Origin of the sequence: Brevundimonas sp., assembly GCF_041648055.1 — a bacterium.
Taxonomy (GTDB): Bacteria; Pseudomonadota; Alphaproteobacteria; order Caulobacterales; family Caulobacteraceae; genus Brevundimonas.
In genome coordinates this window covers 677,613-898,329 of record NZ_JBAZPS010000001.1, presented here as the reverse complement: position 1 = coordinate 898,329, position 220,717 = coordinate 677,613, and the positions used below count along the sequence as shown (strand labels likewise).

Annotated in this window: 231 protein-coding genes, 6 tRNA genes, 2 pseudogenes, 1 riboswitch and 1 other annotated feature (2 of these 241 only partly in view); of the genes and pseudogenes, 109 read left to right on the top strand and 130 right to left on the bottom strand. The window is 65.3% G+C overall.

What is annotated here, in order from left to right:
* A protein-coding gene (locus WC585_RS04455; protein ID WP_373256350.1) for an acyl-CoA dehydrogenase crosses the window boundary here: on the bottom strand, window positions 1–1,152 show its 5' portion. 39 nt of this gene lie to the left of the window's left edge; only the first 1,152 of its 1,191 coding nucleotides appear in the window; its start codon is at window positions 1,150–1,152; its stop codon lies off the left edge, out of view.
* A gap of 139 nt (window positions 1,153–1,291) precedes the next feature.
* Between WC585_RS04455 and WC585_RS04450 the strand changes: the two genes are divergently transcribed.
* Window positions 1,292–1,558, top strand: coding sequence for a DUF6356 family protein (locus tag WC585_RS04450; RefSeq protein WP_373256349.1), 267 nt, complete (start codon window positions 1,292–1,294; stop codon window positions 1,556–1,558).
* 3 nt (window positions 1,559–1,561) lie between these two features.
* Here the strand turns inward: WC585_RS04450 and WC585_RS04445 are convergent, their stop codons facing one another.
* Together WC585_RS04445 and WC585_RS04440 are read right to left on the bottom strand one after the other, a co-directional pair.
* Complete coding sequence (locus tag WC585_RS04445) at window positions 1,562–2,128, bottom strand: ActR/PrrA/RegA family redox response regulator transcription factor (RefSeq protein WP_292172316.1); 567 nt, start codon at window positions 2,126–2,128, stop codon at window positions 1,562–1,564.
* Window positions 2,129–2,199: 71 nt separating this feature from the next.
* Window positions 2,200–3,699, bottom strand: coding sequence for an ActS/PrrB/RegB family redox-sensitive histidine kinase (locus WC585_RS04440; RefSeq protein WP_373256348.1), 1,500 nt, complete (start codon window positions 3,697–3,699; stop codon window positions 2,200–2,202).
* A gap of 53 nt (window positions 3,700–3,752) precedes the next feature.
* Between WC585_RS04440 and WC585_RS04435 the strand changes: the two genes are divergently transcribed.
* From WC585_RS04435 to WC585_RS04425, 3 genes are all read left to right on the top strand, one after another.
* Window positions 3,753–4,382, top strand: a complete 630-nt coding sequence (locus WC585_RS04435) for an SCO family protein (RefSeq protein ID WP_373256347.1) — start codon at window positions 3,753–3,755, stop codon at window positions 4,380–4,382.
* Between the two features lie 104 nt (window positions 4,383–4,486).
* Window positions 4,487–5,767 carry a polyhydroxyalkanoate depolymerase gene (locus WC585_RS04430; RefSeq protein ID WP_373256346.1) on the top strand — a complete coding sequence of 427 codons (1,281 nt, stop codon included), beginning with the start codon at window positions 4,487–4,489 and terminating at the stop codon, window positions 5,765–5,767.
* Window positions 5,733–6,449 (top strand): M48 family metallopeptidase, encoded by a 717-nt coding sequence (locus WC585_RS04425; RefSeq protein WP_373256345.1) that lies wholly within the window; start codon window positions 5,733–5,735, stop codon window positions 6,447–6,449. Before WC585_RS04430 ends, WC585_RS04425 begins: the two co-directional genes overlap by 35 nt.
* A gap of 325 nt (window positions 6,450–6,774) precedes the next feature.
* On the opposite strand, the gene WC585_RS04420 is transcribed toward WC585_RS04425, so the two are convergent.
* Both WC585_RS04420 and WC585_RS04415 read right to left on the bottom strand, forming a co-directional pair.
* Entirely contained in the window at window positions 6,775–8,880 is a 2,106-nt protein-coding gene (locus WC585_RS04420; RefSeq protein WP_373256344.1) for a PBP1A family penicillin-binding protein, read from the bottom strand.
* A gap of 119 nt (window positions 8,881–8,999) precedes the next feature.
* The gene (locus tag WC585_RS04415) at window positions 9,000–9,938 is read right to left on the bottom strand and encodes an alpha/beta fold hydrolase (protein ID WP_373256343.1); all 939 of its coding nucleotides are present in this window, start codon (window positions 9,936–9,938) and stop codon (window positions 9,000–9,002) included.
* 119 nt (window positions 9,939–10,057) lie between these two features.
* Between WC585_RS04415 and WC585_RS04410 the strand changes: the two genes are divergently transcribed.
* Window positions 10,058–11,173, top strand: coding sequence for a Rieske 2Fe-2S domain-containing protein (locus WC585_RS04410; protein WP_373256342.1), 1,116 nt, complete (start codon window positions 10,058–10,060; stop codon window positions 11,171–11,173).
* Between the two features lie 122 nt (window positions 11,174–11,295).
* Here the strand turns inward: WC585_RS04410 and WC585_RS04405 are convergent, their stop codons facing one another.
* On the bottom strand, window positions 11,296–11,940 hold the full coding sequence (locus tag WC585_RS04405; protein WP_373256341.1) for a TetR/AcrR family transcriptional regulator: 645 nt from the start codon (window positions 11,938–11,940) through the stop codon (window positions 11,296–11,298).
* A 236-nt stretch (window positions 11,941–12,176) separates the two neighbouring features.
* Window positions 12,177–14,012: a cation:proton antiporter gene (locus WC585_RS04400; protein WP_373256340.1), complete on the bottom strand. Its 1,836-nt coding sequence runs from the start codon at window positions 14,010–14,012 to the stop codon at window positions 12,177–12,179.
* Window positions 14,013–14,189: 177 nt separating this feature from the next.
* On the opposite strand from WC585_RS04400, the gene WC585_RS04395 reads away from it, so the two are divergent.
* Window positions 14,190–16,328, top strand: a complete 2,139-nt coding sequence (locus tag WC585_RS04395; RefSeq protein WP_373256339.1) for a M13 family metallopeptidase — start codon at window positions 14,190–14,192, stop codon at window positions 16,326–16,328.
* 286 nt (window positions 16,329–16,614) lie between these two features.
* Here the strand turns inward: WC585_RS04395 and hisS are convergent, their stop codons facing one another.
* The 5 genes from hisS to WC585_RS04370 form a co-directional block, all read right to left on the bottom strand.
* Window positions 16,615–18,117 (bottom strand): histidine--tRNA ligase, encoded by a 1,503-nt coding sequence (gene hisS, locus WC585_RS04390; protein ID WP_373256338.1) that lies wholly within the window; start codon window positions 18,115–18,117, stop codon window positions 16,615–16,617.
* 49 nt (window positions 18,118–18,166) lie between these two features.
* Window positions 18,167–19,393 (bottom strand): DUF418 domain-containing protein, encoded by a 1,227-nt coding sequence (locus WC585_RS04385; RefSeq protein WP_373256337.1) that lies wholly within the window; start codon window positions 19,391–19,393, stop codon window positions 18,167–18,169.
* A gap of 85 nt (window positions 19,394–19,478) precedes the next feature.
* The gene (locus WC585_RS04380) at window positions 19,479–20,048 is read right to left on the bottom strand and encodes a phthalate transporter (RefSeq protein ID WP_373256336.1); all 570 of its coding nucleotides are present in this window, start codon (window positions 20,046–20,048) and stop codon (window positions 19,479–19,481) included.
* Window positions 20,049–20,057: 9 nt separating this feature from the next.
* Window positions 20,058–20,936, bottom strand: a complete 879-nt coding sequence (locus tag WC585_RS04375; RefSeq protein WP_373256335.1) for a 3-hydroxybutyryl-CoA dehydrogenase — start codon at window positions 20,934–20,936, stop codon at window positions 20,058–20,060.
* Window positions 20,937–21,066: 130 nt separating this feature from the next.
* Window positions 21,067–21,387, bottom strand: a complete 321-nt coding sequence (locus tag WC585_RS04370; RefSeq protein WP_373256334.1) for a YggT family protein — start codon at window positions 21,385–21,387, stop codon at window positions 21,067–21,069.
* Between the two features lie 154 nt (window positions 21,388–21,541).
* Between WC585_RS04370 and WC585_RS04365 the strand changes: the two genes are divergently transcribed.
* Window positions 21,542–21,617, top strand: a tRNA-Ala gene (locus WC585_RS04365).
* A 103-nt stretch (window positions 21,618–21,720) separates the two neighbouring features.
* Window positions 21,721–22,191, top strand: a complete 471-nt coding sequence (locus tag WC585_RS04360) for a peptidase S1 (protein ID WP_373256333.1) — start codon at window positions 21,721–21,723, stop codon at window positions 22,189–22,191.
* A 55-nt stretch (window positions 22,192–22,246) separates the two neighbouring features.
* Here WC585_RS04360 and WC585_RS04355 read toward each other — a convergent pair whose 3' ends face one another.
* The 5 genes from WC585_RS04355 to WC585_RS04335 form a co-directional block, all read right to left on the bottom strand.
* Window positions 22,247–22,534 carry an HPr family phosphocarrier protein gene (locus WC585_RS04355; RefSeq protein ID WP_373256332.1) on the bottom strand — a complete coding sequence of 96 codons (288 nt, stop codon included), beginning with the start codon at window positions 22,532–22,534 and terminating at the stop codon, window positions 22,247–22,249.
* Window positions 22,531–22,935: a PTS sugar transporter subunit IIA gene (locus WC585_RS04350; RefSeq protein WP_373256331.1), complete on the bottom strand. Its 405-nt coding sequence runs from the start codon at window positions 22,933–22,935 to the stop codon at window positions 22,531–22,533. The genes WC585_RS04355 and WC585_RS04350 overlap by 4 nt, the downstream gene beginning before the upstream one ends.
* An 86-nt stretch (window positions 22,936–23,021) precedes the next feature.
* Window positions 23,022–23,381, bottom strand: coding sequence for an HPr kinase/phosphorylase (locus WC585_RS04345; RefSeq protein WP_373256330.1), 360 nt, complete (start codon window positions 23,379–23,381; stop codon window positions 23,022–23,024).
* Window positions 23,382–23,446: 65 nt separating this feature from the next.
* Entirely contained in the window at window positions 23,447–25,078 is a 1,632-nt protein-coding gene (locus WC585_RS04340; RefSeq protein WP_373256329.1) for a sensor histidine kinase, read from the bottom strand.
* Window positions 25,047–25,754: a response regulator transcription factor gene (locus tag WC585_RS04335; RefSeq protein ID WP_373256328.1), complete on the bottom strand. Its 708-nt coding sequence runs from the start codon at window positions 25,752–25,754 to the stop codon at window positions 25,047–25,049. Before WC585_RS04335 ends, WC585_RS04340 begins: the two co-directional genes overlap by 32 nt.
* A gap of 189 nt (window positions 25,755–25,943) precedes the next feature.
* On the opposite strand from WC585_RS04335, the gene WC585_RS04330 reads away from it, so the two are divergent.
* Window positions 25,944–27,662 (top strand): hypothetical protein, encoded by a 1,719-nt coding sequence (locus tag WC585_RS04330; protein ID WP_373256327.1) that lies wholly within the window; start codon window positions 25,944–25,946, stop codon window positions 27,660–27,662.
* Here the strand turns inward: WC585_RS04330 and WC585_RS04325 are convergent, their stop codons facing one another.
* From WC585_RS04325 to WC585_RS04315, 3 genes are all read right to left on the bottom strand, one after another.
* The gene (locus WC585_RS04325) at window positions 27,663–27,986 is read right to left on the bottom strand and encodes a zf-TFIIB domain-containing protein (protein WP_373256326.1); all 324 of its coding nucleotides are present in this window, start codon (window positions 27,984–27,986) and stop codon (window positions 27,663–27,665) included. It abuts the gene before it with no gap.
* Between the two features lie 86 nt (window positions 27,987–28,072).
* Window positions 28,073–28,699: a DUF6655 family protein gene (locus WC585_RS04320; protein ID WP_373256325.1), complete on the bottom strand. Its 627-nt coding sequence runs from the start codon at window positions 28,697–28,699 to the stop codon at window positions 28,073–28,075.
* Window positions 28,700–28,702: 3 nt separating this feature from the next.
* Window positions 28,703–29,143, bottom strand: coding sequence for a VOC family protein (locus tag WC585_RS04315; protein WP_373256324.1), 441 nt, complete (start codon window positions 29,141–29,143; stop codon window positions 28,703–28,705).
* A 155-nt stretch (window positions 29,144–29,298) separates the two neighbouring features.
* Here WC585_RS04315 and WC585_RS04310 point away from each other — a divergent pair, with 155 nt between their 5' ends.
* The 3 genes from WC585_RS04310 to WC585_RS04300 are packed head-to-tail and all read left to right on the top strand — an operon-like array spanning window position 29,299 to window position 31,077.
* Window positions 29,299–29,940, top strand: coding sequence for an exopolysaccharide biosynthesis protein (locus WC585_RS04310; protein ID WP_373256323.1), 642 nt, complete (start codon window positions 29,299–29,301; stop codon window positions 29,938–29,940).
* 44 nt (window positions 29,941–29,984) lie between these two features.
* Window positions 29,985–30,515, top strand: a complete 531-nt coding sequence (locus tag WC585_RS04305; RefSeq protein ID WP_373256322.1) for a disulfide bond formation protein B — start codon at window positions 29,985–29,987, stop codon at window positions 30,513–30,515.
* Window positions 30,493–31,077 carry a demethoxyubiquinone hydroxylase family protein gene (locus WC585_RS04300; RefSeq protein ID WP_373256321.1) on the top strand — a complete coding sequence of 195 codons (585 nt, stop codon included), beginning with the start codon at window positions 30,493–30,495 and terminating at the stop codon, window positions 31,075–31,077. Before WC585_RS04305 ends, WC585_RS04300 begins: the two co-directional genes overlap by 23 nt.
* Window positions 31,078–31,083: 6 nt before the next feature.
* On the opposite strand, the gene WC585_RS04295 is transcribed toward WC585_RS04300, so the two are convergent.
* Both WC585_RS04295 and cobT read right to left on the bottom strand, forming a co-directional pair.
* A complete protein-coding gene (locus tag WC585_RS04295; RefSeq protein WP_373256320.1) occupies window positions 31,084–32,070 on the bottom strand; it encodes an esterase-like activity of phytase family protein in 987 nt (328 codons plus the stop codon).
* Between the two features lie 2 nt (window positions 32,071–32,072).
* Entirely contained in the window at window positions 32,073–33,944 is a 1,872-nt protein-coding gene (gene cobT, locus WC585_RS04290) for a cobaltochelatase subunit CobT (RefSeq protein WP_373256319.1), read from the bottom strand.
* Window positions 33,945–34,026: 82 nt separating this feature from the next.
* On the opposite strand from cobT, the gene WC585_RS04285 reads away from it, so the two are divergent.
* Window positions 34,027–34,770 (top strand): cyclopropane-fatty-acyl-phospholipid synthase family protein, encoded by a 744-nt coding sequence (locus WC585_RS04285; protein ID WP_373256318.1) that lies wholly within the window; start codon window positions 34,027–34,029, stop codon window positions 34,768–34,770.
* Window positions 34,771–34,773: 3 nt separating this feature from the next.
* On the opposite strand, the gene WC585_RS04280 is transcribed toward WC585_RS04285, so the two are convergent.
* Genes WC585_RS04280 through tsaD form a run of 3 tightly spaced genes read right to left on the bottom strand, consistent with a single transcriptional unit; the run spans window position 34,774 to window position 37,348 of the window.
* Complete coding sequence (locus WC585_RS04280) at window positions 34,774–35,157, bottom strand: Rieske (2Fe-2S) protein (protein ID WP_373256317.1); 384 nt, start codon at window positions 35,155–35,157, stop codon at window positions 34,774–34,776.
* Entirely contained in the window at window positions 35,154–36,152 is a 999-nt protein-coding gene (locus tag WC585_RS04275; protein WP_373256316.1) for an NAD(P)H-dependent glycerol-3-phosphate dehydrogenase, read from the bottom strand. The genes WC585_RS04280 and WC585_RS04275 overlap by 4 nt, the downstream gene beginning before the upstream one ends.
* An 8-nt stretch (window positions 36,153–36,160) precedes the next feature.
* A complete protein-coding gene (gene tsaD, locus WC585_RS04270; protein ID WP_373256793.1) occupies window positions 36,161–37,348 on the bottom strand; it encodes a tRNA (adenosine(37)-N6)-threonylcarbamoyltransferase complex transferase subunit TsaD in 1,188 nt (395 codons plus the stop codon).
* A 52-nt stretch (window positions 37,349–37,400) separates the two neighbouring features.
* On the opposite strand from tsaD, the gene hemC reads away from it, so the two are divergent.
* From hemC to WC585_RS04240, 6 genes are all read left to right on the top strand, one after another.
* Complete coding sequence (hemC, locus tag WC585_RS04265) at window positions 37,401–38,351, top strand: hydroxymethylbilane synthase (RefSeq protein WP_373256315.1); 951 nt, start codon at window positions 37,401–37,403, stop codon at window positions 38,349–38,351.
* Entirely contained in the window at window positions 38,348–39,034 is a 687-nt protein-coding gene (locus WC585_RS04260; RefSeq protein ID WP_373256792.1) for a uroporphyrinogen-III synthase, read from the top strand. Before hemC ends, WC585_RS04260 begins: the two co-directional genes overlap by 4 nt.
* A 41-nt stretch (window positions 39,035–39,075) precedes the next feature.
* Window positions 39,076–39,151, top strand: a tRNA-Thr gene (locus tag WC585_RS04255).
* Between the two features lie 377 nt (window positions 39,152–39,528).
* Entirely contained in the window at window positions 39,529–41,562 is a 2,034-nt protein-coding gene (locus WC585_RS04250; RefSeq protein ID WP_373256314.1) for a hypothetical protein, read from the top strand.
* Window positions 41,563–41,635: 73 nt separating this feature from the next.
* Complete coding sequence (locus tag WC585_RS04245) at window positions 41,636–41,917, top strand: hypothetical protein (RefSeq protein ID WP_373256313.1); 282 nt, start codon at window positions 41,636–41,638, stop codon at window positions 41,915–41,917.
* Window positions 41,917–44,418 (top strand): Hsp70 family protein, encoded by a 2,502-nt coding sequence (locus tag WC585_RS04240; protein ID WP_373256312.1) that lies wholly within the window; start codon window positions 41,917–41,919, stop codon window positions 44,416–44,418. The genes WC585_RS04245 and WC585_RS04240 overlap by 1 nt, the downstream gene beginning before the upstream one ends.
* 39 nt (window positions 44,419–44,457) lie before the next feature.
* Here WC585_RS04240 and WC585_RS04235 read toward each other — a convergent pair whose 3' ends face one another.
* Window positions 44,458–45,201, bottom strand: coding sequence for an HNH endonuclease (locus WC585_RS04235; protein WP_373256311.1), 744 nt, complete (start codon window positions 45,199–45,201; stop codon window positions 44,458–44,460).
* 315 nt (window positions 45,202–45,516) lie between these two features.
* Here WC585_RS04235 and WC585_RS04230 point away from each other — a divergent pair, with 315 nt between their 5' ends.
* The 7 genes from WC585_RS04230 (at window position 45,517) to WC585_RS04200 (ending at window position 50,894) form a co-directional block, all read left to right on the top strand.
* Window positions 45,517–45,909 carry a hypothetical protein gene (locus WC585_RS04230; protein WP_373256310.1) on the top strand — a complete coding sequence of 131 codons (393 nt, stop codon included), beginning with the start codon at window positions 45,517–45,519 and terminating at the stop codon, window positions 45,907–45,909.
* A gap of 153 nt (window positions 45,910–46,062) precedes the next feature.
* On the top strand, window positions 46,063–46,431 hold the full coding sequence (locus WC585_RS04225) for a hypothetical protein (protein ID WP_373256309.1): 369 nt from the start codon (window positions 46,063–46,065) through the stop codon (window positions 46,429–46,431).
* A complete protein-coding gene (locus tag WC585_RS04220) occupies window positions 46,428–46,709 on the top strand; it encodes a hypothetical protein (RefSeq protein ID WP_373256308.1) in 282 nt (93 codons plus the stop codon). The genes WC585_RS04225 and WC585_RS04220 overlap by 4 nt, the downstream gene beginning before the upstream one ends.
* 397 nt (window positions 46,710–47,106) lie before the next feature.
* Window positions 47,107–48,261, top strand: coding sequence for an AAA family ATPase (locus tag WC585_RS04215; RefSeq protein WP_373256307.1), 1,155 nt, complete (start codon window positions 47,107–47,109; stop codon window positions 48,259–48,261).
* 320 nt (window positions 48,262–48,581) lie between these two features.
* A complete protein-coding gene (locus WC585_RS04210; protein WP_373256306.1) occupies window positions 48,582–48,872 on the top strand; it encodes a hypothetical protein in 291 nt (96 codons plus the stop codon).
* A 275-nt stretch (window positions 48,873–49,147) separates the two neighbouring features.
* Window positions 49,148–50,302, top strand: coding sequence for a tyrosine-type recombinase/integrase (locus tag WC585_RS04205; protein ID WP_373256305.1), 1,155 nt, complete (start codon window positions 49,148–49,150; stop codon window positions 50,300–50,302).
* 76 nt (window positions 50,303–50,378) lie between these two features.
* The gene (locus WC585_RS04200; protein WP_373256304.1) at window positions 50,379–50,894 is read left to right on the top strand and encodes a hypothetical protein; all 516 of its coding nucleotides are present in this window, start codon (window positions 50,379–50,381) and stop codon (window positions 50,892–50,894) included.
* 99 nt (window positions 50,895–50,993) lie between these two features.
* On the opposite strand, the gene WC585_RS04195 is transcribed toward WC585_RS04200, so the two are convergent.
* The 3 genes from WC585_RS04195 to WC585_RS04185 all read right to left on the bottom strand — a co-directional run bounded on the left by WC585_RS04195 (window position 50,994) and on the right by WC585_RS04185 (window position 53,030).
* Window positions 50,994–51,275, bottom strand: coding sequence for a hypothetical protein (locus WC585_RS04195; protein WP_373256303.1), 282 nt, complete (start codon window positions 51,273–51,275; stop codon window positions 50,994–50,996).
* On the bottom strand, window positions 51,268–51,516 hold the full coding sequence (locus WC585_RS04190) for a hypothetical protein (RefSeq protein ID WP_373256791.1): 249 nt from the start codon (window positions 51,514–51,516) through the stop codon (window positions 51,268–51,270). The genes WC585_RS04195 and WC585_RS04190 overlap by 8 nt, the downstream gene beginning before the upstream one ends.
* Before the next feature lie 617 nt (window positions 51,517–52,133).
* Window positions 52,134–53,030, bottom strand: coding sequence for an endonuclease/exonuclease/phosphatase family protein (locus WC585_RS04185; RefSeq protein ID WP_373256302.1), 897 nt, complete (start codon window positions 53,028–53,030; stop codon window positions 52,134–52,136).
* Between the two features lie 628 nt (window positions 53,031–53,658).
* On the opposite strand from WC585_RS04185, the gene WC585_RS04180 reads away from it, so the two are divergent.
* The 4 genes from WC585_RS04180 (at window position 53,659) to WC585_RS04165 (ending at window position 57,511) form a co-directional block, all read left to right on the top strand.
* Complete coding sequence (locus tag WC585_RS04180) at window positions 53,659–54,006, top strand: helix-turn-helix domain-containing protein (RefSeq protein WP_373256301.1); 348 nt, start codon at window positions 53,659–53,661, stop codon at window positions 54,004–54,006.
* A 306-nt stretch (window positions 54,007–54,312) separates the two neighbouring features.
* Window positions 54,313–54,462, top strand: a complete 150-nt coding sequence (locus WC585_RS04175; RefSeq protein ID WP_373256300.1) for a hypothetical protein — start codon at window positions 54,313–54,315, stop codon at window positions 54,460–54,462.
* A 706-nt stretch (window positions 54,463–55,168) separates the two neighbouring features.
* The gene (locus WC585_RS04170) at window positions 55,169–55,483 is read left to right on the top strand and encodes an excalibur calcium-binding domain-containing protein (protein WP_373256299.1); all 315 of its coding nucleotides are present in this window, start codon (window positions 55,169–55,171) and stop codon (window positions 55,481–55,483) included.
* 1,047 nt (window positions 55,484–56,530) lie between these two features.
* Window positions 56,531–57,511 carry a hypothetical protein gene (locus tag WC585_RS04165; protein ID WP_373256298.1) on the top strand — a complete coding sequence of 327 codons (981 nt, stop codon included), beginning with the start codon at window positions 56,531–56,533 and terminating at the stop codon, window positions 57,509–57,511.
* A gap of 109 nt (window positions 57,512–57,620) precedes the next feature.
* On the opposite strand, the gene WC585_RS04160 is transcribed toward WC585_RS04165, so the two are convergent.
* The 3 genes from WC585_RS04160 to WC585_RS04150 form a co-directional block, all read right to left on the bottom strand.
* Complete coding sequence (locus WC585_RS04160) at window positions 57,621–58,241, bottom strand: hypothetical protein (RefSeq protein WP_373256297.1); 621 nt, start codon at window positions 58,239–58,241, stop codon at window positions 57,621–57,623.
* A 197-nt stretch (window positions 58,242–58,438) separates the two neighbouring features.
* Window positions 58,439–58,789, bottom strand: a complete 351-nt coding sequence (locus WC585_RS04155; RefSeq protein ID WP_373256296.1) for a hypothetical protein — start codon at window positions 58,787–58,789, stop codon at window positions 58,439–58,441.
* 100 nt (window positions 58,790–58,889) lie between these two features.
* Entirely contained in the window at window positions 58,890–59,153 is a 264-nt protein-coding gene (locus WC585_RS04150) for a hypothetical protein (protein WP_373256295.1), read from the bottom strand.
* Window positions 59,154–59,501: 348 nt separating this feature from the next.
* Here WC585_RS04150 and WC585_RS04145 point away from each other — a divergent pair, with 348 nt between their 5' ends.
* The 6 genes from WC585_RS04145 to WC585_RS04120 all read left to right on the top strand — a co-directional run bounded on the left by WC585_RS04145 (window position 59,502) and on the right by WC585_RS04120 (window position 63,751).
* Window positions 59,502–60,437, top strand: a complete 936-nt coding sequence (locus tag WC585_RS04145) for a CsgG/HfaB family protein (RefSeq protein WP_373256294.1) — start codon at window positions 59,502–59,504, stop codon at window positions 60,435–60,437.
* Window positions 60,438–60,746, top strand: a complete 309-nt coding sequence (locus tag WC585_RS04140) for a PEGA domain-containing protein (protein WP_373256292.1) — start codon at window positions 60,438–60,440, stop codon at window positions 60,744–60,746.
* Entirely contained in the window at window positions 60,743–61,111 is a 369-nt protein-coding gene (locus WC585_RS04135; protein WP_373256291.1) for a DUF4810 domain-containing protein, read from the top strand. The genes WC585_RS04140 and WC585_RS04135 overlap by 4 nt, the downstream gene beginning before the upstream one ends.
* Window positions 61,111–61,788 carry a DUF799 domain-containing protein gene (locus WC585_RS04130; RefSeq protein ID WP_373256290.1) on the top strand — a complete coding sequence of 226 codons (678 nt, stop codon included), beginning with the start codon at window positions 61,111–61,113 and terminating at the stop codon, window positions 61,786–61,788. Before WC585_RS04135 ends, WC585_RS04130 begins: the two co-directional genes overlap by 1 nt.
* 197 nt (window positions 61,789–61,985) lie before the next feature.
* Window positions 61,986–62,372: a helix-turn-helix domain-containing protein gene (locus tag WC585_RS04125; protein ID WP_373256289.1), complete on the top strand. Its 387-nt coding sequence runs from the start codon at window positions 61,986–61,988 to the stop codon at window positions 62,370–62,372.
* Between the two features lie 185 nt (window positions 62,373–62,557).
* Entirely contained in the window at window positions 62,558–63,751 is a 1,194-nt protein-coding gene (locus WC585_RS04120) for a DUF6161 domain-containing protein (RefSeq protein WP_373256288.1), read from the top strand.
* A 369-nt stretch (window positions 63,752–64,120) separates the two neighbouring features.
* Here WC585_RS04120 and WC585_RS04115 read toward each other — a convergent pair whose 3' ends face one another.
* On the bottom strand, window positions 64,121–64,795 hold the full coding sequence (locus WC585_RS04115) for an aspartate/glutamate racemase family protein (protein ID WP_373256287.1): 675 nt from the start codon (window positions 64,793–64,795) through the stop codon (window positions 64,121–64,123).
* 80 nt (window positions 64,796–64,875) lie between these two features.
* Here WC585_RS04115 and WC585_RS04110 point away from each other — a divergent pair, with 80 nt between their 5' ends.
* Entirely contained in the window at window positions 64,876–66,141 is a 1,266-nt protein-coding gene (locus WC585_RS04110) for a DUF819 domain-containing protein (protein ID WP_373256286.1), read from the top strand.
* 36 nt (window positions 66,142–66,177) lie between these two features.
* Here WC585_RS04110 and WC585_RS04105 read toward each other — a convergent pair whose 3' ends face one another.
* A complete protein-coding gene (locus tag WC585_RS04105; RefSeq protein WP_373256285.1) occupies window positions 66,178–67,176 on the bottom strand; it encodes a D-cysteine desulfhydrase in 999 nt (332 codons plus the stop codon).
* Between the two features lie 55 nt (window positions 67,177–67,231).
* The gene (locus WC585_RS04100) at window positions 67,232–67,645 is read right to left on the bottom strand and encodes a BLUF domain-containing protein (RefSeq protein ID WP_373256284.1); all 414 of its coding nucleotides are present in this window, start codon (window positions 67,643–67,645) and stop codon (window positions 67,232–67,234) included.
* Between the two features lie 281 nt (window positions 67,646–67,926).
* Here WC585_RS04100 and WC585_RS04095 point away from each other — a divergent pair, with 281 nt between their 5' ends.
* Window positions 67,927–68,538 (top strand): TetR/AcrR family transcriptional regulator, encoded by a 612-nt coding sequence (locus WC585_RS04095; protein ID WP_373256283.1) that lies wholly within the window; start codon window positions 67,927–67,929, stop codon window positions 68,536–68,538.
* Between the two features lie 5 nt (window positions 68,539–68,543).
* Here the strand turns inward: WC585_RS04095 and WC585_RS04090 are convergent, their stop codons facing one another.
* A complete protein-coding gene (locus tag WC585_RS04090) occupies window positions 68,544–69,788 on the bottom strand; it encodes an OsmC family protein (protein ID WP_373256282.1) in 1,245 nt (414 codons plus the stop codon).
* A gap of 84 nt (window positions 69,789–69,872) precedes the next feature.
* Window positions 69,873–69,981: riboswitch (TPP riboswitch) on the top strand.
* A 141-nt stretch (window positions 69,982–70,122) separates the two neighbouring features.
* Between WC585_RS04090 and thiC the strand changes: the two genes are divergently transcribed.
* Window positions 70,123–71,952 (top strand): phosphomethylpyrimidine synthase ThiC, encoded by a 1,830-nt coding sequence (gene thiC / locus WC585_RS04085; RefSeq protein WP_373256790.1) that lies wholly within the window; start codon window positions 70,123–70,125, stop codon window positions 71,950–71,952.
* A gap of 457 nt (window positions 71,953–72,409) precedes the next feature.
* Here the strand turns inward: thiC and WC585_RS04080 are convergent, their stop codons facing one another.
* On the bottom strand, window positions 72,410–73,960 hold the full coding sequence (locus WC585_RS04080; protein WP_373256281.1) for a hypothetical protein: 1,551 nt from the start codon (window positions 73,958–73,960) through the stop codon (window positions 72,410–72,412).
* A 48-nt stretch (window positions 73,961–74,008) separates the two neighbouring features.
* Between WC585_RS04080 and WC585_RS04075 the strand changes: the two genes are divergently transcribed.
* The 4 genes from WC585_RS04075 to WC585_RS04060 all read left to right on the top strand — a co-directional run bounded on the left by WC585_RS04075 (window position 74,009) and on the right by WC585_RS04060 (window position 76,089).
* Window positions 74,009–74,194 (top strand): hypothetical protein, encoded by a 186-nt coding sequence (locus WC585_RS04075; protein ID WP_373256280.1) that lies wholly within the window; start codon window positions 74,009–74,011, stop codon window positions 74,192–74,194.
* A 4-nt stretch (window positions 74,195–74,198) separates the two neighbouring features.
* Window positions 74,199–74,714, top strand: coding sequence for a hypothetical protein (locus WC585_RS04070; protein WP_373256279.1), 516 nt, complete (start codon window positions 74,199–74,201; stop codon window positions 74,712–74,714).
* A 103-nt stretch (window positions 74,715–74,817) separates the two neighbouring features.
* Window positions 74,818–75,297 (top strand): hypothetical protein, encoded by a 480-nt coding sequence (locus WC585_RS04065; protein ID WP_373256278.1) that lies wholly within the window; start codon window positions 74,818–74,820, stop codon window positions 75,295–75,297.
* Between the two features lie 363 nt (window positions 75,298–75,660).
* Complete coding sequence (locus WC585_RS04060; protein ID WP_373256277.1) at window positions 75,661–76,089, top strand: endonuclease domain-containing protein; 429 nt, start codon at window positions 75,661–75,663, stop codon at window positions 76,087–76,089.
* A gap of 5 nt (window positions 76,090–76,094) precedes the next feature.
* Here WC585_RS04060 and WC585_RS04055 read toward each other — a convergent pair whose 3' ends face one another.
* Window positions 76,095–76,757, bottom strand: a complete 663-nt coding sequence (locus tag WC585_RS04055) for a DsbA family oxidoreductase (protein WP_373256276.1) — start codon at window positions 76,755–76,757, stop codon at window positions 76,095–76,097.
* 39 nt (window positions 76,758–76,796) lie between these two features.
* Window positions 76,797–77,078, bottom strand: a complete 282-nt coding sequence (locus WC585_RS04050) for a DUF427 domain-containing protein (protein ID WP_373256275.1) — start codon at window positions 77,076–77,078, stop codon at window positions 76,797–76,799.
* 129 nt (window positions 77,079–77,207) lie between these two features.
* Here WC585_RS04050 and WC585_RS04045 point away from each other — a divergent pair, with 129 nt between their 5' ends.
* From WC585_RS04045 to WC585_RS04030, 4 genes are all read left to right on the top strand, one after another.
* Window positions 77,208–78,392, top strand: a complete 1,185-nt coding sequence (locus tag WC585_RS04045) for an acyl-CoA dehydrogenase family protein (protein ID WP_373256274.1) — start codon at window positions 77,208–77,210, stop codon at window positions 78,390–78,392.
* 4 nt (window positions 78,393–78,396) lie between these two features.
* Window positions 78,397–79,518 carry an acyl-CoA dehydrogenase family protein gene (locus WC585_RS04040; RefSeq protein WP_373256273.1) on the top strand — a complete coding sequence of 374 codons (1,122 nt, stop codon included), beginning with the start codon at window positions 78,397–78,399 and terminating at the stop codon, window positions 79,516–79,518.
* Window positions 79,519–79,895: 377 nt separating this feature from the next.
* Complete coding sequence (gene hmgA / locus WC585_RS04035) at window positions 79,896–81,191, top strand: homogentisate 1,2-dioxygenase (protein WP_373256272.1); 1,296 nt, start codon at window positions 79,896–79,898, stop codon at window positions 81,189–81,191.
* A complete protein-coding gene (locus WC585_RS04030; protein ID WP_373256271.1) occupies window positions 81,188–81,580 on the top strand; it encodes a hypothetical protein in 393 nt (130 codons plus the stop codon). The genes hmgA and WC585_RS04030 overlap by 4 nt, the downstream gene beginning before the upstream one ends.
* A gap of 88 nt (window positions 81,581–81,668) precedes the next feature.
* Here WC585_RS04030 and WC585_RS04025 read toward each other — a convergent pair whose 3' ends face one another.
* From WC585_RS04025 to WC585_RS03965, 13 genes are all read right to left on the bottom strand, one after another.
* Window positions 81,669–81,968, bottom strand: a complete 300-nt coding sequence (locus WC585_RS04025; protein ID WP_373256270.1) for a hypothetical protein — start codon at window positions 81,966–81,968, stop codon at window positions 81,669–81,671.
* 70 nt (window positions 81,969–82,038) lie between these two features.
* A complete protein-coding gene (gene glk / locus WC585_RS04020; protein ID WP_373256269.1) occupies window positions 82,039–83,016 on the bottom strand; it encodes a glucokinase in 978 nt (325 codons plus the stop codon).
* 57 nt (window positions 83,017–83,073) lie between these two features.
* Entirely contained in the window at window positions 83,074–84,966 is a 1,893-nt protein-coding gene (gene edd / locus WC585_RS04015; RefSeq protein WP_373256268.1) for a phosphogluconate dehydratase, read from the bottom strand.
* On the bottom strand, window positions 84,966–85,685 hold the full coding sequence (gene pgl / locus WC585_RS04010; RefSeq protein ID WP_373256267.1) for a 6-phosphogluconolactonase: 720 nt from the start codon (window positions 85,683–85,685) through the stop codon (window positions 84,966–84,968). The genes edd and pgl overlap by 1 nt, the downstream gene beginning before the upstream one ends.
* Entirely contained in the window at window positions 85,678–87,135 is a 1,458-nt protein-coding gene (gene zwf / locus WC585_RS04005; protein WP_373256266.1) for a glucose-6-phosphate dehydrogenase, read from the bottom strand. The genes pgl and zwf overlap by 8 nt, the downstream gene beginning before the upstream one ends.
* Window positions 87,136–87,163: 28 nt before the next feature.
* On the bottom strand, window positions 87,164–87,790 hold the full coding sequence (hisIE, locus tag WC585_RS04000; RefSeq protein WP_373256265.1) for a bifunctional phosphoribosyl-AMP cyclohydrolase/phosphoribosyl-ATP diphosphatase HisIE: 627 nt from the start codon (window positions 87,788–87,790) through the stop codon (window positions 87,164–87,166).
* Window positions 87,787–88,554 (bottom strand): imidazole glycerol phosphate synthase subunit HisF, encoded by a 768-nt coding sequence (gene hisF, locus WC585_RS03995; RefSeq protein ID WP_373256264.1) that lies wholly within the window; start codon window positions 88,552–88,554, stop codon window positions 87,787–87,789. The genes hisIE and hisF overlap by 4 nt, the downstream gene beginning before the upstream one ends.
* The gene (locus tag WC585_RS03990) at window positions 88,551–89,279 is read right to left on the bottom strand and encodes a HisA/HisF-related TIM barrel protein (RefSeq protein ID WP_373256263.1); all 729 of its coding nucleotides are present in this window, start codon (window positions 89,277–89,279) and stop codon (window positions 88,551–88,553) included. Before WC585_RS03990 ends, hisF begins: the two co-directional genes overlap by 4 nt.
* On the bottom strand, window positions 89,276–89,878 hold the full coding sequence (gene hisH / locus WC585_RS03985) for an imidazole glycerol phosphate synthase subunit HisH (protein WP_373256262.1): 603 nt from the start codon (window positions 89,876–89,878) through the stop codon (window positions 89,276–89,278). The genes WC585_RS03990 and hisH overlap by 4 nt, the downstream gene beginning before the upstream one ends.
* Window positions 89,875–91,314, bottom strand: coding sequence for an imidazoleglycerol-phosphate dehydratase HisB (gene hisB / locus WC585_RS03980; RefSeq protein ID WP_373256261.1), 1,440 nt, complete (start codon window positions 91,312–91,314; stop codon window positions 89,875–89,877). Before hisB ends, hisH begins: the two co-directional genes overlap by 4 nt.
* Window positions 91,311–92,618: a histidinol dehydrogenase gene (gene hisD, locus WC585_RS03975; RefSeq protein ID WP_373256260.1), complete on the bottom strand. Its 1,308-nt coding sequence runs from the start codon at window positions 92,616–92,618 to the stop codon at window positions 91,311–91,313. The genes hisB and hisD overlap by 4 nt, the downstream gene beginning before the upstream one ends.
* The gene (gene hisG / locus WC585_RS03970) at window positions 92,618–93,499 is read right to left on the bottom strand and encodes an ATP phosphoribosyltransferase (protein ID WP_373256259.1); all 882 of its coding nucleotides are present in this window, start codon (window positions 93,497–93,499) and stop codon (window positions 92,618–92,620) included. Before hisG ends, hisD begins: the two co-directional genes overlap by 1 nt.
* Before the next feature lie 9 nt (window positions 93,500–93,508).
* A complete protein-coding gene (locus tag WC585_RS03965) occupies window positions 93,509–93,820 on the bottom strand; it encodes a YerC/YecD family TrpR-related protein (RefSeq protein WP_373256258.1) in 312 nt (103 codons plus the stop codon).
* A gap of 88 nt (window positions 93,821–93,908) precedes the next feature.
* Between WC585_RS03965 and WC585_RS03960 the strand changes: the two genes are divergently transcribed.
* Window positions 93,909–95,126 carry an NAD(P)/FAD-dependent oxidoreductase gene (locus WC585_RS03960; RefSeq protein WP_373256257.1) on the top strand — a complete coding sequence of 406 codons (1,218 nt, stop codon included), beginning with the start codon at window positions 93,909–93,911 and terminating at the stop codon, window positions 95,124–95,126.
* Here the strand turns inward: WC585_RS03960 and WC585_RS03955 are convergent.
* Both WC585_RS03955 and WC585_RS03950 read right to left on the bottom strand, forming a co-directional pair.
* Complete coding sequence (locus WC585_RS03955; RefSeq protein ID WP_373256256.1) at window positions 95,123–96,070, bottom strand: aspartyl protease family protein; 948 nt, start codon at window positions 96,068–96,070, stop codon at window positions 95,123–95,125. The genes WC585_RS03960 and WC585_RS03955 overlap by 4 nt on opposite strands.
* Window positions 96,071–96,289: 219 nt before the next feature.
* On the bottom strand, window positions 96,290–97,111 hold the full coding sequence (locus WC585_RS03950) for an LD-carboxypeptidase (protein WP_373256255.1): 822 nt from the start codon (window positions 97,109–97,111) through the stop codon (window positions 96,290–96,292).
* 75 nt (window positions 97,112–97,186) lie between these two features.
* On the opposite strand from WC585_RS03950, the gene murC reads away from it, so the two are divergent.
* The 8 genes from murC to WC585_RS03910 all read left to right on the top strand — a co-directional run bounded on the left by murC (window position 97,187) and on the right by WC585_RS03910 (window position 106,888).
* Window positions 97,187–98,605 (top strand): UDP-N-acetylmuramate--L-alanine ligase, encoded by a 1,419-nt coding sequence (murC, locus tag WC585_RS03945; RefSeq protein ID WP_373256254.1) that lies wholly within the window; start codon window positions 97,187–97,189, stop codon window positions 98,603–98,605.
* A 97-nt stretch (window positions 98,606–98,702) separates the two neighbouring features.
* The gene (locus tag WC585_RS03940) at window positions 98,703–100,310 is read left to right on the top strand and encodes an ATP-binding protein (protein WP_373256253.1); all 1,608 of its coding nucleotides are present in this window, start codon (window positions 98,703–98,705) and stop codon (window positions 100,308–100,310) included.
* Between the two features lie 83 nt (window positions 100,311–100,393).
* Window positions 100,394–102,427, top strand: coding sequence for a TonB-dependent receptor (locus WC585_RS03935; protein WP_373256252.1), 2,034 nt, complete (start codon window positions 100,394–100,396; stop codon window positions 102,425–102,427).
* A 51-nt stretch (window positions 102,428–102,478) separates the two neighbouring features.
* Window positions 102,479–103,132: a PepSY-associated TM helix domain-containing protein gene (locus WC585_RS03930; protein ID WP_373256251.1), complete on the top strand. Its 654-nt coding sequence runs from the start codon at window positions 102,479–102,481 to the stop codon at window positions 103,130–103,132.
* A 23-nt stretch (window positions 103,133–103,155) separates the two neighbouring features.
* A complete protein-coding gene (locus WC585_RS03925) occupies window positions 103,156–103,668 on the top strand; it encodes a DUF2271 domain-containing protein (RefSeq protein WP_373256250.1) in 513 nt (170 codons plus the stop codon).
* A 15-nt stretch (window positions 103,669–103,683) separates the two neighbouring features.
* Complete coding sequence (locus tag WC585_RS03920) at window positions 103,684–104,496, top strand: DUF4198 domain-containing protein (RefSeq protein ID WP_373256249.1); 813 nt, start codon at window positions 103,684–103,686, stop codon at window positions 104,494–104,496.
* A gap of 8 nt (window positions 104,497–104,504) precedes the next feature.
* Window positions 104,505–105,521, top strand: coding sequence for an FAD:protein FMN transferase (locus WC585_RS03915; protein WP_373256248.1), 1,017 nt, complete (start codon window positions 104,505–104,507; stop codon window positions 105,519–105,521).
* Window positions 105,518–106,888 carry a sulfite reductase subunit alpha gene (locus tag WC585_RS03910; RefSeq protein WP_373256247.1) on the top strand — a complete coding sequence of 457 codons (1,371 nt, stop codon included), beginning with the start codon at window positions 105,518–105,520 and terminating at the stop codon, window positions 106,886–106,888. The genes WC585_RS03915 and WC585_RS03910 overlap by 4 nt, the downstream gene beginning before the upstream one ends.
* A gap of 43 nt (window positions 106,889–106,931) precedes the next feature.
* Here WC585_RS03910 and WC585_RS03905 read toward each other — a convergent pair whose 3' ends face one another.
* The 3 genes from WC585_RS03905 to WC585_RS03895 form a co-directional block, all read right to left on the bottom strand.
* A complete protein-coding gene (locus WC585_RS03905; protein WP_373256246.1) occupies window positions 106,932–107,786 on the bottom strand; it encodes a neutral zinc metallopeptidase in 855 nt (284 codons plus the stop codon).
* 90 nt (window positions 107,787–107,876) lie between these two features.
* On the bottom strand, window positions 107,877–108,275 hold the full coding sequence (locus tag WC585_RS03900; RefSeq protein WP_373256244.1) for a hypothetical protein: 399 nt from the start codon (window positions 108,273–108,275) through the stop codon (window positions 107,877–107,879).
* A 57-nt stretch (window positions 108,276–108,332) separates the two neighbouring features.
* Complete coding sequence (locus WC585_RS03895; protein ID WP_373256242.1) at window positions 108,333–108,989, bottom strand: methyltransferase; 657 nt, start codon at window positions 108,987–108,989, stop codon at window positions 108,333–108,335.
* Window positions 108,990–109,043: 54 nt separating this feature from the next.
* Window positions 109,044–109,097: a sequence feature (sul1 is cis-regulatory element that is thought to sense ions involved in sulfur or methionine metabolism; They are found in Alphaproteobacteria), on the top strand.
* 60 nt (window positions 109,098–109,157) lie between these two features.
* On the opposite strand from WC585_RS03895, the gene WC585_RS03890 reads away from it, so the two are divergent.
* From WC585_RS03890 to WC585_RS03870, 5 genes are all read left to right on the top strand, one after another.
* Window positions 109,158–110,633 carry a SulP family inorganic anion transporter gene (locus WC585_RS03890; protein WP_373256789.1) on the top strand — a complete coding sequence of 492 codons (1,476 nt, stop codon included), beginning with the start codon at window positions 109,158–109,160 and terminating at the stop codon, window positions 110,631–110,633.
* 67 nt (window positions 110,634–110,700) lie between these two features.
* Window positions 110,701–111,138, top strand: a complete 438-nt coding sequence (locus WC585_RS03885; protein WP_373256241.1) for an acyl-CoA thioesterase — start codon at window positions 110,701–110,703, stop codon at window positions 111,136–111,138.
* 70 nt (window positions 111,139–111,208) lie between these two features.
* On the top strand, window positions 111,209–111,622 hold the full coding sequence (locus WC585_RS03880; protein WP_373256240.1) for a hypothetical protein: 414 nt from the start codon (window positions 111,209–111,211) through the stop codon (window positions 111,620–111,622).
* A complete protein-coding gene (locus WC585_RS03875; protein WP_373256239.1) occupies window positions 111,619–111,816 on the top strand; it encodes a helix-turn-helix transcriptional regulator in 198 nt (65 codons plus the stop codon). Before WC585_RS03880 ends, WC585_RS03875 begins: the two co-directional genes overlap by 4 nt.
* Window positions 111,817–111,849: 33 nt before the next feature.
* A complete protein-coding gene (locus tag WC585_RS03870; RefSeq protein ID WP_373256238.1) occupies window positions 111,850–112,788 on the top strand; it encodes an alpha/beta fold hydrolase in 939 nt (312 codons plus the stop codon).
* A gap of 4 nt (window positions 112,789–112,792) precedes the next feature.
* Here the strand turns inward: WC585_RS03870 and WC585_RS03865 are convergent, their stop codons facing one another.
* Genes WC585_RS03865 through WC585_RS03850 form a run of 4 tightly spaced genes read right to left on the bottom strand, consistent with a single transcriptional unit; the run spans window position 112,793 to window position 116,398 of the window.
* A complete protein-coding gene (locus tag WC585_RS03865; RefSeq protein WP_373256237.1) occupies window positions 112,793–113,623 on the bottom strand; it encodes a PdaC/SigV domain-containing protein in 831 nt (276 codons plus the stop codon).
* A gap of 10 nt (window positions 113,624–113,633) precedes the next feature.
* Window positions 113,634–114,647, bottom strand: coding sequence for a UbiA family prenyltransferase (locus WC585_RS03860; protein WP_373256236.1), 1,014 nt, complete (start codon window positions 114,645–114,647; stop codon window positions 113,634–113,636).
* 43 nt (window positions 114,648–114,690) lie between these two features.
* A complete protein-coding gene (locus tag WC585_RS03855; RefSeq protein ID WP_373256235.1) occupies window positions 114,691–115,215 on the bottom strand; it encodes an FKBP-type peptidyl-prolyl cis-trans isomerase in 525 nt (174 codons plus the stop codon).
* On the bottom strand, window positions 115,196–116,398 hold the full coding sequence (locus WC585_RS03850) for a threonine ammonia-lyase (protein WP_373256234.1): 1,203 nt from the start codon (window positions 116,396–116,398) through the stop codon (window positions 115,196–115,198). The genes WC585_RS03855 and WC585_RS03850 overlap by 20 nt, the downstream gene beginning before the upstream one ends.
* Before the next feature lie 139 nt (window positions 116,399–116,537).
* On the opposite strand from WC585_RS03850, the gene WC585_RS03845 reads away from it, so the two are divergent.
* On the top strand, window positions 116,538–117,056 hold the full coding sequence (locus WC585_RS03845) for a hypothetical protein (RefSeq protein WP_373256233.1): 519 nt from the start codon (window positions 116,538–116,540) through the stop codon (window positions 117,054–117,056).
* A 116-nt stretch (window positions 117,057–117,172) separates the two neighbouring features.
* On the top strand, window positions 117,173–117,370 hold the full coding sequence (locus WC585_RS03840) for a hypothetical protein (protein WP_373256232.1): 198 nt from the start codon (window positions 117,173–117,175) through the stop codon (window positions 117,368–117,370).
* A gap of 7 nt (window positions 117,371–117,377) precedes the next feature.
* On the opposite strand, the gene WC585_RS03835 is transcribed toward WC585_RS03840, so the two are convergent.
* Window positions 117,378–120,077, bottom strand: coding sequence for an ATP-dependent DNA helicase (locus WC585_RS03835; RefSeq protein ID WP_373256788.1), 2,700 nt, complete (start codon window positions 120,075–120,077; stop codon window positions 117,378–117,380).
* 227 nt (window positions 120,078–120,304) lie between these two features.
* On the opposite strand from WC585_RS03835, the gene WC585_RS03830 reads away from it, so the two are divergent.
* The 3 genes from WC585_RS03830 to pdeM all read left to right on the top strand — a co-directional run bounded on the left by WC585_RS03830 (window position 120,305) and on the right by pdeM (window position 123,755).
* The gene (locus WC585_RS03830; protein ID WP_373256231.1) at window positions 120,305–120,523 is read left to right on the top strand and encodes a hypothetical protein; all 219 of its coding nucleotides are present in this window, start codon (window positions 120,305–120,307) and stop codon (window positions 120,521–120,523) included.
* Window positions 120,524–120,594: 71 nt separating this feature from the next.
* A complete protein-coding gene (locus tag WC585_RS03825) occupies window positions 120,595–123,027 on the top strand; it encodes a ligase-associated DNA damage response DEXH box helicase (RefSeq protein ID WP_373256787.1) in 2,433 nt (810 codons plus the stop codon).
* Window positions 123,024–123,755 (top strand): ligase-associated DNA damage response endonuclease PdeM, encoded by a 732-nt coding sequence (gene pdeM, locus WC585_RS03820; protein ID WP_373256230.1) that lies wholly within the window; start codon window positions 123,024–123,026, stop codon window positions 123,753–123,755. The genes WC585_RS03825 and pdeM overlap by 4 nt, the downstream gene beginning before the upstream one ends.
* A 249-nt stretch (window positions 123,756–124,004) precedes the next feature.
* Here pdeM and WC585_RS03815 read toward each other — a convergent pair.
* The 4 genes and pseudogenes from WC585_RS03815 to WC585_RS03800 form a co-directional block, all read right to left on the bottom strand.
* Window positions 124,005–124,703 (bottom strand): annotated as a pseudogene (locus tag WC585_RS03815) (lysophospholipid acyltransferase family protein); the annotation flags it as partial.
* Window positions 124,700–125,347 carry a YdcF family protein gene (locus WC585_RS03810; RefSeq protein ID WP_373256229.1) on the bottom strand — a complete coding sequence of 216 codons (648 nt, stop codon included), beginning with the start codon at window positions 125,345–125,347 and terminating at the stop codon, window positions 124,700–124,702. The gene WC585_RS03810 and the pseudogene WC585_RS03815, both read right to left, overlap by 4 nt.
* 10 nt (window positions 125,348–125,357) lie before the next feature.
* Complete coding sequence (locus WC585_RS03805) at window positions 125,358–126,212, bottom strand: cell division protein FtsX (RefSeq protein WP_373256228.1); 855 nt, start codon at window positions 126,210–126,212, stop codon at window positions 125,358–125,360.
* Between the two features lie 23 nt (window positions 126,213–126,235).
* Window positions 126,236–126,940, bottom strand: coding sequence for a cell division ATP-binding protein FtsE (locus WC585_RS03800; RefSeq protein ID WP_373256227.1), 705 nt, complete (start codon window positions 126,938–126,940; stop codon window positions 126,236–126,238).
* A gap of 69 nt (window positions 126,941–127,009) precedes the next feature.
* On the opposite strand from WC585_RS03800, the gene WC585_RS03795 reads away from it, so the two are divergent.
* Complete coding sequence (locus tag WC585_RS03795; protein WP_373256226.1) at window positions 127,010–127,996, top strand: MJ0042-type zinc finger domain-containing protein; 987 nt, start codon at window positions 127,010–127,012, stop codon at window positions 127,994–127,996.
* On the top strand, window positions 127,989–128,522 hold the full coding sequence (locus WC585_RS03790; RefSeq protein ID WP_373256225.1) for a phosphoribosyltransferase: 534 nt from the start codon (window positions 127,989–127,991) through the stop codon (window positions 128,520–128,522). The genes WC585_RS03795 and WC585_RS03790 overlap by 8 nt, the downstream gene beginning before the upstream one ends.
* Here WC585_RS03790 and lysA read toward each other — a convergent pair.
* The 3 genes from lysA to argH are packed head-to-tail and all read right to left on the bottom strand — an operon-like array spanning window position 128,519 to window position 131,414.
* The gene (gene lysA, locus WC585_RS03785; RefSeq protein WP_373256224.1) at window positions 128,519–129,793 is read right to left on the bottom strand and encodes a diaminopimelate decarboxylase; all 1,275 of its coding nucleotides are present in this window, start codon (window positions 129,791–129,793) and stop codon (window positions 128,519–128,521) included. The two genes, WC585_RS03790 and lysA, sit on opposite strands and share 4 nt — an antisense overlap.
* An 8-nt stretch (window positions 129,794–129,801) precedes the next feature.
* Window positions 129,802–130,035: a hypothetical protein gene (locus WC585_RS03780; RefSeq protein ID WP_373256223.1), complete on the bottom strand. Its 234-nt coding sequence runs from the start codon at window positions 130,033–130,035 to the stop codon at window positions 129,802–129,804.
* Window positions 130,036–130,046: 11 nt separating this feature from the next.
* On the bottom strand, window positions 130,047–131,414 hold the full coding sequence (gene argH, locus WC585_RS03775) for an argininosuccinate lyase (protein WP_373256786.1): 1,368 nt from the start codon (window positions 131,412–131,414) through the stop codon (window positions 130,047–130,049).
* A 100-nt stretch (window positions 131,415–131,514) separates the two neighbouring features.
* On the opposite strand from argH, the gene WC585_RS03770 reads away from it, so the two are divergent.
* Complete coding sequence (locus WC585_RS03770; RefSeq protein WP_373256222.1) at window positions 131,515–132,078, top strand: TlpA family protein disulfide reductase; 564 nt, start codon at window positions 131,515–131,517, stop codon at window positions 132,076–132,078.
* 4 nt (window positions 132,079–132,082) lie between these two features.
* On the opposite strand, the gene WC585_RS03765 is transcribed toward WC585_RS03770, so the two are convergent.
* Both WC585_RS03765 and WC585_RS03760 read right to left on the bottom strand, forming a co-directional pair.
* The gene (locus WC585_RS03765; RefSeq protein WP_373256221.1) at window positions 132,083–132,388 is read right to left on the bottom strand and encodes a hypothetical protein; all 306 of its coding nucleotides are present in this window, start codon (window positions 132,386–132,388) and stop codon (window positions 132,083–132,085) included.
* Window positions 132,389–132,452: 64 nt separating this feature from the next.
* Window positions 132,453–132,529, bottom strand: a tRNA-Met gene (locus WC585_RS03760).
* Between the two features lie 222 nt (window positions 132,530–132,751).
* On the opposite strand from WC585_RS03760, the gene WC585_RS03755 reads away from it, so the two are divergent.
* Entirely contained in the window at window positions 132,752–133,978 is a 1,227-nt protein-coding gene (locus WC585_RS03755; protein WP_373256220.1) for a PQQ-dependent sugar dehydrogenase, read from the top strand.
* Window positions 133,979–133,984: 6 nt separating this feature from the next.
* On the opposite strand, the gene WC585_RS03750 is transcribed toward WC585_RS03755, so the two are convergent.
* From WC585_RS03750 to argB, 5 genes are all read right to left on the bottom strand, one after another.
* Entirely contained in the window at window positions 133,985–134,674 is a 690-nt protein-coding gene (locus WC585_RS03750; protein WP_373256219.1) for a Crp/Fnr family transcriptional regulator, read from the bottom strand.
* A gap of 76 nt (window positions 134,675–134,750) precedes the next feature.
* Window positions 134,751–134,987, bottom strand: coding sequence for a hypothetical protein (locus WC585_RS03745; RefSeq protein ID WP_373256218.1), 237 nt, complete (start codon window positions 134,985–134,987; stop codon window positions 134,751–134,753).
* A 91-nt stretch (window positions 134,988–135,078) separates the two neighbouring features.
* Window positions 135,079–135,939, bottom strand: a complete 861-nt coding sequence (gene dapD, locus WC585_RS03740) for a 2,3,4,5-tetrahydropyridine-2,6-dicarboxylate N-succinyltransferase (RefSeq protein WP_373256217.1) — start codon at window positions 135,937–135,939, stop codon at window positions 135,079–135,081.
* Window positions 135,936–136,610, bottom strand: a complete 675-nt coding sequence (locus WC585_RS03735; protein ID WP_373256216.1) for a pyrimidine 5'-nucleotidase — start codon at window positions 136,608–136,610, stop codon at window positions 135,936–135,938. Before WC585_RS03735 ends, dapD begins: the two co-directional genes overlap by 4 nt.
* Complete coding sequence (argB, locus tag WC585_RS03730) at window positions 136,607–137,524, bottom strand: acetylglutamate kinase (protein WP_373256215.1); 918 nt, start codon at window positions 137,522–137,524, stop codon at window positions 136,607–136,609. Before argB ends, WC585_RS03735 begins: the two co-directional genes overlap by 4 nt.
* Window positions 137,525–137,766: 242 nt before the next feature.
* On the opposite strand from argB, the gene WC585_RS03725 reads away from it, so the two are divergent.
* Window positions 137,767–138,942, top strand: coding sequence for an OmpA family protein (locus WC585_RS03725; RefSeq protein ID WP_373256214.1), 1,176 nt, complete (start codon window positions 137,767–137,769; stop codon window positions 138,940–138,942).
* Between the two features lie 177 nt (window positions 138,943–139,119).
* Complete coding sequence (locus tag WC585_RS03720) at window positions 139,120–140,424, top strand: UDP-glucose/GDP-mannose dehydrogenase family protein (protein WP_373256213.1); 1,305 nt, start codon at window positions 139,120–139,122, stop codon at window positions 140,422–140,424.
* Window positions 140,425–140,476: 52 nt separating this feature from the next.
* Here WC585_RS03720 and WC585_RS03715 read toward each other — a convergent pair whose 3' ends face one another.
* Window positions 140,477–141,151, bottom strand: a complete 675-nt coding sequence (locus WC585_RS03715) for an OmpA family protein (protein WP_373256212.1) — start codon at window positions 141,149–141,151, stop codon at window positions 140,477–140,479.
* 243 nt (window positions 141,152–141,394) lie between these two features.
* Between WC585_RS03715 and WC585_RS03710 the strand changes: the two genes are divergently transcribed.
* Complete coding sequence (locus WC585_RS03710) at window positions 141,395–142,306, top strand: isopenicillin N synthase family dioxygenase (protein WP_373256785.1); 912 nt, start codon at window positions 141,395–141,397, stop codon at window positions 142,304–142,306.
* A 43-nt stretch (window positions 142,307–142,349) separates the two neighbouring features.
* On the opposite strand, the gene WC585_RS03705 is transcribed toward WC585_RS03710, so the two are convergent.
* From WC585_RS03705 to WC585_RS03675, 7 genes and pseudogenes are all read right to left on the bottom strand, one after another.
* Window positions 142,350–144,350: a ubiquitin-activating E1 FCCH domain-containing protein gene (locus WC585_RS03705; RefSeq protein WP_373256211.1), complete on the bottom strand. Its 2,001-nt coding sequence runs from the start codon at window positions 144,348–144,350 to the stop codon at window positions 142,350–142,352.
* 115 nt (window positions 144,351–144,465) lie between these two features.
* Window positions 144,466–145,173 (bottom strand): monofunctional biosynthetic peptidoglycan transglycosylase, encoded by a 708-nt coding sequence (gene mtgA / locus WC585_RS03700; protein ID WP_373256210.1) that lies wholly within the window; start codon window positions 145,171–145,173, stop codon window positions 144,466–144,468.
* Window positions 145,174–145,232: 59 nt separating this feature from the next.
* Window positions 145,233–146,198, bottom strand: coding sequence for a WD40 repeat domain-containing protein (locus tag WC585_RS03695; protein ID WP_373256209.1), 966 nt, complete (start codon window positions 146,196–146,198; stop codon window positions 145,233–145,235).
* 46 nt (window positions 146,199–146,244) lie between these two features.
* Window positions 146,245–146,925, bottom strand: a complete 681-nt coding sequence (locus WC585_RS03690) for an SDR family NAD(P)-dependent oxidoreductase (RefSeq protein WP_373256208.1) — start codon at window positions 146,923–146,925, stop codon at window positions 146,245–146,247.
* A 14-nt stretch (window positions 146,926–146,939) separates the two neighbouring features.
* Window positions 146,940–148,073, bottom strand: a complete 1,134-nt coding sequence (locus tag WC585_RS03685; protein ID WP_373256207.1) for a GTP-binding protein — start codon at window positions 148,071–148,073, stop codon at window positions 146,940–146,942.
* Between the two features lie 40 nt (window positions 148,074–148,113).
* A pseudogene (locus tag WC585_RS03680) lies at window positions 148,114–149,128 on the bottom strand (cation diffusion facilitator family transporter).
* A 15-nt stretch (window positions 149,129–149,143) separates the two neighbouring features.
* On the bottom strand, window positions 149,144–149,803 hold the full coding sequence (locus tag WC585_RS03675) for a hypothetical protein (RefSeq protein WP_373256206.1): 660 nt from the start codon (window positions 149,801–149,803) through the stop codon (window positions 149,144–149,146).
* 202 nt (window positions 149,804–150,005) lie between these two features.
* Between WC585_RS03675 and rplU the strand changes: the two genes are divergently transcribed.
* The 3 genes from rplU (at window position 150,006) to WC585_RS03660 (ending at window position 151,604) form a co-directional block, all read left to right on the top strand.
* Entirely contained in the window at window positions 150,006–150,557 is a 552-nt protein-coding gene (rplU, locus tag WC585_RS03670) for a 50S ribosomal protein L21 (protein ID WP_373256205.1), read from the top strand.
* A 65-nt stretch (window positions 150,558–150,622) separates the two neighbouring features.
* Complete coding sequence (gene rpmA, locus WC585_RS03665; RefSeq protein ID WP_373256204.1) at window positions 150,623–150,907, top strand: 50S ribosomal protein L27; 285 nt, start codon at window positions 150,623–150,625, stop codon at window positions 150,905–150,907.
* Between the two features lie 163 nt (window positions 150,908–151,070).
* Complete coding sequence (locus WC585_RS03660; protein WP_373256203.1) at window positions 151,071–151,604, top strand: GNAT family N-acetyltransferase; 534 nt, start codon at window positions 151,071–151,073, stop codon at window positions 151,602–151,604.
* 27 nt (window positions 151,605–151,631) lie between these two features.
* Here WC585_RS03660 and thrS read toward each other — a convergent pair whose 3' ends face one another.
* From thrS to WC585_RS03635, 5 genes are all read right to left on the bottom strand, one after another.
* Window positions 151,632–153,560: a threonine--tRNA ligase gene (thrS, locus tag WC585_RS03655; RefSeq protein ID WP_373256202.1), complete on the bottom strand. Its 1,929-nt coding sequence runs from the start codon at window positions 153,558–153,560 to the stop codon at window positions 151,632–151,634.
* A 4-nt stretch (window positions 153,561–153,564) separates the two neighbouring features.
* Window positions 153,565–153,807 carry a membrane protein insertion efficiency factor YidD gene (gene yidD / locus WC585_RS03650; RefSeq protein ID WP_373256201.1) on the bottom strand — a complete coding sequence of 81 codons (243 nt, stop codon included), beginning with the start codon at window positions 153,805–153,807 and terminating at the stop codon, window positions 153,565–153,567.
* A gap of 10 nt (window positions 153,808–153,817) precedes the next feature.
* The gene (locus tag WC585_RS03645) at window positions 153,818–154,360 is read right to left on the bottom strand and encodes an iron-sulfur cluster assembly scaffold protein (RefSeq protein ID WP_373256200.1); all 543 of its coding nucleotides are present in this window, start codon (window positions 154,358–154,360) and stop codon (window positions 153,818–153,820) included.
* A 72-nt stretch (window positions 154,361–154,432) separates the two neighbouring features.
* Window positions 154,433–154,837, bottom strand: a complete 405-nt coding sequence (locus WC585_RS03640) for a hypothetical protein (RefSeq protein ID WP_373256199.1) — start codon at window positions 154,835–154,837, stop codon at window positions 154,433–154,435.
* Between the two features lie 177 nt (window positions 154,838–155,014).
* Complete coding sequence (locus tag WC585_RS03635) at window positions 155,015–155,830, bottom strand: tetratricopeptide repeat protein (protein WP_373256198.1); 816 nt, start codon at window positions 155,828–155,830, stop codon at window positions 155,015–155,017.
* A 93-nt stretch (window positions 155,831–155,923) separates the two neighbouring features.
* Here WC585_RS03635 and WC585_RS03630 point away from each other — a divergent pair, with 93 nt between their 5' ends.
* From WC585_RS03630 to WC585_RS03610, 5 genes are all read left to right on the top strand, one after another.
* A complete protein-coding gene (locus WC585_RS03630) occupies window positions 155,924–157,306 on the top strand; it encodes a M17 family metallopeptidase (RefSeq protein ID WP_373256197.1) in 1,383 nt (460 codons plus the stop codon).
* Between the two features lie 87 nt (window positions 157,307–157,393).
* Window positions 157,394–158,179 carry a C40 family peptidase gene (locus tag WC585_RS03625; protein WP_373256196.1) on the top strand — a complete coding sequence of 262 codons (786 nt, stop codon included), beginning with the start codon at window positions 157,394–157,396 and terminating at the stop codon, window positions 158,177–158,179.
* Window positions 158,180–158,291: 112 nt separating this feature from the next.
* Entirely contained in the window at window positions 158,292–159,380 is a 1,089-nt protein-coding gene (gene hppD / locus WC585_RS03620; RefSeq protein ID WP_373256195.1) for a 4-hydroxyphenylpyruvate dioxygenase, read from the top strand.
* Complete coding sequence (locus tag WC585_RS03615) at window positions 159,381–159,566, top strand: hypothetical protein (protein ID WP_373256194.1); 186 nt, start codon at window positions 159,381–159,383, stop codon at window positions 159,564–159,566.
* Between the two features lie 111 nt (window positions 159,567–159,677).
* The gene (locus WC585_RS03610; RefSeq protein ID WP_373256193.1) at window positions 159,678–160,829 is read left to right on the top strand and encodes an N-acetyltransferase; all 1,152 of its coding nucleotides are present in this window, start codon (window positions 159,678–159,680) and stop codon (window positions 160,827–160,829) included.
* 4 nt (window positions 160,830–160,833) lie between these two features.
* Here the strand turns inward: WC585_RS03610 and mscL are convergent, their stop codons facing one another.
* From mscL to aroA, 6 genes are all read right to left on the bottom strand, one after another.
* Window positions 160,834–161,253: a large-conductance mechanosensitive channel protein MscL gene (gene mscL, locus WC585_RS03605; protein WP_373256192.1), complete on the bottom strand. Its 420-nt coding sequence runs from the start codon at window positions 161,251–161,253 to the stop codon at window positions 160,834–160,836.
* A 25-nt stretch (window positions 161,254–161,278) separates the two neighbouring features.
* The gene (locus WC585_RS03600) at window positions 161,279–161,569 is read right to left on the bottom strand and encodes an integration host factor subunit beta (protein WP_292173720.1); all 291 of its coding nucleotides are present in this window, start codon (window positions 161,567–161,569) and stop codon (window positions 161,279–161,281) included.
* 231 nt (window positions 161,570–161,800) lie between these two features.
* Window positions 161,801–163,507: a 30S ribosomal protein S1 gene (gene rpsA, locus WC585_RS03595; protein ID WP_373256191.1), complete on the bottom strand. Its 1,707-nt coding sequence runs from the start codon at window positions 163,505–163,507 to the stop codon at window positions 161,801–161,803.
* A gap of 153 nt (window positions 163,508–163,660) precedes the next feature.
* Entirely contained in the window at window positions 163,661–164,305 is a 645-nt protein-coding gene (gene cmk / locus WC585_RS03590) for a (d)CMP kinase (protein ID WP_373256190.1), read from the bottom strand.
* Window positions 164,302–164,589, bottom strand: a complete 288-nt coding sequence (locus tag WC585_RS03585) for a hypothetical protein (protein WP_373256189.1) — start codon at window positions 164,587–164,589, stop codon at window positions 164,302–164,304. Before WC585_RS03585 ends, cmk begins: the two co-directional genes overlap by 4 nt.
* Window positions 164,589–165,890, bottom strand: coding sequence for a 3-phosphoshikimate 1-carboxyvinyltransferase (gene aroA, locus WC585_RS03580; RefSeq protein ID WP_373256784.1), 1,302 nt, complete (start codon window positions 165,888–165,890; stop codon window positions 164,589–164,591). Before aroA ends, WC585_RS03585 begins: the two co-directional genes overlap by 1 nt.
* Before the next feature lie 136 nt (window positions 165,891–166,026).
* Here aroA and WC585_RS03575 point away from each other — a divergent pair, with 136 nt between their 5' ends.
* The 4 genes from WC585_RS03575 (at window position 166,027) to WC585_RS03560 (ending at window position 167,671) form a co-directional block, all read left to right on the top strand.
* Window positions 166,027–166,500, top strand: coding sequence for a TIGR02300 family protein (locus tag WC585_RS03575; RefSeq protein WP_373256188.1), 474 nt, complete (start codon window positions 166,027–166,029; stop codon window positions 166,498–166,500).
* Window positions 166,501–166,664: 164 nt separating this feature from the next.
* Window positions 166,665–166,740: transfer RNA gene (locus tag WC585_RS03570), tRNA-Ala, on the top strand.
* A gap of 169 nt (window positions 166,741–166,909) precedes the next feature.
* On the top strand, window positions 166,910–167,329 hold the full coding sequence (locus tag WC585_RS03565; protein ID WP_373256187.1) for an Hsp20 family protein: 420 nt from the start codon (window positions 166,910–166,912) through the stop codon (window positions 167,327–167,329).
* Window positions 167,330–167,413: 84 nt separating this feature from the next.
* Window positions 167,414–167,671, top strand: coding sequence for a DUF1150 family protein (locus WC585_RS03560; protein ID WP_373256186.1), 258 nt, complete (start codon window positions 167,414–167,416; stop codon window positions 167,669–167,671).
* Window positions 167,672–167,686: 15 nt separating this feature from the next.
* Here WC585_RS03560 and ptsN read toward each other — a convergent pair whose 3' ends face one another.
* From ptsN to WC585_RS03515, 9 genes are all read right to left on the bottom strand, one after another.
* On the bottom strand, window positions 167,687–168,154 hold the full coding sequence (ptsN, locus tag WC585_RS03555) for a PTS IIA-like nitrogen regulatory protein PtsN (protein ID WP_373256185.1): 468 nt from the start codon (window positions 168,152–168,154) through the stop codon (window positions 167,687–167,689).
* An 80-nt stretch (window positions 168,155–168,234) separates the two neighbouring features.
* Complete coding sequence (hpf, locus tag WC585_RS03550) at window positions 168,235–168,906, bottom strand: ribosome hibernation-promoting factor, HPF/YfiA family (RefSeq protein ID WP_373256184.1); 672 nt, start codon at window positions 168,904–168,906, stop codon at window positions 168,235–168,237.
* A gap of 75 nt (window positions 168,907–168,981) precedes the next feature.
* Window positions 168,982–170,502, bottom strand: a complete 1,521-nt coding sequence (gene rpoN, locus WC585_RS03545) for an RNA polymerase factor sigma-54 (protein WP_373256183.1) — start codon at window positions 170,500–170,502, stop codon at window positions 168,982–168,984.
* 92 nt (window positions 170,503–170,594) lie between these two features.
* Window positions 170,595–170,840 (bottom strand): hypothetical protein, encoded by a 246-nt coding sequence (locus tag WC585_RS03540; protein ID WP_373256182.1) that lies wholly within the window; start codon window positions 170,838–170,840, stop codon window positions 170,595–170,597.
* Window positions 170,841–170,929: 89 nt separating this feature from the next.
* A complete protein-coding gene (gene lptB / locus WC585_RS03535) occupies window positions 170,930–171,727 on the bottom strand; it encodes an LPS export ABC transporter ATP-binding protein (RefSeq protein WP_373256181.1) in 798 nt (265 codons plus the stop codon).
* A gap of 22 nt (window positions 171,728–171,749) precedes the next feature.
* Window positions 171,750–172,229 (bottom strand): LptA/OstA family protein, encoded by a 480-nt coding sequence (locus WC585_RS03530; protein WP_373256180.1) that lies wholly within the window; start codon window positions 172,227–172,229, stop codon window positions 171,750–171,752.
* Window positions 172,230–172,231: 2 nt separating this feature from the next.
* Window positions 172,232–172,888 carry an LPS export ABC transporter periplasmic protein LptC gene (gene lptC / locus WC585_RS03525; protein WP_373256179.1) on the bottom strand — a complete coding sequence of 219 codons (657 nt, stop codon included), beginning with the start codon at window positions 172,886–172,888 and terminating at the stop codon, window positions 172,232–172,234.
* Window positions 172,888–173,502, bottom strand: coding sequence for a ribonuclease D (locus WC585_RS03520; RefSeq protein WP_373256178.1), 615 nt, complete (start codon window positions 173,500–173,502; stop codon window positions 172,888–172,890). The genes lptC and WC585_RS03520 overlap by 1 nt, the downstream gene beginning before the upstream one ends.
* Before the next feature lie 110 nt (window positions 173,503–173,612).
* Window positions 173,613–173,699 (bottom strand) — tRNA-Leu (locus WC585_RS03515).
* Window positions 173,700–173,890: 191 nt separating this feature from the next.
* Between WC585_RS03515 and WC585_RS03510 the strand changes: the two genes are divergently transcribed.
* The gene (locus tag WC585_RS03510; protein WP_373256177.1) at window positions 173,891–174,877 is read left to right on the top strand and encodes a complex I NDUFA9 subunit family protein; all 987 of its coding nucleotides are present in this window, start codon (window positions 173,891–173,893) and stop codon (window positions 174,875–174,877) included.
* Window positions 174,878–174,879: 2 nt separating this feature from the next.
* Here the strand turns inward: WC585_RS03510 and WC585_RS03505 are convergent, their stop codons facing one another.
* Complete coding sequence (locus tag WC585_RS03505; protein ID WP_373256783.1) at window positions 174,880–175,683, bottom strand: undecaprenyl-diphosphate phosphatase; 804 nt, start codon at window positions 175,681–175,683, stop codon at window positions 174,880–174,882.
* A 140-nt stretch (window positions 175,684–175,823) separates the two neighbouring features.
* Between WC585_RS03505 and WC585_RS03500 the strand changes: the two genes are divergently transcribed.
* The 4 genes from WC585_RS03500 (at window position 175,824) to WC585_RS03485 (ending at window position 179,404) form a co-directional block, all read left to right on the top strand.
* Window positions 175,824–176,762: a cation diffusion facilitator family transporter gene (locus WC585_RS03500; RefSeq protein ID WP_373256176.1), complete on the top strand. Its 939-nt coding sequence runs from the start codon at window positions 175,824–175,826 to the stop codon at window positions 176,760–176,762.
* A gap of 64 nt (window positions 176,763–176,826) precedes the next feature.
* Window positions 176,827–177,510 (top strand): glutathione S-transferase family protein, encoded by a 684-nt coding sequence (locus WC585_RS03495; protein WP_373256175.1) that lies wholly within the window; start codon window positions 176,827–176,829, stop codon window positions 177,508–177,510.
* Between the two features lie 159 nt (window positions 177,511–177,669).
* A complete protein-coding gene (queG, locus tag WC585_RS03490) occupies window positions 177,670–178,794 on the top strand; it encodes a tRNA epoxyqueuosine(34) reductase QueG (RefSeq protein ID WP_373256174.1) in 1,125 nt (374 codons plus the stop codon).
* A 19-nt stretch (window positions 178,795–178,813) separates the two neighbouring features.
* Window positions 178,814–179,404, top strand: coding sequence for a hypothetical protein (locus tag WC585_RS03485; protein WP_373256173.1), 591 nt, complete (start codon window positions 178,814–178,816; stop codon window positions 179,402–179,404).
* A gap of 16 nt (window positions 179,405–179,420) precedes the next feature.
* On the opposite strand, the gene WC585_RS03480 is transcribed toward WC585_RS03485, so the two are convergent.
* The 3 genes from WC585_RS03480 to WC585_RS03470 all read right to left on the bottom strand — a co-directional run bounded on the left by WC585_RS03480 (window position 179,421) and on the right by WC585_RS03470 (window position 183,058).
* Window positions 179,421–181,352, bottom strand: a complete 1,932-nt coding sequence (locus tag WC585_RS03480) for a leukotriene A4 hydrolase C-terminal domain-containing protein (protein ID WP_373256172.1) — start codon at window positions 181,350–181,352, stop codon at window positions 179,421–179,423.
* 57 nt (window positions 181,353–181,409) lie between these two features.
* Window positions 181,410–182,660, bottom strand: coding sequence for a multidrug effflux MFS transporter (locus WC585_RS03475; RefSeq protein WP_373256171.1), 1,251 nt, complete (start codon window positions 182,658–182,660; stop codon window positions 181,410–181,412).
* Between the two features lie 83 nt (window positions 182,661–182,743).
* Window positions 182,744–183,058 (bottom strand): hypothetical protein, encoded by a 315-nt coding sequence (locus WC585_RS03470; RefSeq protein WP_373256170.1) that lies wholly within the window; start codon window positions 183,056–183,058, stop codon window positions 182,744–182,746.
* A 199-nt stretch (window positions 183,059–183,257) separates the two neighbouring features.
* Between WC585_RS03470 and WC585_RS03465 the strand changes: the two genes are divergently transcribed.
* Entirely contained in the window at window positions 183,258–183,557 is a 300-nt protein-coding gene (locus tag WC585_RS03465) for a hypothetical protein (protein WP_373256169.1), read from the top strand.
* Window positions 183,558–183,562: 5 nt separating this feature from the next.
* Here WC585_RS03465 and WC585_RS03460 read toward each other — a convergent pair.
* Window positions 183,563–183,647 (bottom strand) — tRNA-Leu (locus tag WC585_RS03460).
* A gap of 128 nt (window positions 183,648–183,775) precedes the next feature.
* Between WC585_RS03460 and WC585_RS03455 the strand changes: the two genes are divergently transcribed.
* Both WC585_RS03455 and WC585_RS03450 read left to right on the top strand, forming a co-directional pair.
* Entirely contained in the window at window positions 183,776–184,720 is a 945-nt protein-coding gene (locus tag WC585_RS03455) for a RimK family alpha-L-glutamate ligase (protein WP_373256168.1), read from the top strand.
* The gene (locus WC585_RS03450; protein ID WP_373256167.1) at window positions 184,717–185,757 is read left to right on the top strand and encodes an LLM class flavin-dependent oxidoreductase; all 1,041 of its coding nucleotides are present in this window, start codon (window positions 184,717–184,719) and stop codon (window positions 185,755–185,757) included. The genes WC585_RS03455 and WC585_RS03450 overlap by 4 nt, the downstream gene beginning before the upstream one ends.
* A 173-nt stretch (window positions 185,758–185,930) precedes the next feature.
* Here the strand turns inward: WC585_RS03450 and WC585_RS03445 are convergent, their stop codons facing one another.
* From WC585_RS03445 to WC585_RS03415, 7 genes are all read right to left on the bottom strand, one after another.
* A complete protein-coding gene (locus WC585_RS03445) occupies window positions 185,931–186,749 on the bottom strand; it encodes a hypothetical protein (RefSeq protein WP_373256166.1) in 819 nt (272 codons plus the stop codon).
* Window positions 186,750–186,826: 77 nt separating this feature from the next.
* The gene (locus WC585_RS03440) at window positions 186,827–187,852 is read right to left on the bottom strand and encodes a fumarylacetoacetate hydrolase family protein (RefSeq protein ID WP_373256164.1); all 1,026 of its coding nucleotides are present in this window, start codon (window positions 187,850–187,852) and stop codon (window positions 186,827–186,829) included.
* A 53-nt stretch (window positions 187,853–187,905) separates the two neighbouring features.
* Window positions 187,906–188,166, bottom strand: coding sequence for a hypothetical protein (locus WC585_RS03435; RefSeq protein ID WP_373256163.1), 261 nt, complete (start codon window positions 188,164–188,166; stop codon window positions 187,906–187,908).
* Entirely contained in the window at window positions 188,163–189,323 is a 1,161-nt protein-coding gene (locus tag WC585_RS03430) for an isoaspartyl peptidase/L-asparaginase family protein (RefSeq protein WP_373256161.1), read from the bottom strand. Before WC585_RS03430 ends, WC585_RS03435 begins: the two co-directional genes overlap by 4 nt.
* Before the next feature lie 39 nt (window positions 189,324–189,362).
* On the bottom strand, window positions 189,363–190,073 hold the full coding sequence (locus WC585_RS03425; RefSeq protein WP_373256160.1) for an ABC transporter ATP-binding protein: 711 nt from the start codon (window positions 190,071–190,073) through the stop codon (window positions 189,363–189,365).
* A complete protein-coding gene (locus WC585_RS03420; protein ID WP_373256159.1) occupies window positions 190,070–191,173 on the bottom strand; it encodes a FecCD family ABC transporter permease in 1,104 nt (367 codons plus the stop codon). Before WC585_RS03420 ends, WC585_RS03425 begins: the two co-directional genes overlap by 4 nt.
* A complete protein-coding gene (locus WC585_RS03415) occupies window positions 191,068–192,021 on the bottom strand; it encodes a hypothetical protein (RefSeq protein ID WP_373256158.1) in 954 nt (317 codons plus the stop codon). Before WC585_RS03415 ends, WC585_RS03420 begins: the two co-directional genes overlap by 106 nt.
* 163 nt (window positions 192,022–192,184) lie before the next feature.
* Between WC585_RS03415 and WC585_RS03410 the strand changes: the two genes are divergently transcribed.
* Complete coding sequence (locus WC585_RS03410; RefSeq protein ID WP_373256157.1) at window positions 192,185–193,948, top strand: peptide MFS transporter; 1,764 nt, start codon at window positions 192,185–192,187, stop codon at window positions 193,946–193,948.
* A 67-nt stretch (window positions 193,949–194,015) separates the two neighbouring features.
* On the opposite strand, the gene WC585_RS03405 is transcribed toward WC585_RS03410, so the two are convergent.
* Entirely contained in the window at window positions 194,016–196,049 is a 2,034-nt protein-coding gene (locus WC585_RS03405; protein WP_373256156.1) for a TonB-dependent receptor plug domain-containing protein, read from the bottom strand.
* A gap of 173 nt (window positions 196,050–196,222) precedes the next feature.
* On the opposite strand from WC585_RS03405, the gene WC585_RS03400 reads away from it, so the two are divergent.
* A complete protein-coding gene (locus tag WC585_RS03400; protein WP_373256155.1) occupies window positions 196,223–197,188 on the top strand; it encodes a TraB/GumN family protein in 966 nt (321 codons plus the stop codon).
* Window positions 197,189–197,318: 130 nt separating this feature from the next.
* Here WC585_RS03400 and tldD read toward each other — a convergent pair whose 3' ends face one another.
* The 4 genes from tldD to WC585_RS03380 all read right to left on the bottom strand — a co-directional run bounded on the left by tldD (window position 197,319) and on the right by WC585_RS03380 (window position 200,595).
* Entirely contained in the window at window positions 197,319–198,749 is a 1,431-nt protein-coding gene (tldD, locus tag WC585_RS03395) for a metalloprotease TldD (protein ID WP_373256154.1), read from the bottom strand.
* 98 nt (window positions 198,750–198,847) lie between these two features.
* Complete coding sequence (locus WC585_RS03390) at window positions 198,848–199,624, bottom strand: GIN domain-containing protein (protein WP_373256153.1); 777 nt, start codon at window positions 199,622–199,624, stop codon at window positions 198,848–198,850.
* Window positions 199,625–199,636: 12 nt separating this feature from the next.
* On the bottom strand, window positions 199,637–200,221 hold the full coding sequence (locus WC585_RS03385) for a DUF1700 domain-containing protein (RefSeq protein WP_373256152.1): 585 nt from the start codon (window positions 200,219–200,221) through the stop codon (window positions 199,637–199,639).
* Complete coding sequence (locus tag WC585_RS03380; protein WP_373256151.1) at window positions 200,218–200,595, bottom strand: PadR family transcriptional regulator; 378 nt, start codon at window positions 200,593–200,595, stop codon at window positions 200,218–200,220. Before WC585_RS03380 ends, WC585_RS03385 begins: the two co-directional genes overlap by 4 nt.
* Window positions 200,596–200,825: 230 nt before the next feature.
* On the opposite strand from WC585_RS03380, the gene coxB reads away from it, so the two are divergent.
* The 12 genes from coxB (at window position 200,826) to WC585_RS03320 (ending at window position 211,530) form a co-directional block, all read left to right on the top strand.
* Window positions 200,826–201,860 (top strand): cytochrome c oxidase subunit II, encoded by a 1,035-nt coding sequence (gene coxB / locus WC585_RS03375; RefSeq protein WP_373256150.1) that lies wholly within the window; start codon window positions 200,826–200,828, stop codon window positions 201,858–201,860.
* A gap of 23 nt (window positions 201,861–201,883) precedes the next feature.
* Entirely contained in the window at window positions 201,884–203,548 is a 1,665-nt protein-coding gene (gene ctaD, locus WC585_RS03370; RefSeq protein ID WP_373256149.1) for a cytochrome c oxidase subunit I, read from the top strand.
* Window positions 203,549–203,697: 149 nt separating this feature from the next.
* The gene (gene cyoE, locus WC585_RS03365; protein WP_373256148.1) at window positions 203,698–204,663 is read left to right on the top strand and encodes a heme o synthase; all 966 of its coding nucleotides are present in this window, start codon (window positions 203,698–203,700) and stop codon (window positions 204,661–204,663) included.
* Between the two features lies 1 nt (window position 204,664).
* Entirely contained in the window at window positions 204,665–204,850 is a 186-nt protein-coding gene (locus tag WC585_RS03360) for a hypothetical protein (RefSeq protein WP_373256147.1), read from the top strand.
* A gap of 4 nt (window positions 204,851–204,854) precedes the next feature.
* Window positions 204,855–205,424 (top strand): cytochrome c oxidase assembly protein, encoded by a 570-nt coding sequence (locus WC585_RS03355; protein ID WP_373256146.1) that lies wholly within the window; start codon window positions 204,855–204,857, stop codon window positions 205,422–205,424.
* A gap of 49 nt (window positions 205,425–205,473) precedes the next feature.
* The gene (locus tag WC585_RS03350; RefSeq protein ID WP_373256145.1) at window positions 205,474–206,391 is read left to right on the top strand and encodes a cytochrome c oxidase subunit 3; all 918 of its coding nucleotides are present in this window, start codon (window positions 205,474–205,476) and stop codon (window positions 206,389–206,391) included.
* Between the two features lie 17 nt (window positions 206,392–206,408).
* Window positions 206,409–206,855, top strand: a complete 447-nt coding sequence (locus WC585_RS03345; RefSeq protein WP_373256144.1) for a DUF983 domain-containing protein — start codon at window positions 206,409–206,411, stop codon at window positions 206,853–206,855.
* Entirely contained in the window at window positions 206,856–207,563 is a 708-nt protein-coding gene (locus WC585_RS03340) for an SURF1 family protein (protein WP_373256143.1), read from the top strand.
* 47 nt (window positions 207,564–207,610) lie between these two features.
* A complete protein-coding gene (locus WC585_RS03335) occupies window positions 207,611–208,822 on the top strand; it encodes a M16 family metallopeptidase (RefSeq protein WP_373256142.1) in 1,212 nt (403 codons plus the stop codon).
* A gap of 24 nt (window positions 208,823–208,846) precedes the next feature.
* Window positions 208,847–209,437: a GNAT family N-acetyltransferase gene (locus tag WC585_RS03330; RefSeq protein ID WP_373256141.1), complete on the top strand. Its 591-nt coding sequence runs from the start codon at window positions 208,847–208,849 to the stop codon at window positions 209,435–209,437.
* A gap of 33 nt (window positions 209,438–209,470) precedes the next feature.
* Complete coding sequence (locus WC585_RS03325) at window positions 209,471–211,138, top strand: putative bifunctional diguanylate cyclase/phosphodiesterase (protein WP_373256140.1); 1,668 nt, start codon at window positions 209,471–209,473, stop codon at window positions 211,136–211,138.
* Complete coding sequence (locus tag WC585_RS03320) at window positions 211,135–211,530, top strand: hypothetical protein (RefSeq protein WP_373256139.1); 396 nt, start codon at window positions 211,135–211,137, stop codon at window positions 211,528–211,530. Before WC585_RS03325 ends, WC585_RS03320 begins: the two co-directional genes overlap by 4 nt.
* Here WC585_RS03320 and WC585_RS03315 read toward each other — a convergent pair.
* A complete protein-coding gene (locus tag WC585_RS03315) occupies window positions 211,527–212,096 on the bottom strand; it encodes a YqgE/AlgH family protein (protein ID WP_373256138.1) in 570 nt (189 codons plus the stop codon). The two genes, WC585_RS03320 and WC585_RS03315, sit on opposite strands and share 4 nt — an antisense overlap.
* Before the next feature lie 138 nt (window positions 212,097–212,234).
* On the opposite strand from WC585_RS03315, the gene WC585_RS03310 reads away from it, so the two are divergent.
* Window positions 212,235–212,720: a peroxiredoxin gene (locus WC585_RS03310; RefSeq protein WP_373256137.1), complete on the top strand. Its 486-nt coding sequence runs from the start codon at window positions 212,235–212,237 to the stop codon at window positions 212,718–212,720.
* Window positions 212,721–212,726: 6 nt separating this feature from the next.
* Here WC585_RS03310 and WC585_RS03305 read toward each other — a convergent pair whose 3' ends face one another.
* From WC585_RS03305 to WC585_RS03285, 5 genes are all read right to left on the bottom strand, one after another.
* A complete protein-coding gene (locus tag WC585_RS03305) occupies window positions 212,727–214,655 on the bottom strand; it encodes an ATP-binding protein (protein ID WP_373256135.1) in 1,929 nt (642 codons plus the stop codon).
* Window positions 214,656–214,721: 66 nt separating this feature from the next.
* On the bottom strand, window positions 214,722–215,759 hold the full coding sequence (locus WC585_RS03300) for a quinone-dependent dihydroorotate dehydrogenase (RefSeq protein ID WP_373256132.1): 1,038 nt from the start codon (window positions 215,757–215,759) through the stop codon (window positions 214,722–214,724).
* Window positions 215,756–216,130: a DUF952 domain-containing protein gene (locus WC585_RS03295; protein WP_373256130.1), complete on the bottom strand. Its 375-nt coding sequence runs from the start codon at window positions 216,128–216,130 to the stop codon at window positions 215,756–215,758. Before WC585_RS03295 ends, WC585_RS03300 begins: the two co-directional genes overlap by 4 nt.
* Window positions 216,127–216,630 (bottom strand): histidine phosphatase family protein, encoded by a 504-nt coding sequence (locus tag WC585_RS03290; protein ID WP_373256128.1) that lies wholly within the window; start codon window positions 216,628–216,630, stop codon window positions 216,127–216,129. The genes WC585_RS03295 and WC585_RS03290 overlap by 4 nt, the downstream gene beginning before the upstream one ends.
* A gap of 10 nt (window positions 216,631–216,640) precedes the next feature.
* Window positions 216,641–217,399, bottom strand: a complete 759-nt coding sequence (locus WC585_RS03285) for a class I SAM-dependent methyltransferase (RefSeq protein WP_373256126.1) — start codon at window positions 217,397–217,399, stop codon at window positions 216,641–216,643.
* A 44-nt stretch (window positions 217,400–217,443) separates the two neighbouring features.
* Here WC585_RS03285 and gloB point away from each other — a divergent pair, with 44 nt between their 5' ends.
* Window positions 217,444–218,172, top strand: coding sequence for a hydroxyacylglutathione hydrolase (gene gloB / locus WC585_RS03280; RefSeq protein ID WP_373256124.1), 729 nt, complete (start codon window positions 217,444–217,446; stop codon window positions 218,170–218,172).
* Here the strand turns inward: gloB and WC585_RS03275 are convergent.
* The 3 genes from WC585_RS03275 to WC585_RS03265 form a co-directional block, all read right to left on the bottom strand.
* Window positions 218,162–218,923: a DUF4908 domain-containing protein gene (locus WC585_RS03275; protein ID WP_373256122.1), complete on the bottom strand. Its 762-nt coding sequence runs from the start codon at window positions 218,921–218,923 to the stop codon at window positions 218,162–218,164. The two genes, gloB and WC585_RS03275, sit on opposite strands and share 11 nt — an antisense overlap.
* Window positions 218,924–219,020: 97 nt before the next feature.
* A complete protein-coding gene (gene phbB, locus WC585_RS03270; RefSeq protein ID WP_373256121.1) occupies window positions 219,021–219,746 on the bottom strand; it encodes an acetoacetyl-CoA reductase in 726 nt (241 codons plus the stop codon).
* Window positions 219,747–219,860: 114 nt separating this feature from the next.
* Window positions 219,861–220,717: the 3' portion of an NAD(P)-dependent alcohol dehydrogenase gene (locus WC585_RS03265; protein ID WP_373256119.1), read on the bottom strand. Its footprint extends 208 nt past the window's final position; the window shows 857 of its 1,065 coding nt (coding positions 209–1,065); the start codon falls outside the window, past its right edge — the gene reads right to left on this strand; the stop codon is at window positions 219,861–219,863.

Genomic DNA, 220,717 nt, shown 5'->3' with positions numbered 1-220,717 from the left:
CAGGGCGTGCACGTCGTGCGCGCCCTCATAGGTGTTGACGGTTTCCAGGTTCATGGCGTGGCGCATGACGTGCATCTCGCCGGTGATGCCGGCCCCGCCGTGCATGTCGCGGGCGACGCGGGCGATATCCAGCGCCTTGCCGCAGTTGTTGCGCTTCATCATCGAGATGGCCTCGGGCACCCAGGCTCCCTGGTCCAGCAGCCGACCGAGCGCAAGCGCGCCCTCGAAGCCGAGGAAGATTTCGGTCTGCATGTCGGCCAGCTTCTTCTGCACCAGTTGGCGCGACGACAGCGGGCGGCCGAACAGCATCCGCTCACCCACATAGTCCCGCGTCAGGTGGAAACAGGCCTCGGCGGCACCCATCGCGCCCCAGGCGATGCCGTAGCGGGCCTTGTTGAGGCAGGAGAACGGACCGCGCAGCCCCTTCACGCCCGGCAGCAGGTTCTCCTCCGGCACGAAGACGTCGTTCAGGCCGATGTCGCCGGTGATCGAGGCCCGCAAGGACAGCTTGTCGCCGATCTTGTCGGTGGTGAAGCCGTCCATGCCGCGCTCGACGACAAAGCCGCGGATCGTATCGTCCAGCTTGGCCCAGACGACCGCCAGGTCACTGATCGGCGAATTGGTGATCCAGTATTTCGCGCCGTTCAGGCGATAGCCCCCGTCGACCGCGACCGCCTTGGTCTTCATCGAGGCCGGGTCCGAACCGCCGTCGGCTTCGGTCAGGCCGAAACAGCCGACCAGCTCGCCCGCTGCCATCCTCGGCAGGAACCGCATCTTCTGCTCCTCGGAGCCGAAAGCATAAATCGGATACATGGCCAGCGACGACTGTACCGACATGGCCGAACGATAGCCTGAGTCTACCGCCTCGATCTCGCGGGCGATCAGGCCATAGGCGACATGGCTGACGGCCGAGCCACCGTACTGTTCCGGGAGCATGGCCCCGAGGAACCCCATCTGGCCCATCTCGGTCATGATTGTCCGGTCGAAGGTTTCGTCGCGGAACGCCTCGACCACGCGAGGCAGCAGGCTGTCACGGGCATAGGACCGGGCCGCGTCCTGGATAGCCCGCTCGTCCTCCGTCAACCGTCCAGAGAGGTCCAGCGGGTCGTCCCAGCGGAACGTCTTCTGCGGATTGGTGCTGCCATCGGCCATGGTGTCGTCCCTGAAGCGTCGCGGGGCCTCATGCGATCGTGGGCGAATACGACGATCGAACCCCTGTTCTGGCGCGCGGTTTAGGACAGAATGAGCGTGGCGGGTAGAGGCCCGCGCCGTCGCAGGTTAGGATGTCCGCATGATCCGCACCCTGAAGCGCCTGTTCGCCGACCACCCGCGCGAGGTAGAGGAAACCTATTTCCAGCATATGGCGGCGTCTTCCCGCTACGGTTTCAAGCTGCTCAGGCTTTCGGCCTGCGCCTTCACCCACGCTCTGATCCCGGGGCTGCACAAGAGCACCGTCTCGGAATCCATTCGGGGTATGGCGCGTGACCTGGGCGGCCGGGCAGACGAGGCGCGCGAGACCCGCATGCGTGACGCGGGCGTCTGGGACGTTGGCCTGTAAGGCCTAGCGCGGCGCGCGCTTGGCCAGAATACGTTGCAGGGTGCGGCGGTGCATGCCCAGTCGCCGCGCCGTCTCCGAGACATTGTGGTCGCACAGCTCATAGACCCGCTGGATATGCTCCCAGCGCACGCGGTCCGCACTCATCGGATTGGCGGGGGGCTCGGGCGCTTCGCCGGTCGCCAACAGGGCCTTGACCACGTCGTCGGCGTCGGCGGGCTTCTGCAGATAGTCCACGGCACCGGCCTTGACGGCGGCGACTGCCGTGGCGATGGCCCCATAGCCGGTCAGCATGACAATCTTGGCGTCCTCACGCCTGTCCCGGATGGCCTCCACGATCTTCAGCCCGTTGCCGTCCTCCAACCGCATGTCCAGCACGGCGAAGGCCGGTAGCGCGGTCTTCAACGCATCGCGCGCCTCGGCCAGGGACGCTGCCAGCGTCACCTCGAACCCCCGGCTTTCCAGGGCCCGGCCCAGGCGTGTGCGCAGCGCATTGTCGTCGTCCAGCAGCAGCAGGCTCTTGTCCGCCAGGGCGGCGATGCGGTCTTCGGTGCTCGTCTCGACTTCGGCCATCGGTGTTCTCCTTGGCAGGGACATCGGTAACGATACGACTGCGGTCAAGGTTCAGCGTCAGGGGTGCGACACTACGCCGGGAGGTCTTGGGTCGCCACCTCAAGCGCCGGTCTGGGCCACCGCACGGCGACCCGGGCCCCGCGCGGCTGGCTGCGATCGGTCGCCCCCTCACCGGGGCCCACCGCTACCTTGCCGCCGGTCCGCTCCAGCAGGGTGCGGGCGATGAAGAAGCCCAGCCCCATGCCCCCCTGGCTGGGCGCAATCGCCACCGGCTCCGGCGCAGGCATCGTCTTGGCCTTGCGCCCCTTGCGTCGGGGCGTGGCCGCGGCGACGGAGGAGGCGATCTGGGCGGCCAACGCCCGGCGCGCCTTCCCCTGGGGTCGACTGGTCACATAGGGCTCGCCCAGTCGGGGCAGAATGTCGGCGGGGAAGCCCGGCCCGTCATCGACGATCTCGATCTCGATGAAGCCTGCATCGACCAAGGCTCGCACCCGCACCTTCGACCCCGCGAAATCGGCGGCGTTCTCGACCAGGGTCGATAGCCCATGAATGACCTCGGGCAGGCGACGCACGCGCGGCTCTGGCTCGCCCGAGGCCGTCCGCACGGACACTTCGAACGCCAGGTCAAAACCCCGATGCGGCTCGGTCACCTCTTCCAGCAGCCCCTTGAGCCCCACCTCGGCAAAGGAAGCGTCGCCCTCTTCGGGCTGCTGCGACAGTTGTTTCAGTATTCCCCGGCACCGCTCCGCCTGTTGCAGGATCAGCGCTGCATCCTCTGCCGCCGGGCCATCCTTGACCGACGCCCGCAGCAACTCCTTGGCCACAACCTGGATCGTAGCCAGCGGCGTGCCCAGCTCATGCGCCGCCGCCGCCGCCAGACCACCCAGGGCCGCCAGCCGCTGTTCGCGTTGCAGCACGTCCTGGGTGGTGGCCAGGGCCAGTTCCAGCTTCTCCGCATCCGCCGCGACGCGCCAGGCATAGGCGGCGGTGAACACCACCCCCGTGACGAGGGCCAGGCCCGTTCCAAACCGATAAAGCGGCGGCAGTTCCAGCTCTGTCCCCGCCTGCCACGGCAGGGGCATGGACATGAAGAACAGCGCCACCGTCGCGGCCAGAACCAGCAGGCCCATCAGCACCGCCTGACGCCCCGGCAGGGAAGCCGCCGCCACCGTCACCGGCGCGACCAGCAGCAGGCTGAACGGGTTCTGCAACCCGCCGGTCAGGCCCAGCAGCAGGCTGAGCTGCAGGATGTCGAACCCCAGATGCAGGGCCGTCATTCGCCCGTCGGCGACCGCGCCGTCCGATCGCTTAAGCCGCGCGGTGGCATTCAGGTTCATCACCACGCTGGCGGCGATAACGGCCAGGCACGGCCACAGCGGCAGGTCGAAATGCAGCCAGCCGGTCGCCACCGCCACGGTGGCGCTCTGGCCCGCAATGGCCATCCAGCGCAGGATGATCAGGGTGCGCAGGCTCAGACCGCGGCTGCGGCGGGGCAGGTTGCGCCAGCCGCCGAAACGGCCCGTCTCGGGCGGGCTCGGCTGCGACGAAAACGGGGCTTGGGTCTGGCTCACGCCTCTTCTATAGCCCGGCTTGCTGTGTTTACGCATGTTCCATGAGGGTCACGATGCCGCGCCGTTCTATCCTGCTGTTCGCCGGGGCCTGTATCGCCATCGCCGCCGCCATCGTGGTCGTCGCGCTGGTCGTCGTGGGCGGTCGCAGCCAGACGACGGACGCCGTCACCTTCACCGAAACGGGTACCGGACAGCCTCAGGTCGGCGGACCCTTCCAGCTGGTCAATCAGGACGGCCAGACCGTCGATCAGTCGATCCTGAATGACAAGTGGTCCCTGGTCTTCTTCGGCTTCACCTACTGCCCCGACTATTGCCCCACGACACTCGCGGCTCTGGAGGCGACGCAGCGTCAGCTGGGTGACAAGGCGAAGGACGTTCAGGTCATTTTTATTACGGTCGACCCCGCCCGCGACACGCCGCAAGCCATGAAAGATTATCTGTCCTCCGACGGCTTTCCCGAGGGCGTCATCGGCCTGACTGGCACGCCCGAACAGGTCCGCGCCGCCGCCGACGCCTACCGCGCCTATTACAGCCAGGTCGGAGAAGGCGAGGGCTACACCATGAACCACTCGCTGACCGTCTATCTTATGGGCCCGAACGGCAGGTTCCGCGCACCCCTGGCCCATGACATGGGACCCCAGCAGGCTGCCGACGTCATCGAGCGCAATATGGCGCGGGGATAGGGCTCCCCACAACTGCGTGATCGACGCTAATGATTTTGCAGTGCGGCACACTATATGCTGCTGTGCCGTATCGTGACCGTTCGCGGTCGCCGACCAGGATCGACATGCTGTATTCGCTGCACGAACTCGCCTACGCCTCCGCCTCACCCTTCCGGATTGGGGCCCAGATGGCCCGGACCTTCTGGTCGTCGCCGCTGAACCCCGCCGCAGACACCGCCATCGGCCGCACCGCCTTCGCCTCGGCCGAACTGTTCGAGAGCGTGACGCGCCGGTATGGCAAGCCGGACTGGCGTCTGGACGTCATCACCGTCGGCAATCGCCCGGTGCGCACGACCCAGCAGATCGTCTGGTCCTCGCCCTGGTGCCGTCTGATCCGCTTTGCCCGCAACATAGGCGACCTGAAACGTGCCGGAAAGCCGACAGCGGCCCCGTCGGTGATGATCGTCGCGCCCCTGTCGGGCCACTATGCCACCCTGCTGCGCGGGACGGTCGAAGGCTTCCTTCAGGACCACGACGTCTATGTCACCGACTGGTCCAACGCCCGTCAGGTGCCGATGCTGGAGGGGCGGTTCGACTTCTCCGACTACATTGACCACGTGCGCGAGATGCTGGCCGCCATCGGCCCGCGGGCCCACGTCGTCGGTGTTTGCCAGCCCGGCCCGCCGGTCCTGGCGGCCTGCGCCCTCATGGCCGAGGACAACGACCCCAACCGGCCCGCCTCCATGACCTTCATGGGTTCGCCCATTGATGCGCGCCTGTCGCCGACGGTGACCAATGAACTGGCCGAGGAAAAGCCCTTCGCCTGGTTCAAGTCGAACATGATCCACACCGTGCCCTGGCCCTATCCGGGGTTCGGGCGACGCGTCTATCCAGGCTTCGTCCAGCTCTACAGCTTCATGTCGATGAACGAGGACAAGCATATCGACGCCCACCACCGCTACTTCCAGGACCTGGTCTCGGGCGACGGCGACGGGGTGGAGAAGCACGAGGAATTCTACGACGAATACCTCTCGGTGCTGGACCTCTCGGAGGAGTTCTATCTTCAGACCATCGACATCGTTTTCCAGCAGCATCTGCTGCCGCGCGGCCTGCTGGAGCATCGCGGGCGCAAGGTCGATCTGACCAAGATCACGGACATCGCCCTGATGACTGTCGAAGGGGCCAAGGACGATATCTCCGGCGTCGGCCAGACCCAGGCGGCGCATGGTCTGTGCACGCGCCTGACCGACGATCAGCGCGTGCTGTATGTCCATCCCGACGTCGGCCACTATGGCGTATTCAACGGTCGCCGGTTCCGCGACGACATTTATCCGCGCGTCCGCGACTTCATCGCGGCCCATGAGGTGGCCAGTGCAGTACCGGAACGGCCAGCGGCTGCCGCCTGAAGCGCTTGGCGTCGCCGCCCGGCTGTCGGTCAATCCCCGCGCCCGCCGCCTGTCGATCCGCATCGACGGGCGCGCGGGCGAGGCGGTCCTGATCGCGCCCAGCGAGCGCAAGCTGGGCGAGGTCGTGGCCTTTGCCCGCACCAAGACGGACTGGATGCTGGATCGCCTGGCCCAGCGCCGGCCCGGCACGCCGATAGTCTCCGGCGGGGTCCTTCCTCTGTTCGACCGGCCGACCCGGCTGCTCGCCGTGCCCGGTGCCGGGGCCGCCCGACTGACCGAGGACGCCGACGGTCCCGTCATCCTGTCGGGTGGCGAAGGCGAGGCCTTTGCCCGCCGCGTCGAGAACCTGTTCAAACGCATCGCCCGCGACACCTTGCAGGCGCGCACCGACGTGCATCTGAAGGCCCTCGCTCAGCGTCCGGTGAAGATCTCCATCGCCGACCCCAAGTCCCGCTGGGGTTCCTGCAGCCCGCACAACCGCACCATCCGCTACAGCTGGCGGGTGATCATGGCCCCGCATGCGGTGGTCGATTACCTGGCCGCGCACGAGGTTGCCCATCTGGTCCATGCCGACCACAGCCCGGCCTACTGGTCCGTCGTCCACGACCTGATCGGCGACCACCGCCCCTATCGCCGCTGGCTTAAGGACCATGGCGCGGCCCTCCACGCCGTGGGGCGCTAGATCAAGGGTATGAGTCAAGCCATTGCCTAGAGATGCTCTCTATCTCACCCTCCGTCAGGGCAAAGACGACGTGGTAGACGTCGTTTCGGTATGCCACGCCTGTTGCGTTGGACACTTTGCATCCGGGTAACTTGCCGCGGCTACTGAGGATGGTCTGTCCGTCACAGATGCCACCGCTAAGGCGGTAATGTGCGAGTTCAGGTGGGCTGGAGGCGTCTAGGTACGATCCAACACAAAGGCCATCTAGGCAATCTGGTGATGATGGTGCGCACGCCGCGAGGCCCCAAGCTGCTGCTGCAATCCACGCAAATCGCATCTAGTCCCCCTAGAAGAACAGCGGCTCGCGGCTACGCTCGGGCTGACGGTCGTCGGGGCGCTGAGGCTGGGGTGCTGTCGGGCGCACCACGGCGGGCTCGCGCCCTCGCGGATCATTCGGGTCGCTCCGTGCCGGAGGTGCCGAGGGCTCCTCGTAGACACCCTCATCCGTCTCCGCCGGAGGATTGTCGCCGTAAGGATCGCCGATCTCTTCCAGCATCTGCCCGATCGGGGTCGGCGGCTGCCAGCCTTCGGGCATGGCCGGGCCGTCGGGAATGGCCGGAGCGTTCAGACGGGGTAGAGCCGCCTCCATGAAGCCGCGCCAGATAGCGGCGGGGGACGAGCCGCCGGTGATGCCGCGCATCGCCGTATTGTCATCCTTGCCGACCCAGACGGCGGTGACGAAGCCGCCGGTATAGCCGACGAACCAGGCGTCCTTGTAGTCCGAGGTCGTGCCCGTCTTGCCCGCGATATCGCGCCCCGCGATTCCCGCCGACCGGCCCGAGCCGGATGTGACGACGCCGCGCAGCATCTGGTTCTGGTAATAGAGGAAGGGGTTGGAAATCGCCTGTACTGGTGCCCCCTGGCGCGCGTCGCGCTGATAGATCACCCGGCCCTGCGGCGTGCGGATGCGGCTGATGCCATAGGCGCTGACGCGGCGACCGCCATTGGCGAAGGCGTCATAGGCCTGGGCCATCTCCAGCGGGCTGACCTCAACGGCCCCCAGGGCCATGGCCGGCTCCAGCCCGATCCGGCTGGTGATCCCCAGACGGCGTGCGGTGCGAGCAACATTGTCGCGCCCGATCTGGTCGGCCAGACCGGCAGCGATGGTATTGGTCGACTGGGCCACGGCATTGGCCAGGGTCGTCTCGCCGATGAAGTTGCCGGAATAGTTTCGCGGCGACCAGTTGCCGATGGTGATGGGCTGATCCACGACGCGGCTCTCGGGCGTATAGCCCGCCTCCAGCGCGGCCAGATAGACGAACGGCTTGAAGGCCGAGCCCGCCTGGCGCCGTGCCTCGGTGGCGCGGTTGAACTGGCTGTCGGCGTAAGATGCCCCGCCGATCATGGCCCGCACCCGCCCGTCGCCGTCCAGCGCGACTAGGGCGGCCTGTTCCACGCCCTTGCCTTCGTCGCGATCCAGGATGCGCCGCACGGCCCGCTCGGCCGAGGTCTGCAGCGTCAGGTCCAGCGTGGTCTCCACCACCAGGTCCTCAGTCGGCTCGCCGACCAGTTCGCGGATCTGGCGATCCAGCCAGTCGACGAAATACTGGGCATGCTGGGTTGCCAGGGTACGCGAGACCCGAACCGGCGTGGCGGCGGCGGCATCACGCTGTGCGACTGTGATCACGCCCGCCTCGACCATTTCGTTCAGAACGACCGTGGCCCGCCCGGCCGCACGCTCGCTCTCGGACACCGGCGAATAGCGCGACGGAGCCTTCAGCAGACCGGCCAGAAGCGCGGCCTCACCGACCGTCAGATCCTTGGCCCCCTTGTCAAAATAGCGCTGCGACGCCGACTCGATGCCGTAAGCCCCGGCACCGAAATAGACCCGGTTCAGATAGAGGGCGAGGATCTCCTTCTTGGAGAATTTCATCTCCAGCCAGACGGCCAGCATCAGTTCTTGAACCTTGCGCTTCATGTTCTGGTCGGGCGACAGGAACAGGTTCTTGGCCAGCTGCTGCGTCAGGGTCGAGCCGCCCTGGACCACGCGCCCCGCGCGGATGTTGGCGACCATCGCCCGGCTCATGCCGATGGGGTCGAAGCCGGGGTGGCCATAGAAGCGCCGGTCCTCGATCGCCACGAAGGCGGCGGGCACATAGTCGGGCAGGCTGTCCAGATCGGCGGGCGGGGCCATCTGGGTGCCGCGCACCGCGATCAAAGCGCCGTTGCGATCCAGATAGGTGATCGAGGGCTGGCGATCGACATTGTACAGGCTGGCCGTGCTGGGCAGGTCGCGCGCAAAGACGGCAAAGAAGACCACCAGGAAGATCAGCGCCCAGACCGCCAGGACCGCGCTCCAGTAGAAGAAGCGCTTCCACCCCGTCCGCTTCGGCTTGCGGCCGTCGGGGGCAGGACTGGACTCATTACCGAAACGCGCGCCTGAACCCGCCATTGCAACCCTCATCAAGCCGATGCCCGGTCATAGCGGGTCGCGCGGCATACGGAAACGGTGCCCCCCGTTTCACACGATCGTGAGCACCGTTTCCGCCGAAAGCATGGCCGTTCGAAGGGCTATTCTAAAAACGCGTTCACCTCGGCCAGGAAGCGTTCCGGCTGGTCCAGCATGATGAAGTGGGCGCTGTCGTCGATCCGCTTCAGCGTGACGCCGGGCAGATTGGCGAAGGAGGCGGCATAAATGCCGTCCGTCATCTCATTGGTCATGCGGGCGTCGTTGAACTTGACGTACAGCACCTCGGTTGGAGCCGTGATGCGGGACAGTTCGGGACGCAGGTCCGTGGTGATCAGCTCGCGCATCGACGCCGCCGCCACGTTCTGATCGCTGGTCACACTATCCTGGATGGGGCCGGAGCGCGCAGCCTCGGTGTTGATCATGCCGGCAATGGTCTGGGAGGCCTGGGCCTCCCAGGCTTCGGGCGGCGAGCTACGCATGCCGGTGGCGACCATGTCGGCCATGGGCTGGACGCTCTGGGCCGTGGCCTGCGGTCCGCCGAACATGGCACCCATGAAGGGGATCATGTCCACCACCATCAGCTTGCCGACCAGTGCGGGCTGACGCGCCGCCAGCATCATGGCGATGGTACCGCCCATCGAGTGGCCGATGACCACCGGCTTGTCGAGTTGCTGCTGGCGAATGTAGCGAGCCAGATCGGCGGCGACGGGCGTGGCCACCAGGCCTTGAGCATTGTCCTCGGCCGGGGCACCGGCGAAGCCCTGAACATGGATGCGGTGGATGCGGTAGCGATCTTTCAGCGCCTCGGTCAGCCCATCCCAGACTTCCGGCGAGGACGACAGGCCGGGGATCAGGATGATGTCGCCGATCGGTTGTTCCGGCCCGTCGACGCGGACATGGAAACGACCGGATTCGAAGTCGGCATGCTGATGGCCGTGGTCGGCACCGGCGTGACCGGCATGGTCGGCGTGCTGGGCCAGGGCAGGGGTGGCCGCGGTCGCCAGAATGGCAGCGGCGACAAAGGCTAGGGTTCTGTTCATGCGTGTTGTCCTCCCGACGATGACCGCTCAATACCAATTTACTTTATGATGTAAAGCGCTTTCTTTGTCACGCGATGCTGACAGGCGACAAGCGCGATGAAGCCCAATACGATGGCGGCATGCCCGCCGATACCGCTGATCTCTCCGCCACTGCCCGACCTTCGCCCGCGCCCACGGCCTTCGGCAAGGGGTTCGTGCTGGACACCTGGTATTTCGTCGCCCTGTCCCGTGAAGTGAGGCCCGGCGACATGAAGCGGCATGAGCTGCTGGGAGAACCCGTCCTGATCGGTCGGACGAAGGCGGGCCAGCTCTATGGCATGCGCGACATCTGCCCACACCGCGCCGCGCCGCTATCGGCGGGCCGTCTGGTCGAAAAGCCGGGCGAGGGCGAGACGATCGAGTGCTGCTACCACGGCTGGCGCTTCCGCCCCGACGGTGTCTGCGCCGCCATTCCCTCCCTTGTCGAAGATCAGGCCTATGAGCCCGAGCGCATCCGGGTTCGGTCCTATCCGGTCCGCGAAAGCCAGGGCATGATCTTCGTCTGGATGACGTCCGATCCGCGCAGCCCCGCAGAGCCGGATCACGAACCGCCCGTCTTCCCCGGCGTGGTCGGCGGCGAGGCCAGACTGGTCGAGGCGATGGATTTCGACAGCCATATCGACCACGCCGTCGTCGGCCTGATGGACCCCGCCCATGGCCCGTATGTGCATCAGCAATGGTGGTGGCGCTCCGAACATTCGATGCATGAAAAGTCGAAGGCCTTCGAGCCGCGTGACCTCGGTTTTGCCATGGTCCGCCACGCCCCCTCGTCCAACAGCCGGGCCTACAAGATTCTGGGCGGGGCTCCGGCGACCGAGATCACCTTTCGCCTGCCCGGCTATCGCTGGGAGCACATTCAGGTGGGTGAAAAGCAGGTCCTGGCCCTGACCTGCCTGACACCGGTCACGGAGACGAAAACCCGCATCACCCAGATATTCTGGTCCGACCACTGGGTGTTCGGGATCGCCAAGCCCTTCCTGCGTCAGGGCGTGCGCGCCTTCCTGAAACAGGACGGCGGCATGGTGAACCTGCAGAACGAAGGCCTGCGCTACGATCCGGCCCTGATCTGGATCGACGACGCCGACAAACAGGCGAAATGGTATCAGCAGTTGAAGCGCGAATGGATCAAGAGCCGCACCGAACAGCGACCCTTCGCCAATCCCGTCAAGGCCGCGACTCTGAGGTGGAAGAGCTAACCCTTGGCCCGCGATGAGGCGCTGGATGCGAGCTAACTCGCGCTCAAGCAGCGAGCGACCACGTCGGGAGCGGGAGCGCCCAGAAGACGGCCCGCCGGCGAACCGACGGGCCTTCTTTCGAACTATTGCCTGGTCAGTTGACCTGACAGGATCAGGTCCATCTGCTTGCGGACGTGCGGCGTCAGCTCTTCCATGCTCCAGCCGTCGTAAGCGGCATGGCGGTAGTTGGACATGTAGATTTCCCAGATCATCCGGGTCATCAGCGTCACATCAATGTCCTGGCGCAATTCGCCTTCGCGGATACCGGCCTGGAGAATGCCGGCCACGGCTTCAACAAACGGGCGGGCCATGGCGCGCTGGCGTTCGTTGGCGTCTTCCGGCTGGAACCAGGCCCGGGCAAAGATCGCCTGAACAAGCGGCAGGTGCTCCAGGCCGCGATGATAGCCGACCGACAGGGCGGCCGTCAGGCGGTCGCTGGCGCGGCCGTCCTCTTTCGCCGCAGTCTGAAAAGCTTCCAGTGTGCCTTCAAGATTTTCGGCCAGCACGGCCTCGAACAGTTCGGACTTGTCCTGGAAGTTAGCAAAGACCGCGCCTGTCGACATGCCGGCACCCTTGGCGATGTCGCGAATAGTGGCGGCGTCATAGCCGCGCTCCGCGAACAGGGTGCGGGCCGCTTCCAGAACCTTGCCCCGCGTGCGGACCTTGGCGGCCTGACGGCGGTTGAGGCGTGGGGCGTCGATGTCTGCGTTGGTCTGGGGGGAGGTCAAAGCGGAATCTCGCATAAAACGGTTACTCGACTGGCGGCATCATGCACACGCCGCGTGAAACAGGATCACCGAAGTGACGGAAGGAATGGAATACGGCCGCATCAGCGCACCGAACGTCTTTCCGGACAGCGCGGCTGTTGACCACCGAACGATGACCAAATTGGGGTGCACAGATTAATGGAACCCGTCTCGGGAAGGTTAAGCTGAGGATAGCCGCGACTTTCAGGCGGCGCGCATCAACGACGGGTTGTCGCGCGCAGCGCGCGGGGTCGCCGTGGTTGTTGTCCGTCTGGCATGGCGGCCTGAAACAGCTTTCGGTAGCGGTCCCGACGCTCGTGGATGGAGGCGAGGACCAGTCCCATGGGCACGCCAAGATCGACAAGCGTGTTCTCGGCCAACTGCAGGCTGGCCTCTGTGGTTTCAGGCACGGCGTCTGTGACGCCCAGCCGATAGAGGCGTTCCGCATGGCGATCATCGCGGGCGCGGGCAATCAGGATCAGGTCGGGCCGCAGGGCGCGCGCAGCGACGACAACCTCGTCCACCTTGCCTGGCGCATCCATGGTGACGATGACCGCGCGCGCTGTGTCGATGCCGCACAGCCTCAACATCTCCTCACGCCCGGCATCGCCATAAAAGACATTGGCACCTTCTGCTCGCCCCTTTGACACCGTCGACGGGTTGGCATCGATAGCCAGAAACGCCTGTCCGTGCTCGGTCAGCATTTCGCCTACCAGCCGCCCGACGCGACCAAATCCGACGATCAGGACCTGATTTTCGGTGTCGACGGGCACCGTTGCCTCGGGCGGCAGTTCGGGGTGCGCGGCTTCTACCCGCCTCGTTAGGCGACTGGCGATCAAGGCCATAAGCGGAATGGTAAAGATGCTGATGGTCGCGGCCAGCAGGGCAGTCTGGGTGAAGGCCGCCGAACCGATGCCCTCCAGCACCCCGGCACCCAAGATGACGAAGGCGAACTCTCCCGCCGGACCCAGGACCAGCGCTGTCTCTATGGCGGTGCGATTGTTCAGTCCCCAGAAGCGGGCTGCACCAAAGATCAGGAAAATCTTGACCCCCGTCAGCAGGGCGGCGAGGCCGAACACGCCCCACGGGTTGGCGGCGACGGCATCCAGGTCCAGTCCGATGCCGACCCCGACAAAGAAGACACCCAGCAACAGCCCCTTGAACGGCTCGATCGAGATTTCGACCTCGCGCCTGAACTCTGTTTCCGCCAGCAGCAGCCCGGCAATCAGGGCCCCCAGGCTCATCGACAGACCCGCAGCCTGGGCCGCCAGTCCCGAGCCGACGACGACCAGCAGGCTTGCCGCGACAAACATCTCCTGGCCCTGTCCCTTGGCCTTGGCCTTCGCCACGGAGCGGAACATGGGTCGCAGCACCAGCCGACCCAGCGCGACCAGCAACGCCAGGCCAATGGCGGCGGGAACCAGGGTCAGAAGCGCAGGCCTCAGCACCGCCGGATCGAAGTCGCCGCCCGCCGTGGCAGCACCCTGAGCCAGTGCAGCCAGAACCGTGACCGTGATCAGGATCGGCGCGACGGCCAGATCCTGAGCCAGCAAGATGGAAAAGGTCGCCCGGCCGCTGGTTGTCGTCACGCGCCCGCGCTCCGCCATGACCGGCATGACCACCGCTGTCGATGACAAGGCCAGCCCCATGCCCAGCACGGCTGAAGCAACCAGCGACTGGCCCATCAACATGAAGATGCCGCCCAGTACGACCGTGCAGGCCGCGACCTGGGTCAGGCCCAGACCGAAGACCAGCCGACGCATAGCCTTGAGCCGTTCCCAAGACAGCTCCAGCCCGATCATGAACAGCAGGAAGGCCACGCCCAGTTCCGACAACGAGCGAATCTGGGCGGCGTCCGAAATGGTCAGCCAGCTCAGCCACGGGACGGTGTCGGTCAGACGCGCTAGGCCCTGCGGGCCCAGCAGCACGCCGGCAGCCAGGAAGCCGAGCACCGGGCTGATCTTGAACCGGTTGAACAGGGGCACGACCACGCCTGCGGCCGCCAGAAAGACCACCAGGTCCTTGTATTCTCCGCCGCCGTGCCCGCCCGCCATGATGCTCCCGCCTGTTGCGGCGCACTATCGGTCGATGCGCAGGCTAGGCCAAGCGAAACCCTTGCAGCACAGGCTTTAAATCCATTCATGACAAAAAATTCAGGTCACGGAGGCAAATTCGGGGCGTAGGGTCCGCGCCGACACTGAAGCCCCTGAACAATCACGGTGAAGTCGACGATGAAAACCCTGCTCCTTGGTGCCGCGATCGGTGCCCTGCTCCTTCCTGCCGCCGCCCAGGCCCAGCATTTCAGTGACGACGGTCACAACCACACCTGCATCGACGAGGCCTGCACCGTCTTCGAACTGTTTCAGGCACCTGCCGACGGCGCGACCGTACAGGGCTATCAGGGCACGGAAACACCGAAATACGGCACCTGGGGCTTTGATCTGGCCGGGCGCGATACCTCTGTGAACCCCGGCGACAACTTCTTTCGCTACGCCAATGGTGCCGCGCTGGATCGCCTGCAGATCCCTTCGGATCGCACGTCCTACGGTTCGTTCAACCTGCTGCGCGAACTGTCGGACAACCGGGTCAAGGTCATGATTGACGCCCTGGCGGCCCGCACCGACCTGACTGCGGGATCGGATGAGCAGAAGATTGCCGACGCCTATCGCGCTTATATGGACGAGGCACGGATCGAGGCGCTGGATGCCCAGCCGTTGGCTCCGTATCTGGCCGCCATCCGCGCCGCCGACACCCATGACAAGGCTGCCGTCTACATGGGCCAGACCCAGGGCCGCATCGGCGGGTCGATCTTCGGCACCGGCATCTCGACCGACCAGAAGGCCCCGACCCGTTATGTCGTCTCGACCGGCCAGTCGGGCATCGGCCTGCCCAACCGCGACTACTATCTGGAGCAGCGCTGGGCCGACAAGAAGGTGCTGTATCAGGCTTATGTCGCCCGCATGCTGGAGATGATCGGCTGGGAAAACCCGGTCGAAAGCGCTGCCGCCATCGTCGCTTTCGAGACCCGCATTGCCGAAGCGCACTGGACGCCGATCCAGAACCGTAACCGCGACGAGACCTACAACGAATACACCATCGCTCAGCTTGCCCAGGAGGCCCCCGGCTTCCCGTGGCAGGACTATTACACTGCTGTAGGCGTCGGCGAGGTACCGCGTCTGATCGTGCGTCAGGACACGGCCATGCCGTTGATCGCCGCCATCTATGCCGAGACGCCGATGGAAACGATCCAGGCTTGGCAGGCCTTCCACACCACCGACGATGCCGCAGGTCAGCTGTCAAAACGCTTTGCAGACGCCCAGTGGGAGTTCCGCTCGCGCGATCTGCAGGGCCAACCCATGCAGCGCCCCCGTGACAAACGCGGCATCAGCCATGCCGAGGGCATGCTGGGCGAGGCCGTTGGCCGCCAGTATGTGGCCGAATACTTCCCCGCCGAATCCAAGGCCAAGATGGAAGAACTGGTCGCCAACCTGCGCCTGGCCCTGGCTGCCAGGATCGAGACCTACGACTGGATGAGCGCCGAGACCCGCGCGGCGGCAGAAGAAAAGCTGAACAAGTTCACAGTCAAGATCGGCTACCCGAACAAGTGGCGTGACTACTCCGATCTGGAAGTCCGCCCCGACGATCTGTTCGGCAATATCGAGCGGGCCGGCCTGTTCCGGTGGAACTATCAACTGAACCGCCTGAACGATCCCGTCGACAAGGATGAGTGGGGCATGACCCCGCAGACGGTGAACGCCTATTACAACTCCACCAATAACGAGATCGTCTTTCCGGCCGCCATCCTTCAACCGCCCTTCTTCGATCCGGATGCCGACCCGGCGGTCAACTATGGCGGAATCGGCGGCGTGATCGGTCACGAGATCGGCCACGGCTTCGATGACCAGGGCTCCAAGTCCGACGGCGACGGCGTGCTGCGCAACTGGTGGACGCCGCAGGACAAGGCCAATTTCGATGCCCTGACCACGCGCCTCGGCGCCCAGTACGACCAGTTTGAACCCATCCCCGGCTTCAATGTGCAGGGCGGACTGACCATGGGTGAGAACATCGGCGACGCCGCCGGTGTGGCCGTGGGTCTTGCCGCCTATCGCCTGTCGCTGAATGGAGCCGAGGCACCGATCCTGGACGGCACGACCGGTGATCAGCGCTTCTTCTACGGCTGGGCCCAGGTCTGGCAGTCCAAATATCGTGAGGATGCTCTGAAGCAGCAGATCGCCACCGATCCCCACAGCCCGGCCGAGTTCCGCGTCATCGGTCCTGTTCGCAATGTGGACGAGTGGTACACGGCGTTCGACGTCGAGCCGGGCGCTGCCTACTACCTGCCTTCGGACCAGCGCGTCCGGATCTGGTAGCGACTGGCGGATCAAGTTGATGAGGGCCGGAGTGGAAACGCTCCGGCCTTTTTCATGTCCGGCCGGGGCCAGGCATCAGGCACGAAAAAGCCCGCTGCGGGGGATACGACGCAGCGGGCTTTCTTTCGCTCTCTAGGGAGCGGACGTTTCCTCCCCGAAACGCCTCCAGAAGCTGCTGCGCCGAAACGCTGCGCTTCCGAGTGCGACCAAATGACGACAAATCGGCGTTCAAGTCAATGATTGGACAGGCAATACCGGTCTTCAGACGCAGGTTATCGACGATAACTTACGCAGTTCCAAGCGTTGCTGAAACAATACGGCGAACCGTCTCGACCATCAGGCCCCGCTCGACAGACAACTGGCCCGGACGCTCGGCCTTCCAGGCTTCATTGCCCGCGACGGCAGAGGCGGCGGCCCGCCCCGCGTCCAGATCCTTGATGGTCACGGTGCCCGCCGCGATCTCGTCGCCGCCCATGATGACGGCGGCGGGTGATCCCCGGCGGTCCGCATATTTCATCTGCGCCTTCATGCCCGCCCGACCCAGATACAGTTCGGCGGCGATGCCCGCATTCCTCAGCTCGGCCAGGGCCTCCAGATAGTGCGGCATGTCGGCGTCGGAAAAGACGATCAGCACGACCGGCCCGCGCACCGCAGCATCGTCTGCGCGCCCCGCTGCTCTCAGGGCCGAGGCCAGACGAGACACCCCGAACGAAAACCCCGTCGCCGGCAACCGCTCGCCCGTGAAACGAGCGACCAGATCGTCATAGCGACCGCCGCCACCGATGGAGCCGAAGCGCACGGCGCGGCCCTTGTCGTCGGTGGTCTCCAGCAGCAGTTCGGCCTCGAAGACCGCACCGGTATAGTATTCCAGCCCGCGAACGATGGTGGGGTCGAACCGCACCGCATCCTGGCCCACCTTCATCGCATTCAGCGCCTGATCGATGGCCGCCAACTCGTTCAGCGCCGCCTCGCCGATGGCCCCCAGACCGCCCGCGCGCGCCACGGCGTCCAGCGTCTCCGACCGGCTCAGCCCCGCATCCCCGGCCGAAGCCAGAAAGGCCTCGATGGTCGACGCCACGCCCAGTGGCAGTTGCGCCCCCTTGGTATAGTCGCCGCTGTCGTCCAGGCGCCCTTCGCCCAGCAGGGCCGCGACCCCCTCCCAGCCCAGGCGGTCGAACTTGTCGATGGCCCGCAGCGCCGTCAGCTTCTGGACCGGATCGGTCACCCCGCCCGCCTCGAACAGGCCGTCGAACAGCTTGCGGTTCGAAACGCGGATCACGGCCTGATCCGTGTCCAGGCCTGCGGCCCTCAGGCCCTCGCCCGCCATGGCGATGATCTCTGCATCGGCCTCGGGCCGGTCCGAGCCGACGGTGTCGGCATCGCACTGGGTGAACTCGCGGAACCGACCCGGACCGGGCTTCTCATTGCGCCACACCGATCCGAAGGCATAGCGGCGGAAGGGCTTTGGCAGCGTCTCCCAATTCTGCGCCGCGAACCGGGCCAGCGGTGCGGTCAGGTCGTACCGCAGCGCCATCCACTGATCATCGTCGTCCTGAAGCGCGAACACGCCCTCATTGGGACGGTCGGCGTCGGGAAGGAATTTGCCCAAGGCATCGGCATATTCAAACGCGCCCGTGTCGAGCGGCTCGAAGCCCCAGCGCTCATAGACCTCCGACACCTGGCGCACGATGCGGCGCTCGGCGATGAGGTCGCGCCCGCGCCGGTCGGCAAAGCCACGCGGATTGCGGGCTTCGGGGCGGGCGGGGGCAGTGTCGGTCGGGTCGGTCATGCCGCGCGATTAAGCCATCGCAGGGCCACCGGCAACGATCCCGTGGCGATCAGGCCGCGGCACCTTTTCGCAAGGGCAGCCGCCGGCCCTGGCTCAGGCAGCGCCAGACCCATTCGAACGGCCCCATCCGGAACTGCGACAGCCACAGCGGCGACCAGACGATCAGCAGGGCCCACACCCCGACCACCCACATCCACAGCGTCCCCGGCTCGGCGCGGCCAAAGATCATCGGCCCGCCGGGCATGACCGCCAGCAGCACGAAGATCACGCTGGTCATCAGATAGTTGGTGAAGGCCATCCGGCCGACGGGGGCAAAGATCGCCAGCACGGCCTTGACCGGCGTCCTGGCCAGCAGAACCAACGCGGCGACATAGCCCACGGTGATGACCACGGCGAAGGCCGAGAACAGGCCCGCCAGTCCCCGCGTCGGGTCCGCCGCGACGGGTGCGGCCAGGTTTTGACCCATCAGGATCGCCAGACCGATCAGATTGGCGGCCCCCAGACCGATCGCCAGGACATAGGTCCACATCGGGGCCCGCCCCGACAGGAAGCCGGACTTGTACAGGCCCAGCCCCAGCATCATCAGCGAGACGGTGACCGGGATCAGTATGGCGCTGCTCATCTGATACTGGATCCAGGCGACCAGATTGTAGAGGAAATAGCCGCCGCCCCTGACCTTTTCGATCTTGGCCAGGGTTCCGGCGGGCGACAGGGTGTCGGCCATGCTGGCGCGGATCTCGGCGGCCATCTCGGCCGGCATGGCGCCCCAGCCCCACAGCGTCAGCCCGCCCAGCAGCGACAGCGCCAGAATGATGCCGCCCCCGACCTTGATCAGCCGCCCGGCCGACCACGACCGGAACATCATCATGATGAAGCCGCAATAGGCATAGTGCAGCAGGATGTCGCCGGACCACAGCAGCACCCCGTGCGCCACCCCAAAGGCCAGCAGCCACAGCAGGCGGCGCTGCAGCAGCGCCCCCCGCTCCGCATTCGACCGCTCGCCCCCGACCAGAAAGATCGACACCCCGAACAGCATGGAGAACAGCGTCCGCCATTTGCCCTCGAAGAAGACTCGCTCGACCCACAGCGCCGTCTCATTGGCCCCATCGACGGCGAACGGCATGGCCTCGCGCATGGATATGATCTCGCCGGGCCAGGCGAAGGCCAGACAGTTGACCGCCAGAATGCCCAGCACGGCCAGTCCGCGCAGCATGTCCAGATTGAAAATGCGCTCCGTCGTCGCCGATGGCGCGGCCGTCATGGTGGCGTCTGTCATGTCCTGCTCCCCCGAGAATGAAGACAAGGACGTTTTACATTAGACAGCGGGATCGAAAACTGAATTCCGCGTAATGTGCCGGGCTCTAGCGCTTGCGGCGATCCATGACGCCCAGGCGGTCGCGCACCTCGGGCTGTGGCCGGAAGGCCAGAAAGGCCACGCAGAAGCCGGCCCACAGGGCATAGCTGACGCCGACCAGCACGGCGATGGGCAGGCCGCCGACGCCATAGATCAGCAACGTCGTCTCGGTCGCACCCGCTGCTCGTCCCGGCGTTCCCGCCTCCAGCGACCCGGTCACCGACATGATCAACGCTGCCGCCGCTGCGACTGCGGCCGCCAGCAGCCCGCCGTACAACAGGAACCGCCAGATGACGGCCAGCCGCGTCGCCGGACGCCCGTCGCGCTGACGCTCGCGCTCCACCAAGCGCATGAAGCCGGGCACGGCGACCAGACCGATCAGCAGGACCAGCAGGCGCCAGTCCATCTCCGGCCCCGGCATCCAGTTGTCGGCGGCGGGTCTCCAGATCGGCAGGGTCAGGATCAAGGGCGGCCAGCAGGCCCCCGCCAGTGCGGCCAGGACGATGCGGTGCGGCTCCTTGCGCCAGGTGACGCGTTCCCGGCCGGGCAGGTTCAGCGGTGTCGCGGCGTCGCTCATCCGCTCGCCCTAGCGGGTCGGCACGGGCGTCTCGCCCGAATAGTCGTAAAAGCCGCGCCCGGACTTGCGTCCCAGCCACCCGGCCTCGACATATTTCACCAGCAACGGGCAGGGCCGGTATTTGCTGTCGGCCAGGCCGTCGTACAGCACGTTCATGATGGCCAGTACCACGTCCAGACCCATGAAGTCCGCCAGTTCCAGTGGCCCCATCGGATGGTTGGCCCCCAGCTTCAACGCCTTGTCGATCGACGAGACATTGCCGACGCCTTCGTACAGCACATAGATCGCCTCGTTGATCATCGGCACCAGGATGCGGTTGACGATGAAGGCGGGGAAGTCCTCGGCATTGGTGGTGGTCTTGCCCAGGCTCTCGGCGAAGGCGACAGCCGTCTCATAGGTGGCGGCCGAGGTGGCGATGCCGCGGATGATCTCCACCAGCTTCATCACGGGGGCCGGCTTCATGAAATGCAGGCCGATGAACCGCTCCGGCCGGTCGGTCGCCGAGGCCAGGCGGGTGATGGAGATGGACGAGGTGTTGGAGGCCAGCAGGGTGTCTGCCCCCAGATGGGGCACCAGTTCGGCCAGCAGGGTCTTCTTGATCGCCTCGTCCTCGACCGCAGCCTCGATGACCAGATCCGCCTTGGCCGCTTCGGCCAGGGAGCCGGCGGGGGCTATGCGCGACTGGGCGGCATCGGCGGCAGTCGCATCGATCAGGCCGCGCTCAACCTGGCGCGCCAGGCTGGCGGCAATGGCGGCCTGGGCCTGGGGCACGCGCTCCGGAGCGGCGTCGTACAGGACGACCGAATAGCCACCGGCTGCGATCGCCTGGGCGATCCCCGAACCCATCTGGCCCGCGCCGATTATGGCGACTGTTCTTATCGTGGTCATGAAGTCCGGCGGTCTGGCAGGCCCCTGGCCCTGTCGGACAGGCACCTTAGGACGGTGACCAGACCGCGCAAGACCGGATATCGCGCCGCAGCACGATCACGACCAGGCGTGGCCTCAAGGCCGCTTTCGATCAATAGGCTCCGACCAGGCTCAGCAGAGCCGCCTGCGACGCGGGCAGCAGGAAAATCTGGATACCGCGGATGATCAGAATGACGATGATGGGAGAGATATCTATGCCACCCAGCGGCGGGATGATCTGGCGAAACGGGGCCAACACCGGCCCGACGATGCGGTCCAGAAAGTCTGCGATCTGGGCCACGAACCGGTTGCGATGATTGATCACGTCGAAGGCGAACAGCCAGCTCAGGATCGCCTGCACGATGATCGCCAGCAGCAAGAGCTGAAGCAGTGCCCCCAGGATGAAGAACACAAATCCGATGATCGCCGCCATGCCGCAAAGGCTCCCTGCAAGATAATCCCCGCTTCTAGCGGCACATGCACCTCCAAGCCAAGGTTTCCGACGCCGCAGATGCGGCTGGCTTTGCGCCCGTTGACACCCCGGCCTAGACCCCCCTATGTCCCGCGCTCGCCTGCATCCCTGAAAAGGGGCCGTAGCTCAGTTGGTAGAGCGCGTCGTTCGCAATGACGAGGTCAGGGGTTCGACTCCCCTCGGCTCCACCAGGCGTTATGCTCCATTACAGCGTTATCCAGACTTGACGGCCAAGCTTGGCGGCGCGATGACGACTTAAGGGTTAATTCATCGGAATTTGAGGGGACGACTACAATGAACAAGATCATCGGTGCAGTCGCCCTTGTGGCGGCGATCGTTGTCGCGCCACAGGTCGCTTTGGCGCAGGACGCCAGTCTGAAGGCGAACTTCGGATCGGTCAGTCTGAACAACGGCTTCACGCCGGATCCGCATCGTGTCTCGATCACGGCGGGCGGGTCCATCGATGCCTATGAGGACACCCCGTTGCCGGAAGCTTGCGTGGGCATGATCAGCGACGCGCCCGACTACGAGGTGAGCTACAGCGCTGGCAATCTGCCGCTGGTGTTCCGGACGCTGTCGTCGGTCGATACCACCCTGATCATCAATGGCCCGGACGGCTCCTGGTCCTGCGACGACGACAGCTATGGCGACCTGGATGCCGAGGTGCGGTTCAATCGCCCGCAGAGCGGCACCTACGATGTGTGGGTTGGCACCTTCGGCGGTTCGACGGCAGCGGCGACCCTGCTGATCACCGAGACGCCCTGAGCCGATAAAGTTCGTCTGAGCTTCAGAAGCCCCGGCGGTTCACCGTCGGGGCTTTCTACTGGTCTTCGTCGAAGCGGCGGGCGACCAGATCCATCAGGGCGTCGATGGCGTCCTGGGCGTCGTCGCCCTCGGCTACGATGTCGATGGTGCAGCCGTTTCCGGCTCCCAGCATCAGCAGGCCCATGATCGACAAGGCGTTGACGGTGACGCCGTCGCGGGAAACGCGGATGTCGGATTCGAAGGCTGACGCCGTCTTCACGAATTTGGCGCTGGCCCGTGCGTGCAGGCCGCGGGTGTTGCAGATGTTGGCGGTCGCCGAGGCCTGGGCGGCGGTATCGGTCATTTCTCGCCCTGCAGGACCCACGAGGCGACGGAGATGTATTTACGCCCCGCATCCTGGGCATGGGCCACGCAGGCTTCCAGTGGCTCGCAGCCACGCACGCCCGCCAGCTTGATCAGCATGGGCAGGTTCAGCCCGGCGATGACCTCGGCGCGGGTCTCTTCCATCACGGAGATGGCCAGGTTGGATGGGGTGCCGCCGAACATGTCAGTCAGCAGGATGACGCCATCGCCATCGTCAACGGCGCGGGCCGCATCGACGATGTCACGGCGGCGACGTTCCATGTCGTCCTCGGGGCCGATGCAGATGGCGGCGACGCCGCGCTGCGGGCCGACGACGTGCTCCATCGCCGACAGGAATTCCGAGGCCAGTCCCCCGTGGGTGACGATCACCAGCCCGATCATGACAGGTCTACCAAGCTGACGCCCCGTATTCCGACCGCCCTTCGACGTGCCGCAAGCCGCGCGGAATAGCCCAAGTCCGCGCGGGGTTAAAGTCGTCGTGACAAGACTGTGACCTTTTCGACCGCCGAGGCCTCGAATCCGTTCAGCCTGATACGCGGAAGATCGCGCCCGGCGATGCGTTTGAATAGCGGCTCTGGCAAACGGTCTATGGCGTCCGTCGTCAAGTCCACGATCAAGCCCAGCCGGACAAAAGGCCTTGTCGGCTTATTGACGATCCCGACCCCGCGCACCTCCATTCGACCTTCGATCCGTTCAGGAACGGCCGCGTACAGATCGTTACCGGCAGCAAAGACATGGGTGTAGTCATCTGCAATCAGACGCGCGCCGCGCTCGAGCAGACGCAAAGCCAGATCGCTCTTGCCCGCGCCGGACGGCCCGGTCAGCAAGACGCCGATCCAGCCGCGACCCGACCTGTGCAGTGCCACCGTGGTCGCATGATGGGGCTGGTCGCTCATCCGCGTCGTGGTTGGGCAATAACGGGCAGGGCAACTTCGAAGCGCGCGCCTTCGGTCGTGCCATCGGCTCCAGCCCGGTTCATCGCCCGCACCTCTCCGCCATGGGCCTCGACGATCTGGCGCACGATGGAGAGACCCAGGCCAGAGTTGGCCCCGAAGGCCGTGCCGCGCGGTCGCGAGGTGTAGAAACGCTCGAACACCGTCTCCAGGTTCTCGGGCGGAATGCCAGGGCCGTCATCATCGATGGACACGTTGATAGGTCTGTCGGGGTCGAGGCTGCGATGCAGCGTGATCCTGACCTGCCCTTCTGGGGGGCTGAACGAGCGGGCATTGTCGATCAGATTACGGAACACCTGGCCCAGGGGCCCGTCGCGGCCGGTGATGCGGACCGTCTCTGACGGCGGCGAGAAAATGACTCGCGCCTCGCCCGGTTTGTGACCGGCGGAATAGACCCCCGTGATCTCGGTCAACAGGACGGTCAGGTCCACGGCGCGAGGTCTGTCACGGTTCAACTCGGCATCCAGCCGCGAGGCGTTCGAAATGTCGGTGATCAGCCGGTCGAGGCGTCGCACGTCCTGCTGCAACAGACCTGTCAGCTTCTCACGCTGCGCATCGGTCTTCACCAGAGGAAGGGTTTCCAGCGCCGAGCGGATCGACGTCAAGGGGTTCTTGATCTCGTGGCTGACGTCGGCAGCGAAGGCCTCGATGGCATCCATCCGGTCAGACAAGGTTTCGGTCATGGTCTCCAGCGAGCGGGCCAGATCGCCGATCTCGTCCTTGCGGCCGTCCAGGTCAGGCAGGGAGATCGCGCGGGCCCGCTGTAGCCGCACTGCATCGGCCGCCGCCGACAGCCGCATGATCGGACGGGCCACAAAAAGGTGCAGCACCAGAGAGCCCAATATGTTGACGGCCAGGGCGACCAGGGCGAACGGCATAAGGGCCAACCGCTGGGCAGCCAGGGTTTCTTCGACGTCGCCCGCCTCCAACGTCAGCACGCCCAGGACCTGACGCACATGCCGGACGGGTATGGAGACCGAGACGACGCGGTCGCCCGATTCATTCATCCGAACGCCGGCCTGGTTCTGGCCGTCCAGTGCCCCATCGACTTCTTCGGCCAGTTCGCGCCGGGCCTCCTCGACCCGGCGGCTGTTGCGTTCGGCAGTTTCGGGCTGATCGGTTGATGGCGGGGTGCCTGCGGGACGCGCATCAGGCAGGGCCGAGCCCGGTATGGACTCCGTCACCAGATAGCTGTCGGCTACCAGCAGGCCGTCCAGGTCATAGAGCCGAGCCCGCTGCCCATTCGGGATGAATGTATCGACAAGTTGCCTTGAGGCCTCCACCGCGTCGAAGGCTGGCGTGGGCTCGCCCGTTGTCACCCCTTGCCGGCTCAGCACATTGGCCAGCAGTTCGGCCTGGGCGGTCAGGGTCTGCTGGCGCGACTCGATCAGGCCGCGCGTCCACTCATTCAGGGCCAGGGCTCCGCCCAGCAGGATGAGCAGGCTGAGCAGGTTGAGAGCCAGTATGAAGCCGCCCAGCCGCGAGCCGCCGAAACGGCCAAGCCGCCGGCGACCCGGGGACACGTCCTTTTCGGACGGATCAGCTTTCGCGGTAGCGGTATCCGACGCCATACAGGGTCTCGATCGCGTCGAACTCGGGATCGACCACCCGGAACTTCTTTCGCATCCGCTTGACGTGGCTGTCGATGGTGCGGTCGTCGACATAGACCTGATCGTCGTAGGCGGCGTCCATCAGGTTGTCGCGGCTCTTCACGAAACCGGGCCGCTGGGCCAGGGCCTGGAGCAGCAGGAATTCGGTGACCGTCAGCTTGACGGGCTTGCCCTCCCAGGTGCTCTCGTGACGGGCCGGGTCCATAGAGAGCTTGCCGCGCTTGATGGCTTTGGAGCCGCCTTCGCCTGCTGCGGGCTCGGGCTCGCCACCGTCAGCCCCTGTCCTGCGCAGCAGCGCCTTGACCCGCTCGATCAGCAGCCGCTGGCTGAAGGGTTTGTGGATGTAGTCATCGGCACCAAGGTTGAAGCCCAGGATTTCGTCGATCTCCTCGTCCTTGGAGGTCAGCATGATCACCGGGATCTGGCTGGTCTGGCGCAGGCGGCGCAGCACCTCCATGCCGTCCATACGGGGCATCTTGACGTCCAGTATGGCCAGGTCAGGCGGAGAGGTTTCAAGCGCCTCCAGCCCGGCGGCACCGTCGTGGTGGGCGGTGACCTTGTGGCCATGGCTTTCCAGCGCCAGGGACACGGATGCCACGATGTTCTCGTCGTCGTCGACCAGGGTGATATTGGCCAAAGGGCGGTCTCCTCAGCAGTCGTCAAGTGGATGCACTGATCGCATCAACGCGCGACAAGCGTAACCGTTCGATACGGAGCATCAGCAAGAATGCGGCGCAAACATGGGCCGCCGGGTTCTTTTGCGCAATGAAACCCCGCCTTAAAGGCTTTCACTCCAGTGTCGCAGCATAACAGCGTTGAGTGTGGCATGGCCGGTTCGATTCACTACGAGGTCTATATCCGCAAGACCGCTCCGGCACCCTGGGCCCTCCAGATGGCGACTGAAGAACGGGCTGTGGCGATCCAGACCGCCGAGGAACTGCTGCGGGATGATCGCGCGGCCGCTGTTCGCGTGACCAAGGAAACGCTGGACCCCGACACGATGGAGTTCCACAGCCTGACCCTGCTTACCAAGGGGGCACCGGAGATCAAGCGGAAGCGTCTGGTGTCTGAGGATCAGAACGGCCCACGCTGCCTGGCACCGACGGATTTGTACGAGCCCCTGGCGCGCGAGACGATCGGGCGTGTTCTGGAAGATTGGCTGAAGCGTCAGGGCGTGACCCCGTTCGAGTTGCTTCACCGCCCTGACCTGGCCGAAAAGCTCGAGGCGTCGGGCCTTGAACTCCAACATGCAATCCAGAAGGTGGCGGTGCCGGAGAGCCAATCGGTCGGGCAGCCCGTCCACGACCTGGTGCGGCACTACCAGAAGCTGGCGGAGCGCACTCTCGAGCGTGTGGTGGCGGCTGGACGGCGCGGAAGTTTTCCCGGCCTTGAAGAGCGATCCATCGCCGATCTGGCCCATCGTCTGGCGGGAAAGGCCGAGCGCGGATTCGTCATGGGCGGTGTCGTCGCGCGTGCATTGAAGGGGATTCGGGGTGGCCGGGCCCGGGTCGACAAGCTGATGGATCTGGCTGAAGGCGCACCGATGGATGGGCCGCCCCACGCACTGGTCATGGTCCCGATCGAGCAGATCCTGTGTGAAATACTGGCAACGCGCACCAGCCTGGCCGATGTGCTGGGGCCCGCATTGGACCAAGGGGCCTCGCTGGCCGCTGTGGTGCGGATGGTTGCTCCCAGGGAAGTGTCAGCCCTGATCGCCCAAGACGAAAAGCTGGCTTTGCAGATACCGGCGGTGACCGGTCCTGCGGCGCGGTTGGGCGAGCGGTTGCAGGCGGGTCAGTTTCCGCTGCTGGCCTCGACGCTGGCCCGCATGGTGGTGCGTGAACTCATGAGCCCGCGTCGCCTGCGGCCAGGTGATGCTGTCGGCGAAATCGATATCATGCGGACCCTGGCCATGGTTCTCACGGCGACAGCGGGTCGGCTGCTGACGCTTGAAGAGGTTCAATCCGCCTTCAGCGAACGTTCAAAAAGCATCATCACCGCCGATTTCGTCGCTGCCTATGTGGCGTCCTGCAATACGGTCCTGTGCGAGGCCGAATCGCTGACCCGGTTGTGTGAAAATGTCACTGGCAATGCCAATAAACGTTCGGCGGCGCGGTGGCTGGCGGCGTGCATCAACTCGCTGCGCTTCGAGAGCGAGATGCGGTCCGGGGCCGGCGGACGATCGCCTGCTCAGGTTCTCATGATCCTGGCTGGTCTGCAGCGTGCCGTGATGACGTGCGCTCTGGCAGAGCGCGAGGAACAGGAGATCGTGACAGCCATCGGGTTGGTTGGCGGTGGAGTCGAGGCCGAGGCGCGCTTGATCCACATGATGACACGGGCAAAGGCCTCGCTGCATCAGAAACTGGCAGCGTTGTTGAAGATGGCAGCAGGCGAAACCGCGCCGCTTGGCCCCGTCGCCGACCGCGCCAAGGCTGAGGCGCTGAAGCTGCTGCGTCAGCCTGAAAACCGCGAAATGCTGTCGCGCTCGCCGCAGGACCTCATCCCGATCAAGGCCCTCATGCGGGCGGCCGGACTGGCGGCCTGATCAGTCGAAGATGTCGAAGATGCTGTCGCGCTTTTTCTTCTTGTAGCGGTAATCGTCATCCCGGTACGGGCGCTGCTCGCGATACCCCTGTTGATGGCCCCAGGGCTGTGACTGCTGTTGAGGGGGTGGAGCGTAGTTCTGCTGGGGTGGAGGCGCAGCGGGTGCCGAGGCGCGGCCATCTTCAGTGGCCGAAGCCATCAGTTTTTCCAGCTCGCCACGATCCAGCCAGACACCGCGGCATGACGGACACATGTCAAACTGCACGCCGTCCCGATCCAGCGTCTGCATGGCAGAGTTGTCATTGGGGCACATCAGCAGTGGCATCGTCGTCTCCTATGTAGTGTCAGCGGTAAAGCTAGCGACCGTCTGTTTGTTCCGCCAGAGTGGCGATGCGCCGCGCTGCTGGCAGGCTAGAACTGAAGCCAGCTGTCGCCCGGATCGCGATCGCCCGGCGACAGGCGCTGCTGGCCCCAGGCGATGATCATGAAAAGCTTGTGGCTGCGGATGTTGAACTCGCCCGTCATCGGAATGACAGCGCCGAGCGGTGCGCCCGTTTTGGGCTCGTAGAGGAAGCCGGAAAACTCAGCTACACCTACCCGATCCCGTCGACTGTAGACCGAAAGCTCAGGCAGTGAGACGACGTTAAAGCTGTCGTTGATTGGCACCCGCATTTCCGGGAGGCCAAAGACACGGCGCATCTGCTCCAGCGAAAGGGTCCCGGCCCGGATTTCGAATACGGCATCGGCTTCGGTTTTGGACGGGGCGATGAAATAGCCCGCTTCCGAGAGCGCCGCGCGAATGGCGCTTACCGCATAGGGGGCGCTTTCGGCCCGGAAATAGAGTTCATCGACGAAGACCTTGGACCCGACAGGGATGGGCAGGGTCAGCCCATCGACGGCCCGGTCAGCGGCACGCGCCACCAGCAACTGCTCGGTCGCCGTGCGCGACGGATAGGTTTCGGACGTAGAGGCGCAGGCGGACAAGGCAGCCGCTGCTGCCAGGGCTGTGAGCGCGCGCGCGCGGGCCGCAGACGTCATGCCTTACCAGCTCCCCGTATTGGACATGGAAGCCCAGGGTTCAGCGGGAGCCAGTGGCTGCCCCTCCTGCAACAGTTCGATGGAGATGCCGTCAGGCGAGCGCACGAAGGCCATGCGGCCATCACGCGGTGGACGATTGATCGTCACCCCTCCGGCCTGCAAGCGGGCGCATGCGGAATAGATATCATCGACCTTGTAGGCCAGATGTCCGAAATTACGACCGCCCTCGTAGTCTTCCGGGTCCCAGTTGAAGGTCAGCTCCACCTCGGGAGACCGTTCAGCTACCGAGCGTGCCTGGTCAGCAGGCGCGGCCAGAAACACAAGCGTATAGCGCCCCTGCTCGTTCTCCATGCGCCGGACCTCCGTCAGGCCCAGCAGCTCGCAATAGAAATGCAGGGACGCATCCAGATCGGCGACCCGGACCATGGTGTGAAGGTAGCGCATGACGTCCGTATCCTTAGGTGAGGGGGCGGAAGTGCGGCTGTATAGCGATAGAATGTCAGGCTCGCGACTCACGGCCCGTTACGACAACGGCGCTTGCCCTCGCCCTGCCACAGAATTCCGGCTAACCACCCGCCGCAGTCCGAAACGCAGGCCCCATGTCCGATCATAACGACCAGCATGTCGACAATCCCCACAAGAGCTTCATTGCCCTGGTGGCCGATCTGGCGGCCATCAGCGGGCCCGACGGCCTCACCCTTCGCGAAATTCGTGACCGCCTGGACGAACGGGCCTTCGGTCTGATGATCCTGATCCTGGCGATCCCGTGCCTCGTCCCGGCTCTGTATGGCGTGCCGCAGATTGTGGGCATTCCAATTCTTCTGCTGGCGGGACAGATGCTGGTCGGCCGGGTCGAGCCCTGGCTGCCCGAGGCCATTCTCAAGCGACGCGTGACGAAGGCATGGCTGGAGCGGATGGCTGATTTTGCCACCAAGCGCATGGGCTGGCTCGAGCGCCTGTCTCGCCCTCGTCTGAGAATCTTCGCTGAAGGCTGGGCGGAACGAGCCGCAGCCTTCTTCATGATCCTGGCGACCCTTACGATCGTCTTGCCTATGACCAATACAGTGCCTTCTGTGGCCCTGAGCCTGCTGTCGGTGGGACTGATCCAGCGCGACGGACTGTTTGTGGCCGCCGGCGCGACCGTGGCGACGGCCTGGGCCACAGCCTTGATCATCGTCGGTGTCGGCTTCTTCGTCGGCGCGGGCTGGGCGGTTTCTCTGATCGCGCGCTTCGGCGGGTAAGACACATCGACGGCAGCCTGCAGCCCCGCTATGAACGGGGTCCGATGAGAGCAACCTATCGTCTCCTGACCCGGTGGTGGACCGCCTTTGCGCTGGTGGCGTCGCTTGCCCTCCTGGGGGCGGCCCATGCCTTTGAGCGGTTTGGTGGGCTTGAGCCCTGCAATCTGTGTCTGAAACAGCGCGAGGTTTATTGGGGTGCCGTTCTGGTCGCGGCCCTGGCCACGGGATGGCATCTGATCAGCCGGGGCAGTCGGGGCACACCGCGCGTTGCGGCTTTCTTGCTGGCCCTCATCTTCACGACCGGGGCCGTTACCGCCGTCTTCCATATGGGCGGAGAGATGGACTGGTGGACCTTGCCCGCGACCTGCATGGGCGGAACTGTCGATGCCAGCCAGGCGGTGGATTTCATGCTGGGCACCGGTGCCGTCGAGCCAGTGGTCAGCTGCGGCGACGTGGCGTGGCGCTTTGCGGGTATCAGCATGGCAGGGTGGAATGCTGTGATCTCGGTCGTCCTGGCCGCGTTCAGCCTGCTTGCCGCCAAGAGGCCCAAGGATGCCCGTGCCCCTCGAAGCTGATACCCGTCGCGGTCCCTTGCCGCGCCCCGGTCTGGGGGGCAGCCGCCGACGACGCGCCGAAATCCTGCGTGTCGACCACGCAGGCGAATACGCCGCCGTCCATATCTACCGCGCCCAGCAGGCTGTTTTTGAAGGTCGACAAGGCAAGGCCGGAATCGCCGCTGATATGTCCGAGATGCAGGGCCAGGAGGCGGTGCATCTGGCCCGTTTCGATTCCCTTTTGAATGACGAGCGGGTGCGGCCCACGGTCATGACCCCTGTCTGGCGACTGGCGGCACTGGCGCTGGGTGCTGGCACGGCCCTGATGGGCGAGAAGGCGGCCCATGCCTGCACCGAGGCGGTCGAGGACGTGATCGAGAAACACTATGCCGATCAGATCGCCGAACTGTCTGACAGTGACCCCGCGCTGGCCGCCGAACTGACCGTTTTTCGCGACGAGGAATTGGCCCATCACGACCACGCCATCGAACACGGCAGCCGCGAGGCCCCGGCCTATCGGCTGCTGAGCGCGGTGATCAAGGCGGGATGCAAGGTGGCGATCAAGGTCAGCGAAAAGGTCTGACGGTCTTCAGGGTTGAATGTCGAACGCCAGCAGCAGCGTTCGCTGGGCCGGATTGTTGTTGTCGTCGGACAGGATGTAGAGACGCGTCCCGTCGTCACGGGCTACAGCCGCGATACCTTCGAAATTATCGGTTGTACCAGGCAGTTTCAACTCGATCAGCGCCGGGCCAAGCGTGCCGTCGGCGGTCATGTGCCGGACTTGAGCGCGGGCATCCAGTGGCGGGCGATAGGACCGCTGGACGATGAAGACGCCATTGCCAGACGGCTCACGATCCATGCCGGTGATGCGATAGGCCCCATCATCCAGAGCTTCCGCGGGTACAGGCGCGACGACAACGCAGGCGGCGGGCGTGCAGTCCCAGACACCGCCGGATTCGCCCGCCACCCGCCAGCCTGCGTCGAGCGCTGCCAGGCCTTCCATGCCGTTATTGGGGCTGAAGGCGACGTCGGGGTGTCGCACAGGCGTCGGGCTGTTCGCTGGGGCTGCCGCCGGTCCATAGTTCCAGATCCGATGGTCGCGCTCGAAACTGACCAGCAGGTCGCCGGTGTCTGTGATGGCAAGCCCCTCGGCATCGCCATCGGCCTTGTCCGCGATGGGCGTACCATCGGACAAGGTGAGTCGTCGCCAGGCCAGGCCTGTCACACCGACCAGCCTTCCACCGCGGTTCAAGACCAGATGTCCGTGCACCAGGTCGCCTGCATCGCTGACGCTGACGAAGCCACCGTCGCCGATCAGTTTGAGATCCGACAGGCTGTGCAGGGGCGAGCCCGCTTCCAGTACAAGTTCGACACCACCCGCGAACCGCACGCCCTCAGCCAGCCGGGCACCACCGGGCAGGCCGAGGCCAGCGGGACGGATGCCCGGGCTGGCGGGCGTCCAGCCGGGCGGGATCGTCGGCGGAACAAGCGGCCATGTCCCGGCGCATGCCGCGATGGCGAGGGCAGCGAAGGCGGGGACCAGCCGTGACAGGATGCTCAGCGACGGAAGCCGCACGCTCAGGCCGCGCGGCGACGGCGGGCAGGTGTCGGTTTATCGTCGGCCTCGAACAGTTCGGCCAGTTTCTCGACCATGACACCGCCCAGTTGCTCGACATCGACGATGGTAACGGCGCGACGGTACCAGCGGGTGACGTCATGCCCGATGCCGATGGCGATCAGCTCGACGGGCGACTGGGTCTCGATCCGCTCGATCACTTGACGCAGATGCCTGTCGAGATACAGGGCCGCATTGGCCGACTGCGTGGAATCGTCGACCGGCGAGCCGTCGGAAATGACCATCAGGATCTGGCGGCTTTCGGGTCGGGCCTTCAGCCGGTCGTGCGCCCAGGTCAGGGCCTCGCCGTCGATGTTCTCTTTCAACAGCCCCTCGCGCATCATCAGGCCCAGATTCTTCTTGGCCCGACGCCAGGGCGCATCCGCCGCCTTGTAGATGATGTGCCGCAGGTCGTTCAGCCGCCCGGGATTGGCGGGCTTGCCTGCCGTGATCCAGGCCTCGCGCGCCTGACCGCCCTTCCAGGCCCGGGTGGTGAAGCCCAAAATCTCGACCTTGACGCCGCACCGTTCCAAGGTGCGCGCCAGGATATCGGCACAGACCGCCGCCACCATGATCGGCCGACCCCGCATCGAGCCGGAGTTGTCCAGCAGCAGGGTCACGACCGTGTCGCGGAACGGGCTCTCGCTCTCGGCCTTGAACGACAGGGGGCTGGTCGGGTCGGTGATGACGCGGGTCAGGCGGGCGGTGTCCAGCACGCCCTCCTCCAGATCAAAATGCCAGCTGCGGTTCTGCTGCGCCATCAGGCGGCGCTGCAGCTTGTTGGCCAGGCGCGATACGACGCTGGAGAGCGCTGTCAGCTGCTGATCCAGCAGGGAGCGCAGCCGCTCCAGCTCCATCGGATCGCACAGGCCGGAGGCATCCACGACCTCGTCGAAGGCCGTCGTAAAGACGCGATAGGCGTCGATGGCACGGCCGTCGTCCTGGGTTTGCTGGCGATTGGGCAGGGCCCCCTGATCGACCTCGGGGCCGTCTTCGGAGGCTTCGCCGTCGGCATCAGCCGGGCTGCCGTCGGGGCGGCTGTCACGCTCGTCGCTGGCCTCCTGATCGTCAGCGGTGCCCTCCATCGACTGATCGCCGCCGCCCGCCTCGTCGTCGTCTTCGTCCTGATCGTCGGAGGCTTCGGGATCCTGAGGGTCCGGCTCGTCCTCGCCTTCGTTCTCTGAGCGATCATCGCCGCGCCCGTCGCCGAGGTCCATGTCCAGCGCGCGCAGCACAGCTTTCAAGCGATCGGCAAAGGCGGTCTGGTCGTCGGCGACCTCGGCCAGTGCGTCCAGCTTGCGTCCGGCCTTGGTCTCCAGATCGGCCCGGACGAGATCGAGCAAGGTTCCCGCCCCACCGGGCGCGCGCTGACCCGTCAGTCGTTCGCGCACCAGCAGGGCGACGGCCTCGGCCACCGGCACCCGTTCGGCCTCGTTGACGCGCAGCGCCCCCGTCTTCTCCAGCCGGGTCAGCAGGGCCGCGTTCAGATTGGCGCGGACCCCAGCCAAAGCCTTTGACCCTACGGCCTCGACCCGAGCCTGCTCGACAGCTTCGAAAACTTCGGAGGCGCGGTTGTCGGCGGGGCGCAGACGGGCGTTCAGCGCCTCGTCATGATTGGCCAGCCGCAAAGCAAGCCGGTCCGCCTGACCGCGCAGGGTCGCGCTGTCGCCCGACGACGGGTCGCGTGGCGGATGCGGCAGGGTCAAGACGCCGTTCGACAGCCTTGGGCCGTCCGAACCGAACGTCACCTCCAGCTCGGACTGCTCGGCCAGCGCCCTTGCCGCATGGGCCAGGGCGCGCTTGAAGATGTCGGCAGGAGTATCGGCAGAGGCCATGCGGTCGATTAGCCTGTTGGAACGGGTCTGAGAAGGTGGCCGCGACCCTTGAACGCCCGCCGGGTCCACGCGACAAGGCCCCATGACCACGACATTCGGCCGCATCGCCTACGGAGCCCTCGACGTCTGCAATGGCGTGGAGATGGCGACAATACAGGCGGCGGTGGCGCGGACTGGACTGTCAGCCGGGGCGCGGGTGGCGGACATCGGGACGGGCAATGCCGGCGTGGCAATCCGGCTGAGTCAGGCATTCGGTCTGGATGTCGCGGCGATCGAATTCGATCCAGTGATGGCGGAACTGGCGGCGGAGCGGATCGCGGCGGCGGGGATGGAGGTCGATCTGGTCGTCGGGTCGGCGGCGCAGGTGCTGGAAGGGATCGAGCCGCTGGACCTGATCGTGGCCCTGGGGACCACCAATCTGACGGGGGAGGGGCGACCGACGCCGGAGGCGGGGTTCGCCTTTCTGAAGCAACGGATCAGGCCGGGGGGCTGGCTGTTATGGGGAGATCTGGTCTGGTTGGCCGAGCCGTCGGTGCCGCTGAGGCAGGTGGTCGAGGTGAGCAATCAGTACACGGACGATACGGGTTGGGTCGCTGCGGCCGCGACGGTTGGCCTTGTACCGGAGTGGCGTGAAATCTCGTCACAGCCGGTGTTCGATGCCTATGCAAGTGATGCGGTCGGGGCGGCGCGACGCTGGCTGGAGGCGCATCCGGATGCGGCCGAGGCCGAGACCGTGCGGTTCCATGCCGACCGCATGCAGGCGGTGTTCGAGTACGGCCGCGGCCTGATTGGCTTTGGCCTGTATCTGTTCCGCGTGCCGGGCTGAGCGTCAGGCGGTCCGCAGTATCCCGTCCACCACCTGAACCGGCCAGGGCGTCAGTCGCCCGCCTGCGCATGGCCCGCCGGTGCAAAGGCCGCTCAGTGGCTCGAACACCGCGCCATGCCAGCCGCACAGGATTAGCGCCCCGTCCGGGGTCAGATAGCGATCCAGCTCGATCGCCAGCGGATAGCCGGCGTGCGGGCAACGATCGATATAGCCCGCCACCTGTCCATCCTTGCGCACCACGAAGCCGTGGAAGAAGGCCTCGCCGATCTGGAGGACAAAACCGCGCGAACCTGGATCGACGATGTCGTCCTCGGCGCACAGGGCGACATTGGGCGGGGTCTTCCACACACGGGCGCGTTCGGGTGCAGGCGGGGGCGCGTCGCTCAATCCCGTTCGACCTTCAGCGGGCGCGACAGCAAGTCCTCGATCACCCGATCGACGGTGGTCTCGCCGTTCAGCAGGGCCGCGACGGCGAGCGAGATGGGCATGTCGACGCCGGTCCTGGCGGCCAGTTCGCGCACAGCGGGCGCGCTCTCATAGCCCTCGGCCACCGAGCGTTTGCCGGCCAGGGCTTGCTGAACCGTCTGGCCCTGACCGAGAGCGAGGCCCAGGCTCATGTTGCGGGATTGGGGGCTGGAGCAGGTCAGGACCAGGTCGCCCAGGCCGCAGAGGCCCGCGACCGTTTCTGCCCGGCCGCCCAGGGCCACGCCCAGCCGGGTCATTTCGGCAAAGCCGCGCGTGATCAAGGCGGCGTGGGCGCTGCGGCCCAAGCCCCGGCCCTCGACGATGCCGCAGGCGATGGCCAGGACGTTCTTGATCGCCCCGCCGACCTCGGCCCCAATAAGATCGGTCGCCAGATAGGGACGGAAGGCCGGGGCCGACAGCGTTTCCATCAGCCGCTCGCCCAAGGCCTCGTCAGCGCAGGCCAGGGTCACGGCGCTGGGCAGGCCGCGCGCCACTTCTCCTGCAAAGCTGGGGCCCGACAGGACGGCGGCGGGGGCATGCGGCAGGGTCTCGGCCAGGACGTCGGTCATCAGCTTTAGCGAGCCGCGCTCGATCCCCTTCGAACACAGAACGACGGGCACGCCCGCGCGGTGGAAGGGTGCAAATGCTGTCAGCGTCGATCGCATGTACTGGGCCGGGGGCACCGCGAGGATCAGGTCACAGTGCGCCAGATCGGACAGTTCGGTCGTTACCGCGACATGGTCGTCCAGGGTGATGCCGGGCAGGAAGGCCTCGTTGATGCGGCGGTCGCGGATGCTCTCGACCACATCCGGCTCACGCGCCTGAAGCAGCACGTCCAGACCGGCCGACCCGGCGACCTGGGCCAGGGCCGTGCCCCAGGCCCCTGCGCCGATCACGCCTGCGATACGAAATTCCATGCTCATCCTCAGGCCTTCGCCCCCTTGCGGCCCGGCGCGTGTGTCGGGGCTGTCAGGGCGCTGTGTTCGTCCAGTGGCCACCGTGGCCGGGCGGCGGTGTCGATGTCGGAAACCAGCCCCAGCCGCAGCCGCTCTGCCCCCGCCAGCGCGATCATCGCCGCATTGTCGGTACAATAGGCCATGGGCGGGGCCAGGAAGGCAAAGCCGTTCTTGGCCGCCGTGGCTTCCAGCGTGGCGCGGATCGTCTTGTTGGCGGCGACGCCGCCGGCCACGACAAATAGAGGTGGCCCTGACGCCTCGCCCGCTGGGTGAGGCTGCTTGAGGGCGATGGCGCTGTCATGGGTCGCATAGTCCTTCATCGCCCGGTCCGCGCGTTCGCTGAGCTGGCGAGCGATGGCGGTCTGGACGGCGGCGGCCAGGTCGGCCTTGTCCTGCTGGGTCTCACAGGTCTGTGCCAGCCGCGAGGCGGCGGTCTTGAGGCCCGAAAAGGAAAAGTCGCAGTCCTTGCGGCCCAGCAGGGCTCGCGGCAGGTCGAAGCGTGATCCGTCGCCCGATGCCGCCAGCTTCTCCAGCGCCGGACCGCCGGGATAGCCGAGGCCCAGGGCCTTGGCGATCTTGTCGAAGGCCTCGCCCGCCGCATCGTCGATAGTGGTGCCCAGGCGCGTCATGTCGCCGATGCCGCGCACCTCCAGCAGCTGACAGTGCCCGCCCGAGACCAGCAGCAGCAGGAAGGGATAATCGACCGGCTGGCCCAGCCTGGCGGAAACGGCGTGCCCCTCCAGATGGTTGACCGCGATCAGCGGCAGGTCGCGGGCCAGAGCGACCGCCTTTCCGAACCCCAGCCCCACCATGACACCGCCGACCAGACCCGGCCCGGCGGTGGCGGCGACGCCGTCCAGCGCCTCATAGCCCAGACCCGCCTCGGCCATCGCACGGCGGACGACACCGTCGATCATCTCCACATGGCTGCGGGCCGCGATCTCGGGCACCACGCCGCCGAAGGCCGCATGGTCCTCGGTCTGGCTGTGGACCACGGACGACAGAACGGTCGCGCTGCCGTCGGTGGCCAGACGCACGACCGAGGCGGCGGTTTCGTCGCAGCTGGTTTCAAGGCCCAGAACTGTGAGCTGAGCAGGCAGCGACGTCGCGTCGGTTGCCCGGCCTGCCTCGCTGCTATAGTCCGCGCCGATACTCATGGGGTCGAGGTAGCGACCTCGTCCCGCTTCCGCAACGGTTCCCGTCACCCGCATGACCCCTCTCGTCCGCATCGGCACGCGTCGCTCCAAACTGGCCCTGACCCAGTCGGGCATGATGCAGCGCGCCATCGGCCGCGCCCTGGGTGTGCCGGAGGCGGATATCGAGGCGGCGGTACCTCTGGTCGAGATCGTGACGACCGGGGATAGGGTGCAGGATCGTCGCCTGATGGACATCGGCGGAAAGGCCCTGTTCACCAAGGAGATCGAGGAGGCGCTGCTGGATGGCCGCGTCGATGTGGCGGTCCATTCCATGAAGGACATGCCGGCGGACCAGCCCCCGGGCCTTTGCATCGCCGCCGTGCCGGTGCGCGAGGATGCCCGCGACGCCTTCATCAGCGATGTGGTCCCCAGCTTCGACGAGCTGCCCATGGGCGCACGACTGGGAACGGCCTCCTTGCGCCGGCAGGCCCAGGCCCTGGCCCTGCGGCCGGACCTGCAGATAGAGATGCTGCGCGGCAATGTGGATACGCGACTGCGAAGGCTGGCCGATGGCGAATTCGACGCCATACTGTTGGCCACCGCAGGCCTGAACCGGCTGGGCTTCGAGAGCGTGATCCGGGAACGGCTGTCGCTTGATCGATTTCTGCCGGCGCCGGGGCAGGGGGCGCTGGCCTTGCAGACGCGGGCCGAGGACCTGGGCGCGGCCTGGGTTACGGCGCTGAACGACCCCATGACAGCCCTGGCCATCGAGGCCGAGCGCGGCGCGATGACCGCTCTGGAAGGCTCGTGTCGCACTGCGGTGGGTGCGCACGCCGAGATAGCGGACGGGAGGCTGCTGCTCACGACGGAAATGCTGGCCCCCGACGGTTCGACCCGCTGGCGGCGCGGCGGCGAGATGTTCGAGATCGAGGCGGAGGACGCCGGCCCGCAGGCGCGCGCGCTGGGCCTTCGTCTGGGAGCCGAGGTTCATGCGCTGGCGGGCGATCAGAGGGTGGACCTCTGACCGGCCCTTCCCTCGTCTGGGTCACCCGCGCCGAGCCGGGCGCGTCGCGCACAGCCGGGCGGTTGAGGGAGACGGGCTGGACACCGGTTGTCTGTCCGCTGCTTGCCATCCGCCCACTTCCGCAGCCTGCGCCCGATCTGGATGACTGCGCGGCCATCGCCTTCACCAGCATCAATGGCGTAGCAGCCTTCGCCGCATTAACCCCCAGACGCGACCGCCGGGTATTGACCGTGGGTGATGCGACGGCCGGGGCGGCGCGCGACGCTGGGTTTGCGGATGTTGTTTCGGCCAATGGCTCCGTCAGCGATCTTGTGAATCTGGTGTCGCGGGCAATGCACCCTCACGAGCGGCTACTGGCCGCAGTGGCAAAGGAACCGGTGGCCGATCTTGTGAGATTGCTGACCGGCCGTGTCCGGGTCGAGACCGTGTCGGTCTATGAGGCGGTCGAGACCGGGGTTCATGCGCCCGAGAGCATAGACGCCATAATGATCCATTCGCCCCGCGCGGCGGTGGCATTGGCTGCTCTGGGACCGCAGGCGTTCGAAGGACGGCTGATCGTGGCCATTTCGGAGCAGGCGGCCGTCCCCCTGAACGACCTGTCGGCCGTCGATCTGCGCATCGCCGACCACCCCAGTGAAACGGGGATGCTGGAGGCGCTTGGCAAGCCCGCGCCCGGCGTATAAAGAGCGCCTCTCTCGCGCGAGCCGGTTCCCGTCCGCGCCGGGCCGCTTTAGCTCAGCTGGTAGAGCACATCATTCGTAATGATGGGGTCAGGTGTTCGAGTCACCTAAGCGGCACCACCACTCCAATGGCACTCTAGGTAGGAAGCTGGCAGGCGAGCGGCGGAAGGGCCGTTGCCCTAGGGAGCCGGATGGGTACCCGGTGGGAAGCGCTCCAATCGGCTTTGATGTTCAGTTTAGCGGATCGAGTTCGAGCCGCTTGGGCATCATCACACCTGTTGCGCTGCTTGCGTTGAGAGAGAGCCTCAACACGACCTTGAGCCCTCTCGCCAGATGCCCCCGTTGCGTGCTGATTAGACGTTGAACCTAATGAAATCCCGACGCGCCGGAGAAAGTCACCGGCGGGTGAAGAGGATCAAGCCTGCCGAAGTGGCCAAACGCAACTGCTCTAAAAACTCATTTGCGAAGCTGACACCTACTCCGCTAGGCAACATCACGTGGACAGTCGCAATGTGACGCACTGGGGGATGATTGTGGGTTTCTCGCTGACGGAAAACGCCTTCGCGCGACTAGGAGTGTCAATACGTACGCGTTCCGAAAAGATTGAGGAAGCGTTTGAAGATGCGGTGATTGAAAAACCAGCTTTGGAGGCGAAACTTCTCAAAACTAAACAAGAGATCACGTTCCCGAAACTTCGTTTGGAGTCCGAAGTTCGATGGCTCATCGATATGGCCCCTAATAAAGCCGAGCAAGTTATTGAAACGCTCAAAGATAACAATCTTCAGCAGACGCTTCGCTTTCTGAATGAGGACGCGATCGGCCTCTCTGCTGCCAATATCGCTGCTGACGCATGTGGACGTTTTGATCCCGATGTCTTCATCGATCGATTGATTGACACTCATGCGACAATCGAAACCGTTCGTGTATCGGATGAAATTAACTCTGCTCGTGCCGTGTCCGGCTTTAGCCAGGTAGCTCTTGCGCAAGTGAGGGACGCGCTGACAGGCGTTACAACGGAACATGCGCAAGCAGTCGTCGAAAGTCTGGCGAGGCGAGCAAACCCTGGGCCGACCTTAGCCAAACTCACCTCAACACGATCTGGACCCTTTATCGATGTTCTCATCGAGACATACGACCGCTGGGCAGCGCCTAAACTCAGGGAAGTAGAGGAAGGGGCAGTGCATTTCCTCAAATTGATCGACGAAACGGGTGAAGGAAATGTTGCACAAGCTGTCACGAAACTCAAAGAATGGTCACAGATTAGCGAACCTGTTCAGCGCCATCACGAAGCCAAGGGCCTTGACGAGCCCCGTTCTCTGAAACTCTACTATGCCTCGCGTTCGGCTTCGATTTCTTTAGCCAATAACCATCAACATTATGAAGCGGCAGACAATCTGACTTCGGCGATGTCAGAGATATTTGAGCGCTTACCTTCGGCTAAAAAACAGCTTGCGATTGACCTGGAGACGCTTGGAGAATTGCGACAGGACGTGGCTCGTGAAGCGCTTGTTAGCCCTTTGGGAGACCAAATCTCCAAACTTGGAGCAAAGATATCCCAAACAGCGGATCTTCTTGAGACGCAAGATTGGCAATCCGACAATCTAGTTGATCTCGACCGTGCCTTCGATCAAGCGCGAAGGGGCGGCGATGTCGACGACTTAGTTCTGGAGCTTGTTCGTAGCCTTGCACTGAAACTCAACGCAGAAAATTATCCTCGCGCGGCTTATGTTCTGCTGCATCGATATCTCGATAAGCTTCCCGACCTCGACCCCGGCTTGGCACTGACCTCGGCAAACGAACTGTCGATCTTGCGCAGCAATGCAGATCAAAAGGAATTGATTCGCGCCCTCAAACAGGAGCAGTTCGATGTGGCCGACAAGCTTGTAACTTCATTGTTGAGCTACGACCAGGATGAGACACTGCGGGGGCAACTGCTCCAAATCCGGGGTCAAATCGACAAGCGCAAATCGGATCGCGCGGCGAAGATTATCGGTTGGGTCATTCTGATCGTCATCGGCGCAGTGCTGTTTTTGGTCTCCCAAGCCAACCAGTCCTCACCTCAACCTCAAACTGATTACTATGCGGCGGATGACTTCTCGGGAGCGACTGGCGCTGCGGCCGACGCGCCGGTTGATGTGCCCGCCGAGCAGACTTTTGGTGCTCCGACCGATCCTTATGTAGATCCGTACGCAGAGCAATATGTTGATCCCTACGCACAATCGCCTACACCCCCTCCGATCCCTCCCGTGAACACAGCTGTGCCGAGTGCCGGTGCCGGACCTGTGTACTCACAATATGAGATTGAATCTTGCCTCGAAGAAGAAGCAATCCTCAACCGGCTTCGCGGCATGACTTCATCCGATAATGCAATTGACCGGTTCAACGCTCGGATCAGCAGCTACAACGCCCGGTGTGGCAGCTACCAATATCGTCTGGATGATATGACCCGTGCGCAAGCGGCGGTTTCAGCGCAGTCCGCGGTGATTTCAGCGGAGGCGAAACGGCTCGCCGACGAGTGGTCCTATGAGTGAAGTTAGTGTTTTGCCCCCGGCCGTTATCGCTCTGATAATTGACCAATGGCGGCTCCTTCGATCGTTTTCGCGGGTGATCGATCAGCTGCCCGAAACGAGTAGGGCAAGGTTGAATGGGCAGGCGCGCTTCCACCAGACTAAGCTGGACAGCGTGTTGGCGGATATTGGCTTAATCCTTGTGACATACGAGGGGCGGACTTTCGACGGGACGCTGCCACCAACCGCACAAAACACGGACGACTTTGCGGAAAATTCCTCGTTGATCGTGCAAGAGACGATCGAACCGACGCTGATTTTTTCAGGCCGTATTCTTCATAGCGGCAAGGTCAATCTTACTGACCAAGGAGACATTTAATGTATCTCGGTATCGACCTGGGCACTTCCAACTCAGCAGCTGTTGGCTACGACGGTGAGACCCTTCGAGTTTTCAAAACTGCGGAAGGCGCGGATGTCCTTCCTAGCGCTCTTTTCATAAACGCGCAGGGTCGTCGGTTTGTTGGAAAGCGTGCTTATGAACAGGCCGCGCTAAGTCCGGACAACGTCGCCATCGCGTTCAAGCGGATGATGGGTACCAGCACTCCGCTGACTTTCGGCGCTGCCAAGACGACGCTAACACCTGAAGAGGCTAGCGCAGAAGTTCTACGCACGCTGGTAGGTCAGGCGACATTGGAAGCCGGTGGAGAGCGCGTGACGGGCACGGTGATCACCATGCCGGCGGCCTTCAATCAGATGCAGACCGAAGCTACATTGAGGGCAGCCGAACTGGCTGGCATTCAACCCATCGCCTTGCTTCACGAACCCATCGCTGCAGCCATGGGGTCGATGGCCACCGCCAAGTCACGCAACGGTCAATTCCTGGTTTACGATCTTGGGGGCGGCACTTTCGACGCGGCCCTAGTGCAAAGTTCGGGCGGCGTTGTGAATGTTGTAGCGAACGAAGGCATCAACATGCTCGGAGGGCGCGACCATGACCGCGCGCTACTGAACGAAATTGTAGTACCCTGGCTAGAATCTAGTTTTGTTTTTGGCCCCGAATATCAACTCGATCCCAACTACTCGAAGATGCTGCGCCGCATCCAACTCCGGCTCGAGGAAGCGAAGATTGAGCTGACTACACGCGACTCGACTCAGCTATTCATCAGCGACGACGAGCTTCGCATTAGCGATAAATCCGGAGCCGGTATCTACGTAGATGTTGAGATAACCCGTGATCAGCTCGAGCGGCTGGTCGCGCCGGAGATCGATCGATCAATCGAACTCTGCGCCAGGATGATCCGCGACAATGGTTTTCAACCGGAAGATATTGACCGCGTTGTCCTGATCGGCGGTCCATCTAAAATGCCGATTGTCCGCAACCGCGTTCCGGAAGCGCTCGGTATCTCAGTGGACCTATCAACAGATCCGATGACTGCGGTGGCCCGCGGAGCGGCGATATATGCAGAGAGCCGGCAGTGGGGCGAGACCCGAAGTTCGCGCAAGGCGTCGCGCGCAACGGAAGTCGCTGGTGCCGGCGTTCGGTTCGACTTTCCGGCCCGGACGTCCGAAGACTCTGCCCGTCTGCGTATCACCGGCTGTTCCAACCATCGGATCCGTATCGATGCGGACGACGGCTGGTCGTCAGGCGAATTCGATGTGGTGCAGGAACATCGCATGGCGCTTCCGTTACCTCGCCTGGGCGAAAACGTGTTTCGAGCGCACCTGAACAAGGCGGGCGCTACCGGTGAGGTAGTTGAGCTCAAAGTAGTCCAAACCGCAGCGTCAGCGGCCGGCGTACCGCTGACACACACGCTCGCCATCGCGGTGGAAGAAGACCAAGGTGGGAGCCGTCGGGACAAGCTGACGCCAGTAGCAAAAAAGGACGAAATCCTGCCGCTAAGTGGCATTGCTCAGTTTCGTGCGGGTAGGACGCTGGTCGGCGGCTCACAAGATCGGATCGACATCGGGTTCTTCGAGACGGCACCGGACATCATGGAGATCGAACTCGCACGCTCAGTCGGGGCGTTCCAGTTGCGCGCAGATGTCCACCTTGAACAAGGCCAGGTACTGCGCACAGGGTCAGCTATAGACGTCCAATGGCAGATCGACGAGAACGGGATTGTGCTGGCGACCGTCGCGTTGCCGGAGATGGGCGTCTCCTTCGACAGTCAGCGCTTCTACAGTTCGGCTGCCGGGCACAGGAACTTCGCCGGCGAAGATGGCGGTCGCTATCTTGGTGTCCTCGTAGAAGACGCCAGCAGCGCCCTTGATACAGCTCGCGAAGCCTTGAGCCCGACTGCATGGGTCGAGGTGGAGTCGCTAAAAGAGCGAGTCGCAAAGCAACAAAACAAGCTCGATACTAGCGATGACCCGGAGGTGCGTCGCCAAGCCGCCGAAGAAATATTGTCAGTTCGCGAAGGGCTCCACCGGCTTACGCATGCCGATGAGCACCGTGTCGCGATCCTCAACCGGGACCTCGCGACAATCGAAGAGCTCGCAGAAGGCACGATCCGGGAGCGGATGGAGGCGAGCGACGCAGCGCGCTTCGATCAGTTGGCGAAGACCGCTAGGGAAGCACTCGATGCCGACAAGCCGACGCAGGCCGAGACGCCGATTGAACAAATGCGCGGCATCTTGTTCATCGTGCTCATGAGCATTCCCGATTTCGTGATCGATCGCTTCGAGACACTAGTGCTTGACCGTCATGTTGCAGCGGACAAGGACGTCCACGACAAACTGGTGAATGTTGGACGTGCCTGCATACAGGCTGACAACTGGGATGGCCTGCGGCAAGTCAACACCGAGCTTCAGCGCAACCTAGTCGTCATGACGCCAACAGGCAGACAAACTGATGCACTTTCAGGTTTGCTGAGGCGCTAAATCTGTCAGGAGTTCAGATCGAACTAGGAACGCCTTCTCTCAAAATATCGAGTTTGCAGGCGCTTTAACCAACGCTCGAGCCTCTTCAACACCGATCCATCGACGCTGGAGCGAGATCATCCGATGGAGGACCCTGTGGCAGACGGCGCATAGAAGCGCCACGTCGGAAAGTTTTGTGACACCGGCTCCCACTGACGCGATGGGCACCACGTGGTGAGCCTCAAACGCCGCAGCCCGAAACTCAGGCGGTAAGTTCGAGTGCGTATCTCCGCACATTTGGCACTCCAGACCCACACCTTCCAACTTCTTGAGGAGAGCTTTCCTCAGGCCTGGGCTTCGTTCGCGCCGCATATGCTTTTGGGTCAGAAGGCGACCCTCGTAGAATTCCACGTCTTCAGCTTCGTCGGGACTGGGAGCTTCTAGGCCTAACTCAGATGCGATGCCTGCTCGGATCAACGACGCCAACCGGGTGACCTCGACCGGATTTGCTCCAAGCTCATCCCAGATTTCCCGGTCCATCCGAGAAACATTGCTCAGCCCTTTGCCAGTCTCTCGGCTTCGAAGATTCTGGACTTTAAATGCGGCACCATCTGGATTTCTGAACGTGGGTTTGCGAGCAGCCTCCCCATGGTACGGAAGCGCCCGTAGTGTATTTGATAGGGCAATGATCACCGGATCTTTGGAGTTCGGATTCTTGCCGCCCAAGGCGAAGTAGGTTTCCAGAGCTAGGATGGTCTCGTCGCGGTTCCAGTTCGGATTTCCGTGACCTTTGGTGACCGCCATTGATATTCCCCCTGGTGTTTTGCGTCTGGAAACCTAACGCCGGCTAACCGTCATCTAATGAAGTAGCGGGTCAGATAGCGGGCGCGCAGTAGGCGGTAACTTATATGAAGAACCGCCAAACAACCGACTCTTCACCAAATACGCTCCTGTCATACAGAGGCGGTCAGCCCGGCCATTCGGCGAAACGATATCCCATGAAACTCTAGGCCTTAACGTCGATCACTAGCGCCCCTCGCGGGCACCATCACCACACCCACCCCGCGCCGTCGTGACGAAAGTCACGACGGCTTTTTCATGCCTGAAAGGAACCTCACCTTGCTGACCCTTAGCGACCGCGATGCGGTAACAGCCGCCCTAACCGATCTCACCCTCGACCCGGTCCTTCGCGCTTTGATCACGCTCCGCGCTTGGCAAATCGACACCGACCGCAATAACCCCCTCAGCGATGTCCTTCAGATCGTCGTCGTTCATCCAGGTGATCCGCCCGAGGTCATCCTAAAGGCCGTGAGCTTTCCAATCATCCTGGATAGAGCCGATCAGCCAGGTTTCGAGTGGATGGAAGACCACGGCTCATGGTTCGAGCTGGCCTACGTGCTGACTGACGAAGCCGGCATGCTGGTGTTCGTCCCGGACCATCCTGACACCGACCCTAGTCTGCACGCCTACTGCCTGAAGTTCGCCGGCCGATCAGTGATTTCGACAAACTGACGTCCAAGCGTGCGGCACCGCCGACTCCGGCCGCGCTCCGCGGCGCACGCCTGCGAAACTGAAAACCTGCGGTTCTGAACCACTGCCCTCAACCTAAGCCCACCCACCGCCCGCGCACCGTCGCGGGCTTTTTCATGTCTGGAAGGAAAAACCATGCTGAAAGTTATCGACCGCGCCTCGTTAGCGAGCGCGCTCAACGAGCCCAATCTCGACCCCGATCTGCGAGCCTTGATTCCTTTGCGTGTTGAGCAGCTGGGCCATGACGCCAAGCTGTTCGTCATCCAGGGTGGTGACACGCCCGATGTCATCAACGCCGTCGTTGGTTTCGCCATCACTGGAAACGACCCCGTAGCCTTCAACTACAATTTTATCTCTGACCACGGCCGCTGGTTTGAGATTGCTCTGATCCTTGACGACGTTTCGACGCGTATCTTCGTCGAAAACGACCCCGGCACCGAGTTGGGCATCCATGGCTTGTGCCTTTCTCACTTCTGGCCTGACGGGGAGGGAGAGGGTCGATGAACAAGCTCGCAGGGCTTGTGACCTTGTGCGTCATCCTGGCGATCATCAGGGCTGCGTTGATCGCACTGGTGGTGGCGCTGCTGCTGGTGCTTCTGGTCTTATTCATCACGCGACCGAAGGACACGCTGATACTGTTGGGTGCCTTCGTGGTGATGGGTCTGGCGAACGCTCGGCCTCTCGCCTTCATCGCCGCTGTCGCCATCATCGGCGTTGCGGTGGTGGTGCTTAGGTTGAGGAGAAGGCGTTCTCAACCGCTGCGTCTGCACGACGGACGCTAAAGGCCTTTAAACGAGCACTGATACTGGCGATCGGCTGAAAGCACTCAAAGTCGGTCGCCTCGTCAGCATGCCTTTAGAGCCATCGGAAACCGGTCAACTGAGAGCTTTGATGGAGAAGTCCCGTTAGCCCATGAAGTATTCGCTTCCGCCTGGAAGCATCGTCCGCCTTAGAACTTCTGCAACGGTCAAATAGCCGACTTCAAAAACCGCGAAACCGGCTAACTATCACTTGACTAACCGGTCGATAGTGGTTTCGGTAAATACATCAGCGCCGCCTCGAGCGATCGTCACGCTGCACAGAGCTTCGTCACCATCGAGCTCGCTCCTGCGCCACCAGTGCCGGGGGTTAAAGCCTCTACTTCCCAACACCGTTCTTTGAAATCGTCAGGAGAGAAATATGGAAGACGACACCAGTCGCCTGGACGCGCACGCCCGGAAGCTGCCGGGTCATAACCTCGAACCCCCAACAGACCCCCCGTCAAAGCCTGGCGACACCGGGGCTGAGCTGCTGACCCCAGAAGGTCAAGCAGCGCCAGTCGCGATCGCACGACACCCGCTGTCTCGGTTCAGCTTGCTGGGCAGTGCCAACGATCTCGAAGCCAACGCCGCATACACGAAGCCGCTCCTTGGTCGGTTCGTAATGGATGGCCAAGCGACGATGATCTACGCCGCGCCTAATGCGGGTAAGACGCTGATCATCTTGCACTGCGTCCTAGAGGCAATCGCCGACGGCCGGATTGCTGCCAACCGCGTTTTCTACGTGAACGCCGATGACGGCAGCCAAGGCTTGGCGGTGAAGGTTCGACTGCTGGAGGACGCGGGTGCTCACATGATGGCCCCCGGCCACAAAGGCATGAAGACAAAAGACCTAGTCGAGAAGCTGTTGCAGGCAACCGAAGACGGCACGGCGAAAGGCACACTCGTCATCATCGACACACTCAAGAAATTCACTGATCCGATGGACAAGAAGCGGACCAGTGAGTTTGGGCAAGTGTGCCGCCAGTATGTGTCGGCCGGGGGAACGATCGTCGCGCTAGGCCACACACGGAAACAGCCGAGGACTGACGGCAAGCCCCAGTACCAAGGGACGACCGACATTCTGGAAGACTTCGATGCCGTCTACGTTGGCGAGCTCATGAAGGAAGAAGGTCGGACTGATCGACGTGTCGTTCGCTTGAATATGGAGAAGAAGCGTGCCGATAGCCCGAATGAAGTGGCGTATGCCTACATCGATGAATCCGGGGTCAGCTACGTCGAGAAGCTAGCGTCGGTCGAGCCTGTGGATCCTCACGGTCTGGAACCATTCCAAGACGCGGCAAGGGAAGGCGATATCGTCAAGGTTCGGATGGCCGTCGCCGACATCATCGGGGAAGGTTTTTTCGGCGGTAAGATGGCTCTGGCTGCGGCCACTGCATCGGCCTGCAAGATCTCGAAGCGACAGGCCATTCGGGTGATTGAGGAATGCACCGGAAATACCCCCGGGGTTCACATCTGGAACACCGAAACGGGGCCGCGCAATACACAGTACTACCGGGTCATCATCTTCGGTTGATGATCGCGCTGCAGTTTTCAGTTTTTAGTTTTCCGGCCGCGTTCGGCGAAAGTCTGATTGCGAACCGCAAAACTGAAAACTGACAAACTGCCCGCTCGGCCGCCCGTCAAAGGCGGTCCAAACGCTGCCCCCTGGGCACGCTCGACGCCCTCCGAAGGGCTCCGCCATCCCCGCCCCCGACGCGCCGCCCCAGCGGCCATCTCTGGCGCAAACGCGGGCCACCCGGCACCGCTCGAACTTCCTATCAACCACCCACCCCGCGCAGGTCGCGGACGCCGGTCGCTCGCGTGAAAACACAGTGATCCGGTTGGAGGATCATCATGACGACCCACAATGCCGATTTAGACGACTTCATCTGGCCCGAACGCGACCAGCCAGACGATGAAACTCGCGCTGTCATTGCCCTGCTGGCCTACATCGGGGGCGGCCTTAGCGAGGGACCCCAGGCCTTGGCAGAGGCGGCGGCAAAGGATGCGGGTGTGCCGGTCCTTTTGGCGTTGGCCATGCTGCACCGTCACACCGGCTCCGGATCGAGCAGCGACCACTTCTGGGATGTCCAGCGCGTGATCGGCAGCAATCGCCAGCACTACACGTTGGTGCCGCCCTCCTGAGGCTTGGTGAAGCTGGCGGGTCCTCTAGCCGCCCCCGGCCCGCCTGATCGTCAGGACTGCGTCCGCTGCCACCTAGGGCACGCTCCACGCCCTCTGTGGGCCAAACCACCCCAGCTGCAACGCGGACCCCATACGGGCCAGTCGGAGCCGCTGCGTGCCGCATGCGGTGCCGCTCAACCCCAACCACCCAATCGGCCCCGGCCGCCCGTTTGCCCTCACCCGGCGCGGCGGTCCGGCGGTCTGACCTTCCAATCCACGCTCAACAGGAGAACACGATGCCAAAAGCGCATCTCGACCACGCATTCGTAACCGCCGCCGTGTGCAAGCCCGGCCAGAACAAGACCGACTACTATGATCTGACAGTGACCGGCTTCGTTCTGGAATGTCGCCGATCAGGCGGCCGGACCTACTACCTGCGTTACGCCGACGCAGCCGGAAGACAGAAGCAATACAAGATCGGACGGGTGGAGGACGTGACTTTCGCAGCCGCCAAGAAGCACGCCCAGCGCCTTCGGTCTGAGGTTGTGATGGGCGGCGACCCAGGCGCTGCCAAGGCCGATGCCAAGGCAATTCCGCTCTATCGTGACCTGGCGGCCATGCACCTTGCCGATGCGAAGTTGAACCTGAAGTCCTATGCCACCATGGAGGCGTGTATGCGCAATCACTTGCTTCCTAAATGGGGTAAGGTGCGCTTGACGGACATTACCAATCGAGGTGTCAGTCAGTGGCTCGCTGAGAAGAGAGCTGCCGGGTCATCGCCGGCGACAGTGGAGCGCATGCGGATGGTCCTTGGGCGATCCTATGTTCTCGGTCAGCGATGGGAGGTGCCCGGCACCGACAAGAATCCAACGCGCGGTATTGCTAGGAAGCCCCTTTGCAATTCTCGCGAAATCTTCATCGACACAGCACAAGCGGCACGGCTCCGCAAGGCGGTGGCCGCCTCGCAGAACCCTCAGCTGCAGCATATCGTCGGGCTACTGCTGCTGACCGGTGCCCGGGTGCGCGAACTCCTGGACGCACGGTGGGAAAACGTGGACGTTGATCGACAGTCCTGGCTGATACCGACCTCGAAGACCGGCAAGCCCCGTTGGGTACCCCTGTCGAAGGCGGCCATAGGGATCATTGAAGCCTTACCACGCTTCAAGAACTGCCCTTGGCTGGTTCCTAACCCGGACACCATGAAGCCATACGTGTCCATCAAGCACTCATGGCAGACGGCGAGGAAAGTGGCAGAACTACCGGGTCTGCGGATCCACGATCTGCGGCATTCGGCGGCGTCCTTCATGGTCAATAGCGGGGTCGATCTGTTCGCTGTCGGCAAGGTTCTGGGTCACGCCAGCTATCAATCGACCCAGCGATACGCCCACCTCGCCAACGAAACGCTTCTCCAGGCTGTCGAATCTTGCGCGGCTAAACAGTCTGCGGCCTAACCTTCACCTCGCCTCGCGCGCTGGCTTCGGCTGGTGCGCGGGGCGGGGACCTTCTTTTTTTTGATATGGACCCGACATGAAGAACGATGAACCGCCTCCGATCGATGATCTCGCATTGTCTGAACGGGAAGCCCAATGGCGCAAGGTGCCGGGGGGCCTCCGGCTGGCGCAGCGCAACCTCCGGGACCAGATCGGCCTCTACCGGATCAGGTATCGAGGCGAAGTCGCGGTCGTGGGCGTGGCGACGGACAAGAAGGGCGGCCTGGCTAAACGATTTTCCGATTTTACCCGCCCTAGTCCGAGCGGCAGAAACCATCACGCCGGCCGGCTGATCTATGAACATCGCAACGAGGTTGAGTTGGAGGTGCTGATAACCGGCGACCGGCATTCGTCGCCGGACGATGCGAAGCGATTGAAGGCACCGATGATCGAGTTGCACAAACCTATCTGGACAGCACCAGCGCGGTCACCTGCGACGTTCGAACGGCGACCCAAAAGTAGGACCAAGGCCATCAAACCCGGTACGAAGATGTCCCCCTACACCGGCACCATCCCGGGTCAGTCTGGGCGGTTGCCCGATCGCGACGAGTGAGGTTTCCTTGGCCGCCCATCGTGCATTTTGGCCCAACGTCCGCTTAAACGCATTGGCGACCTGGCTGTCCCAGCCGCCATCGTTTCAAGACGGAGAGGCCTAGTTGGCGGGCGTACAGACGTATACCCGGCCAGGATTTGCTTCCTGCATTCCCGTCACGGCTTCAACGCAGGCCTGATGATCGTCCATGTAGCCGAAGATCAAACCGACACGCTCCGACGTGCCCATCGCCGTGATCGTTTCGATCCACTGATCTGACCCTCCACCAACCCGATTGTCCGCCACGAAGTTCGACAGGGCATCATAGCCTTCAACGCCGTCAGACGATCCGCAGGACGCCAGCACAAGCACAGATGCCAAGACCATTGCGCGCTTAACCATCACCGTCCCCGATCAAACTCAGTGCCCCATCTGGCAACGCCCGCTGTAGCGCCTTCGCCTCGCTCCAGGGTGCGCGCATCCAGGTCTCGCGTTCCTCAGCAGTAGTCAGGATGACCGGCATCGCTTTGGGGTGGACGGATTTTACCGGTTCGCTGGGCTTGGTCGTCAGGAAGGCGAACAGGTTGATCGTCTCCATTCCGGTCTTGATCTTGCGCACCGTCGTCCAGTCACGGATGTGGATACCGGCGAAGAAGGCCAGTGGCTCTGGATCGTCGCCGGACAGCCTGAACCAGATCGGGCGGTACTTGCCCTCGCGTCACGACCAGGCTCGCTGAAGGCTGTGAAGGGGACCAAGCAGCGATTTGCCGGCTCCAGCCAAGGCTTCCAATGCGAAGATGTGGTGTTGCGCACATTGGTGGTGCCGCTGTCGGGCTCGAGCTCCAGCAGGCGAGGGAAGTCTATGTCCTTGCCCTTGGCCCTCAGCTTGTCGGCCCGTTTCGTGGCGGCATCGAACAGCGCCCTCTTAGATGACGGCATGCCCCATCGGGCTAGCGCTAGCTCGCGCTCTCCATCCAGGCCGGAACGGACGATCGGGGCGGGGTAGTCAGGATAAAGGTCGCCGGGCGCGAGGTTGCCGACGTCGGAACGCATGGCATTGGCCAGATCCATGATCGCCTGAGGACCGGACCGCTGGCGGTAGAGATTGCACAATGTTCCATCCTTTCGAGCTCATACGGCATCAGGCGATTATCATGCGCACGACTAGGCCAGCCTGGATGATCAGTAAGAGGATCAGCCCAGCAATCAGAAACCCTTCCGTCCGATCACGCCCACCCATGTCCGTCCTCTCAGGTCAGATCATCGCGCCCTGATCGTTACCGCGATCGCGCAGTGGTCACTCAGAGCTTCGCCTTCATAGGTCCGCTCTTCAAATTCCAACTGATCGGCTGTCGCGCGGCGATCCAAGACAATGTGATCGATGAAGTCGGAGTAGCGAGGGTTGCAGCGGGCCGACGTCGTTCCAGCCGCTAGGCTCAGGTCAGAGTTCGATGGCGTTGCGTCATCCCAGTCTGCCCAGACGGCGTCGCCGGCTTGGGCCAGGCGTCGGTTGAAGTCACCTAGCACGGCAAAGCGCACACCCTCGTCCGCCCTGCGGTCGATCCAGTCCTCCATGACCGGCACCTGCTGCATTAGGGTTGGGCACGCCTCGTTTCGGTCGCCGGAACTACAGCCGGACTTCAGATGCACAGACAGCAGTCGCAGCGGCTGGCCGCGTGGCCGCACGACGATATCGACACCCGACCGGAGATCGGCGTTGCCCAGCTGCAAGGCGACAAGGTCAGCTTGACGCTCGAATGCGAGCCCCTTGCGGATTGCAAAGCCCGTGCGTTGATCACGGATAGTCAGGCCGTCTTCGCCTCGGCATGCACCGCCACGGCCGGAAGCCACGCGATTCTCGACCAACACCACGTATTGAGACGGATCGAAAACTCGCTCCACAGCGGCCTGTGACTCGACTTCCTGGACCGCGATCACATCGGCGTCCAAGGCCTCGGCATAGGCGCGCAGTGATTGATAGTCCGCATCGGTGCGCGGGCGACATCCGGTACCGTTAGCTTCAGCGAGGTGTTCCATGTTCCAGGCCGCCACCTTGATTGTTCCGAGGTCGGACAGAGGTGCCAACGGCGCTCCGAAGCATCCTGAAAGCGTGAGCGTCAGACCAGCAGCGAGAGTAATGAGCGACTTGGTTTTCATACCAGCCTTAAAGCACGTCATTGCAGCAGCCGACCAGATACCGGCCCTAGCGAGTCCAAGGGACCGAAGCGCCTCACCCCAGGGTGGCCACAGTCAAATCCACGTTCTAGGAACTGACTTGTAGGCACGGGATGCGACAGATGAGCGGAATTGTTTTGGTCGTATTGTTGGCTTGGTCGATGGCGTCTCCTCAAGATCGATCGGTGGCCGACGAGTCATTGTCGATGATGGCGCACTGGAAGTGCCATGTTTGGACGGAAATGGTCGAGGATACGGAGTCGGCCGCGCTCCATGCAGAACTCGGGTTCGAAAGCGGAAAGCGATTTGTCGTCGCAGCCCGAGCAGGAGAGATCGACGGAGACGAGATTGACCGGACAGTGCCAGTCTACATTTCAATGTCGCTAGGCGGACCGTCTGACGATTTTGCGCTTGGGCGTCTCTATGAACTCACAACGCAGCAAGCCTACGACCAAGTGGTGACACGCGGAAAGAATGGGGTCCCGCTGGCACCATCCGACTACGTTATGGATAGGGACTTGCAATCGGTCCTTGCGGGCGAACTTATTAGGACTGGTAACTGCGCAGCATTGCGGGCGCGATAGTGCAAAAGCAGACTAACCCAGTCGATATGACTATCGGCCAGCGCGTAGCTGATCGACGCATCGCGCTGGGAATGAACCAGAGCAGTCTTGGTCGCGCCCTGGGTCTGAGCTTTCAGCAGGTGCAGAAGTACGAGACCGGCATGAACCGAATAGCGGTGTCGCGGCTTTGGGCAATCGCGAAGGCTCTCGATGTCAACGTCAGCTACTTCTTCGACGACCAGACACTCGATCAGGGCGCGCCGTTCGTGACCTCGCCCTCGCGCCAGTCGCGCGAAGTGATGCGATTGATGAATGACCTGCCAGTCGATGACCAGAAGCTGATCTTGGCCCTGACACGCAAAATCCACGGGTCGGACGACGTGTCTACCGACTGATCCAGGGGTCGTTAGCTCGCCTGCTTCCAATCGGACCGGCCAACGCAAGCCGTCTCCTCATGAGACCGACGGCCGCACACGACAGGGCTAGGCGGACCTCTGTACAACCGCCTCAGGCTAAATCGTCAGACGTTCGACATCGCCGCGTGCACCGCGAAAAATCGGCGATACGACGCACCTTGCGGACGAACCAATTCTGACTCACAACCCAAAGTAATCGCTTCCACGGCTTCGGATAACCGTCCGGAGTTATGGTCCTGCGTGCCTTCAGCCGTCGTCGCAACCCCGCGACGATGGAGGAAGACCATGCAGATAGAACGCAAGACACCGGAACAGGCCGCCGCTCAGGATGCTGTCCTGGACTATACCTGGACTATCCTTCAGCAACTGATCGCCATGATGTCAGCAGCGGGCCTAAGCGATCAGGCCCAAAGGTTGAGCGAATACGAACTGTAGGTGTTCTGGCCCGTCTCCGGTTCGGCCGGGGGCGGGCCATCTTCTTTTCTATCCGCTTGTCAGTCGTCGATGCCGAACCGCTTCATGTACGTTTTCTCGCGTGGAACCCCGCTACGATCTGCCCTTGGCGCAAGTCCATCCCGCGTCACGCCGCTATCGGGATATGACCATCCTGCGCAAACCGTGGCCCCGCTGAGGTCAGCCCAGCAGGCTCTTAACGTGGCCGACGCCGCCATGAGGGGTATGTGCTGAGGAGAGGCGTGGTTCAGGTTCGCATGGATACGCTGGATGCGTCGGTAGCAGTCTACAATCGCGGCCAGATCCTCGGCAGTCACGGCATTCGCACGGCTTTCGCCTTTGTGACGGCTCATGGATGGCTGCGGTATTCCCGCTCCCACTCTAGCCGATGCTCATGTTCCGACATCACACGGAAGCGGCCAAGGCCCAAGGCGATCAGCCCGATTGAGCGGGCTGCTGTATCAGGGGAGGGAGGCTTACCGTTTTGTAGAGTCGTCTCGTCGTCGAGTGGCGTTTCCATCGGTGTCAGTCCTAGATGATCTGCCATGACCTAAGGGCGTGATAGGACCGGTACAGGGCTAGAGTCGAGACCGTTGTTCCGCTTCTGTTCTTTTCTCTGTGGATGCTCCCTCGACTCGCGTTTGGCGTGTGCGTATGGTCCAGGTACGCTCGGGCAAGGGGGCTGTAAATGAAGCTCATCACAGCATGCTGCATGGCATTCATCGTTGCCGTGCCTGTCACGGTCGCCGCCCATAGCGGAGGCACTGACAAGAATGGCTGCCACGTTAATCGCAAGACTGGCGACCGACACTGCCACGGGGGACGCAGCGGCGCGGTTCAATCAAGACCGCAGGGGTTGGTCGGATCGGGACGGTCGGGCGGGGGTGCCTACACTAACTGTGCGGCCGCACGTGCCGCTGGCGCTGCACCTGTACGTCAAGGCGAGCCAGGATATGGCCGGCACCTAGACCGTGACGGGGATGGTGTCGGATGCGAGCGCTAGTGGTCGGATTGGCCGCGCTGCTATTAGCGGGCTGCGCTGACGACGAGGCGCGCGACCAGGCGTCAGCTGCGGAAGAAGCAGCCGCCTCCGCAAACGCTCGTGCCGAAGCAGCCGAGATGCGGGTAGAGAATCTGGAAAGCCGCGTCGAAATGCTTGAGGCGAGTTCGGAGTACTGACTGTGCTCTATTGTGCCCGCCACTCCCATGGCTTCTGAAACTCGCCAGCCAAACACCGACGCATCATCGCCGCGCATCGGCCTCCGATGTCTGCGAGCGATGCGTGATGCGGTGTGCCAATCCATTTGCCGCGCCGCCATGCTGCATGCGACAATTGATTTACGGAATCCTAGGGGGTTGGATGCTGGACGTCAGGCGCGGGGTTTACTGGCGAGGTGCGATTGTACCCGTCATCGCAATCGCACTTGCAGGTGTGGCTGGTACAGTAGTTTGGATGATATCCCCGTGGGACCAAGCTCGCAGTTGTAAGGCAGATGTGAGTGCAGAACTTAAACGCTGTCTGGCCCAAGAGGGCACAACTTCTAGCTTGGCGGCTTGCTATTCTCAGTCGGTAGCAGGTGACGCGCGGTGCGAGCTAACCCCGACAGAAAAAGCCGCTAGAGCCGCTGGAGTGCACGAGGCGCAGGATGCCGAGATCAAAGCCCAAATGCTTGAGGCGATACGTACGGATGCTCTAGGCATTGATCTTCAGGAGAAAAGAATACGAACAGATGACATGAGCCCCGACGCCGTCCGACTGCGAAATGGCATAGCTGATCGTCGAAAAGATTTGCGGGAGCTATGTGAGCTCCAGGGCCTTGAGAATTGCCTAGAAGTTTTCCCGGTGAGAGATAGTCCGAAATAGCCGCGTATCCTCGACTGAGGGATTGCAACTATCATCGGAGTCGCCGTCAAAGCACAGAAGATTGCGGCCTATTGCTCTCACTGATGCACACATGGTCGGCGTGAAAGCATGCCGTACGACTAGGACACGACAACGAGCCCTAATGCCATCGATGATCTATTTCGTAAGCTCAGATAGGGGCCAAGCATGACGCTGAATGCCAATCCCCTCGACTGGCTCCGAGCTGCAAATTCCTGGCTTTGGCGGGTGGCCCAGCCATTTGTGCCGTGGGTAATCGTAGGAGCTCTTTGTCTCACTGGCGCTGCAGTTCTCACTGGCATGACGCCTTTAGACTCACCTCTGGTCGCGCCTCGCCAATACGATCAGGGCTTCGATTTTCGAATAGAAGAAAAGCAGCCCAGTTGTTACGGCTCTGCCATCGACGCGCTGCCTGTTGGCGAGCGTGCTGCCAAACAGGAGGCGTGCGATCTAGCACGTGAACAACTCCGCAACGCCCGTGAAGGTGTCACTCAGGCAGTTCGAACAACGAATGCTGCTGAGGAGGAGCTCCGGCTGTCATGGCAGCAAACCCTGATCGCGTTCTTTCAAGCGATCCTCACGGTGCTCGCACTAGTGTTCACGGGCTGGGCAGCATTCGCCGCAAGCCGAGCCGCCCGCGCCGCTGAGGCTTCGACTCGACATGCGGAAACAGCCATGAAAATCGAACTTCGCGCTTATCTCCACGTGCAGTCGATCAAAGTAGTTTGGAGCACGGAAGGCCAACCCGCTTTTGATGTCGTTTGCACCAATACGGGTCAGACTCCGGCTCGGTGGTTCGAATTGTCGGTGTGGGCGATCAGGGTAGCGTCTGGAGCTAGAACGCCGTCCATGCCTGCTGATACAAAATTCAGCCTCTGGCCGGTTCCCGTTGGCAGCGGCAGCGAGCGATCCGCGCGGGTAGTACCTGAGGGATCGGACAATCTTCGTCTGCGTGTAGATTTCCAGGAAGCGGGCAGCACCATCTTCGCCCTGGGAATTCTTAGGTACGAAGATGTGTTCGGCGTGGTTCACAGCGAAGAATTCAGAGCGTTCAAGCGATCGCCCAACGGTCGTCCGGAAAGCATGGCCTTTGCAACCGATGCCAAGCCAGCAGACGAGAACTTGAGCGTGGTGTCTGACGCTGCATGAAGCGCTCCAACTTTCGCACCCTATGAATGATCGTCGTGTGGACGCCTATCAAGCAATTGCAGTTGCAGGTAACTCCTCGGATCTAGCCGCCGGTACACAGAAACAATTGCTATCCAAAGCGGATTTTCCGTCCATCGGGCTTGGGGCACGTCTGGTTGAGCAACAGCCCCTCGGCCAGGGGCACGGGTGCTACATGGACAGGTTCGTAGAATGCCGCCAACCCTTCTGGGTCCGCGAGCCTTCTAGCGTTCCGCAAGCCACCCACATCGCGACGCCATCCAACCGCCTCAACGCCAGCGCGTTCAAGCGCCTCAGAGCGGTCGTCAGCCTCTAAGCCCACACCATGATTGATGAACGTGACACCCAGCCAGCCGGCTTGTCGCTTCCCCAAGCAATAGCTGAGAAGGCCCGGATTCTTCCACGCGTGAGTAGTGATCTTTGAGAGCCCGCTTCCAAACCCGTCCTTGGCAAGATGAGACTTCAGCCTCGAAGTGCCGGCGGACTTGCCAAGATACAGCGGTCGAGCAGCCAATGATCCAGTCGGGCTCTTCGGATGATCCGACGGTAGCCATTCAGGACTTGGATGAAGGTCCCAGAGCAGATACGTGATCTGGGACCCCGGCTCCAAGCCTGCGAGAGCCAAGCGAGCTGCCGCTGCCGAGAGGATCCCATCCTCATTCAGCAATTTCCCTACGCTGTCTGTCAGCGTGTCGGTATCGTTCTGGTTCATAGCCGCCCTCGGTTTGATGGGAACTTCGAGGTGACTGGGACCGGTGTCCCGGTCCCAGTCAATCCACGGCTGGGCGTCGGAGGTGAGCCAACCATCAAGGCTAGAACGGCTGACGTAGAACCACCGACACGTGGGTCCTCGGCGCGAGCGTCGCACTCGCCAAGTCATTATGCATTTTGCATATTATTATGCAATATCTATCGGACAATTTTATCCAGGGCGGTCTTAGCAGCTTCGATGGCGGTGATGTCGGCGCTGCCATCGGAGAGGAAGTCCACCTCCCGACAGAATGTCAGCTGAGATGGCTGCGGTGTCCTGCTGGCAAACCCGGCGTTGGCCAACGCCTGCCGATATTGGGCCGCGTCCTCCAAGCCTTCGCCGAAGAACTGCACTCCGAAGAGGTCCTTGCGGTGCGCGTGGCCTGCCCAGTAGCGTATGCCGGGTCTGAAAATAGCCGATCGGAGGTAGCGACCGCTCGCGGCTTTGGTCGCTGGGGTAATCTCTAAGAGCGAGAAAATACGGTGCGTTCTTTCGTCGAAATTGGCCATTGTCATCCGGTTCGTTGAAGTGCGGCTGCGGTGCCCATTGAATCCTGCCGTCTGGGTTGCGGCGTGACCGACTGCGGTCGGCTGGCCGATATGAGAGCCGTCATGCCGGGTTGATATCGACCAATTTGCCTCGGTCACTCTGCATCGCATGCCAGTGATCTTTAGCGTTACCGAGCGCCCTCAGACCGTTGGTTGGACGACCATCCTTACCGTCATCCATCTTCCGCCAATGACCTTGAATTCCGTCGACTATGAGCTCGATCAGGGTGCCCGCAGGCATTTGAGTTAACTTCCCCACCAGGCTCTCGTCTCCATGGATATGCTTGATCCAGATCGCGTGGTCTCGAACTTCAACCTTCGCCATTTCCATCCTCCTGCAACTAATCCTTCTTCCCACGAGCGAAAGGGGCCGTCAAGGGTGGTGGGGGGTGGTGTGGGGCGGGCGTGGATCGTTTGAATGGCGTAGCGTGCTCCTGAGACTTTGAAGGAAAGCTAGTTCCTTATCGGGCGAGCCGGCATCGCACAAACTCGGCCTGTTGCTGCTCACGTACCGCGAAATCGGCAAGCCAAGCTTCGGCAGAGTCTCCGCAGTCTACGGACTTGATATCGGAAGCACCGCTCCGAAGACCCTGTTATCGACGGTATAACTAGCGGTTGCCAACTTGGGGCGAGGCATGGCATTGCTGCTGCTCGAATACCCGGGGGCTTCCAAATGTTAAAGTGTCAAAGGGTCTCCGCCGCGCTTGCGGCGGTGTGCCTATTATCTTCTACGCTGGCTGTTGAAGCAGCGTACGCCCAAGCTGTGCCAAGCGCAGTACATGAGCAGCAGCAATCTGGATTAAAACGACGCGTCGCCGTCGGTAGGTTCACAAACAGCACTCCCTATGGACGCTTGCTGCTAGGGCCTGGTCAAGCTGATCCAATCGCTACCCAAGCCAGCGATATGCTTACGAATGCGCTTGTCGCTTCCGGACATTTCAACGTGTTCGAGCGTGGAGACCTCAATGCTCTCAGCTCCGAGCGGGCGCTCTCTTCGCTTGAAGCTGAACGGCTCGTAGGCGTCGATACCATCCTCCTCGGTTCGATCACTCAGCTAGGCCGGCGCAACGAAGGGAAGCAGGGTTTTCTCAACTCGCAGCGTCGCCAAGCGGTGAACGCCACCGTTGAGATTCGGTTGGTAGATGTCAGAACGGGGCAGGTCTTCTTCACTGCATCAGGTGCGGGTGAGGCCACAACCGAGACAGGCGAAGTTGCCGGATTTGGCAATCGCTCGGGCTACGATTCAACTTTGAACGATCGTGCAATCTCGGCCGCGATTGCGGACACAATGACGAATGTCATCAACCAGCTGCAACAACGGGCGTGGTTCACAGACATTTTGCGGGTTTCAGGATCGACTGTCTTCGTCAGCGGTGGTGAGAGCCAAGGCTTGCGCGTTGGAGATCGCTTCAGCGTCGAGACGCCTGGAGAGGTGATCGTTAGCTCGCAGTCCGGTCTCCCAATCACGCTTCCAGGCTCAAAAGTCGCCGAGATTGAACTGACGGGCTTCTTTGGAACATCCCCAGATGCCGAAGGCGCTACTGCGACAGTGGTGCAGGGAAGCCTGCCCGAGAATGTTGCCGGCCTTCGAGTTTTGGAGATTCGATAGATGAATAAGCTGTTTGCTGCATTAGCGGCTGTGTGTGTCGGGCTGACCGGCGCGGGTTGTGCTCAGAACTATGCGGAGCGCGAAATCGCTCAGGGTCAGGAGCCTGCTAGCCTAGTTGTTACGGGAGCACCCGATGGCGCGCGTATCGTCGTTGATGGTCGCGACTACGGATCGATGAACCAGCACCCGTCCGGCATAGCTCTATCGATTGGAAGGCACGACGTTGTCGTCATCTCCAACGGTGTCCAAATCCATCGCCAAGCTGTGTTTGTGACGGCCGGGGCACGCAGTGAGGTTCGCATCCCATGATCCGCCGGATCCTTAGCATCGTCATCATCGGCGCATCGGTGGCCACCGTCGCGTGTGCTCCCGTCAGTCGGTTTGAGTGGGGCACCTACGAGCAAGCTCTGTATGCCTATTCGCAAAACCCTGAGAACCGACCCGTTTACAAGCAGTCTCTTGAAACTGCGATCGAACGCGGTCGCGCTCGCAACGCTGTCGCTCCAGGCATGCTGGCCGAGCTCGGTTTCCTGTACCTTGAGGATGGCAACGTCGAACAAGCTGTAAAAGCATTCCAGGAAGAGCGGTCGCTGTTTCCTGAATCAGCCGTTTTCATGGATCGCGTGATCCGCCAATCGGGTGCACCGGCGACGGTCGCTGGAGGCCAGAACTAATGCTTCGATCAAAGTTTGCCGCTGTCGCGGCCGTGTTGGCAGTGTCGTCGCTCACTGCGGCGTGTGTTTCGGCTCCCGCTCCCAAAAGCTATGCGGCGCTGCGCTCCGAGCAGCCCAAAAGCGTCCTGGTCGTCCCAGCCCTTAACTCGACAGTGAACGTCGATGCTGCCGACTATTTCGTATCCACAATCTCCCGACCGGTCGCAGAGCGCGGCTACTACGTCTTCCCGGCTCACATGGTGAAGCGCGTCCTGGAGGACGAAGGCCTATCCGACGCAGGCCTCATTCATCAGGCGGATGCTTCGCGTCTAGCCCCATTGTTTGGTTGTGACACCGTACTTTTTGTCGAGATCAAGCGTTGGGAGTCGCAGTATGTGATCATCTCAACTTCGACCAATGTGGAGTTCGGATACACTCTGAAGAGCTGCCGTACCGGGGCCGTCCTTTGGGAAGGCACGCAAGCCCTAGCCTACAGCCCTCAGGCATCCAACTCTGGCAATCCGCTTGCTGATCTTTTGGTCCAGGCGATCGTGTCTGCGGTCGAAAAAGCCAAGCCCAACTATATCCCCCTTACACAGCAGGCCAACCTCCTAGCCACCCACACCGTGGGGCAGGGGCTGCCGGCAGGTCCCTATCTGCCAACCTATGGTGCTGATCGGAACCAGTTTCCCGACTGATCTCGGCGGCGTCGGGACCGCGTGTGCATGTGAGCTAGCTGAGCTTCGGCGTGATCTGTCGAGGTTCGGCTGGCGTCACTGCGGTGTCCCTAGCACTGCAAAAGGTAGAGCCTGCTAGTTCATTGCCCGCGCGGACCAAGGCAGCGGCATTGGTCCGAAAAGGCTTGGCCCTCTCTAAGCCGGTGGAGACGACGATTATGAGCGACGACGATACAGCGGTCTTTGACCCAATCGAAGTTGAGATAGGGCGTCGCCTTTTCCAGCGGCGCATCGAGCTCGGAATGCCTCAGCGTGACCTTGGGCGGGCTGTTGGCGTCAGCCTATCGGCAATCCAAAAGTACGAGCGAGGCGAGAACCGGATCGCGGCATCGCGGCTTTCAGCTCTTGCTGAGGCACTTAAGATCGATGTCGCCTACTTTTTTGGAAACGCCCGACATGCCCCGCCGGAGCTGCGCGGCGATGCTCCATCTCGCTATAGCCTAGAAATTTTGAAGCTGTTGCGAGACCTCGGACCAGCGGATCAGAGGCTTGTGTTGTCTGTGACACGCCGTCTCCATTCAGGTGACGAGCTGCTTGAGGAATAGGACCGGCTAGGGCGCGATTGCCTAAGCCGCTCGCGGCACACGAAAATGCGGAGCACCGGTAGCCGACGTGCTGGATGGTATGGATCGTTGGCTAGAGGACATCCTCAAAGCTAAGGTTTGATCATGAACCCGCGCGGCACGAGGCGGTCTGCATCGTCGGGGTGAGAAGGCAGACGGAGGGGCTGATGGCTACCGAGAATGACGTGCTTGAATTCATCACGTACGACCGAAGCGAATGGCGTTTAGTCGGCTGGCGACGAGTGGAGGCATGGCTGAGCGAGTTGGCAGAGTTTTGGTCTTGGGCCGCAACGAGCAACGTAGCCGACCCTGCTAATATCCGAGGTAACATGCTGCACCGGATCACGGCGGTAACGGCGGAAGCTAAAAGGTTGAAGGGGGATGGGCATGGCCCCGCTAGCTTACTGCCACAGATCAATCAGAACTTTCAGGACGCCTACACTCCCACTCATCCGGACACCGAGCGAGGCAGGATTCTGAAGTTGGTCAGATCATCCGCCGGAGATGAGGCGACCGTTTTTGCCTACTCAGTTTTAAACCAACTTGTCCCACCCTCGACCGCTTCGACCGTTGGCCAATTCAGGGGAGCCACACTCGCAATCACGCCCGAAATCTTTGCCCTGGCCGACAAAACTTCTGAGATTGAATCCGAGCGGCGCAAGCTTCGAAAGGCATTGATCGACCTCCGAGCGGAAGAGGACGAACGCCAACTTGACCGCGAACGCGCTTGGAACACGGCGCTCGAAGCTCTTGGTTCAAGTGGCAGGGAATGGGCAACGCGCCACACCCAAGCGTGGCTGCGATACGTTCGACATTCGCATCGGCGGGGAAACGGTTTGGTCGCCAAAATCAAGCAGACCGATGCCGCTTTCACTGAGTTGATGAAGCTGAAAGGGCCTGTTCAGTACTGGCGGGACAAGGCGAATGGCCACATGATCGGGGAGGCAATCGCCGGTGTCTCGGTGTTGATCTTCTTTCCGACCGCGATATGGCTGATTGGCACAACTTTCTGGCGGCTTGGTCAGTACCTCCTCACCACTCCGACGGAGACGTTGCCTCCTGGTCTCTACTTCATCGCATCGGCAGGCTTGGCGACGCTTGCCGGTCTGGTTCTGTGGGTGGGACGTCTCCTCACCAAGCTCTTTTTAAGCCAGCATCATCTCCGGCAGGATGCAAACGAGCGCGCCACGATGACAACGACCTACCTAGCGCTGATGACTGAAGGAGCCGCAAGCGACGTGGATAGGACCATCATTCTCAACGCGCTATTCCGCAACACGTCCGACGGCATAATCAAGGAAGAGGGCGGAATGGATCCAGGCTTATCAGCAGTGCTCGCGCGCGTGTTGGCCAAGCCGTGAGCTAGCTCGGTATTGCTTTCCAGCGGTCTCCCTAACCCTCGGACAGAAGGGGAGGCCGCCCGACCTGCACGGCAGTTACAGCCGACCGCTTGCGACATTCCAATGATTCCGTCCCCGTGATTGCAGGTATAGCGCAGGTCGAGATTTTGCTGGTTCCCACGGTAAGTCGCGTAACTTAGGAAGCGACCTAATCGGCAGATCAGTTCAGACTGGGAAGGGGTTGGGTCTGAACTCAACCGCGTTGCAAAATCTGTCAGAATCCGATGCTGGGCTTGGTCTCCTGCCGCACTCTTTCCTAGATTTCGTAATGATGGGGTCAGGTGTTCGAGTCACCTAAGCGGCACCACCGTTCCAGGGATGTTAGGCGGATCACCCGCAGACCCGCACACAGGCCTGGGCCAGAACCTCGGCGGAATCCACCAAAGGTACGGACACGCCGTCGGCATCCAGCAGTAGCGGCACTTCCGTGCATCCTGCGATGACGACCTCGGCTCCGGCCGCGACCAGTGCTGCCGCCAGACGGCGCATTTCAGCGCGTGGGGCCTCGCCGGTGTCACCGCGTTTCACGGCATGGATGCAGCCCATGAAGGTCTCACGGTCCGGTCCGGTCAGACGCACGATCTTGCAGCCCTTGGACTGAAGCGAGCGTGTGTAAAGTGCCTCGCCGCCAGGCGTAGCCAAGACGCCGACTTTTCTGGGCGCGGCGTCGCCCGTAGCCGATAGCGCCGCCTCCGTCGTCTCGATGATCATGTCGATGAAAGGCAGGCCGACCTTCCTGATTCCCGCCGCCTGGGCATGGGCGGTGTTGCACGGCATGGCCAGGACCTGAACCCCGGCATCCCTCAGCCGCATGGCCATCTGGCCCAGGACGGCTTCTGCGGCGTCAGCCTGTCGGTTGCGGTCGGGTACTTGGGGGTTGATGTCGGCGATGATGCGGATGTGATCGGCGTCGCCCTGGGCCGGCGTCAAAGCCTGAACCCGCGCCAGAAAGGCCACGGTAGCAGCGGGCCCCATGCCGCCCAGAACGCCCAACACCTTTGCCATAACATGCTCCTGAAACTGACGGTCGCCTTGCCAAACGGGCGATCCATCGTCCTTATGCGCGGAAACGACAGGGAAACACCATGCCGACAGACGCTGCTGAAGCGACGGCCCTTATCACCAATGATGCCGTCGTCCTGGGTCTGCTGGCCGTCATACTGGGGGGTGTCTTCTGGGCGTCCAGCCTGACGCATCCATGGGCGAAGCGGTTCTTCGCGGTCGTTCCGGCACTGTTGCTCTGCTATTTCCTGCCTTCGCTGCTGACGACCTTCGGCGTGGTGGATCCGGAGGCCTCGCGCCTCTATTTCGTAGCCTCGCGCTTTCTGCTGCCGGCGGCCCTCGTGTTGTTGACGGTCTCGGCAGACCTGCCAGCCGTGTTCGGGCTCGGGCCCAAGGCCCTGATCATGTTCGCCACCGGCACCCTGGGGGTGATGATCGGTGGGCCAGTGGCCCTGTTGCTGACCAGCTGGATCGCGCCTGACCTCATGGGTGCGGGGCCAGAGGCAATATGGCGCGGCATGGCCACTGTAGCCGGCAGCTGGATCGGCGGTTCCGCCAATCAAACGGCTCTGTACGAAATCTATGGGGCCGGCCCCGACACCTTCTCCATCTGGATCGCGGTCGATGTGGTCGTGGCGAATCTGTGGATGGCCGTCGTCCTGTGGATCGCCGCCAACCAGCGCCGGATGGACAAGCTGTTTCGCGCCGATGCCAGCGCCGTTGATCGGGTCCGGGACAAGGCCGAGGCCTATGAGGCCGAACACGCCCGCATCCCAAGCCTCAAGGACCTGATCTTCATTCTTGCCGTAGGCTTCGGTGCCGTCGGCCTTGCCCACGCCATCGCCGACCCCCTGTCGTCTTGGTTCGGGGCCAGCTTCGACTGGGCCCAGAGGTTGTCGTTTGATTCCAGCTTTTTCTGGCTGGTGCTGATTGCCACGGTGATCGGTGTGGCGTTGTCCTTCACGGGCGCGAGGAAGTTGCAGGGGCCGGGCGCTGCCAAGGTCGGCTCGGTCTTTGTCTATGTGCTGGTCGCTACTGTCGGATTGAACATGAACATCGGGGCCATTCTGGATAGCCCTGTCTACTTCCTGATCGGCGGCGTCTGGATGCTGGTCCACGTTGCCTTGATGTTCGGCATGGCCTTCCTGATTCGCGCGCCCAGCTTCTTCCTCGGCGTTGGGTCCATGGCCAATATCGGAGGTGCCGCGTCCGCGCCCGTGGCGGCTGCAGCCTTCCATCCGTCCCTGGCCCCGGTCGGCGTCCTTCTGGCGGTCGTCGGCTACATCGTGGGCACGGCCGCGGCCTGGTTCACGGGTCTGGTCATGATGCAGATTGCGGCGGGCGCTTAGAGCGCGCCGCCTCAAGTCCGGCCGGAGCCAACCCGCTTACAGCGTCCCCTCCAGCTCACCCTGATAGCCGAACAGTCCCTGCGCCCCGCCGGTATGCAGGAACACCACGGTCTCGTCCTTGAAGCGCCCGGCCCTGGCCAGGGCGATCAGCCCCTTCATCGCCTTGCCCGTATAGACGGGGTCAAGAACCATGGCGTCGGTCCGCGCGGCCAGTTTCAGCGCCTCGATCACCGCGCCGTCGACCAGGCCATAGCCTTCGCCGACATAGTCGCAGTCAGCCACCACCATCTCGGCCGTCACCGCGTCGGGCCGACCCAGCAGGGCAGCCGTCTGGCGGGCCAGCTTCAGGACATTCTCTTCCTGTTTCGGCTTGGGTGCCCGCACCCCGATGCCCAGCACCGGGATGCCCGCCCCCATGACCGCCAGTCCGGCCACGAGCCCGGCGTGGGTGCCCGCGCTGCCCGTCGCGGTCACGATCCGGTCGATGGGCAGGTCAAGCTCATCGGCCTGGACCACGATCTCTCGCGCGCAATCCACATAGCCCAGAGCCCCGATCGGGTTGGAGCCGCCGCCGGGGATGATATAGGGCCGACCGCCGCGCGCCCGGACCTCTGCCGCCGTCTTCTCGAGCTCGGCCGGCATATCCGATCCGCCGTCGACGAAGCGGATCCCCGCGCCGAACAGCCGGTCCATCAGGACGTTGCCGTTGTGGACATAGTCGGTAGCCTTCGACCCGGTCCGCTCTTCCAGGATGACCTCGCAATGCAGCCCGTGGGCCGCTGCTGCCGCCGCCGTCTGGCGCACATGGTTGGACTGGACCGCGCCCTGGGTCACAAGCGTGTCAGCCCCCTGTTCGAAGGCGTCGCCCAGCAGGAACTCCAGCTTGCGTGTCTTGTTGCCGCCGCCGGCCAGGCCGGTGCAGTCGTCGCGCTTGATCCACAGTTCGACGCCCAGCGCCTCCGACAGTCGCGGCAGCGGCTCCAGCGGTGTCGGCAGATGGGCCAGGCGGACACGGGGAAAACGGGCGAGATGCATGGGCGGGCTCCGGAGGTGATGCCTCTTCTAGCTCGCCGGCTCCGATTTGCCGACCTCAGTTCACCGGTGCGGTGTCGAGGGCCTCGCCTAGCAGGTCAACGATCCGATCAGGTGTGGGCGCTTCCTGATCGATCACGCGATCCAGCGCTGTGGCCTGTGCCGGTGTGATCCGCGCACTGGCCATGCTCCAGCCGTCGAACCTCCTGGTCTCTATCGGTTCACGGCTGATGATCTTCAGGGCGCGGTGCCTGGGGTCCTTTTGAAGTCGTCGCAACAGGCTATCCAGCGTCGACGAAGTGCCTTCGATGACCTGAATGTAGCGGTCGCGGTGGGCGGCCAGAATCCCGGTCAGACCATCCCGGTCGTTGTTGCGCTGCGACTCCGCCAGGATTGTCGCCAGATTGGTCAGCGACCCGGTCGACCCTGTCGCCGTGCTTTCATAGACCAGCCGTTCCAGCCGTGCGCTCATGGTAACTCTCTCTTTCAGCGGAATAATGACGACGCGGACAGACGGTTGCGAGGCATAATTTGCACGGCCTGCTTTTGAGCTTGGATGGAGTTGTGCGCACACCATCCGTCAAACGGGGAACGGTTCTTCGCAAAACGACTTTTGTAGGGTGGACCCTGCGGCGATGCGCGCTCGACATGTCCATGCGGCCCGGTCGCACGTCCCCCCGTCGGCTGGCCGGGCCGCACCCTTTACTTCGGAAGTCTGCTTGCTCTCGCCGCTGTCCGGCGTGATCCTGACGCATGGCCGATTCGACCGTGCGACTGAGAGACCGATCCGCAACCGAGGCCGCCATCGTTCAGGCGGGCGAGGCGGTGCTGTTGCGCGACGGCTTCACGGGTCTGAATGTCCAGACCATCGCCGCCCAGGCAGGTTGTGATCGCAAGCTGGTCTACCGCTACTTCGATGGCACCGATGGCGTGGTCCGCCTGCTGGCGCGCCAGGCCCATGCCGATCTCGTCGCACATCTGGCCGCCGTCCCGCCCGTGGAGGCCGAGAGCCCGCGCGCCTTCGCCCATCACGGCCTGCTGACCTGGTTCGCCGCGCTGCGGGCCAGCCCGCTGGCCTTGCGGCTGATGGCCTGGGGCATGGTCGAGGACAGTCCGCTGCTGCGCGAGATCGAGGCGGAGCGCAATGCGGTGCTTCAGGCCTGGATGCGCGAGCGCCGCCCCCGCCTGCGCACGCCGCCCCGCACCGACGTGCCTGCGCTGAATGCCGTGCTGATGGCCGCCGTCCAGGCGCTGGCGCTGGCCAGCCAGACGCGCGGCAGCGTCTCGGGCGTGGTGCTGGACGATGCCGGCTGCGCCCGCATCGAGGATGCGATCGGCCACCTGCTCGCCGCCTGGCCGGACTAGCCGCCTCAGTCGCAGGCCTTTTCCATCGCCTGGAAATGCGCGCACTCCGGCTCTGCGGGCAGCTCCGGAGCCGCCACGGTCGCGATGTGCGCCCCGCCCTCCAGCGTCCGGTGCACCGGGCATTTGTCGGCGATCTCCAGCAGCCGGGCCCGCTGGTCCTCGTCCAGATCGCCGTCCAGTGTCAGCACGCGCTCGAACACATCGGCGGGCGTCTGGCCCGTGCGTTTCTGGTGCCGCACCTCGATCGAGGCATGGGCCAGCGGCAGGCCCTTGCGCTCCGCATAGAGGCGTAGCGTCATGACCGTGCAGGCCCCCAGACCCGCCGCCACCAGCTCGTAGGGCGTCGGCCCGCTGGCCATGCCGCCGACCGCCACGGGCTCGTCGGCCATCAGGACCGCGCCGCCTGCCTGGACCCGGGCCTGGAACTTGCCCTGTCCGGTCTCGGCGACCCGCACGACGCCGTCGGCGGGTGCGGCATCGACGGGCGGTTCGACCCTGTCCAGATATCTGGAGGCCCAGGCCGCGATCACCGCGGCGGCATAGTCGGCGTCTTCGGCACGGCTCAGCAGGTGGTCGGCATGGTCCAGCGAGACGAAGCTCTTGGGGTGTTTCGCCGCGCCGAAGATGCCGCTGGCCTCCTCGATGCCGACGGTCTGGTCCAGCGGCGAGTGCAGCACCAGCAGCGCCTTGTTCAGCCGGGCCAGCCGCGCCGCCTGGTCCTGCGCCTTCAGGTCGTCGGCAAAGCCCGCGCCCACCGATACGGGCCGCCCGCCGACGTCGGCGCGGTGGGTCTCGCCGTGTTCCAGATCGTGCACGCCGGGCCCCAGCAGCTTCAGCACATGGGCGACGTCGAACGGCGCGCCGATGGTGGCCACCGCCCGGATACAGTCCAGCGACCCGGCCGCCGCGATCGCCGCCGCCCCGCCCAGGCTGTGGCCGACCAGCAGTTGCGGCGTACAGCCGTGCGCCTGCATGTGCCGCCCCGCCGCGATCAGGTCGCCGACATCGGTGCTGAAGCCGTGGGGCATGGGCTCGGCCCCGGTCTCGATCCCGGCGAAGTCGATCCGCAGCGTCCCGACCCCCAGCGCCGCCAGCGCCCGGCTGATCCGCGTCGCCGCCAGATTGTCCTTCCCGCAGGTGAAACAGTGGGCGAACAGGGCCCAGCCGCGCGCCTGGCCCGCCGGCCGGTCCAGCAGCCCGTGCACCGTCCGGCCGTCGTCACAGGTGAAGTCGAAGGGGTCGCTCTGCATGTCGTCTCTCCTGAAGCGCCACCTTAGGCGATCTTTTGCGACGGCGTCAGGAATGGACAGCCCCCGACCATGCGCCTATCGTCGCGTCGTTCTCCGGGGGGGCGCATCTAAGCGGCTGAGATTGGCGTAGCCGCCTGACCCGTCGAACCTGATCCGGGTCATGCCGGCGAAGGGATGAGTAACACGCGGTCCCCGGCCCCTCGCCACAGGACCCCGCGCCCGACGTCGGCGGAGCCCTCTTGCACCAGAGGCCGCCATGAACATCCACGTCACCCACACCCCGCCCGAAGAGCCCAATGTCGAACTGGCTCTGAAAGACGCCCGTGACGAGGTCATGCGCGAGACCGGCACCATCCCGACCGGCGAGCGGGCCGGGTCGCGCAAGGTCTATGTGGCCGGCGAGCTCTACCCCGACATCCGCGTCCCGTTCCGCGAGGTGGCGGTACATCCGTCGGCGAACGAGCCGCCGGTGACCATCTATGACAGCTCCGGCCCCTACACCGACCCGACCGTCACCATCGACATCAAGCGAGGCCTGCCGAGGGTGAAGTCGTCCTGGCAGCTGGATCGCGGCGACATCGCCCCCGTCGCCAACCCGCGAGAGGTCAAGCCCGAGGACAACGGCCACGCCAGCGGCAAGAACCTGGCCCCCCGTTTCGACGTGTCCAACCACAGGGTGTTCAAGGGCGTCGAAGGCCGCCCGACGACGCAATACGAATACGCCAAGGCCGGGATCATCACCCCCGAGATGGAATACGTCGCCATCCGCGAGAACCTGCGCCGGGAGCAATCCGCCCCCTGCATCCGCGACGGCGAGGACTTCGGTGCCTCCATCCCCGACTTCGTGACGCCCGAATTCGTGCGTCAGGAGATCGCGCGCGGCCGCGCCATCATCCCGCACAACATCAACCACCCCGAGGTCGAGCCGATGATCATCGGCCGCAACTTCCTGGTGAAGATCAACGCCAACATCGGCAATTCGGCGGTGCTCAGCAGCGTCGACGACGAGGTCGACAAGCTGGTCTGGGCCACCCGCTGGGGTGCCGACAACGTCATGGACCTGTCGACCGGCCGCAACATCCACAACATCCGCGACTGGATCATCCGCAACAGCTCCGTCCCCATCGGCACCGTGCCGATCTACCAGGCGCTGGAGAAGGTGAACGGCGTGGCCGAGGACCTGACGTGGGAGGTGTTCCGCGACACCCTGATCGAACAGGCGGAACAGGGCGTGGACTATTTCACCATCCACGCGGGCGTGCGCCTGCCCTTCGTGCCGATGACCGCCAAACGCGTCACCGGCATCGTCTCACGCGGCGGCTCCATCATGGCCAAATGGTGCCTCAGCCATCACCGCGAGTCCTTCCTCTACGAGCATTTCGAGGACATCTGCGACATCATGCGGGCCTATGATGTGTCGTTCAGCCTCGGCGACGGCCTGCGCCCCGGCTCCATCGCCGACGCCAATGACGAGGCCCAGTTCGCCGAGCTGCGCACCCTGGGCGAACTGACCAAGATCGCCTGGGCCAAGGGCTGCCAGGTCATGATCGAGGGCCCCGGCCATGTGCCGATGCACAAGATCAAGGCCAATATGGATGAGCAGCTGAAGCACTGCCACGAGGCGCCCTTCTATACGCTGGGGCCGCTGACCACAGACATCGCGCCGGGCTACGATCACATCACCAGCGCCATCGGGGCGGCCATGATCGGCTGGTTCGGCACGGCCATGCTCTGCTACGTCACGCCCAAGGAGCACCTGGGCCTGCCCGACCGTCAGGACGTCAAGGACGGGGTCATCACCTACAAGATCGCCGCCCACGCCGCCGACCTGGCCAAGGGCCACCCCGCCGCCCGCATGCACGACGATGCCCTCTCACGGGCCCGGTTCGAGTTCCGCTGGGAAGACCAGTTCAACCTCGGCCTCGACCCCGAAACCGCCCGCAAATACCACGACGCCACCCTGCCCAAGGAGGCCCACAAGACCGCCCACTTCTGCAGCATGTGCGGACCAAAGTTCTGCAGCATGAAGATCAGCCAGGACATCCGCCGGGATGCGGCGGCCCAGAACGACGCGGGCGGCTCGCTGGCGGAAGCCGAGGCCGGGATGGCGGAGATGAGCGCGAAGTTCAGAGCGGGGGGTGGGGCCATCGAGGTCAAGCTCTAGGGCGATACAGGCGACCCCAAAAAAACGCCGAAAGGCGTCATTCCGGAGACATTTCGGTCATGGCGAAGGCGTCCCTGCGGGCGTCCCCGTGCGGAGAAAAGAGATGTTCCGGCCTGACGACGGCGGGACACGGATCGGATTTTCAAAGACCGGACAGCGACAGCGCGGGCCATTGCGGCCCGCGCGAGGTCCATTCTAACCCGGCCGGAGGGCGTGGGAGGGAGAACGCGCGGATTTATCCCGCGGCCAGGGTCCGGAAGGCACAGTCAGGGACGCGATGTCTCCACAGGATGGGGGTCGGGAAGGGTGGGACTGGGGTAGCGTGACGATAAGCCAGAATACTCGGCAGGATGCTCTGGCTAAAATAATGCTGGAGTTGGCCGGCGCGAGAGACGGCTGCATTGCAGCTTTGGCGGCAAGTTACTGCGCCACGGGCGGCTGAGAGGATGTGCGAGAGCTATGTGTCCGGGGTATAGGAGATAAAGTCGTCGTAATTTAGTATTGCTCGGCGGATTGCTCTGTAATCATCGTCTGGTACGTCAATGCCGTCGAGATCCCCGTCATCTCCCAGCAAATGGGCTGGATTTTCCTTGGTGTTGATCAAGTCAACATAGCAGCCGTAATCTAATTTATAGGCATCATATCGCTGACCACCCTCTTTCGAGGAAACGTTCTTTTTGAGGACATGCAAAGACCTCGCGTCAAATAGACGGTCGATAAGTTCCTCACGTCTGTCAGAGTCAAACAAGAACGCTCTCGCTCGACGGCCTCTGATCACTTCGTCGATGATCCAATTTAGAAGCCGCTTGGTTTCACCGTCTTGGTTAATGAAGGCGGCCTTATCGCTCTGATACCATTCCCTAGCGGCAGAGCGCACATCATCGACCGCTACACGTCTATCAGCGGCCTTGAACGCTGCCTTGTGCAACAGGTTGAGCGCATCGCGGGGGACGCCCTCAGACGCCCTTACAAACTCTTCTAGAGCGCGCTTCTCAGTGAAGATAGCAAGAGCAAATACATCCTCATTTTTGTACTCTAATTTTCCCTCGTCTCCGAGGTGAGAAACACAATGCCGATATATCATGTTCTTGAAGAATTGTACTGCCCGAGCTTCATCATTCTCAAATACCATGAAGTCATCAAGATTTATGTCGGCCATTATATCGGCTCCAAGCTGAAGCCCTACGTATTGTCCAGTCGCGTTAAACGTAGCGAAGTTAGACCTATGTTCTATTGCGGCGATTTTCAGCGTCATGCCGCTAGCGATTAGCGCTTTTCGAATCAAGTCTGCCAAGAAAGGCTGAAGCTCCAAGGGAACATCGCTCCACTCATCTACGAGTAAAACAAACTTTTTGGGAGCGATAAGAGAAGAGAGTTCCCTCAGGGGTCCGTTCAAATCGCCAAATATTACGTGAGAGTCCCTAATCACGTTATAGCTAACCTCCAAAGCGGCCGTTTCTGATTGAGAAAAATCGGCTTTACCGCTTAAGGAGAGGGCTGCTAGGCTCAAATCAAGGCCCGCTTGGGCGCGCTCTGTAGCACTGGAAGTGCCGCTTTCTTTAATATTTACAGGACCATCCACTCGCGTTGCAGATATTGCGTCGATCAATCTGTCCAACTGCGGGCCTGCACGGGACAGATCGGCTTTTTCGTCTGCGACAAAATGGTCGAGGAGTTGTTCGTGCAGCGCCCGTAGAAAATCGATAAGCAGTGTCGTAGCGCGTTGCTGGAACGAAAGGGTCGCATCTCCGTAAACGGACCCATTTGAACCGATAGAGCGTAAGTCGATATAAAGGGGGATGGTGCTTGTTGGAGGGTTGGCTACCAAATATTTCAAGGTGTGTGTTTTGCCAGTCCCGCGGCGACCGTAGATCACCTGATGATCAGGACTAGACAGCCGCAGATCGATATTCCCAACGCCGACAAAACTGCTCTGCAGTGTTTCCACGTCTACACTGTCGGCACGTCGGCCGATGGCAAGAATCGCGCGAATGATCTTTTCGTCCATAACGCTACCGTGAGTTATCTAAATCCAAACAGCAAGATGTGACTTGCCGTGCCCATCCTCGGCCTCCTCGCCGGTCCGAACGGGGCCAGGAAGACCACCTTCATCAACGGCTTTCTGCGTCAGCGGGCGGAGGCGTTCCGGTTCATCAATCCGGACGAGGTGGCGCGGGGTCTGACAATAGAGGGGCCAGCGTGCGCGGCACCTCGACACCGCCGCCTGCCCGCGCCAATCTGACCGCATGATCATAGCCGCTCTCGCTCTCGCTCTCGCCCTCGCCGTTCCCGCGCCGTTTCAGGCCGCCGCCCCGCTGGCACCGGCCCGCGATGGCCAGAAGCAATGCCATTCGCCCGACACGGCGCGGAAGACCTGCGCGGCCCTGGCGGGCTACACCTTCGCGGCGGACGGAACGATCCTCAATCAGGCCGAGGTGATGCTGAACCCTGCGCCCCTGATCATCATGCGCGATGAGACTCCTGTCGTTGTCCGTGACGGCGCCGTCTGCGGTTCGCTGGGCGGGCTGGAGAGTGCTGTCTTCACCATTGATGGCCAGCCCGCCGATCCGGCGGTGGCGGATGTTTTGCGCGGTCAGGTGATCGCCGCCTACGCCCAGCTGGGAACCGAAGGCTGCACCCGCTACGCGCCGCAGGGTAAGGAATGGCTGGCCGAGGTCGTCGTTGATGGCCAGCCGCGCCCCGATCTCAACCAGACGGTGATCTGGGTCTCGCCCTCGGACGGCTATTCGGTCCGGCCATAGGCTGAGGCCTCACCCGAGCGCCTCCGCCGCCCGCACGCCCTACGACCGATCCTGACGTAGCCGCATGCTAGCCCTGCCTCCGTTCGCAACGGGAGGCAGACAGATGGCAGACGGATCACCCACGCTGTACGGCAAGGGGCGCAGTGCGCCGGATGAGGTCTGGGGGCGGGTGCGGGAGGACTATCTGTCGGGCCTGCCGGGGATCGAGGTCTGTCGGCGGCACGGGGTGGGGCTGACGGCCATGCGCAACCGGGCGGCGCGCGAGGGCTGGCGGCGCACGGACCAGCCCTGGACCCCGCCCAACACCCTGGACCCCGATGACGAGGGGGTGTTGCTGGAACACGAGATCGACGGTGACCTGGACCGGGTCGAGCTGCGCCAGCTGTCCTTCGTCGCCTGGCGCCGGATGCAGCGCGCCGTCCTGCGCGGCCAGGCGGCCGAGGCACTGCGCTGGCGCCGCGTCCGCCTCATCCTCGACGCCGAGGCGGTCGAGGAGGATCAGGCGCTGGAGCAGGAACAACGCCGCTGGAACTACCTCCACGCGCCGGTCCCATGCCCGGTCGAAGTGGACCGAGTGGACTGAGTGGACTCTGTTTCCAAATCCTCCCCCATCGGGGGTGGAGGAAGGGTCGCATGCGACCCGACGACCGGACCGCGTCTTCGCGGTGGAGGGGGCTGAATGCGGGTGGGGTGTTTGGGGGTTCGTGCCGGGGCTGGCCCCCTCCGTCTCTTCGCTGCGCTTCGAGCCACCTCCCCCGATGGGGGAGGAATGGGTGGGCGCGGCTGAGAAATCCTCCCCCATCGGGGGAGGGGGACCGCGTCTTCGCGGTGGAGGGGGCTGGATGCGGGTGCGGTATTTGGGGATTGGTGCCGGGGCTGGGCCCCTCCGTCTCTTCGCTGCGCTTCGAGCCACCTCCCCCGATGGGGGAGGATTTGGTAGGCTGGCATGATGTATCCGCCGCAGAAAACCGTCGAGCGTGCGAAGGCGCTTCGGCGCAAGCTGACGCTGCCGGAGGTGGTGTTGTGGCAGGCGATCCGGGGACGCAAGCTGGCTGGGGCGCGGTTTCGGCGGCAGCATCCGATCGGGCCCTACATCCTCGACTTCTATTGCGAGGCGGCGGGGCTGGCGGTCGAGGTGGACGGGCAGGGGCACGAACATCCGGACCAGATGGCGCACGATGCGCGGCGGACGGCGTGGCTGAACCTTCGCGGGGTTGCGGTGTACCGGGTCGCGGCGCGGGATGTGCTGGGGAATCTGGAGGGCGTATTGTTCGCCATCAGGCAGCGGGTCGGGGGTGTGCCCCCTCCACCGCTTCGCGGTCCGGTCGTCGGGTCGCATGCGACCCTTCCTCCACCCCCAACGGGGGAGGATTAGGTCAGCTAAGCCGCCGCCACCTTGCGCAACGCCTCGGCGAACACCTCGGCCGGTTGGCCGCCACTGATCAGATACTGGCCCTCGATGACGACGGCGGGGACGGCGGAGATGCCGCGGGCGCGCCACAGGGCCTGGGCGGCGCGGACCTCGGGCGCATAAAGGTCGTCGGACAGGACCTCGACCGCGCGGGCCCGGTCCAGGCCGGCGGTCGCGGCGGCGTCGGCCAGCACGTCCGGATCGGTCAGGGACCGGTTGTCGGTGAAGTGGGTGCGGAACAGGGCTTCCTTCAGCGCGCGCTGGGCGGAGGCTCCGCCCGTCTCTTGCGCCCAGTGCAGCAGGCGGTGAGCGTCGAAGGTGTTCCAGATGCGGCTGTCGGGGCCCATCTGCATCTCAAACCCCGGCCAGGCGTCCTCGGCCCGTTCGGTGATCATGGCGCGGTTGGCGGCGGACTGTTCGGGGGTGGAGCCGTATTTGCGGGCGATGTGCTCGCCGATGTTCTCACCCTCCAGGGCCATGCCGGGGTTCAGCTCGAACGGCTGGAAGGTGACGGTCGCCTCTATCCCCTCGGCCCGGACGGTGGCCAGCGCCTGTTCCAGCCCGCCCAGGCCGACCACGCACCAGGGACAGACCACGTCGGAGACGAAGTCGATGGTCAGGGTGCGGGTCATGCGAGGGCCTTGATTAGAGGGGGAGAGAGGGGGTGAGGGTCAGGCGACGGTGACGCCCTTCCAGAAGGCGATGCGGCCCTTGATCTCCTTGGCCGCGTCCTTGGGCTCGGGATAGTACCAGGCCGCGTCGCGGTTCTCCTGACCGTCCACGACGACGCTGTGATAGCTGGCCGTGCCCTTCCAGGGGCAGGTGGATTTGGTGTCGCTGGGTTTCAGCACGCCGTCGGTGACCGCGTCCGCCGGGAAGTAGTGGTTGCCCTCGACCACCACGGTGTCGTCGCTCTGGGCAATCACCGTGCCGTTCCATGTCGCCTGAACCATCGTCGTCTCCTGTGAGGGGTGTGCCGGGGATATGGGGCCTTGGCCGGGTTTCGCCATGTGTCAAATCGTGGGTTCCGTTGTCAAAAAGGACCGGCTAACGTCCTCGCTCTGGAAGCAAGCGAGGCCGTCATGTCCGATCTGGAAACCTTCCGCGCCGAGACGCGCGTCTGGCTGGAGGCCAACTGCCCCGCCGAATGCCGGGGGCCGCTGGAGAACGAAGAGGACCGGGTCTGGGGCGGGCGCAATGCCACCTTCAAGACGCCTGCGCACAAGCGCTGGATGGAGGTCATGGGCGCGCGCGGCTGGACCGCCCCGGAATGGCCGACCGAGTATGGCGGCGGGGGCCTGAGCCGCGAGGAGGCCAAGGTTCTGGCCAGCGAGATGCGCCGCATCGACGCCCAGATGCCGCTGTCATCCTTCGGCATCTGGATGCTGGGCCCGGCGCTGCTGCAGTTCGGCACGGAAGAACAGAAGAAGCGCTTCCTGCCCGAGATCGTGCGCGGCGAGATCCGCTGGTGCCAGGGCTATTCCGAGCCCGGCGCGGGCTCCGACCTGGCGGCCATCCAGACCAAGGCCGAGGATCGCGGCGACCACTGGATCGTCAACGGCCAGAAGGTCTGGACCAGCTATGCCGACAAGGCCGACTGGATCTTCTGCCTGGTGCGGACCGACCCGGACGCGCCCAAGCATCTGGGGATTTCCTTCGTCCTGTTCGACATGGCCAGCCCCGGCGTCTCGACCCGGCCCATCGTCCTGATCAGCGGCAAGAGCCCGTTCTGCGAGACCTTCTTCGACGATGTGCGGGTGGAGAAGGAGAACCTGGTCGGGACGCTGAACCGCGGCTGGGACGTGGCCAAGGCGCTGCTGGCGCATGAGCGGACGATGATCGGAGCCATGGGCAGCCTGGGGGCGGGCCGTCCACTCGGCCAGGTCGCGGGCGACAGCGTCGGGCTGGATGACGACGGGCGTTTGAACGACCCCATCCTCCGTGCACGGATCGCCGATCTGGATGTCGACATGGCCGCCTTCAACCTGTCGATGGAAAGGGTGGGGGATCAGGTCAAGGCGCGTCAGGCCCACCCCGCCATCGCCTCCATGCTGAAATACTATGGCTCGGAGCTGAACAAGCGGCGGCACGAGCTGATCATGGCCTCGGGCGGTTCGGATGCGCTGGAGTGGGAAGGCGAACGCTCGCGCGAGGGCACCGCCGCCCGCGACTGGCTGCGGACCAAGGCCAACTCCATCGAGGGGGGGACCAGCGAGGTCCAGCTGAACATCATCGCCAAACACCTGCTGCAACTGCCGGGAGCCTGAGACCTTGCCGCTGATCCTGACCGAAGAGCAGACCATGCTGAAGGAGGCCGCCGACGGCTTCCTGAACGAGAATGCGCCGATCGCCCATCTGCGGGCCCTGCGCGACAGCCACGATGCCGACGGCGTCTCGCGCGACCTGTGGAATGCGTTCGGCGAGATGGGGTTCGCGGGGGTCATCATCCCCGAAGAACATGGCGGCACCGGCCTGGGCGCGGTCGAGGCTGGCGTGGTGGCCGAAGCCCTGGGCCGGACCCTGACGCCGTCGCCCTTCATGGGGTCAGGCGTGCTGTCGGCCAAGGTGCTGATCGACGGCGGCTCGGCCGAGCAGCAGGCGGCATGGCTGCCCCGGATCGCGGCGGGTGAGGCGATCCTTTCGCTGGCCGTGGACGAGGGGGCCAAGCACAGGCCCTCTGCGATCGCCACGACGGCTAAGCGGTCGGGCAATGGCTTCAAGCTGAACGGAGCCAAGGGGTTCGTGCTGGACGGCCACGTCGCCGACGCCCTGATCGTGGCGGCGCGAACCGACGAGGGTCTGACCCTGTTCCTGGTCGATCCGAAGACGGCGGGCGTCGAGATCGAGCGTACGATCATGGTCGACGCTCACAATGCGGCGCGGGTGACGCTGACCGACGTCGAGGTCGATGCGGATGCGGTGATCGGCGCGGTCGATGGCGGCGAGGGGCTGCTGGAAGGCGCGCTGAACCTGGGCCGGGCCTGCGCGGCGGCGTCGCTGAACGGGGCGGGGGATCAGGCGTTTCAGCTGACGCTGGAGTATCTGCGGACCCGCAAGCAGTTCGGCAGGCTGATCGGCGAGTTCCAGGCCCTGCAGCACCGCTCGGCCCATCTGTTCACCGAGATCGAACTGGCCCGCGCCGCCGTTCTGGGGGCCTTGCAGCGACTGGACGCGGGGCGCGAGGATGCAGGGCTGGCCGTCTCGGTCGCCAAGGCCAAGGCCGGGCGCGTCGCCGAACTGGCGGTACAGGAGGCGGTCCAGATGCACGGTGGCGTCGGTATGACCGATGCCTTCGACGTCGGCCTCTTCATGAAGCGGGTGCGGGTGCTGAACGAGCTGCTGGGGGATGCAGGGTTCCATACGGAACGGCTGGCGCGGGCCAAGGGGTTCTGAGGATGAAATCGGCAGGTGGAGTGTGGCTGATAATCGCGGCATTCGCGTCAGCAGGATGCTCCACTGTGCCCGCGACAGAACCCGCTGATGCCGCCCGACCGAGGGTGACGCTTGATTGCGTGAAACATCCGCTGCCCAGCCGGGATAGGGCTTTTGAACGGTGCGTTATCCTTTCGGTCGAGCCCGACACCGTGGCAACACGTGGCATTGCAGAGCGCTTTGTGAGCAATTTGCCCATCGCACGAACGCGCTCGCCTTCCGAAGACCTGATCGGCGCGCAAACCATCCGCGTTTCGGTCCGTCTCACCCCACAGGCATCGGCAGTGGGTGACGCGGCGGGAGAGCCCCGCTAAACCCTATGCCAAGGGAGAACGCCTATGACGCGAGCCAACGCGCCTGAGTACATGTCCGGCTTCGGCAATCACTTTGCGACGGAGGCGGTGGCCGGGGCCTTGCCGGAGGGGCGCAACTCGCCGCAGCGGGTGCCGATGGGTCTGTATGCGGAGCAGCTGTCGGGGACGGCCTTCACGGCGCCGCGGTCGGAGAACCGGCGGTCGTGGCTGTATCGCCTGCGGCCCAGCGCCCAGCATCCGGCCTATAAACCCTTTGCCCAGGGCCGCGTGCGGTCCGGGCCATTCCACGATGCGCCGCCGTCGCCGAACCGGATGCGGTGGGACCCGCTGCCGATGCCTGACGCCCCGACCGACTGGGTCGAGGGGCTGGTCACCTATGGCGGCAACGGAGATGCGGAGGCGGGAGCCGGGACGGGCATCCACCTTTATGCCGCTAACCGGTCCATGGTGGACCGGGTCTTCTACTGCGCCGATGGCGAACTGCTGATCGTCTCGCAGGCGGGACATCAGGTCTTTGTCACTGAGATGGGACGCATCGACACGCGGCCGGGCGAGATCGTCGTCATTCCGCGCGGGGTGCGGTTCCGGGTGGAGTGCGATGGCCCGATCCGGGGCTATGTCTGCGAAAACTATGGCGCGGCCTTCCGCCTGCCGGACCTGGGACCGATCGGTTCGAACGGCCTGGCCAATCCCCGGGATTTCCAGACGCCCGTCGCGGCCTATGAGGATGTGGATCGGCCGACCGAGTGCGTGCAGAAGTTCGGGGGGCGGCTGTGGACCACCACCTTCGATCACAGCCCGCTGGACGTCGTCGGCTGGCACGGCAATCACGCGCCCTACAAATACGACACCGCGCGGTTCAACACGATCGGCACGGTCAGCTTCGACCATCCGGACCCGTCGATCTTTACGGTCCTGACCAGCCCGTCCGATACGCCGGGCGTGGCCAACTGCGATTTCGTGATCTTCCCGCCGCGCTGGATGGTGGCCGAGGACACCTTCCGCCCGCCGTGGTTCCACCGCAACGTCATGAGCGAGTTCATGGGGCTGGTGACCGGGGAATACGACGCCAAGGAGGGCGGGTTCGCGCCGGGCGGAGCGTCCCTGCACAACTGCATGAGCGGACATGGTCCGGACCAGGCCAGCTATGACAAGGCGGTCGCGGCGGATCTGAAGCCGGTCAAGATCGAGAACACCCTGGCCTTCATGTTCGAAACCCGAATGCCGATCCGGACCACGGAATGGGCACAAACCAGTCCGACCATGCAGTTGGACTACGACGACGTCTGGACCGGATTCGACAAGGGACGAGTGGAATGAAGCGTATACTGATCGCGGCGGCAGCCCTGATGATGGCGGCCTGCCAACCCGTGCCGACCACCACACCGACCCAGACCGCCTCGACCGACACGCCGGCGGTGCAGACACCCGCGCCCGGCACGGATGCGGCCGCCTGTGCGGCCCGGGGCGGCAAGATGCTGCCGCAGGGACGGCTTCAGTCTTTGCAGTGCGTGGTGTCCTACGCCGATGCCGGTCGTCGCTGTACGGACGGAGACGATTGCCAGGGCGACTGCCGCATCGGAGAGGTCAATGGCGCGCCCGACGCCGGGTCCGCTGCCGTAGGCCAGTGCCAAGCCAACAGCACCCGTTTCGGCTGCTACACCACGGTTGAAGGCGGCAAGGCCGAAGCGACGATCTGCGTCGACTGACGACAGGCACGAAAAACCCCCGCCGCGATCGCGACGGGGGTCTTCACATCGTTCATCCGGTCAGGGACCGGTACGCGAACGCCCGATCTTACTGAGCGGGGGTGTTCGAGGTGGTCATGCCACCGTCCATGTTGCCGGCAGCGGCTTCCACGGCGTCGGCGCGTTCGTCGGCATTTTCCTGCACGGCGTCGGCCTGGGCGTTCAGAGCGTCTTGCGCGGCGTCGGTCGTGGCGGCGTCAGCCTGGTTTTCCAGCTGGGTCGCTTCGACGTTGGCGTTCGCTTCAATGGCGTCGGCCTGTGCACCGGCTTCCTTTTCGGCAGCGTTTTCGCAGGCGGCGAGGCCGGCGAAGGCGAAGGTAGCGGCGGCGGCGATGATCAGTTTACGCATGAGTAGTTTCCTCCAGTGAGGCCGGAATAACGTCGCCGATCACAAACGGTTCACGCGCCCGTGAAGTTTTTCATCCGGCGTCCGAGAACGCCACGCGAGCCGCGCCCAGCAGGGCGGCGTGCTTGTGCAGGATCACCTTGGTCGGGATGGCGGCCATATAGTCGGCGAACCGGCCCTTGCGTTCGAACCGCTCGCGGAAGGGGCTGGCCTGAAGGAAGGGCAGGATGCGCGGTGCGATGCCGCCTGCGATATAGATGCCGCCTCGTGCGCCGGTGGTCAGGGCAATGTCGCCCGCCACGGCCCCCAGGACAGCGCAGAAACGGGCCAGGGTCGCCCCGCAGGCGCTGTTGGGGTTCTCCATCGCCTCGGTCGTGATCTGGGCCGGGTCGTCGATATGGGTTTCGCGCCCGTCGATCTCTGCCAGGGCGCGGTGCATGTTCAGCAGGCCGGGTCCACAGATCAGCCGCTCAATGGACACACGGTCATAGCGGCGACGCAGGATGCGCAGGATCTCGTCCTCGATCGGATCGCCCGGCGCGAAACAGGCGTGGCCCCCTTCGGACGGCATGGCGATTTCATTGCCATGAATATCGCGCGCCAGGGCCGAGACGCCGAAACCTGTGCCGGGGCCCAGCACGGCGATGGCGGAATGCTCCTCGCCCTCGTCCGGACCGCCTAGAGAAGCCAGCTGATCCTCCGGCACGACGGGGGCACCCCAGGCCAGAGCCTCAAAGTCGTTGATCAGTCTGACGGGGTTCAGGCCCAGGGTGGCCAGTTCGGTCTCCGAAACCTGCCAAGGCGAGTTGGTCAGGTCGATGGCTCCGTCGGTGACCGGCCCGGCCACGGCGATGACGCCGCCTGTCGGCTTGACCTCGCAGCCGTCGATGAAGGCCTTGACCCCGCCCAGGAAGGTCGGGTGTTCCGAGGCCGGAAAGCTCTCGTGATGCTCAAGCACGGGCTTGCCGTCGATCATGTGGGCGATGGCGAACCGGGCATTGGTGCCGCCGACGTCCCCGAGCAGCAGGGTCTTGTCCCAGTTCACCGTCATCAGGCAGTCCTCACTAAGCTAGCCGACCGTTGCCCGGTCGTTGTGATCGTTTGGGGTTCAGGCGTCCACGGCCCGGTCGTTGACGTTGTTGTCGGGCGGCGTGTCCTTGTGGTCGGTCTGGCCGGGGGGCAGGCCAAAACAGACGCTGGCCCCTTCTTCGGCGGTCGAGACGACGTGACGGAAGGCTCCGAACAGTTCGCGGCCATAGCCCCAGGTGGAGCCCTCGGCATGGACCTTGGAGCGTTCGACGGGGCCGCGCCCGGCCAGATCGGGGATGTCGACCGTGGTCAGGACCCCGGCCTCGGCATCCAGGCGGATGATGTCGCCGTCTCGGATGTTGGCGATCAGGCCGCCGGCCAGGGCCTCCGGTGAGACGTGGATGGCGGAGGGGGTCTTTCCGCTGGCCCCTGACATGCGACCATCGGTGACGAAGGCGACCTTGAAGCCCTTGTCCTGAAGGATGCCGAGGGCGGGCGACAGGCTGTGCAGTTCCGGCATGCCGTTGGCGCGCGGACCCTGGAAGCGCAGGACGACGATGACGTCGCGGTTCAGCTTTCCGTCCTTGAAGGCCTGAAGCGCATCTTCCTGGGTCTCGAACACCGCAGCGGGAGCCTGGACGATGCGGTTCACGGGCTTGACCGCCGAAATCTTGATCACGGCCCGGCCCAGGTCGCCCTGGACCAGTCGCAGGCCGCCCTCGCGGTCGAACGGGTCGGAGGCGGGGCGCAGAATGTCCGTATCCAGACTTTCCGTGACGCCGTCTTTCCAGATCAGTTCGCCGTCCTGAAGGGTTGGCTCCTGGAAATAGTGGTGGATGCCCTGGCCCATGACGGTGTGCACGTCGGAATGGATGTGGCCGGCGTTGGCCAGTTCGCGCGCCACGAAGGCGACGCCGCCGGCCGCCTGGAAGGCGTTCACATCGGCCGAACCGTTGGGATAGACGCGGGCCAGAAGCGGCGTCACGGACGACAGCTGATCCATGTCGGTCCAGTCGATCAGTACGCCCGCCGCCCGCGCCATGGCCACCAGATGGATGGCGTGGTTGGTCGAGCCGCCGGTGGCCAGCAGGGCCACGATCATGTTGACGATGGACTTCTCATCGATGACGTCGGCCATCCGAGCCTCGCCGCTGCGGGCCAGTTCCACGGCGCGCCTGGCGGCGGCGGCGGTCAGGGCGTCGCGCAGGCCCGTTTCCGGATGGACGAAGGCGGTCGAGGGCAGGTGCAGACCGCCCAGCTCCATCATCATCTGGTTGGAGTTGGCCGTGCCGTAGAAGGTGCAGGTACCGGGGGAATGGTAGCTGCCGATCTCGCTGTCCAGCAGGGTCTGGCGATCGACCTGGCCCTGGGCATACAGGGCGCGCACGCGGGCCTTTTCCGCATTTGGAATGCCGGACGGCATGGGCCCTGCAGGGGCGAAGACGACGGGCAGGTGGCCGAACGCCAGGGTGCCGATGAACAGGCCGGGCACGATCTTGTCACAGACGCCCAGGGCCATGACGGCGTCGAAGGCGTCGTGGGTGAGGGCGATGCCCGCCGACATGGCGATCAGGTCGCGACTGAACAGCGACAATTCCATGCCGGGACGACCCTGTGTGACGCCGTCGCACATGGCGGGGGTGCCCCCCGCGACCTGTGCCGTCGCGCCGACGGTGCGGACCGCGTCTCGGATGACGGCGGGGAAACGCTCAAACGGCTGATGTGCCGACAGCATGTCGTTATAGGCCGTGACAATACCGACATTGGGTTTGGACCCATCCATCGCCGCCAGCTTGTCTGCGATGGTCTGGCCGGCAAAGGCATGGGCCCAGTTGGCACAGGAGAGTTTGGCCCGGCCCGCGCCGCTGTCGCGTGCAGAGTCCATGCGGCGGATGTAGTCGGCGCGGGTGGCGCGCGAGCGTTCGATGATGCGGGCGGTGACCTCGGCGACGACGGGGTGCAGGTTGGCCATCAGGCTTTCTCCGTCCACAGAACATCCAGCGGGACTTTGGCGGCGATCAGGGCGGCGATGGGCTGGATGCCGGGATCGCCGATCGCCTCGCGCTCAAAGACATCGCGTTTGGCGGTGCCCGTCAGGGCCAGGACGACCCGCCGCGCCTGCATCAGATACGGCAGATTGATCGACAGCCGCTCCAGGCTGGGGGCCAGACCGTCGCGGCCTTTCGGGACGCCGAGAACGGTCGGCTTCAAGGCGGGTGAGAGCAGGGTTTTCAGGGTCGGGCTGTGAGGGAACATGGAGCAGATATGGCCATCCTCCCCCATGCCGAGAAGGACCGCATCTAGACGGCCATGCGGAGCCATGGCCTGAGCCGCGCGGGCGGCGGCCCGGTCGACGGTAACCTCGGCATGATACAGCGGCAAGAAGGACGCGGCGGCGGCCGGGCCCGTCAGCAGCGTCCGCTTGAGCAGGGCGGCGTTCGAGTCCGGCGAAGTCTCGGGGACATAGCGCTCGTCGATCAGGGTCACGGCGGTGCGGGACCAGTCGAGGTCCGCCTCGGCCATCCGGGCATAGATGGGCGAAGGCGTGGAGCCGCCGGACCCGGCGAAGGTGGCGCGTCCCGTCTCGGTCAGGGCCTGGCCGAGGGTGTCGACCAGGAGGGTGGCGCAGGCGTCCGCCCAGTCGGCCCCGGTGGCGAAGGTCTGGATGGCGGGTGCGGCGTGATCAGTCATTGCCGGTGTTCCAGCGCCGACCGGTCCGGTCCAGCAGCAGATCGGCTTCCGGCGGGCCCCAGGTTCCAGCGACGTAGTCCCTGGGCTTGAAGGCGGCACCTTCCCAGGCTTCCGACACCTGATCGACCCACTTCCAGGCCTGCTCGGCCTCGTCGCGGCGCACGAACAGGGTGGAGTCTCCGGCCAGGGCGTCGAGCAGTAGCCGCTCATAGGCGATGCGGCGACGCGGCGGCTTGGCCGACTTGTCGTTCTGGCCCCAGGACAGGGACATCTGGATGGGCTGAAGCTGCATGCGCTGGTCCAGCCCCGGCTTCTTGTTCATCACCGACAGGGAGATGTCTTCCTCGGGCTGCAGTTCGATGACCAGGCGGTTGGCCGTCACCTGACCCCGGTCGTTGTCGAAGATGGAGTGGGGCAGGGCCTTGAACTGGATGACGATCTCGGTGCGTTTCTCCGGCAGGCGCTTGCCGGTGCGCATGAAGAAGGGCACCCCGGCCCAGCGCCAGTTGTCGATGTCGGCGCGGATGGCAACGAAGGTCTCGGTGTCCGAATCCAGACCGCGCTCCTCGTCATAGCCCTTGACCGGCTGACCCTCGCTGGTGCCCGCCACATACTGTCCGCGAACGGTGACGCGCTCGGCCTCGTCATGGGTTATGGGGCGCAGGGAGCGCAGCACCTTGACCTTTTCGTTGCGGACCGAGTCGGGCTCCAGATCGCTGGGTGGCTCCATGGCCACCAGGCAGAGCAGCTGGAGCATGTGGTTCTGGAGCATGTCGCGCAATGCTCCGTACTCGTCGTAATAGGGCCAGCGGTCGCCGACGCCGACGGTTTCGCCCACCGTGATCTGGACGTGGTCGATCGAGAGGTTGTTCCACAGCGGCTCGAAGATGGTGTTGCCGAACCGCAGGGCAATCAGGTTCTGGACCGTCTCCTTGCCCAGATAGTGATCGATGCGGAACACCTGTAGTTCCGAGAAAGCATCGGCGACGGCGTCGTCGATTTCGCGGAAGGTTTCAAGGTCGCGCCCGACCGGCTTTTCCAGCACGACGCGGTCGTCGGCCTCGGCCAGGCCGGCGGCGCGCATGGCGGTGACGATGCGGGCGTACAGCGACGGCGAGACGGCCAGGAAGCTGGTGCAGGTGCCGGGCCCGACCTTGTCCTTCAGCGGCTTCAGGCTCTCGGCCGAGGTGGCGTCGACGGCCAGATAGTCGAGGCGGGCCTCCAACTTGGACCATGCCGCGTCGGACCAGGCGTCGTCCGCCTTCGCCTTGCTCTCGACCGACTGGCGGACGCGGGCGACATAGTCCTCGCGGCTTTCCTCGGAGCGGGCCGCGCCGATGATCTTCAGATCGTCGGGCAGCAGGCCGTCATGCTCCAGATAGTAGAGCGAGGGCAGGAGCATCCGCAGGGCCAGATCGCCTCCGCCGCCGAACAGCACCAGTGCCGCCATCTGCGCTCCTTCTCTCTTGTCAGACCCTCTAGCCCTCAGGGTCTTTGGCCGGTTTTGCGCGTGTGGCCAACACGTCGAGCACGTCCTGAAACACCAAGTTACGCGATCGCAGCAGCACGAGCAGGTGATAGATCAAATCTGCGGCCTCGCTGGTCAGTTCCTCGTCAGGACCGGCGGCCCCGGCGAGCGCGGTCTCGACCCCCTCCTCGCCGACCTTCTGGGCGACCCGCTTGGGGCCCTCGGCGATCAGGCGGGCGGTCCAGCTTTCCGACGGATCGGCGGCGGCGCGCGCGGCGATGGTCTGCTCCAGACGCGCGATCCGGCCCAGGCCCGGCGCGTCTTCCTCGCCGAAACAGCTGATGCGGTTCAGGTGGCAGGCATTGCCGACGGGCCGGACTTTCAGCACCAGGGCGTCGCCGTCGCAGTCGGGCGTGATCGAGACGACATGCAGACGGTCGCCCGAGGTCTCGCCCTTGCGCCACCGCCCGCCCCGCGAGCGGGAATAGAAGGTGGCCTCTTTGGAAGCGATCGTCTCATCCAGCGCCGCGCGGTCCATATAGGCGAGCGTCAGCACCTGCAGCGTCGCGGCGTCCTGCACCACCACGGGGATCAGGCCGTCGCCCTTGGCGAAGTCGAGGGTGTCGGGGTCGATCATAATCTTACCTCTATACCGTCGCGCTCGAGCCGGCGTTTCAGATCGGGGATGGCCAGGGCGCCCGAGTGAAACACGCTGGCGGCCAGGGCACCGGATACATCGGCCTGCTGGAAGACATCGCGGAAGTGGTCGACCGCGCCCGCGCCGCCGGAAGCCACCAGCGGAATGGTCAGGCAGGCGCGCGCGGCCTGAAGCTGGGCGATGTCATAGCCGCTCCGCACGCCGTCCTCGTCCATGCAGTTCAGCACGATCTCTCCGGCCCCCAGGCTTTGCGCCTCGACGATCCAGTCCAGGGTGCGGCGGCCTGCGCCGCGGCTGGCGGTCGGGTCGCCGGTATATTGGTGGACGACCCAGTCGTCGCCCGCGCGCTTGGAATCGACGCCCAGGACCACGCACTGAGCACCGAAACGCGCGCTCATCTCGCCGATCAGATCGGGGCGTTCCAGGGCGGGGGAGTTGATCGAGACCTTGTCGGCTCCGTGGTCCAGGCAGCGCGCCGCCTGCTCCACACTGCGGATACCGCCGGCCACACAGAAGGGGATATCCAGCAGGCGGGCGATGTCGCTGACCCAGTCATAGTCGAGGGTGCGGCCCTCAGGACTGGCGGTGATGTCGTAAAAGACCAGTTCGTCGGCCCCCTGGTCGCGGTAGCGCGCGGCCAGTTCGGAGGCGTCGCCCATGTCGACGTGGTCCTTGAAGCGGACACCCTTGACGACTCGCCCGTCGCGCACGTCCAGACAGGGGATGATGCGTCTCGCGGTCATTGCACCGCCACCGCTTCGTCCACGGTGAACCGCCCCTCATAGATGGCGCGACCCACTATGGCCCCGTCGCAGCCGATGGCGCGGGCGGCCTTCAGGTCCTCCAGCGAGGACACGCCGCCCGAAGCCTGAACCTTCAGGTCGGGGCGTCGCAGCATGATCTCGGTCAGCAGCTCCAGATTGGGACCGGTCAGGGCTCCGTCACGGCCGACGTCGGTGACCAGCAGGTGTCTGGCGGTGCCCGCCGGATAGCGATCCAGCGCGGCCCACAGGTCGATGTCCGCGGCCTGGGTCCAGCCCTTCAGCGAAGGGACCCAGCGCTCGCCGTCGGCCCGCACATCGATGGCCAGGGTCAGGCGGTCCGGCCCGAACCGCTCCAGCCAGCCCGCGACCGTATCGGGAGACGAGATGGCGAGGGAGCCGACGACCACGCGGCTGACCCCCGCGTCCAGCAGGGCCTGGACATCGTCTGCGGAACGCACCCCGCCGCCGGACTGGATGCGGATGTCGATGGCCCCGGCCAGTTCGCCGATCAGGGCGTGCTGGACCGCGCGGCCCGCCTCGGCTCCATCCAGATCGACGATGTGGGCCCATTGGGCCCCCGAGCCGACGAAGCCCGCCAGGCGCGCGGCCGGATTGGTGTCATAGGCGGTCACCTGATCGAACCGTCCGTGCATCAGGCGCACGGCGACGCCGGCTCGGAGGTCGATGGCGGGATAGACGATCATGCGGGCAGGCCCAGAAAGTTTTGCAGGATGCGCGCCCCGGCCTTGGCCGAGCGCTCCGGATGGAACTGGCAGCCCCAGCGGTTGGCGTTGCGAACCACGGCGGGCACGACGGTTCCGTAGTCGGCGCGGGCCAGGGTGGCCGGGCCATCAGGGCAGACGAAACTGTGCACGAAATAGGCCCAGTCGCCGGGCTGGACGCCCTCCAGCAAGGGGTCATCGCGCACGACCTCCAGCCGCGACCAGCCCATGTGCGGCACGGGCAGGGCGGGGTCGATGTCGAAGCGCGACACATGGCCGGGAATCAGGCCCAGCGTCTCGACGCCCTCGCCCTCGTCGCTGGCGTCGAACAGCAGTTGCTGGCCCAAGCAGACGCCCAGCAACGGGCGTGGAAAGGCGCGGATGGCCTCGACCAGGCCCAGGGTTTCCAGACGCGCCATCGCATAGGCGGCGGCCCCGACACCGGGCAGGATCAACCGCTCGGCGTCAGCAATGTCGGCGGGATCGCTGGTCAGACGCACGGAGGCCCCCAGCCGTTCCAGCGCGAACTGGACCGAGGCGACATTGCCGGCACCGTAGGAGAGGACGGTGACGGGGGTCACAGAACCCCCTTGGTCGATGGCACGACGTCGCCCTCGACGCGGATGGCCTGGCGCAGGGCGCGGCCAAAGGCCTTGTAGACGGCCTCGGTCTTGTGGTGGTCGTCGTGGCCGGTGACGGTGATGTGCACGGCCGCCCCCATGGCCTCGGCCAGGGACCGGAAGACGTGGGCGGTTAGATCGGTGCGATAGTCGCCGATGAAGGGCGTCGAGAACGTCCCCTCGAACAGCGGGTAGGGACGGCCCGACAGGTCGATGGAGACGGACGCATTGGCCTCATCCATCGGCAGGACGAAGCCGTAGCGCGCGATGCCGCGCCGCTCGCCCAGCGCCTGTTTCAGGGCCTGACCCAGGGCGATGGCGCTGTCCTCGATCGTGTGGTGCGCATCTGTGTGCAGGTCACCCTCGCACGACAGCCGAATCGAGAAGCCGCCGTGGGCCGCCACCTGCTCCAGCATGTGATCGAAGAAGCCAACGCCGGTATGGATACTGACCGGGCCGGTCACGTCCAGATCGACCGCGCAAACGATGCGCGTTTCCTTGGTGTCGCGCACAGCCTGTCCAGTGCGGTTGGCGCGGCTCTGGCCGGGAGCCAGGTCGAGGGCGGCAAGCAGACGGTCGTTGATCTCGGGCCGAGAGGAGACGGGCAGACGCAGCCGCTCGCCCGCCTGTTCGGCCACGACGCCGAAGCGGGCCAGCGCCGTCAGGACGGCGGTGGGATCGGAGGGGCGTACCATGAGGACGGGGCCAACGCCCGCCTCGACCGTCATTTCGCGAGCGATGGCCTTCGACAGCCGCTCGCGCTCGCGCACTGTGGCGGCGATGCGCTCGCGGGTTTCCAGCAGGCGCGACGGGTCGAGAGCCTGCATTGCCAGTCGGAGGCTGACCTCGGGCAAGGCGTAGGGCTCCATGACCGACGCCAGGCGGACCAGGGTCTGGGGCTGTGCCAAGGCGGCTCCGACCCGCGCACCGGCCAGGCCATAGGCCAGCGACAAGCTGCGCAGCACCACCAAATTGACGTGGCCGCCGATGACGGTGGCCGCCGAAGTGGCGGACGTAAACTCGGCCATACCTTCGTCGACGATCAGCAGGGCGGGGGCGACCCGTTCGGCCATCTCGGCCACGGCCTCGGGCGAGCCGAGGGCGCGCAGGACGACGGCCCCGGTCTCGACGGTGGTGCCGGGCCGGGCATAGATGTCCGCCAGTGTGGAATAGGGCTGGGCTTTCGGGGCCTCGACGGTCAGGCCCTCATGCGCGGCGAGGCGATAGATGAGCTCGAGCCCATGGGTCAGGCCGCGCACGGGCAGGACCCGATCGGTGGAGACGCCATAGATGTCGGCCATGCGGGCGGCGAGCGCCGAGGGTTGGGCCGGATAGCGATCGAGGCCCTCGCCGCCGGAGACGAGGGGCGCGAAGGGGGCGGGCAGGTTGGCGATCATGCCTCGACCCTCAGATCCGCCGCCCGTGCGTGCGCTTCCAGACCCTCCAGCCGGGCCAACCGTGCCGCGACCGGGGCCAGGGCAGTGGCACCCTTTGCCGACACCGACTGCACGGACATGGAGGTCATGAAGCTGGCGGTGGTGACGCCGCCCAAGGTCTTGGCCCCGCCGTCCGTGGGCAGGACGTGGCTGGGCCCGGCGGCATAGTCGCCGAGCGTCTCGGCGGCATAGGCACCGACGAAGACGGCCCCGGCGGCGGTGATCTTGTCCACGCGCGTCTCGGCGTCCTCGGTCTGCAGCGCGAGGTGTTCGGGGCCATAGGCGTTGGAGACGACGCAGGCGGTGTCCAGGTCCGGTACCCGGATCGCGCGGGCTTCGGCCAGGGAGGCGCGGGCGATGTCGGCGCGGGGCAGGGTGGCGATCTGTTCGTCCACTTCGGCCAGGATTTCGTCGATCATCCGCTCGCTGTCGCAGACCAGAATGACCTGTGCGTCCGCATCGTGCTCGGCCTGGCTGAGCAGGTCGGCAGCGGCCAGGACCGGATCGGCGCGGCGGTCGGCGATGACCAGCAGTTCGGAGGGTCCAGCCGGCATGTCCACGGCGGGACCGCCGGGGCGGTTCGATGCCTGTTTCTTGGCCTCCGCGACCCAGGCATTGCCGGGGCCATACAGCTTGTCGCAGGGCGGGATGGTGCCGTCCTCTAGTTCGGCCCCGAAGGTCATGGCGGCGATCGCCTGGGCCCCGCCGACCAGCCACAGGTCGTCCAGACCGGCCTCTGCGGCGGCGAAGATCATGGCGGGATGAGGGGCACCGGACTTGGACGGAGGGGTCACGGCGATGCGGCGACCGACGCCCGCGACCTCGGCCGGAATGGCCAGCATCAGCAGGGACGAAAACAGAGGGGCCGAGCCGCCGGGCACATAGAGGCCGACGGTGGACAATGGTCGCCAGACCAGGCGCGAGCGGACGCCTGGCGTGATCTCGACCCATTGGGAATCCTCGGGCCGCGTCGCCTGATGGAAGATGCGGACGTTTTCTGCCGCCATGCGGATGGCGCGGGTGTCGGCGGGGGCCAGCGCGGAGCGCGCCTCGGCCACGACATCGGGGGTCAGGGCCAGGCGACGCGGCGGGGCACCGTCCAGCTTGACGCTCCAGTCCGTGACGGCCTGACGGCCGCGGGCCTGCACGTCGTCCATGATCTGGCGGACCGTGTCGGTGACGCGGGTTTCGGTGCGTTGGCGCGGACGAGCGAGCGCTTCGATGCGGCCGACGTCGTCCAGCGAATTCCAGTCGAAGCGCTTCATCACATCATCTTCTCGATGGGCAGGACGAGAATGGCCGAGGCCCCGGCGGCCTTCAGCTTCTCCAGCGTCTCCCAGAAGACGGCCTCCTGACAGACGGCGTGGACGGCCACGGCATCGTCGCGGCCCGACAGGGGCATGACGGTGGGCGAGCCTGCACCCGGCAGGATGGCGGTGATGGCATCCAGCGCCGAGCGCGGCGCGTTCAGCATCACGTACTTGGCTCCTTGCGAGGACACCACGCCACTCATCCGCTCGATGATGCTGTCCAGCAGGTGCGCCAGGCCCGGTTCCGGGGCGACGGGTGAGCGGATCAAAACGGCCTGGCTGTCCAGCACCGTGTCCTTGGCCACCAGGCCGTTGGCCTCCAGCGTCGCGCCGGTGGAGACCAGGTCGCAGATGGCGCTGGCCAGCTTCAGCCGGGGCGAGACCTCGACGGCCCCGCGCATGGTGACGATGTCCGCGCCGACGCCGCGCTCATTCAGATAGCGGCGCAGGATCTTGGGATAGGAGGTGGCGATGCGCAGCCCCTCAAGCGATGCCGGGCCGTCATAGGCCAGGGTCGGGGGCACGGCGATCTTCAGCGTGCAGCGCCCGAAGCCCAGGGGCATGACGACCTCGGCCACCGGGCCGCCGTTGCGCGCCTCCTCCAGCACATTTTCGCCGACCACGCCCAGGTCACAGACGCCATCCGCCACGAAGGTGGGAATGTCGTCGTCGCGGACGCGCAGCAGGTCGATCGGATAGTTCTCCACCCGATACAGCAGGTCGTTATTGCCCTTGATGACCCGCAGGCCCGCGTCGCGGACGAGGTCCAGGCTGCGTTCCGACAGGCGGCCGGATTTCTGGATGGCGATGCGAAGTCGCCCTTGCACGGTACTCATGTAATCAACTCAGCCTTTGATCCGGTCCAGCACCAGGCGGTAGCCTTGATGCGGCATTTCCTTGAGGTAGCGGGCGACCCGCACGACGGTGGTGGGGCTGGCATGGGCCTCCACCGCGATTTCGCGATACGACTTGCCGCCGCTGTCCAGCAGACGGGCGACCTCCCAGCGCTCGGCGAAGGCGCGCAGTTCCGCCGGGGTGCACAGGTCGTTCAGGAACGCCTGAACCTCCTCGCGAGTCTTCAGCGTCAGCAGGGCGTCATAGAGCGCGACCCTGCTCACGGTCGTGTCGGCGGCGGGGCGGGTCGCGGCGTCGGTCATGAAGCGTTCCACTATGGTGTAACGCTGGAACGGTCAAGGGGCGAAGTTCGGGATGGAAAGGTGTCGCAGGCCTCTCTATCTGAGCCTCATGGACAAGGTTGTGATCATCGGCGCGGGGCATGCGGGCGGGACGGCAGCGGCGCTGCTGCGGCAGTACGGATTTGAGGGGCAGATCGTGCTGGCGGGATCGGAAACCGTGCCGCCCTATCAGCGTCCGCCCCTGTCCAAGGCTTGGCTGAAGGGACATGCGGAGCGGGACGATCTGCTGCTGAGGCCCGACAGCTTCTATGTCGAACAGAATATCGATCTGCGGCTGGGCGTGACGGCGACCGCCATCGATCGGGCGGGGCGCAGCGTGGCCTTTTCGGACGGCATGACCGAGACCTATGACGCCCTGATCCTGGCCACCGGCTCGGTGGCCCGCAAGCTGGCCATTCCCGGGGCTGATTGGCCCGAACTGATCGAACTGCGGACGCTGGAGGATGCCGAACGGCTGAAGGCGGTGCTGGGGCCCGGCAAGCGGTTGGCGGTGGTCGGCGGTGGCTATGTGGGGCTGGAGGCAGCGGCGTCGGCCCGCGCCCTGGGGGCCGAGGTCGTCGTGATCGAGCGGATGGAGCGGGTGCTGGCCCGCGTGGCATCGGAGACCCTGTCGACCTTCTTCACCGCCTGGCATCGCGCCCAGGGCGTCGATATCCTGACCGGGGCCGAGGTGACGGCGTTCGAGGAGGACGGCGTGCGGCTGGCGGACGGACGGCTGATCGAGGCGGATGCGATTCTGGTCGGGGTGGGGGCCCTGGCCAATGAGGCGCTGGCGCACCAGGCCGGGCTGGAATGCCTGAACGGCATTGTCGTGGATGAGGCGGCGCGGACCAGCGATCGTGCCATCTGGGCCATAGGCGATGCGACCCACCGCCCGATCCCGGTGCACGGCGCGCTGCGCCACCGGCTGGAGAGCGTGCCCAATGCGCTGGAACAGGCCAAGCAGGCCGCCGCCGCCATCACCGGACGCCCTGCGCCTACGCCAGAGGTGCCGTGGTTCTGGTCCGATCAGTATGAGTTGAAGCTGCAGATCGCGGGACTGCCCGACGGGGCCGACCGCCAGATCGTGCGCGGTGTGGCGGACGTTGATGCAGATCCCGTCGGTTTCGCCGTCTTCCATCTGGCGGGTGACCGGATCGTGTCGGTCGAGGCGGTGAATGCGCCAGCCGAATTCATGGCGGGGCGGCAGCTGATCGCCCGGGGCACTGTGGTAGATGCGGACAAGCTGGCAGATATGTCGGTGTCGATGAAAGCTGTGGCGGCCTAACCCACCGTCAGGTCCAGCTGTCGCGAGATCAGCAGTCGACCGGCCCCCAGGTCCAGGGCCGCACGACGCCCGGCGAAGGCCTCCATCCCAACCAAGCCGTCCGGGAAGTTGGGCAGGGGCGGCTGTTCGAAGACGCCGATCTGGACGCGGTGGTGCAGCTGGTCGGCAAAGGTGACGGTGCGCGCCTCGACCGTGTCGGCGCGCATCGCCCCGCCGAGCACAAGGCTGATCCCGCTCTCGCGCGGGCGACCGTCCAGCAGACCGACACCGGCGGCCGACCTTTGCGAGACACTGAGCAGGGCGGATGAGCCGGTGTCGATGACGGCCTGCAAGGCATTGCCCTCGATCGTGACCTCGGCGCTCAGGGCGTTGCCGTCCCGGACCACGGGTGCCTCGATCATGTCTGCTGGTTGGACGAAGGCATCTGGCGTGATCAGCCGTACGTGCCGACGGTCCGCATCCAGAGCCAGAATCAGATGCTCCAGCACGTCGCGCCCGAGGATCAGTGGGGTCGCCAGGCCCTCCTCGGCCGCCAGCGGACCGAGATCGAGGATGGCGGCGCGAAGGCCTGCGATCTGCAGTCCAGGCAGGTCGACGTCTAGGGTCGTGCCGCGCCCGACCTGGGAGCCGCCGCCGACGCCATAGGCCAGCATGGGCATGTCGAACATCGACCTCTGCCGCTCACCCAGACTGGCGACAAAGGCGCGATCAACAGCGGAGTACTGGGCGCCCGTGTCGATCAGGGCGATGACGTCCCGGCCCTCGATCGTCGCCCGGATGGTCGGCACATTGGCTCGGCGGGCATAGGGGGTCCACGGCGTCGCATGGCCGTCGCCGAAAGTCAGGTCCGGCTTTGGCCAGATCAGGTTGTCGCGGGCCCACCAGGCCGCGCCGGCGACGGCGGCCAGTCCTGCGGCGCGGATCAGGAGGTTGCGACGGTTCATGCCGCTTCAACATGGCGGCTGGGGCGGGGCGATGCCAGCGCGCGTTTGTCGCGGGCAACGGCGACCTGATGGATGCCCCCCGACATCCACCAGGCCCCTTGGCAGAACCGGATGCCCCCGGCACCGGGCTCGCCGTCCGTGTGCAACCGGACACAAGGCAAAAGGACCACGAGTGCAGAGCGCCGTCGAACCCCTTCACCCGACAGGCGAACAGTCTGGCTAACGCGGGCCGAAGGGCACGATCCGGTTGGCGGTATCATGACCGATGTCGGCGGTGCCCAGCCAGGCGATGCCGGAACGCGCACACCAGTAGCGGACGATTTCCTCCGCCGTCAGGCCGAAGTCGGGATCGTTCTCGACGATGTCTGACACCCGCCCCAGCCGGATGCCCGCAACGCGGCGGATCGACGTCTGGCCGGTCAGGTGAAACATCATCCTGTCGATCCGGTACAGCGGCTCTGCCACATCCTCCAGCATCAGGACGTGCCCTGTCAGATCGGGCTCCAGCGCCGTCCCGACGAGGGCGTCCAGGATGCTGAGGTTGAAGGCCACGGCGGGCCGCGGATCGGTGTGAAGCGACGGCTCCCACCCTTCGCGGTCTCCCTTGGTCAGCCAGCGCAGTGCACGAAAAGCGGCTGCATCCTCGCGCACGGCGTCCGACGCCATGGGACCGTGGGCCAGATGGGGAAAACCGGCCTTGTACAGCATGGCCAGCAGGCTGCCGGCATCCGAATAGCCCAGATAGCGCTTGGTCCGTGCCACATCGGTCAGACGCGGCAGGACAGCCTCGGCGATGCGGCACGACCCATAGCCCCCGCGCGCGAACCAGATCGCATCCAGCCGCGGGTCGTTGGCGAACTCCACGAAGGCACTGGCCCGCGTCGCGTCATCGCCGCCGAAATGCCCGTGTTTCAGGAAGCAGGCCGGGTGAAAGACCACAGACACGCTGCCGTCCGGATAATGATCGGCCATCCAGGTATGGACAGCCTCGGCGCGACTGCGGTCGAAGCGGGAGCTGGCGTTGACGATGCCGATCTTCATAGGGTGTGGTCTCGCGCCTTGCCCGTGCTAGTCAGGCCGCCCGACATTCCCCGGTTTCGCCCCCCGAGATCAAGCGTGCATCAAGACGACTATTTCTTCTGCGGTATCGGCGGCTCGGGCATGCTGCCCCTGGCCCTGATCGTTCAGTCGCGTGGCGGCCATGTCGAGGGCTCGGATCGGTCCAACGATCAGGGGCGCACGCCGGAGAAGTTCGACTGGCTGCGCGGTCAGGGGATCGCCTTGCATCCGCAGGACGGATCGGGCGTAACCCGCGCTGAGCAGGTCGTCGTTGCCACCGGAGCCGTCGAGGACACAGTGCCCGACATCGGCGCGGCCCGGCGGGTTGGCGCTCGGATCGTGACCCGACCCCAGATGCTGTCCCAGCTGTTCAATGCGGCACCGACCTCCGTTGGCATCGCGGGCACGAGCGGCAAGTCCACCATCACCGGCATGGTCGCCTGGATCCTGCATCAGGCCGGGCGCGCGCCGACCGTCATGAACGGGGCGGTGATGAGGAATTTTGTCGATGGCGATCACCCCTTCGCCAGCGCCCTGATCGGCGGTCAGGATCTGTTCGTGTCCGAGGTCGATGAGTCGGACGGCTCCATCGCCGCCTATGACGCGACGGTGGCGGTGGTCTCCAATATCTCACTGGACCACAAGTCGATGGAGGAGTTGCGCGATCTGTTCGGCGGCTTTGTCGCGCGGGCGGATCGGGCGGTGCTGAACCTGGACAACCCGGAGACGGCGGCTCTGGCGCAAGGATTGGTTGAGGCGGGGAGGCCTGATGCGGTTCTGACCTTCGCCCTGGGGAACGACGAGGCCGATCTGTCGGCGCACGATCTGGTGCCGCAGCCGACAGGGATGACCTTCAAGTTTAGAGATCGCAAAAGCGGCGCGAACCTGCCCGTGACCCTCAATGTGCCCGGGGCCCACAATGTCGCCAATGTCCTGGCGGCGCTGGGGGCGACGACGGCGCTAGGCGTGCCGTTGGACGAGGCGGTCTCGGCGCTCGAGACTTTCACCGGCATCCGGCGCCGGATGGAGGTCGTCGGGACGGCCAATGGCATCACCGTCATTGACGACTTTGCTCACAACCCCGACAAGATTGCCGCCACCCTGAAGACCCTGCACGCCTTCGACGGGCGGCTGCTGATCCTGTTCCAGCCGCATGGCTTCGGACCGCTGAAGCTGATGAAGTCTGAGTTCATCGAAGGGTTTGCCGGTCTGATGCGGCCCGACGACGTCCTGCTGATGCCCGAGCCTGTCTATTATGGCGGGACCACCGACCGCAGCATCGGCAGCGAGGACATTGCGGCAGGCGTGAGGGCCCATGATCGCCACGCCGAGGCCCTGGCCACGCGCGAGGCCTGTGGCGAACGGTTGATCACACTGGCGCACCCGGGCGACAGGATCGTCATCATGGGCGCGCGAGACGATACCCTGTCGAGCTTTGCTGAGAGGCTCGTCGAGCGCTTGAAGTCGTCCGTCTAAGGACTGTAATTAAAGAGAATATCGCGAAAGTTTCATGAACGGCAAAGCTGCCGTTAAATGTCCCCCGTCTAGGTCACGCTGCCCACAGGAGTAGCGTATGGCCCGGATTGGAGACTTTGCCAGCATCGCGCCGCCCGTGGGCCCCGACACGCCCGGTGCCGAAGTCTTCGACCGCTTTCAGCGTGAGGCGGACACTCTGGTCATCGCTGTTGTCGATGAAGAGATGCGGCCGATGGGCCTTATCGAGCGCAATGCCTTTACCCTGAAGATGGCCGCCGAGTTCGGGCGCGCCCTGTATGCCCGCCGCCCGGCATCGACCTTTATGGATGCTAGTCCGCGCGTGCTGGACGCCGATGCAGACGCAGAAATCCTGTTCGAGAGTATTGATGCGGCCAATCTGGGCGGGCTGCTGAACGGTTTCGTGGTCACACGGGCGGGCCGATATCTGGGCGTCGGCGCGGGGGTGCATGTGCTTCAGGCTGGCAGCGCCATCCACAAACGCCGGGCAGAGGCCATGAGCGAACTGGCCCAGGACCTGGTTCGCGCCGAGGCCGAGGCTCGCGCCTCCAGCCGGGCCAAGTCCGAGTTCCTGGCCGTAATGAGCCATGAAATACGCACGCCCCTGAACGGCGTACTGGGTGTGGCCGCCTTGATGGAGCGTGAGCTGACCCAGGAGACGATGCGGCCCTATGCGCGGACCATTCTGGATTCGGGCCACAGCCTGCTGCGACTGCTGACCGATGCTCTGGACATGTCCAGGGCCGAGGCCGGGCTAATGAGTTTCGAGACCGCGCCCGTCCACATCGACGGCATCGCTGCGGATCTGGCTGCCCTGTGGACACCTCGGGCCCAGGAGAAAGGCCTGATCCTGAGTATCCGCTGTGACACAACCGGTCATGACTGGGTCATGGGCGACGAGATGCGGCTGAAGCAGTTGCTCAACAATCTGATCGGCAACGCCTTGAAGTTCACCCGAGCCGGTGAGGTCTCCGTCCATCTGGCCAGCGCCTGGCGTGATGGTGTGGTTGGATTGACGGGAACGATTGACGACAGTGGCCCGGGTATCGACGAAGCGACCGCGCGAACCATCTTCCAGCCCTTCAACACAGGCAAGGCCGGTCGCGAGGGGGCTGGAGCGGGTCTGGGGCTGGCTATCTGTCGCCAGATCGTCGAGCGGATGCAGGGCGTGCTGGCTGTGGAGCGATCGCCGCAGGGTGGTGCACGCTTCCGCTTTGAACTCGACCTGCCCTGCGCCGGGCCGGAAATGCGCGGCGCGGTTGAGGCGGTGCCTGAACCGACGCCGCACGAGACCTTGCATGTTCTGGTCGTGGACGACAACGCCACCAATCGGTTCGTCGCGGGCAAGTTGCTGGAGATGTTCGGCTGCACGCACGAAACGGCCGAGGACGGGGCGCAGGCCCTTGAAAGCGTGGGTCTGCGGCCCTTCGACCTGGTCCTGATGGATGTGAAGATGCCGGTCATGGACGGCGTGGAGGCGACACGCGCCATCAGGGCGTCGGGCGGAGCGCAGGCCTTGATCCCCATCGTCGCCCTGACAGCAAATGCCGATCCGCGTGACGAAATCGAATATCTGGCGGCAGGCATGAACGGCGTTGTTCAGAAACCCATTCAGCCGGATGTGCTTCTGGCGGCTATCCGACGCGCCCTGACGCCTGTCGCCGCCGAGGTATCGCGGGCGGCCTGAGGTTCCGGGCGGGTCGCTCTGAACGCGGCCGAACTCGTCTTGGGCCACGCAACCCCTTTGCGTTTGCGGTATTGTCGCGGGCAATGATCCAGCTTCCTCCTCCCCCTCCGCCCGCCGTATCCCAGTTGCCAGAGGTGGTGGTCACCGCCGCCCGGCTGCCACCCGCCGCCAGTGAAGCCGCATTTTCGGTAACGCGACTGACTGTCGGCGATCTTTCGGATCAGGCGCGGCTGGACGAGGCCCTGGCCCAGGTTCCGGCCGTGTCGCTGTTCCGGCGCACGACCAGCCTTGCGGCAAATCCGACGACCCAGGGCATATCACTACGGGCGATCGCGCCGTCAGGTGCCGGGCGAACGCTGGTGACGCTGGACGGTGTGCCTTTGAACGATCCTTTCGGGGGCTGGGTGATCTGGTCCCAGGTGCCGACCGAAAGCCTGTCCGGTCTCGATATCGTGCGCGGGGCGGGCGCGGGACCTTATGGAGCCGGAGCGCTGACGGGGGTGATCGCCTTGCGGGAGCGTGACAGCGCGTCGGTGCTGGATCTGTCGTTGGCCGAGCGTGGCGGTGCGCGAGCAGCGGGTGCGGGCGTCGCGACGCTGGGACCGGCCCAACTGGTCGGCTCGGCCCTGTATGAGACCAGCGACGGCTATGTGCCGGTGCGTGGCGATGCGGCCGGTGCGGCGGATACGGCGCTCGATCTTGAGGTGAAAAGCGCGGCTTTGCGGGCCGATGTGCCGGTGGGCGCTGCGACGGTCTCGTTTCGCGCCTCGACCTTCGAGGAAGAGCGCGGCTCGGGGCTGGCCGGGGCGCGGGCGACGGTGTCGGGCAATAGCCTCAGCGTGACGGCGGCGACGGCCCCGATGACTGACCGGCCGGGCTGGCGGTTGCAGGCTTGGCGGCGTGAGAGCGATCTGGCCAATAGCTCGGTGGCCGTCTCGGCGGACCGGGCCACGACGACGCCTGCCAACGATCAGTTTGAAACCCCCGCCACCGGCTGGGGGGTGAACGCGGCCTTGCGCGGCGTCGAGGACGTCGGTTCGGGCGGGCGTCTTGAGTGGGAGGTCGGGGCCGATGCGCGGCTGGCCAAAGGCGAGACGCGCGAGCGGTTCCGCTACATGAACGGCGCTTTCACGCGTGACCGGATCGCGGGCGGCGAGACGACGGTGGCGGGGCTCTATGGCGACGGGTCATGGACTTCGGGGCCTTGGCTGGTTGCCGGTGGCCTGCGCTACGACCGCTGGTCCACGGGCGAAGGACGGCGGCTGGAGCGTGATCGGGCGACGGGTTTGCCGACGCTGGACGAGACAGATCCGGACCGGTCGGGCGAGGTGGTCAGTGCCCGTCTGGGCATAAGGCGCGATCTGGGCGGCGGGCAGACTTTACGCGCGGCGGCCTATAGCGGGTTTCGTCCCGCGACCCTGAACGAGCTGCACCGACCGTTCCGTGTCGGCAACGACCTGACCGAGGCCAATGCGGCGCTGGAGCCGGAGCGGCTGACCGGCGTCGAGGGGGGCTGGGCGTGGCAGGGCGAAACGGTGCTCCTGTCGGCTACCGTCTTCTGGAACCGGATCGAGGACGCCATCGTCAACGTCACCATCGGCCAGGGGCCTGGCACTTTCCCTCGCGCGGGTTTCGTTCCGGCGGGCGGTGTGCTGCGCCAGCGCCAGAATGCGGGGACCATTGAGGCGACGGGGCTGGAGGTCGATGGACGCTATGCATTGAACGACAGTCTGTCCCTGCGTGCAGCCGTGTCGGCCACGGATGCGCGGGTCGATGGCGGCACGGCGGCGGCGCAGCTGACCGGCCTGCGTCCAGCCCAGGCTCCGATCTGGAGTGCGACCGCAGGGCTGGAATGGTCGCCAGTGGATCGTCTGACCCTGGCCGCCGACGCTCGCTGGGAAAGCCGCAGGTTCGAGGACGACCTGAACAGCCGTGTGCTGGAGGCCGCCGCCACCGTCGATGCGCGGGTCGAGTGGGCGGTCTCGCCCTCGGCCACCGTCTGGCTGGCTGCCGACAATCTGTTCGATGCCGACGTCGAGGTGGCAGAGACGGGAACAGGCGTGGCCTCGTTCGGCCCGCCCCAGACGTTGAGAATTGGGATCAGACTGTCGCGCTGACCTCGCAGACTTCCACTTGCAAATGGTTCTCAGTTTCGGCAAAGAACGCCGGTGACCGAGACCGCCGCCGCCCCTGCCAAGCCGAAAGCCGCCCTGAACGCCAAACGGTCGTTCTGGCTGAAGCAGTTGCATCAGTGGCACTGGATCTCGGCGGCGATCAGCCTGGTCGGCCTGTTCCTGTTCGCGGTCACCGGCATCACCCTGAACCACGCGGCGTCCATCCCGGCCACGCCGGTGGTGTCCGAACAGACGGCGACCCTGCCTGCGCCCTTGGTCGAGCGGCTGGAGACCTTTCCGGAAGACACGACCGATCCCGTCCCCGGCGCCGTCGCGCGCTGGGCCTCCGAAGCGTTGAGCATTACGATCGCGGGTCGTCCCACCGAGACCACCCCGGACGAAGTCTATGTCGCCTTGGCCGAGCCGGGCGGCGACGGCTGGCTGACGATCGACCGCGCCACGGGGGAGTCGGTGCATGAGCGGACGACGCGCGGCTGGGTCGCCTATCTCAATGACCTGCACAAGGGGCGCAATACCGGGGTCGTCTGGTTCTGGTTCATCGACGTCTTTGCCGTGGCCTGCATCGTATTCGCCGTCACCGGCTTCGGCCTGACCTGGCTGCATGCGCGCCAGAGGCCCTCGACCTGGCCCCTTCTGGGGCTGGGGCTGTTGATCCCCGTCGTCATCGCCCTGATCTTCATTCACTGACTTTGCTCATCGGACGTTTGCCCATGCGTAAGCTTACCCTCGCTCTTTCGGCCACTGCCGCCGCCGCCGTTGCTGGTCCCGCTTTGGCCGCCGACCTGACCGTGTCGGTTGAGATCCCGCGCCTTTCTGGTGCCTCCTACCATCGCCCCTATGTCGCGGTGTGGATTGAGCGCCCGGACAACATCGCCGTGCGCACCCTTGCCGTCTGGTACCAGCAGACCGCCAATAACGAAGGTGATGGCAAGGACTGGCTGAAGGACATGCGGACGTGGTGGCGGCGCGGCGGTCGCGCCATGACCATGCCCGCCGACGGCATCTCCAGTGCCACCAAGGCCCCAGGCCGTCACACCGTGAGCCTGCCAGGTGCACGCCTGCGTGATCTGCCTGCCGGTCAGTATGTCATGGTCGTCGAGGCCGCCCGCGAACTGGGCGGACGCGAAGTCGTGCGCGTGCCCTTCCGCTGGGGCGGGGTCAATACCGCCCGGGCCACCGGCTCCACCGAACTGGGCGCGGTCAGCGTCACCGTCACCCGCTAATCAGGAAAGTCCGTCATGAAGAAGTCGATCGCTCGCACTCTCGCTATTGGGGCTGCCCTGGCCGCCCTGGCCGCGCCCCTCACCGCCCAGGCTCACCGCGCCTGGCTGGCCCCGACCGCCACCGTCCTGTCGGGCTCCGACGCCTGGGTCGGGTTCGATGCGGGCATGTCCAACGGGGTCTTCATCCCCGACCATGCCGCGATGAATCTGGCCGGGCTGGTCATCACGGCCCCTGACGGCTCGACCGCTGCGCCCGAGAACATGATGCGGGCCCGCTATCGCTCGTCGTTCGACCTGCATCTGACCCAAGCCGGCACCTGGCGCGTGGCCAATGTCATGAGCGGCGTCGTGGTGAGCTACAAGGAAAACGGCGAGCAGAAGCGCTGGCGCGGCACGGAGGCCGAGATGGCCGCAGCCATCCCGGCGGGCGCGACCGATGTGTCGGCCACCCGCTCCGACAGCCGGATCGAAACCTTCGTGACCCTGGGTGCGCCGAGCACGACGGCCCTGGCTCCAACCGGCAAGGGGATCGAGCTGGTTCCCGTGACCCATCCCAACGACCTGGTGGCCGGTGAGGCCGCGACCTTCAAACTGGTGCGTGACGGCCAACCCGCCGCCGATCTGGACGTCACCATCGCACGCGGCGGCACCCGCTATCGCGACAATCCCGAGGAGATGACGGTCAAGACCGGCGCCGACGGCAGCTTCACCGTCACCTGGCCTGAGGCCGGGATGTACTGGATGAACGCCTCGGTCCGCACACCCGCCGAAGGCACTCAGATGGCTGCCAGCGCCCAGTACAACGGCGTCGTGGAAGTGCTGCCCTGACCGACGGAATGCCGAGCGACGCGGGCAACCGCGTCCTGATCCCGATCCACGGCCGCCTTCCCTCGCGACCGCCCGGCCGGACGATCTGGGACTTCGCGGGCCAGAGCATGGGTACCGATTGGTCGGTGCGTCTGGTCGCGCCGACCGGTCGCACGCGTGCAGAGCTTCAAGCATCGATCGATGATGAACTGGCGCAAATCATCGCCCTGTTCAGCCATTGGGACCCGACGTCGGAACTGTCGCGCTGGAATGCGGCTCCGGCAGGCTTCTGGGCTGTGTCCGAACCGTTCTGGTCCGTGCTGAACGCGGCCATGGACCTGGCCGACGACACCGACGGCGCGGTCGATCCGACGCTGGGGGCGCTGGTCGATCTGTGGGGCTTCGGTCCGCCCGGCACGCGCACCGGCCTGCCGACCGATGAGGAGATCGCGGCTGCCCTGTCCGTCAGCGGCTGGCAGTCCCTGCGCCTGAACCGCGAGGCGCGGGCGGCGCAGCAGGTCGGCGGCATGAAGCTGGACCTGTCCGGAATCGCCAAGGGCCATGCTGTGGACCGTGTGTCCGAACGGCTGACGGCGCTGGGCGCGACCTCGCACCTGGTCGAGATCGGCGGCGAGCTGCGGGGCGCGGGGGTCAAGCCCGATGCCCGTCCCTGGTGGACCGAGCTTCAGGCCGCGCCCGGTGCGCCAGGCCCGCGTACGCTTGCGGCCCTTTTCGACATTGCGGTGGCCACCTCCGGAGATTGGGTCCGTCGCTTCAATGTCTTCGGCCAGACCTATGGCCATACGCTGGACGGTCGTACGGGTCGGCCCCTGACCCACGGCCTGGCATCGGTCAGCGTCTTTGCCGACACCGCGATGCGCGCCGACGCCCTGGCCACAGCGCTGATGGTCATGGGGCCAGTGGATGGCCCCGCCTATGCCGAGGCCACCGATCTGGCGGCCCTGTTCATCGTGCGAACTGCCGAGGGCATGACCGAACACCTCAGCCCCGCCATGATCGCCATGATGGAAGAGGGCGCGGAGTGACTGCCGATCCCGTCCGCTGGCTGTGGGCCGCCGTGGCGGTCGCGCTTTGGTTGGCCGTCATAGCCGCCGTGGTCGTCGCGCGCAGACTGGCTCGCAGCAGAGACACCGCCAAGGCTACAGCCCTAGCCCCCACAGAGGGTCAGGCCGACGTGCTGGTCGCCTTTGCCAGCCAGACGGGGCTGGCGGAGGAACTGGCCTGGATGACCGCGCGCAGTCTATCCGAGGCCGGGACATCCACGCGCGTCGTGCTACTGGGCGACGTCGACGCGGCGGAGTTGCGACGCGTGGGTCAGGTCTTGATCGTGGCCTCTACAACGGGCGAGGGGGATGCTCCCGACAGTATGTCCTGGTTTGTACGCAAGCAGATGAGCACGCCCGCCGACCTCTCCGGCCTGCGCTACGGGCTGCTGGCGTTGGGCGACCGGACGTATGCCGGGTTCTGCGGTTTTGGCCGGGCGCTGGACGGATGGCTACAGGCCTCGGGCGCGAGCCGACTGTTCGACACGGTCGAGGTCGACAACGGAGAGACTGGCGCGATCCGGCACTGGCAGCATCAGCTTGGCCTGCTGACCGGCCATGCCGTCCAGACGGACTGGACGCCGCCTGCCTATGATCGGTGGAGGTTAGTTGATCGCACTCACCTGAACCCCGGCAGTCCGGGCGGGGAAACCTGGCGGCTCATTCTTGAACCGATCGATCATGCGCCGGCCTGGGTCGCCGGTGACATCGCGGAGATCGGCCTGCCAACGCGCCAGAGCCATGCGGCTCTTTCCCGCGAATACTCGGTTGCGTCTCTCCCCTCAGAAGGTCAGGCCGTCCTTGTCGTGCGCCGCATGATCGCGCCGGATGGGACACCGGGACTGGGCTCCGGTTGGCTAACAGGCGACCTCGTAATCGGCGGCGAGATCGGCATGCGCATTCGGACCAACCGCAGTTTTCACGGGCCCGGTGTCGATGTTCCGCTGATCCTGATCGGAAATGGCACGGGCCTGGCGGGTCTGCGAGCACATCTGAGGGCACGTGAAGGGAGGGCTCACGGCGGCAACTGGCTGATGTTCGGCGAGCGTACCCGCGCTCATGACGCCCTGCTGGATGATGAGCTGCAGGCTGCCTTGGCGTCGGGTCTTTTGACGCGTCTGGAGCGCACGTTTTCGCGGGATGCAGATGACGGCCGCTATGTTCAGGCTTTGATCGATGAGCATGGGACAGATGTTGCTAACTGGATCGAACGGGGAGCCACGATCATGGTTTGCGGCAGTCTGAACGGCATGGCGGCGGGCGTGCATGAAGCACTACAGGCGGTGCTGGGCAGCGAGGGTTTACTGGCCCTAAGCGAAGCGGGACGGTATCGTCGCGACGTCTACTAGAGCTCGGACCAGCGGGTGTGGTGGGCCGTTTCGTTCGTCCTGATCAGACCATGCCGTCAATATCGCAGGCGGCCGGATCGCCCGTCTCATAGCCACGACGCAGGGCGGCGACCCGCTGGGCCGAGGAGCCGTGGGTGAAGCCGTCGGGCTGGACCGCGCGACCGCTGCGTCGTTGCAGATTGTCGTCTCCGATGGCCGAGGCCGTGCGCATGCCTTCTTCCAGATCACCTGCCTCAACGGCCACCTGACCATTGGACACGGCCGAGGCATTTCGGGCCCACATTCCGGCATAGCAGTCCGCCTGAAGCTCCAGCGCCACCGAATAGCGGTTGGCTTCGGCCTGACCCCGCGCCTGTTGCTGCGCGCGCCGAGCCGCTTGAGACGTCCCCGTCAGAGTCTGGACGTGGTGGCCGTATTCGTGGGCGATGACATAGGCTCGTGCGAACTCGGCACCCGAGCCGCCCAGGGACGTCTCCAGCTCCTGCCAGAAGGACAGGTCCAGATAGACCTGCTGGTCGGCGGGACAGTAGAAGGGACCCATGGCGGCCTGTCCGGTGCCGCAGGCCGTGCCCGTACCGCCTTCGTAAAGGACGACGGTGGGAGGCTGGTAGCCTTCCATCTTGGTGCGCCAGACGTCGTCGATGTTTGTACCGATGACATCGACGAACTGACCGGCCTGGTCCTCGGGACTGCCCGCCTGGCCCTGTTCGCTGGAGGCGGTGGCCCCGCCTAGCTGGCTGGTGATCTGCTGGGTCGTGGAGGGGTCGATACCGAACACGAAATAGCCGATGGCGGCGATCACCAGACCGCCGATGCCCAGACCGCCAACAGCAACGCCGCCGCCCATGCCGCGCCGGTCATCGATGTTGCCGCCACGCCGTCCGCCCTGCCACCGCATGCTCGTTCTCCCTCGTCCCCGAAGCCCTCAATGGCCCAAGCTAGGCCGGAACGCCGCAGTCAGGGAAGGGATGCAGTGCGATCGCGCTGTTCAGGGCAAGGGGCGGTCCAGCCAGCTGTCGATCTGGCCCACAGCCTCTGCATCCGACCGGCGACGCTGTTCCGCGGCCTGTCGCATTGCGCGTTCCTGTTCCGGGGTGCGCAAGGCGGGCAGGGGCGCGGGTTGAACCGGCTCGGGCTGGCGCGCGGAGACGATGCGGTCGCGGGCGATCTGCGCCTCCATCTGGCCCAGCTGCGCCTCCAGCCGACGCTGATCGGCCTGAAGCCGCAGACGGTCCATCTCCATCCGGTTCTGGTCCGCGCGATAGCGCTGGGCATCGATGGCTGGCGCGCCGGGGCGGACCTGCCAAGCGGGCGGCGGGGTCTGAGCCTGAGCTGCGCCTGTCACCGTGAGGCCGAACAGGGCAGGGAGGATCAACAGACGCTTCATGAGCTGAATATGATCCTGACCGGCCCGGACACCAAGCGGAGCCGCTGGAAGGACGTGTCAGTGCGGGCTCAGCGCCCAAACCCGCGTGCGCTTGACCGCCATGTCTTCCAGTTCGCGCGTCGTCGGCACCTGATATTCGGCCAACAGGTCGAAGCCGCTCTCGGGAAAATAGGTCCGGATCGGATCGCCGACCAGCACACGGATGCCGCGCCCCTGCGCCTCGCTCAGCCAGACCAGAACGCGCTCTGCCATGGGCTTTTCATAGAAGACGTCGCCCGCGCAGATCACATCAACATCGGGCGCGGGGGCGTCCAGCAGATTCTCAACCGTGAACGCGGCCTCGACGTCGTTCAACTCCGTGTTCAACGACACCGCCGCCTCGCAGAATGCGTCGATGTCGGCACAAAGGACAGATGCCGCGCCGGCTTTCATCGCTGCGATGCCGACCAGGCCCGACCCCGTGGCAAAGTCCAGAACCCTCTTTCCCGCGACCTCCTGCGGATTGTCCAGCAACCACCGCGCCAGCCCCTGTCCGCCCGACCAGGCAAAGGCCCAGAAAGGGGGCGGCAGTCCAATCTGTTCCAGCGCTTCCTCGGTCAGTCGCCAGATCGGCGTCACCTCGTCCGCCAGCCACAGCGAGATTTCCGGCGCATGCGGCACCGTCTGTACGCGGGTGTTGTCGCGGATGAAGGCCACGGGGTCGGCGATCGTCATGAAGTCGTCGGTCCTTGCCAAGTTCGGTCTTTTGCTGCATCTGCGAAGGCGTCACAAGGACCCGGCTTGATCGGGTGGCTATCCCGGGCGCCGATCCCTCGGGAAACCTGAACGGACACGAAGCGCACTGCGCCGGTCCGTTATGAGACTGACCGGGACCGAATGACCATCCTCGCTTCCGCGCGCCAGCAATGGCTCGCCAATCCCCGCCGCGATCTGCTGGCGGGCACCGTCGTGGCCCTGGCCCTGATCCCGGAGGCCATCGCCTTTTCGATCATCGCCGGGGTCGATCCGGCGGTGGGACTTTACGCCAGCTTCGTGATCGCCGTGACCATCGCCTTCGTGGGGGGGCGACCCGCCATGATCTCCGCGGCCACCGGGGCCATGGCGCTTCTGATGGTCACCCTGGTGCGTGACCACGGGCTGGAGTTTCTGTTTGCCGCCTCCCTTCTGACCGGCGTGTTCCAGATCATCATCGGCCTGTTCAAGCTGGGCCGGTACATCAAGTTCGTGTCGCGCAGCGTCATGACCGGCTTCGTCAACTCCCTGGCCATATTGATCTTCCTGGCCCAGATGCCCGAACTGATCGGGGCCAACTGGCAGACTTTTGCCCTCGTGGCTGTGGCGCTGGCCATCATCTACGGCGTGCCGCGCATTACCAAGGCCATCCCCTCGCCGCTGATCGCCATCGTGGCCCTGAGCGCCTTCGTGATCTGGAGCGGGCTGGATGTTCGCACGGTCGGCGACATGGGCCAGATGCCGTCGACCCTGCCGATGTTCCACATCCCGTCCGTGCCCCTGACTTGGGAGACGCTGATGATCATCGCGCCGGTATCTGCGACCCTGGCCTTCGTCGGCCTGCTGGAGAGCCTGCTGACCGCCAACCTGCTGGACGATATCACCGACACGCCGTCGGACAAGGACCGCGAGACGCGCGGCCAGGGCATCGCCAACATCGCCTCGTCCCTGTTCGGCGGCATGGCGGGCTGCGCGATGATCGGTCAGTCGATCATCAATGTGACCAGCGGTGCGCGCGGGCGACTATCGACCCTGTGGGCTGGGCTGTTTCTGCTGTTCTTGATCCTGGTGCTGCAGGACTGGGTGGCGCGGATCCCGATGGCGGCCCTGGTGGCCGTCATGATCATGGTCTCGGTCGGGACCTTCGACTGGGGTTCGGTGATGAAGCTGCGCTCTACCCCGATCCAGTCCTCCATCGTGATGATCGCCACCACTGCGACGGTGGTGATCACCCACGACCTGTCTAAGGGCGTGGTGCTGGGCGTGGTGCTGTCGGCCATCTTCTTCATGCGCAAGGTGGGCAAGACCGTCCTGGTCGAGGAGATCGAGACACCGGAGGAAGGTCGACTGCGCTATCGGGTGACCGGCAATCTGTTCTTTGCCTCCGCCGATGTCTTTGCCGCCGCCTTCGAGCATCATGGCCATCCGACCCACGTCGAGATCGACATGACGCAGGCCCATCTGTGGGACCTGACCGGGGTCGCCGCAGTGGACAAGGTCGTCTTCCGCTATCGCCGCCAGGGAGCCGAGGTCGAGGTCATCGGCATGAACGCCGCCGGCCGGACCCTGATCGACAAGGTCGGCCGTCATGACAAGGCCCATCTGCCGACAGCGACGGCGCACTAGGGCGGCGGTCGAGGGTGTTGACCACCGGCCGTGGCTTGTCATTCTGGACGGGTCACGGAGAGCCTGAATGCACGATCGGCCTGAACGCGCCCAGTTCCGCTTCTTTCATGACCTGCGGGTCCGGTGGGGCGAGGTGGATGCCCAAGGGGTGGTGTTCAATCCCAACTATCTGGTGTTCGCCGACGTGGCGGGAACGGAATATTTGCGGGCCATCGGGGCGTTCGGGGCTGATGTGTCGGACCTGTTCGTCGCCAATGCCAACGTCAACTTTCGTCAGTCGGCCCGGTTTGATGATGAACTTGCGATAGGGGTGCGGGTGTCCCATCGCGGGCGGACCAGTTTGCTGTTCGTGATTGCCATGTGGCGAGACGATACGCTGATCGCGGACGTGGCCCTGACCTATGTCCGCGTCGACACCCTGACGGGAAAGACGGCTCCTCCAGACCTCGTCGTCAGCATGATCGAAGCGTACGAAGGCCATCCCCTCGACGTCAGGCCGTCCTGACGAAAAGTCAGGTTGACATGACAAATGGCTGATGTAAGGTGAGCCTTACACAAAGTCAGGAGAGGCTGTCATGTTGAGTGTCTGGACCAGGGGCGGGACGGCGGCGCACCGTCGATATGTGTTGCGCACCTTCGCCTTCATGATCCCCTATATGCTGGTCTGCATTTCGATGATGGTGACGGACGTCTTCGACGAGGTGATAGGAAAGCCCGCAGGATGGGTCCTGGCCGCCGCCGTGTCCGCGCCGATCATCGGTCAGATCTGGGCTACGCTGAGCCTCATCCGTGATAGCGACGAATTCGTTCGGGCGGTGACGGCCAAACAATTCATCGTCTCGGCCGGGATCGCCATGGCCCTGGCGACCTTCTGGGGCTTTGCCGAGAGTTTCGCGGCGGCACCGCATATTCCCGCCTGGCTGATCTATCCGCTGTTCTGGGCCAGCTTTGGCGCGGTATCGCCCTTCATCAAGGCCAGCAACGGATGAAGAACCGCCTCAAACTCCTGAGGGTCGAGCGCAACTGGACCCAGGAACAGCTGGGTCAGGCGCTGGGGGTCTCACGCCAGGCGGTCAATGCTCTGGAGACCGAGAAGCACGACCCCTCGCTGGACCTCGCCTACCGCATCGCCGTGCTGTTCGAGCGGCCGGTGGAAGACATCTTCGAAAACCCGCACGGCTGAGGCCGGCGACAACCCTCAAAACTGGAGACTGATATGTTGAACGCCTTCTTCAAGGCGCGGCCCCGGCTGCGTGCTGCCCTGTTCGGACTGGCCGTCTGCGCCCCCTGTTTCGCTGTCGGTGTAGGGCAGGCCTTCGCTCAGGCACCGGACGCTGTCGCAGCCCCTGCCTTTGATTCTGACCGGATGTCGGTCGAGGTGGTCGGGTCCGGCCCTGACGTCATCCTGATCCCCGGCTTCGCCTCCTCTCGCGAGGTCTGGCGAACCGAGGCGGACCGGTTGAAGGCTACGCACCGGGTGCATCTGGTCCAGCTGGCCGGTTTCGCAGGCGAACCCTGGACCCACGCCGACGGTCCCTTCGTCGCGCCGATGATCGAGGAGCTGGCGCGCTACATCCGCGACACAGGGCTGGAGAAGCCCGCCGTCATCGGCCATTCGATGGGCGGGCTGAGCGGCATACTGCTGGCACAGGCGCATCCCGATCTGGTCGGGCGGGTCATGAGCGTCGACAGCCTGCCCTTCTTCAGCGCCCTGTTCGGACCACAGGTCACGGCCGAGATGGCGCGTCCGTTCGCCGATCAGGCCGCGCAAAGCATGCTGAACCCCGATGCCGACGCCTTCCGGGCTGGTCAGGCACAAGGCGCCGTGGGATTGGCCCGCGATCCTGCGACCCGCTCCGCCATGGTCGATTGGTCCATGGCTTCTGATCGTCAGGCCCTGGCCTCCGCCATCCGCGAAGTCATGACGACGGACGCGCGCCCGGCCCTGGCCAATATGACCACGCCGGTCTGGGCGATCTATGCCTCGGATGCGAATGGCGGTGCGCCTGCCGCCATGGCTGACGGCCTCTGGACCCGCGAATACGCCACCTTGCCGGGCGTCCATCTGGAGCGGGTCGACGACAGCCGCCACTTCATCATGGCCGACCAGCCGGAGCGCTTCGCTGCCATCGTGGATCGGTTCCTGGCCGAGTGACCCCCTACCGCGTGGGGGTGACGTCCCCCGTGCGGCTCAGGTCGCCTGCGAACTCCCCGGCCCATTGCGGGGCCAGCAGGGACTGGAAGACGGAGGCGGGCAGGGCGATCTCATAGGCCCCGTCGGAGTAGGGGCCGATCTGATAGGGGCCGACCAGAAACGTCAGCCCCGCCGCCTTGCCCGGCACCGATCCGCCGGTCAGCACAAAGGGGGTCGCTGATGCACGGGGGCAGGACCAGTCGGAACCGGTCAGCGTCACAGGCGCGCTGCCTGGCGACCGGGCCGTCTTGGCCGTGTTCAGGGCGGCGCACAGGGCGCGATCCAGCGCCGTCATGTCGGCTCCCGCACGGAAGAGAGTGGTGCCTGCAATCTGCCGCTTGGCCGTCTTGTCCCACAACAGGCCGCTGGCCAGCGTATTGGGGTGGGCCCCGCCGGAATAGTCGAAGTCCACGCGCTTGAGGCTGAGCAGGCCGCCGGTCTCGCCGGCAGCGGTGACCGTCACTGTCTTCTCATAGGGAGGCCGGTCCTCATCGAACCCGGCCTCGGTGCGTTCGCCCTGCGCGCCCTCGATGAACTGGCGCAGGGTGCGGACCTCACCGGCATACAGGCTGGCGTGCAGGTCGGGCTGGCTCTTGATGGCGTCGGGCAGGGTCAGCTTGACGTTGGCATAGGGGGTTTCGCTGTCGAAGCTCATGGGGGCCGCAGCAGAGGCGGGGGCCACGACCGGAGCGGCGTCTGGTGCCGGGGCGTCCGGCGCGGATTCGCGGTCGCGGTTGCAGGCGGCGACGGTCGCGGCGACGGCGGCGGTCAGGATCAGGGCGCGGACGGTCTTCATGTGAAACTCCTTACACGGGCCATACGACACCCAGAATAATGGCGATCAGCAGGACAAAACCCGCCTCGCGATTGGATCGGAACAGCCGCAAGGCCAGTGCGCCGTCTTCGGCCCGCACCCGCCGCGTCTGCCATGCCAGATGAATTGCATAGGCCGTCAGGCCCATCCAGAACAGGGGGCCGAGCCCTGCGAACGCGCCCGCCAGACCGGCAAAGAGAACGGCCAGCGCATAGAAGAGGCCAACGCCTTGCCCGACATTGCCGCCCAGCCGCCGCGCCGAGGACTTCACCCCGACCATGGCGTCGTCCTCGATGTCCTGAAGCGCATAGATTGTGTCGTAACCGAGGGTCCAGAACACGCCGCCGAGGTAGAGGAGGACGGCTGCGGCGGTGATCAGGCCAGGCCGACCCCCATCCAAGTGGAAATACTCAAGCTCGCCACCAGCGCCCCAGTGATTGAGCATCGCTAACCAGCCGAAACTGCTCGTCGCTGCTGCAAATCCCATCAGCGCGCCCCAGTTGAAGGTCAGACCCAGCCAGGCCTGCGGCCACCAGGTGATCCGCTTCATAAAGGGATAGGCCGCGACCAGCGCAAGCGATCCGACGCCGAGCAGAATGGCTGTCAGGTTCAGGGTCAGCAGGATCAGCAGGCTGATCAGACTGCAGCCGATCACGAAAGCCCAGGCCTGTCTGACGCTGATCCAGCCAGACGGGATCGGCCGCTGAGCCGTCCGCGCCACTTGGGCGTCGATGTCGCGGTCCACAATGTCATTGAATGCGCAGCCGGCCGCCCGCATCAGACAGGCTCCGATGGCGAATCCGGCCACCAGCCAGACGTCATACAGGTTTGGTGTCTTGCGATACTGGCCCAAGGCCAGCGCAATCCCCTGCCAGCCCGGCAGCAGCAGAAGCCAGATGCCGATGGGCCGGTCGAATCGCCCCAGCTTAAGCCATGGCTTCAGCCCCTCCGGCGCATGCTGGTCCACCCAGTTCGAACCGGCATCGGGAAGAGGGGCGGATGTCATGTGACGCTTCTAGCCAATTCCGTCTGCGACCGGGAGGGCAGCTTTATCCCATCGCCGCGCTGCGAGGTGGAGCCTCGCCCGGCACCCTATCCATGGCCAGCAGCTCCATGCGGAAGACCAGCACCGAGTTCGGCGGAATCTGCCCCGACGACCGCGCGCCATAGCCCAGCTCGGGCGGGATATAGACCAGCCATTCGTCGCCGACCTTCATCCGCTGCACGATCTCGGTCCAGCCGGGCACGACCTCATTGAGGGTGAAGACCGCCGGTATGCCGCGCTGGTAGGAGCTGTCGAACACCGTGCCGTCGGTCAATGTGCCCTCATAGTGGACGCTGACCAGATCGTTGCTGTCGGGGCTTTCGCCGCCGGTCGGGCCGGACTTCAGTACCTTGTACTGGATGCCGGACGGCGTGCTCTGGATTCCGTCGGCCTTGGCGTTGTCGGCCATGAAAGCCTCGGCCTCGGCGATGGCGGGATCGATCGGTGGCGTTTCCTCGCCGCGGTTGCAGGCGGACAATGCCGCGAGCATTCCGATGACGGCCAGCGATCTAGCCCATCCGTAGTGCATAACCGGCCTCCTCAAGTCCCTGTCTGATCTCGTCGGCATGCGCCGCGCCGCGCGTCTCGACCATGATGTCGAACTCCGCCCCCTTGGCCGGCACGTCCAGCGCCAGGCGGTTGTGGACCACGTCGATGATGTTGCCGCCGAGGCCACCGATGACGCCGCTCATCCTGGACATCATGCCGGGCCGGTCGTCGCCCAGGATGCGATAGACGATCAGCCGCTTCTCGCGCACCAGTTCGCGGTTCAGTACCACGGCCAGCATGCGCGCATCGATATTGCCGCCGCACAGGACCAGACCGACCTTCATGCCTTTGAACTTCTCGGGATAGGCCAGCATGGCTGCCAGACCACCCGCGCCCGCGCCCTCGGCCACCGTCTTTTCCAGCGTGGCATAGTAGGAGACGGCGGTCTCGAAATCCGCCTCCTGACAGACCAGAACGTCTTCGATCAGCGGGTCGGCGATTTCAAAGGGAATGTCGCCCACGGCCTTGATGGCGATGCCCTCGGCAATCGTCTGCCCGCTGCACTTCGGGGTCTCGCCGAGCCGCTTGGCGCTGAACGAAGGATACATCGCCGCCTCGACGCCGAAGATGCGGATATCCGGCTTCATCGCCTTGGCCGCCACAGCGCAGCCCGCGATCAGGCCGCCACCGCCGATGGGGATGATCAGGGCGTCCAGATCGGGCGCGTCCTCCAGGAATTCCACGGCACAGACACCTTGGCCGGTCACGATGCCTTCGTCGTCGAAGGCCGAGATGAAGACGTATCCCTTCTCGTCGCGCAGCCGGTGCGCCTCCTCGGTGGAGCCGGTGAAATCTAGCCCCTTGATGACCACCGTGGCCCCATGCGCTCGCGTGCCGTCGGCCTTCACGAAGGGGGTGCCCTCCGGCATGACGATGGTGACGGGGATGCCCAGCCGCCCGCCATGATAGGCCAGGGCCTGGGCGTGGTTGCCCGCGCTGGCCGCGACCACACCGCGCCTGCGCTCGTCCGGCGTCAGTTGCAGCAGACGGTTCAGGGCCCCGCGTTCCTTGAAGCTGCCGGTGAAGTGCAGGTTGTCGAACTTGACCCAGACCTCGGCCCCGGTCAGTTGCGACAGGCGGCGCGAATGGCGCACCGGGGTGCGGTCGACCTGGCCGGCGATACGGTCGCGGGCGGCCAGGATGTCCTCGAAGTTTACGCTCATGGAGTGTCCCTGGTGTCCGGTCTGACGCCGGACTGATGCCCGCTTTTGACCCAGCGGAAGGCGCGCCGCAACCTTGACCTTCGACTGCCTTTGGGCCTTCTGTGCCCCACCCCAGTCGCACGCTTACGGAGACCCGCCCATGTCCGCCCTCAAGCCGTTCGCCCGTCCCCTGATCGCCCTCGCCGCCGCCGGAACTCTGGCCGCCTGCGCAACCACGCCGATCGGTGGGGGCTATGGCGGGGCCATGTCCTCGACCTTTAGTGCCGCCGACTTTGCATGGTCTGAACGCTCGGGACCGGCCTCCATCGACGGACGTGTCGACTATCGCCGGGACGGCCAAGCCTTTGCCTGCACGGGCTCGGTCGTGCTGACGCCGGTGACGCCCTATACCCGCCACCGGTTCCAGATCCTGTACGGTTCGACGGATCGTGCGGCGCTTCCGGCCTCCGTCGTGCGCTCGCGCAATGTGCCCGATCCGAACGGGGACTACCGCTCCTATGTGCGCCAGGCGACGTGCGCCAACAACCGCTTCGCCTATGAGGGCCTGCCCGACGGCGAATGGTTCGTTATCGCCACGGTCAGCGCAGGCGGCGACCCCATCGTGCTGATGCAGCGGGTCCAGACGCGCGGTGGGCGGCGGGTTCCGGTGACACTGTAGGGCCGCGCGACACCGTTCATCCGATCACAGATTGGTTTGTGAACCCCGTTCGCCTTTGTTTCGCCTTGTCTGACCCGCTTGGGTCGCGGTTCGTCCACTTGAGAGGGAGCGCGTCCATGTCCCAGCACAACATCACCGGGTCCGAAGCCTTCGGCAAGAAGCCCATGGTCCTGCTGCGTTCGGTCAAGACCGGCGCCTTCCGCCGCAAGCGCGCGGCCCGCACCTGGGCCGCATTCGTGGCCGGTGCAGTGGTTGCCATCGTCGGCGGTGCCGTCGCCATGGCTGCCGTTTTCGGCCCGACCCTGTTCGGCTGATATCTGTCTAACGGGCTTCGTCGGCCGGTAGGAAACCGCTGACGAGTTCCACCGCCTCGGCCAGACCCATCCGCAGAACCTCGCAGCCCGGCGGCAGGCTGGCGAACAGGCGGGTGGGGGCGGCGGCGTCCAGCATGACGAAGACGCCCTTGTCGTCGGCTCGGCGGATCAGGCGACCGAAGGCCTGGGCCATCTTCGCGCGGGCCAGGGCGTCGTCGAACCCTCGCGCCTGAGGGCCGCCGCCGAACCGCGCGCGCCGCGCCTTGTGCAGCAGGTCCGGCCGCGGCCAGGGCACACGGTCGAAGGCGAGAATGCGAAGGCTGCGCCCCGGCACATCCACGCCGTCACGCACAGCATCGGTACCCAGCAGGCAGCTGTCCCGCTCGGCCCGGAAGACGTCGACCAGGGCCCCGACTTCCAGCGGATCGACATGCTGGGCGTACAGCGGGATGCCCGCCTTGGCCAGGTCGGGTCCCAACCGCTCATAGACCGCCTTCAACCGGCGGATGGCGGTGAACAGGCCCAGCCCCCCGCCACCGGCCGCCAGGAAGAGTTCGCGCATCGCCGCCGCTGTCTGGCGGGTGTCGTCCTTGACCAGGTCGTTGACGACGATGACCCGCGTATTGGTCGCATAGTCGAAGGGGCTCTCGACCTTCAACGTCCGCGCCGGTTCGATTAGGCGGGCCGAGCCGGTACGCAGCCGGGCCATGTCGAACGGGTCGTCCGACAGGGGATCGGACAGGGTGGCCGAGGTCACCAATACCCCGTGCGACGGCATGATCACCGCGGCCTCCAGCGGCACGGTCGGGTCGATCCAGTGGCGACGCAGGGCCACATCCGTGATCCGGCCGAACGCGGCCTCGGCCGACAGCCAGTCCAGGAAGTCGGGATCCGGTTCGTCCGATGACACCTCCAGCGCCGCCAGCATGGAGCGCCAGCCGGGCAGGGTCATGCGGGCGCGGCGGTCCAGCCCGCGCAGTGCCCCCTCGATCCGCGCCCGCGCCGCTCCGTCCAACTCGGCCGCCTCATCGTCCAGTATGTCTTCCAGATGCCGCGACAGGGCCAGCAGGGGGGCCTCTACGTCGGCCAGCGCCTTGGCCGCCTCGCGTGCCGTCTCCAGCACGGGGTCGGTCACGGGGCGCAAGGAACACTCCATGCCGAACTCGGCCCCGCCGGGCCCGGACGCCTCGCTGGTCCGTGCGCGAAGCTGCTCCAGCGCCGCGACCAGAAACCGCTCGATGGGTCCGATCGGATTGACCTCGCCAGACGCAGGCGCGATGCGGCCCGACACGCCCTCACCGGGCAGTTGGGCGGCGGCACGGACGGCATCCTGAAGCGCCTTGGTCGCCTCGGCATTGTCGGCGCACAGGTCGCCCAGCCGTTGCTCCAGCCCCCGCCCCCGCCGCCCGCGCCCCTCCGGCCCGCGCAGCCAGCGACGCAGCTCGGCGGCCTCCTGCCCCGACAGGCAGGCGGAGAAGGCGCTGTCGGCCGCGTCGAACAGATGGTGGCCCTCGTCGAAGACGATGCGTTTCAGGGCGGCGGTCTCACCGTCCTGCTTCAGACCGCGCGCCGAGCGTGCCCCGTCGAAGGCGGCCTGGGTCATGACCAGCGCGTGGTTGGCGACCACAAGGTCGGCACGGCGGCTGGCACGGATGGTCTTTTCGACGAAACAGGTGCGGTAGTGAGGACAGGCCGCATGGACGCATTCGCCGCGCCGGTCGACCAGATTGGCCGCGCTGGCCTGATGGCTGGGGGCGGTGGCGAACAGGCCGGGCAGCCAGCCGGGATAGTCGCCGCCGGTCATGTCGCCGTCTCGGCAGTGCATCGCCCAGCGGCTGGCCAGGGCCATGCCGATCAGGTCGCCGTTGCCCAGCTGGCCCGCCTGCATCATGTCCTGGAGATTGAGCAGGCACAGGTAATTCTCGCGTCCCTTGCGGACCACGGCCTTGCGCTTGCGCTCGGCGGGATCGGGCCACAGGGCGGCGCTCTCGCGATCGATCTGGCGTTGCAGGGCGCGTGTATAGGTCGAGACCCAGGCCGCCCCCTGATTGCGCTCGGCCCACAGGCTGGCCGGGGCCAGATAGCCCAGGGTCTTGCCCGTCCCGGTCCCCGCCTCAGCCAGCAGGACGCGCGGCCGACCCTCCTCATTACGCGGTGAAAAGGCATAGGCCGCCTCGGCCGCATAGTCGGACTGGGTCGGGCGGGTCTCGTCCAGGCCGGAGGCCTGCAACAGTTTTTCCAGGCGGATGCGCGCGGACTCTGAATCGACCGGTGCCGACCCGGCCTCGCCGCGCGGAGCCTCGTCCTCCCACTCCGGCAGGCGCGACCAGGCGTCCAGACCCGTGCCGCGATGGGCGCGGTCACGGATCGGTTGATGAGCCAAGGCCCCGGTCACCCGCGACGCCCAGCTCCAGCCCGCGCGTGATAGCGTTTCGGCCAGGGTGAAGGCCTCTTCCCGCCCCGGATAGGCCGGATCGGCCAGTTCACGCAGCAGGCCATCGGCGGCGTCCATCAGCGCCTGAGCCTGCGCCTCCGCCCCCCTCGGCTCGCTCATCCCCATGGCAAGCGCCAGGCCACTGGGCGAAGGCGCACAGAACCGCGCGGGCCGGACGAAGGCGAACAGCTCCAGCACATCCAGCAGGTCATCGGATCGGGCGGGCGGCGCAATCCCCAGACGCCGCGCCGTCAGACTGGCATGGGCGACCATGACAGGGCTGGTGGTGAACACCCCCTCGGCCGCCCCCCGCCCGATCCTGCGCGGGCCGCTGTCGTCGCAGATCGCCCCAGCGCCAGGCGGCACGGCCAAGGCGGGCGGCAGGTCGAGCCACGGTTCTGTGTCGGTGGGGGCCGTGCGGGAAAGAGGCGAGTCGAGGGTCACCGTCAACAGATAGCGGTTCGGGACGTGAAACGGAACGGGAACATCTGGCGCAGACAGTGATCGTGCTCTATTTCGTATTCATGGCGAACCTTCCCAGCTCACAACGCAAGCGGCTGAAGCGGATCGTCATTATCGCCACGCTTCTATTTCTTGCGGTCATAGCTGGAGCGTGGTGGTTCTTGGGCTCCGAGTCTGCGGCGATCGATTATTGTCTCGACTCGGGGGGGCGCTGGGCCGAAGGCGGCTACTGCGAAGGCGCGCGGTACGGCGGGTGACGACGCTTCCTCCCCTCTTCGCCGACTGGTTCGCGAAGCGCGGCTGGGTGCCTCGGCGGCATCAGCTGGAGATGATCGCGGCGGGTCAGGCGGGGGCACACGCGTTGCTGGTGGCCCCGACCGGCGGCGGCAAGACGCTGGCGGGGTTTCTGCCCAGTCTGATCGATCTGGCCGAGCGGGGGCCGCGCCCTGCCTTCGGGCCGGGCAGCGGGGTGCATACGCTTTATCTGTCGCCGCTGAAGGCGCTGACCACTGATGTGGAGCGCAATCTGATGACGCCGATCCGCGAGATCGGGCTGAACATCCATGTCGAGAGCCGCACCGGCGACACCAAACAGTCCAAGAAGCAGCGCCAGCGCGAGAACCCGCCGGACATCCTGCTGACCACGCCCGAGCAGCTGGCCCTGTTCTGTGCCTGGGACGGGGCACGGGACTATTTCGCCGACCTGAAATGCGTCGTGCTGGACGAGGTGCATGCGATCTGGAGCGGCAAGCGCGGGGACTTGCTGTCCCTGGGGCTGGGGCGGCTGCAACAGTTCGCGCCGGGGATGCGAAGGGTGGCCTTGAGCGCGACCGTGGACGATCCGGCGATGATCGCGGACTGGCTGGCTCCTGCTGGAGACAACTCGGTGATCATCGTCACCGGCGACCCCGGTGCGCCGCCGGTGGTGGACGTCCTGATCTCCGACGGCCGCGTGCCCTGGGCCGGGCATACCGGCCAGCACGCTATTCCGGAGGTCTATGAGGCGATCAAACAGGCGGGGATGAGCCTGATCTTCGTCAATACCCGTTGGCAGTCGGAGTTCGTCTTCCAGCAGCTTTGGGCCATCAATGACGACAACCTTCCCATCGCGCTTCACCACGGCTCGCTGGCCGCTGAACAGAGGCGCAAGGTCGAGGCGGCGATGGCGCGGGGCGATCTGAGAGCCGTGGTCTGCACCTCCACGCTGGACCTCGGCATCGACTGGGGCGATGTCGACCTTGTCATCCAGATGGCGGCACCCAAGGGGGCCAGCCGCCTGGTCCAGCGGATCGGCCGGGCCAACCACCGCCTGGACGAGCCGTCCCGCGCCCTGATGGTACCGGCCAGCCGGTTCGAGATGCTGGAATGCCAGGCCGCGCGCGAGGCGGTGGCGGAAAACACCTTCGACTGGGAGCCGGTGCATACGGGCACGCTGGACACCCTGGCCCAGCACGTCATGGGCTGCGCCTGCTCCGAGCCGTTCGCTCTGGATGATCTGTATGCCGAAATCACAGCCTGTGGCCCCTATCGCGGCCTGACCTGGGCGCAGTTCGAGGAGGTCGTCGATCTGGTCGCCACCGGCGGCTATGCGCTGCGCACCTATGAGCGGTTCGCGCGGATCGTGCGGACGCGCGATGGCAGATGGAAGGTCCGCAACGCCCAGACGGCCCAGCGGCACCGGATGAACGTCGGGGCCATCGTCTCGGCCGGGACCTTGAACATTCGCGTGGCGTCACGGCGTGGAGGCGCAACCAAACAGCTGATCGGCGGGCGCAAGGTCGGCGAGGCCGAGGAATGGTATTTCGAACAGCTGACCCCCGGCGACACCTTCGTGTTCGCCGGTCAGGTCTGGGCCTTCCAGGGGATCACAGGCACCGATGCGCTGGTGACCCACGCCCAGGACAAGGACCCCAAAATCCCGTCATGGGGCGGGTCGAAGTTCCCCATGTCGACCTCCCTGGCCGCCCGCGTCCGCGACATGATCCAGGACCGCGACCACTGGCGCGTCCTGCCGCCCGATGTGCAGGAATGGCTGGCCCTTCAGGAGGAACGCTCCGTCGTGCCGGACAGGGAGACGATGCTGGTCGAGACCTTCCCGCGCGGTGCGCGGCATTTCCTGCTGGCCTATCCGTTCGAAGGCAACCTGGCCCATTCGACCCTGTGCATGCTGCTGACCCGGCGGCTGGACCGGCTGGGGGTCGGGCCGCTGGGGTTCGTGGTCACGGACTATGCCTTGGCCATCTGGTCCATCAAGCCGATGGACGGACTGGACCTGAACGCCCTGTTCGAGCCCGACATGCTGGGCGACGATCTGGAGAGCTGGCTGGAAGAGAGTTTCATGATGAAGCGCACCTTCCGCAATTGCGCCCTGATCTCGGGCTTGATCGAACGACGCCAGCCGGGGACCGAGAAGACGGGCCGGCAGGTGACCTTTTCCACCGACCTGATCTACGACGTGCTGCGCCGCCACCAACCCGACCACCTGCTGCTGAAGACCGCCCGGGCCGATGCCGCCTCGGGCCTGCTGGACGTCGCGCGCCTGGGTCAGTTGCTGACCCGCATCCAGGGGCGCATCCGGCCCATCGCGCTGGAGCGGGCCTCGCCGTTCAGCGTGCCGGTTCTGGTCCAGATCGGGCGCGAGCGGGTCGGCGGCGGGGCGGCCGAGATGATCCTGGACGAGACCGCCCATGAGTTCGGGCTGGAGGCCCTGGTGGCCGAGGTCATGGAAGGGGCTCCGGCGGCGATGGAGGGCGCGCGATGAACGCCGCCCTGCGCCAGACCCTGTCGCCGGCCCGGCATCCGTGTGGTGGCTTGCGCGTCCTGATCGAGGGTGAGCCCTGCGTGCTGCGATGCTCCGGGGCGCTGTGGGTCATCAACCACCGGACCCTGATCGCGGCGGACCTGCATCTGGAGAAGGGCTCCGCCTTCGCCGCGCGGGGCCAGATGCTGCCGCCGTATGATAGCTCTGCCACCCTGGATCGACTGGAGGTGGAGATCGAGGCCCTGCAACCGGCCTCGGTCGTGCTGCTGGGTGACAGCTTCCACGACGCCGCCTCGATCGGGCGCATGGCGCTGGGCGACCGGGACCGGCTGGATCGTCTGGCCAAGGGCCGCGACTGGATCTGGCTGGAGGGCAATCACGATATCGCTGCGCTGGCGGGATCGGTCGATGCCCTGCCCGGCGAGGTGGTTGAAACCATGACCCTGGGCCCCCTGCGCCTGATCCACGAACCGCAGGCCGGCGTCCAGCCCGGCGAGATCGCCGGCCACCTCCACCCCGCCGCCCGCATCGTCGCCTACCGACGCAGCGTCCGCCGCCCTTGCTTCGTGACGGATGGCCGCCGGGCTGTGCTGCCCGCGTTTGGGGCATTCACGGGGGGGCTGGATGTGCGAGATGCGGCGATTGCGGAGCTATTCACCGAAGCGCCGCTTGCGGGCGCGCTGGGGCGAGACCGGGTGCATGCGCTGAGTTGGGAGATGCTGCGCTAGACCTCTCAATTCGGCGTGCAAAGCATAAACCTCTAACTGAGAGGGCCCGTAGCGTTGCAAAGTCACTTCTCGATCAGACAACCTCAAAAGGCCTATTTGATTTTCACTCTACGCTTCGGACATGTCTGCACCGCATGACGGGCATTCGTGTCCATGAGGGCTGTCAAGAACCCAGCCGCTGCTCCCATTAGATGCAACAGCTTCACCTAGGAAATGGTCGCAGAACGGGCACAAAAAGCGATGTGTGGGCAAATATGCTCGTGACGCCCCCTCCAGCCTCTCCTCCAGTTGCGCCATAAACTCCGCCCGCTTCAGACCGGCAGGCACCTGCGGCAGGAACTCATAGACCACGGTCCCCGGATAGCGGCGGAACCCGTGCGCGGGCCAGTGGACGCCGGAGTTGGTGGCCATGGGGGTGCAAGGAACGTCGAGGTCGCGGTACAGGGCGGCGATGCCGGGCTTGTAGTCGGGTGCGGCCCCGACCTCGGCCCGTGTGCCTTCCGGGAAGATCAGGATCTGGCGACCCTCGGCGTGGCGGGCCCGGGCCTGTTTGACCATGTCCTTAAGGGCCTTGGCATGGGCCGAGCGATCGACGGCGATCATCCGCGTCTTCCAGGCGAACCAGCCGAAGAAGGGCAGCGGCATCAGCTCCTTCTTCATGATGAAACAGTTGTCCGGCAGGATGGCGAAGGGCGCGATGACGTCCAGCATGCTCTGGTGCTTGCCCGCCATCAGGGCCGCGCCCGTCGGGCGATGCTCCAGCCCCCGGAACTCCACCTTCACGCCCGCGATCCAGCGCAGGCCGAACAGAATGAATTTGGCCCAGACCCGGATCACCGTCATGGCGACGCGATAGGGCAGCAGCAGGGTGGGCGACAGGCCGACGGCGAACACCGCCATCGACAGATAAAGCCAGACCACGAACAGCAGGGAGCGGAAGGTGGTCATGGACGGACAGCCTCTTCGACTGTCTGGTCATCGGACGCGGGTTCGACCGGCGCGGGCGCATCGCCGCTGACCCGCGTCCAGACCGCGCGACCCAAAGCCGCCAGATACTTCATGTATTCCAGCGTCATCCGCCGCGCCGTGACCGCCGCCTTCCACCAGCCACTGTTGTCCAGCGACGGGGTCTCGACCGCATAGGGCGTCAGCTCCACGCCCGGATAGGCCGAGCGGATTTCCACCATGGACCGGGGCATGTGATAGTCGGACGTCACCACGATCAGGCGGGTATAGCCCTTGTCGCGGGCCCAGGCCGCGATCTCCTGGGCATTGCCGATGGTGTCCATCGCCTCGAAGCCGAGATCGACACAGCAGTTGAACAGACGGTTGGAGCCGGGGGTCAGGGCGCGCAGTTCCTGGCGGCGCACCTCGCGATTGACGCCCGAGATCAGCACCCGGTCGCCCTTGTCGTTTTCCAGCAGGCGGATGGCCACATTGACCCGCTCGGCCGACGGCCCGGTCAGGGCCACGATGGCGTCCGCGCGTGCGGGGTCCTCGGCCGGGGTGAAGCCGCGCACCCGTTCGGCAAAGACGAACAGGCCGACCAGCCACATCAGGGCCAGGATGGCGACAAAGGTGAGAAACTTCATGGGCTTCAAGCTAGTGACGGTCCTTCATTCCCGCCAGCGCCGTGAAGCGCGCCGCGACAAGCGCCACCGTAGCGGCCAGCAGAGGACATGGCGATAGCAGCAGGATATCGCTCCATGCCACGGGCAGGGCCGGCGTGATCCCCTCGGTGCCTCCAAGCAGACGCAGGGCCGACGCCGCAGCCATGGCGGCGACCGCACCGATCGCCCCCGCCGTGGCCGCCAACAGGGCATATCGACGCTGGAACAGCCAGGCGACGGCTCCGTCGGAGGCCCCGTTCAGGCTGAGCGTCTCAATCAACGCCCTTTGCGCCGCCATTCCTGCGCGCGTCGCATACACGACCGCCGCACCCGCCGCGCCCGCCGTCAGCAGGAAGGCGGCAATGGCGAGTGCCGTGATCAGGCCCGCCGACCGCTCCACTTCGCCGCGCCACAGGCTGTGATCGTCGACACTGGCGTCCAGCCCCGCCTCGGCCAGGGCGCGACTGAGGGTGACGGCGCTGGCGGGGGCATCTTGGTCCAGCCGGACGGCAATCAGATGCGGCACCGGCAGGTCTGGCAGGATGGCGTCCCCGACCCAGGGCCGCAGCAGGTCCTCCGCCGCCTTGCGATCCAGGGCCTGGGCCTCGGCCACGCCGGTGACCCCGGCCAGGGTCTCGGCGGCGCGGGCGGCGGCCTCCGCCCCGGTCTCGCCGACGCGCGGGCGCACCTGAACGGTCGCCTCAGTGCCCAGCTGACGCGCCCAGCCGTGAGCGGCCCGGTCAGCGGCGGCGGCTCCGACAGCGGCCAGACAGGCGAGGAAACACAGCACCGCGATCAGCGACACCAGCCAGCGCTCGCCGCCCGCGTCACGGGGCAGCAGGCTCATCCTGCTGCTGGTCAGCCGGCCGATCATGCGTCACCGCCCGTCAGCCGACCGCTCTCGAGCCGCAGCAGGGTCGCGCCGGACCGCTCGGCCAGGGCCTGGTCGTGGCTGGCGATCAAGACCGTGGTGCCCAGCCGGTTCATCGACTGAAACAGTTTCAGCAGCCGCTCGGCCATGACGGCATCGACGCTGCCGGTCGGCTCGTCGGCCAGGATCAGGTCCGGGCGAGTGACCACGGCCCGGGCGATGGCCAGCCGCTGCTGCTCGCCGCCGGACAGGGTGGAGGGCCGCGCCTCCATCCGGTCGCCCAGCCCGACCCAGGCCAGTATCTCCTCCACGTCGGCGCGGTACGCCTTATGGCCCGTCAGGCGCAGTGGCAGGGCGACATTGTCGAAGGCCGACAGGTGGTCCAGCAGACGGAAATCCTGGAACACCATGCCCATGCGACGCCGAAAGTCCGGCAGCTCGCGCCGCGTCGCCGCCGTCGCGTCCTGGCCGAACAGGTGCAGCCGCCCGGACACCGGTCGCTCGGTCAGGGTCAGCAGCTTCAGCAAGGTCGATTTTCCCGCTCCGGACGGCCCGGTAAGGAAATGGAAAGAGCCGGCAGGCAAGGTAAGGTTAATGTCCCGCAACGCGCGGTGCGTTTGCGCATAGCCGAAGCCTACGCCCTCAAGGCGGACGGTCGCGGCGGCGGAGGCGGTGTCGGGCGTGCGGCGGGGCTGGACGGACATGAATTTTGGATCAGGACGCGGTGTGATCGCCGCGACGGGAGGGGGCGAAGAGCCTCGCAGTCAGCGCCCATGATACTGACCTGCCCGTCATGCGCCACCAGCTATTTCACCCCCGATGAAGCGATCGGGCCGGGCGGCCGCTCGGTCCGTTGCAAGACGTGCCAGCACACCTGGCGTGCGACGCTGGACGAGCCGCTGGAACTGTCGGAATCGCCTCCGGTGGTGGCCCCCGTCATCGCCAAGGAACCCAGCAGTTTCGGCAAACGCGACGACGCCGCTACCGAATCAGCCGCGACCGAATCCCTCGCCGAAACGCCCGCCCCCGAACTGCCCAAGGCTTATCGCGCCAAGGTGGAGCAGCAGCGGCGTCTGCGCCGGGCCGCCACCCACGGCGTGGTCTGGGCCGGGATCGCCTCCGGTTTTGCACTTCTGCTTGGGGCTGCATGGCTGTTCCGGGTCGAGGTCGTGGAGATGATGCCGCGCACGGCCGCCGCCTATGCGGCCGTCGGGATGGAGGTCAATCCGACCGGTCTGGACTTCGAGGCGCTGACGGGACGGGCCCTGCCGAACGATCCGGGCAAGATCGTCATCTCTGGAGCCCTGCGGAACGTGAGGGACAATGAGCGGGTCGCGCCGCCGGTGCGGGTCGCCTTGCTGGACGAGAACGGTGCCGAGATCGGCCACGCCATAGTGCGCATCGACGCGGCCCCTGTACTGCCGGGCAAGGTCCAGGGTTTTGCCGGGATCGTCGATGACCCCGGCGGCAAGGGTCGTGGTGTGGCTGTCGATTTTGTCCTGACCGAAACATCAGAGCCAACTCATGCTGAGCCGCATGACGCAAGGCCGACCGCCGACCACGGCGAAGCCACTCAGCATGCAACCGCACCCGCCCATCGTCCTCTTCCTGTCGCCGATGACGGGGCGCTGCGTCCTGCGCTTCCGTCCAGTTCGACAGAGCCGCTGAATATGCAGCCGATCGACGCGGTGGCGACCAACGTCAGCACGACGGCCCTCGACAATAGCCGTGGCGGGGCGGTATCCGCCCCTCATGGCTGACCCTGCACCCACACCCACCGTCCTTCTGCCCGAGGCCGAGGTTCAGCGCATCGTCGCCGACATGGCCGCGCGCATCGCCCCCGTCATTGATGACGAGACGGTGGCGGTCGTCCTGCTGACCGGCGGCCTGTGGTTCGCCGCCGATCTGACCCGGGCACTGGCGCGCGTGGGCCGCAACGTCCGCTTCGACGCCCTGTGGCTGGCCTCCTATGGCGACGAACAGTCCAGCCGGGGACGGATCGACGTCTATGCCCCGCTGCAACGCTCGGTCGAGGGTCGCCGCGTCCTGATTCTGGACGATGTGTTCGACACAGGCCTGTCGCTGGCCGAGGCCGTGAAGATCGCCCGGGCGGCCGGTGCCTCCGAAGTCGTTACCGCCGTCTTCGCCAAGAAGCCCTGGCCCCTGCCGCGCGCGCCGGAGCCGGACTTCGTCGGCTGGGACGCCCCGAACCGGTTCCTGGTCGGATATGGGCTGGATCACGCGGGCGCGCTGCGCGGCCTGCCGGATGTGTGCGCGCTGGACTAGAGCCAGTCCGCCTTCGGCTCCCGCGCCCACATGTCTTCATAAGTTGGCCGGTCCCGGATGACGGCCCAGCGGTCGCCGTCGACCAGCACCTCGGCCACCAGCGGGCGGGAATTGTATTCGCTGGACATGACTGCGCCATAGGCCCCCGCGCCTGTGAAGGCGACCAGATCGCCGGCCTGAAGCGGAGCCAGCATGCGATCGCGGGCAAAGGTGTCGCCGGTCTCACAGACGGGGCCGACGATGTCGTAGGACAAGGCGTCGCCGCCGTGTGGCCGAACCGGTACGACCTCGTGGAAGGCGTCGTACAGCGCCGGGCGCATCAGGTCGTTCATGGCCGCATCCAGCACCAGAAAGCGACGGCCGTCGGCCCGCTCATTGACCTGGATCACGCGGCTGAGAAGCACCCCGGCATTGGCGGCCAGCAGGCGGCCGGGTTCGAACGCTGCCTCGACCTCCAGTCCGTCCAGTACGCGCGCGCACATGGCGACATAGTCGGCGATCGACGCGGTCTCCGCCTGGCCGTGATAGGGCACGCCCAGCCCGCCGCCGAGATCCAGCCGGGTCACCGACAGGCCCTGCGCCCGCAGGGTCAGGGTCATGTCGCGAAGGGTCCGGAACGCGGCCTCCAGCGGGGCCAGGTCCGTGATCTGGCTGCCGATGTGGCAGGCCAGGCCCACGGGCGTCACATGCGGCGAGGCGGAGGCGCGGGCATAGAGGGCCAGGGCTTCCTCGACCGGCACGCCGAACTTGTCGCCTTCGCCTCCGGTGGTGATCTTGGCGTGACCGCCCGCCCCGACTTTCGGGTTCACGCGAATGGCGATGTCCGGTGACAGGCCCTTGTGGGTGGCGACTGCGATCAGCCGGTCCAGCTCGACGCCGCTTTCGACATTGATCTGGCGTACGCCCTGTTCGAGGGCGAAGGCCAGTTCGGCGTCCGTCTTGCCGACGCCGGAGAAGATGATGCGGTCGGCCGGCACGCCCGCCTTCAGCGCCCGGCGGATTTCACCTTCGGATACCGTATCGGCTCCGCAGCCTATTCGGGCCAGGGTCGCCAGCACCGAGATATTGGAGTTGGCCTTGACCGCAAAGGCGATCAGGGCGTCGCCCAGTGCGGACCGGTGTGCCGCTACCGCGTCACGCAACAGTCCGTAATGCCGGGCCAGGGTTGCAGTCGAATAGACATAGGTCGGCGTGCCGACCTGCTCAGCCAGCGTCTCCAGTGCGACGCCTTCGGCGTAAAGCCCGCCGTCCTTCAGAACGAAATGGTGCAAGCGCGGACCTAGTTGGGGCTGGAGCCCGAGCCGCCGAAGGGGCTGCTGGGGCCGCCGTCGATCGGCATCTGGCTGGGCGGACGGTTGACCGTCGCGGGCTCGGGCAGGCTGGGCGCACGGCCGTCGCGCTGGGCGCGTTCGGTCTCACGGGCGGGCGGTGCCTCCAGGTCGGCCATACGACCACAGGCAGCAGCCCCGGCGGCGAACAGCGCCACAGTGCCCAACAGAACGACCTTCTTCATCGTGAACTCTTTCATGCGAGACGTGACTTCCACTCGGCGATGCGCGCGCGAACCTGTTCCGGCGCGGTGCCGCCGAAGCTCTGGCGGCTGGCGCAGGAGGCTTGGGGGCTGAGAACCTCATACACGGCTTCGGTGACGCCGGGATGCAGGTTTTTCAGTTCGTCCAGCGGCAGATCAGCCAGCCCCAGGCCGAGGGTCTCCGCCCGTTTCACTGCCGCACCCGTGACATGGTGTGCCTGGCGGAAGGGCAGGTTCAGTTCGCGCACGAGCCAATCGGCCAGGTCGGTGGCGGTCGAGAAGCCTGCGCCCGCGGCCGAAGCCATCTTTTCCGTGTTCGGTTGCAGGGCCGAGACCATGGCCGTCATGGCACCCAGCGCCAGGGTCAGGGCGTCGAAGGCCTCGAACACCGGCGGCTTGTCCTCCTGCATGTCCTTGGAATAGGCCAGCGGCAGGCCCTTCATCACGGTCGAAAGGGCGACCAGCGAACCCAGGATGCGGCCCGTCTTGGCGCGGACCAATTCGGCGGCGTCCGGATTGCGCTTCTGGGGCATGATCGAAGAGCCGGTGGTCAGGTCGTCGGGCAAGCTGGCAAAGCCGAACATCGGCGTCATCCAGACCACGATCTCCTCGGCCAGACGCGAAAGATGTCCGGCGGTAATGGTGGCGGCGGCCAGGCTTTCCAGAGCGAAGTCACGGTCGGACACGGCGTCCAGACTGTTGGCCATGGGCCGATCGAAGCCCAGGGCCTGAGCCGTCATGTGGCGGTCGATGGGGAAGGGCGAACCCGCCAGGGCAGCGGCTCCCAGCGGGTTTTCGTTCATGCGGGTGCGGGCGTCGGCGAACCGCCCTGCGTCCCGTCCGAACATCTCGACATAGGCCATCAGATGGTGGCCCAGGGTCACCGGCTGGGCGGTCTGGAGGTGGGTGAAACCGGGCATCAGGTCACCCGCATGCTGATCGGCGCGGACCAGCAGGGCCTTCTGCAAGCCTTGTAGCTGTTTGACCGCCCGGTCGCAGGCGTCGCGCACCCAAAGGCGAAAATCGGTGGCGACCTGGTCGTTACGGCTGCGGGCCGTGTGCAGCCGGCCCGACGGCTCGCCGATCAGTTCGGACAGGCGCGCCTCCACATTCATGTGGATGTCTTCGTATTGATCGCGGAACGGGAAGGTGCCGTCCGTGATCTCGGCTTCGATGGTGTCCAGTCCGCCCAGTATGGCCTGGCCATCCGCCTCGGTGATGATCGACTGCGCCATCAGCATGCGGCAGTGGGCGCGCGATCCGGCCAGATCCTGGGCCCACAGACGCTGGTCAACCCCTATGGAGACGTTGATCGCCTGCATGATGTCAGCGGGGCGCGACGAAAAGCGTCCCCCCCACATGTCTTGACCGGCGCTCGCGGACTTGGTCTGGGTCGCACGCCCCGCGTCGGGGGCAGGCGTCGATGGTTCGGTCATGAACGGCTCGAGGAAGGCAGTGGCAGTGGGAGCCGCGATCGTGCTGCTGGGCCTGATCGCGGGGGGTGTCACCCTATACGCCCATCAGGCGGGCAAAAGCGACCTGTCCCGCTATGCCACCGGTCAGCTGGCCGCGCTGGTCGTGCCCGATGCGCCGTCGGCTGCGCCCGACCATGCCTTCAAGACGCGCGATGGCGAGGATGCGAACCTGAATGATTTTCGAGGCAAGGTGGTCGTGGTCAATGTCTGGGCCATGTGGTGCGCCCCGTGCCGGACAGAGATGCCGACACTGGCGACCCTGGCGCAGGCCTATGAGGGTACCGACCTGCTGGTCCTGCCGGTCAACGTCGATGCGACGCCCGATCAGATTGCTGCGGGCGCGGCCTTCATCGACGACCACGCCCCCCTGCCATTCTACAGCGACCCAAGTTTCCAACTGCCGTTTGAACTGCCCGGCAAGGGGGCCATGCCCCAGACGGTCCTGATCGACCGTCAGGGGCGGGTCCGGGCCAGCTATTCCGGTGGTGCTGACTGGGCCGGCCCCGAGGCTCGCGCCTTGGTCGAGGCGCTTCTGGCGGAGCCGGGCTGAGCCATTAGTTGGCCGGTACGCGCTCATCCGTAGAAGGATTGACTGCGCCGGCACGACCTTCTGCTGCCGCTTCGGCCTGGTTCTCTTCCAGCTCATTGGCGACATTGCTGGCACCTTCCTCGACGGCCTGGGCAGCTTTCATGGCACCGGACTCAATGACTTCGCCAGCCTGCGCCGCGACATCACCGGCCGTGTCGGCCGCCGCTTCTGCCTCGACTTCGGCCCTGTCCTGTTCGGACTCTGTACAAGCAGCCATGCCCAGCGACAGGGCGGCGATGGCGGCGGCGGCGGCGGGAATACGAATACGCATGGATGTCCTCCAGGATTGAACCTTGGCCGTTAACGCGACAGGTCTGGAGGGGTTGCGGCGGCGATGGTAGCTGGAGGCGGACTTGAACCGCCGACCTGTGGGTTATGAATCCACCGCTCTAACCAGCTGAGCTATCCAGCCCCAATCGACGATCCTGTCGTTCAGGTTCCGACGGGAACTGGTCTGTCCGCCGGAAGAGGCGTGCCTATATAGGCGGGCGCGGGCGGTTTCAAGGTGCCGTGGTGTTGCCGTGACCAGAGGCGATCGGTCGCATCGTACGATCATCCTCTCGCGGAACGGCGAAGGTGCCGCTACCGTTGTTTGACAAATCCCGATCCCCGTCCTGACTGCCGGAGTACTTCCATGCGCCTGATCGCCCTCGCAGCCACTGTTTCTTCCCTGACGCTGGCCGCCGCTTGTGGCGCCAATGGCCAGGATGCGCCCTCTGCCACCGGCGGCCCTCTTGAAACCCGCCCGGCCAATGCGCCGAACCAGACCCCGGCCTTCCCCGAGCAGACCCGCGCCCCGGCCGTGCGCACCGAGGCCGCCCTGGCCCACACCGTCGTCGCCTCGGGGCTGGAGCACCCCTGGGGCCTGGCCATGCTGCCGGACGGGCGCTGGCTGGTGACGGAGAAGCCGGGCCGTCTGCGCATCATCACCGCTGAGGGTGTGGTCGGCGAGCCTATTACTGGCCTGCCCGCCGTGGATGCGCGCGGTCAGGGTGGCCTTCTGGACGTCGTGATCGGCCCGACGTTCGGTCAGGATCGCATGATCTACTGGAGCTATTCCGAGGCCCGCACCGGCGGCAATGCGACCTCGGTTGCGCGCGGCCGCCTGTCGGATGATGGGTCAAGCGTGGAGAACGCCCAGGTCATCTTCCGCGCCCTGCCGGTCTATGACGGCGACAAGCATTTCGGCTCTTCGCTGGCCTTCGCGCCCGATGGCCATCTGTTCATCACCCTGGGTGAGCGGTCCGATGCACCGATGCGGCCCCAGGCCCAGGACCTCGGCTCGCACATGGGCAAGACCATCCGCATCAATGCCGACGGGACCGTGCCGCAGGACAATCCCTATGTCGGACAGGACGGAGCCTTGCCGGAGATCTGGAGCCTGGGTCACCGCAACGTCCAGGGCATCGCCATCGCCGCCAACGGTGACGTCTGGACCGTCGAACACGGCACGCGCGGCGGCGACGAGATCAATCTGGATCAGGCCGGCAAAAACTACGGCTGGCCTGATGCGGCCTACGGCGTTGAATACCGCGGGGGTCCGATCAATGCCGGGAACACGGCCAAGGACGGCACCGAACAGCCCGTCTACTACTGGGATCCGGTCATCGCGCCGGGCGGCATGACCCTGTACCAAGGGGCCATGTTCCCAGGCTGGAACGGCAATCTTCTGGTCGCCGGCCTGAAGGACAAGCAGATCGCCCGGCTGGTGCTGGAGAATAACCGCGTCGTCGGCGAAGAGCGCCTGCTGACCGACCTGGGCGAGCGGGTCCGCGACGTTGCAGTCGGCTCCGACGGTGCCGTTTGGGCCATTACCGACGAGCAGAACGGCAAGCTGGTCCGGCTCGCGACCGCGAACTAGATACGTTCAGAGCGGCGGCTCTGCGGTGCGTCCATTGTAGCATTCGCAGGCTGTCCGCTCGAGCATGGCCCGGTCGATGATAGTGATTTTGCCCCGGGAATAGGTGATGGCCCCGGTCTTTTGCAGGGCCTGTGCCGCCTCGTTCACCGTGGTGCGCTGCGATCCCAGCATGGCCGCCAGATATTCTTGGGTCAGGTTCAGTGTGTCGCCGTCGATCCGGTCGTGACAGCGCAGCAGCCATTTGGCGAACCGCTGCTCTGCCCGGTGCAGCGCGTTGCAGGCCGCCGACTGCTCCAGTTCGGACTGAAGCGTCGAGGCGTAGGACAGGATAGCGGACTGGATCGCCGGACGTGCCTGGCACAACTGTCGCAGCCGACCGACCTCGATCTTCCAGGCCTCTCCATCGGCCTGTGCTGCGTGGCGGGAATAGGTGCGAACCGGAGCCGCACTCGCGGCCGGGTGAGTGATCCCTTCGCGCCCGACCATGAAGACCTCGACCGTCCGGCCGTCCGCCATGGCGGCGACAGCAGAGACGATTCCGCGCCGGATCAGATAGACGTGCGTGACCGGCTCACCGGCCTCGACAAAGACGTAACCGACCTGAAAGGGAAAGAGGGTGGCCGCCCCGGTCAGGGCCTCGCGGTCTTCGGGGGAAAGGGCGGCGAGCAGGGCATTCGACGGCAAGGCTTGATGCATGTTCGCCCGATAGGGGATGGCTGACGGTTCGTCCGCCGGAAACCGACTTAGGCGAAACGACGTGTCAGGATGGTTCTCAGGCCGTGAGGGCCTGGTCGTGGACGAACGTATTCGGACGCTTCGTGCCGCCCGCACGTTCGACACGCAGGACAAGGCGATCGCCTTCGTACAGCTCCACGCCTTGGCAACTGGCATGTTCATCCAGTCGCTTCATCGCGGAGCGGCTGGCCGCGCCGTCATCTTCGTATTCGGCCAGATCCAGCGCCGGGACATTGCCGCGCGGGTCGAAGAAATGGAATTGGTAGATGCGCATGGGAGCCCCCTCGCTTGAGGGGCATCTCTAGCGCTGCCTGCCGGTATCGTCTGTCGGATTGGCCACTTTGCGGCCAGACGGTGTTCCCGCTTCAGTCCCGCAACAGTTCGTTGACGCCGGTCTTGGCGCGAGTCTGGGCATCAACGCGCTTGACGATGACAGCGCAATACAAGGATGGACCCCCGTTCGGATCGGGCATCGCGCCAGGCACCACCACGCTGTAGGCCGGGACCTCGCCGCGGAAGACTTCGCCGGTCGCCCTGTCCACAATCTTGGTCGAGGCCGACAGATAGACGCCCATGGCAAGGACCGCGCCCTCGCGCACGATGACGCCCTCGGCCACCTCGGCGCGCGCGCCAATGAAGCAGCCGTCCTCGATGATGGTCGGATTGGCCTGCAGGGGCTCCAGCACGCCGCCAATGCCCGCACCGCCCGACAGATGGACGTTCTTTCCGATCTGGGCGCAGGACCCGACGGTGGCCCAGGCATCCACCATGGAGCCCTCGTCCACATAGGCCCCGATGTTCACGAAGCTGGGCATCAGCACGACGTTGCGGCCGATGAAAGCCCCCTGACGGGCCACGGCCCCTGGCACGGCGCGGAAGCCTGCACCCTCGAACTGGGCCTCGGTCCAGTTGGCCCATTTGACCGGCACCTTGTCCCAGTAGGGGCCGGGTGTCGGATCGATCTGGCCCATGGTCGCTCCGACGTGCGCACCCATGCGGACGTTGGGATTCAGCCGGAAGGACAGAAGCACCGCCTTCTTCAGCCACTGATGTGTCGTCCAGACGCCGTCTTCGCCCCGCGAGGCGACGCGCGCCTGGCCTGAATCCAGTAGGGCCAAGGCCTGTTCGACCGCCTTGCGGACATCCCCATGCGTGGCGGTGGAAATGTCGGCCCGGTCTTCCCAGGCCTGTTCGATGACGGTTTCCAGATCGGCGTGGGCGGTCATGCGGCGTCCTTGAAGCTCAGGTCGGATAGAAAATCATGCAGGTCGGGGGCTTTATAGTCGATGTGGTCGCCCAGTGGCTTGCCGTGGCCGTCCCCGATCAGGATCGTCGCCATGCCCAGAATCTTGGCCGGTTCCAGATTGCGCGGCGTGTCCTCGAAGAAGGCCGCCCGGTGCGGATCGATACCGAACCGGTCCAGCATTTTGCGAAACGTCGAGGGCGCGGGCTTGGGCGTCAACTCCGCGTCCTCGATGGCGAAGACCCCCTCGAAACAGTCGGCTATGCCCAGATGGGCCAGCACCCGATGCGCATACTCTCGCGCGCCGTTGGTGAAGACATAGCACCGCCCCGGCAGGGCCTTCAGTTGATCCGCCAGACGCGGATCGGGCTCCAGCCCATCCAAAGGCACGTCGTGAACCTCATGCAGGAAGCGGTCGGCGTCGATGGTGTAGCTGGCCATCAAGCCAGCCAGGGTGGTGCCGTGCTCGTCCAGAAACTGGCGTTGCAGCACGGCCGCCTCATCCGGTGCCATGCCCACGGCCTCGACCACAAAGGCATTGATGCGGGCCTGAACGAGCGACATCAGTCCCTGTTCGCGCGGATAAAGGGTGTCGTCCATGTCGAACACCCAGTGGCGGACATGATCCAGTCCAGCGCCGACGGGACGGCTCATCCGGCTTTCACCAGGGTGCCGGCACCGTGCTCGGTGAACAGCTCGACCAGCATGGCGTGCGGCCGGCGACCATCCAGGATGACCACGGCCTCGACCCCGGCGCGCACGGCGGCCATGGCCGTTTGCAGCTTGGGGATCATGCCGCCCGTCGCGACGCCGTCTTCGATCAGCTTCGACGCCTCGCCTACCGTCATCTGGCGGATGATCTCGCCGTCCGCGCCGCGCACGCCGGGCACATCGGTCAGCAGCAGCATGCGTTTGGCATTCAACGATCCGGCCAGGGCCCCGGCTACCGTGTCGGCATTCACATTGTAGGTCTGACCGTCCTCGGCCACACCGATCGGGGCGATGACGGGCACCCAGTCCTCTGTCTCCGATGCGATCAGGCCTGCGATCAGCTTGGGGTCCACCTTCGTAGGCTCGCCAACATAGCCCAGATCGACCTCGTGCTCGATCATGCTGTCGGGGTCGCGCTGGGTGCGTTTGGTCTTCTCGACCGTCAGCAGCCCGGCGTCCTTGCCCGACAGGCCGACGCCGCGCACGTCTGCCTCCTTGCCGGCCATGGTGATCCAGTGGGCGATCTCCTTGTTGACCGCGCCGGACAGGACCATCTCGGCCACCTCCATCGTAGCGGGATCGGTGACGCGCAGGCCGTCGACGAAGCTGGACTTCACGCCCGCCTTGTCCAGCATGGCGCTGATTTGAGGCCCGCCGCCGTGGACGACGACGGGATTGACGCCCATCAGCTTCAGCAGAACCACATCGGCCGCAAACTGTTTGGCCACGGTGCTCTCGCCCATGGCGTGGCCGCCGTATTTGATGACCACGATCTTGCGATCATAGACCTGGATGTAGGGCAGGGCCTCGGCCAGGGTCTTGGCGGTGTCCCAGCCGCGGTCTTCGGATTGGCGCATCGTCTCGTCCATCTGTCGGGTCACTAAGGCCAAGCCGGGGCCATGTCATTATCAAACGGTAGGTGTCATCGGGCGTTGGTTGCGTGAATTGGTGATGCAACTATGATGTAGCGTGGGCGCCACGTCGCATCGCAATACCGTAGGGACGGCTCGACCTTGACATTGCGGCCTGTTATGAGCGGTCCTGTGGCGGTCCGTCGATTGTCCACGACTTCATTTTGGGCTGCGGAGGGCACTTCCCCATGCGCGTTAAGACTTTTATCCTGGCGACAAGCGCCGCGGGCGCACTCGCCCTTTCGGCCGGAACGGCCTCGGCAGAGCCGAACGGCTGGTACGGTGCGATCGACGCCGGTTATCACACGATTTCGGACGATCTGGAGCTGGTTTCGCAGACCAACGGTCCGGTCCTGAACTTTGAAACCGACGACAACTGGGCCGGTTTCGCCCGCCTGGGCTACCGTTTCACGCCCAACTGGCGCGTTGAACTGGAAGGCGGCTACCGCGCCGAGAACGAGTTCGGCACCGTGATCAACCCCAGCGCAGGTCTGCCGACCGGCATCTGCAACATCTCGCCCGTCGCCGGTGCTTGCGAAAACCCCGAGGGCAGCTTCAAGACCGCCACGGCCCTGGTCAATGTGATCTATGACTTCGGCAACGAAGACTGGGCCTTCCGTCCCTTCGTCGGCCTGGGTGCCGGTGTCGCCAACGTCACGACCGAGTTCGTCGGCACCCTGGGCGGCAACCGCACCGTCGCCGTCGGCGCTGACGACAGCTCCACCGAACTGGCTGCTCAGGCCCTGGCCGGCTTCGCCGTCCGCATGAGCGACCGCGCCAACCTGGACGTGACCTACCGCTACCTGATGACGGACGTCGAGTTCGACACCTTCACGTCTGCGGCCGCTTCGGACATCGGTAACTTCGCCGGTGACTTCGACAACAGCCACACCCTGACCCTGGGCCTGCGCTACGCCTTCGGTGCCGACGAGCCGGCCTATGTGCCGCCGCCCGCCCCGGCTCCTCTGCCGCCCGCACCGCAGCCGCCGCGCCCGGTCACGCCGCCGCCGGCTCCGGTCGTCCCGGCTGACCGCGAGTTCGTGGTCTACTTCGACTGGGATCGCTCGGACCTGACGGCTGAAGCTCAATCGGTCGTGACCCAAGCCGCCAACTACGCCAAGTCTGGTCGTCCGACGCGCGTCCTGATCGTCGGTCACGCCGACACCTCGGGTTCGGCCGCCTACAACGTCGGCCTGTCCAACCGCCGCGCCCGCACCGTGGGTGACGCTCTGGTCGCCCAGGGCATCAACGGCGGCGTGATCTCGCTGGACGGCAAGGGCGAAACCGCCCTGGCCCGTGCAACGGCTGACGGCGTGCGTGAGCCGCTGAACCGTCGCGCCACCGTCGGCATCAACTTCCGTTAAGCCAAACGGACCGGGGCCTGTCGCAAGACAGACCCCGGCTCCCGGCTAGACCGGCAGTCGATACGAAACTACCCGCCGCCCGCCTTCGGAAACGAAGGCGGGCGGTGTCGTTTGGCGCGGGTGGTCAAAAGCCACCGGCCTCGCTATTCCCGGCAGTTAGTCAAAGAGGGATTTCCCATGCGCGTCGCCATGATCGGCACAGGCTATGTCGGCCTGGTCTCCGGGGCCTGTTTCGCCGATTTCGGCCATGAGGTGACCTGCGTCGACAAGGACGTCTCCAAGATCGAGCGGCTGAAGGCAGGCGAGATCCCCATCTACGAGCCGGGCCTGGACGATCTGGTCGCCTCCAATGTGCGGGGTGGCCGCCTGTCGTTTGCCCTCGATGGAGCCGACGCCATTCGCGCTGCAGACGCCGTTTTCATCGCGGTCGGCACGCCGTCGCGCCGGGGGGACGGCCACGCCGACCTGTCCTATGTCTATGCCGCCGCCGAGGAAATCGCGGGCCTGATCGAGGGTTTCACGGTCGTGGTAACCAAGTCGACGGTCCCCGTCGGTACGGGTGACGAGATCGAACGGATCATCCGCGAACGCCGACCCGATGCGGACTTCGCCGTCGTGTCCAATCCCGAGTTCCTGCGGGAAGGCGCGGCGATCGAGGACTTCAAGCGGCCTGACCGGGTCGTGGTCGGCACCGAGGACGAGCGGGCCCAAGGCGTGATGCGCGAGCTGTACCGCCCGCTGAACCTGAATGAGACGCCGATCCTGTTCACGGGGCGGCGGACGTCGGAACTCACGAAATATGCGGCCAACGCCTTCCTGGCCATGAAGATCACCTTCATCAACGAGATGGCCGATCTGTGCGAGGCGGTGGGGGCGGATGTGCAGCAGGTTGCGCGAGGCATCGGGCTGGACAAGCGGATCGGCTCGAAATTCCTGCACGCGGGCCCGGGCTATGGCGGGTCGTGCTTTCCCAAGGACACCCTGGCCCTGGTGCGGACGGCGACGGATGCGGGCACGCCCGTACGGCTGATCGAGACGACCGTCAGCATCAACGACGATCGCAAAAAGGCGATGGCGGAGCGGGTCAGCAAGGCGCTGGACGGTGACCTGAGGGGGAAGACGGTCGCCCTGCTGGGCCTGACGTTCAAGCCGAACACGGACGACATGCGCGATGCCCCATCTCTGGATGTGGCCCCGGCCCTGATGGCGGCCGGCGCAACGGTTCAGGCCTTCGACCCCGAGGGCATGCACGAGGCCTCAAAGATGCTGGACGGGGTGGTGTTCAGAGACGGCCCCTATGACGCGGTCGAAGGGGCCGACGCCGTGGTCATCCTGACCGAATGGGATCAGTTCCGCGCGCTGGACCTTGACCGGGTCAAGCTGCTGCTGAAGCAGCCGGTCATGGTCGATCTGAGGAACGTTTATCGCCCTGACGACATGCGGGCTCGCGGCTTCCGCTATTCGTCCATCGGGCGGGCATAGAAAAGGCGGCCCCTGCAAAGGAGCCGCCTTCATCTTTTCGGCTGGTGCCGGATCAGCCGCGGAACGGGCGGATCAGGATTTCAACCCGGCGGTTCTGGGCCTTGCCGGATTCCGTGGCGTTGGAAGCAACCGGCTCGCTCTCGCCGCGACCGTCGACATAGAAGCGGTCGGCCAGCACTCCGCGATCGACCAGATAGCGAGCAACCGACGAAGCGCGCTGACGCGAGAGGTTCAGGTTGTAGTCGTCGGCTCCGTCGGAATCGGCATGGCCGACGATGTCGATGGTCGACTGGTCATAGCGCTGCAAGACACCCGCTACGTCATCCAGGGTCGCGTAGAAGCTGGAGTTCACGGCCGACTGGTTGGAAGCAAAGGTCACGTCTGACGGCATGCGCAGGACAAGGTTGTCGCCCTGGCGCGCCACTCCGACGCCGGAACCGGATAGTTCGGCCTCCAGCGCGCGTTGCTGGCGATCCATGTACTGGCCGACGGCCGCGCCGCCCAAGGCACCGATACCGGCCCCGATCAGGGCGTTCTTGCGGCCCTCTTCGGAGTTCGAGGTATTGGTCAGATAACCCAGCAGAGCCCCGCCCAAGGCACCGGCGATGGCTCCGGTGCCAGTGTTGTTGCGCGTCGGGGTGGAGCTGTAGGGATCGGTGGTGGTGCAGGCGGCGGTGGCCATGAGAGCCGACATGGCGACGGCAGAAATGAGAAGTTTGGCGCGCATAGAGATTGTCCTTTCAAGGAGACGATTGGCGCTGGAACGCGATCCGTACAGTGAAGGTTCCAGCCTGTACCGCCCATGAACGCGCCATGTGGGCGTTTGGTCACGCCGCCCCGACTTTGCCAATCGAAGGGTTCAGGGCGTAAGGACATCGCAGCCCTGATCCAGAAGGTTTCCGCCGTGACGACACCGACCGACCAAAGTTCCGCCTCCACCCCTGAAGCACGCGGTATCGAGCCGGTTTCGATGACCCTGTACGATACTGACTTTCAGGCGTTCTCAGACAAGCTGGGCGGATCGTTCAAACGCTATGGCTTTGCGGTGATCGCGGACCACGGTCTGGACGAGGCTGTGATCGAGGCGGCCATCGACGATGCCAAGGCCTTCTTCGCCCTGCCCGAAGAGATCAAGCGTCAGTACCATCAGTCGGGAACCGGCGGTGCACGCGGTCTGACCCCGTTCGGCGTCGAGGCGGCCAAGGGGGCGGCAGCGGTCGATCTGAAGGAATTCTGGCACGTCGGGCGCGAACTGCCTGAGGGCCATCCCTATCGTCAGTATATGCGTGACAACGTCTGGCCGACCGAGGTCGAGGGTTTCCGCGAGCATCTGTACGGGATGTTCACGGCCATGGATCAACTGGGGGCCAGGATCCTGAAGGCCATCGCCCGCTATATGGACCTGGGCGACGACTTCTTTGCCGACAAGGTCCAGTTGGGCAACTCCATCCTGCGCATGCTGCACTATCCGCCGGTCCCGGCCGGGGCGTCGGGCGTGCGGGCCGGGGCGCATGAGGACATCAATGTCATCACCCTGTTGCTTGGAGCCGAGGAGGCAGGTCTGCAGCTGAAGGATGCCGACGGCCAGTGGCTGGATATCGCGCCGCCGCCGGGCGCGTTGGTCGTCAACATCGGTGACATGCTGCAAAGGCTGACCAACCACGTCCTGCCGTCGACCAGCCACCGGGTGATCAACCCCGCGCCGGAGCGGGCCAGCTATGCCCGCTATTCGACGCCCTTTTTCCTGCACTTCAACCCGGACTTCGTGATCGAGAGCCTGCCCTCGACCGTGACGCCTGGCAATCCGGACCGCTACGCCGGCAAAGCCATCATGGCCGAGGATTTCCTGATGGAACGGCTGAAGGAAATCCGGCTGATCTGACAGCGCAAGCCGGGACGAGGGCATCGTCCCGGCCTGCTGGTCATCAGCGGGAGATGCGCAGTTGGCTGATACTGCGCCCGATCGCACCGAAGGCATCCTGCAGTGAACTTCCGTTCTGCGGCAGGTAGACGTGGCTGGGGTCCGTTGCGCACTGCTGCATGACTTCCCTTGCGGTGTCGACGCCTGCGCCGCCGGTGCCGGTGCCGATATCGAAGCCCACGGTGTAGATGATGATGTTGCGGCTCTTCATCGCGGTGCACATCGTTACGGCCTGGGCGAAGGGATTGCCGTTGGTCGCTGCACAGTTGATGTGCTGGGTCGTCGAGCCGCTCCCCGAGACCGCCCCCGACACGACACCGTTGCAATAGGGCGTATTGAACTCGCCATCGGTCATGAGGATCACAACCTTCAACAGCTTGCCATCGGTCGAATAGGGGTCGGGGCGGTTGGCCGATGGGAAGATGGAGCCGAAGGTCGGCGAAACCATGTACCAGCCCCAGCCTACGCCAATCTGGCCGGCCGTAGAGCCGGCGGCGGCATAGCCGTCAATCTGGCTTTTCAAGGTGTTGCGGTTGTCCGTCAGCGGCTGGATGGTCGAAGCTAGGCAGGGATTGTCCGTCGAGGCATAAGCCCTGCCTACAAGGGCGGAGGCGGCAGAAACATCCGTATAGGCCTGCGCTCCGACGCGTTCGCTGACACACGACCGCTCGGTGTTGGGATCGACGATCGGGCGAATGCGCCAGTGGTTGTTGGACTGGTTCTGGAACAGGAAGAAGTCGCAGCCCTGTTCCAGACACTGCACCGTGCCGCCCGAACTGTAGTTTGAGACGTTGGCCCCGAGCCGACCGTTCAGCGAAAAGCTGTTGGGCGAAAGCCGGGTCACGGTCGTGAACAGATTGGTCTGGGCCGTCGTGCTGGTCCGGCCGTCGTCCAGATTGTTGTTGATCTGGGTCATGCCGTTGACGCCGCGAATGCTGACGTCGTCACCGGACTCCAGACCATGAGCGTTCGACGTCACCACGACCTCGCAGGTCGATATCTGGCATTTGCGGAACGAGCCGCTATTGGCGTTGTAGGTCTTGGTGCCGGTGGTGTTGACCGGCGTCCACGTGCCGGAATTTTCCAGAGTGAAGGTGTCCGTAGTCACCGAGGCCACCCGGTAGGCCTTGTTATTGAGCAGGGTTGTCAGGTTGGTGCCGGACGTACTGGACTGTGTTACGCCGCTGACCCAGACGAAGTCGCCGTTGGACAGGCCGTGGCCGTTGGAGGTGATGACGCCGGGGCTGGCCTTGCTGACGTTCCCGATGGTCTTGGCGGACCAGCCGCTGCTCATCCACGAGGCTCCGCTGATGGACGTTGGGCCCACCGGAGTTCCTCGAACGAGATCGATATAGTCTGATCCCGGGTTCACGCCCATTGAATAGGGCACCAGGGCCATGCGTGTGCGATTGATCGATTGCTGGTCCTGAACCACCAGATCGACCAGATCCTTGGCGGCGGTTTTCAGATCTCTCAGGCGGTTGCCCCCCATGGAGCCGGTGACATCAAGCACCAGAGACACCTCGATGTCCTTGGTCGCGCGGTTGACCTCGGAATGGACGCCGACAGGCAGTTCGTCGTCCAGAAACTTGCCATAGGGCGGCAGGACGATGTTGGCGACCAGGGTCTGGACGTTGACGCGTGCGTCGGCGACCACGACCTCTTCATTGACCAGAACGAAGGTGGTCTCGCTCTCGATCAGGCTGACCGTAGGATAGGCCGCCAAGTTCGCCTTCAACGCATCCATGCCTACGCGCTGAATATCGGCGGCGGCCGTATAGGGCGATCGCGCGGCAGCCAGGGTGGCGGCGTCCAATGCATCCTGCAGACCGACCTTGGCGGTGGAGACGCGGTTAATGTCGATGCCGCCGACCACGACCATAACGAGGGCTGGCAAGGCCAGGCCAAAGAGCATGGCAACATTGCCCCGCGCATCGTTCGCAGCATCGCGCAGGAGAGCGGCAATGGCGTGGCCCGCCCGCAGGATCTGGCGTTGGATCGGCATGGTCGTCTCTTCGTCAATCGCAGGCGCGGCTGGCCCATGAATCGCCGAAAGGTCGCCCAAACGGGTTAAGAATGGTGCCTACGGCATAGGTTAACGAACGGCGGTCATCGACCGCTCAGTCGAGGACGCAACTGGCCAGACCGTCGTTGCGGACCGTTCCCATGGCGGCCTGGATGCGCGAGGCGCGGCGGCGGACATAGGGGCCGGGGGCCGCCGCCTGATACCGGCGCGGGGAGGGCAGGATGGCCGCCAGGCGAGCGGCCTCGCGGTTGGTCAGGGCGTCGGCATCCTTGTCGAACCAGTGCCGGGCCGCAGCCTGGGCTCCATAGACGCCCGGAGCCCATTCCGCGACGTTCAGATAGACCTCCATGATGCGCCGCTTGCCCCACAGGGTCTCGATCATCAGCGTATAGCCCGCCTCCAGCCCCTTCCGGACCCAGTCGCGGCCGGGCCAGAGGAAAACGTTCTTGGCGGTCTGCTGGCTGATGGTCGAGCCGCCACGGAAGCGGTCGCGGCCGCGGGCTTCGTTGCGGGCATTGTCCCGCAGGGCCTTCTCGATGGCTTCGATGTCGAAGCCGTAGTGACCGCAGAAGCCGGCGTCCTCCGAGGCAATAACGGCCTGGACCAGACCGGGCGAGATGTTGTCCAGCGAGCGCCAGCGGTAGTCGAGGCCCGAGCCCGAGACCGCGCGCGAACTCATCAGGAAGGTCATGGGGGGCGGGACGACGCGCAGCAGGGCCACGCTGAGGACGCCGAGCAGAGCCAGCAGACCGAGAGCGGTCAGGACCGGTCGTCGCCTGCGAGGGATATCGGATGCCGCCATAAGGGGAGGGTGGCGCGGGAAGGCGTGGCGAGCAAGCCCGCTCGGATGGACGGTCCGGGCTAGAGCGCGACAACCCCGGCATTGCCGTCCTCATCGGCCCAGGCGATGCGGCCTGCGTCGCGGCTCATGGCCAGGGCCACGACAGGGCTGCCCTTTTCGGTCTTGAGGAAGTTCAGCCCCTGGCCGGCGGGATCGGCCAGCCAGACGCGGCCATCGTTAAGACCGGCGGCAAGAAGCCCATGCTGCGGGCGCGAGGCGACCTGGGTGACCAGGCTGCCCTCATCATAGCCGATCTCGGTGGCTTCGCGCCCCATCGGACCATTGGCCCCGATGAAGGGCCAAAGGACGGCCCCCTGGGCACCCGATGTGGCCATCAGGCTGCCTTTGGACAGGAAGCTGAGCGAGCGGACCTTGGAGGGATAGCCGCCCATGCGCAGGTCCTTGGCATCCTTCAGCCGCCACCCGTGCAACTGGCTGTCCTGCATGGCCGTGATGACGAAAGCTCCGTCCGGGGAGAAGGTCACCGAGGTGTGCGACCCGGCCCACTTCAGGACCGTCGGCTTCTGGTCCGCAATCCGAGCGTACCACAGACAGGTCCCGCCATAGGTGGAGGTGGCGATGCGTCGGCCCTTCGGATCGAAGGCCACGCCCGACACCGTGCGCTCATGCACGAAGTCGCGACGGAAGCCGGCATCCTTCGCGTCGATGACGGTCAGGGTCTTGCCCGCCGAGAAGGCGATCAGGCCGGTGTCGGGCGCGCAATCGATGGCATCGACCCACTGGCCGTTTGCCGCATTGGCCAGCAACCCCGCCTCGCCCCGCCGATGCCAGACGATTCGTCCGTCGTCGCCGCCGGTGACGATGCCGTCGCCGGAGGGATGGACCGCAGCGCACAGGATGGCCCCGTCATGGGCGGCGTTGAACTCTCCGCTGTCGAAGCGGACCGAGCCATCGCCCAGGGCGAAGACCGCGCCGGTGGCGTCAAACAGGGCGGCGGTAACCTGGGCATCGAAGGTGGTTTTCATGGACGCGATCTAGAGGACGTGCGGGGCCGCTGGCTAGCCCCGCAAACTACCAGGCGATCTCGCGACCGCTGTAGTCGATGAAGCGGTGGGCGTGGATGCCTTGGCTGGCACCCAGCTGGTCGGCGATGCCGGTCACGCTGGTATCCACGTCGATGTCGGCCCCGGCACCGCCCATGTCGGTCTTCACCCAGCCGGGGTGGATTGACAGGACCGTGACGGCTGCCTCTCTGGCTGAGCCGAGCCAGAGGGAACGGGCAAGGCTGTTCTGGGCGGTCTTGGAGGCGCGGTAGACCTCCATGGAACCACTCTCGTTCTCGGCGATCGAGCCCATGATGCTGGACATGAAGGCGAGGATGCCGGTTTGCGGCCGGACGTGACCGAGCAGGGCATGGGCCAGACGGACGGGGCCAAAGACATTGGCCTGCATGATCTCATTCAACTCATTAGCCGAAGCGGTGACCACGCTCTTGGGTCCAGAGATGCCGGCATTGATGAAGACGACGTCGAGGTCGGCGGGCAGATTCTTGGCCAGCCGGGCGATGTCGTCGTCGGAGGTCACGTCCAGATGATGCAGGGTCAGACGCTCGGCACCGGGCAGGGCCTTCAGATCCGCCTCGTCCGCCGCCTTGCGGACTGTGGCGATGACATCGAAGCCGCGCTTCAGATGTTCAGCGACGAGGCCGAGGCCCAGGCCGCGCGAGGCGCCGACGATCAGTATGGTTTTCATGTCTGTACCCTTGCTCATGCCGCGCAGGCCTCAAACCCGGCCTTCAGGGCGGCCTCGTCCAGATCGCGGCCGATGAAGACGGCGCGGGACCAGCGGCGCTCGCTGGCACCCCATTCGCGCTGAAGATCGCCCTCCAGAATCATGTGGACGGCCTGGAAGACAAGACGACGGTCCTCGCCCTGGACATCGATGATGCCCTTGGCGCGCAGGATGTTCTGACCCTGCGTGCCCAGCAGCTGGTCCAGCCAGGCGGTGAACTTCGCTCCGTCCAGCGGGCGGTCCAGCGACAGGGAGATGCCCTTGATGTCGTCCTGGTGGGCGTGGCCCCTGGCTCCGGACGTCTGGGCGCCAGAAGCATGGGTGTGCCCGTGCCCGTGATCGTGGGCGTGGTCATGCCCGTGGTGCTCGTGGTCGTGATGTCCATGATCGTGGTCATGGCCGCAGTGCTCGTCGTGGACGTGGCCGTCCTCGCCGTGCGCCGGATTGGCGAACTGCGGATTGATGTCGAGGATGCGCTCCAGATCGAACCCGCCCAGACCCAGCACCTGATCCAGCGGCACATTGGCCCTTTCGGCGCGGGTGATGGGGGCCAGCGGATTGAGCGCGCGCAGGCGACGCTCGACCTCGGCCAGCTCGGCCGGCGTGGCCAGATCCACCTTGTTCAGGATGATGCGGTCGGCGAAGGCGACCTGTTCGCGCGCCTCCTTCGAATCGTCCAGCCGGGCCATGACGTGTTTGGCGTCGACCAGGGCGGTGACGCTGTCCAGCTGGGTCTTCGCCTTGACGTCCTCGTCGACGAAGAAGGTCTGGGCCACCGGGCCGGGGTCGGCCAGGCCGGTGGTCTCGACGATGATGGCGTCGAACGCCGGCTTGCCGGGGCGCTGGCGCTTCATCAGGCCGGCGACGACGCGGATCAGGTCGCCGCGCACGGTGCAGCAGACGCAGCCGTTGTTCATCTCGAACACATCCTCGTCGGCACCGACGACCAGGTCGTTGTCGATGCCGATCTCGCCGAACTCGTTGACGATGACGGCGTAACGCTTGCCGTGGTCCTCGGTCAGGATGCGGTTCAGCAGGGTGGTCTTGCCCGCGCCGAGATAGCCGGTGAGGACGGTGACGGGGATCGTGTTGAGCGTGGTGTCGGTCATGGGCCGCTAGATGGAGGCTGGGCGGCCGGATGGGAAGGGGTCAGCAGTCGGGGCAGTCGGGAAGAGCGCCGGTCTCCAGTTGCAGGGTCGTGTGGCCGATGGAGAATCGGGAGCGGGCCAGGGCCTGCGCTTCGCACAACAGGGCTTCGGCATCCGTACGATCGTGGACCAGATGGGCGGTCAGGGCCGTCTCGGTCGTGGACAGGCCCCAGACGTGCAGGTCGTGCACGGCGGTGACGCCCGGCAGGGCCAGAAACCCGGCGCGGATGGCGGCGACATCCACGCCGCGCGGGGCTGCGTCCAGGGCCAGATTGACGCTGTCCTTGAGCAGGCCCCAGGTCCCCAGCAAAATCAGGACGACGATGACGATGCTGACCAGGGGGGTCCAGGATGGCCCAGTTGGTGACCAGCATGACCGCCCCGACCAGAACGACGCCCAGAGAGACGGCTGCGTCGGCCATCATGTGCAGATAGGCCCCGCGTACGTTCAGATCCTTGTGCTGGTCCTTCATGAACAGCAGGGCCGTGCCGAGGTTGATGAAGAAGCCGATGCCCGCCACCACCATGACGGTGGTCGAGCCGACAGGGGCCGGATCGTTCAGGCGACGCACGGCCTCGAAGGCGATGGCCCCGCAGGCGAAGATGAGCAGCAGGGCGTTGAACAGGGCGGCCAGCACGGTGGCCTTGCCGAAGCCATAGGTGCGGTGGCTGGCCGATGCGCGACGGGCCAGCCAGGCGGCACCGCCGGCCATGGCCAGGCCCAGGACGTCCGACAGGTTATGGCCCGCGTCGGCCATCAGGGCGGTGGACTGGCTGATCACCCCGGCCCCGAACTCCACCGCCACGAACGCCAGATTGACCAGCAGGCCGACGGCATAGCGCCAGTCGCCGGTGTTCACAGGGCCGTGGTGATGTCCGCCGATGCCATGGGAATGGCCGTGACCATGATCGTGGCCGTGAGAATGCCCGTGCCCGTGCCCGTGCCCGTGCCCGTGCGCGTCGTCATGCCCGTGGTCATGATCGTGATCGAGCGGATGAGCGTGGTCGTGGGCCATCACGCCTCTCTAGACCTAGTGATGATGGCTCGCCACCAGGATGCCGATCAGGATCAGCGACAGGCCCAGAGCTGCGCCTTCATAACGGGCCCAGCGTTCCAGTCGCAGGACGGAATAACCTGCACGAGCGAGGGCTGTGAACGCTGCCATCCCCGCCACCGTGCCGATGGCGAAGACCACCGTCAGCGCCGCCAGAATCGCGAATCCCTGAGTGGCCTGCGACAGATAGAACGGTAGCAGCACCTCGCCGGGCGATATGGCCAGGGTCGCGACCAAACCGATGAAGGCGGCGCGGTGCGATACCGAGGGCTCGGCCATGTCCATCGGGGGGCCTCCCGCCAGAACGGGACCTCTCACTACGGCGCGCACAACGTAGAAGGTGCCGAAGGCGAACAGAAGGCCAGCTGAGATCCAGGGCAGCACGCCGGCGATCCAGCGGTCCAGCGCCAGACCTGCCATCACGATCAGACTGCCGACGACGGCAGTGGTGACGATATGGGCCAGGCCGGCGGTGACGACGGCGCTCATGACCTGCGCAAGGCTCCAGCGCTGGGCGCGGCCGACCAGCACGAACGGCAGCCAGTGCGTCGGCAGGGCCGCATGCAGGAAGGCGGTTGCCAGCCCGGCCCCAAGGACGGACAGCAGGATCGGTTGCTGGAGATCGGTCGGCGTCATCGCGACCTTCCTACCGTGTTACTTTATAACAGTCGAGAGGGTGCGGCAGAATTTGTGGGTGCAGGTGCACGGTGTCGGTAATCACTGACTTTCCCGGCGTTCGGCGTTGACTCGAAGGGCGCGTTCCGTATATGTCGCCGCTCTTCGCCCGAGGGGTCTCCTTCGGGCGCTATCTTTTTTGCGTTTACGCTGAGGCTCCAACATGTACGCGGTGATCAAGACCGGCGGAAAACAGTACCGGGTTCAACCGGGCGACGTCATCGTTGTCGAGAAGCTCGATGGCGAGGCTGGCGCTTCGGTATCGCTGGGCGACGTCCTGATGCTGGGTGGCGACAAGGGTATCACCCTGGGCGCGCCGCTGATCGCGGGTGCCGCAGTCGCCGCGACCCTGGTCGAAACCCGCAAGGGTGAGAAGATCAAGATCTTCAAGAAGACCCGTCGTCAGGGCTATCGCCGTACCAACGGCCATCGTCAGATGGAATCGGTCCTGCGCATCACCGGCATCGACGGTGCCGGCGAGAACGCCAAATGGGACGGCGAGACCTCGCTGATGACCAAGGCCGAGATGAACCTGCGTGCTCGCGGCCTGGCCCCGCGTACGGAAGAGACCGAAGTCGAGGCCAAGCCTGCCAAGAAGGCCGCTGCCCCCAAGGCCGAGGCCGCCGCGACCGAAGACAAGCCTGCTGCCAAGAAGGCCCCGGCCAAGAAAGCCGCCGCCCCCAAGGCCAAGGCCGCCGAAACCGACGAAGCGTAAGAACAGTTTCGCGCACACGCTGACCTCGCGGTCGCTGGCGCACTAGAGAAAGACGGAGCAGACCTATGGCTCACAAGAAATCCGGTGGTTCGTCGCGTAACGGTCGCGACTCCGAGTCGAAACGCCTTGGCGTGAAGAAGTTCGGCGGCGAGCGCGTGCTGGCCGGCAACATCATTGTGCGTCAGCGCGGCACCCAGTTCCACCCTGGTGACAACGTCGGCCTGGGCCGCGACCACACCCTGTTCGCCACCGCCCACGGTGCTGTGAAATTCACCAAGAAAGCCAACGGCCGTTGTTACGTGTCGATTCTCCCGGCCAACGACGACCAACAGGCGATGGCCGCCGAGTAACGCGAGACTGGATCACACCGGATCGCGTTGCTCACCACAGCAGCCGATCCGGACCAGGGAAGTTTTCCGCGGGGAGTCTGGATCACCAGGCTCCCCGTTTGCGTTCCCCGCCTCGAGCCGCCCGAGCCCTCCAAAGGGGGCGGCATGATCGAAGGCGACGCCGATGTGCGTGATCGAAACCACCCCCGTTCTGGAGACGCGGCGGCTGACGCTGCGTAGTCCGAACCCGCAGGACGTCGGCCGTCTGGCCTCCCTGGCCAATGACCCGGACATCGCGCGGATGACCCTGCGCATGCCGCATCCCTATTCCAGCGCCGATGCCGAGGATTTCATCCTTGCTGTGGCCGGCCAGGACCCCCGGCGGGCCGCAACCTTCCTGATCGAGCACGAGGATCATGGCCCCGTTGGCGTCATCGGCCTGTTCGAGGATCAGGATCCGGCCCCCGAGGTCGGCTACTGGATCGGACGTTCGTACTGGGGCCGCGGCTATGCGACCGAGGCGCTGGACGGTGCTCTGGTGTGGGCCTCAAAGCACTGGAAGCGGCGCGCCCTTATGGCCGGACATTTCGCTGACAATGCCGCCTCCGGGCGAGTGCTGGAGAAGGCTGGGTTTCTATACACCGGCGAGGTCCGCAAAGGCTTCAGCCTGGCCCGCGGCGCGGTCACCGACACGCGCAGGATGGTCTGGCTGGCCTGAGGCTATGGTCCTCAGGCCAGCCTGCTGTCACGCCTGAGGACGCAAATCGGGCGGCGTTGCTTCTTCGGTCAACATCCGGATGGCCTCCTCGACGCTGACCACGGTCTGGGCCTGCGAGCCCAGGCGGCGGATGGCGACCTGGCCCTGTTCGGCCTCCTGACGGCCGACGACGGCGATGACCGGCACCTTGCCGACCGAGTGTTCGCGCACCTTGTAGCCGACCTTCTCGTTGCGTAGATCGGTCTCGACACGCAGGCCCGCAGCGCGGAATTTCGCCGCCACCTCTTCGGCATAGCCGTCGGCGTCGGAGGTGATGGTCGCCACCACGGCCTGCACGGGCGAAAGCCACAGCGGGAAGGCCCCGGCGTAGTTCTCGATCATGATGCCGATGAAGCGCTCGAACGACCCCAGGATTGCCCGGTGCAGCATGACCGGACGGTGCTTCTGGCCGTCTTCGGCGATGTAGGTGGCGTTCAGCCGCTCCGGCAGGACATAGTCCAGCTGGATGGTGCCGCAGGTCCATTCGCGGCCGATGGCGTCCTTGACGATGAAGTCCAGCTTGGGTGCATAGAAGGCGCCGTCGCCCTCGGTCACGACCGGCTCGGTCCCGGCGGCGCGGGCAGCCTCGGCCATCAGGGCCTCGGCCTTGTCCCAGAACTCGTCCGTGCCGGCGCGGTTCTCGGGCCGGGTGCCCAGGCTGATGTAGGCGGTTTCCATGCCCAGGTCGGCGTGGACGCTGCGGGCCAGCTTGATGAACTCGGCCGTCTCCTCGACGATCTGGTCCTCGCGGCAGAAGATGTGGGCGTCGTCCTGGGTGAAGCCGCGCACGCGCATCAGGCCGTGCAGCGAGCCCGATGGCTCATAGCGGTGGCAGGCGCCGAACTCGGCCATGCGCAGCGGCAGTTCGCGGTACGACCGCTGGCCCTGGTCGAAGATCTGCACGTGGCCCGGGCAGTTCATCGGCTTGAGGCTGAGTTCCTCGCCCTCGACCGTCTCGCAGACGAACATATTGGGCCGGTACTTGTCCCAGTGGCCGCTCTGTTCCCAGAATTTGCGGTCCAGCACCTGGGGCGTCTTGACCTCGACATAGCCGGCGGCGTCCAGGCGGCGGCGCATATAAGCCTCCAGCACCCGCCACAGGACCCAGCCCTTGGGGTGCCAGAAGACCATGCCCCGGCCCTCTTCCTGCATGTGGAAGAGCTCCATCGCCTTGCCGACCTTGCGGTGGTCGCGCTTTTCGGCCTCTTCCAGCCGCTGCAGATAGGCGTCCAGATCCTCCTTGGTCGCCCAGGCCGTGCCGTAGATGCGCTGCAACTGCTCGCGGTTGCTGTCACCCCGCCAATAGGCCCCGGCCAGCTTGGTCAGCTTGAACGCCTTGCCGACATGGCGGGTGGAGGGGAAGTGCGGCCCCCGGCACAGGTCGATCCAGTCGCCTTGGCGATAAAGGGTGATGGTCTCGGTGCCCGGCAGGTCGCGGATCAGCTCGGCCTTAAACTTTTCGCCCCGCGCTTCGAAGAACAGGATGGCCTCGTCGCGGTCCCAGACCTCACGCTCGAACTTGGCGTCGCGGTCCACGATCTTCGCCATCTCCTTTTCGATGGCGGCGAAGTCGTCGGTCGAGAAGGGCGTCTCGCGGAAGAAGTCGTAGTAGAAACCGTCGTCGATGGCCGGACCGATCGTGACCTGGGTGCCGGGGAACAGCTTCTGGACCGCCTCGGCCAGGACGTGAGCCGTGTCATGGCGGATGGTGTAGAGCGCCGCCGGGTCGTCGCGCATGATCAGGCGGAACGACCCGCCCGTTTCCAGCACCCGGTCCATGTCGCGCTGCTCGCCGTTCAGCTCGGCCAGCACGGCCTTCTTGGCCAGCGAAGGCGAGATGGACATGGCCACGTCGCGGGCGGTCGATCCGGCCGGATATTCGCGGGCGGCACCGTCGGGGAATTTCAGTTCGATCATCGCATCAGTCTTTTATGGGCGGCACCGGGTCATAGCCCGATGATCCGAAGGGGTGGCATTTGCAAAGGCGTCTGACCGTCAGCCATCCCCCCTTGACCGGTCCGTGCTGGATCAGCGCGTCGCGGCCATAGTCGGAACAGGTCGGCATGAACCGGCACTGTTGCCCGATCAGGGGAGACAGCGTCAGCTTGTAGCCCCGATGGGCCGCGCGGACGCCGCGTTCGTAGAGGGTTTCGCCGAGAGCCATGTTGCGCCGCTTATCCCGCGTCGCGGCGGGCGGGGCAACCGGGCGTGAGGCCAGACGTGACCGGCGTCGGACCCTCAGGCCGCGCGGCGAGGCTAGTTCGGGTCGAGACTCTCTGGGCTGCCTGGCGGGCGGCCTCCAGCGTCGCCTCGACGGCGACCAGTGTCGAGGCGTGGCGAGCGGGATAGTCTGCGACCTGTTGCAGGGCGCGCAGGCCCTCGAACCGGCCCGCAGGACCCTCACCGCCGGACTTCAGCATGGCGACCATGGCGTCGCGGGAGGTCTCGATCTCGTCGATACTGGCTCCAATGACGCTCTCTCCCAGCACGCCCGCCGCCGCCTGGCCCAGGGCGCAGGCCTTGATGTCCTGGGCGAAGGCGACGACGCGATCAGTGTCGTCCAGAATGACATCGACGATGGCGCGCGAGCCACAGAGCTTGGCGACCTTCTCGCCGGTGCCGAAACGCACATCAGGGGATGGCTCAGGCAGCCGTCCGCTGTGCGGGAGGTTCGCCGCCAGCGTCAGTATCCGCGTGCTGTAGAGCGCGTCGATCATGGCTGGGATATAGGCGTTCGTGGAGGGAGCGGGAACCCTGCCGAGGGGCTACCGACGTATTCGCCCCCCCGCTCAAGGACTTCGCGCGCGATATTTGAGCCGTCTTCGACGTTCGGCGCGACTGAGACCGGGTTCGTCGGGGTCGGGTAAAGCGGACGGTGCGGTCGTGGATTTTTTTGAGTGCACTGTGTGCACTTCGCGCGTCAGAAACGGGTTTTCGGCTTGAATTCGGCCCAGGGCGGCAACGGCCTGAGCCTCGCCGTCGCGAGCATTTCGAGAGGGCGGGCGTCGTCGGTCGGCGCTGTCAGGGTCGCGGGCGCGGCCTTCGGTCCGCTCGGTCTCCAGAAGCATGGCGTGGATTCGCAGCCAGCGCACGGCCTCTATCGAGCGCCCGGTGTCGAGTGCCTGGGACACGCGTCGCCACGCCTTGTCCAGCATGTTTTCGCGCGGGGTGTCGGGATGGAGGGGGCCGGTCATGGCCGCAGGGTGACATGCACCTGCGTCAGAAACGGTCGCAGGTCGTGCTGCTCTTTATGAGGACGGTGGTCGTGCAGCGACCGGGTGGGTTCGAAAGGGCCGGAGCTCTCTGATACGCACCCCACCCTGTCGTCGCTTTGCGCCGACATCCCTCCCCACGAAGGGTAGGGAGAATACTTAGCCGCCCTGAAGCGAACCCCAGGTGCGCGAGGCATCGGTGGTCGCGCCGCCTGAGCGGGCACGCAGCCAGGCCAGGTTGCGGTCGGCGGCCTCTGGCGGCAGGTCGCGGCGCAGCATCTGCTCCGCCTCGGCCATGTTGCCGTTCAGCCCAAGGACCAGGGCCAGGTTCAGCCGAACCTTCAGCGAGGCGGTGGGCTGGGCGACCGCGCGGCGCAGCAGGGGCTCGGCCGACAGGGTGTCGCCCCGGGTCATGGAGGCCACGGCCATATTGGTCAGGACATCCGGGTTGTCCGGCGACAGGGCAAGGGCCTGGGCCCAGGCGGCGCGGGCGTCGTCGGGGCGGCGCACCTGCTCATAGGCCGTGCCCAACAGGGACCAAGACCGCCAGTCATTGGGGCGTGTGTCGCGCGCCCTTTCCAGATCGGCGATGCCATAGAAGGCCTGGCCCCGGGCGATGTGGGCGCGGCCGGATTCCAGCATGGCGTCAACATTGGCCGGCTGGACCAGCAGCACCTGCTGGGCCATTTCGGCGGCCTGGTCGAAGCGACCGAGGTCGCGCAAGGCCTGGGCCGCCTTGACCCCGGCTTCGGGATCCATCGGATTGATCTCGGCCTGGTCGGACCAGAAGACCTGACGGCTCAAGGCATCGGAACGGTCATAGGCCGCACGTTCCTGGGCCGTCGCAGGCTGACGGCTCGCTGCGTACGCGGGCGTCTGAGCACCCGCCTGCTGGGCCCAGACAGGTCCGGACAGCGCGATCAGGAAGGCTGCGATGGGCGCGGCGGTTGCGATGCGGGCGAGGTTGGGCGACATGGAGGACGCTCCGTTGAAGGTCGAGCCTCCAGACTCGGCGGTTCGCGTCAACTCTTGGTTAAGATCGGTCCTCCGGGCCGGAAAGGCCGCTGAATGTCCCTGCTGCATACCGATGCCCTGACCCATGAGACGCAAGGGTCGCTGCCGGTGCGTCTGGTCGGTCGTGGCGAGACGCTGTCGGGCCCCGAAGCGGCGTGGGCCAAGGCGCACGACTTCACCGGCAAGGCGGGGCAACTGCTGATGCTGCCGGCCACAGATGGAGCCCTGGCCGGGGCGCTGTTCGGAACGGGTGACCGCTTCGATCCGGCGTCCCTACGGGGGCTGGCGGCGCGGCTGCCGGCCGGGCTGTGGCGTCTGGACGGAGTTGCGGACGATCAGGCGGCACGGGCGGCTCAGTCGTTCGCCCTGGGGACCTATCGGTTTGATCGCTACAAGGCCCGGGCCGCATCGGGGGCCCGGCTGTCGGTCCCTGCATCCGTCGATGTCGAGGCGTTGTCGCGCATTGCCTCGGCCTGTGCCCTGGCGCGTGAGATGATCGACACCCCGGCCGCCGACATGGGGCCGCTTCAGATCGAGACCATCGCGCGGGAAATCGCGGAAGCCCACGGGGCCACGTTCACGGCCACGATCGGCGACGACTTGCTGGAAGAGAACTACCCGGCGGTCCATGCCGTGGGCCGGGCCGCGACGACCGAGCGGGCTCCGCGCGTGATCGAGATCGGCTGGAATCTCGATCGAACCGACCTGCCGCTGGTCGCTCTGGTCGGCAAGGGCGTCGTGTTCGACACGGGCGGGCTGGACATCAAGTCCGCCGCCGGCATGCGCAATATGAAGAAGGACATGGGCGGATCGGCGCATGCCCTGGCGCTGGGTCGACTGGTCATGCAGGCGGGCCTGGCCGTGCGACTGGTGGTGCTGGTCGCCGCCGTCGAGAACGCCGTTAGCGCCGATGCCTTCCGTCCCGGTGACATTCTGAACAGCCGCAAGGGCCTGACCATAGAGATCGGCAATACGGACGCGGAGGGGCGGCTGGTTCTGGCCGACATTCTGACCCGCGCCTCGGAGCATTCACCGGATCTGACGCTGGATTTCGCCACCCTGACCGGCGCGGCCCGGATTGCCCTTGGGCCGGAACTGCCCCCGCTCTATACAGACGACGAGGCCCTGGCAGCGGATGTGCTGGCTGCGGCCCGTGCTGTCGGCGACCCGATGTGGCGGATGCCGCTGTGGCCCGGCTATATCGCGGCGCTCGACACCGAGATCGCCGACGTCAAGAACGACAGTTCGGCCTGGGCCCAGGCGGGCTCGGTCACCGCCGCCCTGTTCCTGCAGAAGTTCGCACCCACCACCGGAGCGTGGGCGCATATGGACATCTTCGCCTGGAACCCCCGCACCCGCCCCGGCTGGCCCGAAGGTGGAGAGGCGCAGGCGATGCGGGCGTGTTTCGAGATGCTGTCGCGGCGGTACCCCGGATAAACGCAATCGCCGCATTCCGGCCTTGATCCGTTAACGGCCTTTTCGCCTTCATGCTTCAGGATAGCTGTTCAACGGACGGACCCCAGTTTGACCGCAACCGCGACCAGCCTTGATCCCAGAACCACGCTTGCCCGGCCCGATCTGGCTGAACAGGCGCTGGAAGGTGTCGTGCGTGCGAACGCCTTCAGGGCGACGCGGGCGATGCGCTGTGTCGTGCCGCTGGCCGATATCGCAGCCGGGCCGACGGGCGCGGAAGCCCCAGTTGATCAGATCATTTTCGGCGAAGCGTTCGACGTTCTGGATGTTCAGGGCGACCGCGCCTGGGGCAAGGCCCGGCGCGATGGTGTGGTCGGCTGGATCGACCGGACTGCGCTGGAGGAGGGGGTTCCGCTGGCCGAAGCCATCGTCACCTCCGTGTCTGCCGAACTGCCCCTGAACGCCTTCGTCAGCGAGGACAACAAGACCGGTGCGTCCGCTCCCATCGGGGTCTTCGCGGCGGACCCCGTGGACGTGGCCGAGCGGTTGGTCGGCGTGCCGCATGTTCTGGGCGGTCGCTCTTCGCAAGGCACGGACTGCTGCGGCCTGATCCAGCAGGCGCTCTATGCCTGCGGCCTGGCCGCCCCTCGCTATGCCGACCAGCAGGCCGAGCTGGGACATGCCGTGGACGCCTCGTCTGCTCACCGGGGTGATCTGGTGATCTGGCTCAAGGCCGATGAGACGCCCTGGCGCGGGCACTCGGCGTTTGTGCTGGACGACGGGCGTGTGCTGCATGCCACCGGCCACCATGGCGCAGTCGTCATCGAACCGCTGGTCGAGGCCGTGTCGCGCTATACCGCCGAGGGGTTTGCGGCTCCGATCTATCGCCGCCTGTAGGCCGCCGCACCAAAGCGTGAGGCCGCAACGCCTTGGCTTTGGCGTCCGTGGTCACTAGGTTCCGCTCCGTCAGCGGCGAGCATACGCCGCACCCCCAATCAGGAGACGGCCCATGACCGACGCAAAGCAGATCGATCTGGACAACCCCCTCGGCGTCGACGGCTTCGAGTTCGTAGAGTTTACCGGTCCGAACGGAGCCGAGATGGTCTCCAAGCTGGAACTGATGGGCTTCACCCAGACGCATGTGAACCCCAGGACCGACGTGGTTCGGCTGAAGCAGGGCGACATCAGTTTTCTGGTCCATCGTTCGGACAAGGTCGGTCAGGCCGCAGAGTTCGCGCGCGACCACGGCCCGTCCGCCAACGGCATGGCTTTCCGCACCGCCGATGCCAAGGCCGCCTATGAAGGCGCTTTGTCTCGCGGTGCCCGTGCGGCCGAAGGGGTCGCCGGCGGAGCTCTGGGCGACGACTATCCCTACATCCTGCAGGGCATCGGCGGCTCGCTTCTGTATGTCGTGGATCAGTATGGCGAGAAGGGCTCGCTGTATGATGGCTGGGACGAGATCGAGGGCTGGGAAGAGGCCGAGCGCAAGAACTCCTACGGCCTGGAAATCCTGGACCACCTGACCCACAACGTCCGGCGTGGCGAGATGCGGACCTGGTCCGGCTTCTACAACTCAGTCTTCAACTTCGAGGAACAGAAGTATTTCGACATCAAGGGCAAGGCGACCGGCCTGTTCAGCCAGGCCATGATCGCGCCGGACCGCGCCATCCGCATCCCCCTGAACGAAAGCCAGGACGACAACTCCCAGATCGAGGAATATCTGCGTCGCTACAACGGTGAGGGCATCCAGCATATCGCCCTGACGACAGAGGACATCTTCGCGACGGTGGAGGCCATGAAGGCCAATGGTGTTGCGTTCCAGGACACCATCGAGACCTATTTCGAGCTGATCGACAAACGCCTGCCCAACCACGGGCATGACGTGGAGCGTATGCGCAAGAACCGCATCCTGATCGACGGCTCGGACGAGGAGGGCCTGCTCCTGCAGATCTTTACCCAAGACACCTTTGGCCCGATCTTCTTCGAGATCATCCAGCGCAAGGGCAACGAGGGCTTTGGAAACGGCAACTTCCAGGCCCTGTTCGATTCCATCGAGCTGGACCAGATCCGTCGTGGTGTGATCAAGGTCGATGCCTGAATGAAGGGGCCGCCACCGGGCTGGCTGCCCTGGCTGGGTCCGCCCCTGGCGGGGATCGGCGCGGGGCTGACTGGCGCCTGGATCGAGGGGGGGTTCTGGCCAGCACTGGCCGGAGCTCTCGTCCTCGGCTTCGTCCCTATGGGCGTCTATCGCCTCTGGAAATGGGCCTATGAGCGAAACAGCTAAGGTGCCCGTTCAGATTGTATAAAAACAACTCCGGATAGTCTCTCTGGCGCGGTCTGTGCAAGGCTGCGGCTGCAAGGGCCGGTCAGGCCCAGAATGAGACGGAGCTGCGTCGTGTCGATCCGGGCGGTCACAGAGGCCGACTATCCCGCCATCCAGACCCTTCACAAGGGCGTGGGCTGGCCGACGCGGTCCCTGGCGGGGTGGCGGTGGCTGCATGCCAATCCCGCAAGATCGGAAATCGACGCCGTCGCGGGCTGGGTCGTCGACGGTCCCGACGGCCTGCCTGCTGCCCACGTGGGCAATCTAATCCATCGCTTTCGGGTGGGTGATCGACAGCTTCATGCGGCGACGGGCTTTTCGATCATTGCCTCGCCGAAGGTGCGCGGGGTGGCGCATCGTATCATCCGCACCTTCCTGGCTCAGCCCCGGGTATTCGCCACCTATACCTTCAATGCCAACCCCAAGTCTCAGCCCCTGTACGGCCGGCTGGGTATGCGGCCCTGGCCCGAACAGACCCATGCGCTGAAGCTGAGCTGGCGGATAGAGCTTCCGGCCCTGGCGATAGGTCGCGGACTGCGCCAACTTCATCGCGTCGCGCCGGACATGGTGGTCCGCATGGGCGAGCAGTTGATGAACGACCGCCTGGGGCGGGTGCCACGTCTGCGCCTGCCGCCCGGCGTATCGATCCTGAGCCGGATCGGCGAGGGGTCACCTTACGACCGGTTCCAGCAGGCCCTGGGCCGTGAGGGGCGTCTTCTCGCTGACCGCAGCCCGGCCATGATGAAATGGCGGCTGGCCGATCCGGACATGACCACGCCTCCCCTGCTGCTGGCCTTCAGGCGCGGCGATGTGATCACGGGCTATGCGATGGCCCAGATGGCCAAGTCGAACATCATCGAAGTGCCGGTGCTGGAGATCATCGACCTGGAGGCCCTGGCCTGGGACGACGAGGCTATTCCCGCCCTGATGAAGGCTCTGACCGATGCGGCGCGTCCGCTGGGTGCCGCCAAGGTGCGGATGCAGGTGGTCAGTCCGCAGATGCTGACGCGGCTGGGCAACTGGGCTCAAAGCGCCGCGCGTGAGGGCGGCTGGGGCCACTGTCACATCCGCTTCGCCGAGGATGCCCCGTCGCCCGAGCTGTGGTCGCCCACGCCGTTCGATTCCGACTATGCGATCTGCCTGCGGCCCCTGCCGTTGGATGCCAGGGTCGCCGGACGCATCCGATCCTGGGTGCCAGTGTCGTCCAGCCCCTCTCGCGCCTGACGTTCTAGTTCAGCGGGCGCGATTTCAGGGCGTCGCGGATTTCGGTCAGCAGGGCCTCGCTGGTGGTCGGTGCCGCCGGTTCGGCCGGCGTTTCCGCCTGTTTGCGGCGCAGCTTGTTGATCGCCTTGACCACCAGGAAGATCACGAAGGCCACGATCAGGAACTGGATCAGGGTGTTGATGAAGGCCCCGTACTGGATGGCGACCTTCTCGATCTCCTCGGTCGCGGGGTTTTCGGCGACCAGCACCCATTCCAGATTGCTGAAGTCGACCTTGCCCAGCAAAAGGCCGATCGGCGGCATCACCACCTGTTCGACCAGGCTGGTGACGATCTTGCCGAAGGACGCGCCGATGATGACGCCGACCGCCAGATCGACGACGTTGCCGCGTGCGATGAATTCCTTGAACTCGGTGCCGATGCCCATGGGGTCGTCCTTTGATGTCAGAAGGTCAGGCGTCGCCTGAGGCGTTCAGCCGCTCGCGCAGCTCCTTGCCACTCTTGAAGAAGGGGACCGCCTTGGCGGGCACGTCCACGGCCTCACCCGTGCGGGGGTTGCGGCCGGCACGTGCGGGACGGCTGCGCACCGAAAAGGCCCCGAAGCCGCGCAGTTCGACGCGGCCCGCCGATCCCAGGGAATCGACCATCCGGCCCAGGACGACATTGACCACCCGCTCGACCTCGGCATGCGTGAGATGGGTATTCTCCGCGGCGAGTTTCTCGATCAGCTCGGATTTGATCACGGCAAGGCCCCCGCCTCAGTCAGTGGATCGGACCGCTTGAACGGGCCAAGTCGATCATTAGTCACAACAATACGCCCGAAGGGAAGGGGTGGACATGAAAAAGGCGGCGGGATCGCTCCCGCCGCCTCGTTCTTTTTTGGCCTAATGCTCAAGCCGCGGGCTTTCGCTGCTTGAGGCCGACTTTGGCCTATCGCCCGGACCATGAGGCCTCGCGATCAGGCCGGTCGGCGACTACTCCTTGGAGCCGGCCTTCTCGCGCAGGGCGGCACCCAGGATGTCGCCCAGCGAAGCGCCCGAGTCGGAGGAGCCGAACTGTTCGATGGCCGCAGCTTCGTCCTTCATTTCCAGGGCCTTGATCGACACCGAGACGCGGCGCGAGGCCTTGTCGATGCCGGTGACCATGGCGTCCACACGATCGCCGACCGAGAAGCGCTCGGTGCGCTGCTCGTTGCGGTCGCGGGACAGGTCGGACTTGCGGATAAAGGAGGACACCGGGGCGTCATCCTCGCCGAACTTGACTTCCAGGCCGCCGGTTTCCACCGCCGTCACGGTGACGGTGACCTGCTGGCCCTTCTTGTAGACATCGCCCTCGCCGACGGGATCGCCGCCCAGCTGCTTGATGCCCAACGAGACGCGTTCTTTCTCGACGTCAACGTCCAGGACCTTGGCCTTGACGGTTTCGCCCTTGCGGTAGCGCTGGATGGCTTCTTCGCCCGAGACGTTCCAGTCCAGGTCGGACAGGTGCACCATTCCGTCGATGTCGTTGTCCAGGCCGATGAACAGGCCGAACTCGGTGGCGTTCTTGACCTCGCCCTCGACGGTCGAGCCGATCGGGTTGGCGGCCACGAAGGCATCCCACGGATTGTCCTGAGCCTGCTTCAGGCCCAGCGAGATGCGGCGCTTGGAGGCGTCGACATCCAGAACCACGACGTCGACTTCCTGCGAGGTCGAGACGATCTTACCCGGGTGGACGTTCTTCTTGGTCCAGGACATTTCCGAGACGTGCACCAGGCCCTCGACACCGGCTTCCAGCTCCACGAAGGCGCCGTAGTCGGTGATGTTGGTGATGCGGCCGCTCATCTTGGCACCGACCGGATATTTGGCTTCCACGCCGTCCCACGGGTCGGTCTGCAGTTGCTTCATGCCCAGGCTGATGCGCTGGGTGTCCGGGTTGATCTTGACGACCTGAACCTTGACGGTGTCGCCGACGGCGAGAACCTGCGACGGGTGCGAGACGCGCTTCCACGACATGTCGGTAACGTGCAGCAGGCCGTCGATGCCGCCCAGATCCACGAACGCACCGTAGTCGGTGATGTTCTTGACCACGCCTTCGCGGACTTCACCCTCTTGCAGCTGGCCGACCAGCTCCGTGCGCTGTTCGGCGCGGGCTTCTTCCAGGATCGCACGACGCGAGACGACGATATTGCCGCGCGGACGGTCCATCTTCAGGATGGCGAAAGGCTGTTCCTTGCCCATCAGCGGACCGACGTCCCGCACCGGGCGGATGTCGACCTGCGAACCGGGCAGGAAGGCGGAAGCGCCGCCCAGGTCGACGGTGAAGCCGCCCTTGACGCGACCGATGATGGCGCCGTTGACCGGCACGCCTTCGGCAAACACGACTTCCAGACGGGTCCAGGCTTCTTCGCGGCGAGCCTTGTCGCGGCTGATGACGGCTTCACCCAGGGCGTTCTCGACGCGCTCGAGGTAGACTTCGACATTGTCGCCGAGCTTCGGAATGACGGCGCCTTCGCCGATGCCGAACTCGCGGGCCGGGATGCGGCCTTCGGTCTTCAGACCGACGTCGATGATCAGGATGTCTTTCTCGATGCCGACGACGCGGCCGTGAACGACCTGGCCTTCGCCGAGGTCGCGGCCCTGAAGGGTTTCGTCAAGCAGGGCGGAGAAGTCGTCGCGGGTAGGGGTGAGCGTATCAGTCATGCAGTGATGCGGTTTCTAACGGTTGTGGCGCGTGACCGAATGGCCCCGCGCGAGGTGAAGGTTGAACAGGGGTCGATCATTGCGACACGGGGCCAGATGACCCGATCGCCCGCGGAAGCCGAGGTTGGGAGCGCTGGATTTGCCGAGAGGCCCCTAGAGACCCGACCGGACACGCGCCGCCTCGACGATACGGCGGGCCGCATCGAAGGCCGCCTCTATATCCATTTCGGTCGTGTCCAGCAAGACCGCGTCCTCGGCCTGGACCATGGGGGCCGCGCCGCGACCGGCGTCCCGCTCGTCGCGTCTCAGAATATCGGCCAGCATGTCCTCATAGGCGATGGCGTCGCCGCGCGCCGTCAGCTGTTTCCAGCGCCGCGTGGCGCGCACCTCGGGCGTGGCGGTGACATAAAGTTTGGCCGGGGCATGGGGGGCAATGACCGTGCCGATGTCGCGTCCGTCCAGCACTGCGCCGCCCGCCTGGGCCGCAAACTCGCGCTGGAGTTCCAGCAGGGCCGCTCGCACGCCGGGGTAGCCGGCGATGCGGCTGGCGGCCTCTCCGGCCTTGCCTGTGGTCAACTGCGCGTCGTCCGACAGGTGGGCAGCATCCAGTGTCCGGGCCACGGCCTCGGCCGCCCCGGCATCGTCCAGCGAAGCGCCGCTGGCCATGACGCCCATGCCGACGGCGCGGTACAATAGGCCGGTATCCAGAAACGGCAGGCCGTAGTGTGCCGCCAACCGTGCGGCGATGGTGCCCTTGCCCGAGGCAGCGGGGCCGTCGACGGCGATGATCAGGCTCATGCGCGGGCCTTCAACAGGGCACGTGCCGCCAGGGCGCTGACGGCCAGGCAGATCAGGACGATCACGATGTGAACGACCAGCAGGCTCCAGAACGCACCCGGCTGATCGGCCAGCAGCACATCCGGGCCGCGCTGGACCGTCAATCGCCCGTTGAAGATGTCACGCAGCCCCGCCCAGGCCACGACGCCGGCCGCCGCCAGGAACAGAACAGCGTCCAGGGCCAGTCGGCCCTTCGACTTGGGGCGGGTGTGGACGGGCGGATCGATCCTGTTGGGTTTCCACATCACGCGACCTCCATGTTTGCGCCCAGGCCCTGCATCATCTCGACGAAGCCGGGGAAGCTGGTGGCGATCATGCCGGGTTCGTCGACGGTGACGGCGGCTTGAGCGGCCAGGCCGAGCACCAGATGGCTCATGGCGATGCGGTGGTCGCCGTGGGTGGTCACGGTCGCACCGCCCCGGACCGGTCCGCCGGTGACGATGAAGCCCTCGGGCTCTTCCTGCACCTTCACGCCGCAGGCCGTCAGACCCGCCGCCATCAGGGCAATGCGGTCGCTTTCCTTGACACGCATCTCGCCAATGCCGCGCATGACGGTGGCCCCCTCCGCAAAGGCGGCGGTGGCGGCCAGGATGGGGTATTCGTCGATCATGGAGGCGGCTCGGCTCTCCGGTACCGCGATACCTTTGAGGCGCGAATGGCGGGCGGTGATGTCACCCACCTCCTCGCCGCCACTGCTGCGGCGATTGGTGATGGTCAGGTCAGCCCCCATTTCGATCCAGGTCTCGAACAGGCCGGTGCGCAAGGGGTTCAGCATGACGCCCTCGACCGTCACCTCGGCACCCGGCACGACCAGTCCCGCTGCCAGAGGAAACGCCGCCGACGACGGATCGCCGGGCACGGAAACGGCGGTGCCGGTCAGCCTCTGGCCACCTTTCAGTGAGACGCGCCAGCCGCCGCCGATCGGCCCGACGTCCACCTCGGCCCCGAAGGCCCGAAGCATGCGCTCGCTGTGATCGCGGCTCTTTTCCGGTTCTGTCACGGTGGTCGTGCCCGACGCATTCAGTCCGGCCAGCAGGATGGCGGACTTGATCTGAGCCGAGGCGACGGTCTGCTCATAGTCGATGGCGTTCAATGACCCGCCCGACAGGGTGACGGGCAACCGGTCTTCCTCGGCCTGCCAGTCCAGATACGCACCCATCTCGGCCAGCGGCCCTGTGACCCGCTTCATTGGCCGTTTCCGCAAGCTCGCATCGCCGTCGAAGGTCACCGTGATCGGATAGCCCGCCGCCGCCCCCATCAGCAGCCGCACACCCGTCCCGGCATTGCCGCAGTCGATGATCTGATCCGGTGTCACGAAGCCGCCTCGGCCTTCGACCCGCCAACGACCCGCTCCCAATCGTGTGACCGTCGCGCCGAAAGCCTCGACCGCGCGGGCGGTGGCCAGGATGTCTTCGCCTTCAAGCAGGCCTTCGATCTCGGTCGTACCGGTCGCCATCGCCCCCAGGATCAGCGACCGGTGCGAAATGGACTTGTCGCCCGGAGCCCGCACGGACCCGTTCAGGGAAGGGCCGGGACGGACGGTCAGATGGAAGGTTGTCGTCACCCGGCGGTCTCCGTGACAGGCTTTGCGGCGCGGGCGCGCGGAGATGGCTTTTGACAGTGGGGCCAAGGGGTGGCAAGGGAGCCGCCCGATTTCCCACTCCCGCCAAAGGTCTATTCCCGTGGCCAATCCCGAACTGGGCCAAAAGCAGGTCTGCCCGAACTGCCAAGCCAAATTCTATGATCTGGGCCGTCGCCCGGCTCATTGCCCCAAATGCGCGACCGAATTCGATCCCGAGGAAGCGCTGAAACTGCGCAACCGTCGCGGTCGCCCGGCCGGCTATCCCGCCGACGACGAAGCCGAGGATCAGGTCAAGGACAAGAAGGTCGACGGTGACGAGGACGACGAGGAAGACGAAACCGTCGCAACACCCGAAATCGACCAGGAAGGCCACGAGCCGATCCTGACGCCCGACGATGACGACGACGAAACGCCGGTCGATCCCACCGAAGAGTCCGGCATGGGCGAAGCCAGCGACGACGACGATGTTCTGGCCGACGACGATGACGACGACGACTCCGTCCCCTTCATCGAGGACGAGGACGACGACAATTTCGAAGACGAGATCCGTCCGCCAAGCAAGGACGAAGACTGATTTTTCGGCGGCTGCCGGACGGTTTCGCGACCGTCCGGCGACCCTGAAAATAAATGCGGAATACGGGCTTGATCGCAATCAGGCCCTGACATAGGTTCCGCCGCCTCGCCGCAGGGCATCTTGCTTCTGCGACGGTCCTTTCGAAAAGCCATTGGCTTCAGATCGGGGCTTTAGCTCAGCTGGTAGAGCGCTTGCATGGCATGCAAGAGGTCAGCGGTTCGACTCCGCTAAGCTCCACCATAAAGGCCGCTTCCCTCAAGGAAGCGGCCTTTTCCATATGTGCCATTGTGCCGGCGATCAGGCGCTTGATGAACAGCACCCGACATCCCATCTGTAAGGCGCAGTCGAAGGTCTCGCCGGGTTCGGGGGACCGTTACGGCTGGGTCGCTTTCGCAAGGACCGGATCAGGATGACGACACGCACCATATTGTTCGACAGCCCGTTTCTGCTGGGCTTCGATCATACCCGGGCCCAGATCGACCGCGCCGCGCGTGCCGCCGCCGACAGCTATCCGCCCTACAACGTCGAACAGCGGGGTGAGCGGGCGGTGCGCATTACCCTGGCCGTGGCTGGATTCGGCCCGGACGATCTGACCGTCACCGTCGAAGGTCGACAGCTGACCATTGCGGGCAAGCGCGAAGCCTCTGCGCAGGCGGATCAGGCCTTCCTGCACCGGGGCATCGCCGGGCGTGGCTTTGTTCGCAGCTTCGTCCTGGCTGACGGGCTGGAGATCGATGAGGCGCGGTTGGAGCACGGCCTGTTGCATGTCGACATGAGCCGCCCCGAGGGCACCCATGCGGTGCGACAAATTCCCATCACGACGGGCTGACAGCCGTCGTTCATGTCCGGTCGCCGACAGTGGGGCCGAACCTTTCGCCCTTCTGGGGCATTGTAGCGTTGAGGAGGCGGTCAGATGACGCCCATGAGAATGACCAAGGAAGATTTCGCCGGCCTGGGTGCGCCCGACCTGGTGTATGTGCGCGAGATCAGCGCCGCCGACCTGCTGGCCGATGCCCGCGTCAATGTGGTGGACGATGTGAGCATCGATCCGGAATCCACCTTGTACGCCGTTCACGGTGCGGACGGCGAACGTCTGGCCGTCATGATCGATCGAGAGACGGCTTTTGCCGCTGCCGTGGCCCACGAACTGGAGCCGGTGTCCGTTCACTAGAATCCGTGGGAGTGGTCAGGCCGCTGTGGCGGGAGCTGTGTCCCTGACGAACAGGGCCCGGATGGCATCTGCGGTGTGGGCCTGACGAAGCTGCTGGCGCATCTCTGACGAGCGCAGGGCACGCGAGGCGGCGGCCAGAGCCCTCAGATGTTCGGCACCATCGCTTGGTGGGGCGAACAGGGCAAAGATCAGGTCGACAGGACGGTCGTCCACCGCATCATAGGCCACAGGCGTGTCCAGACGGACAAAGACGGCGACGATCCGCTCCAGACCCTCTACGCGTGCGTGGGGAACGGCAACGCCGGAACCCAGACCCGTTGATCCCAAAGCCTCGCGTTCGAGCAGGGACTCAAGAACACGGTTTTCGTTCAGGCCCAACGCCCGGGCGGCTGTGTCGGCCACTGTATGCAGGGCTTGCCGCTTGGACGATGCGCCCGAACGCAGGACGACACCATCGGTCGCCAGCAGTTGTGCGATATCCATTAGACGCGACGTCCCGAAACTCGACCACGAACAGAAGGGCGGTGGGCGGCCCTTAGACCACCCACCGCCGATTTGAAAGCTTAGGCGCTTGCTTCGCCCGTTGCGGCTGTCTTCCCGTGACCATTCAAAGCCACGGTGCGCTCGGGGTCGATCCATCCGACGTTGCCGTCCGGGCGCCGATACACGACCGAAAGTCCGCCGTGTGCCGCATTGCGGAAGAGGACCAGCGGATAGCCGGTCATGTCCAGTTCGAGAACGGCCCGGCCCACGGTGATGGTGCGGATTTCGGCCTGTGTTTCGGCAATGACCATGCCAATGGGGGGAGGCTCGTCCGGGCGTCCGGCCTCACCAAAGGCATCGTCCTCGACCTCGTCAGGATTGCGAAGGACGATGCTACGCGCCACGTCACGGGCGGCATTTTCGGTCTTCTCGGGCGAGAGCCCCTTGGGTCCGATGTGGTGATCCTTCAGGCGGCGCTTGTAGCGACGGACACGCTTCTCGAGCTTCTCGAGCGAGTCAGAAAATGCCGCGTGCGCATCCCCACCGCTGCCACTGGTGACGATGGCCTCGCCCGACGCCAGGCGGACCCAGCAATCGACCTTGAAGCCGTACCCGTCCTTGGAGACGACGACTTCAGCGTCTTGTGCCCCTCGTTCGAAATACTTGCCGATCCCGTCTTCGAGTTCCTGGGAGATGCGCGAGCCTAACGCTTCGCCGACATCCACACGCTTTCCGCTTACCTGGATTTGCATACCCGACAGAACGCGCCCGACTGATTTTGGTGTCAACGCCGAACGACGATTTCACGGTCACGCTTACGCGATCAACTAGCCGGTTCGGCCCATCCGCTTGCGCTCGACCGAGGACGGAATCCTCAAGGCTTCCCGGTATTTGGCTACGGTGCGGCGGGCGATGTCGATCCCGGTTTCGTTCAGGATCTCGACGATCCGATCGTCCGACAGGATGTCGCCGTCACGCGTCTCGTTGTCGATCATGGCCTTGATCCGATGACGGACGGCTTCGGCCGAGTGCGTGGCCCCGCCGTCGGACGACTGGATGGAGGCCGTGAAGAAGAATTTCAGCTCGAACACCCCGCGCGGGGTGGAGACATATTTGTTCGAGGTGACGCGGCTGACGGTGCTTTCATGCATGCCGATGGCGTCGGCGACGGTCTTGAGGTTCAGCGGCCGCAGGAACTCGACGCCGAAGGCCAGGAAGGCATCCTGCTGGCGTACGATCTCGGATGATACCTTCAGGATCGTCTTGGCCCGCTGATCCAGCGACTTGACCAGCCAGCTTGCCTGGGCCGCGCATTCGGCGACGAAGGTCTTTTCGGTATCGGACCGCGCGCCCGCCTGGACGACGCCGTGATAGCGCTTGTCCATGATCAGCCGGGGAAGGGTGTCGGCGTTCAGCTCGACCTTCCAGCCGCCCGCAGGATCGGCGCGCACATGGACGTCGGGAATGACGGTCTGGGCCGGTTCGCCGCCGAAGCCTGCGCCAGGCCGCGGCGTCAGGGCCTTCAGCTCGGCGATCATCTCGGCCATGTCCTCGGCATCGACACCGCAGGCCTTCTTCAGCGCCGTCAGATCGCGCCGGGCCAGCAGATCGAGATTTTCCAGCAGGCAATCCATCGCCGGGTCGAACCGGTTGCGCTCGATCAGTTGCAGCTTCAGACACTCGGGCACCGACCGCGCCATGATCCCGGTTGGCTCGAACCCGTGACAGGTCGCCAGAACGGCCTCGATCCGATCCAGCGATACACCCAGACGATCTGAAATCTCGGCCAGCTCGCCACGAAGATAGCCGCCCTCGTCCACCGCATCGATCAGCGTCAGGGCGATGGCGTGATCTGAGGCGGAGAACCCCGCCTGGGACGCCTGCATCTGCAGATGTTCCCACAGGGTCGCTTCGCGGGTGTCGGGCTGTTCGCGGCCTTCGCCGTCGGGCAGGCCGCCGCCCGATCCGGCGCGGGACCAGTCGTTCAGGCCGGGCTGGGCTTCGCCAGTGCCCACGTCCTCCATTCGATCGCCGGTGCGCTCTCCGGGACTGGCGTCGCCGTAGACGTCGTCCGAGCGGGCATCCAGGGTGCGGTCTGCGTCCTGGACCCGACCCTCGTCGAAGGTCATCTCAGCGGTGTCACGATCGCCCGCCCTTTCGGAAGGCACCTCGGTCTCACCGCCGGGCTCGCCGTCCTCGCGCTGAAGCAGGGGGTTCTTTTCCAGCTCGGCCTCGACGAAGGCGTCCAGCTCCAGGTTGGACAACTGCAGAAGCTTGATGGCCTGCTGCAGCTGGGGCGTGATGACCAGACCCTGGCCCTGCCGAATATCCAGCCTTTGTCCGAGCACCTGAAACCTGTCCCCCGCCGTCCGTGACCGACGTGGCCCGAAACTTGCTGTGGCCACCTTGTGGCCAGACCGGTTAACGAGCGGCTACCGCCTCAGCCAAACTCTGCCGCGCCCCGCTGGATCATGTCCTGCACCACCGGGTCCATCAGGCAGCCGACAACTTCCAGATCATAGGCGTCCTCTGCCGCTTCCAGACTGGTCAGCCTAGGCAGGCGGACGGGACGCAGGGAGCGCAGCCGATACTCAGCCTTCAGCACCGCGCCATGCGCGTTGATGCGCTCCAGCAATTCCAGCCGGACCCCGGCCTGGCTTTTCAAAAGGGTATTTCTGACGGCCATTGTCGCCTCCCTGATGTGGCGAGGATGACACGGCGTTCGGCGAATGTGGAGTCACGGCGTGGTGAAGGGCCCGATAGCAAAACAGGCCGTCAGCCGTACATGTCGCCCAGATAGACCCGGCGCACTTCGGGGTCGCGGATCACGTCTTCGGCCTTGCCTTCGAACAGGACCGAGCCGCCCGAGATGATCGAGGCGTGGTCGATGATTTCCAGGGTCTCGCGTACATTGTGGTCGGTGATCAGCACGCCGATGCCCTGGCCCGCCAGATAGCGGATGACCTGACGGATGTCGGCGATGGCCAGGGGGTCGATGCCGGCAAAGGGTTCGTCCAGCAGCATGAAGCTGGGTTTGCCCGCCAGCGCCCGCGCGATCTCGCAACGGCGCCGCTCCCCGCCGGACAGGCCGGACGCGGGGGCATGGCGCAGGTGGTCGATGCGTAGCTCGTTCAACAGTCGGCTGGTCTCGTCGGCGATGGCCTTGCTGCCGGTGTGATGCAGTTCGACAACGGCGCGGACGTTCTGCTCGACCGTCATGCCGCGGAAGATGGAGGCTTCCTGCGCCAGATAGCCAAGGCCCATGCGCGCGCGCTGATACATTGGCTGGGCGGTCACATCCTCGCCATCCAGCCAGATGGACCCGCTGTCCGGCGGGATCAGGCCGGTGATCATGTAGAAACAGGTGGTCTTGCCCGCACCATTGGGCCCCAGCAGGCCGACGACCTGACCGCGCTGAACATCCAGCGACACGTCCTGCACGACCTTACGCTGGCCGAAGGCACGAGCGATATTCCGGACGCGCAGCCCTTTTGTCGCTTCGGGCGCAGGCGCTTCGTCCGCCGCCTGCGGCGTCTCCAGCACATTCAGGGCAGACAGTTCCTTGCGCGCCATGCGTCAAGCCGAGCCGCTAGGCTCAGTTCCCCGTGCTGCTGGGGTAGAAGACGCCCTGAACGCGACCGTTGGAGCCGCCTTCCAGCCGCGCCGATTCCGTGCGGGTATTGTAGGTCAGGCGCGACCCGGTGGCGACGTTCTGCCCTTGCGTCAGGATGACGTCGCCCGTGACCACGATGGTGTCGTTGCCAGTTGTATAGACGGCGCGGTCGCCACGGATCGTCTGGTCCGGCGTGACGAAATAGACGTTGCCGGTCGCTTCCATACGGCTGTCGCTGGTCTGGCTGAAGCCGGCCAGCCGGTCGGCGCGCAGTCGATTCTGGCCCTGGATCAGTTCGGCCCGCCCGATCAAGGTCAGGGTGTCGCCCTCATACTGGACGTCGTCGGACGACCAGGCGATCGGTGCATCGGCGTTGTTCGGTGCTGTCTGGGCATCGCCCAGGGTCGGGACGCCTAGGGCGGCCAGCAAGACGATGGCTGCGGCGGTGAGGGGTCTGGTCATGCTCATGGATCCGAACGCGACGGGTTGAAGGTCCCGCGCACCTTGTTATCGCCCGTGCCGCTGAACACGACCCGGTCACCCTGTTCATAAATGGCATAGGACGAAGCGTTGATGGTTCCAAGGGGGCCTGTGCCCTGAACGCCCTTGTTGCCTGTCACGATGCCGGTCGAGGTGTCGACCACAGCCTCTGGCGTGATCATTGTGAAGCCCGAGCCGCCGTCGGCAATGCGCACATTGGGGCCGATGGTGACGGTCTTGGCCACCTGGTCGTAGGTGCCGCCGTCAGCGGTCAGTTCGGTGACCTTTCGGCCGCCCAGGTTCAGCCTCAGCGCAGGACCGACAAGGCGGAAACGGCCCGTCGCTGGATCGCGGATCGCGCCCTTGGCCCCGATGACGAAGCTGCGACCCTCCGCGTCCTGACCGTGGAACATCGGGTTGTCCAGGCGGACCTCGTTGCTGGCCCCGGCCTGGCGTTCGACGTCCGACATGACTGTGCGCAGGACGATCCAGCTGATGGTGCCGCCCGCCAGCACCAGAATGACGACCGGCAGCACCCGGCGCAGCAGACGAACCCGGCGCGAGCGCGCGCGAAAGGCCGCAGCCGTCGCGGCGACGCGGGCCTCGTCATCCTGATCTCGAATGTCGTCGGAGGGGGTCATCAGGTGTGCGCGAAGATGTCCATCTCGTCCCAGCCGGCCAGATCCAGCGCGGACCGTGTCGGCAGGAAATCGAAGCATTTGCGGGCCAGCTCGGTGCGTCCCTCACGCTCCAGCATCATGTCCAGCCGCGTCTTGGCAGCATGCAGATAAAGGACATCAGAGGCGGCGTAATCGAGTTGGGCCTGCGTCAGCTCGGCATTGCCCCAGTCGCTGGACTGCTGGGCCTTGGACAGATCGACGCCGACCATCTCACGCACGACATCCTTCAGACCATGCCGGTCCGTATAGGTACGGGCCAGCTTGGAGGCGATCTTGGTGCAGTAGACGGGCCGGGTCTCGACTCCCAGATGCAGCTGGAACATGCCGATGTCGAAGCGCCCGAAGTGGAAGATCTTGGTCACTGCCGGATCGGTCAGCACCCGCTTCAGGTTTGGACAGTCATAGGCGGGGCGGTTCAGGCGCACGACGTGCGCGTCGCCATCGCCGGACGACAGCTGGACCACGCACAGCGGGTCGCGGCGAAAGCGCAGGCCCATAGTCTCGGAATCGATCGCGACCTCGGGGCCCAGGTCCAGGTCGTCGGGCAGGTCGCCCTGATGCAGATAGACGGTCATACCTTCCCGTAAACCAGCCGGGGCTTTGAGGCGATAGGCAGAGATGTCGTCAGTGAAGGCCGAAAACGAAAACGGCGCCGCACCTTTCGATGCGACGCCGTTCGAATGATTGGTGCCCAGGAGAGGACTCGAACCTCCACGACATTTCTATCACTGGCACCTGAAGCCAGCGCGTCTACCAATTCCGCCACCTGGGCCCGGATGTCGCCGCGCCGGGGCGCGTTTCCATCTGGAAGGCGCGGACCCTTAAGGCAGGGTCCGGGGCGGGTCAACAGGGTTTTCATCCGATTGCGTTGCGAGCGGCGGGCGCATCGTCTAATCCCCGGCGCAGCAAGGGTTCGGCCAGATATGTCCGCCCGGTTTCGCGTCGTCCTCGGAGCAGTTCGCCATGAACGAAGTCACCCCCGGCCTGGTCACCGTCTTCGGCGGCTCCGGCTTCGTCGGCAGTCAGGTGGTCCGTGCGCTGGCCCGTCGTGGCTGGCGGGTGCGAGTGGCCGTGCGCCGCCCCGACCGCGCCTATGATCTGAAGCCCCAGGGCGATGTAGGGCAGATCGTTGCCGTCCGCTGCGACGCGACGCGTCCCGACGATGTTGCCGCCGCGCTGAAAGGCGCCGATGCCGCCGTCAATCTGATCGGCATCCTGTACGAGAGCGGCAAGCGCAGCTTCGAGGTCATGCACGTCGACACCTCGCGCGTCATCGCCGAGGCCTGTGCAGCCGCCGGGGTCGATCGCCTTGTTCAGATGTCGGCCATCGGAGCCAATCCGGAAGGCGCGTCCGACTATGCCCGGACGAAGGCGCAGGCCGAGATGGCCGTGCGCGTGGCCAAACCCGATGCGGTCGTGGTGCGCCCCTCCATCGTCTTCGGGGCCGGCGACAACTTCCTGAACCAGTTCGCCCGCATGGCCCAGTTCGCCCCGGCACTGCCCCTGATCGGTGGCGGCCAGACGAAGTTCCAGCCGGTCTATGTCGGCGACGTGGCCGAGGCCGTGGCGCGTGCCGTCTCGTTGCGCGAAGCGGCGGGCCGCACCTTCGAACTGGGCGGACCTGCGGTCATGACGTTCGAGGATCTGCTCAAACTGGTCCTGCGCGAGACCTATCGTCCGTCGCGCGGTCTGATCCCTCTGCCGTTCCCGATCGCCAAGATGATCGGCGGTATGGCCCAGCTCAGCACCATGGTCGGCATCCCGCCGGTGCTGACCCGCGATCAGGTCGTTCTGCTGGAGACCGACAATGTCGTCGCCGACAGCGCCGAGGGTCTGTCGGCCCTGGGTATCGAGCCGACGGGCGTAGAGGCGATCGCCGCCTCCTATCTGTGGCGCTATCGCGATGGAGGCCAGTTCGCCTCGGCCCCGGTGAAGACCACGCCGGTCTAGGGTCAGCCCACTCCACCCCAGATCAGGCCCAGGCCGATCACCCCGACCACGATCCGCCACCAGGCGAAGGGCGCAAAGCCGTGCCGGCTGACGAAGTCCAGCAGGAATCGCACCACGAACAGGGCCGTCACGAAGGCGACGACGAAGCCCAGGCCGATCAGGCCGAAGTCGCTGAAGTCCAGGTCGCTCCAGCTCTTGAACAGGTCATAGGCGACGGCCCCGCCCATGGTCGGCAAGGCCAGGAAGAAGGTGAACTCGGCCGCCGATCGCTTGTCTGTGCCCAGCAGAAGGCCGCCCGCGATGGTCGCACCCGAGCGCGAAACGCCGGGAACAAGGGCCAGACACTGGAACAGTCCGATCAGGCCGTAGACCCGCATCGGATAGGTGTTCACATCCAGATAGGTCGGGACCTTCTTCATCCGGTCCAGCAGCAGCAGCAGGACACCCCCGACGATCAGGGCGATGCAGACGACCGTCGGCGTCTCGAACAGGACCGCCTTGATGAAATCGTACAGAAACACCCCGGCGAAGGCTGCCGGCAGAAAGGCCAGCAGGACGCCGAGGATGAAATGCCGCGCCTTCGGATCGTGCGGCCAGCGCGTGGCCAGGGCCCAGAGGCGCTGGAAATAGACCGTCACGATCGCCAGAATGGCCCCCAGCTGGATCACGATCTCGAAGGTCTTGCCCTCGCTCTCGAAGCCCAGGAAGTGGCCCAGCAGCAGCAGGTGGCCAGTCGAGGAGACGGGGATGAACTCGGTCAGCCCCTCGACGATGCCCAGGATGATCGCCGCGATCCAGTCCGCCATGATGCCGTCAGCCTCTTGTCGCGGCACGTGCGCCGCCGCCCAGCCTTTAGCCAGACTGCACCGGATAGGCGAGCCGTCGATTGCACCTCGTGGCACCACGTCACCTTGGCAGCGCGTCTGCTTTCCGCGACAAGGCAGCGATGACTTCCACCCCTTCGTCCGAGGCACAGATCGTCACCCGTGAAATTACCCGCCTGGCGGTGGGCGTGGCCGTGGTCCTGATCGTATTGAAGGCCTTCGCCCTGGGTGCGTCGGGGTCGGTGTCCATCCTGGCGTCGCTGGCCGATTCGACGCTGGATCTGGTGGCATCTCTGGCGACCTTCTTTGCCGTGCGCTGGGCCGCCGCGCCCGCCGATGACGATCACCGCTATGGGCACGGCAAGGGCGAGGCCCTGGCGGCTCTGGTTCAGTCGGGCCTGGTGTTCGCCTCGGCGGTCTTCATCGGCTTCGAGGCCGTCCAGCGCATGTTCGACCCGCAGCCGGTTACATCCGGTGTGGCGGGCGTGGTGGTCATGCTGATCTCGATCGGTTTGACAGGCTGGCTGATCTGGATGCAGTCGCGGGCCATGCGGCGCAGCGGGTCGCTGGCCGTCGCGGCTGACCGCGCCCACTACGCCAGCGATCTGGCGGCCAATGGCGTGGTCTTGATCGGGGTGATTTCCGGCACTTTCCTGTCGGCACCGGGGCTGGATGCGGCGGCGGGGCTGGTGGTGTCGGTCTGGCTGTTCTGGGGCGCGATCGGCATTCTGAGAAACGCGTCCGATCATCTGCTGGACCGTGCCGCGCCGGAGGATCAGCGCAAGGCCATCGTCGCCGCCGTCCTGGCCGATCCGCGCATCTCGGGCCTGCATCAGTTGCGGACCCGGATGGCTGGAACCGTGCTGATGATCCAGATGCATGTCGATCTGGATCCCGGCCTGACCCTGGTCGCGGCCCATGACATCGTCGTCGAGGCCGAGGATCGGCTGCGCGCCGCCTTCGCCGGAGCCGACATCCTGATCCATGCCGATCCGCGCGGCCGCACGCGGCCTGACGATACGGCGGCGATGGCACCGGCCAGCACGGGTCCGTGGGCCTGACGTTCGCGCCCGGACAACGGCATAGCTAACGCGGGCTTAACATCCCCGGTCGCATAAGGGCCGGATGTCGGACCCCGTCCTGTATCATTTTGCCTTCGACCCCGCCTCGCGAAGCGTGCGCCTGGCGCTGGGCGAGGCCAAGGTGGCGGTGGTCGAAACGGCCGTTCGTCCGTGGGAAGACGATTGCCCGGTCGGTCCGCTGAACCCGTCCGGCATGCCGCCTGTCCTGCAAGTCAGCGAGCATGGCCGTCCCCTGACCCTATGCGAACCCGCCGCCATTCTGGGTTGGCTGGAGGATCGCGCCAAGGGCGACTTCCTAATGCCTACGGATGCCGCCGAGCGGGCCGAGACCCGCCGCCTGATCGGCTGGTTCGACCGCCGGTTCACCGACGACGTCAATGCCGTCTTGCTGCACGAGCGGATGGAAAAACCCTTGCTGCGTCTCGGACCGCCCGAGGCCCGCGCCCTGCGCGCTGGTCGCGAGTCGCTCCGCACCCACCTGACCCTGCTGGAAGAGTTGCTGTCCCAGCGCGACGCCCTGGCCGGACGCCGGATCGGCCAAGCGGACTTGGTCGCGGCCGCCCATATCTCGGTGCTGGATTACTTCGGCGAGATCGCCTGGGCGGCCTATCCGGGCCTGAAGACCTGGTACATGAAGCTGAAGTCACGGCCATCGTTCCGGCCGCTGCTGGCGGATCGCTTTCCGGGCGTGGCCCCGTCGCCCCACTATGTGGACCTCGATTTTTAATCTCCCCCTTCCGCTCATCCCGGCGAAAGCCGGGACCCAGTCCTGTCCAGTGTGATGGCGGCGTTTCCGGATAGGCGATGTTGGTCATCTTCAATGTTGTTCATCCAAAGCACTGGGTCCCGGCTTTCGCCGGGATGAGCGGTGTGTGAGAGAGCAGGGATGACCGGCGACTTCCGCGACACCATCCGCACCGCCGCCAGCGCTCTGGGTTTCGATGTCTGCCGTTTCGCCTCGGCGTCGGAGCCGTGGAGTGCGGGCGAGCGGCTGGCGCATTTCGTCGAGGCGGGGCGGCATGGCGACATGGGCTGGATGGAAACGACGCTGGAGCGGCGCGCCCACCCCACCGCCATGTGGGACGGGGCGAGGACGGCCATAGTTCTGGGCCTCAACTACGGGCCGGGGCATGATCCCTTGCCGGAGATGGCCGACCCCGGAGCAGGATACATATCGGTCTATGCGCGGGGCGACGACTATCACGAGGTCATCAAGGGGCGGCTGAAGACCCTGGCTGGTCAGGTGGCGGCGCGGACGGGGCAGGACGTGAAAGTCTTCGTCGATACCGCGCCGTTGATGGAGAAGCCGCTGGCCCAGCGGGCGGGCCTGGGCTGGCAGGGAAAGCACACCAATCTGCTGAGCCGTGACCACGGCAACTGGCTGTTCCTGGGCGTGATCCTGAGCGCCGCCGAGATCGCGCCGGACGCACCGGAGACAGAGCATTGCGGCTCCTGCACCGCCTGTCTGGATGCCTGCCCGACGCAGGCTTTCCCAGCGCCATTCCAGCTGGATGCCCGGCGGTGCCTGTCCTATCTGACCATCGAGTTCGCCGGTCCCTGGCCGGTGGAGTTCCGCACGGCGACCGGCAGCCGGATCTACGGCTGCGACGACTGTCTGGCCGTTTGTCCGTGGAACAAATTCGCGTCCGAAGCCCATGAGGGGCGGGTGAAGGCGCGAGAGGCGCTGGTGTCACCGCGTCTGGCCGATCTGGCGACACTGGACGACGCGGCTTTTCGGGCGCTGTTCTCCAAGAGCCCGGTCAAGCGGATCGGGCGGGATCGGTTTGTTCGCAATGTGCTGTACGCTATCGGCAACAGCGGTGACCCGGCCCTGGTGTCGGTGATCGAGCCGCTGCTGGTGGACCCGGCACCAGTGGTTCGAGGCTCTGCCGTGTGGGCCCTGTCGCGGCTGCTGGCACCGGAGGCCTTTGCCCTGCTGGCCTTGCATCACGCGGACGATGAGGACGCATCGGTTCGGAACGAATGGGAGTTGCCGAACGCTGACACCTGACGTGGATCAGGAGTGTCGGATGCGATTGCTGTTGCTGGCCCTGGCCTTTCTGAGTGTGGCCGGACCGGCCCTGGCCGAGGTCACCCTGTCTTTCTATGCCCATCCCGGGGCTCGAGTGCGGGGCGGCTATCTGTTGTTTCCGCATGCCTATGTGCAGGCGACCGGCACACTGGAGGCGACGGGCGAGCCGGTGGACTGGGCCGCCGGGTTCACCGCCCGCAGCCCCGGGCCGCAGCTGCTGTTCGTCTCCGGACGCGGCGTGGTGGCCAGCCCGGACGCCCGGTACATCGACGAGGGCAAGGGCTATCTGACCGTGACTGTCAGCGACGAAGTCTATGCCGCCATCCGTGCACGAGCGGACTGGTGGAACGGGCCGGAGGGGTGGACCTACGACCTGCGCCGCCGAAACTGCATTACCTTCATCGCCGACTTGATCCGGATGGCGGGGCTGGCGACGGGGCGCGAGCCGTCGATGAGCCCGGGCCGGTTCTTCGAGGAGACAGCGGCGCTGAACCCCGACGCACCATTCCGGCCGCTCTCCGTGCCAGAGCAGGTGTCGATGGCCCCACTGCCGGAAGCCATCGACAACGTTGACGAGGTGGCCCCCTAGATCCGCGCGTTCGCCCCTACTGCGGGCGACCCACCACGGCATCAACCGAGTTCGTCGTCACCGGGTGATAGCCGGGCCGCGCCTCGCCATAGAGGCGGGTGGCGATCGGGCGGCCCCAGTCGCCCTGACCCCAAAGGGTGGTGAACAGCGGCAGGACGAATTTGCGACGACCTTGCGTGGTCAGGAACCGCTCCAGAGTCGGCACGGCGGGCTGGTAACGATGCTGCACCGCGATATCCAGCCACGCAAAGACCAGTTCGGCATTGCCTTCCTGACGCAGGTTCAGGGTCGTCTCCAGATCGGCCAGTTGGGCATCGCTGAACCAGCGGCCCGAGGCGGGCGGAACCGGCGGGCGCCAGGCCAGGAAGCGCTGGCGCTCCTGTGTCGACCAGTTGGCCCACGGAATGGCCGAGGCCGGTCCGCCGTCCGCAAAGGCCAGGGCCGCCGCATCGACAGGGGCGAAGGCGTCCGACACCGGCGGCTGCCAGTTCGACGGCATGCCAGGCTGATAGATCCAGGCATCCATCATCAGCTGGTCCTCCAGCGCGCGCGTCGTGACCAGATGGGCGCGGATGTCCTCCAGGAACAGCTCGGTCGTCATGGGGCGGAAGGCATTCCGCTCGAAATAGCCGGTCAGCCAGGCGTCGAATTTCTCACGACCCACGATGCGCTCGATGGTGCGCAGGAAGGCGGCCCCCTTCTCATAGGCGACATCGGTCAGGCCCTCGTCCGGGTCGCGTCCGGCCAGGTCCAGCTTCAGCCGGGTATCGGCGGGCGGCAGGCTGGCCAGGGTGTCCTGAAGATCGCCCCAACCGAGGGACTGCAGCATCAGGGCGCGGTCGCGTCCCTCCGTTGCCTCCATGATGCGGTTCTCGAAATAGACGGTGAAGCCCTCGTTCAGCCAGAAGTCGGCCCAGGTCGCATTGGTCACCAGATTGCCGGACCAGCTGTGCGCCAGCTCATGCGCCACCAGACTGACCAGCGAGCGGTCGCCGGCGATGATGGTCGGGGTGGCGAAGGTCAGGCGCGGGTTTTCCATCCCGCCGAACGGGAAGGAGGGCGGCAGGACCAGCAGGTCGTACCGGCCCCAGCGATAGGGGCCGTACAGCGCCTCGGCCGCATCGACCATGGCGGCGGTCGGAACCAGTTCGTCATGGGCGGCCTCGAGGCGCGATGGCTCCGTCCAGACGCCGGTCCGCTCATCGATGGCCTGGAAATCGACATCGCCCACGCCGATGGCGATCAGATAGGGCGGCACCGGATTGGTCTCGACATAGCGCCAGGAAATCAGATCAGGCCCGATGGGAGCGCGGCCCGAAGCCCTGCCGCTCATGACCACCTTCAGATCGCGTGGCGCGGTGATGCGGGCGTCCCAGGTCTGGCGGATGCCGGGGCTGTCCTGGGTCGGCACCCAGGTCCGGGTCAGGATCGCCTGGCCCTGGCTGAACATATAGGGCTGCTGGCCGCCTGCGGTCTGGGCGGGTGTCAGCCATTGCAGGGCGGCCGCATCGGGGCGCGTCGCATAGGTGATGACGATCTTGCGGGCGTCACCGATCTGCACCGTCAGGGCGTGACCCAGGATGGGGTCGTCCTGCCCCTCGGCAAAGCCCAGGGGGCGGCCCTCGGCGTCGGTGATCGACCGGATGTCCAGATTGCGGGCGTCGAGCACGATCTCGGTCGCACCCGGCTGGGCGGCGATGTCGAGTGTGGCTGTACCCGACAGGCTCTTGCTGTCGAAGTCTGCAGTCAGGTTCAGATCGACGTGGGTAACCCGCGCGATATTGGGCTGGGCATAGGTGTGAATGTCCTGCGGGATGGGCGTCATCGCCTCGGACGCTGCGACGGCTGCGATGGCACCGGGATCGGTCACAGACCCGCCTGTCGTCTGACACGCCCCTAGGGCCGTCGTCAGTGCCATCATCGAAACCATCATCAGTGGGCGGACCATCACGCATCTCCTAGAAACCGTTGTCGCGGGGGACAACGCCTCCTGGAGGCGAAAAGATCAAGGGGCGGATGCGGCGGCAGTCGTGTTTCGTCCGGTGAACAGTCGACCTTTCTCGGCCAACAGCACGAAGGTCATGGCCAGCAGACCCAGGCCGACGAAGCCCAGGGTCATGGGCGTGGCGCTGCCGTTGAACTGCTGACCGATCAGGAAGCCGAAGGTCGCCCCAAGGGTCGTGGAGATAAATCCCTGGGCCGAGGAAGCCGTGCCCGCGATATGACCCATCTTCTCCATGGCCATGGAGCCGAAATTACCCGCGATGAAGCCGAAGCAGAACATGGTCAGGCCTTGCAGGACGGCGAAGGTCCAGATGGTCTCCAGCCCCATCAGGTTCACCACCGAATGGATGGAGGCCATGACGATGAAGCCGATCAGGGCGGTGTGCGAGATCAGGCGAGAGCCCAGTTTCTCGACCAGTCGTGCATTCAACAGGGACGCCACGGCGATGCCGCCCGCGACCAGGCCGAACACGGTGGTGAACAGATGCGGGGCCTGGAACACATCGAAGAAGATCTGCTGGCTGGAGTTGATGAAGCCGAACAGCGCGCCGGTGATGCAGGTCATGGCCAGGGTGTAGCCGATGGACTGGCGCTCGGTCAGGGCCTGGCGAAATGCCCCGGCGATGCGTCCGACCTGGATGGGCATGCGGTCGTCTGGGTGCAGGGTTTCAGGCAGGCGGATGGCCGTCCAGATCATGTAGGCGCTGCCGGCCAGGGCCAAGACGCCGAAGATCCACGGCCAGGGCGCGACCGTCAGGATCAACTGGCCAAGCGTTGGGGCCAGGATCGGAATGCCCAGAAAGACCAGGAAGCTGAGCGACATCACCCGTGCCATGGTCCGCCCGGAGTAACGGTCCCGCACGATGGAGACGGCCAAGACCCGCAGGGCTGCCGCGCCGATACCCGTGCCGACGCGGGCGGCGATCAAGAGCTCGAATGTCGGTGCAAAGGCGGCCAGGGCACTGAACACGACATAGACGCCGAGCCCGAACATCAGCACAGGCTTGCGGCCGTATCGGTCAGCCAGCGGGCCATAGATGATCTGGGTGACGCCGAACCCCAGCAGATAGGCCGTTACGACCCACTGGCGACTGTTTTCATTGGCCACGCCCAGCGCCTCGCCGATGGCGGGCAGGGCGGGCAGCATGGAATCGATCGCCAGCGCATTCAGCGCCATCATCATCGCGATCAGGGCGACGAACTCGGGAAAGCCGGGGCCTTTGAGGGGAATTTCAGTGCCGGCTCTTGTCATGCCCGGTCAGATGCGCCCGACAGTCTCGCATCGCAACCTTGTCTGGATGACATTTCGCAACTGCGAAGGCGGATAGGCCAGTTCTAGGGCGTGAACTGAATGGTGCGGGCGAACTGGATGTCGCCTTGCCCAGGTTCGACGCGGCTGTCCTGCACCAATGCCACGGCCGCCTCTCCGAAACCCAGACCCGGATGGGTCTCGCCCAGGACGATGCAGCCTTCGACATTGCCATCCGAGCGGGCCGTACACTCGACCGTCACGGCTACGCCTGCCAGAACAGGAGCCGCGTCTTCGGTCGTCATGACCACAGGCTTGATGTCGAACTCGGCCTCGTCGAGCTGCGCATACGTCTGCGTGGGTCCGGCGGTCAGGGCGATGGCGAACAACAGGGCAATCATGGGTCGAGCCTCCTGACCCATTAATGTTCGTCAAAGGACTGCGTTCCGTCAGGCTGCATGCGAGAGCCGCGACCCCCAGGGCCACAGCTTCACCATATGAACGAAAGCTGACCGCCAGGCTGTCGCGGTGTTCAGGTCTGGCCTGCCAGAACTGGCCGATCGGAACGGGGCGAGACCCCGAAGCCCGGAGGATGTCCCAATGGCCAGCGCCGCCCTGAATATCGCCTCTTCCACCGCCGAAATTCGTGCCCTGATGAGCACGCCCGAGAGCCGGGGTGACCGGATCGCCCGCCTGCAACGCGAGGCCCGCGCCCTGGCTCTGGATGACATCCAGGCCCTGGTGCGGCTGATGGCCCAGGTCGCGGAGGCGGCCAGCGACATAGCCGACGGCGGCGACGCCTATCCTGTCGGTGTGCGCGAAGCGGCCTTGCGCCTTGCGACCGATTTGCCGGCCCGTGCCGACACGCTGAAGGCGATCTCGGGCCGCGCGCTAATCTGAAGAGATGGTGCCCCGGGTCGGACTCGAACCGACACTCCTTTCGGAACCGGATTTTGAGTCCGGCGCGTCTACCAGTTCCACCACCGGGGCCCGCGAGCGTCCTTTAGCCGGACTGGGCGTCTTGTGCCAATAGGCCGTGACGAAGAGCAGGAGCGACGCCATGAATTCTGCAACCGCCCCTCTTGCGTTTCATCATGGTGTAACGCATCTGGCATCGCATGAGCGCTTCAGACCTGCCCGACCTCGCCGTCGTCTATGAACATCCGGAATGGTTCGAGCCGCTGTTCGCGGCGCTGGACCGGCATGGCGTCCGCCATGTGAAGGTGCCGCTGGCCGGGCATGGGTTCGATCCGGCGGCGTCGCCTGCACCGGCAAAGGTCGTGTTCAGCCGCGTGGCGATGTCCTCCTTCCTGCGCGATCCGGAGCACCCGATCTTCTATGCCCAGAGCCTGTTCGACCACTGGCAGGGGCAGGGTACGCGGGTGGTCAATGCATCGGCCCTGACCATCGACACCTCCAAGGCGCGGCAGATGTCGCTGATCGCGCGGCTGGGGCTTCAGGGCCCCGCGACCCGGGTCGCTCACCGGCAGGCGGACATTCCGGCGGCGGCCGAGGGGCTGCGGTTCCCGGTCCTGGTCAAGGCCGACATCGGCGGGGCCGGTGCCGGCATCACCCGTTATGAAAGTCCCGAAAGCCTTGCCGAGGCGGCGGGCGAGAAATGGTGTCCGGTCGGGGTGAACGGCATCTCCCTGATCCAGGAATATGCGCCGCGCCGGGGCGGCAAGATCACCCGGGTCGAGACGCTGAACGGCAAATACCTGTACGCCATCGACATCGAGAGCCCCGGCGATGCCTTCGACCTGTGCCCCGCCGATGCCTGTCTGGTGCGGCCCGGTGCGCCGACCCTGACCATGACGAAGGCCACGCCGCCGGACGAGATCATCGCGGCGGTCGAACGTTTGGCCGTGGCGAGCGAGATCGAGGTCGGGGGTGTCGAATATCTGATCGACGACCGGGACGGTTCGGTGCTGTTTTACGACATTAATGGCCTGTCGAACTTCGTGGCCAATCCGGTCGAGGTTTTGGGCTTCGATCCGCATGACAACCTGGTGGCCTGGCTGGCCTGCATCATTGAAGACGAAAAGAGAAAGGCCGCGGCATGAGGTACGGTTACTGGGCCCCGGTCTTCGGCGGCTGGCTGAGGAATGTCGACGACGAGCGCGAGGCGTCGTGGGAAAACCTGTCACGGCTGGTCCGTCGCTCCGAGGAGATCGGCTGGGACCTGACCTTGATCGCCGAGCTGAATCTGAACGACATCAAGGGCATCGAGGCCCCGGCGCTGGATGCCTGGTCCAGCGCGGCGGCCCTGGCGGCGGTGACGAAGACGATCGAGCTGATGGTGGCCGTACGGCCGAACTTTCACCAGCCCGCCCTGTTCGCCAAGGCGGCAGCCAATATCGACCAGATTTCGGGCGGGCGACTGGCGCTGAACGTCGTTTCGTCCTGGTGGGCCAAGGAAGCGGAAAGCTATGGCCTGCAGTTCGACCAGCACGACGACCGCTATGCCCGCACCACCGAATGGCTGCAGGTCGTGGACCGGTTGTGGACGCAGAAGCGCACGGATTTCGAGGGCCAGTTCTACACGCTGAAGGACGCCATCGTGGAACCCAAGCCGACCTCAACGCCTGCGCGGCCTCGCCCCGTTATCTATGCGGGCGGCGAGAGCGAGGCGGCCAAGACCCTGATCGCGCGGCACTGCGACGCCTATGTCATGCACGGCGACGAGCCGGAGCATATCGCCGCCAAGGTCGCGGATATGAAGGCCCGGCGCGAGAGCTTCGGCCTGCCGCCCATGTCGTTCGGCATGGCGGGTTACGCCGTCGTCCGCGACACTCAGGCCGAGGCAGACCGCGAGCTGGAGCGGATCACGGCCATCCCCGGCCTGGCCGAGGGCAATCCACCCGCCGGCTTCGCCAACTTCGATCAGTGGCTGTCGGGCACCGAGCTGGAGCGCGAGCTGAAGATCCGCGAATACAGCGTCTCCAATCGCGGTCTGCGGCCCGGCTTCGTCGGCACGCCCGAGACGGTGCGCGAGCGGGTCGCCGAATTCGAAGCCGCCGGGCTGGACCTGGTCCTGCTACAGATGTCGCCCCAGGAAGAAGAGATGGAGCGGTTTGCGGCCCAGGTGATCAACGGCTGATCTGGCTGAGGCCGGGGTCTGCCCCGACGTGATTAGCTCGACATGCGCGTCGGATTGGCCGTGCTAAATACGGCGAGCGCGGATGAACAGTTCGAACCCACATCCGCTGTGGTCGCAGGGTGTAAGGCTTGCGCCCTTTCAGCAGGAGTAATCTCCGGCTGGCCTCGATGCTGTCAACGCCTGATCAGCCCCGAGGCTGCGCTAGGTGTACCCTGTTGATCCATAGTGAAATGCGCGCGGAAAACAAAGCGCACAGGACGAAGGGGGGCACCAGGCTGGGCTGAGTTGCTCAGACGCGCTCCGTCCATGGCATCGAGCGTCGCGCGACCGAAACGACCGTCATGAGGGTGCTCACTTTCGATGACACAGTCACGGGCCCGGCCCGACTGATCTGCAATACAACTGAGCACGACGTGACCTCGGGCATACCGGGTTTCGGGATAGCGAATGCGGGGGCGGGTCTGCCAACTCAAGCCGCTCGGCAGCCCGTTGTCTGGCAAGGCATCCAGTTCCGCGTCGCGAGGATCCGTAAGGGGCTTTTCGCAGCGAGTTAGTGTTTCATCGATGGCAGAGGACGACGACGGAAGGTCGACGACATAGGTAATATCGCGTCCATTCGCAGCAGCGCCGGGCACGGTCAGTCTGAGCGATCCACCCTTGCGAAAGGTGCGAGCCAGGGGGGCAGGGATATCGGCTACGGCCACCGTGGGTTCGGTCGTCGAGTTCCAGCCGGTCTCATACGCATCCTCGTCGCCGAACTTCAGCCGAAGCGTCCGGCGCTCGGTGGGGCTGGCCGGTAGCCCGCTGACGACGGCCGAGAAATCTCCATTCCGGCATCTGAACCCAAGGCCCAGGCCATTTGAGAACTCTGTATAAGCCATAGTCGTGCGAGTGCTGGCATCGCCATGCAGGTCCCAATCTCGGGCAGCGTCCTGGGCAGAGGCGGATGGAGCAAAGGCCACCGAGGCCATGAGCAAAACGGCGCGACGCATGGGTATACTCAAGTTATTCGATTTCAGGTCGACCGTGGATACTGCAACCCCTGAACGCAAGCGTTGCAGCAGCTCGATCAGTTTTCGTCAGACGCACTTACCCCCTCAACCGTCTGTTCGATAGCGCCGAACAGGGTGTGGTGGTGGTCGTCCAGCATTTCGATGCGGACGGTGTCGCCGGGTTTCAGGAACGGTGTCTCGGGCTTGCCACGCAGGAGGGTCTCGACCGTGCGCACCTCGGCGATGCAGGAATAGCCCAGGCCACCTTCGCTGACGGGCTTGCCGGGGCCGCCGTCGGCGTCGCGGTTGGAGACGGTGCCCGAGCCGATGATGGTGCCGGCCCCCAGGCTGCGCGTCTTGGCCAGGTGCGCGATCAGGGTGCCGAAGTCGAAGGTCATGTCGGTGCCGGCGTCGGCCTGACCGAAGTCCTGACCATTCAACTGGACGGACAATGTGCCGTGCAGCTTGCCGTCCTTCCAGCGGTCGCCCAGCGCGTCGGGCGTGACGAAGACGGGCGACAGGGCGCTGGCCGGCTTGGACTGGACGAAGCCGAAGCCCTTGCCCAGTTCGGCGGGGATCAGGTTGCGCAGGGATACGTCGTTGACCAGGCCGACCAGGCGGATGGCCGCCAGCGCCTGATCCCGCGTCGCGCCCTGCGGCACGTCGCCGGTCACGACCACGACCTCGGCCTCCAGATCGCAGCCCCAGGCCTCGTCGGCCAGCGGGATGGGATCACGCGGGGCCAGGAAGCCGTCGGAGCCGCCCTGATACATCAGCGGATCGGTCCAGAAGCTGTCGGGCATTTCGGCCCCGCGCGCCTTCCGCACCAGTTCGACGTGGTTCACATAGGCCGAGCCGTCGGCCCACTGATAGGCGCGGGGCAGGGGGGCGGCGGCGTCGCGTTCATGGAAGCGGCCACGCGGCACACCTCCGTGTTCCAGACTTTCCGCCAGAGCGCGCAGATCGGGCTCCAGCCGGTCCCAATTGTCCAGCGCGGCCTGCAAGGTCGGCGCGATCAGGAAGGCGTCTGTGAACCAGTTCAGATCACTGGAGACGAGGACGAGGCGACCGTCGCGGCCGTGCTTGAGCGAGGCGAGTTTCATGCCTCAAGGCCTAAACGGTTTTTCCGCAAAGGGAAGCGGGTGTCTGTGGTCGATCAGACGGGCGGGGTGATCAGGGCCTTGGCCTCGGCCCCTGTGCGAGCGCCCATGTCGCGCACCTCGACCTCGACAGCGACGGCCCCCTCGGGCTGATGCGCCCACAGATAGCGCCGCTCCACCTCGACCTCGCGGCCCGAGGGAGCAAAGCCGGTGAAGATGTCACCCCAGGGCGTCACCGCCTTCAGATCGGGCCACGGCAGGGCGCAGGCCGCGTCCAGTTCCTCGATGGCCATGGCGGAAAGCTCGTCGTCGCTCATCGCGGCGGCTCATTGGCATAGATGCCGACACGGGCGGGCTCGGTCGAGGACACCGCGCCGCGATACATGCCCGAGGTGTTCATGTGCAGCCAGGCATCGCCGCTGCGGGTCATCACGATCACCCCGCCGCTCCCGCCCAAAGCCTCCACCTGGGCTAGTTCTCGGTCGATGACGACGAAGTCCGGATTGCGAGGGTGCGACAGGCAGATTTCATCGGCTGGGCAGGCTGAAGCTTGTCGTTGGCGGGCCCGGGCTTCTGGAGACACTGCCGTCTCGGCCGCGATGCCGGCACAGATGTCCCGCGCCACCGTCGCCCGGATGAAATACTCGCCATCGCCCGTGGCCGAGACGGCGCAGCCGTCGGCATTGGAGGCATAGGTGCCCGCGCCGATCACCGGCACATCGCCGACGCGGCCCCAGCGTTTGGCCGTCATGCCGCCGGTCGAGGTGCCGGCGGCCAGGTTGCCGGACTGGTCCAGCGCGACCGCGCCAACGGTGCCGAACTTGCGCTCGTTCAGGGGCGGACTCTGGCCTTCGTCGATCGCAGCCTGCGGACCGGGCGCACCGGCGGGCCGGGAGGGGATGGGCAGGTTTCGCGCCCGCAGCGCCGTCTCAAGCCCCTGCCAGCGGCGCTCGGTGAAGAAGAAGGACGGCTCGACCTGCTCCAGCCCAACCGAGGCGGCGAAGGCGTCGGCCCCCGGGCCGATCAGCATCACATGCGGGCTCTGATCCATCACGGCGCGGGCGGCGGCAATGGGATGACGGGTGGTGGTCAGGCCCGCGACCGAGCCGGCGGTCAGGTTCGAGCCATCCATGACGGCGGCGTCCAGTTCGTTGCGGCCAGCGGCGGTGAAGACCGCGCCGCGCCCGGCGTTGAACAGGGGGTCGTCCTCCATGATCTGGATCGCCGCCTGAACCGCATCCATGGCCGTGCCGCCGCGCGACAGGATGGCCTGACCCGCCTCCAGCGCGCGGGTCAGGGCGGCGCGGTAAGCCGCGTCCTGCTCGGGCGAAAGGCTGTCGCGCTCAATGACACCTGCTCCGCCGTGGATGGCGAAGGACCAGCGCGGGGCCTCGGTCTGGGCGGTCTGGGCGACGGCGGGCGTGGCCATCAGGGCCAGGGCGAAGGCGGCGGGGATCAGGCGGGTGAGGGTCATGGAGAGCAGCGTCGGTGATCGCGTCGCCGAACTCAAGCCTCAGGTCGTGATCGCCTGACCGCAACAGGGGCAGACGGCGTGGGCGATGCCGAACAGGGCGGTCAGGGCGGCGGGTGCCAGCATCCGCTCTGGTGTCCCCGTCTCGACCCAGTCAGGACCCAGGGCCATCACCTGATCGGCCCGTGCAGCAAAGGGCAGGTGGTGGGTCGAGGCGATGACGGTGCGGCCCTCGGCGGCCAGGCTGCGGATCGCCGCCTCGACGGCCTGGGCATGCGCGAGGTCTAGCATGGCCAGGGGCTCGTCCAGCAGACAGAGGGCGGCATCCTGAACGAACAGGCGGGCCAGCAGGACCAGTTGCTGCTGGCCGCTGGACAGACGATCGAAGGGGCGGACGGCCAGATCACCGATGCCCAGCCGGTCAAGGGCGGCCTCTCCAGCCGCCAGATCGGCAGGGGCCAGACCAGCGGCCCAGCGACGGCGTCCTGCGCGACCCAGGGCCACCAGATGCAATGCCGAGAACCCCGCGTCGACTTCTCCTGGCGGGGGCAACCAGGCGGCAGGACCATCGCGCGAGACTGTGCCGTCCAGCGGCGGCAGCAGGCCGGCCAGGGTCTTCAGCAGCGTCGTCTTGCCCGCGCCATTCGGGCCGATCAGGGCGATGACCTGACCGGGTGCCACGGTCTGATCCAGCGCCGGCAGGCGAAACCCTGCGCGTCCGGCCACCATCCAGTGCAGGGTGAGGCCGCTCATGCCCGCCGCGCCGTGGCAATGAACAGGGCCAGAAAGGCGGGCGCGCCGACCAGCGCCGCCAGCAGGCCGACGGGCAGTTCCGCTGGACCGAAGGCGGTGGCCAGCCGGTCGATGGCCAGCGCAGCAAGAGCGCCGATAGCCATGGAGGCAGGAATGAGCTGGCTGGCCTGCTCGCCGACCAGACGTCGCGCCGCATGCGGGGCCAGAAGGCCGATCCAGCCGACCACGCCTGCGACGGCCACAGCGGCGGAGGTCATCAGCGCCGCCGCCGCCAAGGCGATCACGCGCAGGGGACCGGCGGGCAGCCCCAGCGATCTCGCCTGCTCCTGACCCAGAGACAGCACGTCGAGCCGAAATCCGAGCCAGAGCAGGACCAGTGCGCCCGCCGTCATCGGCACCAAGGCCGACAAGGCTTCGCCCAGATCCGACCGCGTGAAAGAGCCGAGCAGCCAATAGGTGATGGACGGCAATTGCGAATAGGGCTCAGCCGCGATGACGACGAGGCCCAGTCCTGCCGTGGCCAGAGCGCCGGCTACGATTCCGCACAGGATAAGGGAGAGCCGTCCGTCATTGCTGCGTGCGCCGCCGCTCGCCAGACCGGCGCACACCAGGGCCAGAGCCCCGGTGGCCAGACCACCTGCGAAGGCCGCGCTCTGGACAATCCAGGCTCCGGCTCCCAGCAGCAGGGCCGTCGCCGCGCCTAGCCCCGCACCGGAAGTCACGCCCAACAAATCCGGGGAGGCCAGCGGATTGCGAAACAATATCTGGAATGCAGCTCCGGCCCCGGCCAGTGCTGCCCCACATGCCAGCGCCGCCAGAAGACGAGGCACCCGGAGGGACAGGGCCAGTTCGGCTTGCGAGGAGCCCGAACCTGCGACGGCTTTAAGCAGTGCCGCAGGAGAAACCCCCAGTGGCCCGGTTGCCATGACCAGAAATCCCAAGGCGACTATCAGCGCGACAAGAAGCGCTGTGGTCCGTGATGCGCCTGCACGCTTCACTTGATCCAGCGCGGGCGGGCAATCTCGACGGGTGCCATACCATACAGTCGGCGGGTCAACGAGCCGATCGCCAAGGCACTGCCTTCCGGATCGGCCAGCCATGTGCAACCCAGAAGGCGGTTCACCGACGGTGGGCGATCAACCCAGCCGAAGGGCACGTCGGGCATCAGAAGCAGACGTCGGGGCGTGCCGTCACGCCGCCAGCCCCAGACGTCGTCGCCGCGCATGGTGGCCGCGAATCCGGTGCTCAGCGTCACGATCGCTTCCGGGTCCCAGGCTGCGACCTGTTCGCGCGTCACCCGACCGATGTCGTTGCCGCCGACGGCCACGTTGGACCAGCCCGACCCTTCCAGAACCTCTGTCGCCAAGGCTCCGCGAAAGCCCGTTTCCAGTCCGTCATTGCCGCGCGCATAGTAGAAACTGGGGCCCGCCGGGGCCCTGGCCCATGCGACCAAAATACCCGCAGCCTGATCGGCCAAAGGCTGCACTGCCGATTCGGTACCCAGCAGGCGTGCCGCCTGGCGCAGGGCCTCGGGGATATGACGCAGAGCCCCGTCGATCAGGGTCCAGTCGACGCCGAGGCGCGCCTTGAACTGTTCGGACACGGCCTGATATTTGGGGTCCAGATCGCCATAGTCGATGATCCGGCTCGGCGACAAGGCCGCAATGGTTTCCAGGTTTGCGGCCTGTCCGACGCCTGAAAGACTGCCCAACTCCGGCAGCCTGGAGGCCATTTCTGGCAGGGTCGCCAGGCAGTCTGCGGCGGGGCGTCGGGGCCAGCCCGCCAGTCGCTCGCGCGCCACCGCCCAGATCAGCAGCGCCGCAGGCTGACCCGCCGCCACCACGTCGCCGCGCACGGCGATCTGCGGCTGTGCGGAACACCCGGCCAGGGCCCCCATGCCGCCCAGCGTACCCAGTCCAACCAGAGCTGATCGCCGTGTCGTCGTCATGCCGTCCGCTTGTCCGTTCGGGTCGTGATCATAGTGCCGCTTCACCCCCGCCGATGCCAGACAGTAGCGAATTTACCCTTAACCCTTGTTCGGGCTTGGTCCGTGTGCTGGTTATGCGCCCTTCGCGCGTCAGGTGGGGCGCAGCATCATAGGGAGTGAGCCGTTGAGTACGACGGACGCAGGGGGGGCGCTTATCGGCGATCCTCGCAAGACGTTTCTGGGACACCCGCGGGGGCTGGTCGTCCTGTTCTTCACGGAGATGTGGGAAAGGTTCTCCTTCTACGGCATGCGGGCCATGCTGACTCTGTATCTGATCCAGCACTTCCTGTTCGGACCGGTCGAGGCGCAAGGCATCTATGCCGCCTATGGCGCACTGGTCTATCTGCTGCCCGTCGTCGGCGGCCTGATCGCCGACAAATATCTTGGATCCAGAAAAGCCGTCATCATCGGCGCGGTCCTGCTGGTCGCCGGTCACTTCACCATGGCCTTCGAGGGCTCGGGCGGGCGTGAGTTCATCACCGTCGGTGGCACCGAATATGCCATTCAGGTCGAGGGGCGGAACACCGACCGTCAGCTTTATGCCGTGACCGATGTTGGCCGCGTGCCGATTTCGATCGCACCTGAAGGTGTCAGCGTCGTAGACGTGGCCGGACAACCTGCGGGTTCCGGAGCCCAGTTGGCGACAGCGGCCGCCTTCCCGGCGACTATCGCGGCGGACGGTTATACGACCCGCATCGATCGCGATCCGTCGGGTGAGATGACCCTGTTCCTGGCTCTTTCGCTGATCATTGTCGGCGTGGGTTTCCTGAAGGCGAATATCTCGACCGTCGTGGGCCATCTGTACGAAGAGAATGATCCACGTCGGGACGGGGGGTTCACCCTGTTCTATGTCGGCATCAACCTGGGTTCAGTGTTGGCCACCGGCCTATGCTCCTATCTCGGCTTCACCTATGGCTGGGCCTATGGCTTCGGTCTGGCGGGCTTCGGCATGTTGCTGGGTCTGGCGACCTTCCTGCTGGGTCAGTCCTGGCTGGAAGGCCGCGGCGGGCCGCCTAACCCCGAGAAGCTGGCCGGCACCAAGGTGCTGGGCATTCCGCTGGAAGCGACCTTCTGGATCCTGGGTCTGATTGCGGTCTTCCCGGTCTGGTTGCTGATGCAGCGTCACGAGATCATTTCGACCGCCTTGCCCTGGCTGGCCGGCATCATCTTCGCGCTGGTCGTCGGCTATACGGTGATCAAGCTGCAGGGGGCAGAGCGCGCTCGCATGCTGGTCGCCCAGGTCCTGATCTTCTTCTCGGTCCTGTTCTGGGCCCTGTTCGAACAGGCTGGTTCGTCCCTGACCCTGTTCGCGGACCAGTCCACGGCCATGCCGTCTTGGTTCAATGCGGGCTACACCCAGATGTTCAACCCGGGCATCATCGTGATCTTCGGGCCGATCTTCGCGGCCCTTTGGGTCTGGCTGGCCAAGCGCAACAAGGAGCCTTCGACCCCGGTCAAATTCTCCTTCGGCCTGATGTTCGTGGGCCTTGGCTTCCTGGTTCTGTCCTGGGCGGCCGTGACGCAGGCGGGTGTCGATTTCCGCGTGCCGCTGTTCTTCCTGTTCCTGACCTACTTCTTCCACACCATGGGCGAGCTGTGTCTGTCGCCCGTGGGCCTGTCGATGATCACCAAGCTGTCGGTCGATCGTCTGGTGGGCATGATGATGGGGGTCTGGTTCCTGTCCAGCTCCGTGGCCCACATCGTGGCTGGCATCATCGCCCAGGCCACGGCGACCGATACGGTGGCCGGGGTGGTGACCAACCCGCAACTGGCGTTGGACACCTACAGCTCCATCTTCGGGACCATTGGCTGGACGGGCGTCGGCGTGGGCGTCCTGCTCTTGCTGCTCTCACCCGTTCTGAAGAAGGGTATGGCGGGGGTCCGTTGATCGTCCGCTGACCAAAAGAATGAAGCCTCGGTGGATCATTCCACCGGGGCTTTTTCTTTGCCGCTGATCAGAACGTTTTCCGCAGACGCAGTTGCCAGAAGGCGCGCGGGTCGACTTCGCGGCGTTCGATGAAGGCGACGTTGCGGATGGTGCGGTCGGCATATTCGATCCGTTCGGAATCGAAGTCCTCCCAGATGTTCAGCTGGGCCCGCAGCGACAGGGTCGCGGTCGGTTTATACTCGACGAAGAACTCGAAATAGTTGTGGCCGCGCCAGCTGAAGTCACGGTCGGGATCGAAGGAGGCCTGGCCCAGCAGCGGAATCCAGGCGAGGCCCCACTGGGTCTTGTAGCGTGTGACGTCCTGCTCAAAGCTGATCACGGCCTGGGTCGGGCGCACGTTGGAAATTGGGCGGGTGCGCCCCGTGGTCGGATCGGTCACCTCGGTCCGGTTCCAGTCGTTGCGGAAACCGAAACGTCCGCCTGGAATGCCCAGCTTTGTGGTCGGCAGGGTGATTCGCAGCGACAGTTGATCCAGCGTCCCGTCGCCGATGTTGCCGACTGCCGACAAACCATCGGCCAGAGGAATGGCGTCGATCACATCGGTGATTTCGTCGTGACGCAGGCCCAGGGTGACGATGCCGTCGCCCCAGAAACGACGCTCATAGGTCAGCTCGCTGATCCACCGCTGCTCGGGCTCCAGATCGACATTGCCGCCGAAGACGTTCTCGTCTTCCAGATCGGCCGAAGCAGCGAAGTCGCCGAAGTTCAACTGACCGACCTCGCGCTCGACACGCAGGCGGAACTGGTGGCCGGCCCAGGGCGTCCAGGTAGCCAGGGCGCGCGGCTTGGCGAAGAAGAAGGATTTCTCCTGCTCGGCATCGCCTGACTGGCTGATGGTCGAGGCCTCCAGCCGCAGGCCGCTTTCCAGTGTCAGGTCCGAGCGCGCGCGCCAGGTCGCCTTGCCGAACAGTTCGCCGCGCGTCTCTTCCACCACCACAGAGGCGGAGGGCAGGGGGATGTTCACACCGCCCTCGGTGTAGCGCTGCTCGACATCCAACATGTTGTAGGCCACCTCGGCACCCGTTTCGAAGGTCAGGGCTGGCGAACGTTCATACCGAACGAGCCCACGCAGGATGGTTTCAGACGATGAGCCGTCGGCGGCAAATGCCTGCTCTGGTCCGTCCACATTGCCCAGACGCGTGCGCGACGTGGACAGGTTCTCGAAATCCTCGAACTGATGGATGAAGCGGCTTTCCATCTTCAGGGAAGAGCTCAGCGGGCGCGTGTAGACGACCCCGAACTCTCCACTTGAGCTGTCCTGTTCGCCCAGGCTCTCGCGGCGGACTGTCGGCGCGGTTTGCAGATTGATGCTGTGCCAGTCGTTGACGCCATAACGCGCCGTCAGGTCGATCTTGCCGCCGAACAAGGGGGTCGAATAGTTGCCCCGGATCGAGTTTCCGCCGCCGTAGCCGTCGTTGTAATAGTCTTCGTCGCGCAGGACATTGCCCAGCGCGTCCGTGCGCAGGACGCGGCCTGAGCCGTTCGAATCACTGGTCGAGATGCCGTCGCTGAGCGTCACGCCCCAGGTCCGCTCGCCCTCGCGTGCCGTGAACTGGTAGGAGCCGCCGTAAACGTCCTGGCCGCCTTCGAAGAGGACGGCATTGGCTGTCAGAACGGATTCCCGGCTGCTTTCCGTCTTCAGGATGACGTTCACGACGACGGAATAGCCCTGCATGTCGATACCGGGGGCACCGCCGCGGATCAGCTCGATCCGTTCGACCTGGCTGGCGGTAGTGCGAGACAGGACGTTGGAGCCGGTGTCGTTCTTGGAGGCGGGACGCTCGCCATTGATCAGGATGTTCCCGACCGACCCTTCGAAGCCCCGGCTGCCGGAGCCGTCGTCGGTGGAGAATCCGGGCACCCGCTCGACCATGTCCAGGGCGGTGTTGGGGCGGGCCTCGGCGAAGAAGGCGGGCTGGAAAACCAGGACGCCCTGCTGACCCGCCTCGGCGACCGGCGGGGCCTGTTCAGGCGTCTGGGCCAATGCGGTCCCGGTGGTCAGGAGGACGGCCGTGGTGGCCATCAGGATGGTTCTGGTCATTGCAGGTTTTCCCCTCGTCTGTTGGCGAGAGGTGTGGCTGGATGTCGCGGCGGTCTCCAGTTACAAGACGGCAAGGTGGATTAAATCGACGACATCATTACATGGCTGTCATCTTTGTGTTCTTGTAAAGACAGTCTTGTTGGGCCTTTACTTTATTCTTTTGGAATATTGGCATGAAACACACACTGGCTGGCTTTGCTGCTTTCGCCGCTCTCTCGCTTTGTCATGCACCGGTTCTGGCGCAGGAAGCCGCCGTGGACGCCGTTCAGGAGGAGGCCACCACCCTGGATGACATCGTCGTTCTGGCCCGGCGGTCGGGCGCGCCGATGTGGACGGTGACGCGGGGAGACAGCACCCTGATCCTGGTGGGAGCCATCGGGCGTATTCCGCGCGATGTGACCTGGCGACCTGACGATCTGGAGGCGGCGGCGGCGCGGTCGAACCTGATCCTGACGCCCCAGGTCGGGCAGGCGTCGGTCAGCGATATCCTGCGGGTCATCTGGCGGGCCCGCACCATCGGCCAGATGCCGCGGGGTACGACGACGGCGACCTACCTCAGCCCCGCCGATCAGGCGCGGCTGGAAACCATCATGGCGGGCGAGCGCAATCAGGGCTGGCGCACCAAGAGCCTGCTGTTTCTCAGCTTCGACCTGATGAAGGACAAGGCTGGATATGGCCAAGGGCGCGAGGGCGAAGACGCGGTCGACGTCATACGCCGAGCGGCTCGGCGGGCGCGTATCGAGACGCGGCCGGTCGGAACGGTGCGCGGCGACGAGATCGTCGACAGCCTGATCACCGCACCCCAGCCGACGCACCTGCCGTGTGCCGAGGCCGCCATCGCGGCGGCCGAGTATGGCCCGACTGCCGGCCGCGACCGGGCCGAGGACTGGCGCGCGCTGCGGGTCGCCGATGTCGTGGCCTCGCCCATCGACCGGGCGTTGAGCGTCTGCTGGCCCTGGGCCGACCCGGAAATCGGCTCGCAATTGCATCAGCAATGGGCAGCGGCCATCGAGACGGCGATGATCGCGCCGGGGGTGACCATGGGTGTCGCGCCGATCCGCCTGCTGGCCGAAGACGGCGGCGTGCTGGACGGGCTGGAGGCACGTGGCTTTGAGGTGGTCGGCCCGGCGTGGAAATGACGGGGACAAAAAAGACAGTCCACTCAGTCCACTCAGTCCACCTGTATCCCGGTGTTGCTCGATAGGGCGGTGGTGATCATGGGGGCGCATGAGGCCTTGATAGCGTCGGCCTGCGTCAGTTCCGGACGTGTCAGACCGCCGTGCCGCCCACCGTCAGGCCGCCCATTTTGAGCGACGGCTGGCCGATGCCGACGGGGACGCCCTGGCCGGCCTTGCCGCAGACGCCGACACCGGGATCGAAGGCGAAGTCGTCGCCGATCATCTGGATGTGGGTCAGGGCCGTCGCGCCGTCGCCGATCAGGGTCGCCCCGCGTACGGGGGCGGTGATCTTGCCGTCCTCGATCAGATAGGCCTCGGTGCACTGGAAGACGAACTTGCCGTTGGTGATGTCCACCTGGCCGCCGCCGAAGTTGGCGGCGTAGAGACCGCGTTTGGTCGAGGCGATCATGTCGGCCTTCGAATCCTTGCCCCCTTCCATGAAGGTATTGGTCATGCGCGGCATGGGCATGTGGGCGAAGGACTGGCGACGACCGTTGCCTGTCGCCTTGGCCCCCAGCTGACGGGCCGACAGCCGGTCGTGCATCAAGCCGACCATGATGCCGTCCTCGATCAGGACCGTGCGCGAGGTCGGGGTGCCCTCGTCGTCGATGGTCAGGGAGCCGCGACGGCCGGAAATGGAGCCGTCGTCGACCACGGTCACGCCCGGTGCCGCCACCCGCTGGCCCATCTTGCCGGAAAAGACGGAGGAGCCCTTGCGGTGAAAGTCGCCCTCGAAGCCGTGGCCGATCGCTTCGTGCAGCAGAACACCGGGCCAGCCTGCGCCCAGGACGACGTCCATCTCTCCGGCTGGACAGTCGACGGCGTCCAGGTTGATCAGGGCCTGCCGCAAGGCCTCATCGACCTGTCCTTGCCAGCGATCGGGCGCGATCCAGGTCTCGAACCCGGCACGGCCGCCTGCGCCCGAGGAGGCGCTTTCGCGGCGGCCATCACGCTCGACGGTGACGGATACGTTCAGCCGCACGAGCGGGCGAAGATCCTGCATGCGCAGGCCATCGCCGCGCAGGATCTCGATCTGGCGGCGCTCGCCCGTCAGGCTGGCCGAGACCTGGACGACGCGTGGATCGCGGGCGCGGGCCCAGGCATCGATCTCGGCCAGCAGGGCAATCTTGTCGGAAAAGGCGGGCGAGGCGAGGGGGTCGACCGCGTCATAAAGCTTCTGATTGGTGGCGCGGGGACCTTCACCGACTGTGGCGGCATGGCCGGCCTTGGCGAGGGCCGCGCTGTCGGCGGCGCGGCGCAGGGCAGGGCCGGTGATCTCATTGGCATGGGCATAGCCGGCGGTCTCGCCCGCCACGACCCTCAGACCGAACCCTTCCGAGGCGTCATAGGCGGCCGACTTCAGCCGCCCGTCGTCGAAGACCAGCGATTCGCTCTCGGACCGTTCGAGATAAAGCTCCCCGTCGTCGGCTCCGGCCAGGGCTCCCTGGAGAATCGACAGGGCCTCGTCGGCACCGACGTCAACGCTGTCGAGGAGGGCGGGCGGAGAAACATGCAGGGTCATGCAGGCTAGATAGGGTGTCGCGATTGCGGCGTCACCCCGGACAGACAAAAGGCCCCCACCCGTGCGGGCAGGGGCCTCGTTGCCTGATGGCGGTCAGGTCAGTCCTGGTTCAGCGAGCCGTTGCCGCTGATGGTCTGTGCCAGACGGGCCGGACGGCGGGTCAGGGTGACGTCGCCATTTCCGGACAGATCGACCGTGGCCTGGCCGGTGGGGCCAAGGTGGGCGTCGCCGTTGCCACTGACGGTGACGGTGGCGTCGGTCATGGCGACCGCCTCCAGATCCGCATCGCCGTCGCCGGAGATGTCGAGGGTGACGGACTGGGTCCGCCCCTGGACGTCGACGTCGGACGAGCCGGACAGGGTCAGGTTGAGCGCGGGCTGATCATAGGCCCGCACGCTCAGTTCGCTGGATCCGGCCACGTCGAAGGTGGTGACCGAGGGGGCGGTGACAGTGATCTTCAGCGCTTCGGTCTCGCTCCAGCCCTGGATGCCGGTACGGCTCCAGCGGATGTAGGCGCGATCACCGTCTTCGCCGTTCAGAAGGGTCAGACGCCCGTCGGTGAAGCGAACGCGATCCACGACCGTGCTGGGGCCGGTGATCGAAATGCCGGCCTCGGAGCCCTGGACGTAGGTCACGTCGGCAGGCAGGTCGATGGCGAGGGTATCCGACCCCGTCCATTCGATGGTGCGGGTCGTCTGGGGTGAGACCTCGCCGCGCTCGATGCGGAAGCTTTCGTCCCCCGCCTCGTCGTCGGTGACGACCCAGGTCCAGCCGGGGCCAGCGAGGTCACGACCGCCGAGGGCTGCTGCCCCGCCGATGCCGACTACGGCGAGGATAAAGCCAACGCCCGTGATGATGAGAAGATTGCGGATCATGAAGGTCTCTCCTCAGACTTGATAGGTCGTGGGGGCCGAAGTCCCCAACGCAGGTTTCAGGACGCGGTAGTGCAGGCGGGCGTACCAGACGGTGGCATCGACCAGCCACTTGGTCAGGAGTGCGCCGAGGCCCGTCATGAACATGCCGATCCCCATGATGCCGATGCCCAGCAGGACGGCGGCGAAGGCCCCACCCGGTCCACCCAGGAAGGGTCCGACCACCAGGGCGACGGCCCCGCCGATGAAGACGAAGACGCCCATCAGCAGCACAGTCAGGACGGTGCCGAAGACCGGCAGGACGATCGGCAGCAGGATCAGGATGTCCAGCGCCCCCAGACCGATCAGGCCGAAGATAGCCCCGACCGCAGCCGAGGGGTTCTGTTCCTGGGTCCAGCGCTGGGCGGTCGATTCGGCGCGCAGCTCGCGAGCCAGACGATCGGGATCGCCCAGGGCGGCCGCCACCTCGGCCTCGGATCGGCCGGCGGCGACGCCGTCGCGGAAATGGCTGTCATAGTCCGAGACGATGTCCTGGGCGGCGGCGATGGGCAGGCCCACCAGTCCGCGCCGCAGACGGCCCATGAATTCCTCGCGTGTCATTGTTTCGGCTCCCCTTGATCGGTGGTGGCGACGGGCGTGGCTTCGGTGGCGGCGGGGGCGTTCATGACGCCTTCCACGGCCCGGACGAAGGCGTGCCATTCGCGGGTCTGTTGTTCGAGCGCGGCGCGCCCCGCTTCGGTCAGGCGATAGTATTTGCGCGACGGACCGGACGGCGATTCGACCAGATAGGTCTCGACCTGGCCCTCGGACTGCATGCGCCGCATCAGCGGATAGATGGTGCCCTCGCCCATATCGATGGCGTCGGACAAGGTGGCGGCAATCTCGTAGGCGTAGCTTTCGCGCCGGTTCAGCAGGGCCAGGACGCACAGCGTCAGCACCCCCTTCTTCAGCTGTATCTCTATGGTTTCGGGCACCTTGGCGTCCTCCTGTGATGTCGAAGGTGTATCGCAAGGTATCTGGCATCACAAGGTAGCTGGCGAAACATGACAGCGATTTAATCGACGCATGGATTTCGCATGCGGCGTCCAGACGCTTGGCAAGCGGGGGACAGGGCGATATGGACCGCGCAACGACCGCTGCGGGCTTTGCGCCTGTGGCGACTGTTTGCGATTCACTCGCAAACGCTTGCGGCAGAACGGTTTTTATGAGGAAGTCTCGTATGGGGATGGGCACGCGGGCCCGGGGTCTGATCGGCGGCGGTGTCGCGGGTCTTTGCCTGGCCATCTTTGCCGCTGCGCCGGCATGGGCGCAGGAGCTGATGGGTCAACCGACGCCGGGTGGCATCGGCCTGCAGCCGTCCGCCTCGCCGTTGAAGGCCGAGGCGCACTTCTTCCATGATGTCATCCTGATGCCGATCATCACGATCATCACCCTGTTCGTTCTGGGTCTGATCATCTGGATCGTCGTCCGCTACAACAAGAAGTCGAACCCGACCCCTGCGCGCTGGAGCCACAACACCCTGATCGAGGTGATCTGGACGGTCGTGCCGGTCCTGATCCTGGTGTTCATCGCCCTGTTCTCGTTCCGGCTGCTGTTCTCGTATCACAACATGCCGACGCCGGACCTGACGGTGAAGGCCACGGGCAACCAGTGGAACTGGTCCTATGAATATCCCGACCAGGGCATCGCCGAATACATCTCTAACATGCTGCCGGAAGACGAGATCGCGGCCCGCGGCATGGATCACGGCCTGTACCGTCTGGCCGCCGACGAGCCGATCGTGGTGCCGGTCGGCAAGACGGTCCGGGTTCTGGTCACCGCCGCCGACGTCATCCACGCCTTCGCCCTGCCGGCCTTCGGTCTGAAGACCGACGCCATTCCCGGCCGGGTCAACGAAACCTGGTTCAAGGCCGACCGCGTCGGCACCTTCTACGGCCAGTGCTCGGAGCTGTGCGGCGTCGACCACGCCTTCATGCCGATCCAGATCAATGTGGTGACGCAGGCCGAGTTCGAGGCCTGGGTCGTGTCCAAGGGCGGCTCGATGACGCCCCGGACGGCTGAAGAAGCGCCGGGCGGCACCACCGCCCAGGTCGCTGCCGGTACGACCGGTGCCGCGACCACCACCGACGCGGCCGCGCCTGCGGCCATCCCGACGGCCCAGACGGCGACGACGCCGGCTGCCCCCGCCACCACCGCTGCCCCCGCGACGGCTCCCGCCGCCGCCCCGGCCGCCCAGTAACGATACGCGAGAGCCCAGAACACATGGCCACCGCAGCCGAAAACCTAGCCCACGACCACGACGGGCATCACGACCACAAGCCGGGCTTCTTTACCCGCTGGTTCCTGTCGACCAACCACAAGGACATCGGCACCCTGTACCTGCTGTTCGCCATCATGGCGGGCATCGTGGGCGGGGCGCTGTCGGGCCTGATCCGCTGGGAACTGGCCGAGCCGGGTATCCAGATTTTCAAGGACGGCTCGGTCGTCAATCTGCTGGGCCTCGTGGAGCAGTCCAAGCACGGCTATAACGTTGTCGTCACCGGCCATGCCCTGATTATGATCTTCTTCATGGTCATGCCCGCCATGATCGGCGGCTTCGGCAACTGGTTCGTGCCCATCATGATCGGCGCACCGGACATGGCCTTCCCGCGCATGAACAACATCTCGTTCTGGCTGCTGGTCGCGGCCTGGATCCTGCTGATCGTGTCGCTGTTCGTCGACGGCGGACCCGGCAAGGGCTTCGGCGGGGGCTGGACCATCTATCCGCCGCTCTCGACCACGGGCCATACCGGGCCGGCCATGGACCTGGCGATCTTCTCGCTGCACGTCGCGGGTGCCAGTTCCATCCTGGGCGCGATCAACTTCATCACCACCATCTTCAACATGCGCGCGCCGGGCATGACCCTGCACCGGATGCCGCTGTTCGCCTGGTCGGTGCTGATCACCGCCTTCCTGCTGCTGCTGTCGCTGCCCGTCCTGGCCGGTGCCATCACCATGCTGCTGGCCGACCGTAACTTCGGCACCAGCTTCTTCGACCCGGCCGGCGGCGGCGACCCCGTCATGTTCCAGCACCTGTTCTGGTTCTTCGGTCACCCGGAGGTGTACATCCTGATCCTGCCGGGCTTCGGCATCATCAGCCACATCGTCTCGACCTTCTCCAAAAAGCCGATCTTCGGTTATCTGGCGATGGCCTATGCCATGGTCGCCATCGGCTTCGTCGGCTTCATCGTGTGGGCGCACCACATGTACACGGTCGGCATGAGCGTGAACCTGCGCGCCTATTTCATCGCCGCCACCATGATCATCGCCGTGCCCACGGGCGTGAAGATCTTCAGCTGGATCGCGACGATGTGGGGCGGTTCGCTCAGCTTCAAGACGCCCATGCTGTGGGCCATCGGCTTCATCTTCCTGTTCACCGTCGGCGGCGTGACCGGCGTGGTCCTGTCCAATGCGGGCATCGATTACAGCCTGCACGACACCTATTACGTGGTCGCCCACTTCCACTACGTCCTGTCGCTGGGCGCGGTGTTCGCGATCTTCGCGGGCTTTTACTACTGGTTCGAGAAGATGTTCGGCGTGAAGTACAACGAGTTTCTGGGGTGCGCGCACTTCTGGATCATGTTCGTCGGCGTGAACCTGATCTTCTTCCCGCAGCACTTCCTGGGCCTGCAGGGCATGCCGCGTCGCTACATCGACTATCCGGACGCCTATGAGATGTGGAACCACGTTTCGACCATGGGCTATCTGATCACGATCGTCGGCGTCGCCGTCTTCCTGATCATGCTGCTGGAGGCTGCCATCCGGCGTCGTCCGGGTGTGGCCAATCCGTGGGGCGAAGGCGCCACCACCCTGGAATGGACCCTGTCCTCGCCGCCACCGCACCACCAGTTCAACGAACTGCCGGTGGTCAAGGGTGACGACCACTAACTGGTTCCTGCGAACCTGAGCTAAACAGGGGCCGCTCTTTCGAATGAAGGGGCGGCCTCTGATCTTTTTGGTGCGCTACCGCGCTTCGCGCTACTTGAGCGCGGTTGGTGCGCCACACACGTTCGCGCTATGGAGCGCGAGAAAGCCTCATGACTGAAACCTCCACACCCGCCCTGTCGACAGCCCAGCCGGAAGATTTCTTCCAGTTGCTGAAGCCGCGCGTGATGTCGGTGGTGATCTTCACCGCCTTCGTAGGTCTGGTGGTCGCGGGTGGGGATATCGACTGGATTTCGGCGGCCATCGCCATTCTGTGTATCGCAGTGGGGGCCGGGGCAGCGGGGGCACTGAACATGGCGCTGGAGGGCGAGACCGACGCCCTGATGCGGCGCACGCGCGGGCGACCGGTCGCAGCGGGCCGGGTCAACAAGAACGACGCCATGACCTTCGGCGTCGTCCTGTCGATCTTCTCGGTCATGTTGCTGGGGATGACGACCAACTGGCTGGCGAGCGGTCTGCTGGCCATGACCATCGTCTATTATGCGGGCTTCTACACCCTGCTGCTGAAGCGGCGGACGCCTCAGAATATCGTCATCGGCGGGGCTGCCGGGGCCTTCCCGCCCGTGATCGGCTGGGCGGCGGCGACGGGTCAGATGCCTTGGCAGGCTTGGCTGCTGTTCGCCATCATCTTCCTGTGGACGCCGCCGCACAGCTGGGCGCTGGCGCTTTATTCGGCGGGCGATTACGCCAAGGCGGGCATTCCGATGATGCCGGTGGCGCGCGGTGCGAAATCGACCCGACTGCAGATCCTGATCTATTCGCTGATCTTCGTGCCCGTGGCGATCGCGCCGGGCTTCACCGGTCTGGGCGGCCCCGTCTATCTGGCGGTGTCCAACCTGGGCGGGCTGGGCTTTTTGCTTCTGGCTTTCCGCCTGTGGAAGTCTCGCGCAGGGGATGCGCCCGACAAGGCCGAGGCCGTGGGGCGAGAGGCCGCATTGTATGACGTGCGCGCAGAGGCCAAACCGGCACGCAACCTGTTCGCCTTTTCGATCCTGTATCTGATGGCGCTGTTCGCCGCCCTTCTGGTCGAGCGCCTGACCACCTTCGTGAGCCTGTGAGATGATGACCCTGCGTCTGACCCCCGAAGAGATGAGCGCCCGCAAGAAGCGCAACCTGGCCATCGCCGGCGTGCTGGTCGGCTTCATCATCCTGGTGTTCGGAGTGACGGTGCTGAACCTCAAGCGCAACATCGACGCGCGCAAGGAGGCCATCGCGGCCGGCCAGCCCGTCGGCTACGCGGGCTAGGGCGATGGAACGCAAGAACCTCATTGCCATCGCCTGTGCGGGCGGCGTCATGTTCATGACCGGGGCGGCCTTTGCGGCCGTGCCCCTGTATCAGATGTTCTGTCAGGTCACCGGCTTCGACGGCACGGTAAAGAAGGCGGACAAGGCCCCTGACGCCGACCAGGTGCTGGACGACACGGTCCTGATTCGCTTCGACACCAATGTGCGCGGTCTGCCGATGACGTTCCGGGCCGAACAGGTCAGCCAGCGGGTGCGCATCGGCGAGACGGGCATGGCCTTCTTCGACGTGACCAACACCTCTGACCAGCCGATTCAGGCGACCGCATCCTATAACGTCGTGCCCGAAACCGCCGGGCCCTATTTCCAGAAGCTGCAGTGCTTCTGTTTCGACAGCCAGACGATCCAGCCGGGGCAGACGATGAAATTCCCGGTCAACTATTTCGTCGCGCCCGAGATCGCGACCGATGCCGAGAGCAGGGGGATCAGCGAAATCACCCTCAGCTACACCTTCTATCCGACCAAGGGTGCCGAAGTGGCGGCCGTGACGCCTTCTGCCTCTGGCGCAGCCGGATAGCGGGCGCTATAGCCCACCCTTACGATTTCGACCGTACAAGAGACCCTAGATGGCCGACGCCCACGCCGCTCCGCATCACGACTACCACCTGGTAAACCCCAGCCCGTGGCCGCTGGTCTCGTCCATGGCCACCGTGGTCATGATGATCGGGGCTGTGGTCTGGATGAAGGGCCTGGTCACCGTGGCCCCCGACGCAGAGATCACCCTGGCCGGGGCCCTGTTCGGCAAGGGCGAGATGGCGCTGTTCTTTGCCGGTCTGGCCGGCGTTCTGGTCGCCGCCTTTGCCTGGTGGGCCGATGTGATCAAGGAAAGCCGTCAGGGCGACCACACCCCGGTCGTGTCACTGGGCCTTCGCTACGGCATGGTGCTGTTCATCGCTTCGGAGGTGATGTTCTTTGCGGCCTTCTTCTGGATTTTCTTCGAGATGTCGCTGTTCAATGCGGCGCGCGAGAACGTGCCGGAAATCGGCAACTGGGCCGATACCGCCGCCGCCTGGTCGACCTGGCCGCCGCAGGGCATCGAGACCCTGGACGCCTGGCAGTTGCCGCTGCTGAACACCGTCATCCTGCTGCTCAGCGGCACGACCGTCACCTGGGCGCACCATGCGCTGCAACAGGGCGACCGCAACGCCACCAAGATCGGCCTGGCCATCACCGTGGCCCTGGGCATCCTGTTCACCGGCGTGCAGGTCTATGAATACGAGCACATCATCCACGAGAACCTGTTCTTCAACGATGCCGCCGCCAACTCGGGCCTGTACGGTTCGATCTTCTTCATGGCGACGGGCTTCCACGGCTTCCACGTGCTGCTGGGCACCATCTTCCTGATCGTCTGCCTGCTGCGTCTTCTGGCCGGGCAGATGAGTCCGGAGAAGCATTTCGGCTTCGAGGCCGCCGCCTGGTACTGGCATTTCGTGGACGTGGTGTGGCTGTTCCTGTTCGCCTTCGTCTACGTGGTCTTCGGTTGAACCCAGACCCACAGTCTGTGACGCCAGCGCCGGCCCGGATCGATGCGATCCGGGCCGGACTGCTTTGCCGCTGTCCCCATTGCACCAAGGGGCCGCTGTTCGCGGGGTTCCTGAAGGTCGTCGACAGGTGCTCGGTCTGCGGGTTCGACTTTACCCGTCTGAATACCGGCGATGGCGCGGCCATCTTCATCATGCAGATCGCAGGCGGGATCGTGGTGTTCGGGGCCCTGTTCGTTCAGATCGCCTATGATCCGCCGATCTGGGCCATGCTGATCGTCGCCCTGCCGCTGGTGGCGGGACTGTCGCTGGGCCTGATGCGGCCGGGCAAAGGGTTGATGGTGGCCCTGCAGATGAACCATTCCTCCCCCAACGGGGGAGGCGGCAAGCCCCAAGCTCTGACATCTGCGGTCAGCCCCCTCCACCACCCTTCGGGCGGTCCCCCTCCCCCGACGGGGGAGGAATAGATGCGGCGACGTTTCCCTTGGGGGCTGACCATCGTCTGCGTCGTGGCCTTAGGCCTGCTGATCAGCCTGGGCAGTTGGCAGGTTCAGCGGTTGCAGTGGAAACAGGGACTGATCGCGCGGTCGGAGGCGGCGACGACATTGCCGCCTGTATCGATAGAGGCGCTGGCGCAGCTGCCGGACCCGGAGTTCCGCAAGGCTGTCCTGACGTGCGACTTTCAGAACCAGCCCTTCGTCGAGCTTCAGTCCATTCATGACGGCCAGGCCGGGGTGCGTCTGATCTCTGCCTGCGAGGGTTGGCTGGTCGATCTGGGCTTCGTGGCCGATACGGTCAGTACACGTCCTGTCCGTCAGCCCGCCGCCATCCCTGCCATCGTCGCGGAGGCGCGCCGGGTAGAGGCTCCCAATGGCTTCGCTCCGCCGCCCGAAGGCAACCGCTTCTATGCCCGAGACACCGCCGCCATGAGCCGGGTCCTTGGCGTGCAGGGGGCGGTACCGCCCTATGTCCTGTTCGCTACCGGCTCGGCCTGGCCGCAATGGCAGGCCATCGAGCCTTCTGCTCCCCCAGCCGCCTTTTCGAACAACCACCTGGGCTATGCCCTGACCTGGTTCGGCCTGGCGCTGGCGGTGATCGCTTTCTACATCGTGCTGCTGAGGCGCAGACTGCGTACTGGCCCCCCTGCCAAAGACACCGAAGAGAGTTCCATCTGACCACCTTACACACCCTGTCCAACGGCGTCCGCGTCGTCTGCGATCCCATGCCGGGCCTGCGTACCCTGGCCCTGACCGTCGCCGTGCGCGGCGGGGCGCGGTGGGAGGACGAGGCGCGGTCGGGCTGGTCCCATTGCCTGGAGCATCTGGTGTTCAAGGGCGCGGGCGATATGGGGGCGCGCGACATCGTCGAGCGGGTCGAGGCCGAGGGCGGCTCCATCAACGCCTCGACCGGCTATGAGCGGACCAGTTTCGACATCCGGGCGCTGGACGGGTCCCTGCCTCTGGCCATGCAGGTCCTGTCCGACCTGGTGTTCCGCCCGACGCTGGATCCTGCCGAGATCGAACGCGAAAAGGATGTGGTCGCCCAGGAGATCGCCGAGGCCTTCGACACGCCCGACGACCATGTCTTCGAAATGGCCCAGACGCGGGCCTGGGCCGGTCAGCCACTGGGCCGGCCGATCCTGGGGTCGGTCGAAAGCCTAAAGCCGCTGGATCGCGACAGCATCGGCCACTGGCGAGCCCAACTGTATTCGCCCGACCGCATGGTGGTGGTGGTGTCGGGGGCGGTGGACGAGACCGAGCTGCTGGCCCTGGCCGAGCGCTGGTTCGGCGATCAGGTCGCGACGCACGCTGCGACGCCCGACGCGCCGCGCTTCGTCGGCGGCGACGCGGCCCTGACCCGGCGGATCGAGCAGGCCAATATCGTGTTTCAGCTGCCCGCCCCCTCGGCGCGGGATGCGACCTATACGGCCGCACGCCTGATGACCGAAATCCTGGGCGGCGGCATGGCGTCTCGTCTGTTCCAGAGCGCGCGCGAGCAACGCGGGCTGGCCTACGCCATCGACGCTTATCACGAGCCGTATGAGGACGCAGGCATTCTGGGGATCTATTCCGGAGCCTCCGCCGACCGCGCCGTCGAACTGGCCCAGGTGTGTGCCGCCGAGTTGAGGATGCTGGCAACAGAGGGGCCGACGGCCGTCGAGCTGTCGCGGGCCAAGGCGGTGCTGAACGCGGGGCTGTGGATGTCGGACGAGAGCCCGGCGTCGCGCGCGGGACGGCTGGCGGCCCAGGTTCTGATCTTCGGCCAGCCCATTGCGTCCCAGACCATGGCCGACCGGACCCTGGCCCAGACCGTCGAGGACGTGCGGATGGCGGCAGCCACAACACTGAGTGCCGGCCTGGCCGCGACGGCCGTGCTGGGGCCGAAGGCGGCGGCTCCAGCGGGCCGGGCATTCCGGGACGCCCTTTTCGCCTGATCGTTCGCAGGTTAGTCTTTCCTCATGGCCCTGCTGGACTGGATCACCGAAGCGAGCGGGCCTGTGGTCAAGGGGCAGGGGGTCATCCTGCGCATGCCGCGGGGCTCGGACTATGAGTCCTGGGCCGAACTGCGTCACGCATCCCAGGCCTATCTCCAGCCGTGGGAGCCCTTGTGGCCCGATGACGACCTGACGCGCGGGGCTTACCGGCGACGGATGTCGGTCTATCAGCGCGAGATGGAGGCCGGGAACGCCTGGCCGTTTTTTGTCTTCGACGAGCGGGATCGCCAGTTGCTGGGGGCCATCACCCTGTCCAATGTCCGCCGCGGCGTGGCCGAGATGGCGACGCTGGGTTACTGGATCGGCCAGCGGCATGCGGGTCGGGGCTTCGGCACCGCGGCCGTGCGCGCCGCCGTCGACTATGCCTTCGACGGTTTGCGGCTGCATCGGGTCGAGGCGGCCTGTGTTCCGCATAACCACGCCTCGCGCCGTGCGCTGGAAAAGGCGGGGTTTGGGCTTGAGGGACGTGCGAAGGCTTATTTGAAAATTAACGGCGATTGGGCAGATCATCTCCTGTTCGGCGTCGTGAATGACGGCACCAAACGCGGCGGCTGATTCCCGGCTGCCCAGTCAGGACCGGATTTTGCGTTGAACACTCGTTCCAGAAGTCTGGCCTGGGATGCGACGACGGCGATCGAGGCGCTGGCTGCCGCCGATACGGCGCTGTGGATCTGGACGCCCTCCGATGACCAGATGCGCTTCACCGGAGCGACGCGGGCGCTGGGTCTGGGGCCGCTGGCTCCGGATTGCACCGGCGCGGCCTTCTGTGCGGTGGCCATGCCTCAGGACCGGACCCTGGCCGAGCGGATCCTCAAACCGCAGGAGGAAGGCACCGAAGTCGCCGTCCGGCTGCGCATGCGCGATGCCCAGACCTGTATCTGGCGCGGCGTCTGGCTGGAGGATGGCCTGCGGGCGGCGGGCGTCGTGGCGCTGGAAACGAAGTTCGCTGCGTCGGAGCGGGATGTCCTGACCGGCTTGCTGGACCGCAGGGCGTTCATCGCGCGGCTGGGCGAAACCCTGACGCAGAACGGCGAGTACGAGATCGTGGTGGCGGATGTGGATCGCCTTCGCCGGCTGAACGAGGCGCTGGGCCATGACCGTGCCGACATGGTGCTGGCGGCTCTGGGCTCACGCCTGGCCGCCGCCTTCGTCCAGAATGCGCACTGTGCCCGCATCGGCGAGGACGAGTTCGCCGTCGTCGTGCCGCGCGGCAACGGCAGTGCCTCGGAGCGGATGCGCGAGGCGATGGAGCAGCCGCTGCGCATCGCGGGCTTCGACATCTATCCGACTGTGTCGATCGGGGCAGCGGCGGCCGAGGGTGGGCCTGATGCGGCCGATCCGTCCGAACTGCTGCGCCGGGTCGAACTGGCCGTCGAACAGGCCAAGAGCGTGGGACGCGGCGGTATTGCCGCCTATGGCCGCGCGCTGGAGACCGACAGCCTGTCGCGGCTGGCGCTGGAATCCGACCTGCGCAACGCCTTCCTGCGCGGCGAGATCGAGCCCTTTTATCAGCCTGTCGTGAACCTTCAGACCGGGGCCGTCGCCGGGTTCGAGGCGCTGTGCCGCTGGCGGCACCCGACGCGGGGCCTGGTGCCGCCGGACGCCTTCCTGGGGCTGGCTGCCGAGATGGGGCTGATGAACGACCTGGGACTGCTGATGATGACGCAGGCGTCGCGGCGACTGGCCGAATGGCTGGCGCGGCATCCGTCGGCGGGCAAGCTGTTCTGCAGCGTCAACCTGTCGGTTGGAGAGATCGAGCGGCCGCGTCTGGTCGAGGATGTGACGCGCATCATCGCCGAGGCCAAGCTGCCGGCCGGCGCGCTGAAGCTGGAGGTCACCGAGGGCGACATCATGCGCGACACCAGCCGCGCCGCCGAGGTGTTGCAGCAGCTGAAGGATGCCGGTGCATCGCTGGCGCTGGACGATTTCGGTACAGGGTTTTCGTCTCTGACCTGGTTGGCCAAGCTGCCGTTCGATACGCTGAAGATCGACCGCTATTTCGTTCTGACGATGGACAAGGACGAGGGCTCGGCCAAGATCGTCAAGTCGGTCGTCAACCTGGGCCGCGACCTGTCGCTGGAGGTCGTGGCCGAGGGGGTTGAGAACGCCGGCCTGGCCGCTCTGCTGCTGGATGCGCAATGCCACTATGGTCAGGGCTTCGGTTACGCACCGGCCCTGCCGGCTCAGGAGGCCGAGGTCTATCTGAACGAGTCGCTGGCTGATGGCTCAGCGCCGATCAAGGCGCGGTCGGCTTGAAGCCGGTTCTGCCGCCGCTGCCACACAGAAGCATTCACTGGGTCTATGCCGCACTCACTATTCTGATTGCGGTTGGTGTTTCATACGCGAGTAGTCAGAGGCAGCCGGGCTCTGTCAGGACGGCGCTGATCGAAAGCGATCCGACCCTGTCACGGCATACGATCGATCTCGAAAATACAGGTTCGTTCCGTGAGAGCGATGGCACCGTCCCCCGCAGGCAGCGACTGTGGTGCGGCAATGTTCGCGGACGCGAGAACGGAAGGGTCGCTGCCGTGGTGTACAAGGGCCGACGGTCACAGAGAGCGGAAGTTCTGGAACTGGCAGAAGAATGGGAAGCCCGGCTGGACAAACGCGAACTTTGGCTTCTCGCGGAATGTCGCCGACTGACCTAGGCCCGCCCGCTCTGTCCTGACAGACGAGCCGGGTCGATGCCGAGAGTGCCTAAAGCCTTGGACCATTTGGCGTCGTAGTCGGTGTCGAAGATGAGATCAGCGTCGGCCTCGGTCGTGATCCAGACATTCTCGCCGAGTTCATCGTCCAGTTGACCCTCGCCCCAGCCGGCATAGCCCAGCAGAAGAACAGACCGGCGCGGACCTGTGATCGGGTCGGTCATGGCGATCAGGGCCTCTCGCGTGCCGGTCATGGCCAAGCCTTGGCCGAACGCCAGCGAGGCGTCGTCGATCAGCCAGTCGTCCGTATGCAGCACGAAGCCGCGCTCGCGCTCGACGGGGCCACCAATCAGGACGGCGCGTTGGGCGCTGGCGTCGGGCGCGTCAGTCTTCAGCTTGGTCAGCACTTCCTTCAGGTCGATCCCCGGCGCGGGACGATCCAGCCGCAGGCCCATGGCATGGTCGGGCTCGTGCGCACAGACCAGGATGACGGCGTGCTCGAACCGCGGGTCGCTTATGCCGGGCATGGCCACCAGCAGCCGTCCGACAAGGGATTGGAAATCGTCCATCTGCTTATCATCGGGGGCACGGCGCGAAGGCGCAAGGTGTGCCGCCGCAGCATTCGCAAGCGTGGCCGCTTGGCGTGTGGACCCTGCGGGCCTATCTGGGCGTTGAGACCTCTCTCACCCCTACATCGGAGCCTGCCCATGACCATCCAGATCGGCGATCGCATCCCCTCGGCGACCCTGACCCGTGCCACGGACGACGGCCCCAAGCCGATTTCGACCGACGAGCTGTTCGGCGGCAAGACGGTCGCCCTGTTTGCGGTGCCAGGGGCCTTCACCCCGACGTGCTCGGCGCGTCACCTGCCGGGCTTCAAGGACCATCGCGGCGACCTGTCGGCGAAGGGCGTGGACACCATCGCCTGCCTGTCGGTCAACGACGGTTTCGTCATGGGCGCCTGGGCCGACAGCCAGGGCATCGGCAAGGATGACATCCTTATGCTGGGTGATGGCAATGGCGACTTCACCCGCCAGATCGGCCTGTCCATGGACGCCAAGGGCTTTGGCATGGGCGAGCGGTCGCAACGCTATTCGATGATCGTCAAGGACGGCGTCGTCGAGCAGTTGAATGTCGAGCAGGGCGGCGAGTTCAAGGTGTCGTCGGCCGAGCACCTGCTGGGCCAGCTCTAGTCCTGATCAGGCGGCGGCGCTGGTTTCCAGCGTCGCCTGCTCCATCGTCATCACATGGGTGATGGCCCCGATCAGCATGGGCGGCGTGATCGGCTTGGGCACGAAATAGGTCATGCCGGCGTCAGTGCAGTCCTGAATGTCGCGCGGCGAGGTGTCGGCGGTGACCGCGATGATCGGAGTACGGGCATTGGGGCCGTTGCCCGCCCGGATGCGTCGCGTGGTCTCGCGCCCGTCGAGTTCCGGCATCCTCACATCCATGAAGATGAGGTCGAAGGGGCTGGTCCGGCAGATGTTCAGTGCAGCCATGCCGTCGGCAGCCGTATCGATATCGCAGCCCAGCGGTTGCAGGATCAGCTGGATAGCACGGCGGTTGATGTCGTGGTCGTCCACGACCAGCACCCGCATAGGGCGGCCCTCTTCCTCTTCGACAGGAGAGGGTTCGGACGAGGTAGTTTCAGTTTCAGGCGCGGCAGGCACCGGCTCGGGAGCGCATGAGGCGGTCGCCGGTGCCGAGAATGCCGGCTGGGTCCTGTCAGCCAGTCCCTGGGCGATGACGTCGCGGCTGGCCTGATCCAGTACGGCTGAAATGGCCTGCGCGGTTTCGGCCGCCTCCAGATGCAAGGCGAGCGTGAAGGCTGCGCCCTGGCCGGGCCGACTGCGTGCCGTCAGTCGGCCGCCCATCAGATCGGCCAGTTGACGGCTGATAGCCAGGCCGAGCCCGGTGCCGCCGTGCGTCGCACTGATGCCGTCGATGGTCTGATCGAAAGGGGTGAACAGGCGCGATAGCTGGTCCACCGTCATGCCTGGTCCAGTGTCGGCAATCTCGATCAGGATCGCATGGCCGCTGGGCTCCTCGGCCCAGGCATTGAGACGAAACGTGATCGCGCCGGTCTGGGTGAACTTCATCGCGTTGGAGACGAGGTTGTTCAGGATCTGGCGCAGGCGCATCGGGTCGCCGCGCACCATGGCCGGAACTGTCGCTGCACCTTCGACCCTCAACCGCAGGCCCTCGGCGCGAACGGGCCCGTCCCACAGACGGACGGTTTGGGTCAGAAGGTCACGCAGGTTGAAGTCGACCGCCTCCACGGTCATGTGGCCCGCATCCAGCTTGGCGTGGTCCAGCAAATCGTCCAGCAGCGCCTTCATCATGTAGCCGGCATCGCTGATCAGCCGCGCCTGGCCGCGTGCCGTGCCATCCGGCGCGCCTTGTTCCAGTTGCGATGCGCCGGTCAGGATCGCGCTGATGGGCGTGCGCAGGTCATGGCCGATGGCGGCCAGGAAGGCGCTGCGGCCTTCCATGATGCGTTCGGCCTGAAGGCGTTTTTCCTCGGCCTCGATGCGTGCACGGCTCTCGGAAGTCTGGGCGGCGTTCAACCGGGTCCAGACGGAAAAGGCGAAGCCCATGAAGACCGCGACAGAGATGGCGGCGGCTGCAACCAGGGCTGATGATGCCCCGTAGACGTACATGAACACCGGCGTCAGGATCATATAGATCGATTGGGGAACCATCGTCAGTGTCAGGACAGCGATAGAGCGCGGGGAATTGATGATCGAATATGTCGCCGCTCCGGTCAGCATGATGACCGCACAGATACCGCCCATGGGGCCGCCGACCAGCCATAAGGGGATTGTCAGGCTGCCGTAGTAGCTAGAATTGATCGTCAGGGTCAGCCAGCCGAGGGCGCGGCGCGCACCGGCGAGGTGAGGAGCTTCTTCCTTCAGGACGGGACGAAAGGTCCAGAGGTCCAGGCCCTGGATCGCAAAGTAGCCCAGCAGCCAGGCAAGACTGAAGGTGCCACCAAGGATAGGGCTGAACACCATGGCGGTGACGGCAGCGATGCTGAGCCGCTGCGTCAACGCCTTGCGGCGCTGGCGGATCGCGGCGGTCCATCCGTGGGTCGGCGCAGAGGATTTTTTGGCCGTGGCGAGCGCCATTCGAAGTCCCGGTTCAGGCAATGTCGCCCATCACCCGAACAATGGCAGACCTGCCCTAACGCTCCGTCAACGGGCGGTTCCCACGGCCTCGTTGACGCATGTGAAGCCATCGGCTCGGAGCCGTTCGGTCAGATCGCGCTTGATGCGCCCGACCAATCCGGGACCACCGTAAATCAGCGCGGAATACAGCTGAACCGCGCAGGCCCCGGCCCGGATACGAGCATAGGCCTCTGCCCCTGAATCGATGCCCCCGACGGCGATGAGGGGCAGTCGACCCGTCGACGCTGCGGCGGCGGCGGTCACAGCCGCACGGGCGCGGACCTGCAAGGGGCGACCCGATAGACCGCCCGCCTCCTCTCGGTCGCGTGACCGCAGGGTGTCGGGGCGATCAAGCGTGGTGTTGGACACGATCAGGGCGTCGATCCCGTGGTCGAGCGACGCCTCGACGATCAGGGCGATCTCGTCCGGTGTCAGGTCGGGTGCGATCTTCAGGAAGACCGGCGTGCGGTCGCCACTCCGCGCCTCGGCCAGACGTCCCAGCAGATCGTCCAGGGCGGCGCGGCCCTGGAGCGCGCGCAGGCCCGGCGTATTGGGTGAGGAGACATTGACGGTGACATAGTCGGCCAGGCCCCTGAGCCGTTTCAGGCCGGCGACATAGTCCGCCGCCTTGTCCTCGGTATCCTTGTTGGCCCCCAGATTGGCCCCGACGACGGTGCCGGCCGGCCGGGTCTTCAGGTGCTTGGCGAACACCTCCAGCCCGGCATTGTTGAAGCCCATGCGGTTGATGATGGCCTGATCCTCGGTCAGGCGGAACAGGCGTGGCCGGGGGTTTCCGGGTTGGGCCCGCGGCGTTACGGAACCGCATTCCACGAAGCCGAAACCCAGACGCGACAGGCCCCGCAAGGCCTCGCCATTCTTGTCGAGGCCAGCCGCCAGCCCGACCGGATTGGACAGGTTGAGGCCGGCCAGCCGAGTACGCAGAACGGGATCGTCCGCACCAGGAGCAAGTAAGGGCAGTGTCTTCAGCGCCCGGATGGCCAGGCCATGGGCGGTTTCAGGATCAATCAGGCGAAGGGCGGCGGCCCCCATGTCGGACAGGCTCATCGCGCAGTTTCCCCACTGGGCCAGTCGGTCGAGCCATCAGCGAATCGAGGCTGGCCCTTATCGTCGACCGCCAGTCCGCGCACGGGCCCAGCGGCCGTCAGGGGCAGGTCACCATAGATGTGCGGGAACAGATCGCCGCCACGCGACGGCTCCCAGCGGACGCTGTCACCAAGGGCGGCAAGATCGACCGCGACCAGCCGCAGGTCACTGCGCCCCGCATAGTGTCTGTTTGCGGTGCCTGGCAGTTGCTCTGCCGTAGACAGGTGAATGAAGCCGTCGGCGCGATCCAGGACAGAGCCGCAGTAGACCCCTTCGGCACGGGCCGCCTGCCATTCCCGGCCATCGACCAGCTTGTAGGCGATCGGGGTCATAAGCCGCCCAGATCGCGGGGCTGGATGAAGCCCTCGAACGTGCAGCGCCCGGCCACATCCACGGTAAAGATGGCGGCGGCACCGGGCGGAAAGCCTCCGCTCATCCGGTCAAGAATGGCGGGAGAGGCCGCGCTTTCGATCAGATACTCGACTGCCAGCTGGTGCACGCCGGGATTGTGCGCCAGCAGCAGCAGGCAGCCGGCCTCGTCTTCGACCGACTCGACGGCCTGGCGCAAGGTGTCGGCACCGGCATTGTATAGCGCGTCCTGTTCGCGCACGTCGACGTCGCCGAATGCGTCGTGCGCCAGCACCCAAGTCTGGCGGGTGCGAATAGAGGCCGAGACCAGGGCCAGATCGGGCCGCAAGCCTTTGGATGCCAGTTCTCGGCCCATCGCTACGGCATCCGTCTGGCCCCGTGCGGAAAGGGCGCGGTCGCGGTCGGCGCCCGAGGCGGCGGCACGCTGGGCCTCGGCATGGCGCATCAGGATCAGTCTTTGCATGGACAGCCCTTTAAGGGCGTTCGGGCGGTACCGCCAGATCGCGCCGTGACCGCGAGACGGGTTGGGGTTGAAGCGACGGTGTCTGGATCGGCACGGTGGCCACGGCCCCGCCTGGCCGCGCGCGTGCATAGGCTTGTCGTGTAGCCTCCAGCAGGATCACGCCAGCGGCATTGGGCATGACGTGGCGACCGACCTGCTCCAGCCCATCGGCCAGCGGCAGGAGCGGTCCCCAGGGCGGGACATAAAGGGTCTGTGACCAGGCGGTGGGCTCCAGTCCGGCTCCACGCACCAGGCCCTCCAGTTGCCGACGCGTGAATGGGCGACCGTGACCAAAGGGTGTGCTCTCCGCTCGAGCCCATAGACCGCCCCGCGCAGCGGTCACCAGAATGACGCGCCCGGCTGGGGCGAGCGCGCGTACGGCCTCTGCCATCAGCGCCTGCGCATCGTCGGCCTCTTCAAGGGCATGGACCATCAGAATGCGGTCGAACGATCCCGCCGCGAAGGGCAGGGCGCGGTCGTCGATCAGGACGGTACGGTTCTTTCCGACCGAAGGCCAATGTTCGACACCTTGCCCCCCCGGCATGGCCGCGACCAGTCGGCGTGCGCCAACGAAGGCATCCAGCCAGGGTGTGGCATAGCCTATACCCAATACATCGCTGTTGACCGCCTCGCCCCAGGCGTCGTCGAGCCGACGCGCCAACAGGCGACGGACAAGCGCCCCGGCTGGCTCGCCGTAGAAGGTTCGGAGCTCTTCGATACTGCGCCGCATGACCACACCATAGGCTGGACCGGATGGCGCTGCTAGGATGAGACATGACCCTGGATGTGCGCCTGTTTCCTTGCCTGACCGACAACTATGGCCTGCTGGTAAGAGACCCGCAGACCGGAGTTATAGCCACGATCGACACGCCTGATGCGGAGGCCATTCTGGCAGATCTGGAGGCCTCGGGCTGGGGGCGGCTGGATATGATCCTGAACACTCACTGGCATCCCGATCACACGCAAGGAAACGCGCGACTGAAGTCCGAGACGGGCTGCGAGATCGTGGGACCGGAGGAGGTGCGCAAGGTGGCACCGCTGGATCGCGTGATCAGGGGCGGCGATACGGTCATGCTGGGCGAGGTATTTCTGGAGGTATCGGATGCGCCGGGCCACACCCTGGGCCACATCGTCTATCGTGCTGCGGATGAGGGACAGGCGTTCGTCGGTGACGTGCTGTTTCCGCTGGGCTGCGGGCGGTTGTTCGAAGGCACGCCCGAGCAGATGTGGGCCAGTTTGCAGGTCCTGGCGGCCTGGCCAGACGAGACGGTAATATGGTCGGCGCACGAGTATACGGCGGCCAATGCCCGGTTTGCGATGAGTGTGGATAAGCGGACTCAGATGTCCGATCACGCAGCCAGCCTCTTTGCGGCGCGGATGGCGGGTCAGCCCACTGTGCCGACGACGCTGGCCAGCGAGAAAGCCTTCAATCCATTCCTGAGAGTGACAAGTGCTGCCGAGTTTGCCGTACTCAGGGCAGCCAAGGACAGCTTCAGCGGCTAGCGACGCGGGGTTCAGGCAGCAGGGCGCGGATGACCCGCGACGAGGACGGTCGGCCTGCCTGACCCTGGCGCGGGTCGACGGTGACGACCAAGCGGCCCCGGCTATAGCTCACATTGGAGCGTACGCCCTCGTTGATGGTGATGCTGCGCAGGTCATTCAGTCTGGACCGCGCACTGGGCGAGCGGGCGATGCGGGCCACGGCGTCGGTGGTCACGATCAGAGCTTCGACGCATAGCGCCTCCGATTCGTCGCCGTCGAGATTGATCTCGACCAGCCGACCCAGGGCCTGGCTGAGCATGACGCTGCGACGTGCCATCAGATCGAACAGTCGCACGGGACCCAGCGACGGTGGAGCCAGGCTCTGTCCCGCGCCGGTATAGGAGGCAGGCGAGCCGCCGGGCGATCGGGGAGTAAAGACGGTGATGGCTCCCCCCTGAGTCACGCGCAGCACCTGTTCACCCGCGTCGTTGCGATAGATGACGTCGCCTCTCGGAGCCGCCATGGGGCGCAGAACCCAGGTCTCCTCGCGCCGGTCAAACCGCAGCAGGGGGCGCGATCCCGACCGGTCGATCATGAAGCCTTCGCCGGACTCCGACACATAGCGGCCGCTGGGGGGAAGCGTCGGAGAAGGCGCGCCCTGATTGCGCAGGCGGGCGCTCTGTTCGGCCTGGGCATTGCTGCGGGTCTGGGCAGACGCGGGCTCGACTATGGCCAGCAGGGACAGGGCCCCCGCCACGATGGCGAGCGCCATCGTGGTCGGAAGCGGCCTTCGCGCCCTTCTGACACTCGCCGAGTTCATGACGCGATTGGTGAAACCCCCCCGCGGCGGATTTTGGGCAGGTACGGAGTCAGCCGACCAGATACTGACCGCCGTTCAGCGACAAGGTGCAGCCTGTGACATATCCAGCACGCTCGCCGGACAGCCAGGACACCATATCGGCGATTTCCTCGCCTTTTCCGAGCCTTCCAACCGGGATCTGGGCGATGATTCCAGCCAGGACCTTTTCATCCATGGCCCCCACCATTTCAGTGTCGATATAGCCGGGCGCGATACAGTTGACGGTGACGCCCTTGCGCGCGTTCTCCAGGGCAAGGGCCTTGGTGAAACCGATCATTCCGGCCTTGGCGGCGGAATAGTTGGTCTGGCCGATCTGACCCTTCTGGCCGTTGATCGAGGAGATGTTGACGATCCGGCCAAAGCCCCTATCGCGCATGCCGGTGATCACCTGGCGAGTCATATTGAAGACGCTGTCCATGTTGACGCGGATCACGTCGGACCACTGGTCATGGCTCATCTTGTGAAAGAAGCCGTCGCGGGTGATGCCGGCATTGTTGATCAGGACGTCGACGGGGCCCAGTTCGGCCTCTACGTCAGCGACGGCCCGGGCACAGTCGTCGAAGCTGCCGACATTACCCTTGACGACCATGACGCCGAGCTCGCGCGCTGTGGCCTCGGCGGCTTCCGCATTGCCGGAATAGCCGGCGGCGACGGACATGCCGTCTTCCTTCAATCGCTGAACGATCGCCTTGCCGATGCCGCGGGTTCCACCCGTGACCAGAGCCACTCGTGCCATATGCATTTCCTGTCCTCGGGCGGGGGCCTCTGAAGCGGGCCCCCTGCCGTTGGACAACCCTAGACCGGCCTCGTCGCAGGCATCAACCGCAGCGGGGCAAAAAGCCGATCGGGATCAGGCCGCCAGCTTTTCGATATCCAGGACGAAGCGATAGCGGACGTCGGACTTCTCCATCCGCTCATAGGCCTCGTTGATGCGGTCGGGCGCGATCAGTTCGATGTCGCAGGCAATGTTGTTGGCGGCGCAGAAATCCAGCATCTCCTGCGTCTCGCGGATGCCGCCGATCAGCGACCCGGCCACGCGCCGACGACGCCACAACAGCGGCATGGCGCACACCGGCATCCCCTCCGTCGACAGGCCCAGCATGACCATGGTGCCGTCCTTGGCCAGCAGGTTCAGATGGCCCGCGATCTCGTGCGTGGCCGAAACGGTGTTGATGATCAGGTCGAACTTCTCGGCCGCCGCCTTCATCGCATCCTTGTCGGAGTTGATGAGGAAATGCTTGGCCCCCATCCGCTCGGCATCGGCCTTCTTGCGGTCGGAGGTGGACAGCACTGTGACCTCGGCCCCCATGGCAGCCGCCTGTTTGACCGCCATATGGCCCAGACCGCCCAGGCCGACGACGGCGACCTTCGAGCCCGGTCCGACATTCCAGGTCTTCAAGGGTGAATAGGTCGTGATGCCCGCGCACAGCAACGGTGCGGCGGCGTCCAGCGGAATGCTGTCGGGGATGTTCAGCACATAGTTCTGATCCACCACGATGGCGTCGGAATAGCCGCCTTGGGTAATCGTCTGGCCCACCTCGCTGCCCTTGGGATCGGGCGAGCCATAGGTCTGGGTCATGCCGGGGACGCAGTACTGCTCCTCGCCTTCCTTGCAGGGTGCGCACTGCCGGCAGCTATCGACCATGCAGCCAACGCCGACCCGGTCACCTTTCTTGAAGCGGGTGACATTGGCCCCGACCGCAGTGA

Coding starts and splice junctions, on each gene's coding strand:
- WC585_RS04450 (WP_373256349.1), top strand. CDS start 1,292: ATGATCCGCACCCTGAAGCGCCTGTTCGCCGACCACCCGCGCGAGGTA.
- WC585_RS04445 (WP_292172316.1), bottom strand. CDS start 2,128: ATGGCCGAAGTCGAGACGAGCACCGAAGACCGCATCGCCGCCCTGGCG.
- WC585_RS04435 (WP_373256347.1), top strand. CDS start 3,753: ATGCCGCGCCGTTCTATCCTGCTGTTCGCCGGGGCCTGTATCGCCATC.
- WC585_RS04430 (WP_373256346.1), top strand. CDS start 4,487: ATGCTGTATTCGCTGCACGAACTCGCCTACGCCTCCGCCTCACCCTTC.
- WC585_RS04420 (WP_373256344.1), bottom strand. CDS start 8,880: ATGGCGGGTTCAGGCGCGCGTTTCGGTAATGAGTCCAGTCCTGCCCCC.
- WC585_RS04415 (WP_373256343.1), bottom strand. CDS start 9,938: ATGAACAGAACCCTAGCCTTTGTCGCCGCTGCCATTCTGGCGACCGCG.
- WC585_RS04410 (WP_373256342.1), top strand. CDS start 10,058: ATGCCCGCCGATACCGCTGATCTCTCCGCCACTGCCCGACCTTCGCCC.
- WC585_RS04400 (WP_373256340.1), bottom strand. CDS start 14,012: ATGGCGGGCGGGCACGGCGGCGGAGAATACAAGGACCTGGTGGTCTTT.
- WC585_RS04395 (WP_373256339.1), top strand. CDS start 14,190: ATGAAAACCCTGCTCCTTGGTGCCGCGATCGGTGCCCTGCTCCTTCCT.
- hisS (WP_373256338.1), bottom strand. CDS start 18,117: ATGACCGACCCGACCGACACTGCCCCCGCCCGCCCCGAAGCCCGCAAT.
- WC585_RS04385 (WP_373256337.1), bottom strand. CDS start 19,393: ATGACAGACGCCACCATGACGGCCGCGCCATCGGCGACGACGGAGCGC.
- WC585_RS04380 (WP_373256336.1), bottom strand. CDS start 20,048: ATGAGCGACGCCGCGACACCGCTGAACCTGCCCGGCCGGGAACGCGTC.
- WC585_RS04375 (WP_373256335.1), bottom strand. CDS start 20,936: ATGACCACGATAAGAACAGTCGCCATAATCGGCGCGGGCCAGATGGGT.
- WC585_RS04370 (WP_373256334.1), bottom strand. CDS start 21,387: ATGGCGGCGATCATCGGATTTGTGTTCTTCATCCTGGGGGCACTGCTT.
- WC585_RS04360 (WP_373256333.1), top strand. CDS start 21,721: ATGAACAAGATCATCGGTGCAGTCGCCCTTGTGGCGGCGATCGTTGTC.
- WC585_RS04355 (WP_373256332.1), bottom strand. CDS start 22,534: ATGACCGATACCGCCGCCCAGGCCTCGGCGACCGCCAACATCTGCAAC.
- WC585_RS04350 (WP_373256331.1), bottom strand. CDS start 22,935: ATGATCGGGCTGGTGATCGTCACCCACGGGGGACTGGCCTCGGAATTC.
- WC585_RS04340 (WP_373256329.1), bottom strand. CDS start 25,078: ATGGCGTCGGATACCGCTACCGCGAAAGCTGATCCGTCCGAAAAGGAC.
- WC585_RS04330 (WP_373256327.1), top strand. CDS start 25,944: ATGGCCGGTTCGATTCACTACGAGGTCTATATCCGCAAGACCGCTCCG.
- WC585_RS04325 (WP_373256326.1), bottom strand. CDS start 27,986: ATGCCACTGCTGATGTGCCCCAATGACAACTCTGCCATGCAGACGCTG.
- WC585_RS04320 (WP_373256325.1), bottom strand. CDS start 28,699: ATGACGTCTGCGGCCCGCGCGCGCGCGCTCACAGCCCTGGCAGCAGCG.
- WC585_RS04315 (WP_373256324.1), bottom strand. CDS start 29,143: ATGCGCTACCTTCACACCATGGTCCGGGTCGCCGATCTGGATGCGTCC.
- WC585_RS04310 (WP_373256323.1), top strand. CDS start 29,299: ATGTCCGATCATAACGACCAGCATGTCGACAATCCCCACAAGAGCTTC.
- WC585_RS04305 (WP_373256322.1), top strand. CDS start 29,985: ATGAGAGCAACCTATCGTCTCCTGACCCGGTGGTGGACCGCCTTTGCG.
- WC585_RS04300 (WP_373256321.1), top strand. CDS start 30,493: ATGCCCGTGCCCCTCGAAGCTGATACCCGTCGCGGTCCCTTGCCGCGC.
- cobT (WP_373256319.1), bottom strand. CDS start 33,944: ATGGCCTCTGCCGATACTCCTGCCGACATCTTCAAGCGCGCCCTGGCC.
- WC585_RS04285 (WP_373256318.1), top strand. CDS start 34,027: ATGACCACGACATTCGGCCGCATCGCCTACGGAGCCCTCGACGTCTGC.
- WC585_RS04275 (WP_373256316.1), bottom strand. CDS start 36,152: ATGGAATTTCGTATCGCAGGCGTGATCGGCGCAGGGGCCTGGGGCACG.
- tsaD (WP_373256793.1), bottom strand. CDS start 37,348: ATGAGTATCGGCGCGGACTATAGCAGCGAGGCAGGCCGGGCAACCGAC.
- hemC (WP_373256315.1), top strand. CDS start 37,401: ATGACCCCTCTCGTCCGCATCGGCACGCGTCGCTCCAAACTGGCCCTG.
- WC585_RS04240 (WP_373256312.1), top strand. CDS start 41,917: ATGTATCTCGGTATCGACCTGGGCACTTCCAACTCAGCAGCTGTTGGC.
- WC585_RS04235 (WP_373256311.1), bottom strand. CDS start 45,201: ATGGCGGTCACCAAAGGTCACGGAAATCCGAACTGGAACCGCGACGAG.
- WC585_RS04225 (WP_373256309.1), top strand. CDS start 46,063: ATGCTGAAAGTTATCGACCGCGCCTCGTTAGCGAGCGCGCTCAACGAG.
- WC585_RS04220 (WP_373256308.1), top strand. CDS start 46,428: ATGAACAAGCTCGCAGGGCTTGTGACCTTGTGCGTCATCCTGGCGATC.
- WC585_RS04215 (WP_373256307.1), top strand. CDS start 47,107: ATGGAAGACGACACCAGTCGCCTGGACGCGCACGCCCGGAAGCTGCCG.
- WC585_RS04210 (WP_373256306.1), top strand. CDS start 48,582: ATGACGACCCACAATGCCGATTTAGACGACTTCATCTGGCCCGAACGC.
- WC585_RS04205 (WP_373256305.1), top strand. CDS start 49,148: ATGCCAAAAGCGCATCTCGACCACGCATTCGTAACCGCCGCCGTGTGC.
- WC585_RS04200 (WP_373256304.1), top strand. CDS start 50,379: ATGAAGAACGATGAACCGCCTCCGATCGATGATCTCGCATTGTCTGAA.
- WC585_RS04195 (WP_373256303.1), bottom strand. CDS start 51,275: ATGGTTAAGCGCGCAATGGTCTTGGCATCTGTGCTTGTGCTGGCGTCC.
- WC585_RS04185 (WP_373256302.1), bottom strand. CDS start 53,030: ATGAAAACCAAGTCGCTCATTACTCTCGCTGCTGGTCTGACGCTCACG.
- WC585_RS04180 (WP_373256301.1), top strand. CDS start 53,659: ATGACTATCGGCCAGCGCGTAGCTGATCGACGCATCGCGCTGGGAATG.
- WC585_RS04175 (WP_373256300.1), top strand. CDS start 54,313: ATGCAGATAGAACGCAAGACACCGGAACAGGCCGCCGCTCAGGATGCT.
- WC585_RS04170 (WP_373256299.1), top strand. CDS start 55,169: ATGAAGCTCATCACAGCATGCTGCATGGCATTCATCGTTGCCGTGCCT.
- WC585_RS04165 (WP_373256298.1), top strand. CDS start 56,531: ATGACGCTGAATGCCAATCCCCTCGACTGGCTCCGAGCTGCAAATTCC.
- WC585_RS04160 (WP_373256297.1), bottom strand. CDS start 58,241: ATGAACCAGAACGATACCGACACGCTGACAGACAGCGTAGGGAAATTG.
- WC585_RS04155 (WP_373256296.1), bottom strand. CDS start 58,789: ATGGCCAATTTCGACGAAAGAACGCACCGTATTTTCTCGCTCTTAGAG.
- WC585_RS04150 (WP_373256295.1), bottom strand. CDS start 59,153: ATGGCGAAGGTTGAAGTTCGAGACCACGCGATCTGGATCAAGCATATC.
- WC585_RS04145 (WP_373256294.1), top strand. CDS start 59,502: ATGTTAAAGTGTCAAAGGGTCTCCGCCGCGCTTGCGGCGGTGTGCCTA.
- WC585_RS04140 (WP_373256292.1), top strand. CDS start 60,438: ATGAATAAGCTGTTTGCTGCATTAGCGGCTGTGTGTGTCGGGCTGACC.
- WC585_RS04135 (WP_373256291.1), top strand. CDS start 60,743: ATGATCCGCCGGATCCTTAGCATCGTCATCATCGGCGCATCGGTGGCC.
- WC585_RS04130 (WP_373256290.1), top strand. CDS start 61,111: ATGCTTCGATCAAAGTTTGCCGCTGTCGCGGCCGTGTTGGCAGTGTCG.
- WC585_RS04125 (WP_373256289.1), top strand. CDS start 61,986: ATGAGCGACGACGATACAGCGGTCTTTGACCCAATCGAAGTTGAGATA.
- WC585_RS04120 (WP_373256288.1), top strand. CDS start 62,558: ATGGCTACCGAGAATGACGTGCTTGAATTCATCACGTACGACCGAAGC.
- WC585_RS04115 (WP_373256287.1), bottom strand. CDS start 64,795: ATGGCAAAGGTGTTGGGCGTTCTGGGCGGCATGGGGCCCGCTGCTACC.
- WC585_RS04110 (WP_373256286.1), top strand. CDS start 64,876: ATGCCGACAGACGCTGCTGAAGCGACGGCCCTTATCACCAATGATGCC.
- WC585_RS04105 (WP_373256285.1), bottom strand. CDS start 67,176: ATGCATCTCGCCCGTTTTCCCCGTGTCCGCCTGGCCCATCTGCCGACA.
- WC585_RS04100 (WP_373256284.1), bottom strand. CDS start 67,645: ATGAGCGCACGGCTGGAACGGCTGGTCTATGAAAGCACGGCGACAGGG.
- WC585_RS04095 (WP_373256283.1), top strand. CDS start 67,927: ATGGCCGATTCGACCGTGCGACTGAGAGACCGATCCGCAACCGAGGCC.
- WC585_RS04090 (WP_373256282.1), bottom strand. CDS start 69,788: ATGCAGAGCGACCCCTTCGACTTCACCTGTGACGACGGCCGGACGGTG.
- thiC (WP_373256790.1), top strand. CDS start 70,123: ATGCGCGAGACCGGCACCATCCCGACCGGCGAGCGGGCCGGGTCGCGC.
- WC585_RS04080 (WP_373256281.1), bottom strand. CDS start 73,960: ATGGACGAAAAGATCATTCGCGCGATTCTTGCCATCGGCCGACGTGCC.
- WC585_RS04070 (WP_373256279.1), top strand. CDS start 74,199: ATGATCATAGCCGCTCTCGCTCTCGCTCTCGCCCTCGCCGTTCCCGCG.
- WC585_RS04065 (WP_373256278.1), top strand. CDS start 74,818: ATGGCAGACGGATCACCCACGCTGTACGGCAAGGGGCGCAGTGCGCCG.
- WC585_RS04060 (WP_373256277.1), top strand. CDS start 75,661: ATGATGTATCCGCCGCAGAAAACCGTCGAGCGTGCGAAGGCGCTTCGG.
- WC585_RS04055 (WP_373256276.1), bottom strand. CDS start 76,757: ATGACCCGCACCCTGACCATCGACTTCGTCTCCGACGTGGTCTGTCCC.
- WC585_RS04050 (WP_373256275.1), bottom strand. CDS start 77,078: ATGGTTCAGGCGACATGGAACGGCACGGTGATTGCCCAGAGCGACGAC.
- WC585_RS04045 (WP_373256274.1), top strand. CDS start 77,208: ATGTCCGATCTGGAAACCTTCCGCGCCGAGACGCGCGTCTGGCTGGAG.
- hmgA (WP_373256272.1), top strand. CDS start 79,896: ATGACGCGAGCCAACGCGCCTGAGTACATGTCCGGCTTCGGCAATCAC.
- WC585_RS04030 (WP_373256271.1), top strand. CDS start 81,188: ATGAAGCGTATACTGATCGCGGCGGCAGCCCTGATGATGGCGGCCTGC.
- WC585_RS04025 (WP_373256270.1), bottom strand. CDS start 81,968: ATGCGTAAACTGATCATCGCCGCCGCCGCTACCTTCGCCTTCGCCGGC.
- glk (WP_373256269.1), bottom strand. CDS start 83,016: ATGACGGTGAACTGGGACAAGACCCTGCTGCTCGGGGACGTCGGCGGC.
- edd (WP_373256268.1), bottom strand. CDS start 84,966: ATGGCCAACCTGCACCCCGTCGTCGCCGAGGTCACCGCCCGCATCATC.
- pgl (WP_373256267.1), bottom strand. CDS start 85,685: ATGACTGATCACGCCGCACCCGCCATCCAGACCTTCGCCACCGGGGCC.
- zwf (WP_373256266.1), bottom strand. CDS start 87,135: ATGGCGGCACTGGTGCTGTTCGGCGGCGGAGGCGATCTGGCCCTGCGG.
- hisIE (WP_373256265.1), bottom strand. CDS start 87,790: ATGATCGACCCCGACACCCTCGACTTCGCCAAGGGCGACGGCCTGATC.
- hisF (WP_373256264.1), bottom strand. CDS start 88,554: ATGACCGCGAGACGCATCATCCCCTGTCTGGACGTGCGCGACGGGCGA.
- WC585_RS03990 (WP_373256263.1), bottom strand. CDS start 89,279: ATGATCGTCTATCCCGCCATCGACCTCCGAGCCGGCGTCGCCGTGCGC.
- hisB (WP_373256261.1), bottom strand. CDS start 91,314: ATGATCGCCAACCTGCCCGCCCCCTTCGCGCCCCTCGTCTCCGGCGGC.
- hisD (WP_373256260.1), bottom strand. CDS start 92,618: ATGAAGCGCTTCGACTGGAATTCGCTGGACGACGTCGGCCGCATCGAA.
- hisG (WP_373256259.1), bottom strand. CDS start 93,499: ATGAGTACCGTGCAAGGGCGACTTCGCATCGCCATCCAGAAATCCGGC.
- WC585_RS03965 (WP_373256258.1), bottom strand. CDS start 93,820: ATGACCGACGCCGCGACCCGCCCCGCCGCCGACACGACCGTGAGCAGG.
- WC585_RS03960 (WP_373256257.1), top strand. CDS start 93,909: ATGGACAAGGTTGTGATCATCGGCGCGGGGCATGCGGGCGGGACGGCA.
- WC585_RS03955 (WP_373256256.1), bottom strand. CDS start 96,070: ATGAACCGTCGCAACCTCCTGATCCGCGCCGCAGGACTGGCCGCCGTC.
- WC585_RS03950 (WP_373256255.1), bottom strand. CDS start 97,111: ATGAAGATCGGCATCGTCAACGCCAGCTCCCGCTTCGACCGCAGTCGC.
- WC585_RS03940 (WP_373256253.1), top strand. CDS start 98,703: ATGGCCCGGATTGGAGACTTTGCCAGCATCGCGCCGCCCGTGGGCCCC.
- WC585_RS03935 (WP_373256252.1), top strand. CDS start 100,394: ATGATCCAGCTTCCTCCTCCCCCTCCGCCCGCCGTATCCCAGTTGCCA.
- WC585_RS03925 (WP_373256250.1), top strand. CDS start 103,156: ATGCGTAAGCTTACCCTCGCTCTTTCGGCCACTGCCGCCGCCGCCGTT.
- WC585_RS03920 (WP_373256249.1), top strand. CDS start 103,684: ATGAAGAAGTCGATCGCTCGCACTCTCGCTATTGGGGCTGCCCTGGCC.
- WC585_RS03915 (WP_373256248.1), top strand. CDS start 104,505: ATGCCGAGCGACGCGGGCAACCGCGTCCTGATCCCGATCCACGGCCGC.
- WC585_RS03905 (WP_373256246.1), bottom strand. CDS start 107,786: ATGCGGTGGCAGGGCGGACGGCGTGGCGGCAACATCGATGACCGGCGC.
- WC585_RS03900 (WP_373256244.1), bottom strand. CDS start 108,275: ATGAAGCGTCTGTTGATCCTCCCTGCCCTGTTCGGCCTCACGGTGACA.
- WC585_RS03895 (WP_373256242.1), bottom strand. CDS start 108,989: ATGACGATCGCCGACCCCGTGGCCTTCATCCGCGACAACACCCGCGTA.
- WC585_RS03885 (WP_373256241.1), top strand. CDS start 110,701: ATGCACGATCGGCCTGAACGCGCCCAGTTCCGCTTCTTTCATGACCTG.
- WC585_RS03880 (WP_373256240.1), top strand. CDS start 111,209: ATGTTGAGTGTCTGGACCAGGGGCGGGACGGCGGCGCACCGTCGATAT.
- WC585_RS03875 (WP_373256239.1), top strand. CDS start 111,619: ATGAAGAACCGCCTCAAACTCCTGAGGGTCGAGCGCAACTGGACCCAG.
- WC585_RS03870 (WP_373256238.1), top strand. CDS start 111,850: ATGTTGAACGCCTTCTTCAAGGCGCGGCCCCGGCTGCGTGCTGCCCTG.
- WC585_RS03865 (WP_373256237.1), bottom strand. CDS start 113,623: ATGAAGACCGTCCGCGCCCTGATCCTGACCGCCGCCGTCGCCGCGACC.
- WC585_RS03860 (WP_373256236.1), bottom strand. CDS start 114,647: ATGACATCCGCCCCTCTTCCCGATGCCGGTTCGAACTGGGTGGACCAG.
- WC585_RS03855 (WP_373256235.1), bottom strand. CDS start 115,215: ATGCACTACGGATGGGCTAGATCGCTGGCCGTCATCGGAATGCTCGCG.
- WC585_RS03850 (WP_373256234.1), bottom strand. CDS start 116,398: ATGAGCGTAAACTTCGAGGACATCCTGGCCGCCCGCGACCGTATCGCC.
- WC585_RS03845 (WP_373256233.1), top strand. CDS start 116,538: ATGTCCGCCCTCAAGCCGTTCGCCCGTCCCCTGATCGCCCTCGCCGCC.
- WC585_RS03840 (WP_373256232.1), top strand. CDS start 117,173: ATGTCCCAGCACAACATCACCGGGTCCGAAGCCTTCGGCAAGAAGCCC.
- WC585_RS03835 (WP_373256788.1), bottom strand. CDS start 120,077: ATGGTCGCCCATGCCAGTCTGACGGCGCGGCGTCTGGGGATTGCGCCG.
- WC585_RS03825 (WP_373256787.1), top strand. CDS start 120,595: ATGATCGCGGCGGGTCAGGCGGGGGCACACGCGTTGCTGGTGGCCCCG.
- pdeM (WP_373256230.1), top strand. CDS start 123,024: ATGAACGCCGCCCTGCGCCAGACCCTGTCGCCGGCCCGGCATCCGTGT.
- WC585_RS03810 (WP_373256229.1), bottom strand. CDS start 125,347: ATGAAGTTTCTCACCTTTGTCGCCATCCTGGCCCTGATGTGGCTGGTC.
- WC585_RS03805 (WP_373256228.1), bottom strand. CDS start 126,212: ATGAGCCTGCTGCCCCGTGACGCGGGCGGCGAGCGCTGGCTGGTGTCG.
- WC585_RS03800 (WP_373256227.1), bottom strand. CDS start 126,940: ATGTCCGTCCAGCCCCGCCGCACGCCCGACACCGCCTCCGCCGCCGCG.
- WC585_RS03795 (WP_373256226.1), top strand. CDS start 127,010: ATGATACTGACCTGCCCGTCATGCGCCACCAGCTATTTCACCCCCGAT.
- WC585_RS03790 (WP_373256225.1), top strand. CDS start 127,989: ATGGCTGACCCTGCACCCACACCCACCGTCCTTCTGCCCGAGGCCGAG.
- WC585_RS03780 (WP_373256223.1), bottom strand. CDS start 130,035: ATGAAGAAGGTCGTTCTGTTGGGCACTGTGGCGCTGTTCGCCGCCGGG.
- argH (WP_373256786.1), bottom strand. CDS start 131,414: ATGTGGGGGGGACGCTTTTCGTCGCGCCCCGCTGACATCATGCAGGCG.
- WC585_RS03765 (WP_373256221.1), bottom strand. CDS start 132,388: ATGCGTATTCGTATTCCCGCCGCCGCCGCCGCCATCGCCGCCCTGTCG.
- WC585_RS03755 (WP_373256220.1), top strand. CDS start 132,752: ATGCGCCTGATCGCCCTCGCAGCCACTGTTTCTTCCCTGACGCTGGCC.
- WC585_RS03750 (WP_373256219.1), bottom strand. CDS start 134,674: ATGCATCAAGCCTTGCCGTCGAATGCCCTGCTCGCCGCCCTTTCCCCC.
- WC585_RS03745 (WP_373256218.1), bottom strand. CDS start 134,987: ATGCGCATCTACCAATTCCATTTCTTCGACCCGCGCGGCAATGTCCCG.
- dapD (WP_373256217.1), bottom strand. CDS start 135,939: ATGACCGCCCACGCCGATCTGGAAACCGTCATCGAACAGGCCTGGGAA.
- WC585_RS03735 (WP_373256216.1), bottom strand. CDS start 136,610: ATGAGCCGTCCCGTCGGCGCTGGACTGGATCATGTCCGCCACTGGGTG.
- argB (WP_373256215.1), bottom strand. CDS start 137,524: ATGCGCCAATCCGAAGACCGCGGCTGGGACACCGCCAAGACCCTGGCC.
- WC585_RS03725 (WP_373256214.1), top strand. CDS start 137,767: ATGCGCGTTAAGACTTTTATCCTGGCGACAAGCGCCGCGGGCGCACTC.
- WC585_RS03720 (WP_373256213.1), top strand. CDS start 139,120: ATGCGCGTCGCCATGATCGGCACAGGCTATGTCGGCCTGGTCTCCGGG.
- WC585_RS03715 (WP_373256212.1), bottom strand. CDS start 141,151: ATGCGCGCCAAACTTCTCATTTCTGCCGTCGCCATGTCGGCTCTCATG.
- WC585_RS03710 (WP_373256785.1), top strand. CDS start 141,395: ATGACCCTGTACGATACTGACTTTCAGGCGTTCTCAGACAAGCTGGGC.
- WC585_RS03705 (WP_373256211.1), bottom strand. CDS start 144,350: ATGCCGATCCAACGCCAGATCCTGCGGGCGGGCCACGCCATTGCCGCT.
- mtgA (WP_373256210.1), bottom strand. CDS start 145,173: ATGGCGGCATCCGATATCCCTCGCAGGCGACGACCGGTCCTGACCGCT.
- WC585_RS03695 (WP_373256209.1), bottom strand. CDS start 146,198: ATGAAAACCACCTTCGATGCCCAGGTTACCGCCGCCCTGTTTGACGCC.
- WC585_RS03690 (WP_373256208.1), bottom strand. CDS start 146,925: ATGAAAACCATACTGATCGTCGGCGCCTCGCGCGGCCTGGGCCTCGGC.
- WC585_RS03685 (WP_373256207.1), bottom strand. CDS start 148,073: ATGACCGACACCACGCTCAACACGATCCCCGTCACCGTCCTCACCGGC.
- WC585_RS03675 (WP_373256206.1), bottom strand. CDS start 149,803: ATGACGCCGACCGATCTCCAGCAACCGATCCTGCTGTCCGTCCTTGGG.
- rplU (WP_373256205.1), top strand. CDS start 150,006: ATGTACGCGGTGATCAAGACCGGCGGAAAACAGTACCGGGTTCAACCG.
- rpmA (WP_373256204.1), top strand. CDS start 150,623: ATGGCTCACAAGAAATCCGGTGGTTCGTCGCGTAACGGTCGCGACTCC.
- WC585_RS03660 (WP_373256203.1), top strand. CDS start 151,071: ATGTGCGTGATCGAAACCACCCCCGTTCTGGAGACGCGGCGGCTGACG.
- thrS (WP_373256202.1), bottom strand. CDS start 153,560: ATGATCGAACTGAAATTCCCCGACGGTGCCGCCCGCGAATATCCGGCC.
- yidD (WP_373256201.1), bottom strand. CDS start 153,807: ATGGCTCTCGGCGAAACCCTCTACGAACGCGGCGTCCGCGCGGCCCAT.
- WC585_RS03645 (WP_373256200.1), bottom strand. CDS start 154,360: ATGATCGACGCGCTCTACAGCACGCGGATACTGACGCTGGCGGCGAAC.
- WC585_RS03640 (WP_373256199.1), bottom strand. CDS start 154,837: ATGACCGGCCCCCTCCATCCCGACACCCCGCGCGAAAACATGCTGGAC.
- WC585_RS03635 (WP_373256198.1), bottom strand. CDS start 155,830: ATGTCGCCCAACCTCGCCCGCATCGCAACCGCCGCGCCCATCGCAGCC.
- WC585_RS03630 (WP_373256197.1), top strand. CDS start 155,924: ATGTCCCTGCTGCATACCGATGCCCTGACCCATGAGACGCAAGGGTCG.
- hppD (WP_373256195.1), top strand. CDS start 158,292: ATGACCGACGCAAAGCAGATCGATCTGGACAACCCCCTCGGCGTCGAC.
- WC585_RS03615 (WP_373256194.1), top strand. CDS start 159,381: ATGAAGGGGCCGCCACCGGGCTGGCTGCCCTGGCTGGGTCCGCCCCTG.
- mscL (WP_373256192.1), bottom strand. CDS start 161,253: ATGGGCATCGGCACCGAGTTCAAGGAATTCATCGCACGCGGCAACGTC.
- rpsA (WP_373256191.1), bottom strand. CDS start 163,507: ATGACTGATACGCTCACCCCTACCCGCGACGACTTCTCCGCCCTGCTT.
- cmk (WP_373256190.1), bottom strand. CDS start 164,305: ATGAGCCTGATCATCGCCGTCGACGGCCCCGCTGCCTCGGGCAAGGGC.
- WC585_RS03585 (WP_373256189.1), bottom strand. CDS start 164,589: ATGTGGAAACCCAACAGGATCGATCCGCCCGTCCACACCCGCCCCAAG.
- WC585_RS03565 (WP_373256187.1), top strand. CDS start 166,910: ATGACGACACGCACCATATTGTTCGACAGCCCGTTTCTGCTGGGCTTC.
- WC585_RS03560 (WP_373256186.1), top strand. CDS start 167,414: ATGACGCCCATGAGAATGACCAAGGAAGATTTCGCCGGCCTGGGTGCG.
- ptsN (WP_373256185.1), bottom strand. CDS start 168,154: ATGGATATCGCACAACTGCTGGCGACCGATGGTGTCGTCCTGCGTTCG.
- hpf (WP_373256184.1), bottom strand. CDS start 168,906: ATGCAAATCCAGGTAAGCGGAAAGCGTGTGGATGTCGGCGAAGCGTTA.
- WC585_RS03540 (WP_373256182.1), bottom strand. CDS start 170,840: ATGGCCGTCAGAAATACCCTTTTGAAAAGCCAGGCCGGGGTCCGGCTG.
- lptB (WP_373256181.1), bottom strand. CDS start 171,727: ATGGCGCGCAAGGAACTGTCTGCCCTGAATGTGCTGGAGACGCCGCAG.
- WC585_RS03530 (WP_373256180.1), bottom strand. CDS start 172,229: ATGACCAGACCCCTCACCGCCGCAGCCATCGTCTTGCTGGCCGCCCTA.
- lptC (WP_373256179.1), bottom strand. CDS start 172,888: ATGACCCCCTCCGACGACATTCGAGATCAGGATGACGAGGCCCGCGTC.
- WC585_RS03520 (WP_373256178.1), bottom strand. CDS start 173,502: ATGACCGTCTATCTGCATCAGGGCGACCTGCCCGACGACCTGGACCTG.
- WC585_RS03510 (WP_373256177.1), top strand. CDS start 173,891: ATGAACGAAGTCACCCCCGGCCTGGTCACCGTCTTCGGCGGCTCCGGC.
- WC585_RS03505 (WP_373256783.1), bottom strand. CDS start 175,683: ATGGCGGACTGGATCGCGGCGATCATCCTGGGCATCGTCGAGGGGCTG.
- WC585_RS03500 (WP_373256176.1), top strand. CDS start 175,824: ATGACTTCCACCCCTTCGTCCGAGGCACAGATCGTCACCCGTGAAATT.
- WC585_RS03495 (WP_373256175.1), top strand. CDS start 176,827: ATGTCGGACCCCGTCCTGTATCATTTTGCCTTCGACCCCGCCTCGCGA.
- queG (WP_373256174.1), top strand. CDS start 177,670: ATGACCGGCGACTTCCGCGACACCATCCGCACCGCCGCCAGCGCTCTG.
- WC585_RS03485 (WP_373256173.1), top strand. CDS start 178,814: ATGCGATTGCTGTTGCTGGCCCTGGCCTTTCTGAGTGTGGCCGGACCG.
- WC585_RS03480 (WP_373256172.1), bottom strand. CDS start 181,352: ATGGTCCGCCCACTGATGATGGTTTCGATGATGGCACTGACGACGGCC.
- WC585_RS03475 (WP_373256171.1), bottom strand. CDS start 182,660: ATGACAAGAGCCGGCACTGAAATTCCCCTCAAAGGCCCCGGCTTTCCC.
- WC585_RS03470 (WP_373256170.1), bottom strand. CDS start 183,058: ATGATTGCCCTGTTGTTCGCCATCGCCCTGACCGCCGGACCCACGCAG.
- WC585_RS03465 (WP_373256169.1), top strand. CDS start 183,258: ATGGCCAGCGCCGCCCTGAATATCGCCTCTTCCACCGCCGAAATTCGT.
- WC585_RS03455 (WP_373256168.1), top strand. CDS start 183,776: ATGAGCGCTTCAGACCTGCCCGACCTCGCCGTCGTCTATGAACATCCG.
- WC585_RS03450 (WP_373256167.1), top strand. CDS start 184,717: ATGAGGTACGGTTACTGGGCCCCGGTCTTCGGCGGCTGGCTGAGGAAT.
- WC585_RS03445 (WP_373256166.1), bottom strand. CDS start 186,749: ATGCGTCGCGCCGTTTTGCTCATGGCCTCGGTGGCCTTTGCTCCATCC.
- WC585_RS03440 (WP_373256164.1), bottom strand. CDS start 187,852: ATGAAACTCGCCTCGCTCAAGCACGGCCGCGACGGTCGCCTCGTCCTC.
- WC585_RS03435 (WP_373256163.1), bottom strand. CDS start 188,166: ATGAGCGACGACGAGCTTTCCGCCATGGCCATCGAGGAACTGGACGCG.
- WC585_RS03430 (WP_373256161.1), bottom strand. CDS start 189,323: ATGACCCTCACCCGCCTGATCCCCGCCGCCTTCGCCCTGGCCCTGATG.
- WC585_RS03425 (WP_373256160.1), bottom strand. CDS start 190,073: ATGAGCGGCCTCACCCTGCACTGGATGGTGGCCGGACGCGCAGGGTTT.
- WC585_RS03420 (WP_373256159.1), bottom strand. CDS start 191,173: ATGGCTGGCCGATCCGGAAGGCAGTGCCTTGGCGATCGGCTCGTTGAC.
- WC585_RS03415 (WP_373256158.1), bottom strand. CDS start 192,021: ATGACGACGACACGGCGATCAGCTCTGGTTGGACTGGGTACGCTGGGC.
- WC585_RS03405 (WP_373256156.1), bottom strand. CDS start 196,049: ATGACCAGAACCATCCTGATGGCCACCACGGCCGTCCTCCTGACCACC.
- WC585_RS03400 (WP_373256155.1), top strand. CDS start 196,223: ATGAAACACACACTGGCTGGCTTTGCTGCTTTCGCCGCTCTCTCGCTT.
- tldD (WP_373256154.1), bottom strand. CDS start 198,749: ATGACCCTGCATGTTTCTCCGCCCGCCCTCCTCGACAGCGTTGACGTC.
- WC585_RS03390 (WP_373256153.1), bottom strand. CDS start 199,624: ATGATCCGCAATCTTCTCATCATCACGGGCGTTGGCTTTATCCTCGCC.
- WC585_RS03385 (WP_373256152.1), bottom strand. CDS start 200,221: ATGACACGCGAGGAATTCATGGGCCGTCTGCGGCGCGGACTGGTGGGC.
- coxB (WP_373256150.1), top strand. CDS start 200,826: ATGAGGAAGTCTCGTATGGGGATGGGCACGCGGGCCCGGGGTCTGATC.
- ctaD (WP_373256149.1), top strand. CDS start 201,884: ATGGCCACCGCAGCCGAAAACCTAGCCCACGACCACGACGGGCATCAC.
- cyoE (WP_373256148.1), top strand. CDS start 203,698: ATGACTGAAACCTCCACACCCGCCCTGTCGACAGCCCAGCCGGAAGAT.
- WC585_RS03360 (WP_373256147.1), top strand. CDS start 204,665: ATGATGACCCTGCGTCTGACCCCCGAAGAGATGAGCGCCCGCAAGAAG.
- WC585_RS03355 (WP_373256146.1), top strand. CDS start 204,855: ATGGAACGCAAGAACCTCATTGCCATCGCCTGTGCGGGCGGCGTCATG.
- WC585_RS03350 (WP_373256145.1), top strand. CDS start 205,474: ATGGCCGACGCCCACGCCGCTCCGCATCACGACTACCACCTGGTAAAC.
- WC585_RS03340 (WP_373256143.1), top strand. CDS start 206,856: ATGCGGCGACGTTTCCCTTGGGGGCTGACCATCGTCTGCGTCGTGGCC.
- WC585_RS03335 (WP_373256142.1), top strand. CDS start 207,611: ATGCCGGGCCTGCGTACCCTGGCCCTGACCGTCGCCGTGCGCGGCGGG.
- WC585_RS03330 (WP_373256141.1), top strand. CDS start 208,847: ATGGCCCTGCTGGACTGGATCACCGAAGCGAGCGGGCCTGTGGTCAAG.
- WC585_RS03315 (WP_373256138.1), bottom strand. CDS start 212,096: ATGGACGATTTCCAATCCCTTGTCGGACGGCTGCTGGTGGCCATGCCC.
- WC585_RS03310 (WP_373256137.1), top strand. CDS start 212,235: ATGACCATCCAGATCGGCGATCGCATCCCCTCGGCGACCCTGACCCGT.
- WC585_RS03305 (WP_373256135.1), bottom strand. CDS start 214,655: ATGGCGCTCGCCACGGCCAAAAAATCCTCTGCGCCGACCCACGGATGG.
- WC585_RS03300 (WP_373256132.1), bottom strand. CDS start 215,759: ATGAGCCTGTCCGACATGGGGGCCGCCGCCCTTCGCCTGATTGATCCT.
- WC585_RS03295 (WP_373256130.1), bottom strand. CDS start 216,130: ATGACCCCGATCGCCTACAAGCTGGTCGATGGCCGGGAATGGCAGGCG.
- WC585_RS03290 (WP_373256128.1), bottom strand. CDS start 216,630: ATGCAAAGACTGATCCTGATGCGCCATGCCGAGGCCCAGCGTGCCGCC.
- WC585_RS03285 (WP_373256126.1), bottom strand. CDS start 217,399: ATGCGGCGCAGTATCGAAGAGCTCCGAACCTTCTACGGCGAGCCAGCC.
- gloB (WP_373256124.1), top strand. CDS start 217,444: ATGACCCTGGATGTGCGCCTGTTTCCTTGCCTGACCGACAACTATGGC.
- WC585_RS03275 (WP_373256122.1), bottom strand. CDS start 218,923: ATGGCGCTCGCCATCGTGGCGGGGGCCCTGTCCCTGCTGGCCATAGTC.
- phbB (WP_373256121.1), bottom strand. CDS start 219,746: ATGGCACGAGTGGCTCTGGTCACGGGTGGAACCCGCGGCATCGGCAAG.